General features: G+C 73.4%; 206 protein-coding genes and 2 tRNA genes (1 of these 208 running past the window's edge). 73 read left to right on the forward strand and 135 right to left on the reverse strand.

Features of this window, described 5'->3' with window-relative positions:
* Window positions 1-521: 521 nt before the first annotated feature.
* From QQX09_RS02650 to QQX09_RS02670, 5 genes are read right to left on the reverse strand one after another with little or no spacing between them, the layout of a single operon-like run.
* Window positions 522-1,097: a helix-turn-helix domain-containing protein gene (locus QQX09_RS02650; protein WP_301131161.1), complete on the reverse strand. Its 576-nt coding sequence runs from the start codon at window positions 1,095-1,097 to the stop codon at window positions 522-524.
* A gap of 2 nt (window positions 1,098-1,099) precedes the next feature.
* Complete coding sequence (locus QQX09_RS02655; RefSeq protein ID WP_301131162.1) at window positions 1,100-1,975, reverse strand: ABC transporter permease; 876 nt, start codon at window positions 1,973-1,975, stop codon at window positions 1,100-1,102.
* Window positions 1,975-2,772 (reverse strand): ABC transporter permease, encoded by a 798-nt coding sequence (locus tag QQX09_RS02660; RefSeq protein WP_301131163.1) that lies wholly within the window; start codon window positions 2,770-2,772, stop codon window positions 1,975-1,977. The genes QQX09_RS02655 and QQX09_RS02660 overlap by 1 nt, the downstream gene beginning before the upstream one ends.
* Window positions 2,772-3,596, reverse strand: a complete 825-nt coding sequence (locus QQX09_RS02665) for an ABC transporter ATP-binding protein (RefSeq protein ID WP_301131164.1) — start codon at window positions 3,594-3,596, stop codon at window positions 2,772-2,774. Before QQX09_RS02665 ends, QQX09_RS02660 begins: the two co-directional genes overlap by 1 nt.
* A 15-nt stretch (window positions 3,597-3,611) precedes the next feature.
* Window positions 3,612-4,703: an ABC transporter substrate-binding protein gene (locus tag QQX09_RS02670; RefSeq protein ID WP_301131165.1), complete on the reverse strand. Its 1,092-nt coding sequence runs from the start codon at window positions 4,701-4,703 to the stop codon at window positions 3,612-3,614.
* A gap of 230 nt (window positions 4,704-4,933) precedes the next feature.
* Between QQX09_RS02670 and QQX09_RS02675 the strand changes: the two genes are divergently transcribed.
* Together QQX09_RS02675 and QQX09_RS02680 are read left to right on the forward strand one after the other, a co-directional pair.
* Window positions 4,934-5,734, forward strand: a complete 801-nt coding sequence (locus tag QQX09_RS02675) for an FAD binding domain-containing protein (protein ID WP_301131166.1) — start codon at window positions 4,934-4,936, stop codon at window positions 5,732-5,734.
* A complete protein-coding gene (locus tag QQX09_RS02680; protein WP_301131167.1) occupies window positions 5,731-8,403 on the forward strand; it encodes a molybdopterin-dependent oxidoreductase in 2,673 nt (890 codons plus the stop codon). The genes QQX09_RS02675 and QQX09_RS02680 overlap by 4 nt, the downstream gene beginning before the upstream one ends.
* On the opposite strand, the gene QQX09_RS02685 is transcribed toward QQX09_RS02680, so the two are convergent.
* Window positions 8,378-9,298, reverse strand: coding sequence for an XdhC family protein (locus tag QQX09_RS02685; RefSeq protein WP_301131168.1), 921 nt, complete (start codon window positions 9,296-9,298; stop codon window positions 8,378-8,380). The two genes, QQX09_RS02680 and QQX09_RS02685, sit on opposite strands and share 26 nt — an antisense overlap.
* 35 nt (window positions 9,299-9,333) lie before the next feature.
* Between QQX09_RS02685 and allB the strand changes: the two genes are divergently transcribed.
* Together allB and pucL are read left to right on the forward strand one after the other, a co-directional pair.
* Window positions 9,334-10,650, forward strand: a complete 1,317-nt coding sequence (gene allB / locus QQX09_RS02690) for an allantoinase AllB (protein WP_301131169.1) — start codon at window positions 9,334-9,336, stop codon at window positions 10,648-10,650.
* A 110-nt stretch (window positions 10,651-10,760) separates the two neighbouring features.
* Complete coding sequence (gene pucL / locus QQX09_RS02695) at window positions 10,761-11,663, forward strand: factor-independent urate hydroxylase (RefSeq protein ID WP_301131170.1); 903 nt, start codon at window positions 10,761-10,763, stop codon at window positions 11,661-11,663.
* A gap of 172 nt (window positions 11,664-11,835) precedes the next feature.
* Here pucL and nrdF read toward each other — a convergent pair whose 3' ends face one another.
* Genes nrdF through nrdH form a run of 4 tightly spaced genes read right to left on the reverse strand, consistent with a single transcriptional unit; the run spans window position 11,836 to window position 15,618 of the window.
* Entirely contained in the window at window positions 11,836-12,810 is a 975-nt protein-coding gene (gene nrdF / locus QQX09_RS02700; RefSeq protein ID WP_301131171.1) for a class 1b ribonucleoside-diphosphate reductase subunit beta, read from the reverse strand.
* A gap of 31 nt (window positions 12,811-12,841) precedes the next feature.
* Window positions 12,842-14,947 (reverse strand): class 1b ribonucleoside-diphosphate reductase subunit alpha, encoded by a 2,106-nt coding sequence (nrdE, locus tag QQX09_RS02705; RefSeq protein ID WP_301131553.1) that lies wholly within the window; start codon window positions 14,945-14,947, stop codon window positions 12,842-12,844.
* Between the two features lie 20 nt (window positions 14,948-14,967).
* Window positions 14,968-15,369, reverse strand: coding sequence for a class Ib ribonucleoside-diphosphate reductase assembly flavoprotein NrdI (gene nrdI / locus QQX09_RS02710; protein WP_301131172.1), 402 nt, complete (start codon window positions 15,367-15,369; stop codon window positions 14,968-14,970).
* Between the two features lie 12 nt (window positions 15,370-15,381).
* On the reverse strand, window positions 15,382-15,618 hold the full coding sequence (gene nrdH, locus QQX09_RS02715; protein ID WP_301131173.1) for a glutaredoxin-like protein NrdH: 237 nt from the start codon (window positions 15,616-15,618) through the stop codon (window positions 15,382-15,384).
* A gap of 288 nt (window positions 15,619-15,906) precedes the next feature.
* On the opposite strand from nrdH, the gene QQX09_RS02720 reads away from it, so the two are divergent.
* From QQX09_RS02720 to QQX09_RS02735, 4 genes are all read left to right on the forward strand, one after another.
* On the forward strand, window positions 15,907-17,337 hold the full coding sequence (locus QQX09_RS02720; protein ID WP_301131174.1) for an amidohydrolase family protein: 1,431 nt from the start codon (window positions 15,907-15,909) through the stop codon (window positions 17,335-17,337).
* Window positions 17,338-17,719: 382 nt separating this feature from the next.
* Window positions 17,720-18,016, forward strand: coding sequence for a hypothetical protein (locus tag QQX09_RS02725; RefSeq protein ID WP_301131175.1), 297 nt, complete (start codon window positions 17,720-17,722; stop codon window positions 18,014-18,016).
* 13 nt (window positions 18,017-18,029) lie between these two features.
* Window positions 18,030-18,308: a hypothetical protein gene (locus QQX09_RS02730; protein WP_301131176.1), complete on the forward strand. Its 279-nt coding sequence runs from the start codon at window positions 18,030-18,032 to the stop codon at window positions 18,306-18,308.
* A 167-nt stretch (window positions 18,309-18,475) separates the two neighbouring features.
* Complete coding sequence (locus QQX09_RS02735) at window positions 18,476-18,820, forward strand: carboxymuconolactone decarboxylase family protein (RefSeq protein WP_301131177.1); 345 nt, start codon at window positions 18,476-18,478, stop codon at window positions 18,818-18,820.
* Window positions 18,821-18,881: 61 nt separating this feature from the next.
* On the opposite strand, the gene QQX09_RS02740 is transcribed toward QQX09_RS02735, so the two are convergent.
* Window positions 18,882-19,808 carry a hypothetical protein gene (locus QQX09_RS02740; protein ID WP_301131178.1) on the reverse strand — a complete coding sequence of 309 codons (927 nt, stop codon included), beginning with the start codon at window positions 19,806-19,808 and terminating at the stop codon, window positions 18,882-18,884.
* A 115-nt stretch (window positions 19,809-19,923) separates the two neighbouring features.
* Between QQX09_RS02740 and pgi the strand changes: the two genes are divergently transcribed.
* The gene (gene pgi, locus QQX09_RS02745) at window positions 19,924-21,603 is read left to right on the forward strand and encodes a glucose-6-phosphate isomerase (protein ID WP_301131179.1); all 1,680 of its coding nucleotides are present in this window, start codon (window positions 19,924-19,926) and stop codon (window positions 21,601-21,603) included.
* A 119-nt stretch (window positions 21,604-21,722) separates the two neighbouring features.
* Here the strand turns inward: pgi and QQX09_RS02750 are convergent, their stop codons facing one another.
* Genes QQX09_RS02750 through uraD form a run of 3 tightly spaced genes read right to left on the reverse strand, consistent with a single transcriptional unit; the run spans window position 21,723 to window position 23,208 of the window.
* On the reverse strand, window positions 21,723-22,373 hold the full coding sequence (locus tag QQX09_RS02750) for a DsbA family oxidoreductase (protein ID WP_301131180.1): 651 nt from the start codon (window positions 22,371-22,373) through the stop codon (window positions 21,723-21,725).
* A gap of 41 nt (window positions 22,374-22,414) precedes the next feature.
* Window positions 22,415-22,735 carry a hydroxyisourate hydrolase gene (gene uraH / locus QQX09_RS02755; RefSeq protein ID WP_301131181.1) on the reverse strand — a complete coding sequence of 107 codons (321 nt, stop codon included), beginning with the start codon at window positions 22,733-22,735 and terminating at the stop codon, window positions 22,415-22,417.
* Window positions 22,732-23,208 (reverse strand): 2-oxo-4-hydroxy-4-carboxy-5-ureidoimidazoline decarboxylase, encoded by a 477-nt coding sequence (gene uraD / locus QQX09_RS02760; RefSeq protein ID WP_301131182.1) that lies wholly within the window; start codon window positions 23,206-23,208, stop codon window positions 22,732-22,734. The genes uraH and uraD overlap by 4 nt, the downstream gene beginning before the upstream one ends.
* Window positions 23,209-23,231: 23 nt before the next feature.
* Here uraD and QQX09_RS02765 point away from each other — a divergent pair, with 23 nt between their 5' ends.
* On the forward strand, window positions 23,232-23,792 hold the full coding sequence (locus tag QQX09_RS02765) for a nucleotidyltransferase family protein (RefSeq protein WP_301131183.1): 561 nt from the start codon (window positions 23,232-23,234) through the stop codon (window positions 23,790-23,792).
* A gap of 1 nt (window position 23,793) precedes the next feature.
* Here QQX09_RS02765 and QQX09_RS02770 read toward each other — a convergent pair whose 3' ends face one another.
* From QQX09_RS02770 to QQX09_RS02835, 14 genes are all read right to left on the reverse strand, one after another.
* A complete protein-coding gene (locus tag QQX09_RS02770) occupies window positions 23,794-24,834 on the reverse strand; it encodes an alcohol dehydrogenase catalytic domain-containing protein (RefSeq protein ID WP_301131184.1) in 1,041 nt (346 codons plus the stop codon).
* On the reverse strand, window positions 24,831-25,895 hold the full coding sequence (locus QQX09_RS02775) for an NAD(P)-dependent alcohol dehydrogenase (RefSeq protein ID WP_301131185.1): 1,065 nt from the start codon (window positions 25,893-25,895) through the stop codon (window positions 24,831-24,833). The genes QQX09_RS02770 and QQX09_RS02775 overlap by 4 nt, the downstream gene beginning before the upstream one ends.
* Window positions 25,892-27,931 (reverse strand): glycoside hydrolase family 31 protein, encoded by a 2,040-nt coding sequence (locus tag QQX09_RS02780; RefSeq protein ID WP_301131186.1) that lies wholly within the window; start codon window positions 27,929-27,931, stop codon window positions 25,892-25,894. Before QQX09_RS02780 ends, QQX09_RS02775 begins: the two co-directional genes overlap by 4 nt.
* A 50-nt stretch (window positions 27,932-27,981) precedes the next feature.
* Window positions 27,982-28,836 (reverse strand): carbohydrate ABC transporter permease, encoded by an 855-nt coding sequence (locus QQX09_RS02785; protein WP_301131187.1) that lies wholly within the window; start codon window positions 28,834-28,836, stop codon window positions 27,982-27,984.
* Window positions 28,833-29,780, reverse strand: a complete 948-nt coding sequence (locus tag QQX09_RS02790; protein WP_301131188.1) for a carbohydrate ABC transporter permease — start codon at window positions 29,778-29,780, stop codon at window positions 28,833-28,835. Before QQX09_RS02790 ends, QQX09_RS02785 begins: the two co-directional genes overlap by 4 nt.
* Window positions 29,781-29,789: 9 nt before the next feature.
* Window positions 29,790-31,031 (reverse strand): sugar ABC transporter substrate-binding protein, encoded by a 1,242-nt coding sequence (locus QQX09_RS02795; RefSeq protein ID WP_301131189.1) that lies wholly within the window; start codon window positions 31,029-31,031, stop codon window positions 29,790-29,792.
* A gap of 79 nt (window positions 31,032-31,110) precedes the next feature.
* On the reverse strand, window positions 31,111-32,145 hold the full coding sequence (locus tag QQX09_RS02800) for a LacI family DNA-binding transcriptional regulator (RefSeq protein WP_301131190.1): 1,035 nt from the start codon (window positions 32,143-32,145) through the stop codon (window positions 31,111-31,113).
* Window positions 32,146-32,250: 105 nt separating this feature from the next.
* The gene (locus tag QQX09_RS02805) at window positions 32,251-33,096 is read right to left on the reverse strand and encodes a PhzF family phenazine biosynthesis protein (RefSeq protein WP_301131191.1); all 846 of its coding nucleotides are present in this window, start codon (window positions 33,094-33,096) and stop codon (window positions 32,251-32,253) included.
* A 112-nt stretch (window positions 33,097-33,208) separates the two neighbouring features.
* Window positions 33,209-33,412, reverse strand: coding sequence for a hypothetical protein (locus QQX09_RS02810; RefSeq protein WP_301131192.1), 204 nt, complete (start codon window positions 33,410-33,412; stop codon window positions 33,209-33,211).
* A gap of 452 nt (window positions 33,413-33,864) precedes the next feature.
* Complete coding sequence (locus QQX09_RS02815; RefSeq protein ID WP_301131193.1) at window positions 33,865-34,542, reverse strand: TetR/AcrR family transcriptional regulator; 678 nt, start codon at window positions 34,540-34,542, stop codon at window positions 33,865-33,867.
* Window positions 34,542-35,834, reverse strand: a complete 1,293-nt coding sequence (locus QQX09_RS02820) for an allantoate amidohydrolase (RefSeq protein ID WP_301131194.1) — start codon at window positions 35,832-35,834, stop codon at window positions 34,542-34,544. Before QQX09_RS02820 ends, QQX09_RS02815 begins: the two co-directional genes overlap by 1 nt.
* Window positions 35,831-37,057, reverse strand: coding sequence for a pyridoxal-phosphate-dependent aminotransferase family protein (locus tag QQX09_RS02825; protein WP_301131195.1), 1,227 nt, complete (start codon window positions 37,055-37,057; stop codon window positions 35,831-35,833). Before QQX09_RS02825 ends, QQX09_RS02820 begins: the two co-directional genes overlap by 4 nt.
* Window positions 37,058-37,085: 28 nt before the next feature.
* Window positions 37,086-38,666 carry an AtzH-like domain-containing protein gene (locus tag QQX09_RS02830; RefSeq protein WP_301131196.1) on the reverse strand — a complete coding sequence of 527 codons (1,581 nt, stop codon included), beginning with the start codon at window positions 38,664-38,666 and terminating at the stop codon, window positions 37,086-37,088.
* Window positions 38,663-39,751, reverse strand: a complete 1,089-nt coding sequence (locus QQX09_RS02835; protein ID WP_301131197.1) for an acetamidase/formamidase family protein — start codon at window positions 39,749-39,751, stop codon at window positions 38,663-38,665. The genes QQX09_RS02830 and QQX09_RS02835 overlap by 4 nt, the downstream gene beginning before the upstream one ends.
* 116 nt (window positions 39,752-39,867) lie before the next feature.
* Between QQX09_RS02835 and QQX09_RS02840 the strand changes: the two genes are divergently transcribed.
* Together QQX09_RS02840 and QQX09_RS02845 are read left to right on the forward strand one after the other, a co-directional pair.
* Window positions 39,868-40,572, forward strand: coding sequence for a YoaK family protein (locus tag QQX09_RS02840; RefSeq protein ID WP_301131198.1), 705 nt, complete (start codon window positions 39,868-39,870; stop codon window positions 40,570-40,572).
* Window positions 40,573-40,785: 213 nt separating this feature from the next.
* A complete protein-coding gene (locus QQX09_RS02845) occupies window positions 40,786-41,232 on the forward strand; it encodes an Hsp20/alpha crystallin family protein (protein WP_301131199.1) in 447 nt (148 codons plus the stop codon).
* Window positions 41,233-41,295: 63 nt separating this feature from the next.
* Here QQX09_RS02845 and QQX09_RS02850 read toward each other — a convergent pair whose 3' ends face one another.
* Both QQX09_RS02850 and QQX09_RS02855 read right to left on the reverse strand, forming a co-directional pair.
* Window positions 41,296-41,889, reverse strand: coding sequence for a gamma carbonic anhydrase family protein (locus QQX09_RS02850; protein WP_301131200.1), 594 nt, complete (start codon window positions 41,887-41,889; stop codon window positions 41,296-41,298).
* 83 nt (window positions 41,890-41,972) lie between these two features.
* Entirely contained in the window at window positions 41,973-43,043 is a 1,071-nt protein-coding gene (locus QQX09_RS02855) for an SDR family NAD(P)-dependent oxidoreductase (protein ID WP_301131201.1), read from the reverse strand.
* Between the two features lie 204 nt (window positions 43,044-43,247).
* Here QQX09_RS02855 and QQX09_RS02860 point away from each other — a divergent pair, with 204 nt between their 5' ends.
* Entirely contained in the window at window positions 43,248-43,814 is a 567-nt protein-coding gene (locus QQX09_RS02860; RefSeq protein ID WP_301131202.1) for a TetR/AcrR family transcriptional regulator, read from the forward strand.
* Here QQX09_RS02860 and QQX09_RS02865 read toward each other — a convergent pair.
* The 4 genes from QQX09_RS02865 to QQX09_RS02880 form a co-directional block, all read right to left on the reverse strand.
* Window positions 43,811-44,851, reverse strand: a complete 1,041-nt coding sequence (locus QQX09_RS02865; protein WP_301131203.1) for a LacI family DNA-binding transcriptional regulator — start codon at window positions 44,849-44,851, stop codon at window positions 43,811-43,813. The two genes, QQX09_RS02860 and QQX09_RS02865, sit on opposite strands and share 4 nt — an antisense overlap.
* Window positions 44,852-44,907: 56 nt before the next feature.
* Entirely contained in the window at window positions 44,908-45,726 is an 819-nt protein-coding gene (locus QQX09_RS02870) for a carbohydrate ABC transporter permease (RefSeq protein WP_301131554.1), read from the reverse strand.
* Between the two features lie 56 nt (window positions 45,727-45,782).
* Window positions 45,783-46,790 (reverse strand): carbohydrate ABC transporter permease, encoded by a 1,008-nt coding sequence (locus QQX09_RS02875; RefSeq protein WP_301131204.1) that lies wholly within the window; start codon window positions 46,788-46,790, stop codon window positions 45,783-45,785.
* 82 nt (window positions 46,791-46,872) lie between these two features.
* A complete protein-coding gene (locus tag QQX09_RS02880) occupies window positions 46,873-48,204 on the reverse strand; it encodes an ABC transporter substrate-binding protein (RefSeq protein ID WP_301131205.1) in 1,332 nt (443 codons plus the stop codon).
* A gap of 251 nt (window positions 48,205-48,455) precedes the next feature.
* On the opposite strand from QQX09_RS02880, the gene QQX09_RS02885 reads away from it, so the two are divergent.
* Entirely contained in the window at window positions 48,456-48,884 is a 429-nt protein-coding gene (locus tag QQX09_RS02885; RefSeq protein WP_301131206.1) for a hypothetical protein, read from the forward strand.
* 5 nt (window positions 48,885-48,889) lie between these two features.
* Here QQX09_RS02885 and mnmA read toward each other — a convergent pair whose 3' ends face one another.
* Complete coding sequence (gene mnmA / locus QQX09_RS02890) at window positions 48,890-49,966, reverse strand: tRNA 2-thiouridine(34) synthase MnmA (RefSeq protein ID WP_301131207.1); 1,077 nt, start codon at window positions 49,964-49,966, stop codon at window positions 48,890-48,892.
* 42 nt (window positions 49,967-50,008) lie between these two features.
* Complete coding sequence (locus tag QQX09_RS02895) at window positions 50,009-50,791, reverse strand: IclR family transcriptional regulator (protein WP_301131208.1); 783 nt, start codon at window positions 50,789-50,791, stop codon at window positions 50,009-50,011.
* A 78-nt stretch (window positions 50,792-50,869) separates the two neighbouring features.
* Between QQX09_RS02895 and hutH the strand changes: the two genes are divergently transcribed.
* The 5 genes from hutH to hutI are packed head-to-tail and all read left to right on the forward strand — an operon-like array spanning window position 50,870 to window position 57,919.
* Window positions 50,870-52,432 carry a histidine ammonia-lyase gene (gene hutH / locus QQX09_RS02900; RefSeq protein ID WP_301131209.1) on the forward strand — a complete coding sequence of 521 codons (1,563 nt, stop codon included), beginning with the start codon at window positions 50,870-50,872 and terminating at the stop codon, window positions 52,430-52,432.
* Between the two features lie 25 nt (window positions 52,433-52,457).
* Window positions 52,458-54,146 (forward strand): urocanate hydratase, encoded by a 1,689-nt coding sequence (hutU, locus tag QQX09_RS02905; RefSeq protein WP_301131210.1) that lies wholly within the window; start codon window positions 52,458-52,460, stop codon window positions 54,144-54,146.
* Entirely contained in the window at window positions 54,146-55,429 is a 1,284-nt protein-coding gene (locus QQX09_RS02910) for an allantoate amidohydrolase (RefSeq protein WP_301131211.1), read from the forward strand. Before hutU ends, QQX09_RS02910 begins: the two co-directional genes overlap by 1 nt.
* Window positions 55,426-56,745, forward strand: coding sequence for a formimidoylglutamate deiminase (locus QQX09_RS02915; protein ID WP_301131212.1), 1,320 nt, complete (start codon window positions 55,426-55,428; stop codon window positions 56,743-56,745). The genes QQX09_RS02910 and QQX09_RS02915 overlap by 4 nt, the downstream gene beginning before the upstream one ends.
* The gene (gene hutI / locus QQX09_RS02920) at window positions 56,735-57,919 is read left to right on the forward strand and encodes an imidazolonepropionase (RefSeq protein ID WP_301131213.1); all 1,185 of its coding nucleotides are present in this window, start codon (window positions 56,735-56,737) and stop codon (window positions 57,917-57,919) included. Before QQX09_RS02915 ends, hutI begins: the two co-directional genes overlap by 11 nt.
* Window positions 57,920-57,928: 9 nt before the next feature.
* On the opposite strand, the gene QQX09_RS02925 is transcribed toward hutI, so the two are convergent.
* The 3 genes from QQX09_RS02925 to QQX09_RS02935 are packed head-to-tail and all read right to left on the reverse strand — an operon-like array spanning window position 57,929 to window position 62,806.
* On the reverse strand, window positions 57,929-58,639 hold the full coding sequence (locus QQX09_RS02925; RefSeq protein ID WP_301131214.1) for a tyrosine-protein phosphatase: 711 nt from the start codon (window positions 58,637-58,639) through the stop codon (window positions 57,929-57,931).
* Window positions 58,640-58,695: 56 nt separating this feature from the next.
* On the reverse strand, window positions 58,696-59,856 hold the full coding sequence (locus QQX09_RS02930) for a cysteine desulfurase family protein (RefSeq protein WP_301131215.1): 1,161 nt from the start codon (window positions 59,854-59,856) through the stop codon (window positions 58,696-58,698).
* A gap of 16 nt (window positions 59,857-59,872) precedes the next feature.
* The gene (locus QQX09_RS02935) at window positions 59,873-62,806 is read right to left on the reverse strand and encodes an ExeM/NucH family extracellular endonuclease (RefSeq protein WP_301131217.1); all 2,934 of its coding nucleotides are present in this window, start codon (window positions 62,804-62,806) and stop codon (window positions 59,873-59,875) included.
* A 171-nt stretch (window positions 62,807-62,977) separates the two neighbouring features.
* Between QQX09_RS02935 and QQX09_RS02940 the strand changes: the two genes are divergently transcribed.
* From QQX09_RS02940 to QQX09_RS02950, 3 genes are read left to right on the forward strand one after another with little or no spacing between them, the layout of a single operon-like run.
* Complete coding sequence (locus tag QQX09_RS02940; protein WP_301131218.1) at window positions 62,978-63,328, forward strand: hypothetical protein; 351 nt, start codon at window positions 62,978-62,980, stop codon at window positions 63,326-63,328.
* Window positions 63,329-63,384: 56 nt separating this feature from the next.
* Complete coding sequence (locus tag QQX09_RS02945) at window positions 63,385-64,212, forward strand: oxidoreductase (protein WP_301131219.1); 828 nt, start codon at window positions 63,385-63,387, stop codon at window positions 64,210-64,212.
* A gap of 3 nt (window positions 64,213-64,215) precedes the next feature.
* Window positions 64,216-64,620, forward strand: coding sequence for a hypothetical protein (locus tag QQX09_RS02950; RefSeq protein ID WP_301131221.1), 405 nt, complete (start codon window positions 64,216-64,218; stop codon window positions 64,618-64,620).
* 26 nt (window positions 64,621-64,646) lie between these two features.
* On the opposite strand, the gene QQX09_RS02955 is transcribed toward QQX09_RS02950, so the two are convergent.
* Both QQX09_RS02955 and QQX09_RS02960 read right to left on the reverse strand, forming a co-directional pair.
* Entirely contained in the window at window positions 64,647-65,600 is a 954-nt protein-coding gene (locus tag QQX09_RS02955) for an electron transfer flavoprotein subunit alpha/FixB family protein (protein WP_301131222.1), read from the reverse strand.
* A complete protein-coding gene (locus QQX09_RS02960; RefSeq protein WP_301131223.1) occupies window positions 65,597-66,385 on the reverse strand; it encodes an electron transfer flavoprotein subunit beta/FixA family protein in 789 nt (262 codons plus the stop codon). Before QQX09_RS02960 ends, QQX09_RS02955 begins: the two co-directional genes overlap by 4 nt.
* A 141-nt stretch (window positions 66,386-66,526) precedes the next feature.
* Between QQX09_RS02960 and glgX the strand changes: the two genes are divergently transcribed.
* Window positions 66,527-68,680: a glycogen debranching protein GlgX gene (gene glgX / locus QQX09_RS02965; protein ID WP_301131224.1), complete on the forward strand. Its 2,154-nt coding sequence runs from the start codon at window positions 66,527-66,529 to the stop codon at window positions 68,678-68,680.
* A 36-nt stretch (window positions 68,681-68,716) separates the two neighbouring features.
* Here the strand turns inward: glgX and QQX09_RS02970 are convergent, their stop codons facing one another.
* The 5 genes from QQX09_RS02970 to QQX09_RS02990 form a co-directional block, all read right to left on the reverse strand.
* Complete coding sequence (locus tag QQX09_RS02970) at window positions 68,717-72,088, reverse strand: glycosyl hydrolase 53 family protein (RefSeq protein WP_301131225.1); 3,372 nt, start codon at window positions 72,086-72,088, stop codon at window positions 68,717-68,719.
* A gap of 371 nt (window positions 72,089-72,459) precedes the next feature.
* Window positions 72,460-73,353: a sugar ABC transporter permease gene (locus tag QQX09_RS02975; RefSeq protein WP_301131226.1), complete on the reverse strand. Its 894-nt coding sequence runs from the start codon at window positions 73,351-73,353 to the stop codon at window positions 72,460-72,462.
* Window positions 73,353-74,945 (reverse strand): ABC transporter permease subunit, encoded by a 1,593-nt coding sequence (locus QQX09_RS02980; protein ID WP_301131227.1) that lies wholly within the window; start codon window positions 74,943-74,945, stop codon window positions 73,353-73,355. The genes QQX09_RS02975 and QQX09_RS02980 overlap by 1 nt, the downstream gene beginning before the upstream one ends.
* A gap of 84 nt (window positions 74,946-75,029) precedes the next feature.
* A complete protein-coding gene (locus tag QQX09_RS02985; RefSeq protein ID WP_301131228.1) occupies window positions 75,030-76,280 on the reverse strand; it encodes a sugar ABC transporter substrate-binding protein in 1,251 nt (416 codons plus the stop codon).
* A gap of 164 nt (window positions 76,281-76,444) precedes the next feature.
* Window positions 76,445-78,478: a beta-galactosidase gene (locus QQX09_RS02990; protein WP_301131229.1), complete on the reverse strand. Its 2,034-nt coding sequence runs from the start codon at window positions 78,476-78,478 to the stop codon at window positions 76,445-76,447.
* A gap of 324 nt (window positions 78,479-78,802) precedes the next feature.
* On the opposite strand from QQX09_RS02990, the gene QQX09_RS02995 reads away from it, so the two are divergent.
* Complete coding sequence (locus tag QQX09_RS02995) at window positions 78,803-80,803, forward strand: alpha-1,4-glucan--maltose-1-phosphate maltosyltransferase (protein WP_301131230.1); 2,001 nt, start codon at window positions 78,803-78,805, stop codon at window positions 80,801-80,803.
* A 34-nt stretch (window positions 80,804-80,837) separates the two neighbouring features.
* Complete coding sequence (gene glgB / locus QQX09_RS03000) at window positions 80,838-83,003, forward strand: 1,4-alpha-glucan branching protein GlgB (RefSeq protein WP_301131232.1); 2,166 nt, start codon at window positions 80,838-80,840, stop codon at window positions 83,001-83,003.
* 139 nt (window positions 83,004-83,142) lie between these two features.
* Here glgB and QQX09_RS03005 read toward each other — a convergent pair whose 3' ends face one another.
* From QQX09_RS03005 to QQX09_RS03015, 3 genes are read right to left on the reverse strand one after another with little or no spacing between them, the layout of a single operon-like run.
* Window positions 83,143-84,021, reverse strand: a complete 879-nt coding sequence (locus QQX09_RS03005) for a co-chaperone YbbN (protein ID WP_301131233.1) — start codon at window positions 84,019-84,021, stop codon at window positions 83,143-83,145.
* A gap of 25 nt (window positions 84,022-84,046) precedes the next feature.
* Entirely contained in the window at window positions 84,047-85,024 is a 978-nt protein-coding gene (locus tag QQX09_RS03010) for a DUF8094 domain-containing protein (protein ID WP_301131234.1), read from the reverse strand.
* On the reverse strand, window positions 85,021-85,977 hold the full coding sequence (locus QQX09_RS03015) for a hypothetical protein (protein ID WP_301131235.1): 957 nt from the start codon (window positions 85,975-85,977) through the stop codon (window positions 85,021-85,023). The genes QQX09_RS03010 and QQX09_RS03015 overlap by 4 nt, the downstream gene beginning before the upstream one ends.
* 147 nt (window positions 85,978-86,124) lie before the next feature.
* On the opposite strand from QQX09_RS03015, the gene QQX09_RS03020 reads away from it, so the two are divergent.
* Together QQX09_RS03020 and QQX09_RS03025 are read left to right on the forward strand one after the other, a co-directional pair.
* Window positions 86,125-89,328: a hypothetical protein gene (locus QQX09_RS03020; protein ID WP_301131236.1), complete on the forward strand. Its 3,204-nt coding sequence runs from the start codon at window positions 86,125-86,127 to the stop codon at window positions 89,326-89,328.
* Between the two features lie 2 nt (window positions 89,329-89,330).
* On the forward strand, window positions 89,331-89,735 hold the full coding sequence (locus QQX09_RS03025) for a hypothetical protein (RefSeq protein WP_301131237.1): 405 nt from the start codon (window positions 89,331-89,333) through the stop codon (window positions 89,733-89,735).
* Window positions 89,736-89,993: 258 nt separating this feature from the next.
* On the opposite strand, the gene QQX09_RS03030 is transcribed toward QQX09_RS03025, so the two are convergent.
* The 20 genes from QQX09_RS03030 to rho form a co-directional block, all read right to left on the reverse strand.
* The gene (locus QQX09_RS03030; protein ID WP_301131238.1) at window positions 89,994-90,761 is read right to left on the reverse strand and encodes an alpha/beta fold hydrolase; all 768 of its coding nucleotides are present in this window, start codon (window positions 90,759-90,761) and stop codon (window positions 89,994-89,996) included.
* A gap of 39 nt (window positions 90,762-90,800) precedes the next feature.
* The gene (locus QQX09_RS03035; protein WP_301131555.1) at window positions 90,801-91,526 is read right to left on the reverse strand and encodes an alpha/beta hydrolase; all 726 of its coding nucleotides are present in this window, start codon (window positions 91,524-91,526) and stop codon (window positions 90,801-90,803) included.
* 22 nt (window positions 91,527-91,548) lie between these two features.
* Window positions 91,549-91,860: an Rv1322 family protein gene (locus QQX09_RS03040; RefSeq protein WP_301131239.1), complete on the reverse strand. Its 312-nt coding sequence runs from the start codon at window positions 91,858-91,860 to the stop codon at window positions 91,549-91,551.
* Window positions 91,861-91,976: 116 nt separating this feature from the next.
* Window positions 91,977-93,428: a glycoside hydrolase family 1 protein gene (locus tag QQX09_RS03045; protein ID WP_301131240.1), complete on the reverse strand. Its 1,452-nt coding sequence runs from the start codon at window positions 93,426-93,428 to the stop codon at window positions 91,977-91,979.
* 154 nt (window positions 93,429-93,582) lie between these two features.
* Entirely contained in the window at window positions 93,583-94,278 is a 696-nt protein-coding gene (gene nucS / locus QQX09_RS03050; RefSeq protein ID WP_301131241.1) for an endonuclease NucS, read from the reverse strand.
* Window positions 94,278-94,565: a F0F1 ATP synthase subunit epsilon gene (locus tag QQX09_RS03055; protein ID WP_301131242.1), complete on the reverse strand. Its 288-nt coding sequence runs from the start codon at window positions 94,563-94,565 to the stop codon at window positions 94,278-94,280. Before QQX09_RS03055 ends, nucS begins: the two co-directional genes overlap by 1 nt.
* A 2-nt stretch (window positions 94,566-94,567) precedes the next feature.
* Window positions 94,568-96,046 (reverse strand): F0F1 ATP synthase subunit beta, encoded by a 1,479-nt coding sequence (gene atpD / locus QQX09_RS03060; RefSeq protein ID WP_301131243.1) that lies wholly within the window; start codon window positions 96,044-96,046, stop codon window positions 94,568-94,570.
* Between the two features lie 17 nt (window positions 96,047-96,063).
* Window positions 96,064-96,960, reverse strand: a complete 897-nt coding sequence (locus QQX09_RS03065) for a F0F1 ATP synthase subunit gamma (protein WP_301131244.1) — start codon at window positions 96,958-96,960, stop codon at window positions 96,064-96,066.
* A gap of 3 nt (window positions 96,961-96,963) precedes the next feature.
* Window positions 96,964-98,595 carry a F0F1 ATP synthase subunit alpha gene (gene atpA / locus QQX09_RS03070; protein WP_301131245.1) on the reverse strand — a complete coding sequence of 544 codons (1,632 nt, stop codon included), beginning with the start codon at window positions 98,593-98,595 and terminating at the stop codon, window positions 96,964-96,966.
* Between the two features lie 48 nt (window positions 98,596-98,643).
* Complete coding sequence (locus QQX09_RS03075; RefSeq protein WP_301131246.1) at window positions 98,644-99,456, reverse strand: F0F1 ATP synthase subunit delta; 813 nt, start codon at window positions 99,454-99,456, stop codon at window positions 98,644-98,646.
* Between the two features lie 4 nt (window positions 99,457-99,460).
* Window positions 99,461-100,024 carry a F0F1 ATP synthase subunit B gene (locus QQX09_RS03080; RefSeq protein ID WP_301131247.1) on the reverse strand — a complete coding sequence of 188 codons (564 nt, stop codon included), beginning with the start codon at window positions 100,022-100,024 and terminating at the stop codon, window positions 99,461-99,463.
* On the reverse strand, window positions 100,024-100,254 hold the full coding sequence (locus QQX09_RS03085) for an ATP synthase F0 subunit C (RefSeq protein WP_062312262.1): 231 nt from the start codon (window positions 100,252-100,254) through the stop codon (window positions 100,024-100,026). Before QQX09_RS03085 ends, QQX09_RS03080 begins: the two co-directional genes overlap by 1 nt.
* Before the next feature lie 50 nt (window positions 100,255-100,304).
* Complete coding sequence (gene atpB / locus QQX09_RS03090) at window positions 100,305-101,081, reverse strand: F0F1 ATP synthase subunit A (RefSeq protein WP_301131556.1); 777 nt, start codon at window positions 101,079-101,081, stop codon at window positions 100,305-100,307.
* A gap of 162 nt (window positions 101,082-101,243) precedes the next feature.
* Window positions 101,244-101,651, reverse strand: a complete 408-nt coding sequence (locus tag QQX09_RS03095) for a Cg1360 family ATP-synthase-associated protein (RefSeq protein WP_301131249.1) — start codon at window positions 101,649-101,651, stop codon at window positions 101,244-101,246.
* The gene (locus QQX09_RS03100) at window positions 101,648-102,919 is read right to left on the reverse strand and encodes an MraY family glycosyltransferase (RefSeq protein ID WP_301131251.1); all 1,272 of its coding nucleotides are present in this window, start codon (window positions 102,917-102,919) and stop codon (window positions 101,648-101,650) included. The genes QQX09_RS03095 and QQX09_RS03100 overlap by 4 nt, the downstream gene beginning before the upstream one ends.
* Window positions 102,916-103,563: an L-threonylcarbamoyladenylate synthase gene (locus tag QQX09_RS03105; RefSeq protein WP_301131557.1), complete on the reverse strand. Its 648-nt coding sequence runs from the start codon at window positions 103,561-103,563 to the stop codon at window positions 102,916-102,918. Before QQX09_RS03105 ends, QQX09_RS03100 begins: the two co-directional genes overlap by 4 nt.
* Window positions 103,564-103,579: 16 nt before the next feature.
* Window positions 103,580-104,470, reverse strand: coding sequence for a peptide chain release factor N(5)-glutamine methyltransferase (gene prmC / locus QQX09_RS03110; protein WP_301131253.1), 891 nt, complete (start codon window positions 104,468-104,470; stop codon window positions 103,580-103,582).
* A gap of 17 nt (window positions 104,471-104,487) precedes the next feature.
* Entirely contained in the window at window positions 104,488-105,570 is a 1,083-nt protein-coding gene (gene prfA / locus QQX09_RS03115; RefSeq protein ID WP_301131254.1) for a peptide chain release factor 1, read from the reverse strand.
* A 13-nt stretch (window positions 105,571-105,583) separates the two neighbouring features.
* Window positions 105,584-105,793, reverse strand: coding sequence for a 50S ribosomal protein L31 (rpmE, locus tag QQX09_RS03120; protein ID WP_301131256.1), 210 nt, complete (start codon window positions 105,791-105,793; stop codon window positions 105,584-105,586).
* Between the two features lie 327 nt (window positions 105,794-106,120).
* Entirely contained in the window at window positions 106,121-107,926 is a 1,806-nt protein-coding gene (rho, locus tag QQX09_RS03125) for a transcription termination factor Rho (RefSeq protein WP_436969042.1), read from the reverse strand.
* Between the two features lie 379 nt (window positions 107,927-108,305).
* Between rho and QQX09_RS03130 the strand changes: the two genes are divergently transcribed.
* Genes QQX09_RS03130 through QQX09_RS03140 form a run of 3 tightly spaced genes read left to right on the forward strand, consistent with a single transcriptional unit; the run spans window position 108,306 to window position 110,169 of the window.
* On the forward strand, window positions 108,306-108,734 hold the full coding sequence (locus QQX09_RS03130; RefSeq protein ID WP_301131259.1) for a DUF6325 family protein: 429 nt from the start codon (window positions 108,306-108,308) through the stop codon (window positions 108,732-108,734).
* 23 nt (window positions 108,735-108,757) lie between these two features.
* Window positions 108,758-109,129 carry an SHOCT domain-containing protein gene (locus QQX09_RS03135; protein ID WP_301131260.1) on the forward strand — a complete coding sequence of 124 codons (372 nt, stop codon included), beginning with the start codon at window positions 108,758-108,760 and terminating at the stop codon, window positions 109,127-109,129.
* The gene (locus QQX09_RS03140) at window positions 109,126-110,169 is read left to right on the forward strand and encodes a TIGR00341 family protein (protein WP_301131261.1); all 1,044 of its coding nucleotides are present in this window, start codon (window positions 109,126-109,128) and stop codon (window positions 110,167-110,169) included. The genes QQX09_RS03135 and QQX09_RS03140 overlap by 4 nt, the downstream gene beginning before the upstream one ends.
* 16 nt (window positions 110,170-110,185) lie before the next feature.
* On the opposite strand, the gene QQX09_RS03145 is transcribed toward QQX09_RS03140, so the two are convergent.
* The 6 genes from QQX09_RS03145 to QQX09_RS03170 form a co-directional block, all read right to left on the reverse strand.
* Complete coding sequence (locus QQX09_RS03145; protein WP_301131262.1) at window positions 110,186-110,647, reverse strand: GyrI-like domain-containing protein; 462 nt, start codon at window positions 110,645-110,647, stop codon at window positions 110,186-110,188.
* 78 nt (window positions 110,648-110,725) lie between these two features.
* Complete coding sequence (locus QQX09_RS03150) at window positions 110,726-112,720, reverse strand: ABC transporter ATP-binding protein (protein ID WP_301131263.1); 1,995 nt, start codon at window positions 112,718-112,720, stop codon at window positions 110,726-110,728.
* Window positions 112,717-114,450, reverse strand: coding sequence for an ABC transporter ATP-binding protein (locus tag QQX09_RS03155; protein WP_301131264.1), 1,734 nt, complete (start codon window positions 114,448-114,450; stop codon window positions 112,717-112,719). The genes QQX09_RS03150 and QQX09_RS03155 overlap by 4 nt, the downstream gene beginning before the upstream one ends.
* 5 nt (window positions 114,451-114,455) lie before the next feature.
* Entirely contained in the window at window positions 114,456-115,055 is a 600-nt protein-coding gene (locus tag QQX09_RS03160) for a TetR/AcrR family transcriptional regulator (RefSeq protein ID WP_301131265.1), read from the reverse strand.
* A 25-nt stretch (window positions 115,056-115,080) separates the two neighbouring features.
* Entirely contained in the window at window positions 115,081-115,683 is a 603-nt protein-coding gene (locus QQX09_RS03165) for a GNAT family N-acetyltransferase (protein ID WP_301131266.1), read from the reverse strand.
* Window positions 115,680-116,633, reverse strand: coding sequence for an FUSC family protein (locus QQX09_RS03170; protein WP_301131267.1), 954 nt, complete (start codon window positions 116,631-116,633; stop codon window positions 115,680-115,682). The genes QQX09_RS03165 and QQX09_RS03170 overlap by 4 nt, the downstream gene beginning before the upstream one ends.
* A 36-nt stretch (window positions 116,634-116,669) precedes the next feature.
* Here QQX09_RS03170 and QQX09_RS03175 point away from each other — a divergent pair, with 36 nt between their 5' ends.
* The gene (locus tag QQX09_RS03175; RefSeq protein ID WP_301131268.1) at window positions 116,670-117,608 is read left to right on the forward strand and encodes a trimeric intracellular cation channel family protein; all 939 of its coding nucleotides are present in this window, start codon (window positions 116,670-116,672) and stop codon (window positions 117,606-117,608) included.
* Here the strand turns inward: QQX09_RS03175 and thrB are convergent, their stop codons facing one another.
* From thrB to QQX09_RS03195, 4 genes are all read right to left on the reverse strand, one after another.
* The gene (thrB, locus tag QQX09_RS03180; RefSeq protein WP_367307541.1) at window positions 117,609-118,541 is read right to left on the reverse strand and encodes a homoserine kinase; all 933 of its coding nucleotides are present in this window, start codon (window positions 118,539-118,541) and stop codon (window positions 117,609-117,611) included.
* Window positions 118,542-118,546: 5 nt separating this feature from the next.
* Window positions 118,547-119,605, reverse strand: coding sequence for a threonine synthase (thrC, locus tag QQX09_RS03185; protein WP_301131269.1), 1,059 nt, complete (start codon window positions 119,603-119,605; stop codon window positions 118,547-118,549).
* Window positions 119,605-120,900, reverse strand: coding sequence for a homoserine dehydrogenase (locus QQX09_RS03190; protein ID WP_301131270.1), 1,296 nt, complete (start codon window positions 120,898-120,900; stop codon window positions 119,605-119,607). The genes thrC and QQX09_RS03190 overlap by 1 nt, the downstream gene beginning before the upstream one ends.
* Before the next feature lie 75 nt (window positions 120,901-120,975).
* Window positions 120,976-121,365 (reverse strand): winged helix-turn-helix transcriptional regulator, encoded by a 390-nt coding sequence (locus QQX09_RS03195; protein WP_301131274.1) that lies wholly within the window; start codon window positions 121,363-121,365, stop codon window positions 120,976-120,978.
* 113 nt (window positions 121,366-121,478) lie between these two features.
* Here QQX09_RS03195 and QQX09_RS03200 point away from each other — a divergent pair, with 113 nt between their 5' ends.
* Entirely contained in the window at window positions 121,479-122,333 is an 855-nt protein-coding gene (locus QQX09_RS03200; protein ID WP_301131276.1) for an NAD(P)H-binding protein, read from the forward strand.
* A 46-nt stretch (window positions 122,334-122,379) separates the two neighbouring features.
* On the opposite strand, the gene QQX09_RS03205 is transcribed toward QQX09_RS03200, so the two are convergent.
* The 6 genes from QQX09_RS03205 to QQX09_RS03230 all read right to left on the reverse strand — a co-directional run bounded on the left by QQX09_RS03205 (window position 122,380) and on the right by QQX09_RS03230 (window position 127,152).
* A complete protein-coding gene (locus tag QQX09_RS03205; RefSeq protein WP_301131277.1) occupies window positions 122,380-122,586 on the reverse strand; it encodes a hypothetical protein in 207 nt (68 codons plus the stop codon).
* A 107-nt stretch (window positions 122,587-122,693) separates the two neighbouring features.
* Window positions 122,694-122,849: a hypothetical protein gene (locus QQX09_RS03210; protein WP_301131278.1), complete on the reverse strand. Its 156-nt coding sequence runs from the start codon at window positions 122,847-122,849 to the stop codon at window positions 122,694-122,696.
* 86 nt (window positions 122,850-122,935) lie between these two features.
* A complete protein-coding gene (lysA, locus tag QQX09_RS03215) occupies window positions 122,936-124,276 on the reverse strand; it encodes a diaminopimelate decarboxylase (protein WP_301131279.1) in 1,341 nt (446 codons plus the stop codon).
* 2 nt (window positions 124,277-124,278) lie between these two features.
* Complete coding sequence (argS, locus tag QQX09_RS03220; protein WP_301131280.1) at window positions 124,279-125,952, reverse strand: arginine--tRNA ligase; 1,674 nt, start codon at window positions 125,950-125,952, stop codon at window positions 124,279-124,281.
* Between the two features lie 9 nt (window positions 125,953-125,961).
* Complete coding sequence (locus QQX09_RS03225) at window positions 125,962-126,744, reverse strand: MBL fold metallo-hydrolase (protein WP_301131281.1); 783 nt, start codon at window positions 126,742-126,744, stop codon at window positions 125,962-125,964.
* A 51-nt stretch (window positions 126,745-126,795) separates the two neighbouring features.
* Window positions 126,796-127,152 carry a hypothetical protein gene (locus QQX09_RS03230; RefSeq protein WP_301131283.1) on the reverse strand — a complete coding sequence of 119 codons (357 nt, stop codon included), beginning with the start codon at window positions 127,150-127,152 and terminating at the stop codon, window positions 126,796-126,798.
* A gap of 113 nt (window positions 127,153-127,265) precedes the next feature.
* On the opposite strand from QQX09_RS03230, the gene QQX09_RS03235 reads away from it, so the two are divergent.
* Both QQX09_RS03235 and pyrD read left to right on the forward strand, forming a co-directional pair.
* A tRNA-Arg gene (locus tag QQX09_RS03235) sits at window positions 127,266-127,338 on the forward strand.
* A 237-nt stretch (window positions 127,339-127,575) separates the two neighbouring features.
* Complete coding sequence (gene pyrD / locus QQX09_RS03240) at window positions 127,576-128,718, forward strand: dihydroorotate dehydrogenase (quinone) (RefSeq protein WP_301131284.1); 1,143 nt, start codon at window positions 127,576-127,578, stop codon at window positions 128,716-128,718.
* A 19-nt stretch (window positions 128,719-128,737) separates the two neighbouring features.
* Here pyrD and QQX09_RS03245 read toward each other — a convergent pair whose 3' ends face one another.
* The 7 genes from QQX09_RS03245 to QQX09_RS03275 all read right to left on the reverse strand — a co-directional run bounded on the left by QQX09_RS03245 (window position 128,738) and on the right by QQX09_RS03275 (window position 134,439).
* Entirely contained in the window at window positions 128,738-129,064 is a 327-nt protein-coding gene (locus QQX09_RS03245; RefSeq protein WP_301131285.1) for a DUF202 domain-containing protein, read from the reverse strand.
* Window positions 129,061-129,423 (reverse strand): YidH family protein, encoded by a 363-nt coding sequence (locus QQX09_RS03250; protein ID WP_301131286.1) that lies wholly within the window; start codon window positions 129,421-129,423, stop codon window positions 129,061-129,063. The genes QQX09_RS03245 and QQX09_RS03250 overlap by 4 nt, the downstream gene beginning before the upstream one ends.
* Before the next feature lie 28 nt (window positions 129,424-129,451).
* Window positions 129,452-129,919 carry a hypothetical protein gene (locus QQX09_RS03255; RefSeq protein ID WP_301131287.1) on the reverse strand — a complete coding sequence of 156 codons (468 nt, stop codon included), beginning with the start codon at window positions 129,917-129,919 and terminating at the stop codon, window positions 129,452-129,454.
* A gap of 10 nt (window positions 129,920-129,929) precedes the next feature.
* The gene (gene ald / locus QQX09_RS03260) at window positions 129,930-131,018 is read right to left on the reverse strand and encodes an alanine dehydrogenase (RefSeq protein ID WP_301131288.1); all 1,089 of its coding nucleotides are present in this window, start codon (window positions 131,016-131,018) and stop codon (window positions 129,930-129,932) included.
* 137 nt (window positions 131,019-131,155) lie between these two features.
* Window positions 131,156-131,947 (reverse strand): M15 family metallopeptidase, encoded by a 792-nt coding sequence (locus QQX09_RS03265; RefSeq protein ID WP_301131289.1) that lies wholly within the window; start codon window positions 131,945-131,947, stop codon window positions 131,156-131,158.
* 156 nt (window positions 131,948-132,103) lie between these two features.
* Window positions 132,104-133,144, reverse strand: a complete 1,041-nt coding sequence (locus QQX09_RS03270; protein ID WP_301131290.1) for a hemolysin family protein — start codon at window positions 133,142-133,144, stop codon at window positions 132,104-132,106.
* Window positions 133,141-134,439 (reverse strand): hemolysin family protein, encoded by a 1,299-nt coding sequence (locus QQX09_RS03275; protein WP_301131291.1) that lies wholly within the window; start codon window positions 134,437-134,439, stop codon window positions 133,141-133,143. Before QQX09_RS03275 ends, QQX09_RS03270 begins: the two co-directional genes overlap by 4 nt.
* A gap of 111 nt (window positions 134,440-134,550) precedes the next feature.
* On the opposite strand from QQX09_RS03275, the gene QQX09_RS03280 reads away from it, so the two are divergent.
* The 4 genes from QQX09_RS03280 to QQX09_RS03295 all read left to right on the forward strand — a co-directional run bounded on the left by QQX09_RS03280 (window position 134,551) and on the right by QQX09_RS03295 (window position 140,778).
* Window positions 134,551-135,441, forward strand: a complete 891-nt coding sequence (locus QQX09_RS03280) for an ATP-binding cassette domain-containing protein (protein ID WP_301131292.1) — start codon at window positions 134,551-134,553, stop codon at window positions 135,439-135,441.
* The gene (locus QQX09_RS03285) at window positions 135,438-136,235 is read left to right on the forward strand and encodes an ABC transporter permease (RefSeq protein ID WP_301131293.1); all 798 of its coding nucleotides are present in this window, start codon (window positions 135,438-135,440) and stop codon (window positions 136,233-136,235) included. Before QQX09_RS03280 ends, QQX09_RS03285 begins: the two co-directional genes overlap by 4 nt.
* 194 nt (window positions 136,236-136,429) lie before the next feature.
* Window positions 136,430-140,185: a multifunctional oxoglutarate decarboxylase/oxoglutarate dehydrogenase thiamine pyrophosphate-binding subunit/dihydrolipoyllysine-residue succinyltransferase subunit gene (locus tag QQX09_RS03290; RefSeq protein ID WP_436969043.1), complete on the forward strand. Its 3,756-nt coding sequence runs from the start codon at window positions 136,430-136,432 to the stop codon at window positions 140,183-140,185.
* A complete protein-coding gene (locus QQX09_RS03295) occupies window positions 140,182-140,778 on the forward strand; it encodes a GDSL-type esterase/lipase family protein (RefSeq protein WP_301131296.1) in 597 nt (198 codons plus the stop codon). Before QQX09_RS03290 ends, QQX09_RS03295 begins: the two co-directional genes overlap by 4 nt.
* 476 nt (window positions 140,779-141,254) lie before the next feature.
* Here the strand turns inward: QQX09_RS03295 and QQX09_RS03300 are convergent, their stop codons facing one another.
* The gene (locus QQX09_RS03300; RefSeq protein WP_301131297.1) at window positions 141,255-142,343 is read right to left on the reverse strand and encodes a type IV pilus twitching motility protein PilT; all 1,089 of its coding nucleotides are present in this window, start codon (window positions 142,341-142,343) and stop codon (window positions 141,255-141,257) included.
* 141 nt (window positions 142,344-142,484) lie between these two features.
* On the opposite strand from QQX09_RS03300, the gene QQX09_RS14285 reads away from it, so the two are divergent.
* Window positions 142,485-142,559 carry a 50S ribosomal protein bL37 gene (locus tag QQX09_RS14285; protein WP_416812274.1) on the forward strand — a complete coding sequence of 25 codons (75 nt, stop codon included), beginning with the start codon at window positions 142,485-142,487 and terminating at the stop codon, window positions 142,557-142,559.
* 103 nt (window positions 142,560-142,662) lie between these two features.
* Here the strand turns inward: QQX09_RS14285 and rsrA are convergent, their stop codons facing one another.
* Both rsrA and QQX09_RS03310 read right to left on the reverse strand, forming a co-directional pair.
* A complete protein-coding gene (rsrA, locus tag QQX09_RS03305; protein ID WP_301131298.1) occupies window positions 142,663-142,911 on the reverse strand; it encodes a mycothiol system anti-sigma-R factor in 249 nt (82 codons plus the stop codon).
* Window positions 142,904-143,509, reverse strand: a complete 606-nt coding sequence (locus QQX09_RS03310) for a sigma-70 family RNA polymerase sigma factor (RefSeq protein ID WP_301131299.1) — start codon at window positions 143,507-143,509, stop codon at window positions 142,904-142,906. Before QQX09_RS03310 ends, rsrA begins: the two co-directional genes overlap by 8 nt.
* A gap of 152 nt (window positions 143,510-143,661) precedes the next feature.
* Here QQX09_RS03310 and QQX09_RS03315 point away from each other — a divergent pair, with 152 nt between their 5' ends.
* Together QQX09_RS03315 and aroA are read left to right on the forward strand one after the other, a co-directional pair.
* Entirely contained in the window at window positions 143,662-144,180 is a 519-nt protein-coding gene (locus QQX09_RS03315; RefSeq protein ID WP_301131301.1) for a hypothetical protein, read from the forward strand.
* Entirely contained in the window at window positions 144,177-145,487 is a 1,311-nt protein-coding gene (gene aroA, locus QQX09_RS03320; RefSeq protein ID WP_301131302.1) for a 3-phosphoshikimate 1-carboxyvinyltransferase, read from the forward strand. The genes QQX09_RS03315 and aroA overlap by 4 nt, the downstream gene beginning before the upstream one ends.
* Before the next feature lie 7 nt (window positions 145,488-145,494).
* On the opposite strand, the gene QQX09_RS03325 is transcribed toward aroA, so the two are convergent.
* The gene (locus QQX09_RS03325; RefSeq protein ID WP_301131303.1) at window positions 145,495-146,478 is read right to left on the reverse strand and encodes a Gfo/Idh/MocA family protein; all 984 of its coding nucleotides are present in this window, start codon (window positions 146,476-146,478) and stop codon (window positions 145,495-145,497) included.
* Window positions 146,479-146,582: 104 nt separating this feature from the next.
* Here QQX09_RS03325 and rsgA point away from each other — a divergent pair, with 104 nt between their 5' ends.
* Window positions 146,583-147,602 carry a ribosome small subunit-dependent GTPase A gene (gene rsgA, locus QQX09_RS03330; RefSeq protein WP_301131304.1) on the forward strand — a complete coding sequence of 340 codons (1,020 nt, stop codon included), beginning with the start codon at window positions 146,583-146,585 and terminating at the stop codon, window positions 147,600-147,602.
* Between the two features lie 68 nt (window positions 147,603-147,670).
* Window positions 147,671-148,456: a histidinol-phosphatase gene (hisN, locus tag QQX09_RS03335; RefSeq protein WP_301131305.1), complete on the forward strand. Its 786-nt coding sequence runs from the start codon at window positions 147,671-147,673 to the stop codon at window positions 148,454-148,456.
* 102 nt (window positions 148,457-148,558) lie between these two features.
* Here hisN and QQX09_RS03340 read toward each other — a convergent pair whose 3' ends face one another.
* The 3 genes from QQX09_RS03340 to QQX09_RS03350 are packed head-to-tail and all read right to left on the reverse strand — an operon-like array spanning window position 148,559 to window position 150,778.
* Complete coding sequence (locus tag QQX09_RS03340) at window positions 148,559-148,999, reverse strand: DUF6912 family protein (RefSeq protein WP_301131307.1); 441 nt, start codon at window positions 148,997-148,999, stop codon at window positions 148,559-148,561.
* Between the two features lie 4 nt (window positions 149,000-149,003).
* Complete coding sequence (locus QQX09_RS03345; protein WP_301131308.1) at window positions 149,004-150,179, reverse strand: CpaE/TadZ family protein; 1,176 nt, start codon at window positions 150,177-150,179, stop codon at window positions 149,004-149,006.
* Complete coding sequence (locus tag QQX09_RS03350; RefSeq protein ID WP_301131310.1) at window positions 150,176-150,778, reverse strand: SAF domain-containing protein; 603 nt, start codon at window positions 150,776-150,778, stop codon at window positions 150,176-150,178. The genes QQX09_RS03345 and QQX09_RS03350 overlap by 4 nt, the downstream gene beginning before the upstream one ends.
* Window positions 150,779-150,887: 109 nt before the next feature.
* Between QQX09_RS03350 and QQX09_RS03355 the strand changes: the two genes are divergently transcribed.
* Window positions 150,888-151,100 carry a helix-turn-helix domain-containing protein gene (locus QQX09_RS03355; RefSeq protein WP_301131311.1) on the forward strand — a complete coding sequence of 71 codons (213 nt, stop codon included), beginning with the start codon at window positions 150,888-150,890 and terminating at the stop codon, window positions 151,098-151,100.
* 3 nt (window positions 151,101-151,103) lie between these two features.
* Here QQX09_RS03355 and QQX09_RS03360 read toward each other — a convergent pair whose 3' ends face one another.
* The gene (locus tag QQX09_RS03360) at window positions 151,104-151,610 is read right to left on the reverse strand and encodes a hypothetical protein (protein ID WP_301131312.1); all 507 of its coding nucleotides are present in this window, start codon (window positions 151,608-151,610) and stop codon (window positions 151,104-151,106) included.
* Window positions 151,611-151,861: 251 nt separating this feature from the next.
* On the opposite strand from QQX09_RS03360, the gene QQX09_RS03365 reads away from it, so the two are divergent.
* Together QQX09_RS03365 and QQX09_RS03370 are read left to right on the forward strand one after the other, a co-directional pair.
* On the forward strand, window positions 151,862-152,572 hold the full coding sequence (locus tag QQX09_RS03365) for a LysM peptidoglycan-binding domain-containing protein (protein ID WP_301131313.1): 711 nt from the start codon (window positions 151,862-151,864) through the stop codon (window positions 152,570-152,572).
* Window positions 152,569-152,961 (forward strand): Rv3235 family protein, encoded by a 393-nt coding sequence (locus QQX09_RS03370; protein ID WP_301131314.1) that lies wholly within the window; start codon window positions 152,569-152,571, stop codon window positions 152,959-152,961. Before QQX09_RS03365 ends, QQX09_RS03370 begins: the two co-directional genes overlap by 4 nt.
* A 71-nt stretch (window positions 152,962-153,032) precedes the next feature.
* On the opposite strand, the gene secA is transcribed toward QQX09_RS03370, so the two are convergent.
* The 7 genes from secA to mtrA all read right to left on the reverse strand — a co-directional run bounded on the left by secA (window position 153,033) and on the right by mtrA (window position 162,548).
* A complete protein-coding gene (gene secA / locus QQX09_RS03375) occupies window positions 153,033-155,909 on the reverse strand; it encodes a preprotein translocase subunit SecA (protein ID WP_301131315.1) in 2,877 nt (958 codons plus the stop codon).
* Window positions 155,910-155,955: 46 nt separating this feature from the next.
* Complete coding sequence (locus QQX09_RS03380) at window positions 155,956-156,846, reverse strand: DMT family transporter (protein WP_301131316.1); 891 nt, start codon at window positions 156,844-156,846, stop codon at window positions 155,956-155,958.
* A 40-nt stretch (window positions 156,847-156,886) separates the two neighbouring features.
* On the reverse strand, window positions 156,887-157,534 hold the full coding sequence (hpf, locus tag QQX09_RS03385) for a ribosome hibernation-promoting factor, HPF/YfiA family (protein ID WP_301131318.1): 648 nt from the start codon (window positions 157,532-157,534) through the stop codon (window positions 156,887-156,889).
* 127 nt (window positions 157,535-157,661) lie between these two features.
* Window positions 157,662-158,408, reverse strand: a complete 747-nt coding sequence (locus QQX09_RS03390; protein WP_301131319.1) for a ComF family protein — start codon at window positions 158,406-158,408, stop codon at window positions 157,662-157,664.
* A gap of 101 nt (window positions 158,409-158,509) precedes the next feature.
* On the reverse strand, window positions 158,510-160,234 hold the full coding sequence (locus tag QQX09_RS03395) for an LpqB family beta-propeller domain-containing protein (RefSeq protein ID WP_301131320.1): 1,725 nt from the start codon (window positions 160,232-160,234) through the stop codon (window positions 158,510-158,512).
* Entirely contained in the window at window positions 160,231-161,868 is a 1,638-nt protein-coding gene (gene mtrB / locus QQX09_RS03400; RefSeq protein WP_301131321.1) for an MtrAB system histidine kinase MtrB, read from the reverse strand. The genes QQX09_RS03395 and mtrB overlap by 4 nt, the downstream gene beginning before the upstream one ends.
* Window positions 161,865-162,548 carry an MtrAB system response regulator MtrA gene (gene mtrA / locus QQX09_RS03405; protein WP_062298662.1) on the reverse strand — a complete coding sequence of 228 codons (684 nt, stop codon included), beginning with the start codon at window positions 162,546-162,548 and terminating at the stop codon, window positions 161,865-161,867. Before mtrA ends, mtrB begins: the two co-directional genes overlap by 4 nt.
* A gap of 78 nt (window positions 162,549-162,626) precedes the next feature.
* Here mtrA and QQX09_RS03410 point away from each other — a divergent pair, with 78 nt between their 5' ends.
* Genes QQX09_RS03410 through QQX09_RS03430 form a run of 5 tightly spaced genes read left to right on the forward strand, consistent with a single transcriptional unit; the run spans window position 162,627 to window position 167,925 of the window.
* Window positions 162,627-163,760 (forward strand): hypothetical protein, encoded by a 1,134-nt coding sequence (locus QQX09_RS03410; RefSeq protein WP_301131323.1) that lies wholly within the window; start codon window positions 162,627-162,629, stop codon window positions 163,758-163,760.
* A complete protein-coding gene (locus QQX09_RS03415) occupies window positions 163,757-164,395 on the forward strand; it encodes a DUF4129 domain-containing protein (protein ID WP_301131325.1) in 639 nt (212 codons plus the stop codon). The genes QQX09_RS03410 and QQX09_RS03415 overlap by 4 nt, the downstream gene beginning before the upstream one ends.
* On the forward strand, window positions 164,392-165,615 hold the full coding sequence (locus QQX09_RS03420) for a DUF4350 domain-containing protein (RefSeq protein ID WP_301131327.1): 1,224 nt from the start codon (window positions 164,392-164,394) through the stop codon (window positions 165,613-165,615). The genes QQX09_RS03415 and QQX09_RS03420 overlap by 4 nt, the downstream gene beginning before the upstream one ends.
* Window positions 165,612-166,634, forward strand: a complete 1,023-nt coding sequence (locus QQX09_RS03425; RefSeq protein WP_301131328.1) for an AAA family ATPase — start codon at window positions 165,612-165,614, stop codon at window positions 166,632-166,634. Before QQX09_RS03420 ends, QQX09_RS03425 begins: the two co-directional genes overlap by 4 nt.
* A gap of 1 nt (window position 166,635) precedes the next feature.
* Window positions 166,636-167,925 carry a DUF58 domain-containing protein gene (locus QQX09_RS03430; RefSeq protein WP_301131329.1) on the forward strand — a complete coding sequence of 430 codons (1,290 nt, stop codon included), beginning with the start codon at window positions 166,636-166,638 and terminating at the stop codon, window positions 167,923-167,925.
* Between the two features lie 338 nt (window positions 167,926-168,263).
* On the opposite strand, the gene QQX09_RS03435 is transcribed toward QQX09_RS03430, so the two are convergent.
* Complete coding sequence (locus QQX09_RS03435; RefSeq protein WP_301131330.1) at window positions 168,264-169,259, reverse strand: stage II sporulation protein M; 996 nt, start codon at window positions 169,257-169,259, stop codon at window positions 168,264-168,266.
* 41 nt (window positions 169,260-169,300) lie between these two features.
* Between QQX09_RS03435 and QQX09_RS03440 the strand changes: the two genes are divergently transcribed.
* Entirely contained in the window at window positions 169,301-170,122 is an 822-nt protein-coding gene (locus QQX09_RS03440) for an RDD family protein (protein WP_301131331.1), read from the forward strand.
* A 49-nt stretch (window positions 170,123-170,171) separates the two neighbouring features.
* On the opposite strand, the gene ahcY is transcribed toward QQX09_RS03440, so the two are convergent.
* The 4 genes from ahcY to QQX09_RS03460 form a co-directional block, all read right to left on the reverse strand.
* Window positions 170,172-171,611, reverse strand: a complete 1,440-nt coding sequence (ahcY, locus tag QQX09_RS03445; protein ID WP_301131333.1) for an adenosylhomocysteinase — start codon at window positions 171,609-171,611, stop codon at window positions 170,172-170,174.
* A gap of 140 nt (window positions 171,612-171,751) precedes the next feature.
* Complete coding sequence (locus QQX09_RS03450; RefSeq protein WP_301131334.1) at window positions 171,752-172,696, reverse strand: cation diffusion facilitator family transporter; 945 nt, start codon at window positions 172,694-172,696, stop codon at window positions 171,752-171,754.
* Complete coding sequence (locus QQX09_RS03455) at window positions 172,697-174,130, reverse strand: phosphomannomutase/phosphoglucomutase (protein WP_301131336.1); 1,434 nt, start codon at window positions 174,128-174,130, stop codon at window positions 172,697-172,699. It abuts the gene before it with no gap.
* A 57-nt stretch (window positions 174,131-174,187) separates the two neighbouring features.
* The gene (locus tag QQX09_RS03460) at window positions 174,188-174,547 is read right to left on the reverse strand and encodes a DUF3499 domain-containing protein (protein WP_301131337.1); all 360 of its coding nucleotides are present in this window, start codon (window positions 174,545-174,547) and stop codon (window positions 174,188-174,190) included.
* 161 nt (window positions 174,548-174,708) lie between these two features.
* Here QQX09_RS03460 and QQX09_RS03465 point away from each other — a divergent pair, with 161 nt between their 5' ends.
* On the forward strand, window positions 174,709-175,110 hold the full coding sequence (locus QQX09_RS03465; RefSeq protein WP_301131338.1) for a metallopeptidase family protein: 402 nt from the start codon (window positions 174,709-174,711) through the stop codon (window positions 175,108-175,110).
* Between the two features lie 13 nt (window positions 175,111-175,123).
* On the opposite strand, the gene QQX09_RS03470 is transcribed toward QQX09_RS03465, so the two are convergent.
* From QQX09_RS03470 to QQX09_RS03480, 3 genes are read right to left on the reverse strand one after another with little or no spacing between them, the layout of a single operon-like run.
* Window positions 175,124-176,443 (reverse strand): DUF5719 family protein, encoded by a 1,320-nt coding sequence (locus QQX09_RS03470; protein ID WP_301131340.1) that lies wholly within the window; start codon window positions 176,441-176,443, stop codon window positions 175,124-175,126.
* Window positions 176,440-179,565: a glycosyltransferase family 2 protein gene (locus QQX09_RS03475; RefSeq protein WP_301131342.1), complete on the reverse strand. Its 3,126-nt coding sequence runs from the start codon at window positions 179,563-179,565 to the stop codon at window positions 176,440-176,442. Before QQX09_RS03475 ends, QQX09_RS03470 begins: the two co-directional genes overlap by 4 nt.
* A gap of 24 nt (window positions 179,566-179,589) precedes the next feature.
* Window positions 179,590-179,853, reverse strand: a complete 264-nt coding sequence (locus tag QQX09_RS03480) for a WhiB family transcriptional regulator (RefSeq protein WP_436969044.1) — start codon at window positions 179,851-179,853, stop codon at window positions 179,590-179,592.
* Window positions 179,854-180,183: 330 nt separating this feature from the next.
* Between QQX09_RS03480 and QQX09_RS03485 the strand changes: the two genes are divergently transcribed.
* A complete protein-coding gene (locus QQX09_RS03485; RefSeq protein ID WP_301131345.1) occupies window positions 180,184-181,398 on the forward strand; it encodes an LCP family protein in 1,215 nt (404 codons plus the stop codon).
* Window positions 181,399-181,489: 91 nt separating this feature from the next.
* A complete protein-coding gene (locus QQX09_RS03490) occupies window positions 181,490-182,767 on the forward strand; it encodes an LCP family protein (protein WP_301131346.1) in 1,278 nt (425 codons plus the stop codon).
* Between the two features lie 95 nt (window positions 182,768-182,862).
* Here QQX09_RS03490 and purE read toward each other — a convergent pair whose 3' ends face one another.
* Both purE and QQX09_RS03500 read right to left on the reverse strand, forming a co-directional pair.
* Window positions 182,863-183,363 (reverse strand): 5-(carboxyamino)imidazole ribonucleotide mutase, encoded by a 501-nt coding sequence (purE, locus tag QQX09_RS03495; RefSeq protein ID WP_301131347.1) that lies wholly within the window; start codon window positions 183,361-183,363, stop codon window positions 182,863-182,865.
* Window positions 183,360-184,502, reverse strand: coding sequence for a 5-(carboxyamino)imidazole ribonucleotide synthase (locus QQX09_RS03500; protein WP_301131348.1), 1,143 nt, complete (start codon window positions 184,500-184,502; stop codon window positions 183,360-183,362). The genes purE and QQX09_RS03500 overlap by 4 nt, the downstream gene beginning before the upstream one ends.
* 34 nt (window positions 184,503-184,536) lie before the next feature.
* On the opposite strand from QQX09_RS03500, the gene QQX09_RS03505 reads away from it, so the two are divergent.
* Window positions 184,537-185,049: a GtrA family protein gene (locus QQX09_RS03505; protein WP_301131349.1), complete on the forward strand. Its 513-nt coding sequence runs from the start codon at window positions 184,537-184,539 to the stop codon at window positions 185,047-185,049.
* Between the two features lies 1 nt (window position 185,050).
* Here the strand turns inward: QQX09_RS03505 and QQX09_RS03510 are convergent, their stop codons facing one another.
* Window positions 185,051-186,364 (reverse strand): HAMP domain-containing sensor histidine kinase, encoded by a 1,314-nt coding sequence (locus QQX09_RS03510; protein WP_301131351.1) that lies wholly within the window; start codon window positions 186,362-186,364, stop codon window positions 185,051-185,053.
* An 8-nt stretch (window positions 186,365-186,372) separates the two neighbouring features.
* The gene (locus QQX09_RS03515; protein WP_301131352.1) at window positions 186,373-187,050 is read right to left on the reverse strand and encodes a response regulator transcription factor; all 678 of its coding nucleotides are present in this window, start codon (window positions 187,048-187,050) and stop codon (window positions 186,373-186,375) included.
* Window positions 187,051-187,143: 93 nt separating this feature from the next.
* Here QQX09_RS03515 and QQX09_RS03520 point away from each other — a divergent pair, with 93 nt between their 5' ends.
* The gene (locus QQX09_RS03520; protein ID WP_301131353.1) at window positions 187,144-189,261 is read left to right on the forward strand and encodes a hypothetical protein; all 2,118 of its coding nucleotides are present in this window, start codon (window positions 187,144-187,146) and stop codon (window positions 189,259-189,261) included.
* 72 nt (window positions 189,262-189,333) lie between these two features.
* Window positions 189,334-192,210, forward strand: coding sequence for an FtsK/SpoIIIE domain-containing protein (locus QQX09_RS03525; protein ID WP_301131354.1), 2,877 nt, complete (start codon window positions 189,334-189,336; stop codon window positions 192,208-192,210).
* Here the strand turns inward: QQX09_RS03525 and QQX09_RS03530 are convergent.
* On the reverse strand, window positions 192,199-192,543 hold the full coding sequence (locus tag QQX09_RS03530) for a hypothetical protein (protein ID WP_301131356.1): 345 nt from the start codon (window positions 192,541-192,543) through the stop codon (window positions 192,199-192,201). The two genes, QQX09_RS03525 and QQX09_RS03530, sit on opposite strands and share 12 nt — an antisense overlap.
* Before the next feature lie 225 nt (window positions 192,544-192,768).
* Here QQX09_RS03530 and QQX09_RS03535 point away from each other — a divergent pair, with 225 nt between their 5' ends.
* A complete protein-coding gene (locus tag QQX09_RS03535) occupies window positions 192,769-193,023 on the forward strand; it encodes a WhiB family transcriptional regulator (RefSeq protein ID WP_301131357.1) in 255 nt (84 codons plus the stop codon).
* A 67-nt stretch (window positions 193,024-193,090) separates the two neighbouring features.
* On the opposite strand, the gene QQX09_RS03540 is transcribed toward QQX09_RS03535, so the two are convergent.
* A complete protein-coding gene (locus QQX09_RS03540; RefSeq protein ID WP_301131359.1) occupies window positions 193,091-194,554 on the reverse strand; it encodes a sensor histidine kinase in 1,464 nt (487 codons plus the stop codon).
* Window positions 194,555-194,613: 59 nt separating this feature from the next.
* On the opposite strand from QQX09_RS03540, the gene QQX09_RS03545 reads away from it, so the two are divergent.
* From QQX09_RS03545 to QQX09_RS03555, 3 genes are read left to right on the forward strand one after another with little or no spacing between them, the layout of a single operon-like run.
* Window positions 194,614-195,108 (forward strand): DUF2505 domain-containing protein, encoded by a 495-nt coding sequence (locus tag QQX09_RS03545; protein ID WP_301131360.1) that lies wholly within the window; start codon window positions 194,614-194,616, stop codon window positions 195,106-195,108.
* Window positions 195,105-195,518 carry a fluoride efflux transporter FluC gene (locus QQX09_RS03550; protein WP_301131361.1) on the forward strand — a complete coding sequence of 138 codons (414 nt, stop codon included), beginning with the start codon at window positions 195,105-195,107 and terminating at the stop codon, window positions 195,516-195,518. The genes QQX09_RS03545 and QQX09_RS03550 overlap by 4 nt, the downstream gene beginning before the upstream one ends.
* On the forward strand, window positions 195,515-195,886 hold the full coding sequence (locus QQX09_RS03555) for a FluC/FEX family fluoride channel (RefSeq protein ID WP_301131363.1): 372 nt from the start codon (window positions 195,515-195,517) through the stop codon (window positions 195,884-195,886). Before QQX09_RS03550 ends, QQX09_RS03555 begins: the two co-directional genes overlap by 4 nt.
* A gap of 4 nt (window positions 195,887-195,890) precedes the next feature.
* Here the strand turns inward: QQX09_RS03555 and QQX09_RS03560 are convergent, their stop codons facing one another.
* Together QQX09_RS03560 and QQX09_RS03565 are read right to left on the reverse strand one after the other, a co-directional pair.
* A complete protein-coding gene (locus tag QQX09_RS03560; protein ID WP_301131364.1) occupies window positions 195,891-197,129 on the reverse strand; it encodes an APC family permease in 1,239 nt (412 codons plus the stop codon).
* A 48-nt stretch (window positions 197,130-197,177) separates the two neighbouring features.
* Window positions 197,178-198,164 carry a patatin-like phospholipase family protein gene (locus tag QQX09_RS03565; RefSeq protein ID WP_301131365.1) on the reverse strand — a complete coding sequence of 329 codons (987 nt, stop codon included), beginning with the start codon at window positions 198,162-198,164 and terminating at the stop codon, window positions 197,178-197,180.
* A 233-nt stretch (window positions 198,165-198,397) separates the two neighbouring features.
* Here QQX09_RS03565 and QQX09_RS03570 point away from each other — a divergent pair, with 233 nt between their 5' ends.
* Window positions 198,398-200,002 (forward strand): xylulokinase, encoded by a 1,605-nt coding sequence (locus QQX09_RS03570; protein WP_301131366.1) that lies wholly within the window; start codon window positions 198,398-198,400, stop codon window positions 200,000-200,002.
* 282 nt (window positions 200,003-200,284) lie between these two features.
* Here the strand turns inward: QQX09_RS03570 and QQX09_RS03575 are convergent.
* Window positions 200,285-200,358: transfer RNA gene (locus QQX09_RS03575), tRNA-Met, on the reverse strand.
* 68 nt (window positions 200,359-200,426) lie between these two features.
* Between QQX09_RS03575 and QQX09_RS03580 the strand changes: the two genes are divergently transcribed.
* Window positions 200,427-201,194, forward strand: a complete 768-nt coding sequence (locus tag QQX09_RS03580) for a hypothetical protein (RefSeq protein ID WP_301131367.1) — start codon at window positions 200,427-200,429, stop codon at window positions 201,192-201,194.
* An 85-nt stretch (window positions 201,195-201,279) separates the two neighbouring features.
* Here the strand turns inward: QQX09_RS03580 and QQX09_RS03585 are convergent, their stop codons facing one another.
* Window positions 201,280-204,318 carry a UPF0182 family membrane protein gene (locus QQX09_RS03585; protein WP_301131369.1) on the reverse strand — a complete coding sequence of 1,013 codons (3,039 nt, stop codon included), beginning with the start codon at window positions 204,316-204,318 and terminating at the stop codon, window positions 201,280-201,282.
* Window positions 204,319-204,359: 41 nt separating this feature from the next.
* The gene (locus tag QQX09_RS03590) at window positions 204,360-205,448 is read right to left on the reverse strand and encodes a YlbL family protein (RefSeq protein ID WP_301131370.1); all 1,089 of its coding nucleotides are present in this window, start codon (window positions 205,446-205,448) and stop codon (window positions 204,360-204,362) included.
* A 129-nt stretch (window positions 205,449-205,577) separates the two neighbouring features.
* On the opposite strand from QQX09_RS03590, the gene QQX09_RS03595 reads away from it, so the two are divergent.
* From QQX09_RS03595 to QQX09_RS03605, 3 genes are all read left to right on the forward strand, one after another.
* The gene (locus QQX09_RS03595) at window positions 205,578-206,912 is read left to right on the forward strand and encodes a zinc-dependent metalloprotease (RefSeq protein ID WP_301131371.1); all 1,335 of its coding nucleotides are present in this window, start codon (window positions 205,578-205,580) and stop codon (window positions 206,910-206,912) included.
* Between the two features lie 143 nt (window positions 206,913-207,055).
* The gene (locus QQX09_RS03600; protein ID WP_169746536.1) at window positions 207,056-207,214 is read left to right on the forward strand and encodes a DUF5679 domain-containing protein; all 159 of its coding nucleotides are present in this window, start codon (window positions 207,056-207,058) and stop codon (window positions 207,212-207,214) included.
* A gap of 112 nt (window positions 207,215-207,326) precedes the next feature.
* A complete protein-coding gene (locus QQX09_RS03605; RefSeq protein WP_301131373.1) occupies window positions 207,327-207,989 on the forward strand; it encodes a hypothetical protein in 663 nt (220 codons plus the stop codon).
* Window position 207,990: 1 nt separating this feature from the next.
* Here the strand turns inward: QQX09_RS03605 and QQX09_RS03610 are convergent, their stop codons facing one another.
* From QQX09_RS03610 to nudC, 3 genes are all read right to left on the reverse strand, one after another.
* On the reverse strand, window positions 207,991-209,973 hold the full coding sequence (locus tag QQX09_RS03610; RefSeq protein WP_301131374.1) for an ATP-dependent DNA helicase UvrD2: 1,983 nt from the start codon (window positions 209,971-209,973) through the stop codon (window positions 207,991-207,993).
* Window positions 209,974-210,086: 113 nt separating this feature from the next.
* Window positions 210,087-210,485: a hypothetical protein gene (locus QQX09_RS03615; protein ID WP_301131375.1), complete on the reverse strand. Its 399-nt coding sequence runs from the start codon at window positions 210,483-210,485 to the stop codon at window positions 210,087-210,089.
* A 101-nt stretch (window positions 210,486-210,586) separates the two neighbouring features.
* Window positions 210,587-211,513 (reverse strand): NAD(+) diphosphatase, encoded by a 927-nt coding sequence (gene nudC, locus QQX09_RS03620; RefSeq protein ID WP_301131376.1) that lies wholly within the window; start codon window positions 211,511-211,513, stop codon window positions 210,587-210,589.
* Between the two features lie 384 nt (window positions 211,514-211,897).
* Between nudC and QQX09_RS03625 the strand changes: the two genes are divergently transcribed.
* Window positions 211,898-212,830: a phosphotransferase gene (locus QQX09_RS03625; RefSeq protein WP_301131378.1), complete on the forward strand. Its 933-nt coding sequence runs from the start codon at window positions 211,898-211,900 to the stop codon at window positions 212,828-212,830.
* Between the two features lie 17 nt (window positions 212,831-212,847).
* On the opposite strand, the gene QQX09_RS03630 is transcribed toward QQX09_RS03625, so the two are convergent.
* From QQX09_RS03630 to QQX09_RS03640, 3 genes are read right to left on the reverse strand one after another with little or no spacing between them, the layout of a single operon-like run.
* Complete coding sequence (locus tag QQX09_RS03630; RefSeq protein WP_301131380.1) at window positions 212,848-216,117, reverse strand: ATP-dependent helicase; 3,270 nt, start codon at window positions 216,115-216,117, stop codon at window positions 212,848-212,850.
* On the reverse strand, window positions 216,114-219,281 hold the full coding sequence (locus QQX09_RS03635; protein WP_301131381.1) for a UrvD/REP family ATP-dependent DNA helicase: 3,168 nt from the start codon (window positions 219,279-219,281) through the stop codon (window positions 216,114-216,116). Before QQX09_RS03635 ends, QQX09_RS03630 begins: the two co-directional genes overlap by 4 nt.
* Before the next feature lie 49 nt (window positions 219,282-219,330).
* Window positions 219,331-220,173, reverse strand: a complete 843-nt coding sequence (locus tag QQX09_RS03640) for a DUF3152 domain-containing protein (RefSeq protein WP_301131382.1) — start codon at window positions 220,171-220,173, stop codon at window positions 219,331-219,333.
* A 50-nt stretch (window positions 220,174-220,223) separates the two neighbouring features.
* On the opposite strand from QQX09_RS03640, the gene QQX09_RS03645 reads away from it, so the two are divergent.
* Window positions 220,224-220,442 carry a DUF3107 domain-containing protein gene (locus tag QQX09_RS03645; protein ID WP_301131383.1) on the forward strand — a complete coding sequence of 73 codons (219 nt, stop codon included), beginning with the start codon at window positions 220,224-220,226 and terminating at the stop codon, window positions 220,440-220,442.
* Between the two features lie 250 nt (window positions 220,443-220,692).
* Window positions 220,693-222,330 carry a DEAD/DEAH box helicase gene (locus QQX09_RS03650; RefSeq protein ID WP_301131384.1) on the forward strand — a complete coding sequence of 546 codons (1,638 nt, stop codon included), beginning with the start codon at window positions 220,693-220,695 and terminating at the stop codon, window positions 222,328-222,330.
* A gap of 182 nt (window positions 222,331-222,512) precedes the next feature.
* Here the strand turns inward: QQX09_RS03650 and QQX09_RS03655 are convergent, their stop codons facing one another.
* Complete coding sequence (locus QQX09_RS03655) at window positions 222,513-222,740, reverse strand: RNA-binding S4 domain-containing protein (protein ID WP_301131386.1); 228 nt, start codon at window positions 222,738-222,740, stop codon at window positions 222,513-222,515.
* 73 nt (window positions 222,741-222,813) lie between these two features.
* Window positions 222,814-223,638 carry a PHP domain-containing protein gene (locus QQX09_RS03660; protein ID WP_301131387.1) on the reverse strand — a complete coding sequence of 275 codons (825 nt, stop codon included), beginning with the start codon at window positions 223,636-223,638 and terminating at the stop codon, window positions 222,814-222,816.
* A gap of 114 nt (window positions 223,639-223,752) precedes the next feature.
* Between QQX09_RS03660 and QQX09_RS03665 the strand changes: the two genes are divergently transcribed.
* The 3 genes from QQX09_RS03665 to QQX09_RS03675 all read left to right on the forward strand — a co-directional run bounded on the left by QQX09_RS03665 (window position 223,753) and on the right by QQX09_RS03675 (window position 226,752).
* Window positions 223,753-224,142, forward strand: a complete 390-nt coding sequence (locus QQX09_RS03665; RefSeq protein WP_301131388.1) for a hypothetical protein — start codon at window positions 223,753-223,755, stop codon at window positions 224,140-224,142.
* Between the two features lie 98 nt (window positions 224,143-224,240).
* Complete coding sequence (locus QQX09_RS03670; RefSeq protein WP_301131389.1) at window positions 224,241-225,611, forward strand: aminopeptidase P family protein; 1,371 nt, start codon at window positions 224,241-224,243, stop codon at window positions 225,609-225,611.
* A 163-nt stretch (window positions 225,612-225,774) separates the two neighbouring features.
* Window positions 225,775-226,752: an LLM class flavin-dependent oxidoreductase gene (locus tag QQX09_RS03675; RefSeq protein WP_301131390.1), complete on the forward strand. Its 978-nt coding sequence runs from the start codon at window positions 225,775-225,777 to the stop codon at window positions 226,750-226,752.
* A gap of 116 nt (window positions 226,753-226,868) precedes the next feature.
* Here QQX09_RS03675 and QQX09_RS03680 read toward each other — a convergent pair whose 3' ends face one another.
* A protein-coding gene (locus QQX09_RS03680; protein WP_301131391.1) for an aminotransferase-like domain-containing protein crosses the window boundary here: on the reverse strand, window positions 226,869-226,889 show its 3' end. It continues 1,380 nt past the right edge of the window; the window shows 21 of its 1,401 coding nt (coding positions 1,381-1,401); the start codon falls outside the window, past its right edge; the stop codon is at window positions 226,869-226,871.

Here is a 226,889-nt window from a genome sequence, read left to right on the forward strand (position 1 = left end):
AAGTGATGCCTCGACCGTATGAATCTGCCGCCGAGAACGGACACTGAGCACCTCGCAGGGCGAAGGTGTCGGGGCGCGGGCGGGTCGGGGCGTCGGGGCGAAGGTGTCGGGGCGAAGGTGTCGGGGCGCGGGCGGGTCGGGGCGTCGGGGCGTCGGCGTGTCGGTGTGTCGGTGTGTCGGTGTGTCGGTGTGTCGGCGACCAGGCACGCCCTTCGTGTCCGCGTATTTCAACGCAGGCTTGAAAAGGCCGCGCAATGAGCAGCGGCACCTCCCCGCCGACAGGGCTGTTCTAGCGCTTCCTGAAATACGCGAGCACGACTTGCACCCGAGCGCGCCTGACGGCGGGGACGCGGCGAGGAGCACGAGCGCGCCGCACCGCGCAGTGACGCAGGCGCAGGGCGTGGAAGCCCCGGGGTGACGGGCGCTGCCGGTACGCGCGCAGCCGGTGCGGGCACAGCCGGTGTAGGCCCCGGGGTGACGGGCGCAGCGGGTGCGGGCACAGCGGAGGAGGGCGGCGAGCGCTACCGGACCTGCTGCTTGACCACCAGCAGCCGGTACGGGCCGCCCCACCACCGGTGCCGGACCCCTCCCGCGTAGTAGACCGAGTCGCCGACGCCGAGGCTGTGCGCCCGCCCGTCGGTCTCCACCTCGGCGACGCCGTCGACCACGAAGACGAACTCGTCCTCCGCGTGGACGAAGACCTCGCCCGGGTCGACCGCCTCGGACTCGACCAGGATCGGAGTGAACGGACGGGCGCCGCGCACCAGCGACACCGCAGGCCCGCGCGCGAAGCCCTGCGGGGTGGGGCGACGGGCACCGGCCCGCGAGACCTCGACCTTCCGAGGCGGGGAACCGTCGCCCGCCTCCGCGGCCGCCACGAGCTCGACCGGGCTCGTCTCGAGCGCGACCGCGATGCGACGCAGCGACTGCAGCGAGAGGTTCGCGAGCCCGCGCTCCACCTGCGACAGGAACGGGTGCGACAGGCCGGTGGACTCCGCCAGCGCGACGAGCGTCAGCCCGCGCGCCTTGCGCAGCTCCCGCAGCCGTGCGCCGAGCCGCGCGGCGGCCTCGTCCGGCCCGCGCTCCGCCTCCCCCATCCTCAGAGCCGCTTCGACGGATGCATGCCCATGCGGACGAGCACGGTGTTCTCGAGGATCTGCACGAGGTTGTAGAGCACGAGCGACACGAAGGTCACCACGACCACGGACGCCCACAGCTCGTCGAACTTCGCCGAGGTGGCGTAGCCGTTGATGACGCCGCCGATGCCGGATCCGGTCGCGAGCCACTCGGCGAGCAGCGCACCGGTGATCGCACCCGGCACGGACACGCGCACCGCCGCGAAGAACGCCGGCAGCGACGCCGGCAGCGCGACCTTGACGAGCTGCTTGAGCGAGCTGCCGCCGTAGACCTGCACCACCTCGAGCGACTGCGTCGACGCCTGCTGGAGGCCGTACGCGATGTTCACGAGCGCGGGGAACAGGACCACGATGCCACCCATGACCGCGACGGTCATGAACTCGCGCCCGAAGATCATGATGATGACCGGGGCGAACGCGATGAGCGGCACCGAGCGCAGCAGCAGCGCGATGGGCATCATCGCGTGCTCGAAGCCCTTCGACAGCCGGAAACCGATCGCGCCGGCGAGCGCGAGCAGGAGGCCCGCGACGAAGCCGATGACGGCGTCGCCCAGGGTGACCCAGAGGTTCGCCATGATCTCGGCCCGGTTCTCGGCCGCATCGTCCTCGACGAAGAAGAAGTTCCAGACGTCGGCGGGCCCCTTGGCCACGTACGGCGACAGGTCGGAGACCCACAGCGCCACCTGCCACAGCACGACGACGGTGACGAGCGTGAGCCCGAACGTGAGCAGCGACATGCCGAGCGTCTTGAGCGTGGAGCGGCGCGTCTGGCGACGCACCTGGGCCGCGAGCTGCGCGGCCTCGGGGCCCACCTGCTGGGGCTGCTGGGTGACGGCCATCAGGCTGCCGCTCCCTTCGACCACGGGGTCGACAGCCGCGTGAGCAGCCCGACCAGGAGGTACAGGATCAGCGCGATCGCGCCCGAGGCGAGCGCGATGCCCCACACGCGGGGCGAGTTGAGCGACTGCTGGGCGATGATCATCGCCGGGCCGATGCCCGTCTCGACCTTGCCGAAGTACTCGCCGAGCACCGCACCCAGGAAGGCCGCGGGGACCGCGATCTGGAGCGCCGTGAGCACCGCCGGCAGGGCCGCGATCACGCGCACCTTGCGCAGCTGCACCCACGCGTTGCCGCCGTAGACGTGCACGACGTCGAGGCTCGCCTTGTCCGCGGCGTGCAGGCCGAGCAGCGAGCCCACCACGGTGGTGAAGAACACCGACAGCGCCGCGATGAAGATGGCGGTGCCGGACGGCTCGCCCTTCTTGGGCACCTCGAAGATCAGCACGAGCAGCGGGCCGATCGCGACGATCGGGATGCAGTACGAGATGACCGCGAGCTGCATGACCGCGCCCTCGAGGCGCGGCAGCACCATGACGACCGCCGCCAGCACGAGCGCGACGCCGTTGCCCCACAGGTATCCCTGCACCGCCTCGTTGAGCGTGACGGAGAAGTTGGTGAGGTAGAAGTCGATGCCGACGTTGCCGTACTCCTGCACCACCTGCACCGGGCTCGGGATCGCCTTGGTGTTGCCCGAGCCGACGTTCGCGAAGATCGTCACCGACGCGATCCACCAGAACGCCACCAGCCCGAGCGCGCTGAGGGACGCGGTGGCCCACGCCGGGAGCCTGCGCTCCATCAGTCGTCCTCGGTGGCCGCGCCGCCCGCGCCGAAGAGCAGCTCGGAGGCCTGGTCGACGTAGGCGTGGAACTCGGGGCTGCGCTGGATGTCGGGCGTCCGCGGACGCGGCAGGTCGATCTGCATGACCTCCTTGACGCGGCCCGGGCGCGGGCTCATCACGGCGACCTGGTCGGCGAGGAAGATCGCCTCCGAGATCCCGTGCGTCACCAGCAGCGTGGTCGCGGGCTTCGCCGCGAGGATGCGCATGAGCTCGAGGTTGAGGCGCTGGCGCGTCATGTCGTCGAGCGCGCCGAACGGCTCGTCGAGCAGCAGCACCGACGGCTTGAGCACGAGCGCCCGCGCGATCGACACGCGCTGGCGCATGCCGCCCGAGAGCTGGGCCGGCTTGGCCTTCTCGAAGCCCTTGAGGCCCACGAGCTCGATGAGCTCCTCGATGTAGTCGTGGTCGACGGGCTTGCCCGAGACCTCGAACGGCAGCTTGATGTTGTTGTAGACCGAGCGCCACGGCAGCAGCGCCGAGTCCTGGAACGCGATGCCCAGCTCGTTGTAGGCGCGCAGGTCCTTGGGCGAGCGGCCGTCGACGCGGGTCGAGCCGCTGGTGGGCTGCTCGAGGCCCGCGAGGATGCGCAGGATGGTCGACTTGCCGCAGCCGGACGGACCGAGCAGCGCGAGGAAGGACCCGCGGTCGGTGTGGAGGTTCGCGTCCTGGAGCGCGGTGACGGTCTTCTTCCCGGAGGAGAAGACCTTCGTGAGCCCGGAGATCTGCAGGCCGGTGCCCGGGGCGGTCTCGCCCCGGGCACCGGACTCGGTGACGTCGGTCACTGGTGCTCCCGCAGATCAGCCCGCGTAGGCGACGAGCTCGGGGTGCTCCTCGTAGACCTCGGCCAGCAGGCTGAGGTCGAAGAGGTCGGCGGCCTCGAGCTCGATGCCCGCACCGGCGAGCGACTCGAGGGTGGACGCCTGGAGCTCGTCCGAGATCGTGAAGAGGCCGTTGGCGACCGTCTCGTCCGAGACCACGAGGTCCTCCGCCTGAGCGATCGCGCCGGCGATCGAGTTCTCCGGGTTCAGCTCGAGGTCGGCGCCGTACTCCTCGTACGCGAGGCGGGCGCCCTCCTCCGGGTCGTTCACCGCGTCGGTCCAGCCGAGGATCTCGGCGTAGAGGAACGCCTTGAGCGCGTCGCGGTTCTCCGCGATCGACTGGTCGGTGACGGTGAAGGTCTCCGCGACGAACGGCAGGCCGTTGTCCGCGAAGGGCAGGTTCACGGTGTCGTAGCCGGCGGCCTCGACGGTGATCGACTCGTTGGTGAGGTACGCGATGAAGCCGTCGACCTCGCCGTTGGTGAGCGGCGCGGGGTCGTACTGGACCGGCACGATCTCGACGTCGTCCTCGGTGAGGCCGTTCGCCGCGAGCAGCGCCATGAACAGCGCGGTGTTGGAGTCCTGGACGCCGATCTTCTTGCCGACCATGTCCTCGGCGGTCATGATGTTGCCGCCGTCCGCCAGCGACAGGACCGTGAAGGGGTTCTTCTGGTACGTGGTGCCGATGATCTTCAGCGGCGCCTCCTCGGCGGCCACGGCCGAGCCGATCGACACGGCGTCGGACAGCGCCACGTCCGCGGTGCCGGAGAGGAGCTCGGCGGCGCCGGTCGACGGACCGGGGACCAGCTCGACGGCGTCGAAGCCCGCCTCGGTGTAGTAGCCCATCGAGTCCGCGAAGAACTCGCCCGAGAACTCCTCGTTCTTGATCCAGGACAGCTGGACGGTGAAGTCGCCGTACGCGGGCGCCTCCATCGCGTCCTCGGCGTCGGCCGAGGCGGACGAGCCGGAGTCGGCCTCGCCGGACGAGCAGGCCGCGAGCGCGAGCGCGGCGACAGCCACACCGGCAGCGGCGGCCGTCAGCCGCCCCGCCTTGCCGTTGATGAAACGCATGAGTTCTCCCTCGTGATTGGACGCAAGGTCAGCCGAGGGAGCATCGTGGTGGGGTCTCTCCCGCGGCGCCCGGACATGACTCCGGCACGTCGGCACGACGTTATGGAATGTTCATTTCATGAACATGCGCCGTTGTGTTTCGCCCTCGTAAATTCCGGGTTCCGTGACATAACCGTGACATTGGCGCGTGGCAGACTCGCCGGCAGACCCCGCTTCGAGAGGAGGTCGCGATGGACCTCTCCGCCGTCACCGGCTACCGCGTCGCCACGTCGCGCGCGGACCTCGCGCTCGCCCCCGGCGAGCGCTTCCTCGCCGGCGGCACGTGGCTGTTCTCCGAGCCCAACCGCGACGTCACGGGCCTCGTCGACCTCGCCGGTCTGCCGGGGCCGCGGCTCGAGGTGACCCGCGACGGGCTCATCATCGGGGCCACCTGCACCATCGCCGAGCTGCTCGCCCTGCCGCCGCACCTCGGCTGGGCCGCGCAGCCGCTGTTCGCCGACGCTGCGAACGCGCTGCTCGCGAGCTTCAAGATCTGGAACGAGGCGACCGTGGTCGGCAACATCTGTCGCGGCTACTCCGCGGCCGCGATGCTCGCCGCGTGCGTCACGCTCGACGCCGAGGCCCTCGTGTGGACCGCCGACGGCGACGAGCGCATCGTCCCCGTCGCCTCCCTCCCCACGGGCAACGGCACCACGACCCTCGCGCACGGCGACCTGGTCCGCGAGGTCCGCATACCGGCCGACGCGCTGCGCGCCCGCACCGCGCTGCGCAAGATCGCGCTGGCGGAGCTCGGACGCTCCGGCGCGGTCGTCACCGGACGCGCGCACCCCGACGGCCGCACCGTCATCGTCGTCACCGCCGCCACGCTCACCCCCACGGTGCTGCGGTACGCCGCGCCCCCGGACCCCGCGACCGCGCGGGACGATGCGCGGGCCGCGGCGGGCTACTACACGGACGCCCTCGGCGCCGCGGACTGGCGCCGCCACGTGTCCGGCGTGCTCGCCGCCGAGGTCGCGGAGGAGCTCGCATGAAGGTCAACGTCGACGGCTCCCCGGTCGAGGGCGAGGCGAGCCCCGGCCAGTGCCTGCGCACCTACCTGCGCGAGCACGGCCGCTTCGAGGTGAAGAAGGGCTGCGATGCCGGCGACTGCGGCGCGTGCACCGTGCTCGTCGACGGCCGGCCGGTCCACTCGTGCCTCTACCCTGCCGCGCGCGCCGAGGGCCGCGACGTCACCACCGCGGGCGGCCTCGCCCCGGGCGACGAGCCGCACCCGGTCCAGGACTCCTTCGCGCGCCACTTCGCCTTCCAGTGCGGCTTCTGCACGCCGGGCATGACCGTGACCGCGTCGACCCTCACCGAGGACGACCTGCCGGACCTCGACCGCCGCCTCAAGGGCAACCTGTGCCGCTGCACCGGCTACCGGCCCATCCGCGAGGCGGTCGAGCACGCGGTGAAGGGCTGCGGCGGCGAGTGCGTGGGCTGTCCCGGCACCGGCGCCGCGCAGGGGGACGATGCGCCGGTCGCCGCGGGCGCCGACGTCCGGCCTCCCGCGGCGGACCGGGTGGTGCAGGGCCGCGAGCCGTACACGTTCGACGTCGACGTGCCCGGCCTCACCCATCTCAAGGTGCTGGGATCACCCCACGCCCACGCGCGCATCGTCTCCATCGACGCCTCGGCGGCGCTCGCCATACCCGGCGTGCACACGGTCCTCACCCACGAGGACGCGCCCGTCACCCGCTACTCGACCGCACGCCACGCGAACCGGCTCGACGACCCGCGCGACACCCGCATCCTCGACTCCACCGTGCGGTTCCGCGGGCAGCGCGTCGCGGCGGTGATCGCGGACACACCCGGCCTCGCGGAGGCCGGCTGCGCCGCGCTGCGGGTCGAGTACGAGGTGCTTCCCGCCGTGATCGATCCCGAGGAGGCGCGCTCCCCCGGTGCACCCGTGCTCCACCCCGACCGCACGCCCGAGGACGGCGTCGAGGACGCGTCACGCAACGTCGTGGCGTCCTGGCGCGGCGCCTACGGCAACGTCGGGAGGGGTCTCGCGCGGGCCACCGCGGTCGCGACCGGCACCTGGTCGAACGCGCGCGTCAGCCACGCGCAGCTCGAGACCCACGGCTCGATCGGCTGGATCGCCGAGGACGGCCGCCTTACGGTCCGCTCGAGCACGCAGGTGCCGTTCCTCACGCGCGACGAGCTCGCGCTGATCCTCGACCGGCCCGCCGAGTCCGTGCGCGTCTTCACGGCGCGCGTGGGCGGCGGCTTCGGCGGCAAGCAGGAGATCTTCACCGAGGACATCGTGGCGCTCGCGGTGCTGCGGACCGGGCGTCCGGTCGCGTACGAGATGACGCGCGAGGAGGAGTTCGTGCGCACCGCGACGCGCCACCCGTTCCGCGTCACCGCGACGCTCGGGGCCGACTCCGACGGCCGGCTGACCGCCATGGACGTCGAGGTGCTGTCCAACACCGGCGCGTACGGCAACCACGCGATCGGCGTGATGTTCCACGGCTGCGCCGAGTCGCTCGAGGCGTACCGCTCGCCCGCCAAGCGCCTGCATGCCGAGGTGGTCTACACGAACACGACCCCCGCCGGGGCGTTCCGGGGGTACGGCCTGGGGCAGGTGATCTTCGCGGTCGAGTCCGCGCTCGACGAGCTCGCGTTGAAGCTCGGGATCGACCCGTTCGAGCTGCGCCGGCGCAACGCGGTCAAGGACGGCGACAAGCTGGGCGTCACCGAGCGTCGCCACCACGACGACCTCATCTTCGGGTCCTACGGGCTCGACCAGTGCCTCGACCTCGCCGAGGCGGCGCTCGTGCGCGGCAACGGCGTCGAGGCGCCGGCCGGCTGGGCCGTGGGCGAGGGCATGGCGCTGTCCATGATCGCGACCATCCCGCCACGCGGCCACCCCGCGACCGCGGCGGTCACCGCGTTCCCCGACGGCACCGTGGAGGTCGCGGCCGGCACCGTCGAGTTCGGCAACGGCACGCACACGGTGCTCACCCAGATCGCGGCCGAGGCGCTGGGGCTCCCCGTCGAGACGGTGCGGCTGCGCACCTCCGACACCGACGCGACCGAGCACGACACGGGCGCCTGGGGCTCCACCGGCATCACCGTCGCGGGCAAGGCGGTGCATGCGGCCGCGGTCGCGCTGCGGTCGATGCTCGACGGCGGCGCCACCGTCCCTCCGGAGGGGCTCACCGCGCACGGCGAGACCGACGGCAAGGTCCGCTCGCTCGCCTTCAACGTGCACGCCTTCCGGGTCGCGGTCGACGTCGAGACGGGCACCGTGCGGATCCTCCAGTCCATCCAGGCGGCCGACGCCGGCGTGGTCCTCAACCCCGCCCAGTGCCGCGGCCAGATCGAGGGCGGCGTCGCCCAGGGCATCGGCTCCGCGCTGTACGAGGAGATCATCATGGGCGACCACGGCGCGCCCACCAACCCCGCCTTCCGCGTCTACCGGGTCCCGCAGATCGCCGACGTGCCCGCCACCGAGGTGTACTTCGCCGAGACCTCCGACTCGCTCGGGCCCTACGGCGCGAAGTCCATGTCGGAGTCGCCCTACAACCCCGTCGCGCCCGCGCTGGCGAACGCGATCCGGCGGGCGATCGGCGCGCGGCCCATGGAGCTGCCGATGACGCGGGACCGCGTGTGGCGGCTCGCGGCGGGGATCAGCGCCCGGGCCTCGGATGGATAGCGCCGCCGGTCTCCCGCAGCGGCCGCCCGCTCGCGCCGGTGCGCGCCGCGAGCACCTCGGCGAGGATCGCGACCGCTGTCTCGGCGGGGCTCGACCCGCCCAGGTCCAGGCCGATGGGCGAGCGCAGCCGGGCCAGCGCATCGTCCCCCAGGCCGGCCTCGCGGAGCCGCGCGAGCCGGCGCTCGTGCGTGACGCGCGAGCCCATCGCGCCGATGTAGCCGGCGGGCGAGGCGAGCGCGACCTCGAGCGCGGGCACGTCGACGCGGTCGTCGTGCGTGAGCACGCAGATCACGGTGCCGTCCTCGATCTCGAGGCCGCGCAGGTACGCGTCGGGCCATGCGACGTGGACCTCGTGCGCCGCGGGGATGCGCTCGGGGGTCGCGAAGACCGGCCGCGGGTCCACCACCAGCACGCGGTAGCCGAGCGCGCGGCCGGCCGCCGCGAGCGCGGGCGTGAAGTCGACGGCCCCCACGATCACCAGGCGCGGGGCGCGGGGGCGGACGATGCGGTGCCCGCCGGGGAGCGTCAGCGTCGCCTCGCCGTCCTCGAGGGACGCCTCGAGCGCCGCGACGATCTCGCGGTCGCCCGGGCCCACGTGGAAGGCGAGCACGTCGACCGCCCCGCCGCAGGCCAGGCCGGGACGGTAGAGGTCGGGCTCGCCGCCGAGCGTCGCGGCGACCGGCTCCGGCTCGGCGTGGCGCGCGAGCGCGAGCTCGTACGCCTCGGACTCGAGGCAGCCGCCGGAGATCGCGCCGATCGCGCGGCCGTCCGCGCACACCGCGATCGTCGAGCCGGGTGCCCGCGGGGTCGAGCCGTGGACGCCGGTCACCACCACGACGCCGAGCGCGCCGCCCTCGTGCAGCACCCCCAGCGCCTCGCGCGCGATCTCGAACACGTCCGCCAGTCTGTCAGCAGCCGGGGAGGGATTCCATGACCCACGACCTCGTCATCCGCGCCGCCCGCGCGATCCTGCCCACCGGGGAGGAGCCCGCGTCCGTCGCGATCGACGGCGGCCGCATCGTCGCCGTCGGGGCGCTCGACGCCGCGATGCCCGCCGACGTCGAGATCGCGCTCGGCCCCGACGAGGTGCTCATGCCCGGAGGCGTCGACACGCACGTCCACGTCAACGAGCCGGGCCGCACCGAGTGGGAGGGCTTCGACTCCGCCACCCGCGCCGCCCGCGCCGGCGGCGTCACCACGCTCATCGACATGCCGCTCAACTCGATCCCGCCGACCGTGTCCCCCGAGGCGCTCGCGGTCAAGCGCGCCGTCGCGGCCGAGAAGTCCCACGTCACCGTGGGCTTCTGGGGCGGTGCCGTGCCGGAGAACCTGGGCTCGCTGCGGGAGCTGTGGGACGCGGGCGTGTTCGGCTTCAAGTGCTTCCTCGCGCCCAGCGGGGTCGACGAGTTCGGGCACCTCGACCGCGCGCAGCTGCGAGCCGCGATGGAGGAGATCGCGGGCTTCGGCGGGCTGCTCATCGTGCACGCCGAGGATCCCGAGGTGCTGGCGGCGCACGAGGACGGCGTGGGCCGCGGCTACGGCTCGTTCGTGGCGTCGCGGCCCGAGGAGGCCGAGACCAGCGCGATCGCGGCCGTGATCGACGGCGTGCGCGCCACCGGGGTGCGGGCGCACATACTGCACCTCTCGGCCGCGTCGGCGCTGCCGCTGGTCGCGGCCGCGAAGGCCGAGGGCCTGCCCCTCACCGCCGAGACCTGCCCGCACTACCTCACGTTCGACGCGGAGCACATCGACGACGGCGCGACCCAGTTCAAGTGCTGCCCTCCCATCCGCTCGGAGGCCAACCGCGACGCCCTGTGGGACGCGCTCGCCGACGGGATCATCGACTTCGTGGCCTCCGACCACTCCCCCGCGACCGCCGACCTCAAGCTCGCCGGCGCGGGCGACTTCTCGGTCGCATGGGGCGGCATCGCGGGCCTGCAGGTCGCGCTGCCGGCCGTGTGGACCGGCGCACGGCTGCGCGGCTACCCGCTCGCGGCCGTCTCCGCGTGGACCTCGGCGATCCCCGCGGCGTGGGCCGGGCTCGCGACCAAGGGCGCGATCGAGGCCGGCCGCGACGCCGACCTCGTCTCCTTCGCCCCCGAGGAGCCGTGGGAGGTGCATGCGGCGGCGCTCGAGCACCGCAACAAGGTGACGGCCTTCGACGGCCGTGCGCTCGCCGGCCGCGTGCGCCGCGTGTGGATCGCGGGCTCCGAGACCGCCGAGGGCGTGCTGCTCGACCGGCCCTGACCCCTCACGGAGGCGGGGCCCGGAACAACGATGTGACCCCTCGAAATGTTGATGTAATCACCATCCTCTACCGTGCCAGCAGGCACCCCACCTACTCGCGAGAGGCAGCCATGGGCATCATCTTGGGCGACCACCAGTACGGCAAGGCGGAGAACCGCATCGTGCGCATCGTGCGCGACACCCCGCGCCACGAGATCCGGGACGTCAACGTCTCCACGTGCCTGCGCGGGAGCTTCGACGAGGCCCACCTCACCGGCGACCAGGGCGCCGTGCTCCCCACCGACACCCAGAAGCAGACGTCCTACGCGTTCGCCAAGACCGTGGGGCTGGCCTCGCTCGAGCGGTACGCCCTCGCGCTGGCCACGCACTTCGTCGCGGACGTCGAGCCGGTGGACCAGGCCCGCGTGGAGCTCGAGGAGTTCGCGTGGGAGCGCGTGTCCGTGGGCGGCGCGGAGCACGACTTCAGCTGGGTGCGCTCGGGCCAGGAGGTGCGCACCGTCGCCGTGACCGTCGAGGACGGCGCGACGTGGATCACCGGCGGTCTCAAGGACCTCGTGGTGCTCAAGTCCTCCGGCTCGGAGTTCCACGGCTTCCTCAAGGACGAGTACACGGTCCTCGAGCCCACGTCGGACCGCATCATGGCCACCTCGCTTGTCGCCAGGTGGCGCTTCGGCGACGTCGACGCGGCGACCTTCGACTTCGACGAGTCGTATGCCGAGATCAAGGCCGCGCTGGTCGAGACGTTCGCGGGCTTCCACTCGCTCGCGCTCCAGCAGACGCTGTACGAGATGGGCAAGGCGGCCCTCGAGGCCGTGCCCGAGCTGGTCGAGGTGCGCCTGTCCGCGCCGAACAAGCACCACTTCGCGTACGACCTCGCGCGCTTCGGCATCGCCAACGACAACGAGGTCTTCCACGCGGACGACCGGCCCTACGGCCTCATCCAGGCGTCGGTGACGCGGGACGATGCGCCGGCCGCCGGGCCCGCGTGGCAGCAGTACTCGGGCCTGGTCTGAGCGCGGCGCGACGGCACGCATGACGGATCGTCCGGCCGACGATCCTTCGTGCGCGCCGGAACCGACCTCGATGTCGGAGCGACGCGGCGAGGATCCGACATCCGGGCTGCGAATAGAAGCGGCGAGGCCCCGCACCTGACGGTGCGGGGCCTCGATGCTGGACGGGCGGGACTCAGAAGTCCCAGTCGTCGTCCGTGGTCTCCTCGTGCTTGCCGATGACGTACGACGAGCCCGAGCCCGAGAAGAAGTCGTGGTTCTCGTCCGCGTTGGGCGACAGCGCCGACAGGATCGCCGGGGACACGTCGGTCACGGTGGACGGGAACAGCGCCTCGTAGCCCAGGTTCATGAGCGCCTTGTTGGCGTTGTAGTGCAGGAACTTCTTGACGTCCTCGGCCATGCCGAGCGCGTCGTAGAGGTCGTGCGTGTACTGCACCTCGTTCTCGTAGAGGTCGTACAGGAGCGAGAACGTGTAGTCCTTGAGCTCCTCCTTGCGGGCCTCCGACTCGAGCTCGAGCCCCTTCTGGAACTTGTAGCCGATGTAGTAGCCGTGCACGGCCTCGTCGCGGATGATGAGGCGGATGAGGTCGGCCGTGTTCGTGAGCTTGGCGCGGCTCGACCAGTACATGGGCAGGTAGAAGCCCGAGTAGAAGAGGAAGCTCTCGAGCAGGGTCGAGGCGACCTTCCTCTTCAGCGGGTCGTCGCCGTGGTAGTAGTCGAGGACGATCTGCGCCTTGCGCTGCAGGTTCTGGTTCTCGGTGGACCAGCGGAACGCGGCGTCGATCTCGGGCGTCGAGCACAGCGTCGAGAAGATCGACGAGTAGCTCTTGGCGTGCACCGACTCCATGAACGCGATGTTCGTGTAGACGGCCTCCTCGTGCGGGGTGAGCGCGTCCGGGATGAGCGACACCGCGCCGACGGTGCCCTGGATGGTGTCCAGCAGCGTCAGGCCGGTGAACACGCGCATCGTGAGCGTCTGCTCCTCCGGCGTGAGGGTGTTCCAGGACTGCACGTCGCCCGACAGCGGCACCTTCTCGGGCAGCCAGAAGTTGGCCGTGAGGCGGTTCCACACCTCGACGTCCTTCTCGTCCTGGATGCGGTTCCAGTTGATGGCGTCCACGTGGCTGACCAGCGTGAGCTTCTCTGTCATGTCTTTCCTTCTTCAGCGAGTGCGGGGGACGCTACAGCATGCAGCTGACGCAGCCCTCGACCTCGGTGCCCTCGAGCGCCATCTGGCGGATGCGGATGTAGTAGATGGTCTTGATGCCCTTGCGCCACGCGTAGATCTGCGCCTTGTTGATGTCGCGCGTGGTGGCGGTGTCCGGGAAGAACAGGGTCAGCGACAGGCCCTGGTCGACGTGCTGCGTCGCCGCGGCGTAGGTGTCGATGATCTTCTCGGGGCCGATCTCGTACGCGTCCTGGAAGTACTCCAGGTTGTCGTTGTCCATGAAGGGCGCCGGGTAGTAGACGCGGCCCAGCTTGCCCTCCTTGCGGATCTCGATGCGCGACGCGATCGGGTGGATCGAGGACGTCGAGTTGTTGATGTAGGAGATCGAGCCGGTCGGCGGGACGGCCTGGAGGTTCTGGTTGAAGATGCCGTGCTCCTGGACCTTGGCCTTGAGCGCGCGCCAGTCGTCCTGGGTCGGGATCTCGATGCCGGCCTCGGCGAACAGCTCCGCGACGCGGGCGGTCGCCGGCACCCACTCCTGCTCGGTGTACTTGTCGAAGAACTCACCCGACGCGTACTTCGAGTTCTCGAAGCCCTCGAAGGCCGTGCCCTGCTCCTGCGCGATCCTGTTCGAGGCGGCGATCGCGTGGAACAGCACCGTGTAGAAGTAGATGTTGGTGAAGTCGACGCCCTCCTCGGACCCGTAGTGGATCCGCTCGCGGCCGAGGTAGCCGTGGAGGTTCATCTGGCCCAGGCCGATCGCGTGGGCGCGGTCGTTGCCGTAGCGGATCGACGGCACCGCATCGATGGCCGACTGGGTCGACACGGCGGTGAGGCCGCGCACCGCGATCTCGACGGTCTGCGAGAGGTTGCCGCCGTCCATCGCGGTCGCGATGTTCATCGAGCCGAGGTTGCAGGAGATGTCCTTGCCGGTCTCCGCGTAGGTGAGGTCCTCGTTGAAGGTCGACGGGGTGTTGACCTGGAGGATCTCAGAGCAGAGGTTGGACATGTTGATGCGGCCCGCGACCGGGTTGGCGTTGTTCACCGTGTCCTCGAACACGATGTACGGGTAGCCGGACTCGAACTGGAGCTCCGCGACGGTCTGGAAGAACTGGCGGGCCGCGATCTTGGTCTTGCGGATCCGCGGGTCGTCCACCATCTCGTGGTACTTCTCCGAGATCGAGATATCGCCGAACGGGACGCCGTAGACGCGCTCGACGTCGTACGGGCTGAAGAGGTACATCTCCTCGTTCTTGCGGGCGAGCTCGAACGTGATGTCCGGCACGACGACGCCGAGCGACAGCGTCTTGATGCGGATCTTCTCGTCGGCGTTCTCACGCTTGGTGTCGAGGAACTTCATGATGTCGGGGTGGTGCGCGGAGAGGTAGACCGCGCCGGCGCCCTGACGCGCGCCCAGCTGGTTCGCGTAGGTGAAGGAGTCCTCGAGGAGCTTCATCACGGGGATGATGCCCGAGGACTGGTTCTCGATGTGCTTGATGGGCGCGCCGGCCTCGCGGATGTTCGACAGCGACAGGGCGACGCCGCCGCCGCGCTTCGACAGCTGCAGCGCCGAGTTGATCGAGCGGCCGATCGACTCCATGTTGTCCTCGATGCGCAGCAGGAAGCACGAGACGAACTCGCCGCGCTGGGCCTTGCCCGCGTTGAGGAAGGTGGGGGTCGCGGGCTGGAAGCGGCCCGAGACGATCTCGTCGACCAGCTTGGTCGCGAGCTCGGTGTCGCCTGCGGCGAGCGTCAGCGCGACCATGACGACGCGGTCCTCGTAGCGCTCGAGATAGCGCTTGCCGTCGAAGGTCTTGAGCGTGTAGCTCGTGTAGTACTTGAAGGCGCCCAGGAAGGTCGGGAAGCGGAACTTCTTCGAGTACGCGCGCTCGGTGAGATCGCTGATGAAGCCGAAGTCGTACTGCGCGAGCACCTCGGGCTCGTAGTACTTCTTCTCGACCAGGTAGTCGAGGCGCTCCTTGAGCGAGTGGAAGAAGACCGTGTTCTGGTTGACGTGCTGGAGGAAGTACTCGCGCGCCGCCTCGCGGTCCTTGTCGAACTGGATGTTCCCCTCGGTGTCGTAGAGGTTCAGCATCGCGTTGAGCGAGTGGTAGTCCATGCCCGTGCGGGGCGTGTCGATCACGGTTGCTTCCACAGGTCTTCCAATCCCTTGCGGACGGCGGTGACGTCGTCCTGCGTTCCGAAAAGCTCGAGCTTGTACAGGTGCGGCACCTTGCACTTCGCGGCGACGATGTCGCCTGCGATGCAGTAGGCCGAACCGAAGTTGGTGTTGCCCGCGCTGATCACGCCCCGGATGTACGAGCGGTTGTGCTCGTCGTTCAGGAACTTGATGACCTGCTTGGGCACGGCGCCGCGGTCGTTGCCGCCGCCGTAGGTGGGCAGGACGAGCACGAAGGGCTCGTCCACCTTGAGGGGCTCGTCCGTGGGGTACAGCGGGATCCGGTCCGCCGGCACGCCCAGCTTCTCGACGAAGCGGTGGGTGTTGCCGGAGGTGGAGCTGAAGTAGACGAGCGAGGCCATAGGGCGGCTGTCTTAGGAGGCGGCCCGCTCGGCGAGCGCGGCGATGCGGTCCGGCTGGAAGCCCGACCAGTGCTCGTCGCCGGCGATGACCACGGGCGCCTGGAGGTAGCCCAGCTTCATCACGGTGTCGTAGGCGTCCTGGTCCTCGGTCACGTCGAAGATCTGGAACTCGAGCTCGGCGCGCTCGAGGGCCTTCTTGGTGGCGGTGCACTGCACGCAGCTGGGCTTCGAGTAGACCGAGATCGTCATGGGGACGTCCTTTCGAGAGACGAAACGTGGGACAGCAAGCGCCACTATATCTGGGGCCTGCACCCCAGTGCCACCACTAGATGGTGTGTTTCATCCACAGATTTCCCCACATTTTTCCCACAGCGGGGCACGATGCCTGTGGGTAGCCGGGCGCGCCGCGCGCGACACGCCGGGGGAACCTGTGGACAGGGTCGGCGTGCCCGAAACGCCGCCGAAACAGGGGCCCGTCTACGGTGACGGGATACGTCGCCCCCCGCACCGGGGCGGCGCTGGGGGAGGAACACCGTCATGGCAGACCGCGGAGAGGTCGCATCGGGCGTCCGCGTCTATCGCGCGCACGTCTTCCACATCGCCGGCGCGCCCGCGCAGACCGACGTGGCGTCGCACCTCGTGTCGCTGCCCGACGGCGCGCTCGTGGTCGACGGCGAGGGGATGATCGCCTGGGTGGGCCCGTGGGCCTCGCTGCCCGCCGCGTACGCCGATGCACCGGTCACCCGCGCCGACTACCTCCTCCCCGGCTTCGTCGACTCGCACGTCCACTACCCGCAGTCCTACGCCACCGCCGCGCACGGCGGCGGCCAGCTGCTCGAGTGGCTCGACCACTGCATCTTCCCCACCGAGGCCCGCTTCGCGGACCCCGACTTCGCCAACCGCGCCGCGCGCTACTTCACGCGCCGCCGCATCGCCGCGGGCACCACCGCCGCGATGGTGTTCGGCAGCGCCTTCCCCGTCGCCCAGGACGCGCTCTACCGCGCGACCCTCGAGGCGGGCCTGCGGGTCGTGTCCGGCCGCGGCGTGCAGACGGTGGGGCCGCCCGCCGCATCGTCCCTCCTCACGTCCGAGGAGAGGGCCATCGAGCTGGTCGCCGACGAGATCGACCGCTGGCACGCCGTCGACACCGGGGACCCCTGCTCGGCGCTGGTCCAGGTCGCGATCGTGCCGCGGTTCTCCCTGTCCGTGACGCAACGGACGCTGGCCGCGATGGGCGAGCTGTACGAGGAGGCGCAGCTCCACGGCGTCTACTTCCACTCGCACCTCAACGAGAACAACCGCAAGGGCGACGGCGAGATCGCGGCGGTGCTCGGGTCGTACGGAGTCGAGGCCTACCTCGACACCTACGACGGCCGCTTCCTGCCGGGCTCGCGGATGGGCGGGCGGTCGCTGCTGGGCCGGCGGTCCTCGCTCGCGCACGCGGTGCACTGCCAGCCGCGCGAGCTCGCCCGCATGGCGGAGACCGGCACCTCGATCGCGCACTGCCCCACGTCGCAGCTGTTCCTAGGATCGGGGACGATGCCGTGGCGGGCCACCGTCGAGACCGGCGTCAACGTGGCGCTGGGCTCCGACATCGGGGCGGGCGACGAGTGGCTGATCTCGCGGGTCGCGGGCGACGCGTACAAGGTGCACATCTCCGAGTCCGGGGATGCCGGCACCGCCCTGCACCCGGCGGAGCTGCTGTTCGCGGCGACCCTTGCCGGCGCGCGGGCGCTCGACATGGAGCACGCCTTCGGCAACCTCGACGCGGGCAAGGACGCGGACTTCCTGCTCATCGAGACGTCCCGGTGGGAGCCGCTCGAGGGCATGCTCTCCATGGGGATCCGTTCCGACGACGAGGAGCAGGCGACGCTCGAGGAGCTGTTCACGCTGCTGGTCGGGCTGCGCCAGCCGGCGATCGCCGGGGTCTACGTCCAGGGCAAGCGGGCGGTCGCGCCGGAGCTGTAGATGCGTCCGGTGCCGCGCGATCGCCCGGCCCCCGCTGCCGGCGGCACCGCCGCTGCTGCGCGCTCGCGCTCCTCGCCGCGGGCCAGGCAGGCGCGCTCGCGTGCACGTCGTGCTCGCGAATTTCAGGAATCGCTTGAACAGCCCCGCCGAAGGGGCGGTTCCGCTGCCCGCTGCCAGTCCTGTTCAAGCCTGCGTTGAAATACGCGGACACGAAGTGCGCGCCTGCCCGCCGACACGCGTGCGCCCCGACGCCCCGGAACGCCCGCGCCCCGACGCCCCGATCCTCGACGCCGCGTGATGCATCGACCGCTCGACCTTGAGGCCGCGACCGGGCACTCCGCACCTCCCAGCGCGCGGGGCCGGCCGGCGCTAGGCTCGCGCCATGCATCCCACCGCGAAACGCTGCGTCCAGTGGGCGGTCGGGCTCGTGTTCATCGGCACCGCGGCCATGGTCTTCGGGACCGAGCTCCTCATCCGCGCCGAGGCGTACCTCGGGCTGAACGGCGCCGTCGCGCTCTGGCTGATCGACTACGTCGTCGGCGGGATCCGCGTCTTCGCCGTCCCGATCGCCGCCGCCCTGGTGGCCGCGGCCGTGGTGGTCCAGACCCTCGCCCCGGCGCGCGGGATGGCCGATGCCGAGGCCACGCAGCCCGACGCGGGCGAGGCCCACGCCCCGTGAGAGGATTCCCGCCATGGCAGTGGTGGGAGATCGCATCGCGGAGCGCGCGGCCGAGGACTTCGGCCGCTCCGCACCGCGCGTGGTCAGCGCGCTCGAGCGGCTCGCGGTGAGCCCGAGCGCCGACCCCGAACGCATCCAGGCCGCCGTGCTCCTCGCCTCGCGGGGCGACCTCACGATGCTCGACGATGCGCTCGAGCACGCCGCGGACGACTGGCCCGACCTCCTCGACCGCGCGGGCCTGGCGGGCGCCGACTGGCGCGACCGTCTCGACGACGCGCTCGGCCGGGGCTGAGCGCCGGCGCACCGCCGCATCGTCCTGCCGGACCGCCCGCCGGACCGCCCGCGGGACCGCACCGGACCAAGGTCCCGGGCCAGATTGACACGTGCTTCATAGCGTGGACGCGGGTCCCCGATCAGCCCGGCAACGATGCCGGACGCCAAGTCGAAGGGACATGCGACATGAACCACCACGAGCACTACGACGACGTGATGTGCGGGATCGGGGATCTCGGCAAGGTCATCCCCGGCACCATCGGCGGGTTCTTCACGATGCACAAGGAGGCGCTGGCCGACGGCGCGCTCTCGAAGTGCGAGAAGGAGCTGATGGCCCTCGCGATCGGCATCGCGGTGCGCTGCGGCGGCTGCATCACCTGCCACGTCAAGGACGCGCTCGCCGCAGGTGCGACCCCCGAGCAGGTCTACGAGACCATCGGCGTCGCGATCCTCATGGGCGGCGGTCCGGCGGCGGTCTACGGGAACGAGGCCCGCAAGGCGCTCGAGTCGTTCGTCGCAGCCCCGGTCTGAGCCCGAGCCGAGGAGGGCGGGGCCTCGCGCCCCGCCCTCCTCGTGCGTCCGGGCGACAGGGCTACTCGGCGGCGGCGCGGCGCGCCGCCGCGAGCACCTCGTCCGCCGTGAGCGTCGGCGCGTACACGTGGATGAGCTCGCGGTCCTCCCCGAGGACCTTCTCGATCCCGGGCTGCTCGGCGAGCCGCGCCTCGTGGGCACCCCACCGCTCGCTCCCCCATGCGCCCTCCGCCGCCTCGTGCACCCAGATCTGATGCGTGTAGTCCGGGGCGAGCTCGGAGGGCATGACGTCCGAGACGAGCTCCTCGAGCGTGAGCGGCCGCTCGACGACCGGGGCGGCATCGACCGTGAGGTCGCCGAACGGGCGCCGGAACCGCGGACCGCTGAAGTCGATGTCCCACCGGCGCGGTCGACGCCGCAGCAGACCGCGGCCGCCCCGCCGCGCCCGGGCCAGGTGGAGGTCGCCGTCGCGCAGCTCGGGCCCGGGAGCGACGGCCCTGAGCGTCGGATCGACGAAAAACGGGAACTCCATGCGGGAGATCGAGACGTCCCCGCGCGCGACCCACAGCGCGACCCGGCAGGCCGTGAGCGGGCTCCTCCACGGCATGCCCCGGATCACGGGCTCGTACCGGTGGGCGTACCGCGGGTCGGAGGTCATCACGTCCCACCCCTGCGCGTCGGCGCCGTACATGGAGGCGACGTGGAAGGCGAGGCCGTCGATCAGGCGGGCACCGAACGACGTGATGCCGCCGGTCGGCCACCCGTTGGCCCCGCACCACAGCGGGGGCGGGACCCGGGCCTCATCCCAGGCATGGGCGAGCGCCAGCCGCACCGCGTCGCGGTAGGTCTCCGTGGTGGGCTCGTAGCCGGCGCCGCGCTCGGCCTCCCACACGGTCGCCAGGCACACCTCGCTGCTGCGCCGCTCGTTGACCCACCGGCGCGCGAGGGCTCCGTGGTCCGCCGCCTCGTCCGTGGCGAAGATCATCACGCCTGCACCCTAGACGGACCATCTACCAGGGCCGGGGACCCTGCGCCGCGTCCACGGCGGGCGGCGCGCCGACGGTCCCGGGCGCATCGTCCCGGAGACGACTAGCCTGGCAACCGTGACTGCACCCATCGATCCCACCACCACGTCCGCCTGGGCGGAGCTCACCGCCCACCGCGCATCGTTCACCCCGGACCTCCGCGGGTGGTTCGCCGCCGACGCGACCCGCGTCGAGCGCTTCTCGCTCCCCCTGGCCGACCTCCACGTCGACCTCTCGAAGAACCTCGTCACCGACGAGATCCTCGCCTCCCTGGTCAAGCTGGCCAAGGAGACCGGCGTCGCCGCCCGCTACCAGGCGATGCTCGCGGGCGAGCACATCAACACCACCGAGGACCGCGCCGTCCTCCACACCGCGCTGCGCCGCCCCGCCGGCATCGAGCCGGGCCTCGTGGTCGACGGCCAGGACGTCGACAAGGACGTGCAGGACGTCCTCGCGAGCATCGACGCCTTCGCGGCCCGCGTCCGTTCCGGCGACTGGAAGGGCGTGACCGGCAAGAAGGTCACCCACATCGTCAACATCGGCATCGGCGGCTCGGACCTGGGCCCGGTCATGGTCTACGAGGCGCTCGAGCCGTACGCGACCGCGGGCATCGAGGCGCGCTTCGTGTCGAACATCGACCCCACCGACATGGGCCAGAAGGTCAAGGGCCTCGACCCCGAGACCACGCTGTTCATCGTCGCGTCGAAGACCTTCACCACGCTCGAGACGCTCACCAACGCGCGCCTCGCGCGCGACTGGCTGTGGACCGCGCTCGCGGAGGCCGGCGTCGACGTCACCTCGGACGAGGCCAAGGCCGACGCCGTCGCCCACCACTTCGTCGCCGTCTCGACCGCGCTCGACAAGGTCGCAGCCTTCGGCATCGACCCGACGAACGCCTTCGGCTTCTGGGACTGGGTGGGGGGCCGCTACTCCGTCGACTCCGCCATCGGCCTGTCGCTCGCGATCGCGCTCGGCCCGGACGTGTTCCGCGAGCTGCTCGCGGGCTTCCACGCCGTGGACCGGCATGTCGCCGAGACGCCGCTGGAGAAGAACGTGCCCGTCCTCATGGGCCTGCTCAACGTCTGGTACGTCAACTTCCTGGGCGCCCAGTCGCACGCGGTCCTGCCCTACGCGCAGCAGCTGCACCGCTTCGCCGCGTACCTGCAGCAGCTCACCATGGAGTCCAACGGCAAGTCGGTGATGTGGGACGGCTCCCCCGTCACCACCGAGACCGGCGAGATCTTCTGGGGCGAGCCCGGCACCAACGGCCAGCACGCGTTCTACCAGCTCATCCACCAGGGCACGAAGCTGATCCCGGCGGACTTCATCGCCGTGGTCAACCCGGCGTACCCGCTCGAGGACGGCGGCCAGGACGTCCACGCGCTGTTCCTCGCGAACTACCTCGCGCAGACCAAGGCGCTCGCCTTCGGCAAGACCGCCGAGGAGGTCGAGGCCGAGGGCACCACCGGCGCGCTCGTCGCCGCGCGCACGTTCGCGGGCAACAAGCCCACGACGTCGATCTTCGCGCCGTCGCTCACCCCGGCGGTGCTCGGCCAGCTCATCGCGCTGTACGAGCACATCACCTTCACGCAGTCGGTGGTGTGGGGCATCAACGCCTTCGACCAGTGGGGCGTCGAGCTGGGTAAGAAGCTCGCGCTCGAGATCGCCCCGGCCATCGAGGGGGACGATGCGGCGCTCGCCGCGCAGGACGCGTCCACCCAGGCACTCATCGCGTACTACCGGGCCAACCGGGGCTGACGCCTCGACGGGAGGAGGCCGGGACCCACATGGGTCCCGGCCTCTTCTCGTCTCCTCTGTATCCGGGGCGACACGATCCCCGGCCCTAGCGGGAAGGGCCGGGACGGGCGGGGCGCCTGTCAGACCGCCGCAGTCGACTTGGCCTCCCGGGCCTTCGACAGAGCGAGCGCGAAGGTCTCGACCGGCTGCGCACCGGAGATCGCGAACGCGCGGTCGAAGACGAAGAACGGCACCCCGCTGGCACCGAAGGCCGCCGCCTGCGCGATGTCGGCCTCGACGGCGTCCGCGTAGGCGTCGGACCCGAGCACCGAGCGGACCTCGTCCTCCGCGAGGCCCAGCCCGATCGCGAGCGCGACGAGCGTGTCGTGGTCCGCGACCACCGCACCCTCGACGAACTGCGCGCGCATGAGGCGCTCCTTCATCTGCGGGCCGATCCCCCGCTCGTGGGCGAGGTGCAGCAGGCGGTGCGCGTCGCGGGTGTTCGAGGACATGTAGCGGTCGAAGTCGTAGGCGATGCCCTCCTCGGCGCCGAGGTCGATGAGCCGCTGGTTCATCTCGCGCACCTTCTCGGGCGTCGTGTGGAACTTCGCCGCGAGCGCCTCGGCGTGCGGGGTCGCCTCGCCGTCGGGGATCGTGGGGTCCAGCTGGAAGCTGCGGTAGCGGATCGACACGTCCTCACCCGAGGCGGCGACCGCCTCCTCGAGACGCCGCTTGCCGAGGTAGCACCACGGGCACGCGATGTCGGACCAGATCTCGATGTCGATAGTCATGCCGCCACAACGTACACGCTGTCGGGCACATTCCTGACGCGTCAACTACCCCGGTACGTCGAGTAGCCGAACGGGCTCAGCAGCAGCGGCACGTGGTAGTGCGCGTCGTCGGCCACGCCGAACGCGAGGCGCACCTCGGGGTAGAACGTCGCGACGCCGTGATCCGCGAACCACTCCCCCGTGGCGAAGACCAGCTGGTAGGTCCCGGTGTGGAGCCGGTCGGGCCCCAGGTCGGAGACCCGGCCGTCGGCGTCGGTCGTCCCGGTGGCGAGCTCGACATCGCCGTGCAGCAGCCGCACGTGCATGCCCGCCGCGGGGCGCCCGCGCACCGAGTCGAGCACATGGGTGGTGACGTGGCTCATGCCGCCTCCTCGCCGTACGTCGCACGCAGCCTCAGCAGCGCGATGCCGCGGAGCTGGTCCGCCACCTCGGCGAGCTCGGCGACGTCGTCGTTCTCGAGCCTACGCTCGATCTCCCCGACGATCTCCTCGCGCGAGCGCCCCGCGGCGCGGATGAGGAACACGCGGCCGAACCGCTCCTCGTAGGCGGCGTTGAGCTCCGCGAGCCGGGCCGCGAGCGCCTCGTCCGGCGAGGCCGACGACCGCTGCTCCGTGCGCGAGAAGCGCGCCTCCGCATCGTCCCCCTCGCGGCGCTCGCCGATGCGGGGGTGCGCCGCCAGCGCCTCGTCGATCTCGGCGGGCGTGAGCGGGGTGCCGGCGGACACCGCCGCGCGCTCGAGCTCGAGCAGCGTGGCGTACGCGCGCCCGGACAGGGCGTCGGCCCAGCGCGTCACGCTGAGGCATGCGAGAAGCTCGTCTCGCTGGGGCTCGATCATGGTTCCTCCCTAGGATGAACAGCATGGCAGAGAGGCTGGTCGGCGTGGTGCTCGCGGCGGGGGCCGGCACGCGCTTCGGTGGACCGAAGGCCCTGGCACGGGACGATGCGGGGGCGTGGCTCCCGCGCGCCTGCACGCTGCTCGCGGACGCCGGGTGCGAACCCGTGGTCGCGGTGCTCGGCGCGGGCGCGGACGAGGCCCGGCATCTGCTGCCGAAGGGCGCGCACGGTGTCGTGGCGGAGGCATGGCACGAGGGCATCGGGTCGAGCCTGCGCGCCGGCATCGAGATCGCCCGGGCCGCGCACGCGGACGCGGTGCTGGTGACGCTCGTGGACCTGCCGGCGCTGGCCCCCGAGGCGGTGGCGCGGGTCGCGGAGCGGTTCACCGGCGACCCGCACGTGCTCGCGCGGGCGGTGGACGGCGGCGTGCCGGGCCACCCGGTGCTGGTCGGCGCCGCCCACCTGGGCCCGCTGCTGGCGACGGTCGGCGGCGAGCGCGGGGCGGCGCACTACCTCGCCGGCCACCACGCCGAGGAGGTCGACTGCACCGGCCTCGGCGCCGCGTCCGACGTCGACGCCCGCTGACTCAGGCCGGCAGCACGAGCACCTTGCGGGTGGCACCCCTCGCGAAGAGGTCGAGCGCGTCCGCGTAGCCCTCGAGGGGGACCCGGTGGGACACGTAGGGCTCGGGGTCGACGCGGCCCGCGAGGAGGAGGTCCACCGCGCGCGAGAACGAGTCGAGCACGGCCATCGACCCGACGATGGAGATCTCGTCGCGGTAGATGCGGTGCGGGCTCACCTCGACGGTCGCCGCGGTGGGCGCCACCCCGAACTGGAGGAACGTGCCGCCCCGGCCGACCCGGTCGAGCCCGTCGGCGATCGCCGCGGGCACCCCGGTGCAGTCGACGACGATGTCCCACCCGCCGTCCGGCACGTCGGCCGGGTCGAGGTCGGGCACGCCTCCCGCGACCGCCGTCGCGCCGAGCGCTCGCGCGCCCTCGGCCTTGTCGAGGTTGGGGTCGACCACCGTGACCGTGGCCGCGCCCGAGCCCGCGAGCAGCGCCGTCACCATGAGGCCCATGGTGCCGGCGCCGTAGACGAGCACGTGGTCCGCGAGCTGCGGCTGCAGGACGTCGACGCCGCGCACCGCGCACGAGAGGGGCTCCGCGAGCGCCATGAGCGCGAGCGCGTCGCGGTCCTGCGCGAGGCTCGCGGGCAGCACGACGCAGCAGGCGGCGGGGACCGCGACGTACCGCGCGGCGGCGCCCGGGCGCGTCACGCCGACCGCCGAGTAGCGCTCGCACAGGTTGCGGCGCCCGCGGTGGCACTGGCGGCAGCCGCCGCACGGGATGTTGGGATCGACGGCGACCGCGTCGCCCACCGCGACGCCCGCGACCCCCGCGGCGACCGCGACGACCACCCCGGCGAGCTCGTGACCGGGGACCAGATCCCCGTCGCGGGAGACGTGGTCGCCCCCGCGCAGGTGCAGGTCCGTCCCGCAGATCCCCACCGCCGCGACCTCGACGAGCACCTCTCCCGGTGCCGGGCTCGGGACGGGCACGCGGTCGACGCGCACCCCGCCGCCGATGTCGAACACCACCGCGGACATCTCGTCGGGCACGGTCATCGCACTTCTCCTTCCGAGGGCAGCACCATCGCCTTGACGGCGCCCGGCTCCGTGGTTGCGACCATGAGCGCCTTGTCGACATCTTGCAGGTCGAAGCGGTGCGTCACCAACCCGTCCGTGCGGACCCGTCCGCTCGCGAGCAGGTCGATGGCCGTCGGCCAGGTGTTCGCGTACCTGAAGATCGTCTGGACCTGCAGCTCGCGATGGTGGAGCTGCGCGAGCGGCAGCACCGGTTCCTCGGCGGGCAGGCCGATCATCACGGCGCGGCCGCGCGAGCGGAGCCGGCCGAGTCCCATGCCGAGCGCCCCGGGCGCGCCCGAGCACTCGAGCAGGACGGTGAACTCAGCGCCGTTCTCCCCCGCGCGGGATGCCACGGCGGGCTCCGTCCCGACGAGCTCGGTCTCGAGCCCGTGCGAGCGTGCGAGCGCGAGACGATGCTCGGCGAGGTCCCGCACGACGACGCGCGTGGCGCCGCGGGCACGGGCCACCTGGGCCGCGAGGAGCCCCACGGCTCCCGCCCCGGACACCAGCACCTCGTCACCGAGCCCGACGCCCGCCCGCTCGCACGCCCACACGCCGACGGAGAGCGGCTCGCAGAGCGCACCCTGCTCGTCGCTGACGGCGTCGGGCAGCGGGTGCGCGAGCCGCGCGTCCCACACGATCTCCGTCGAGAATGCGCCGTCGTGCGGCGGCGTGGCCATGAACGCCATCGCCGGGCAGACGTTGTACTGCCCGGCGAGGCACCGGTCGCACGTGCCGCAGGCGCGCCCGGGCTCGAGCGCGACCCTGTCGCCGAGCACCAGCCCGGCGACGTCGCCGGCGACCTCCGTCACCACGCCCGCGGGCTCGTGACCGAGGACGAGCGGGCCGTCGAGCACGAACTCGCCGATCCGGCCGTGCCGGTAGTAGTGCGTGTCCGAGCCGCACACCCCCACGGCGGTGAGCCGGATGCGCGCGGTGCCGGGGAGCAGGGCCGCCGGCGGCAGACCCTCCACCCGTAGATCGCCGCGCCCGTGGAGCACCGCGCTCGGGGCGACGGCGGCGGCTGCCTGTACGCTCACCGCGCGTCCCCGGCGCTCAGCAGCACGACCGCGGTGTCAGGGGCGCCCGCCGACACGAACACCGGGATCGCGTGAGAGGGCGCGGCCGCCTCGACCCAGGTCCCGCCCTCATGCGCGGCGCCGGTCTCGGCCTCGGTCCACGACGTGCCCGCGGGGAGGTAGACCTGCCGCGACGTCGCGCCCGGCGCGGTGACCGGGGCGACCAGCACGTGGGAGCCGAGCATGTACGCATCGTCGATCCCCCACGCTGCCTCGTCGTCGGGGAACTCCACGAACAGCGTGCGCATCGGCGGCAGGCCGGACGCGGCCGCCTCGTCCATCAGCGCGTCGAGATACGGGCGGATCGACTCGCGCAGGTCGAGCGAGCGCGAGATGAGCCCGTACGCCTCCTCGCCATAGGACCACACCTCGTTGGGCCCGCCGGTCTGGGACGCGCCGAGCGCGGTGCGCGGCTCCCGGAATCCGTGCAGGCGGAACAGCGGGAGGAACACGGCCCACTGGAACCAGCGGACGACGAGCTCGCGATAGCCCGGGTCCTCCGGCACACCGCCGTGGAAGCCGCCGATGTCGGTGGTCCACCACGGAATCCCCGACAGGCTCATGTTGAGGCCGGCACGCACCTGGGCGGCGAGGCTCTCCCACGTGACTCCGATGTCCCCCGACCACACGGCAGCGCCATACCGCTGCGAGCCCGCCCATGCCGAGCGGCACAGCAGGACCACGTCGTCGTCCCCGGCGCCGCGCATGCCCTCGGCGAAAGCCCTGGCGTGCTCCCGCGGGTACACGTTCGCGATCTCCGCGCCGGGCCCGGCCCAGAAGTGCAGCTGGCGGTGGTCGGCGGGCCGGATCTCGGGCTCGCACGCGTCGAGCCACCAGATCCGCACGCCCGCGTCGAAGTAGTTCCGCTTCACCGTGTCCCAGATGAAGCGCCTCGCCGCCGGGTTGGTCGGGTCGTAGAAGGCGACGGGCTCGGCATGGTCGGCACCCTTGTCGGTCCAGGTCGCGGTGAAGGGCAAGCCTGAGGCGCGCGACATCAGCATGTTGCCGTCTCGGAGGTCGTCCATGTTCTCGGAGGACGGGTTGACGGACGGCCAGATCGACACCATGAGGCGCACGCCCATCTCGTGCAGCTCCGCGAGGGCGCCCTCGAGGTCGGGCCATTCCTCGGTGTCGAGGCGCCAGTCGCCGAGGCGCGTCCACGAGAAGTAGTCGAGCACGATGACGGACAGCGGCAGACCGCGGCGCCGGTGCTCGCGCGCGACCTCGAGCAGCTCCTCCTGGGACTGGTAGCGCAGCTTCGACTGCCAGAAGCCCGTGGCCCAGCGCGGCAGGGCGGGAGGACGGCCGGTCGCGTCCGCGTAGCGCGTGAGGATCGTGGCCGGGTCCTCGGCCGCCGTCACCCAGTAGTCGATCGCGCGCGCGGAGTCCGCGACCCAGCGCGTGCCGTTCTCCGCGAGCTCGACACGGCCGATCGCCGGGTTGTTCCACAGGAACCCGTAGCCGGCGCTCGACAGCATGAACGGGACGGATACCTCGGCGTTGCGCTGCACGAGGTCGATCACGAGGCCCTTCTGATCGAGCCGGCCATGCGTGTGCTGACCGAGGCCGTAGAGGCGCTCATCCTCGCGCGCGGCGAAGCGCTGCTCGATGCGACCGGCACCCGCGCCGTCGTCCTCGAGCAGGCGGGCGCCCGGATGCCAGAAGTGCGCCGGCTGCTCCCGGAGGACCTCGACGCCGTCGGTGGTCCGGACGAACCGCAGCTTCACGGTGCCGGTCTCGGCGTGGCCCTCGACGCGCACCTCGGCGGCGATGTCGCCGTTCACGACGCGGGCGACGCCGTCGCCGACCTCGACGACGGGCGCAGCGGCCTCGGCTGGAAGCAGCGCCTGCACCTCCTCCGCCGCAGACGAGAGGTGGTCGATGGGCCGTCGGGACGCGCGTACGCGGATGGCATGGCGGCCCCACGCCTCGACGCGCAGGTGCTCGTTCTCGGAGATGATGTCGAGCCCGGTGGCCGACTGGTGGATGGTGGGCATGAAGGGGTCCTCTCGGAAGATCGTTCAGGTGGCGGGTCGGGTCGGTGGCGTCACTCCTTCATCGCGCCGCCCGTCACGCCCGCGGCGATGTAGCGCTGCGCGACCACCAGGAGGATCGCGGCCGGGATGGAGGCGAGCACCGCCGTCGCGAGGATCGCGTTCCACTCCGACACCTGCGTGCCGATGAACTGGTAGATGCCGACGGTGACGGGCACGAGGCCCTGCCCCGAGGTGAGCGTGACGCCGAACAGGAAGTCGCCCCACGCGAAGAGGAAGGTGAACAGGCCCGCTGTGATGATCGCGTTGCGGCTCATGGGCGCGACCACCCGCGTGAGCGTGCGCAGGTAGCCGGCTCCGTCGAGCTGAGCACTCTCGATCACCTCGCCGGGGATGCCCAGCATGAACGCTCGGAGCACGATGATCGCGAAGGGGATCGCAAGCGTCGAGTCGGCGAGCACGAGTGCGACGTACGTGTCGAAGAGCCCGATGCTCGAGAGGATGTCGAACAGCGAGTTGGCGAGGACGATGTTCGGCACCATCTGGACGACCATGATCGCGAACAGCACGATGCCCGCCCCGGGCACGCGGAACCGCGCGAGCGCGTAGCCGGCGGGGATCGCGATGGCGAGCGTGAGGACGACCGTGCCGGTGGCGACAGCGATGCTCGTGAGGAGGTTGGGCCCCTGGCTCTCGAGCGCCTGGCGGTACCCGTCGAGCGTCCCGCTCCAGGGCATGAGCGGCGGGTCCACCGACAGCACCTGGGCGGACGTGAAGAACGAGGCGTTCACCATCCAGTAGACGGGGAACAGCAGCACCGCGAGGATGACGAGCGCGATCAGCGTGCTGCCGAGGCGACGTGGGACGCGACGGGCTCTCGTCGCGGCGGCGGGGCGGGGCTCGGTCACGATGCGCTCCTCAGGCTCTGCTGCGCGGACCGGACGTATGCGAGGCCCGCGATCAGCGCGATGACGATCAGGAGGTTGCCCACCGCGGCGCCCTGGCCGAACAGGAACTCGTTGAACGACAGCTGGTAGGACCACACCGTGAGGGTCTGGCTCGAGCTCGCGGGACCCCCGCCGGTCATGACCGCGATGACGTCGAAGACCTTGAGCGTGTAGACGAGGCCGAGCACGAGGGTCACCTGGGTCACAGGCTTGAGCAGCGGCCACGAGATGTGGGTGAACTGGCGCCAGGGTCCGGCGCCGTCGAGCGCGGCAGCCTCGTAGAGCGAGCCGGGGATCGCCTGCAGGCCGCCGTGGAGCAGCACGAGGTTGAACGGGATCCCGATCCAGATGTTGGTGATGATCACCGATACGAGCGACCAGGCGACGGTGTTGAGCCAGCCGATGGGCTCGTCGATCACTCCCGCGCCTCGCAGCGCGATGTTGAGGATGCCGTTGTCCTGGTCGAAGATCCATCGCCACACGGACGCAGATACCACGAGCGGCAGGAGCCACGGCAGGAGCAGCAGCGCACGGATGACTCCGCTGAGCGGGAAGCGGCGCACGAAGAACACGGCGAGCGCGAGGCCGATGACGAACTGGAAGACGATCGACGCGACCGTGAACATCGCCGTGCGGCCGAGGGTCGGCCAGAACGCGGGATCGGAGAAGATCGCCGCGTAGTTGTCGAAACCGACGAACGGGGCGTCACCCGTGTAGAACGACGACACGCTGTAGTCCTGCGACCCCATCACGAGGTTGTGCACCATCGGGTAGCCGAAGAACACGATCATGTAGAGCGCGGCGGGGGCGAGGAACGCGGCCCCGGCCAGCCGCCGCCGGCGCTCCAGGAGAGGGAGCGCCGGGGCGGCCACCGGCCGCGGGACGGACAGGGCGGAGACTGCCATGACGCGCCGCTACTGCCCCGAGGAGACGGACGATGCGGCCGCGTTGAGGGCGTCCGCCGGGCTCAGCTGCCCGGTCAGCGCGTTCTGCACCGCCTCGATGAGCGCGGTCGAGGTGGTCGGGTACGCCTCGCCGAGGTCGTCGGTGCGCGGACGCGCGGAGGCCACCGCGTCGACGAATGCCTGCATCGTGGGCGTGGCGGCGCCGTACTCCTCGGCGACCGCGGTCTGCCCGGGGATGTACGCGTGCTGCTCGGCCCAGTAGGTCTGGTGCTCGGGCGACGTCATGCACTCGAGGACCGCCGCGGCAGCCGCCATCTCGGCATCGTCGGCCTGCGAGATGACCCCGACCTCGCCGCCGAGGGCGACGGGAGCTGCCGAGCCGTCGGCGGCCGGGATCGGGACGATGCCATAGTCGACGCTGGCCGCCTTATCGAAGTTCGCGACGCTCCACGAGCCCGTGATCGTCATGGCCGCCTGGCCCGCGGTGAACTGGTCCCCCGCCTCCGCCTGGTTCCAGTTGAGAGCCGACGCGGACACCGACCCGTCGTCGAAGAGGCCCTGCACGAAGGTCAGCGCCTCGACCGCCTCGTCGGAGCCGACATCGGTGAGCTCGGCTCCGGCGCCCCAGAAGAACGGCAGGAACTGCCACGTGCCCTCCTCGGTCGGGAGCAGCGCCATCGACAGGCCGTAGGTGTTGCCTGTCGTCAGCTCGGCGGCAGCGGCACGGAGCTCGTCCCACGTCGTCGGGGGCTCCACGCCCGCGTCCGCGAGGATGTCCTTGTTGTAGAACAGCGCGAGCGCGTTCACGCCCGGCGCGAGGCCGTAGAGGCTGCCGTCGTAGCTGCCGGCGGCGGCAATCCCGTCGGGGTAGCCGTCCGCGGAGAGCCCCAGCGAGTCGAGCGGCGCGAGCGCGCCCGTCGCGGCGATCTGCTGGACGTTGGGGTTGTCGACGAAGATGAGGTTCGCCATGGACCGGGAGGACGCCTGGCGGAGGATCGTCGGCATCATCTGGCTGGTCGGCAGCGATTGGCGCTCGATCGCCACCCCCGTCTCGTCGGAGCACTCGTCGAGCATGGACTGCCATGCCTCGGCCGAGGTCCCATCGGTGTAACCGTCGAGCTGCGTGATCGAGGCAGCGAGGTCGGTGGTGCCGCCGCTGCTCTCGCCGGCGCCCGGATCGGCGGCGGTGGAGCATGCGGCAAGCGCGAGGACGGACGCCGAGACGACGACCGGGACGATGGTGCGGTTCATGGATATCTCCTCATTGAGCAATCGATGCGCATCGACATCGGGTGTAGGAAAGCCGGCGCCTGAGCGCCGGCATCGGGGACTACGAGAGAGCGGCACCTCCTCGGGTCACGACGGGAGCGGCCACCAGCTCGAGCCGCGTCCCGACGGCACGCGTGCCGTCGATCTGGCAGAACAGCGCATCCATCGCCTCCGCGGACACCCGCTCGGGCTGCAGGACGAGCGCATCGAGCGCGGTCCGGTTGCGTGCGGCGACATCCTCGTCGCACACACCCACGACGTCGACGTCGACGCCAGGCTCGAGACCCCGAGCGCGCAGGATGGCGAGCACGGGCTCGACGGCGGACGACATGTGGACCGCGAATGCGCGGCAGTCCGGACGCGCCGAGAGGATCGAGTCGACCGCGCGCGCGAGCGAGCCGAAGTCCGGGTCGGCGCTCGCCGCGACCAGTTCCGCGCGATCGCGTGCCGACGCCTCGGCGCCCGCGACGAACCGCCTGGTGAAAGACATCTCGCCGCGCTCGCCGTGCGGTCCCGGCGAGACGAGGCCGATCACGTCGCGACCGCGTCCGACAAGGAGGGACACCGCATCCCCGCCCGCCGCCTCGAAGTCCAGGTCGACGCACGAGAGCCCGCTGCGGTCGTCCGGGACGCCGATCACGACGCACGGCACCCCGAGGCCGCGCGCGGCCTCGACACGCGGGTCGCGCGCCTCGACGTCCATGAGGATGAGCCCGTCGCACATGCCGCTGTCGCGGAGCCGTGACAGCCCCGCGGGGCCCTCGTCCGACGTGACGAGCAGGACGTCATGATCGGCCTTGCGCGCGATCGCGGCGATCTCACCCACGAAGGCGAGGTTGGCCGAGATCTCCACGCCGGCGCGGAACGGGATCATCAGGCCGATCACATGCGAGCGGCGTCCTGCCAGGGTGCGTGCGCCGGAGTTCGGCACGAAGCCGAGCTCCGCGATCGCCCCCTCGACCCGCCGCCGCGTCTCCTCCGAGATCGGCCGCTTGCCCGTGAGCACGTACGAGACGGTGGACTGCGAAACGCCCGCGGCACGCGCGACGTCGGCACTCGTGGGCTTGCGCCGACCTGCGAGACCCGACTCCACCATTGGCTTCCCTTCTCTCGGATGCGCGTCGATGCGCATCGATGCGCATCGATGGTGATGCTAGCCCGTCATCGCGGACGACGCAAGCGCCTCGTCGATCGCGTGCGCTCAGGCCTCGATCGTGCCGGTGATGGCGACGTCGGTCGCGCCGCCGATCCACAGCGACCCGTCAGCCTCCTCGACCGTCGCACGCCCGGCGCGCCCGATCGCGGTGCCCTGCGCCGCGACGTACGGGGCGACCAGCACGCCGGACGCGGCGAACCACTGCGCGAGCGAGGCGTTGAGGCTGCCCGTGACGGGATCCTCGGCCATCGGCGTGCCGGCGTCGTACATGAAGGCGCGCACCTCGAGGTCCGCGTCGGAGCCGTCGCCGTGCAGGCCGGCCACGCCGTAGAAGCCCCGCTCGGCCCGCGCCGCGCCGTCCGGCACGACCGCGAGCACGCGGTCGGCGTCGCGGAGCAGCAGCCCCATCCAGCCCGGACCGTTGTCGACCCACGCGGCCGCCACGATCTCGTCGCGGCTCAGCCGCAGGCGCGCGCACGCCTCGTCGAGGTCGACGTCGGAGACCGGGCCCGACCGGCGCAAGGGCGGCGCGGCGAAGGCCAGACGATCTCCGTCGACGCGCACCGGCACGAGCCCCACGCCGCACTCCTGCAAGAGGGCGCCGGGGCCCCGCGGGACCCCGCCCGCGTCGAGCCACGCGCGGGCCGTGCCCAGCGTCGGGTGCCCCGCGAAGGGCAGCTCCTCCGCGACGGTGAAGATCCGCACGCGGTAGTCGGCCTCGGGCGTGGTCGGCGGCAGCACGAAGGTCGTCTCCGACAGGTTGGTCCAGCGTGCGATGCGGGCCATGTCGGCGTCGGCGAGGCCGTCGGCGTCGAGGACCACCGCGACGGGGTTGCCGGTGAACGGCCCGGAGCCGAAGACGTCGACCTGGCGGAACGGGTGCGTGCTCATATCGGCGAGCCTAGAACGCGGCCACGGTGCCACGGGGTCCATCGGCGGCGCCGCCCGAAGGGTGCCAGACGAGGCGAGGGCGGCCCCATCCGGGGCCGCCCTCGCAATCGGATCACTTCCCCGACAGCGGCGACAGGTTGTCGTCGAACGTCAGCGATGGGATGTTCTCGACGTCGCCGGTGAGCGTGGACGGCGTGTCCGAGCCGCTCGTGGCGACGATCGCGATCCAGACGATCGCGGCGATGATGGCGGCCGCAGCCAGGCCCACCATGATGCGGATGCGGGTGTGAGGCTGCCCCGCATGCGTGTCTGCCATGTCCTTCTCCGGGGGACGTGCGCCGTGAGGCGCGGGCAGTGGCCGAGGGCGGGGAGGCGTGCGCCGCGGGCGCCTGCGGGGCCGGGCGTCCACGTCCGACCCAGCGCTCGTGCCCGCACTCCCCCTCGAAGGACCGGACCCAGGGGCCCGACCTGGTCCGAGAGCGATGCTCTCGTAGCGCGTCTTCGACGCTACGCGCGGCCCACGAAGGTCGAAAGCCCCCAGAAATGGTGGCAGCGGCTCCCCCGCGGTCCGCCGGGCTCCGCGCGTCACTCCCGCTGCGCGCTGTGAGGTTCTCAAGGCCCGTTCCGGCACGATCCGGGCACTCAGCACCTCGCAGCGTGCTCCGGCGGGGGGCGAGCCAGGCGGGCGGCGAGCCAGGCGGGCGGCGAGCCAGGCGGGCGGCGAGCCAGGCGGGCCGCCCGAGCTGCGAGGGCCGTAGCGCCGAGCGGTCAGGTCCAGCCGTGCACGCGGGCCATCGTGGGCTGCCTCTGCCGGCCCGGCACGGCCGGCAGGTCGATGGCGGCGGGTTCGCCGGGTCCGCCTGCGGGTGCGAGGCCCCGCCGTCCGATCGCGAGGTGGCGTTGCCAGCCGATGTCGCTCTCCGGGGTCGAGTCCGCGGCGAGGGTGCCCGCCGTCAGCGCGAGCGTGGTGAGGTCGGTCCCGATGACGTCGGGCGCGAGCAGACCGGCGTCCTGCGCCTCGGCGACGAGCGCGCGCATGAGCGTGACCCCGCGCGGGTCGACCTCCCGATCGGGCCGCAGCCGCGAGCCTCGCGGCGCGAGCTGCGCGTAGCAGCGGTGCGTCGAGATCGCGCCGACCATGGCCTCGAAGAACGCGTCGAGACGTGCCGCCACATCCGGATGCGGCGCCGCAAGCGCCTCGATCGCGGCCTGCTCGATGGCGGCGGCACCGACCTCGTACATCTCGGCCACGAGGTCCTCGCGGCTCGCGAAGTGGCGGTACAGCGTGGCCTCGCCCACGCCCGCGCGCTGGGCGACGGCGGCGAGCGGCGTGTCGACGCCGGTCTCGTCGAAGGCGGCGAACGCCGCCCGGATCAGCCTCGCGTGGTTGGCCCGGTAGTCGCCGCGCTCGGCGCGTGGGCGTCGCACGGTCGAGGGCTCGATCATCACGCCACCGTAGCGGCTCCCTGCCGGTGCGCGATAGAGAGGACCGCCGCCTCGAACGCGTCGATGGCCAGCGCGACGTCCTCGACCGTGACGATCTCGTCGGGATGGTGGCTGACGCCGCCGTTGCCGTTGCGCACGAAGAGCATCGCGTACGGCGTGAGCGACGCGATCGCCATCGCATCGTGCCCCGCCTTCGACTGCAGCTCCATGGCCTCCCGCTCCCCGGTGACCGCGAGGATGCCGTGCTCGACCGCCTCGCTGAGCCTGCGCTCCGACGACGTCGCACGCGCGACGTGGCGCAGCGTCTCGGTGAACTGGAGACGGCGTCGGCCCGCGGCCTCGACCGCGTGGGCGCGGATCCGCTCCCACGCGCCGTCGCGCTGCGCGTCGGAGGCGGCACGGACATCGAGCGAGAACTCGGCGCGGCCCGGGATTACGTTCGCGGCGCCCGGCTCGACACGCATCTCCCCCACCGTCCCGACCACACCCTCGGTGAGCGCGACCTGCTCGACCGCGAGCGCGGTCTCGGCCGCGCCCAGCAGGGCGTCGCGGCGGTGGAGCATCGGGACCCCGCCCGCGTGACCCGCCTGCCCCTCCATCACCAGGTCGAAGCGCTTGGCCCCCATGATCCCCGACACCACGCCGAGCGGGCGGTTCGCGTCGAGCAGCAGCGGGCCCTGCTCGATGTGCGCCTCGAGGTACCCGATCACGCCGGACGGATCGAGCGCGGCCTCCGTCACCCGGTCCGGATCGAGGCCGAACGCGGTGAACGCCTCACGCATCGTCACGCCGTCCGCGTCGGCGAGCTCGAGCCACTCCTCCTCGAACGCTCCGGCGACCGCGCACGAGCCGAGCAGCGTGCGTCCGAAGCGCACCCCCTCCTCGTCCGCGAAGCCCAGCACCTCGATACCGAACGGCAGGCGCACGCCGTGCGCGTGGAGGCGACCGACGACCGCGAGCGCGATCATCACGCCGAGGATGCCGTCGTAGCGGCCGGCGTCGGGGACGGTGTCGAGGTGCGAGCCGAGCAGCAGCACCGGCGCGTCGGCGTCCGTGCCGGGATACGAGCCCCGGGCGTTGCCCGCCTGGTCCTGCCACGCGCGCATGCCCGCCGCGGCGACCCACTCGGCCACCTGGGCATTGGCGCCGGCGTGCTCCGGCGACAGGTAGACGCGCTCGATGCCGCCCTCCATCGAGGACAGCCCCGCGAGCACGTCGCAGCGGCGCAGCGCCTCGCGCGCGTCGGCAAGCGCGGCCTCGGAGGGCCCCTTCGCGCGGGCGCGGCGACTCACGCGGCCGTCCCGTACACGTCGTAGGCGGCGTCGACGCCCCCGCCCGGCGCCACGCTCGCGCCGTGGCGGCGCAGCACCGCCTCGAGCGCGGCGAGCGTCGCGAGCACCGCATCGGTCCGCGCGTTCCAGCCCATCGTGCCGATGCGCCACACGCGACCGGCGAGCGGGCCGAACGAGGTGCCGATCTCGATGCCGAAGTCCCTCAGCAGCGCGCCGCGCACCGCCTCGCCGTCGATGCCGTCGGGGATCTCGACGGCGACGATGTTCGCCATCCGGTGCTCCCGGTCGCCGTACACCGCGAGCCCGAGCCCCTCGACGCCCGTGAGCATCGCCCGCCCGTGGAGGTCGTGACGCGCCTGGTAGGCACCTAGGCCCTCCTCGAGGATCACGCGGGCGCACTCGCGCGCGCCGTAGAGCATCGTGGTGGCCTCGGTGTGGTGGTTGAGGCGGCGCGGCGACCAGTAGTCGAAGATCATCGCGAGGTCGAAGTAGTTGGAGCGGATCGGGTGCGCGGTGGCGGGGTCGCCCGGCTCCCGGATCCCCGCCTCGATGCTGCGGCGCGACTCGATCGCCTTGACCGCGCGCGGCGAGAAGGTCGCGGGCGCGGACCCCGACGGCCCGCCGAGGCACTTCTGCAGGCCGGCGGTCGCGGCGTCGACGCCCCACGCATCCGTGGGGAACGGGTTGCCTCCCAGGGTCGCGGTGACGTCCGCGTACAGCAGGCAGTCGAAGCGGTCGCACAGCTCGCGCAGCCCGTCGAAGGGCTGCCGCATCGTGGTCGAGGTGTCGCCGTGGACCATCGCGAGCACCTTCGGCCGGGCCGCCTCCATCGCTGCGGCGATCGCCTCGAGCGGGACCACCTCGCCCCACGGCGCCGTGACGGTGTGGACCTCCGCGCCGCAGCGCTCCGCGATCTCGACGAGCAGGTGGCCGAAGCGCCCCATCACCGGCACGAGCACCCGGTCGCCGGGCTCGAGCAGCGACACGAGCGCCGCCTCGATCGCGCCACGCGCGGTCGAGTCGATGAGCAGCGTGTGCTCGTTCGCGGTGTCGAACACCCGCCGGTAGAGCCCCATGACCTCGCCCATCGCATCCGTCATGAAGGGGTCGTACTGCCCGACCAGCTGCGCCGACATCGCCTGCAGCACCCGCGGGTGCGCCGTGATGGGGCCGGGCCCCATGAGCAGGCGCGCGGGCGGGTCGATCGGGCCTGGCAGGGACATCGGGGCCTCCCCGGAATGTTGATGTGGCTTACACAGTGTGCCCGAGCGATGTTTCGCCCGGATTGCGCAGCGCGGCCGCGATCGCGAGGCCCGCGTCGACCAGCGCGAGGTCCGCGCCGCGGGGCCCGACGAGGCACAGGCCCACGGGCCCGTCGGGGGTGTCGAGCAGCGGCACGGACAGCGCCGGGCGCCCGGTGAGGCCCGCGATCGCGGTGATCGACAGGGTGGCGCGGCGCCGGGCCTCCAGCTCGGCCTCGCTCGCGTCGAGGCGCGGGGCGGCCGATGCGGCGGCGGGGACGAGCAGGACGCCGTCGCCGAGCTCGAGGTCGAGCCGGGCCGCCAGCAGCCCCGCATCCGCGAGCGCGTGCTCCTCCTGCTCCGCCGTGACGTCGCGCGCGAGGTCGAAGCGCTCCTGCACGTCGGGAGCGAGGACGCCCGGATGCGCCTCGACCCACGCGCCGTCGCTGCGCCACGCCTCTGCCTGCTGCGTCACGCGGAAGGCGGCGAGGAGGTCGTCGAGCGCGGGCACCTCGACCGGCACGACGCGCGTCCCCGCGGCAGCGAGCGCGCCCAGCGCGGCGTCGAACGCGTAGCGCACCCCCGCGCCGCACGACATCATCACGGCCGGGGCGGCGAGGAGCGTGCCCGACACCGGCACGGGGTCGACGCCGGCGAGCCCGACGGCCGCCACGCGGCGCATCGTCTCCCCGTCGCGGGTGAGCCAGCCGGCGGTGTCGTAGCGCGGCGCGAGCGGCCACACGCCCTCGAGGCTCACCGCGCCGTGCGTGGGACGCAGGCCCCACAGGCCCATGTACGAGGCGGGCACGCGGATCGAGCCGGCGGTGTCGCTGCCGAGGCCGATGCTGGCCTGGCCGAGCGCGACCGCCGCGGCCGGTCCGGAGCTCGAGCCGCCCGGGATGGCTCCGGGGACGGCCGGGTTGGGCGGGGTGCCGTAGTCGGGGTTGAGGCCCGCGATCGAGTACGCGAACTGGTCGGTCTGCGCGAGCCCCACGACGTCCGCGCCCGCGTCGAGGAGCGCCTGCACGGCCGGAGCGCTCGCCTCCTCGACGGCGGCCTCGGCCAGGAACGCGCGCACGCCGACGCCGATGCGCTGGCCCGCGATCGCGAAGAGGTCCTTGACGGCGACGGTCTCGCCCGCGAGCGGGCCGTCGCTCGCGCCGGCGACGAGCGGGGTCCCGGCGACGCGCCAGACGCGGGCGTCGAGCGCGGGGGCGGGCGCGGTGACGTGGGCGGCGGCGATGCGCCAGGCGCCGTCGTCGCCGCGGCGCCACAGCTGCGTGACGAGGCCGCGGCCGCCGCCGGACGGGACGTTGACGGTCGTGACGTGCGCCGCATCGTCCCCCGCGAGGTGGACTCGCAGCTCCGCGACCTCCCGTGTGCCGGCGCCGCCACGGCGGGACCGGAAGCCGGTGATGCGGTCGTGGCCGGCCAGGAGGCCGTTGCGGTCGCCGCGCACCGCGTCGGGACCGCGTTCGAAGGCGTCCGCGAGCGCGGTGAGGTCGTCGGCGGCGAGCGCCGCCTCGTACGCGAGCACGGCCTCGACCAGGCCCTCGGGCGCCGGCGCGCCCCCCTCGATGCGAACCCTCACCTGACCCCCTCGAAGTCGGCGCGACGGATGCGGGCGTGGACGCCCGTGACCAGGTCGACGACCTGGGAGATCTCGAAGTCCGTGGCGGCGGACAGGTACGCGTAGGCCAGGTGCGGCGCCATCCCGTAGCGCGCGCCGAGCAGCGCGATCGCCTGGCGGACGCACGCCCGCATCGCCTCGTCGAGGTCGGCGTCGAGGCCGGTGGGCATGAGGTGGGTCGCGTCGGCGGCGAGCGGCGTGACGAGATCGCCGAACTCGCGAGCGGCCTCGCTCGCGTCGAGCAGGTCGAGGCGGATCCGCGCGCGCAGCGAGGCCTCGAGGGCGGTGAGGGCGACCTCGCCGTTGCCCTGTGCGAAGTGCGGGTCTCCCACGTACGCGAGAGCGCCGGGCACCTGGACCGGGATGTAGAGGGTGGCGCCGGCGGTGAGGTGACGGATGTCGATGTTGCCGCCGTGCGGGCCGGGCGGTACCGAGTGGGCGGCCTCGTCGGTGTCGGTGGCGACGCCCATGATCCCCAGGAAGGGGGCGAGCGGGAAGGAGACGATGCGGTCGCCGCCCTCGGCGATCGGCAGGCGCCCGCGCCACTCGCCGTTCTCGTCGGGCGAGATGGGGGTGAAGACCGAGACGTCGGCGGGTCCGGCCGGCATCTCGCCGGGGAGCGCGCCGCGGCCGTGACGGTTCGAGATGACGCCGTAGGGCACGCGCGGGGTGGCGTCGAGCAGCGTGATCGCGAGGAGGTCGCCGGGGCGTGCCTCTCGCACCTCGATGGGGCCGGTGACGACGTGGGGGCCGTCCTCCGCGGTGCGCGCGCCGCGGGCCGCGATCCCGATCGCGTCCTCGAGCACGTCCTCGCGCGCCACGCCGTGGCCCCCGAAGAATGCGCGCGGGTCCGAGCCCTGGTCGGGCAGGAGGCCCTCGTGGCTGACCGTGTCGACCGTGAGCGCGGTGCCGGGGTCGACCGTGAGCACGGGCGCGTCGCCACGCCGCGGCAGCCGGCCCCAGCGCACGGCGTCCGGGTCCGCGGGCAGGTACACCGCATCGTCCACGCGCGCGCCGGGCTGGAGTGTGCCCTGGTAGTCGCCCACGCGACCTCCCCTCGGTGCGCGCTGAACGGCGTGCCCTAGTCTTGGGCCGAGACTACAGCCGCCCCGGGACGTGGCCTCGGAGCCCGGACCGGGGCCTCACGCCTTCCGGAGGTCCCGTGCTCGACCGCATGCGCCGCAACCCTTCCAGCGCCCACCTGGGCCTCATGCTCGCGCTCACGTTCTCCACGGGGATCATCGACGCGGTCGGCTACCTGGGCCTCGACAGGGTCTTCACGGGCAACATGACCGGCAACGTGGTCATCCTCGGCATGGGCCTCGCGGGCGACACCGGCCTGCCGATCGTCGGCCCGCTGTTCGCGCTCGCCGGCTTCATGGGCGGCGCCGCGGCGGGCGGTCGCGCGCTGCGCGGCGCGGCCGACGCGTGGACCGCGCGGCACACCGTGCTGTTCGCGATCGTGGGCGTCGTCATCGCGCTCGCCGCGGTGCCGGCCTCCGTGGTCGAGCAGCCCGGCGAGGCGCTCCAGTACGCGATCACGTTCGCGCTGGGCGCCGCGATGGGCTGCCAGGCCGCGGCCGCGCGCCACGTCGCGGTCAAGGACGTCACCACGGTGGTGGTGACCTCGACCATCACGGGGCTCGCGTCGGACTCGGTGCTGGGCAAGGGCGGCGGGCAGCCGTGGAAGCGCCGCGCGGGCGCGATCGTGCTCATCGGCGCCGGCGCGCTCACCGGGGCGCTGCTGCTCGAGCTCCACATCGGGGCGGGGATGGCGCTGTCCGCGGTCATCACGATCGTGGTCGCGTGGCTGGGACACGTCTCCCACCCCAGCCGGCTTGCACGCCTGCCCTACGACCAGGTCTGACGCCCGGCGCGCGGCGCCACCGGCCCGCTGGTCGGATCAACGGCCCGATGCTCCGTCACGGAGGTAGGGACGGAACACCGCTCTGCCAGGCACGACATCGAGACTTGAGCGCATGCCGCTCAAGTCTTATCCTGAAGGCGGAGCGCCACGCGGCGCTCGCCCGCGAGGGCGCCATCCCACGCGGGCCGACAGCCCCCTGAAGGAGGTCAGATCATGGCACGAGAGGTTCTCCGTCGCTCCGTTCCGGCCAGCGCCGCCAGCCCGTGGCCGGACGAGTTCCAGCGCCTCGTCCAGCAGTTCTTCGGCGACACCGACACGTCGCTCGCCGGCGCCTTCTCCCCCGCCCTCGACGTCGAGGAGACCGAGGACGGCTACACGATGCACGTCGAGCTCCCGGGCGTGAAGCCCGAGGACGTGGACGTGTCCCTCGAGGAGAACGTGCTCACCGTCTCCGGTGAGCGGCGCTTCTACGAGGAGAAGAACGCGGAGGGCTTCCGCCGCGTGGAGCGCCGCTTCGGCCGCTTCCACCGCGCGGTGCGCCTGCCCGACCGCGTCGACCCGGACCACGTCAAGGCGACCTACAAGGACGGCCTGCTGACCGTCACGGTCCCGAAGTCCGAGGCCGCCAAGCCGCGCCGGATCGAGGTCGGCACCGACTGACCCGGCACGCGCACGCGAGGGCCCGGGGCGCACCCCGGGCCCTCGTCGCGTCCGGGCGCGGCGTCAGCCGACGATCTCGTCGTCGGCGTGCGCCCCGTAGAACTCGCTCTGCTTGCGCAGCAGCTCGCGCATGCTCGTCTCGCGCTCGACGCCGTAGACGGTGCCGGTGAAGTCGAGCTGCTGCTGGATCGCCCACACCTCCTCGTGGCGGTCGGGCGGCAGCATCGTCGCGGGGTTGCCCGCCGCGATCCAGCCGATGGGCACCATCGCACCCGCGGGCAGGTGCGTGTTGACCTGGACGACGCCGCGGATGCGCACCTCGCAGCCGTGCTCGAGCACCGCGCCCGGGAAGAGCGCCGCGCCGGTCGCGACGAAGCACTCGTCGCCCACGACCGCGCCGTTGACGTGCACGTGCGGGCCCAGCACCACGGCGTCGCCGATGCGCACGTCGTGGCCCTTGCGCGCCTTCACCAGGGCGTTCTCCATGACGACGGTGTCCTCGCCGACGACGATGCGGCCGTCCTCGGCGGTCAGCACCGCTCCGTGGAGGATGCGCGCGCCGGGGCCCAGCACCACGTCGCCGCACACCACGGCGGTGGGGGCGACGGTCGCGGTCGGATCGATGGACGGGGACTTCCCACGATGCGTGACGATCATGCGGCCCATCGTAGGGACGTGCCGGGACGATGCACGAGCGCCCCGGGGGAGGTGCTCCCCCGGGGCCCGTGCGGCGCGGGGCCTCAGACGGCGGACCAGCCGCCGTCCGACGGCAGGACCACGCCGTTGATGTTGACGCCGTCGTCGCTCAGCAGGAAGCAGATCGACGCCGCGAGCTGGTCCGGCGTCACCGGGGTCGGCAGGATCGCCATGGCGGTCTCGAGCCGCTCCTGCGCAAGCTCCGAGTCGTAGCGCAGGGTCTCGCCGATGTTCGTGGCGACGCCGCCGGGAGCGACGGCGTTCACCCGGATCCCGTGCGGGCCGTACATGAACCCGCTGCTCTTCGTGAGCCCGGCGACCGCGTGCTTCGACGCGGTGTACGCCACACCCGCGGCGGAGCCGCGCAGGCTCGCCTCGGAGGCGACGTTGACGATCGACCCCTGTCCCGCGGCCAGCATGAGCGGGATCACGGCGCGGCTGAGCTTCATCACGCCGGTGACGTTCACCGCGAAGACCCGCTCCCACACCTCGTCGGTCACCTCGCCGAGCGGCGTCATGTTGTCCATGATCCCGGCGACGTTGGCGAGCGCGTCGATGCGTCCTCCGGCGGCCTCGAGCACGGCGGCGATGTCCTCGTCCTTGGTGACGTCGGCGGTCACCACGGTGATGTCGAGGCCGTCGTGCTCCGCGGCGAACTCCTTGAGCCGCGGCTCGGAGATGTCGAGCGCGACGACGCGGCCGCCCTCGCGCGCGACCCGCGACGCGGTCGCCCGGCCGATGCCCGAGCCCGCGCCGGTCACCACCACGGTCTTGCCGGTGAAGCGGCCGTCCGTGACCTTCTCGACCCACTCGGGCGCCTCGACGGGCGCGTGCCGCACGGACTCAGCAGGCGCATCGTCCACCGGCACCGGCACGGCGTCGCCGTCCACCATCCGGCGCGCGGTCTCGGCCATCATCTGGTCGAGCATGTCCTGCGTGAAGCGGCCGCCGCTGAGCTTGATGAGCTTGTTGAAGGTGAAGCGCTTCGCGGGCGCGAGGGAGCGCTCGCTGGCGCCTTGGGAGGTGAGCCACTCCCGGACCACCGGTCCGGCGACGGGGTGGGAGAGCCAGTCGGCGACCTTGTTGTCTCCGGTGGGTGCTGCGATGGGGGACATGCGATTCCTTTCCTCGATGCTGAACGCACGGGTGGGATCCGTCGCCGGGGCGTCGGACGGGTCGGGGACGAGGAGCGCGTGGGAGGACGTCGACGGCGCGGCCCGCATCGAGCGGTGTCGCAGCGCTGCAACCTCCGGCCATGCCCTCCTTCGCGTGGGATCCGGACATCTTTGTCCGGTGACTTCACCCTATACATTCGTCGCATGGCGACAAAGTCGAACCGCGGGCCGGGAGCGGCCGCCGAGAACCGGGCCGCACTGGTGGCCGCGGCGCGCGACGTCTTCGCCGAGCAGGGCGTCGACGGCCCCATCTCCGCCGTGGCCCGGCGCGCCGGCGTCGGCCAGGCCAGCCTCTACCGCCACTTCCCGTCGCGCGAGGATCTCGCGTTCGCGGTCTTCGAGGAGAACCTGGTGGCGGTCGAGAGCCTCGCCGCGGACCCCGGCACCACGCTCCGCGACCTCACCGACCTCATCACGTTCCAGATCGAGGGCAGCGCCGCCGTGATCTCGTACTTCGCGCGCGAGGACGACCCGCTGGTGCGCGGCCTCGAGGGCCGCATCGCCGCGGCCCTCGCCCCCAAGGTGGACGCCGCGCACGAGGCCGGCACCCTCGCGGGCACCACGACCGTCGCCGACGTCCTGCTCGCCGTCGGCATGCTCGCCGCGCTCGTCGCGCGCGTGCCCGCCGACCAGCGCCATGCCCGCGTCGAGGAGGCGTGGGCCCTGCTCATGCGGGGGCTCGGCCCCGCGCCCGCCGCGGCCGCCCGCTAGGCGGACTCGCGCACCACCAGCTCGGTGGGCAGGATCAGCTCCCGCGGGACGTCGGCCTGGCCGGCGAGCACCTTGATGAGGATGTCGGCCATGCGCCAGCCCATCTCGCGCGACGGCTGGCGCACCGTGGTGAGCGGCACGCCCGCGGTGAGCGCCGCGGCGCTGTCGTCGAAGCCGACGACGGCGACGTCGTCCGGGATCCGGATGCCGCGGTCGAGGAGCACCGGGATCGCGCCGGCGGCCATGAGGTCGGAGGCCACGAACACGCCGTCGACGCGGTCGCGCCCCTCGAGCATCTCGCGCATCGCGGCGGTGCCGCCGAACATCGTGAAGTCGCCGTCGACCACGGGCCCGGCCTCGACCCCGGCCTCGTCCAGCGCCTGGCGCCACCCGGTGACACGGTCGATCGAGCCCTGCATGGTGAGGGGGCCCGCGATGAGGCCGATGCGGCGGCAGCCCCGCTCGATGAGCCGGCGGGTGGCCGTCGCGGCGCCCGCGACGTTGTCGACGTCCACCACGTAGGTGTCGAGGCCCGAGACCGACGGCCGGCCGCCGAACACCACGGGCAGCGCCTCGGTGATCCTGCGGAGGAAGCGGTCGCTCGTGTGGTGCGACACGACGATGGCGCCGTCCACGGCGCCGCCGCCGAGGTAGCGCATCGTCTTCCCGCTCGGCTCGTGGTTGGCGATCATGAGGTTGAGGACGTAGTCCGAGTCCTCGAGCCGCGAGTCGATGCCGGAGACGATGTCCGCGAAGAAGAGGTCGCCGAAGAAGCGGTTGACGTCCTCCGGCGCGACCAGCGCGATCGCCTGCGACTGCTGGCTCACCAGCGAGCGGGCGGCGCGGTTGGGCACGTAGCCGAGCTCCTGCACGGCGCGCCGCACCGCCGCGGCGATCGGCGGCGAGACCGACGGCGAGCCGTTCACCACGCGCGACACGGTCGCGCGCGAGACGCCCGCCCGGGCCGCGACGAGCTCGAGCGTGGGCGCCGGGTGCCGCCCGGGGGCGGTCACCGGGGGATCCTCATCGGCGGGCATGAGGCCATCCTTGCCGAGATGGCCCCATACCCGCCGACGACGCGCGGCATGGCCGCCTAGCCCTTCACCGCCCCCGCCATGATGCCGGAGACGAGCTGACGCCCGGCGAACATGAACAGGAGGAGCAGCGGCACCGTTGCCAGCAGCACGCCCGCGAGGACCAGGGAGTAGTCGACGAAGTAGTTCGCCTGGAGGATCGACAGGGACACCGGCAGCGTCGGGTTCGTCGAGTCGAGCACGATGTACGGCCACATGAAGTTGTTCCACGACGTCACGAAGGTGAAGAGGAACAGCATCGCGGCTGCCGGCCTGGCCGCGGGCAGGCCCACGTGCCAGAACGTGCGGATCATGGAGCAGCCGTCGACGCGGGCCGCCTCGATGAGCTCGGTGGGCAGCGACTGCGAGATGTACTGCGTCATCCAGAACACGCCGAAGGCCGTGACGAGGCCCGGGATGATGACCGCGCCGATCGAGCCGGTCCAGCCGAACTTCTGCATGAGGATGTACAGCGGCACCACGCCGAGCTGCACCGGCACCGCCATCGTCGCGACCACGCCGACGAGCAGGGCGTTCGAGCCCTTGAAGCGGAGCTTCGCGAACGCGTAGCCGGCGAGGGTCGACAGCACCACGGTCGACACCGCCATCGTCGTGGAGACGATGATCGAGTTGCTCAGCGCCTTCCAGAAGTTGACGGCGGGGTTGTCGATCACGGTCGCCGCGTTCGCGAGGAAGTTGCCGCCGGGCCACCACGACATGTTGGGGTCGTTGATGGTGAAGCGGTCGCCCGACGCGATGAGGAACGACCAGTAGAACGGGAAGACCGACGCGACGAGGAAGACCGCGAGCGAGGCGTAGACGAACCAGCCGGGCCGCATCGTCGACACGGCGCTCGCGCCGGCCTTCTTGCGCTTGAGGGGGTTGGCGATGGCGGTCACTTGGTCACCTTCTTCGGCTTCTTCGGCTGGACGGCGGTGTCGCCCGCGATGAACCGCCTGGTGATGGCGAAGTTCAGGAGGCCGAACGCGACGATGATGAGGAACAGGATCCAGGCGACGGCGGCCGCGCGGCCGAAGTTGAACTCGCCCCAACCCATGTTGTAGAGGTACAGCGTGATGGTCTCCCACTGATGGTTGGAGCCGCCCCGCCCGTTGGTGTCGTACATGCGCGGCTCGTCGAAGATCTGCAAACCGCCGATGGTCGACGTGATGATGACGAAGATCATCGTGGGGCGGATCTGCGGGAGCGTGACGGAGAAGAAGCGGCGCAGCGTGTTGGCGCCGTCGATGGCCGCGGCCTCGTACAGGTCGCGCGGGATCGCCTGCATCGCAGCGAGCAGGATGAGCGCGTTGTAGCCGGTCCAGCGGAAGTTCACCATGGTCGCGATGGCGACGTGGCTCGGGATGACGTCGACGTGCCAGCGGATGCTGTCGAGGCCGATGTCGTTGAGCAGCGAGTTGATGAGGCCGTACTTGTCGCCGAACATGTTGGAGAAGATCAGCGCGACCGCGACGGGTGCGACCACGTAGGGCAGCAGCACGCCCATGCGCCAGAACGTCTTCGCGCGGATGTTCTTGTCGAGCATCGCGGCGATGAACGTGGCGACGATGATCTGCGGCACCGAGGACAGCACGAAGATCGAGAAGGTGTTGCGCAGCGACAGCCAGAACTCGCGGTCCTGCAGGACGAAGGCGAAGTTGTCGAAGCCGGTGAACGTGCCGGTGTTGCGCACGAGGTCCCAGTCCTGGAACGAGATGACCGCGGTGTAGACGATCGGGAAGAGCCCGACGAGCGCGAAGACGATCCAGAACGGCGAGATGTAGAGGTAGGGCGAGAGCTTGACGTCCAGGCGGCCCAGGCGCTGCCGCCACGTGAGGGGCGCGCGCCCGCGAGGGGGCTCGGAGGGCGTCGGGACCTCGGTCTGAGGCTTGGTGGTGGTCATGAGGCGGTTCCCCTGGTCGTGACGGTCCGTGCGACGGGTGCGGGCCGCCTCCCGAGGGAGACGGCCCGCTCCGTGCGTCCTGCTAGCCGATCGACTCGACGTCGGCCTGGAACTGCGACCAGGACTCCTCGGCGGACATCGTGCCCTCGTCCACGCGGCGCAGCGCGTTGACCATGGCGTCGTTCACCTCGAAGTAGTGGGCGCCCTTGTACGGGGAGACCGCCACGGCGGCGGCGCGCTCCGAGAAGATCTCACCGGCCGGCGCGTCGTTGTAGTACTCGCGGGTGTAGGACACCACCGCGTCGGACGCGGCCGCCTCGGGCGAGCTCGGGAAGGCCCCGACGTTCTCGAAGGCCTTGGCCTGCTGCTCGGGAGCGGTCAGCCAGGCTGCGAACTCGGTCGCGGCCTCGACGTTGGCGCCGCCGGCCGGGACGGTGAGGTACGCGCCGCCCCAGTTGCCGCCGCCGTTGGGGAACGCGTTGGCGATGTCCCAGTTGCCGTCGGGGGCGTTGCCCTCGATGATGCCGAGGAACCAGGCCGGGCAGAGCGTGACGGCGTAGTCGCCGTTGGCCATGCCGGCCGCCCAGTCGTCGCCCCACTGCTGGAGGCCCGAGGACAGGCCCGCCTCGGACGCGGCGGTGAGGGTGTCGTAGACGTCCTTCACCTCGGCGTTGTCGAGCGCGATGACCTCGTCGGTCTCGGGGTCCTCGTAGGGCGCCTCGAGCTGGCCGATCATGCCCTGGAGGATCGCGGCGTTCTCCTCGTAGAAGGCCTTGCCGGTGGCGTCGGTGTACTGCTGGCCCACCTCGAAGAAGGTGTCCCAGTCGCCGTCGAACAGCGCGGCGACCTCCTCGGGGTCGGTCGCGAGCCCTGCCTCCGCGAAGGCGTCGACGTTGTAGCAGATCGCCTCGGGGCCGATGTCGGTGCCGTAGCCGATGAGGCGGCCGTCGGCGTCGGTGGCCGCGTCGGCCTTCCAGTCGAGCCAGTTGCCGTCGAGCTCGGCGTTGGTGAGGTCCGCGAGGAGGTCCGAGTAGGTCATGGCCTCGGGCAGCCAGTCGACCTCGATGGCCTCCACGTCCGCGAGGCCGCCGGGGCCGAGCTTGGTGAAGAAGTTCTCGCGGGCGGTGTTCGAGGTGTCCGCGACGTTGTAGACGATCGTGACGTTGGGGTGCAGCTCCTCGTACTCGGCGATGAGGTCGTACGCGTAGTCCGCGCCGCCCTCGGAGTCGGCCGCGTAGCCGAACTGGTTGAAGGTCGCGAGGGTCAGGGTGACCGGCTCGTCCATGGAGCCGCCCGCGGCGGCCGAGTCCGACGACTCCGGCTCGCTGGACGACCCGCACCCGGCGAGCGCGATCGCGAGGGTTGCCGCTCCGGCGGCGAACCCGAAGGTGGTCTTGCGGCGTGAGAGGCTCACGTTCACTCCTTTGTGTCCGTACTGCTGGCGGTGATCGTGAGAGCGCTCTCCGTGTGAGAGCGCTCTCTCGCATCGCCTTCAAAGTAGGACCATCGGCCGCACGTGTCAAACCGTTTCGATAGCGGGTTGGCATTCGTGGCCGAAACGTTACGAACGGCCGCGGGCGCCCGTGCGGCGGGACGATGCGGCGGTGGCCGGATCGTGACCGGGCGCCCCTGGCGCGGCGGCCGCGCACGGGCGATGATGACCTCATGAAACATGCCCTAGCAGGGGTGATCCTGCTCGCGCTCGCCGGCTGCGCCACGCACGGCACGGGCGACCTCGACGCCTCCGACAGCCCCGTCGCACGCTACGACTGGGACCCCGCGGACGGCGGCGACGCGGCGCTGATGGAGGGCGTGCTGGAGCTGCGCGACGGCTGTCTGTACATCGCCGGCGACGGGGACGCCGCGGGCCTCACGACCGTGCCGGTCCTGCCGCGAGCTCTCGCCTCGTGGGACGCGGAGGCCCAGGTGCTCACGTACGCGGGCCGCGACTACGCGATGGGCGACGCGGTGTCGGCGGGCGGCGGCTGGGGCCCGCCCACCGAGGACATGACGATCCCGGAGGGCTGCCGGCCGGACGCCTGGGGCGAGGTCATGCACGTCCAGGACGTGGACCTCGAGCCCCACGCCGGCTGACGCGCTCAGCGCGTGAGCGTCGCCTGCCCCAGCACCCGCGACCCGCGGTAGACCACGAGCGACTGGCCCGCGGCGACCCCGCGCATCGGCTCGTCGAGCGCGACCGTGAGCCGCGCATCGTCCCGCACCGCGGTGCCGGGGACCGGGGTGCCGTGCGCGCGCACCTGCACCTCGACCGCCGTGGGCTCGCGGGCGGGCACGTCCTCGGCGAGCCACACGACGTCCTCCCCGACGAGGGTGCGCACGCTCAGCAGCGTCTCGGGGCCCACGGTCACGACGTTGCGCGCGGTGTCGATGCCGGTGACGTAGCGGGGCGCGCCGTCGGTCGCGGGGCGCGGCAGGCGCAGGCCCTTGCGCTGTCCCACGGTGAAGGCGTAGGCGCCCGCGTGCGCCCCCACCACGTCGCCGTTCTCGTCGACGATGTCGCCGGGACGCTCCCCCAGCGCGCGTGCGAGGAAGCCCTGGGTGTCGCCGTCGGCGACGAAGCAGATGTCGTACGAGTCGGGCTTGTTCGAGACCCCTAGCCCGCGGGCCACGGCCTCGGCGCGCACCTCGGCCTTCGACGCGACGGCGCCCAGCGGGAACATCGCGCGGGCGAGCCGCTCGGATCCCATCACGGCGAGCACGTAGCTCTGGTCCTTGGCGGCGTCGGCGGCGCGGTGGAGCTCGCGGCGGCCGTCGGGAAGCACGTCGATGCGCGCGTAGTGGCCGGTGCAGACCGCGTCGAAGCCGAGCGCGATGCCGCGCTCGAGGAGCGTGTCGAACTTGATGTGCTCGTTGCACCGCACGCACGGGTTGGGGGTGCGTCCAGCCTCGTACTCCGCGAGGAAGTCCGTCACGACGGTGTCGTGGAACTCGTCGCTCAGGTCCCACACGTAGTACGGGATGCCCAGCCGGTCGGCGGCCCGGCGGGCGTCGTTCGCGTCCTCGATGGAGCAGCAGCCGCGCGAGCCGGTGCGGTGCTCGGCACGGCTGCGCGACAGCGCCATGTGCACGCCGACGACGTCGTGACCCGCGTCCTTCGCGCGCGCGGCCGCGACGGCGGAGTCGACCCCGCCGGACAGGGCGGCGAGCACGCGCATGGGACCTCCCGGATTCGGACCCGTCAAGTGTACGGGGGGCGCTCAGCGGCGGCCGATGCGGCGCTCGAGCTCGGCGGCCTCGCGCGCCACCGCGGCGACCAGCACCGCGCGCCCGCCCTCGTCGACCCGGTCGGCGGCGAAGGTGACCGCGATCGCCGCAACGGGCCAGCCGGTGTGGTCGCGCACCGCGACCGCGACCGACGCGAGGCCCGCGGTGACGTCGCCGTCCTCCCACGCGTGGCCGCGGTCGCGCGTCCGGCGCACCATCGCCTTGAGCTCGCGGTAGGACCGCGACGACCCCTCGGGTGCGGCGGCGAACGCGTCGCGCCCGGGGAAGGTGGCACGGATCTGGGCGTCGGGCAGCGCCGCGAGGATCGCGCGGCCGGTCGCGGTCGCGAGCGCGGGCAGCCGCACCCCGACGTCGGTGACGAGCGGCGGGCGCCGCGGCGCGCGCTCCTCGACGATGTAGACGACGTCGCGCCCCTCGAGCACCGCGAGGTGCGCGGACTCCCCCACCCGGTCGACCAGGCCGGCGAGCACCGGGGCCCCCAGCCGGGACAGCGGCTGCTGGCGCGCATAGCCGGAACCGAGCTCGTGCGCGGCGACCCCGAGCCCGTAGCGCGACTCCTCCGGCATGTGCACCACGTAGCCGTGGTCGATCATCGCGGCGAGCTGCCGGTACAGGGACGCACGCGGGATCCCCAGCGCGGCCGCGAGCGCGCCCGCCGAGACCGGCCCGCGCTGGCGCCCGAGATGGGTGAGGATCGCGAGCGCCTGGTCCACGGCGGGGGCCGCGGCCCGGCGCGGGGCGGATGTTTCCGACACGTCACCAGTCTCACATATGAGACACGAGTGGCCCGGATCGGCATGCGGGGGCGCCGCGCGGGTTGTGGGATGGGTGCCATGACCCTCCTCGACACGCATGCCCCCGCCGTCACGCTCGGCAGCGGCGCCCCGACCCCCGCCGAGGTCGCGGCCATCGCCCGCGACGATGCCCGCATCGTGCTCGACCCCGCCGCGCTCGACGCGATGGCTGCCACGCGCGCCGTCATCGAGTCCCTCGCGCAGGACCCCCAGCCCCACTACGGCGTGTCCACCGGCTTCGGCGCGCTCGCCACCACCTTCATCGACCGCGAGCGCCGCGCGCAGCTTCAACTCAGCCTGGTCCGCTCGCACGCCGCCGGGTCCGGCCCCGAGGTCGAGCGCGAGGTGATCCGCGCCCTCGCGACGCTGCGCCTGTCGACGCTGCTCACGGGCCGCACCGGCGCCCGCCCGCTGGTCGCCGAGACCTACGCCGCGATGCTCAACGCCGGCATCACCCCCGTGGTGCACGAGTACGGCTCGCTCGGCTGCAGCGGTGATCTTGCGCCGCTGAGCCACGTCGCGCTCGCCGTGATCGGCGAAGGCCCCGTCCGCGACCGGGAGGGCACGCTCATGGATGCCGCCGAGGCCCTCGCCGCCGCCTGCATCGCGCCCGTCGCGCTCGAGGAGAAGGAGGGCCTGGCCCTCATCAACGGCACCGACGGCATGCTCGGCCAGCTCGTCCTCGCGCTCGCCGACCTCGACCGTCTCGTCACCACGGCGGACGTCACGGCGGCGATGAGCGTCGAGTCGCTGCTCGGCTCGGACTCCCCGTTCGCGGAGGACCTCCAGCAGCTCCGCCCGCACCCGGGCCTCGACGCCTCGGCGCGCAACATGCGCCGCGTGCTCGCGGGCTCCCCCATCGTCGCGAGCCACCGCGGCCCCGAGTGCACCCGCGTCCAGGACGCCTACTCGCTGCGCTGCGCGCCCCAGGTGGGCGGCGCCGTCCGCGACACCATGGCGCACGCGCGCCTCGTGGCCTCGCGCGAGCTCGCCGCCGCGGTCGACAACCCCGTCGTCACCCCCGACGGCCGCGTCGAGTCCAACGGCTCGTTCCACGGCGCGCCGGTCGCGTACGTGCTCGACTTCCTCGCGATCGCCGTCGCGGACCTCGCGTCCATGTCGGAGCGCCGCATCGACCGCCTGCTCGACCCCGCCCGCAACCACGGGCTGCCGCCGTTCCTCGCGCACGAGGTGGGCGTCGACTCGGGCCTCATGATCGCCCAGTACACCGCCGCGGGCATCGTGTCCGAGCTCAAGCGCCTCGCGGCGCCCGCCTCGGCGGACTCGATCCCCTCGTCCGCGATGCAGGAGGACCACGTGTCCATGGGCTGGCACGCCGCCCGCAAGCTCCGCACCGCGATCGACGGGCTCGCCCGCGTCCTCGGCATCGAGCTGCTCGCCGCCTCGCGGGGGCAGGCGCTGCGCGCCCCGCTCGAGCCGTCCGCGGCCACCGGCGCCGCCGCGGCCCTCATCGCCGACGCCGCCCGCCCCGGCGCCGACCGCTTCCTCGCCCCCGAGATCGACGCGGCCGCCCGGGCCGTCCGCTCGGGCGACGTCCTCCGCGCGGTCGAGGACCGCATCGGCCCCCTCGACCACGCCTGATCCGGCACCGCACCAGGGAGACAGCATGACCACCACCGACACCACCCGCACCGTCCGCGCCGCGCGCGGCAGCGAGATCACCGCGAAGTCCTGGCAGACCGAGGCGCCGATGCGCATGCTCATGAACAACCTCGACCCCGAGGTGGCCGAGCGCCCCGAGGACCTCGTGGTCTACGGCGGCACCGGCCGCGCCGCCCGCAGCTGGGAGGCGTACGACGCGATCGTCGCGACGCTCACGGAGCTCGAGGCCGACGAGACCCTGCTGGTCCAGTCGGGCAAGCCCGTCGGCGTGTTCCGCACCCACGAGTGGGCGCCGCGCGTCCTGATCGCGAACTCCAACCTCGTCGGCGACTGGGCGACCTGGCCCGAGTTCCGCCGCCTCGAGGCGCAGGGCCTCACCATGTACGGCCAGATGACCGCCGGCTCGTGGATCTACATCGGCACCCAGGGCATCCTGCAGGGCACCTACGAGACCTTCGCCGCCGCCGCGCGCCAGCGCGCCGAGCGCGAGGGCCGCGACCCGCGCACCGCCTCGCTGCGGGGCACCCTCACCCTGACCGGCGGCGCCGGCGGCATGGGCGGCGCGCAGCCGCTGGCCGTCACGCTCAACGAGGGTGCGTGCCTCATCGTCGACGTCGACGCGAGCCGCCTGGAGCGCCGCGTCGCGCACGGCTACCTCGACGTGGTCGCCTCCGACCTGGACGATGCGGTGGCCAGGGCGGTGGCGGCGAAGGAGGAGGGCCGCGCGCTGTCCGTCGGCGTCGTCGGCAACGCCGCCGACGTCTTCCCCGAGCTGCTGCGCCGTGGGGTGGCGATCGACCTCGTGACCGACCAGACCTCGGCCCACGACCCGCTGTCCTACCTGCCGATCGGCTACACGGTCGAGGAGTGGCACGCGCGCGCCGAGGCCGACCCGGAGGGCTTCACGCGCGACGCCCGCGCCGCGATGGCGGCGCACGTCGAGGCCATGGTGGGCTTCATGGACGCCGGCGCCGACGTCTTCGACTACGGCAACTCGATCCGCGCGGAGGCGGAGCTGGGCGGCTACGGCCGCGCCTTCGCCTTCCCCGGCTTCGTGCCCGCGTACATCCGCCCGCAGTTCGAGGAGGGCCGCGGCCCGTTCCGCTGGGCGGCGCTCTCGGGCGACCCCGAGGACATCGCGAAGACCGACCGCGCGCTCATGGAGCTGTTCCCCGAGCACGAGTCGCTCCACCGCTGGCTCACCGCGGCGGGCGAGAAGGTCCACTTCGAGGGCCTGCCCGCGCGCATCTGCTGGCTCGGGTACAAGGAGCGCCACCTCGCCGGCCTCAAGTTCAACGAGATGGTCGCGAGCGGCGAGCTGTCCGCGCCGATCGTGATCGGCCGCGACCACCTCGACTCCGGCTCGGTGGCCTCGCCCTACCGCGAGACCGAGGCGATGAAGGACGGCTCCGACGCGATCGCCGACTGGCCGCTGCTCAACGCGCTGCTCAACACCGCCTCGGGCGCGACCTGGGTGTCGCTGCACCACGGCGGCGGCGTCGGCATCGGCCGCTCGATCCACGCGGGCCAGGTGATCGTCGCCGACGGCACCGACCTCGCCGCGGAGAAGATCGCGCGCGTCCTCGTCAACGACCCGGGCACGGGCGTGATGCGCCACGTCGACGCGGGCTACGAGCACGCGAAGGACGTCGCGCGCGAGCGCGGCCTCCACGTCCCGATGATGGACGCCTGATGGCCGAGGTCGCCGCCCCGGGCCTCGCCGCCCCCGCCGCCCCCGCCGCCCCCGCCGTGCTCGACGCGGTCGCCGCGCTCGCCGAGCTCGCCGGGATCGGGGCGGACCCGGTCCGCGGCGGCTGGTCGCGTCACCTGCTCGACGACGCCGACCGCGACATGCGCGCGTGGTTCGTCCGCACCGCGACCTCGCTGGGCCTCGAGGTAGAGGCCGACCGCAACGCGAACCTCTGGGCCACGTGGCGCGCCGAGGGCGCCACGGGCCCCGCGGTCGCGACCGGCTCCCACCTCGACTCGGTCCCCGGCGGCGGCCCGCTCGACGGCCCGCTCGGCGTGGTCTCGGGCCTCGCGGCCGTGTCGCGGCTCATGGCCGAGGGCCACTCCCCGGCGCACCCGATCAGGGTCGCGAGCTTCGCCGAGGAGGAGGGCGCCCGCTTCGGCGTCCCGTGCCTGGGCTCGCAGCTGCTCGCGGGCGAGATCGACACGGACCGCGTGCGCGGCCTCACCGACGCGACCGGCACCACGTGCGCCCAGGTCCTCGAGGACGGCGGCTACGACCCGGCCCTCATCGGCCACGACCCCGACCGCCTCGCGGACACGGCGCTCTATCTCGAGCTCCATGTCGAGCAGGGCTGCCAGCTCGCGCCGCTGGGCCACCCCGTCGGGCTGGCGACCAGCATCCTCGCGCACGGCCGCTGGCGCGTCACCATCACCGGCCGCGGCGACCACGCGGGCGCCACCGAGCTGGTGTCGCGCCACGACCCGATGCTGGTGGCGGCCGCGGCGGTCCGGTCGGCGCGTGCACGCGCCGTCGAGACCGATCCCGCCGCGCGCGCCCGCGCCACGGTGGGCAAGCTGCAGGTGGTCCCCGGCGGGTCCAACGCGATCGCGTCCGAGGTGCGCCTGTGGCTCGACGCGCGTGCGGAGCACGACGAGGAGGTGAGGGACCTGGTGGCCCGCGTCGTCGCGGACGTCGAGGGGGCGAGCGCGGCCGAGGGCTGCCAGGTCTCCGTCTCCGAGGAGTCGTTCAGCACGCGCGTCGAGTTCGACGGCGGCCTCACCGACCGCATCGGGGCGGCGCTCGCGCCCGCGTTCGGCGACGTGCCGCGCATCCCGACGGGCGCGGGGCACGACGCCGGCATCCTCGCCGCGCACCTGCCCACCGCGATGCTGTTCGTGCGCAACCCCGACGGCGTCTCGCACTCGCCGCTCGAGGGCGCCTCCGACGACGACATCCGTGCCGGCGTCGACGCGCTCACGGACGCGCTGCGGGCCCTCACGTGAGGATCGCCTGCTCCCGGCTCGTCCTGCCGGACGAGGTCCGCCCCGACGTCCTGGTCGAGCTGGACGATGCGGGCGTCGTGACCGCGGTCGGGCCCGCCGGGGACGGAGCGACGGTGGACCTCGCCGTGGACGTCGCGGCGCCCGCCTTCGCCAACACGCACAGCCACGCCTTCCACCGGCTGCTGCGCGGCCGCACCAACGGCGGCGGCGGCGACTTCTGGCGCTGGCGCGACGTGATGTACGGCGTCGCGGGCACGCTCGACCCCGACGGGCTGCGCGCAGCCGCCACCGCCGTGTACGCCGAGATGGTCGCGGCCGGCTACTCCGCGGTGGGCGAGTTCCACTACCTCCACCACCGCCCCGACGGCACGCCGTACGCCGGCCACGACATGGAGCTCGCGCTCGCCGACGCGGCCACCGCGGCGGGGATCCGGCTCACGCTGCTCGACACGGTGTACCTGCGTGGCGGCTTCGGCCGCGAGCTCGAGGGCGCGCAGCGCCGCTTCTCCGACGGCAGCCTCGAGCGGTGGCACGAGCGCTGGCACGCGCTGGACGATGCGCTGCGCGCCTCGCACCCCGAGGTCACCCTGGGCGCCGCGATCCACTCGGTGCGCGCCGTGGTGCCCGACCACCTCGCGTACATGGTCGCGGGCCTGCCGCACGAGGTGCCGCTGCACCTGCACCTGTCCGAGCAGACGCGCGAGAACGAGGAGTGCCTCGCCGAGACCGGCCTCACCCCGACCGCGCTGCTCGACCGCGCGGGCGTGCTCGACGCCCGCACCACCGTGGTCCACGCGACCCACCTCACGGACGCCGACGTCGCGACGCTCGGCGCCGCCCGCGTGTCGGTGTCCATGTGCCCGACCACGGAGGCGGACCTGGGCGACGGCCTCGGTCACGCCGAGGCGCTGCGCGACGCGGGCGCACGCCTCACGGTCGGCTCCGACCAGAACGTGGTGATCGACCCCTTCGACGAGCTGCGCCGGCTCGAGGGCGGGGCACGCCTCGCGTCGCACCGCCGCGGCGTGCTCTCCCCCGCGGACCTGTGGAGCGCGGGCACCGTCGACGGCCACGCCGCGATCGCGCCCGTCGGCACGCGGCCGCAGGCGCCCGCGGTCGGCAGCCCGCTCGACCTCGTCGTCCTCGACCCGGGCTCCGCCCGCACCGTCGGCTCCGACGCGCACGAGCTGGTCCTCACGGCCGCCGCCGAGGACGTCCTCGGCACCGTGGTGCGCGGCGTCCACCGCGCATCGTCCGACCTGCGCCGCCTCGCCGCGGACGCGTACCCGCGAAGGGAGCACCTCCATGGCCAGTGAGGTGATCGTCAACATCGGCGTCCTCGCCACCATGGACGACGGCGAGGGCCTCATGGGCCTGCGCCGCGACGCCGCCGTGGTGGTCGAGGACGGCCGCGTCGCCTGGGTCGGGTCGAGCCCTCAGGCGCCGGCCGCCGATGCGTCGTTCGACGCCGGCGGCGCCGCGATGATCCCCGGCTTCGTCGACTCCCACACGCACGCGGTGTTCGGCGGCGACCGCTCCGCCGAGTTCGACGCGCGCATGTCCGGCGCCCCGTACACGGCGGGAGGCATCCGCTCGACGGTGGCGGCGACGCGCGAGGCCTCGACCGAGGGGCTCGCGACGCGCACCCGGCACCTGCTCGAGGAGGCGCTGCGCCAGGGCACCACCACCGCCGAGATCAAGAGCGGCTACGGCCTCGACGTGGACACGGAGCGACGCCTCCTCGAGGTCGCGTCCCGCTTCACCGACGAGACGACCTTCCTGGGCGCCCACGTGGTCGCCCCGGAGATGCGCGACCGCCGCGGCGACTACGTCGACCTCGTCGCGGGCGACATGCTCGCCGCGGCCGCGCCGCTCGCGCGCTGGATCGACGTGTTCTGCGAGGAGGGCGCCTTCGACGTCGAGGAGACGCGGCGCATCCTGACCGCGGGCCGCGAGGCAGGGCTCGGGCTGCGCCTGCACGCCAACCAGCTGACGATGTCCGGCGCCGCCGCGCTCGGGGTCGAGATGGGCGCCGCCAGCATCGACCACTGCACGTTCCTGTCCGACGAGGACGTCGACGCGCTCGCCGCCTCCGACACGGTCGCGACGTTCGTGCCGGGCGCCGAGTTCTCGACGCGCCAGCCGTACCCGCGCATCGACCGCCTGCGCGACGCGGGCGCGACGTGGGCGCTCGCGTCGGACTGCAACCCGGGCTCGTCCTTCACCACGTCGATGCCGTTCTGCATCGCGCTCGCGGTGCGCGACATGGGCATGACCCCGTCCGAGGCGATCCGGGCGGCGACGCACGGCGGCGCACGGGCGCTGCGGCGCTCCGACGTGGGCCGCATCGCGGTCGGCGCGCGGGCGGACCTGGCGCTCCTCGACGCGCCCGATCCCGTCCACCTCGCCTACCGCCCCGGCGTGCCGCTCGTGTCGCACGTGTGGCGCAGCGGCGTGCGGACGCGGACCTGGGAGCCGCGCGCGGCCTGAGCCGCGGGCTCAGGCCAGGAGCCGCTGCCGCAGCGCGTCGACGTCCGACGCGAGGCCGCCCTGCGCGAGGAACCACTCCTCCGCGCCACCCGCGGCGGCCCACGCGTCGAGGACCCCCTCGATCGCGGCGGCGGGCGCGGTGAGCATCTCCGCGGGGATGCGCGAGAGGTCGACGCCATGCGGTTCGCCGCCCCCGCCGGACCACCCCGCCGCGATCCGCGCGACCACTCCCCGCATGTTGCCGGCCGTCGCGACGTAGTCCTCGACGATGCGCTCGCGCTCGACCCCGACGAGGCTCAGCACCAGCGCCACCGACACCCCGGTGCGGTCCTTGCCCGCCGAGCAGTGGACGAGCACGGGCCCCGGGGCCGTCGCCACCGCCGTCGCCACCCCGACGACCGCACGGGCGGCGCCGCCGGAGATCATCGCCCGGTACAGCCCCAGCAGCGTCGAGCCCGGATGCGCGGCACCGAGCCCCGCCTCCGTCAGCAGCGGGATCGAGCGGATAGCGGCGGCGTCCGCGAGGGGGTGGCGAGCGTGCGCCTCGTCGGCGTCGCGCAGGTCGACCACGGTCGCCGGGGGCCAGGGCGCGAGCCCGACCGGCGCATCGTCCCCCGCGAACGGCGCATCGGAGCGGAACGCGACCCCGAAGCGCAGCCCGGGGGCCGCCGCCGCGACATCACGGGCGTTGGCGAGGGCGGACAGGGTCTCGGCGGTCATGGCGGCTCCGGGTACGAGGGCGGGTCGGGTCTCCCCCACGTCTACCATGCCGCGCCTCAGCGTCCGGCCGCCGCCCGGGCCCGCGCGACCGCGTCGGGCAGCGCCGCGAGGACCGCCGCGACGTCCTCGTCGGTCGAGGTCCGGCCCAGGCTGAGGCGGAGCGTACAGGCGGCATCGTCCGCGGACCAGCCCATCGCCATCGCGACGTGGCTCGACTGCACCACGCCCGCGGTGCACGCGGAGCCCGAGCTCGCGGCGATGCCAGCGGCGTCGAGCAGGAAGAGCACGGACTCGGCCCGCGCGCCGGGCACCACGAGGTGGACGATGCCGGGGAGACGATGCGCAGGATCCGCCGGCCCCGAGACGGTCGCCTCGGGCACGTGCGCCCGCACGCCGTCGAGCAGCCGGGCGCGGAGACGCTCGAGGCGTGCCCGCTCGGCGGACCGCTCCGCGACCGCATCGTCCAGCGCGGCGGCGAAGGCGGCGGCGCCGGGCGCATCGAGGGTGCCTGAGCGGACCGACCGCTGCTGCCCGCCGCCGTGCAGGACCGGCACGAGGGGCAGCCCGCGGCGCGCGAGCAGCGCGCCCACCCCCACCGGCCCGCCCACCTTGTGGGCCGAGACCGTCAGCGCATCGAGGCCCGACCGGTGGAGGTGGACGTCGAGGTACGGGACCGCCTGCACCGCGTCCGCGTGGACGGGCACGCCCTGCGCCCGGGCCGCCTCGACCACGTCCGCGAGCGGCTGGACCGTGCCCGCCTCGTTGTTCGCCCACATGACCGATACCAGGGACGTCGCGGGTCCGACCGCGACCGCGAGCGCCGCCAGGTCGAGCGTGCCGGCGGCGTCGACCGGCACCTCGACGAGCTCCGCCTCGCCGCGGTCCGCGAGCCAGCGGGCGGGGTCGAGGACGGCGTGGTGCTCGACCGCGGAGACGGCGAGCGTGCGCCGCGACGGGTCCTCCGCGCATCGTCCCCGGTGGATCCCCATGACCGCGAGGTTGTCGGCCTCGGTGCCGCCCGAGGTGAGGATCACCTCCGCGGCGTCGGCGCCCAGCGCCGCGGCGATGCGCTCGCGCGCGTCCTCGACGATCGCCCGGGCGCGCCGGCCCGCGGCGTGCAGCGAGGACGGGTTGCCCACCTCCTCCGACGCGGCGAGCCACGCCTCCCGCGCGCTGGCGCGCAGGGGCGTGGTCGCCGCGTGGTCGAGGTAGGTCACGCCGCCAGTGTAGGAATCAGCCGACCACCACCGACGCGCGCTCGCCGTCGACCTGGAGGGCCGACGGCACGGACCCGCCGATGATCCGCAGCGTGATCTCCTCGCCCGGCTCGAGCGTGGCGGCCGCGCCGCGACCCGTGACGGTCACCGTGGTGCCGTCCTGGGTCCAGTCGCCGCGCGCGACGTTGACCACGGACTCGCCCGCGGGGACCTCCCACGTGAGGGTCCAGCCGGCCAGCGGCGCGTCGCCCTGGTTGCGCAGCGTGATCGGGACCTCGGCGCCGTGGGGCTCGCCCACGGTCACCACGGCGTCCGGCAGCTCGAGGTCGAGGCCCAGGAGCACCGGGTCGTGGTCCGACGTGCGGAACCAGTCCGGCGCGTAGAGCGACCCGACGAGGTTCGCCGGCTTGTAGCGGGTGGTGTAGTCGAGGATCGCCGGCTCGTCCGCGTTGATGTGGACGTGGGCCGAGTCGGTCACCTGCGTCGCGAGCGACGGCGAGGCGAACGTGTAGTCGAGCGAGCCCCACTGGCCCGAGAACACGTACGAGTAGTCGCCGCCGCCGAGCTCGACGTAGCCGGCCTCGCGGAGCACGTCGATGGGGTCCTCCATCGCGTACGAGTTGAGGTCGCCGATGACGAGCGCGTCCGCGTCGTGGACGCCCGTCGGGTCGGAGCCCAGCCAGTCCACGAGGGCCTCGACCGCGCTCGTGCGGCTCGCGTTCCAGCAGCCGGCGCCGTCGCCCTGGTCGGCGTCGGCCCCGTCGGCCGGGCAGCTGCCCTTCGACTTGAGGTGGTTGGTCACCACAGTGAACGCCGCATCGTCCTCCGTCACGAAGGACTGCGCGAGCGAGGGCCGGTTGCGGCTGTCGTCGAAGCGCGGGTCGACGCTCGAGTCGAGGACGGCGAAGCCGCCGAGCTCGGTCACGACGGCCGCGTCGTAGAGGATGCCCACGCGGATCGTGTCCGTGCCGATGGTGCCCGTGTCGACGTACGTCCACGAGTCGGTGCCGAGGTACGCGTTGAGCTCCGCGGACAGCGTCGCGAGGGGCTCGACCCCGGTGGTGTTCTCCATCTCCATGATGCCGATGACGTCCGCGTCGAGGCCTGCGAGCGCGGCCACGAGCTTGTCGGTCTGACGCTCGAGCTCGGTCGCGTTCCACGCGCCGCGGCAGTCCTGCTCGAAGCCGACGGGACCGCACTGGTGCGGGTAGGCGTCGAGCGTGAGGAAGTAGTTGAGGACGTTGAAGCTCGCGACCTGGACGTCTCCGCCCACGGCGGGGGCCTCGGTGGGGCGGGCGTTGTCGGCGTCGAAGACCGGGAGGTCCGCGCGGTCCGAGACGGGACGCACGCGCCACGCGTTCGAGGTCGAGTAGTAGCCGTCGTAGCCGAACGTCATCACGCCCGTGAGGCCGGTGACGGTGTCGCCGCCGCGCAGGGTGTTGTCCGCGGTGAGCGGGTCGCCGCCGCGGCCCATGAGGGTGGCGGGGTTCTGCGCGTTGGTGGCGTCGTCGACGATGACCGTGCGCAGGTCGTTGGCCGCCTGCAGCGCGATCGCGTCGGCGCCGGGCTCGACCACCGCGGTCGGCTGGTCGAGGCGGCCGCCCGAGGACACGGTGACCTCGCCGAACCGGCCGAGCTCGTACAGCTCGGTCACGGTGAGGGTCTGGTCGAAGGACACGAGCATGCCCTCGTAGCGCTCGGCCTCGTCCGCGTCGGCGAAGGGCAGGGACACCGCGGCGGGCGTGACGGTCAGGCCCGTGTCGAGGACGCTGAGCGCCGAGGGGTAGCCCAGCTGGGTCTGCCCGAAGTACTCGGCGACGCGGCCGGTGACGGAGACGAGGTCGCCCACCTCCACCGTGTCGGCGCTGCCGTGGTAGACGAAGATCGCCTCGGACGTGGCCGGGTCGGCGTCGGCGTCGGCATCCTCCTCCTGGACGTAGAAGCCGCGCAGCGTCGGGCTGGGACCCTCGTAGTCGCCGACGACGACGCCCTCGATGGTGACCGTCTGCCCCACCATCGCGGCGGTGTCGCCCGTGCCCTGGACGTCGTGGATGAGCGTCGGGCCGTCCGCGACCGTGAAGGCGACCGTCGCATCGTCCGCCATGGCGTCCGGCGGGTCGACATCGTCGAGGTCGGTGACGGCCGCGCCGCTCACGGTGAGGACGCAGGCCGCGCCGTCGGGCAGGTCGCCCTCGGGCGTGACGGTCCACGTGGTGGGGCCGCCTGCGACGGTCGCGGCCACCGGCGCATCGTCGCACGCGAGGGCGAAGGCGCCCCCGGCGGCGACCGGCTCGGTGAAGGCGACCTCGATCGAGGCGGCCGCGCTCACGCCGGCGTCGCCGTCGGCCGGCGTGGACGAGGCGAGGGCCGGCGGCGCGTCGACGACGGGCCCGCCGTCGCAGCTCGCGGCGTGCGCGCCGAGCCCGTCGACCGTGTTGGAGGCGAAGGGCTCCCACTGCGACGCGTCGTACGCGGCCGCGCCGGCGCACACGGTGGCCGCGCGCCGCAGCGTGACGTTGGCACCCCAGCTCGGCCGCTCGCCCACGACGCCGAGGACGTCGACGACGGTGCCCGCGTGGACCAGCTGGAGCGCGTCGTCGCCGTTCCACAGGACCGAGCCGGAGGTCTGGTCCGCGAGCGCCACGACGTCGTTGGTCGTGCTCGTGTTGCCGCTCGCGAGCACGTAGACGTCGCCGGCCGCGAGCGTGCCGGTCAGCGGGATCTCCGCCGACCGCTCGGTGACGCCGTTCTGGAACGTCAGCACCGCGTAGTCGGCGAGGTCGACGGCCGCGCCGGTGCCGTTGTAGATCTCGACCGCCTTGTTGTACCCGGAGCCCTCCACGTACTCGGAGAAGAACAGGTCGGGTGCGGCGGCCCCGGCTGGGGACGCCACGATGGCCGTCGCGGCGAGCGCGGCGGCCATCGTCGGGGCGATCAGGCGGCGATGCATGGAGGACTCCTTCGTGTGGGGACGGACCTCTCCAAACTAGGCAAACGCCCTGGTCAGAGGATTGCCGGCGCGTGAACTTCCCGTGAAACCTGGATGACCCGGACACGCTCGCGGCTCTTCCCAGCGGGGCGCCGCGCCGCTAGCGTGTGCGCATCGGCGAAGGGGCTCGTGATGGACGACAGCTACAACGACCGCATGGCGGAGCAGGCGCGCCTCCACCACGAGCAGGTCGCCCGGATGCACCACGAGCAGGCGCGGGACGATGCGGCGCTCGCCGCGGGCGTCGCCCGCCCCTTCGCGCTGCGGCGCGGGGACGCCGGCGCGCTCGACGGCCTGCCGATCGGGGCCGCGCCGCGCGCCCTGGGCATCGTCATGGTCGTCGTATGGGCGGTCTTCGGGCTCGCCTTCATCGGGGTGTTCCTCTTCATCGCGTCCGGGATCCTGGGCACGTGGGACGCCGCGCCCGCCGGCGGCGAGACGGTGTGGATCGAGACCGACGACGGGACCCTCGTCGCGCCGTAGCCGGGACCCGCGCGCGCTAGCGTGGCCGGAGACCCACGGCTAGCGAAGGAGCCCCCATGGCGACCTGGTTCATCACCGGCTGCTCGACCGGCATCGGCCGCGCGACGGCCGAGAAGGCGGCGGAGGCCGGGCACCGCGTTGTGGCGACCGCGCGCCGCCCCGAGACGCTCGACGACCTCGCCGCGCGCTTCCCCGACACCGTCCTCGCGCTCCCGCTCGAGGTGCGGGACGATGCGGCGATCGAGGCGGCCTGCGAGGCCGCCGTGGCCCGCTTCGGCCACGTCGACGTGCTGGTCAACAACGCCGGCATCGGCTACTTCTCGACGATCGAGGAGTCCGACCCCGCCGACGCGCAGGAGGTGATGGACGCGAACTTCTGGGGCGCGGCCAAGGTCACCACCGCGCTGCTGCCCCACATGCGCGAGCGCCGGTCCGGTCACGTCTTCACGGTGTCGTCCATCGCCGGCGTGCGCGGCTCGGCCGGGCTGGGCTACTACTGCGCGTCGAAGTTCGCGGTGTCGGGTTTCATGGAGGCGCTCGCCGCGGAGGTCCGTCACCTCGGGATCCGGGTGACGCTGCTCGAGCCGGGCCCCATCCGCACGCTGTGGATCCCCAGCGGCGCCAAGAACGAGGAGATCCTGCCGGACTACGCGCCGGTGATGGAGCCGTTCTGGGACCGCATCCACGCGCTCCCGGGCAACCAGCCGGGCTCCCCGGCCGCCGCCGCGGAGGCGATGCTGCGGCTCGCCGACGAGCCCGAGCCGCCACTGCACCTCATCTGCGGCCGCCACGCCGTCACGCAGACCCGCGCCAAGCTCGAGCGGCTCGGCGCCGAGGTCGACCGGTGGGAGGATCTCTCCCTCAGCATCGACAGGGAGGACTGAACCATGGCGGGCATCCCCGGGGGCGAGTCGCTCCACAAGCTCGTGTTCGCCGTGCTCGAGCACGGCATGCGGTCCGTCGGCACGTCCGAGGGCCTCGCGCCCGCGCTGGTCGAGGAGACCGGCACGGGCGACCGCACCATCAGGAGGTTCTCGGGCGGGGAGCTCGACGCGCTCGTCACCGCCGCACGCAAGGCCGCCGGCACCAGCACCGCCGAGCGCGTCGCGATCTGCTGGGACGGGCTGCTGACGGGCCGCGACGGCGACGAGCGCGCGATCATGGTGATCGCGCAGGAGCGGGGCCAGCAGCGCTCCCTCGTCTTCGCGCAGCGGTACACGCTCGACGGGGCCAAGGTGGCTCCCGAGGGACGGCCCGGCCTCGTCGCGGAGCGCGCCTCGGTGCTCGGCTGACGCGGCGCGGGCGTGCCGCGGGGCCGTCAGGCCCCGCGGACCTCCTTGATCCGCGCGATCGCCTGCGGGATCACGTCGCCGAGGTCGCCCACGACGCCGAAGTCGGCGATCTCGAAGATCGGCGCGTCAGGATCGATGTTGACCGCGACGATGGTGCCGGAGGCCTGCATGCCGCCGCGGTGGTGCACCGCGCCCGAGATGCCGCACGCGACGTACAGCGCGGGCGTCACGGTGGTGCCGGTCTGGCCCACCATGTGCTCGTGCGAGATCCAGCCCTCGTCGGTGGCGTCGCGCGACGCCCCGACGGCGCCGCCGAGCAGCTCCGCGAGCTCGCGCACGAGCGTGTAGTCGCCGTTGGTGCCGCGGCCGCCGGACACCACGACGGGCGCCTCGGCGAGCGGCACGCCCTCGGGCGCAGGCACGGGCTCGAGCGACACGACGGTCTCGCGCGTCTCGGGCAGGCTGTCGGCCACCTCGACCACGGTGGCGGCGCCCGGAGCCTCCGCAGGCGTCGCCTGCGTGGTGTTCGGCCGGACGGCGACGATCGCCTTGTCCGTCGCGATCCGCGTGCGCACGTTCCACGTGGCGGCGAACACGGTCTGGAGCGTCTCGACGTGGCCGTCGACCAGCTCCGCGCCGGCCGCATCGACCACGACGCCCGCGCCGGTCGCGAGCGCGAGGCGCGTCGCGATCTCCTTGTTGACGAACGTCGAGATCATGAGCACCACGTCGACGTCACCGGTGGCGTCCGCGAGCGCGGCGGCGGCCTTGGCGGGCAGGCGGGCGTCGTCGCCGACGGCGACCACCCGCACCTCCTCGGCGCCGTAGACGCCGAGGCGCGCGGCCTCGGCCGGCTCGGGGGCGTCACCGACCCACACCGCGACGGGCGTGCCGAGCGTGCGCGCGAGCGTGAGCGCCTCGAACGTGGGCTGCGTGATCGCACCCCCGCGGGCCTCGACCAGGACGGCGACCGTGCTCATGCGAGCCCCTTCCCCAGGAGGTAGTCGGCGAGGGCGACGCCGCCCTCCCCCGTGTCCGTGACCACCGTGCGGTCCTCCTTCGGAGGGCGCGGCGAGGCGTCGACGACGACGGTGCGTGCGGCGCCCGCGCCCACGGTCGCCGGATCGATCGCGAGATCCGCCAGCGTCCACGTGGTGACGGGCTTGGAGCGGGCCGCCATGATGAGCTTGAAGTTGGGGTAGCGCGGCTTGTTGGCCTCGTCCGTGACGGACACGACGGCCGGCAGCGACGCGGACACGGTCTCGTGGGCGTCGGGCAGGTGACGCACGACCGTCGCGGTCGAACCCTCGACCGTGAGGCCCGACGCGAGCGTGAGCTGCGACCAGTCCAGCTCCGCCGCGAGCGCGGTCGGCAGCATCGACGTGAGGCCGTCGAGCGCGGCCATGCCGGTGATGACGAGGTCGAGCGGGCTCTCCTCGTGGATCTTCTCGACGGCCGCGGCGATCACCTTCGCGGTGCCGAAGACGTCCGAGCCGGCGACGGCCGCGTCGGAGACGTGGACGGCGTGGTCGACGCCCAGCTGGAGGGCCTTGCGGACCGCCGCCACCGCATCGTCCCCGCCCACGGTGAGGGCGTAGACCTCGCCCTCGCCGGCGGCCTCCTTGAGCTGGAGGGCCGCCTCGACCGCGTTCTCGTCGAGCTCGTTCATCGTGCCATCGTCCCCGGTACGCGTCACGGCCCCCTCGGTGAAGGAGCGCTGCGACTGCAGGTCGGGGACGAACTTCACCGTCACCAGGATGCGCATGGGCCTCAGCCTAGCGAAGCGCGTTCGGGCAAGCCCCGGGAGGTATCCGGCGCCCGCGCGCGGCCCTCATACCCGCCCGCGCATCGTCCGTGCCGGGAAGCAATCCTGGGCGCGAGAGCGTTCTCGGCTAAGAATATGGACATGACCTCCCCCACCGTCGCCCCTTCTCCCGACCCGCATCGCCTCGGCGTGCACCTCGTCGAGGGAGGGGCGATCGTCGCGGTCTACGCCGCGCATGCGACCGCGATGCACCTGTGCCTGTTCTCCGACGACGACCGCACGGAGACCCGGATCCAGCTGCACGGCCCCCAGAACGGCATCTGGCACGCCTTCGTGCCGGGCATCGAGGTGGGCCAGCGCTACGGCTTCCGCGCCACCGGCCCGTGGCAGCCCAAGCAGGGCCACCGCTACAACCCCGCCAAGCTGCTGCTCGACCCCTACGGGCGCGGCATCGAGGGCCGCCTCACCCCCATGACCGAGCCGGGCGCGAAGGCGCTGCTGAGCTCGCGCGACGCGACGGACTCGGCGCCGCTCATGCCGCGCTCGGTGGTGACGGAGAAGCCGTCGGGCCCGTGGCAGACGCCGCACCCGCGCGTCCCGTGGACGGACACCGTCATCTACGAGACGCACGTCAAGGGCCTCACCAAGACGATGCCGGGCATCCCCGAGGAGCTGCGCGGCACCTACGCGGGCCTCGCGCATCCCGCCGCGATCGACTACCTCACGGGGCTCGGCATCACGGCGGTCGAGCTGCTGCCGGTCCACGCGTTCGCGCCCGAGCCGCACCTCGAGCACGGCGGGCTCGACTCGTACTGGGGGTACTCGACGCTCGGCTTCTTCGCGCCGCACGCCGGCTACGCGACCGAGGCCGCGCGCGCCGCCGGTGCGCAGGCCGTCCAGGACGAGTTCTGCGGCATGGTCGACCTGCTCCACCAGGGCGGGCTCGAGGTCATCCTCGACGTCGTCTACAACCACACGTGCGAGGGCTCGAGCGCGGACCGCGTGCTGTCGTGGAAGGGCCTCGACAACCGCGTCTACTACCGCAACCAGGTGCACGCGCCGCAGCACTACGACGACACCACCGGCACCGGCAACACGCTCGACTTCGCGCACCCGCTCGTGAGCAAGATGGCGCTCGACTCGCTGCGCTACTGGGCGACCGAGATGCACGTCGACGGCTTCCGCTTCGACCTCGCGGCGACGCTCGGCCGCACGATGCAGGGCTTCTCGAGCGACCACCCGTTCCTCGTGGGCCTCATCACGGACCCCGTGCTCGGCGGCCTCAAGCTCATCGCGGAGCCGTGGGACATCGGCCTCGGCGGGTGGCAGGTGGGCAACTTCCCCCAGCCCATGGGCGAGTGGAACGACCGCTTCCGCGACTACACGCGGGCCTTCTGGCTCCAGTGGGGTGCCGCCAACTCGGGACAGCGTCACCACCCCACCGCGCCGGAGCTCGCGACCCGCATCGCCGGCTCGTCCGACCTCTTCGGCCACTCCGAGCCGTACGGGATGCGCGGCCCGATCGCGTCCGTCAACTTCATCACCGCGCACGACGGCTTCACCGCGCACGACCTCACCGCGTACAACCACAAGCACAACGAGGCCAACGGCGAGGACAACCGCGACGGCACGGACAACAACCGGTCCTTCAACCACGGCGTCGAGGGCGCGACCGACGACCCGGACATCCTCCACGCCCGCCGCCGCTCGATGCGGAACATGATGGGCACGCTGCTCATCTCCGCCGGCACGCCGATGCTGCTCGGCGGCGACGAGCTGGGCCGCAGCCAGGGCGGCAACAACAACGCGTACTGCCAGGACAACGAGATCTCGTGGTTCGACTGGGACCTCGAGGAGTGGCAGGTGGACCTGCGCGCCTCGATCGCCGAGCTGCTGCGCCTGCGCCGCGAGAACCGCGTGCTGCGCCCGGGCAGCTTCTACGACGGCGTCGACCACGACCCCACCGACCAGCTCTACCGTGCCGACTCCGCGTGGTTCCGCCACGACGGCGAGCACGAGGACGAGGACTGGTGGGAGGACCCCGAGACGCGCGTGGTGCAGTTCATGCGGTCCCTGTCGCGGCCGGCCGAGGCCGACGCGCTCGTCGTCGTCAACGGCCACAACGGCGCCGTCGACGTGCGCATCCCCGAGGACCAGGGCGCCCCGTGGCATCTCGTGTGGGACAGCGCGTGGGACTCGCTCGCCGAGCGCACCGCCGCCGTGGTGCAGCCGGGCGACACCCAGACGATGGAGGCGCTGTCGCTGCGCCTCTACCTCACCGAGCCGGAGGCCTGATCGCGGGGCGGTCGCCGCGACCGCCCCGCGCCCGGCTCATGCGACGGCGCACTCCCGCCCGTCGAGCGTGAACGCCTCGACCGGGAGCGGGTCGCCGGTGCCGTCGACGTGGATCACCACGTGCTTGCCCGGCGGGATCTCGGCGGTGTGGCCGCCGTCCACCACGACCACGTCCGCGCCCGCCTGCAGGAACGCACCGGGCCTCACGGCCGTGACCTCCTCGTCGCCCGCGAACGACCATGCGAGCCACCAGCCGTCGAGCGTCGCGTCGGTGCCGTTGCGCACCTTGGCGGTCGCGGTGAAGCCGGTGGTCGTCGGCTCGGTCGCGTAGGTCACCGTGCAGGGTGCGGGGACGTCGCCGAGGCCGTCGAGCGCGGACTCGAGGAGGGCCGCCGCCTCGTCGGCCTGGTCCTGCGTGGGGGACGATGCCGCGAGGACGATGCGCGCCTTCTCGAGCGCGTCGTCGAGGACCGCGAGCGCGGTGGCCGGGTACGCGTCGCGGTCGATCCCGTCCGCCTCGGCGACGAGGTCCTCGAGGGTCGCGGTGTCCACGGCCGTCGCGGCCCGGGTGACCGAGAGGTCGTCGGCCCAGAACCAGTCCTCCGCGGCACCGGTCGCCCGCAGGGCCACCGTGAGGCTCTCACCCTCGGCGACCTCGACCGTGGTCGAGGGCCTGCTGTAGGCCTCCCACCCGGCCATCGTGAACGGCTCGACCGTCTCGGTGCCGGCGACGCCCGCGACCAAGTCCACCGCGAGGGTGTCGCTCGCCGCGCCGTGCGCGACGCCGGCCACGGAGTAGAGGCCCGCGGGCAGGCCCGCGACCTCCTGCGTGACCGCGACGTCGAAGCCGGCCGCGTCGTAGGCGTTGACCGCGAAGTCCCCTCCCTCGCCGGCGGGGTTGGCGAGGACCCCGAAGGTCGACGGCCACGGGTCGGCCGCGAAGGTCCAGCCCGCGTCGTCCCCGGTCTCGAAGCCGGGGTTCACCAGCCACTCGCGCGCGGCGACCGTGACGTGCGCCGTCGCGGTCCAGCCGCCGTCGGTGACGCCGGTGACCGCGTACTCGCCCGGCGAGGTGATCCACGCGAGGGAGTCGGACCAGGCCACGGCCTCGGTGGTCGCGGAGCCGTCGTACGCGATCACGGTGACCGTGCCGGGCAGCGCGAGGGCGTCCCCCTCGACCGCCTCGACGGAGACGTCGCCCACGGTCGGGTCGGGCAGCTCGGCACCGTCCTCGAGCTCGAGGGCGTCGAGCGCGGCCTGCAGGAGCGCCTCGGTCGCGGCCACGTCCGCCTCGGCGGGACGCGAGGAGGCGAGCACGTTGCCGGCGGACTCCACCGCGGCGTCGAGCATCGCGAGCGAGTCGTCGGTGTACACGGAGCGCTCGATCGCGTCCGCCTGGTCGACGAGGTCCGCGAGCGCGGAGGTGTCGACGTCGGAGGTCGGGGCGCGCTCGAGGCGGACGTCGTCGATCCACGCCCACTCCGTCGCGTCGCCCTCGCCCCAGATGCCGATCTGGACGGTGCCGGCGTCGCCGACCACGACCGTGAGGCGTGGGTCGCGCCCCTCCTGCCAGCCATCGAAGCTCGCGTCCCAGCCGTCGAGCGCCCACGCGGCGTCGCCACCGGTGCCGCCGTCCGCCCAGGCCCACAGCCGCAGCGAGAGGTCCGGGACGCCGTGCGCGGCGGCGGTGAGCCGGTAGGTGCCGGGCGCGAGGCCCGTGACGGTCTGCTCCACCTGGAACCATGACGACGGCGCGGCCCCGCCGAAGTACACGTTGACGCCGTAGTCGCCGACCACGTTGTCGCCGCCCGCCTCGACCCAGAACGTCGTCGGCCACGTCCCTGCCGTGAACGCCCACGGATCCACGGTCGTGCCGTTCTCGAAGCCGCCGTTGGGCACGAGGTTCTCCGCCTCGACGGTCACGGTGGCGACCGTCGCGTGCCCGGAGGCGGTGGTGCCGCTCACGGTGTACTCACCCGGACCGGAGATGAAGGCGGCCGAGCCGGACCACGTCACGTCCTCGTCGACCACGCTGCGGTCGTTGTAGGTCACGGCCACCGTGGCAGGCAGCACGATGTCGTCGCCGTCGAGGAAGGTCGGCGCGGGCTGCTCGACGGTCTCGACCGCGAGGTCGGTGACCGCGCCGGTGTCGACGTAGTCGAAGACCTTGAGCGACTCGAGCGCCGTGCCGTCGAAGCCGAACAGCGCCTGGTTGTCCCAGGCCGAGCCGCCGTACCAGACCCCCGCATCGTCCGGGTCGTACTCACCCGCGTAGCTGGAGGCCCAGCCGGAGCCGTACGTCTCCCACAGGACCTCGTTGCGCGCGAGCTGGGCGGGCGTGCCGACCGGCAGCCACGCGGGCTCCCAGTAGAAGACTCCGATGCCCGCCGCGTCGGGGACGTCGGCCACGGCCTGGATGACGTCGGCGAGCGCGTGCGCCTGGCCCTGCACGCTCACCGGGTACGCGGTGGCCTCGGTCGGCAGGTCGATGACGTTGCCGTGGCCGTCGCCGTCCTCGAGCGTGTACGCCCATGAGGTCTCCGCGACCATCACCTGCTTGCCGTAGCCGTCGGCCACCGTGGACAGCGTGTCCGTGAGGTTGTCGAGCGTGCCGTGCCAGAACGGGTAGTACGAGCTCGCGAACACGTCGTAGTCGACCCCGCGCTCCTCGAGCGCGGCGGCGTAGCCGGGGTACCGGCCCGTCTCGGGGTTGGTGAAGTGCACCGCGACCAGCGCGTCGGGGTAGACGTCGCGCACCGCGGCGGATCCCGCGGAGAACACCTGCGCCATGGCGTCCCAGCCGGACAGGCCGGCGACGCCGTTGTTGGTCTCGTTGCCGACCTGCACCATGCGCACGTCGATGCTCTTCTCGCGCATCGCCTCGAGCGTGGTCCGCGTGTACTCCTCGACCGCGACGGCGGTCTGGGCGCCGTCGAAACCGTCCCACGCCTTGGGCGCCTGCTGCTTGCCGGGGTCCGCCCAGAAGTCCGAGTAGTGGAAGTCCACCAGCACGCCGAGGCCCGCCCGGGTCGCGCGCTTGCCGATCTCCACGGCCCGCTCCGCGTCGACGGTGCCGCCGCCGTAGCCGTGGCCGGCGGAGTCGAACGGGTCGTTCCACACGCGGATGCGCACGTCGGTCACGCCGGCGTCCGCGAGGATGCGGAACAGGTCGCGCCTCTTGCCGGACTCGTCGCGGAACACGACGCCGGACTCCTCGAGGGCGATCACCGACGACACGTCGACGCCCTTCATGAAGCCGTCGCCGAGGTTCTCGACCTTGTCGACGAAGATCCCCGCGTCGGCGGGTCCGTCGGCGGCCGGGGGCTTCGCGGAGGCCGGGGCGGCGAGCATCGCCCCCAGTGCGACGACGGCGGCGGCCGTCGCCCCCGCTCGGATGGTGCGGAGCATGGATCGTTCCCTTCGATCGACGTTGATCGGGCGGGGCGCCCGGGTGGCTGGGACCGCTCTCAGCATGGCACGGCCGGGCGGGCGGCGCGACCGGGGGCCGGCGCATCGTGACCATTCTGTGACCGGTCCCACATGGGCCGGTGAGATCGGCGATCCCCCTCGACTGCCAATGAACCCCGTCGATTGCCAATGACACGCGTGACGCGTGTGAACCGACGCAACGGGGCACCGGGGACACCGGGGGCACCGCCCTCACCTGCGCGGCGAATTCACACCAGTCACAGGTGTCATTGGCAATCGACGCGGGGGGAGACACGAACGGGGTCCGGGGCGACCCGCGCCCTGGACCCCGTCCCTGGAAGGAAGCCCGGTCAGCCCTTGACGGAGCCGGCCGTGAGGCCTCCCACGATGTAGCGCTGCAGCGCGAGGAACAGGGCGAGCACCGGCACCGCGGCGATCACCGTGCCCGCCGCGAACAGGCCCCAGTTGGCCGTGAGCTGCTCGGACACCCACTGGTACATGCCGACCGCCAGCGTCCAGTTCTCCTCGGACACGAGCACGATGCGCGAGAGGATGAAGTCGCCGAACGAGCCGATGAACTGGATCAGCCCGGTCACCGCGAGGATCGGGGTGACGATCGGGATGATGAGCCGCCAGTAGATCTGCGCGTGGGTCGCGCCGTCGATCTTCGCGGCCTCGTCCATCTCCGCGGGGATCGTGTTGAAGAAGCCGTACATGAGGAACGTGTTGGCACCCAGCGCGCCACCCAGGTAGATGCTGATGAGCGCGATCTTCGAGTCCAGCCCGAGCGCGGGGACCACCTCGCCGAGCGCCAGCAGCAGCAGGAAGATCGCCATGAAGGCGAGCGTCTGCGGGAACATCTGCAGGATGAGCAGCGACGTCAGCGACGTGCGCCGGCCGTTGAAGCGGAAGCGCGAGAACGCGTACGCGGCGGCCGCGCCCATGAGCACGGCGCCGAACGCGGCCGCGAAGCAGACGATGAGGGTGTTGCCGACCCACGTCCAGTAGCTCGTCTCGCCGAGCGCCTGGTAGTTGACGAGGCTCACCGAGCTGAACAGGCCCTGGGCGCCGGACAGCGAGCCGCGCTCGTTGAGCGACGCGGACAGCACGAAGACGAGCGGGAAGGCCGCGTAGAAGAGCACGATCACCGCGACGGGGTACTTCCAGCCGACCTCGCGCCACCACCGCGAACGGCGCGTGGGCTGGCGGCGGGCGGCCGCGGGTGCGGGGTTCTCGGTGGCCATCAGAACTCCTCCAGCTTCCTGGTCTGTCGGAACGCGAGCGCGGAGATCACGCCCACCACCACGAACACGAAGACCGCGAGCGCGGACGCGAGCCCGAAGTCGGCACGGCCGCCCGCGACCCCGGAGATCTCGTAGATCGCGGAGATGAGGATGTCCGTGGCGCCCAGCGGGAGCGTGGTGTCGTCGAAGTTGGGCCCACCGCCGGTGAGCATGTAGATGATCGTGAAGTTGTTGAAGTTGAACGCGAAGGACGCGATCGCGAGCGGCGCGGTCGACACGAGCAGCAGCGGGAACGTGATGGAGCGAAACAGCCGCCAGCCGCTCGCGCCGTCGATCCTCGCGGCCTCCGTGGTCTCGGACGACAGCGACTGGAGCGCTCCCGTGCACACGAGGAACCAGTACGGATAGCTCAGCCACAGGTTGACGAACAGCACCGCGAAGCGCGCGAGCCAGGGATCCTGGAGCCAGCTGATGTCCGCCCCGAAGAAGAAGAACTTGTTGATGATGCCGAACTCGGGGTTGAGCATGCCGCGCCAGAGCAGCGCGGACATGAACGCCGGGAACGCGTACGGCAGGATGAAGAGGGTGCGCAGGGTCTTCTTGCCCTTGATCCGGTCGTCGTTGAAGATCAGCGCGAAGAGCAGGCCGAGCAGGAAGCTCGTCACCACGGTGAGCAGCGCGAACGCGAAGGTCCACGCCGTCACCTTGAACAGCGGCGCGCGGATCTCCGCGTCGGTCACGGCGCGGCTGAAGTTGTCGAGGCCCACGCCCACGTACCAGCCGGTCGGGAGCGTCGAGCCGTCGTCACCGACGAACGTGCCGCGGTCGTTGGGCGAGTAGACGACGTCGGTGTCGGTGTTGGTGAGGGTATCGGCCTCGGGGTCCCAGTCGAGCGACGAGCGGTAGATCTTCGCGGTGGCGCCCTCGCGCGTCCGCAGGGACCCGTCGTCGGCCTCGTCCGAGATCGGGACGCGCAGATCGATCACGTCCTGCGCGAGCGCCTGGTCCGAGAGCAGGTCGCCGCGGGGGACGACCTCCCAGCCCGGCACCTCGCTGGGGGCGCCGTTGTCGCCGACGGTCGCGTCCGGCGCGTCCTCGAGCGGCTGGTCCTCGGTGCCGACCCTGACGGTGCCGTCGTCGTTCACCGCGAAGCCGAGCGTGTCCCCGTCGCGCACGACGGTCAGCGGGTACGTGGGCGAGCCCTCGACCTCGGTCTCGGCCTGGATCAGCGCGGCCTCGACCGCCTGCTCCTTCGAGCCGTTGTGGCCCGCGCCGTAATTGGTGGTCGCGATGTACGCCGTGTAGGCCATCGCGAATACCTGGAACACCAGGAGGAACACGAGCCCCGGGTACAGGTACTTGAGCGGCAGCATGCGCCGCGAGAAGTAGATCACGTCGGCGAGCAGCAGGAACGCGACGAGCCCGCCGAGGACCGCCCACGCCCCGGCGTTCCAGGCCGAGAGGATCGCGGCGATCCCGAAGGCGTTGACCGCCATCATCAGCAGCAGCTTGACGACGAATCCCGCGCCGAACTGCCTGGCGTGCGACTCACGCGGCGGCGCGGCCGTGACCTCGTCCTGTCGGGTGGACATCCGTGCTCCTCTGTTCTCGCGTCACTGCAAGGGGGGTGGGGAGCCGGTGGGGCGGGGCATGGCCCGCCCCACCGGCGGGGATCGTTAGGAGATCGCCTTCTCGAGGTCGGTGACGAACGCGTTCCAGGTCTTCACCGGGTCCGCACCGTTGATGATCTTGGACTCGGCCGCGTTCCAGCGGCTCCAGACCTCGCCCATCTCGGGGATCGACGGCAGGAGCACGCCCTGCGCCGCGGCGTCGACGAAGCCCTGGAGCCACGGCTTGTCGTCGGAGCCCACGCCCTCGAACACGGGGATGCGCGGGTCGAGGTCGTACAGCGTCTGCTGGGCCTCCTGCGTCGCCATGTAGTTCGTGAGGAACTCGTTGGCGAGCAGCGTGTTCTCGGACTGCGAGGACACGTAGAAGCCCTGCACGCCCACGAACGGCGCGGCCTGCTCGTCGCCCGCACCCGGCACCGGGTAGACCTGCATGTCGAGGCCGTCGAAGCCGCCGATCGTCATGGCCCACGGGCCGGTGATGATGTACGGCGACTTGCCGGAGGCGAACAGCTCGTACGCGGTCTCGTTGTCGAGGTTCGCCGACACGTTGCCCGCCTCGGCCTGCTCGGACAGCCAGGTCGCGAAGGCCTCGCCGTTCTCGCCGCCCATCGCGACCTCGGGGATGAACGCGCCGGTGTCGTCCTGAGCGAAGACCGGGGCACCGAAGGAGGTCTGCACCGGGTAGAGGTGGTAGGCGTCGCCGTCACCCATGGAGGTGGTGAAGACCACGGGCCGGTTGGCGCCGGACTCCTCGCCCATGGCGATCATGTCGTCCCACGTCGCGGGCGCCTCGTCGGCGACGAGGTCCATGTTCGCGATGAGGGCGATCGCCTCGGAGAAGAACGGCACGCCGTAGAGCTGGCCGTCGAGCGTGAGCGCGTCGAGCGCGACCTGCTCGAACGAGCCGGCCTTGTCGCCGAGGTCGACCGTGTTGACCACGCCGGCCTCGACCAGCTCGCCCAGCCAGTCGTTGGCGCCGATGGTGATGTCGGGACCCTTGCCCGTGGGGACCTGGGCGAGGAAGTCGGTCCGGATGTCCTCGAAGTTCTTCTGCACGAGCTCGACGGTCGCGCCCGTGTCGGTCTCGAACTGCTCGGCGGCGGCCTCGACCGCCGGCTTGCGGTTCTCGTCGACCCAGACGGTCAGGGTGAGGCCGGTCGCGTCGATGGCCGCCTCGCTCTCCGACGCGGCCGGCGCGGCCGAGCTCGGGGTCTCCTCGGTCGTGCCCGACGAGCACGCGGCGAGGAGTGCGACAGACGTCGCCACAACGGCGACCTTGCCGATGGTGTTACGCATGGATATTCCTTCCAGAGTGGAGCCACATTGCGCGCCTCTGGTGAGATCGCGTCTCTGCGACAGGTTACGTCCGAGCCAGGGCCCCCGCCCGGGGATCCTGGGTCGTCAGCGGGTTTCTCGCGGTCTGGGATCGGGACCGGCGCAGCCCGGTCCGTCCCCACGGGTCAGACCTCCTCACCTCCGGTCGCACGCGAGGTGCGGACGACGGCGACGCCGCCTCCCGGCACCTCGAGCCCGCCATCGGTCTCGGCGCCGGTGAGCAGGTCGATGCCTGCCACCGGGAGCCGAGCTGCGTCGTCGCCGTGGTTGACGGCGACGACGAAGTCGTCAGCGGCGCCGTGCCGCGTCACGACCTCGAGGGTCTCGGGCAGCCCCGAGGCCTCGATGCCGGCGTCGGCGTAGACCGCGTCGAACACGGTCTTCAGCGCGTGCACGTCGAGGCGCGTGCCGACGTACCAGCCCACGCCCTTCCCGTGCTCGTTGCGGGTGATCGCGGCCCCGCCGGCGCCCGGGCCGGTCGCGTTCTCCGCGACCACCTCGGCGCCCGCGAGCGCGATGTCCTCCTGCCACACGTCGGACGGCGCGGTCGCGCCGGAGCCGTCGACCCACCGCACGGTGGCGGTGTCGCCCTCGCGCAGCGGCAGGAACTCCTCGACCGTGAGGCCGAGCGCGTCGCGCAGCGGGGCGACGAAGCCGCCCTCGTGCACCGCATCGTTCTCATCCACGATCGCGGAGAAGAAGTTGACGAGCAGCGTGCCGCCGGCCTCGACGTAGCGCGTGAGGTTCTCGGCGGACGATGCGGTGAGCAGGTACGACGCGGGGGCGACGACGAGCCTGTACGCGGACAGGTCCTGGCCCGGGTGCGCGAAGTCGACGGTGACGCCGTCGCGCCACAGGCGCTCGTAGAAGGCGCGCATGCGCTCGCGGAACTGCACGTCGTCGGACGGGCGCCACTCGAGGTCCTGCGCCCACAGCGACTCCCAGTCGTAGAGCACCGCGACGTCGGCCCTGACGGCCGAGCCGCGGACCGCGGCGGCGTCCTGCAGGTGGCCGCCGAGCTCCACGACCTCGCGGAACACGCGGGACGATGCGCCGGCGTGCGGGAGCATCGCCGAGTGGAACTTCTCCGCGCCCGAGCGGGAGGCGCGCCACTGGAAGAACATGATCGCGTCGGCGCCGCGGCCCAGGTGCGTCAGCGCGTTGCGGCGCATCTCGCCCGGACGCTTGGCGATGTTGCGGCCCTGCCAGTTGACCGCGGACGTCGAGTGCTCCATGAGGATCCACGGCTTGCCGCCCGCGACCGAGCGGGTGAGGTCCGCGGACAGCGCGAGCCCGACGTGCGCGTCGGGGTCGGGCGACCACAGGTAGTGGTCGTCGGAGACCACGTCGACGAGCTCGGCCCACTTCCACAGGTCCGTGTTCCAGGACTGGTGGGCCATGAAGTTGGTGGTGATGGGCTGGTCGGCATGCGCGCGGATCGCGTCGCGCTCGATCACGTAGCACTCGCGCAGCCGGTCGTCGGTGAACCGCGCCCAGTCGAGCTTCATCGCGGGGTTCGTGATGGTCGCGGTCGCGGCGGGGGCGACCACGTGCTCCCAGGCGCCGTAGCGCTGGCCCCAGAACGCGGTGCCCCACGCGGCGTTGAGGCCGTCGAGCGTGCCGTAGCGCTCCTGCAGCCAGCGCTGCCACGACGCGACGGCGCGCGGGCCGAAGTCCTCGGCGATCGGCACGCCGTACTCGTTGTGGACGTGCCACATCACGACGGCGGGGTGGTCGCCGTAGCGCTCCGCGAGCGCGCCGGCCATGCGGGCGATCGCCTCGCGGTACTCGGGCGAGGCGTGCGAGGCCATGCCGCGGCCGCCGAAGCCCATGACGGTGCCGTCCTTGTCGGTGACGCGCGCCTCGGGATAGCGGTGGAAGAACCACGCCGGGGGCGAGACCGAGGGCGTGCCGAGGTCCGCCGCGATCCCGTTGGCGTGGAGCAGGTCGAGGAGGTCGTCCATCCACGCGAAGTCGTACACGCCCTCCTCGGGCTCGAGCATCGCCCACGAGAAGATGCCGACGGAGACGAGGTTCACGCCCGCCTCGCGCATGAGACGCATGTCCTCGTCCCACGTCTCGCGCGGCCACTGCTCGGGGTTGTAGTCGCCTCCGTAGGCGAGACCCTCGAGTCGGGGCCAGCTCGCTGCTGCCGTCATGACACTCCTCCGGCCCCCGGAGGAGCCTGCACAACTCTGGCGGACCTCATCGGCCGCCCGTACTGGGACCGTTCACAGTCTATGCCCCGCAAAAGGGCCCTGCACAAATCGAGCGCGGCGGCGTGACCCATTCGTGACACGCCGTTATCGATCTGTAACCGCGTACAGCCCCCTTTGGATGCAAGCGGTTACATCAACCGCGTGCCACACATTACATGCTTCCGGAGGGCGTGCAACACACCGTCGGTCCCGGGTCACCGGCGGGCGTGGCACGCGATGCCCTCCTGGTAGGCATCGGAGCGCATTGCGAGTAGGTTCGGGGGCATGGCCCGCTCCCCTGAGACGTCCATCGGTCGCATCCCCATCGTGGGGGTCCAACCCTCGCTCGAGGAGGGACGGTGGCCGGCTCGCGCCGTCATCGGCGAGGCGGTGCCGATCACGGCGACGATCTTCCGCGAGGGGCACGACTCCGAGGGCGCCACGGTGGTGGTCACGCGGCCCGACGGGCGCCACGAGCGGCTGCCGATGCCGCTGCACGACTGGGGCACCAGCCTCTACCGCGCGATCCTCACGCCGCGCCACGAGGGCCTCCACCGCTTCCGGGTCGAGGCCTGGTCGGACCCCGTCTCGACCTGGCGGCACGCGGCCGAGGTGAAGATCCACGCCGGCGTCGATGTCCAGCTCATGCTCGACGAGGGCGTCGCGGTCCTCACCCGGGCGCTCACCGAGGTGCGGCACACGCCCGCCCGCAAGGCGCTCCTCGAGGAGGCCATCGCCTCGCTCCAGGACGGCTCGCTCGCGCCCGAGGCCCGCCTCGCCCCCGCATCGTCCCCCGAGCTCAAGGCCGCCCTCACGGTGGCGCCCCTGCGCGACTGGGTGACCACCTCGCCCGAGTACCCGCTGCTCGTCCAGCGCGAGAAGGCGCTGGTGTCCGCGTGGTACGAGATCTTCCCGCGGTCCGAGGGCGCGCGGATCGTCAAGCGCACCGGCGAGTGGACCTCGGGCACCTTCACCACCGCCGCCAAGCGCCTGCCCGCGATCGCGGACATGGGCTTCGACGTCGTCTACCTCACGCCCATCCACCCCATCGGCGCCACGCACCGCAAGGGTCGCAACAACTCGCTCAAGGCGGAGCCAGGCGACCCCGGCAGCCCGTACGCGATCGGCGCCGCCGAGGGCGGCCACGACGCGATCCACCCCGGCCTGGGGACGATGCGCGGGTTCCGGTCCTTCGTCAAGGCGGCCCGGTCGGTGGGCCTCGAGGTCGCGCTCGACGTCGCCCTCCAGTGCTCGCCCGACCACCCGTGGGTGACGGAGCACCCCGAGTGGTTCACGCAGCGCCTCGACGGCACGATCGCCTACGCGGAGAACCCGCCCAAGAAGTACCAGGACATCTACCCCCTCAACTTCGACAACGACCCCGAGGGCATCTACCACGCGATCCGCGACATGCTGCAGGTGTGGATCGACGCCGGCGTCACGCTGTTCCGCGTCGACAACCCGCACACCAAGCCGCTGACCTTCTGGGAGCGGCTGCTGCGCGAGATCGCCGAGGACCACCCCGAGGTGATCTTCCTGTCCGAGGCCTTCACACGGCCGGCGATGATGCACACGCTCGCGAAGATCGGCTTCCACCAGAGCTACACCTACTTCACCTGGCGCCAGAACGCCGAGGAGATGGGCGAGTACCTCGAGGAGGTCTCGGGCGACGCGTCGTTCTACATGCGCCCGAACTTCTGGCCCACCACGCACGACATCCTCACCCCCGACATGCAGCACGGCGGGCCCGCGATCTACCGGATGCGCGCCGTGCTCGCCGCCACCGGCGCCCCCTCGTACGGCATCTACACCGGCTACGAGTTCGTCGAGAACGTGCCGCGGCCGGGCGTCGAGGAGCAGATCGACAACGAGAAGTACGAGTTCAAGCAGCGCGACTGGGCGGACGCCGACCGGTACGGCATCAGGACGCTCCTCACCACCCTCAACCAGACGCGCGCCAAGCACCCCGCGCTGCGCCGCCTGCGGGGGCTGCGCGTGCACCCGACCACCAACCCCGAGATCCTCTGCTTCTCGCGGCACCTGCCGCCCGAGGAGTCGCCGACGGGCAAGGCCGACACCGTCATCGTGATCGCGAGCTTCGACCCGCACCACGTGCAGTCCGGCGTCGTCACGCTCGACCTGCCCGCGCTCGACCTGGCCGACGACGCGCGGCTCGTGGTCGACGACGTCGTCGGCGGCGCCACCTACACATGGGGGCGCGACTTCTACGTCCGCCTCGACCCCGCTGTCACCCTCGCCCACGTCGCCGTGGTGAGGCCCGCATGATCCGCTCGTCCGCCCACCAGCAGAGAGGGTGCTGATGCCCCGCCGACTCGACCAGGCCGTGCTCGCGGACATCGCGCGCGGCACGCACCACGACCCGCATGCCGTCCTGGGTCCGCACCCCGAGGGCGGCGCGGTGGTGATCCGCGTGCTGCGGCCGCTGGCCGACGCGGTCGAGATCGAGACCCTCGACGGCACGTTCCCGGCCGAGCACGAGCACCACGGCATCTGGTCCGCCGAGCTGCCGGGCGAGGAGATCCCCGACTACCGGGTGCACACGACGTACGGCGACTCGACATCGGTCGCCGACGACCCGTACCGCTTCATGCCGATGCTCGGCGAGCTCGACCTCCACCTCATCCGGGAGGGCCGCCACGAGCGCCTGTGGAGCGTGCTGGGCGCCAACGTGCACCGCCTCGAGTCCGTGCTCGGCGAGGTGGTCGGCACCGACTTCGCGGTGTGGGCGCCCAACGCGCGTGCCGTGCGGGTCGTGGGCGACTTCAACCACTGGCAGGGCGCGACGCACGCGATGCGCACCCTCGGCGCGTCCGGCATCTGGGAGCTGTTCATCCCGGGCGTGGCCGCCGGCACCACGTACAAGCTCGAGATCCTCGACAAGAACGGGCACTGGCGACAGAAGGCCGACCCGATGGCCCGGCGCACCGAGCTGCCTCCCGCGACCGCGTCGGTGGTCGAGGAGTCCGCGTACGAGTGGGGCGACCAGGACTGGCTGGACCGCCGCGCATCGTCCCAGCCGCACCGCAGCGCCATGTCCGTCTACGAGGTGCACCTCGGGTCGTGGCGCCAGGGCCTCGGCTACGTCGAGCTCGCGGACCAGCTCACGGCGTACGTGACCGAGATGGGCTTCACCCATGTCGAGTTCCTCCCCGTGATGGAGCACCCGTTCGGGGGCTCGTGGGGCTACCAGGTGTCGGGCTACTACGCCCCGACCTCGCGCTTCGGCTCCCCCGACGAGCTGCGCTACCTCATCGACACGCTGCACCGCGCCGGCATCGGCGTGCTGCTCGACTGGGTGCCGGGCCACTTCCCCAAGGACGAGTGGGCGCTGGGACGCTTCGACGGCACGCCGCTGTACGAGCACCCGGACCCGCTGCGCGGCGAGCAGCCCGACTGGGGCACGTTCATCTTCGACTTCGGCCGCGCGGAGGTGCGCAACTTCCTCGTCGCGAACGCCGTCTACTGGCTGCAGGAGTTCCACGCGGACGGCCTGCGCGTCGACGCCGTCGCGTCGATGCTCTACCTCGACTACTCGCGCGAGGCCGGGCAGTGGCGCCCCAATGTCCACGGCGGGCGCGAGAACCTCGACGCGATCGCGTTCCTCCAGGAGGCCAACGCCACCGCCTACCGCAGCGCGCCCGGCGTCGTGATGATCGCCGAGGAGTCGACCGCGTGGCCGGGCGTCACCGCGCCCACGAGCGCGGGCGGCCTGGGCTTCGGGCTCAAGTGGAACATGGGCTGGATGAACGACACCCTGCGGTACATGGGCGAGGAGCCCGTGCACCGCTCGTACCACCACCACACCGTGACGTTCTCGCTCATGTACGCGTTCTCCGAGCACTACATGCTGCCCCTGTCGCACGACGAGGTGGTGCACGGCAAGGGCTCGCTCGTGGACCGCTTCCCCGGCGACCACTGGCAGAAGATGGCGACGCTGCGCGCGCTGCTCGCGTACCAGTGGACGCACCCGGGCAAGACCCTCGTGTTCATGGGCTGCGAGTTCGGCCAGTACGCCGAGTGGTCCGAGGGCCGCTCGCTCGACTGGTGGCACCTCGAGGACCGGCTCCACGACGGCGTGCGCCGCATGCTGGGCGACCTCAACCGCCTCTACCGCGACACGCCCCCGCTGTTCGAGCGCGACTCGGACCCCGCCGGCTTCCGGTGGATCGACGCCGACGACTCGCGCCGCAACACGCTCGCCTTCCTGCGCATGGACGATGCGGGCGAGCCCGTCGCGGTCGTCGTGAACTTCGCGGGGGTGCCGCACGACGACTACGCGCTGCCGCTGCCCCGGGCCGGCGGCTGGGACGAGGTCTTCAACACCGACTCCGAGTCGTACGGCGGCTCCGGCGTGGGCAACCTCGGGCACGTGGTCGCCGCCGAGCGGTCCATGCATGGCTTCCCGGCCGTCGCCACGATCCGCGTGCCCCCGCTGGGCGCGGTGATCCTGCGCCCGTCCGCCTGACCCACGGGTGCGGGTGCCCCTCCACGCGCGTGGGGCACCCCTCCACATCCGCGCCGGCGTGTCGTCGGCGTGTCGCCGCTGCGGGTCCGGATCGTGAGCCGCAGAGCGAGGCTCGCGTGGAGGAGTGCCCGGGGGTCCGCTAGTAGAGCGCGGAGGCGAGCGCCTGGCGCGCCCGCAGGACGCGCTGGTCCGCGGGGTCGACCACCTCGAACAGCTCGAGCAGCCGCGCGCGCACGCGCTCGCGGTCGTCGCCCGCGGTCGTCCTCACGAGGTCGACCAGCCGTCCGTACGCATCGTCCAGCTGCCCGCCGAGCACGTCCATGTCGGCGACGGCCATCTGCGCGTCGATGTCGTCGGGGGCGTCGGCCGCGGCCTTGCGCACCGCGCCGAGGTCCGCCGTCCGCGAGCGCGACATCAGCCGCACCTGCGCACGCCCGGCCCGCGCGTCGGCGTCCTTGGGGTTCTCCCGCAGCGCCTTGTCGAAGGCCGCCTCGGCGGCATCGAGGTCGCCGCGGTCGATCGCGTCGTGCGCCTCCTGGTGCAGCGGCGGCAGCGGCTCGGGCGCGTCCTCCTGGACGGCCTCGCCGGCGGGCATGCCGGCGGCGGCGCCCATCTGGCGGGCGGCCTCGACCACCTGGCCGAGCACCTCGACGAGCTGCTCGCGCGTCGCGGCACCCTGGAAGAGCGGCGCCGGACGGCCGCCGATGAGGGCGACCGCGGCGGGCACGCCGCGGATCTGGAAGGCCTGCGCGATCGCGGGCTGGGCGTCGACGTCGCACGCCGCGGCGTTGACGCCGACGGAGGCCGCGACCTCCTCGACCTCCCGCGCCAGCTCCTCGCTCTGCGGCGAGGAGGCGGACACGAAGGCGATGACGACCGGCCGCTGCAGGGACTGCTGCGCGAGCTCCTGGAACGCGGCCTCGTCGATGGTCGCGAGCCCCGAGTCGGCGCGACGCGAGCGCGCGGCGAGCGCGCCGAGGTCGACGGCACCGCGCAGCGCGGCGGGGGTGTCGGTCATGGGGGTGATCCTCCTCCTGGCGCGGCTACTTGGCCGCGACCTTCACAAGGTGGTGGTCGGCCGCGACGACGGTCGGCTTGCCCTCGCCGTCCGCCGGGACGTGGATGACGACCAGGTCGTTGTACGTGTGGGTGACGCGGTCCTTGAGCTTGCCCGAGACGAGCGCCTTGTCCGTGTCGGAGATCGACACGGTAGCGCCGCCCTTGACCCGCAGCGAGGACGTCACCACGATCGGCGCGAAGATGAGCGCGCCGCCGTCGGCCGTGGCCATCGCGTAGGTGTCCTCGAGCTGGGGCTGCACGGTGTCGACGTAGTCGCCGTCGCCCTTCTTCGCGGCCGCCGTCAGCACCTTGCGCGCCGCGAACAGCCGCGCGCGGTACGTGTCCTTGCCGAACTCGGAGGCGAGGTCGCTCTTCGCCCCCTGGCGCAGGAGCTTGACGTAGTCCCTGACGACCTGCTCGGGGGTGGGGTCGACCGCGTCCGAGTCGAGGGGCAGCTGGTTCGAGCCCACCGCGGGGCCCGGCATCGCCGGCAGCGTCGCGCCGGGCACCATGTGCGCCCAGTTCTGGAGCACGTACTCCGAGTCGATGTCCTCCTGGAGCCACACGAGCACGACAGGGGTCGCGTCCTCGGGCGCCTCGGAGACCCCGACCATGACGCGCGGGAACACGCCCTCCGCGCTCACGTAGACCGCCTGCATGGTCGACGGGATCTCCTCGATGGCCTGCTTGTCGCCGGCCTTCCGGAGCTTGTACTCGACGCCGCGCACGGTGACGGCCGTGCCGCCGACCCGCTCGCCGAGCAGGTTGGCCTTGCGGGCCTCGTCGGCCGCCTCGAGCTCCGCGAACGTCGCGGGCACGATGCGGTCGATCTGGGTCTGCGTGATCGCCGAGGTCTCCTGCGCGGCGGGCGGCGCGACGGGCTCGGGCACCGCCGGCGTGCAGCCGGCGAGCACGACGAGCCCGGCGACCGCAGCGGCCGCGAGGGTGGTCTGCCTTCTCATGGGCGCTCCTCTCCGTCGGCGGTGCCGGCGGGCGGCGCATCGTCCCCCGCGGTCGGCTCCGACGGCTCGTCGGTGCGGGGCACCTCGCCGGTGGTCGGGTCCGCCTCGGCGTCGACGACGGGGATGCCGCCGGTGGCCGTCGCGGTCTCGCGGCGCTCGCGGCGTCCGCCCGGCGTCGCCGGGGGCGTGGCCTTGCGGCCGGCGACGGCCGTCTCGACCTTGGAGCCGGCGTTGCGGTGGTCGACCAGCAGCGACACGAGGGCGATGAGCCCCGCGACGGCGAGCGCCCCGCCCCACCACTTGAGGGGGGTGACCCAGCCGTCGTTGACGACGCGGTCGATGGTCATGGTCACCTCGGTGAGCGACCCTCCGTCGGCGGCCTCGACCACGAGGGTGAGGCCCAGGTAGCTCTCCGAGAGGTCGTCGACGTCGAGCGTGAGGCTGCCGTCGCCGTCCCACGATGCGCGCCAGATGTCGGCGATCGGGGCCTCCTCGGCCGACGCGCTCGGCTCGGGCGACGCGCTCGCGGAGGCCTCCGGCTCGGTTGAGGCGCTCGCGGACGCCTCGGCGGACGGCTCGTCCGTGGCCGATGCGGAGGCGTCGGGCGAGGCGCTGGGCTCCGCGGTCGCAGCCTCGTCGGCGACGAATGGCTCGGTCGACAGCTCCTCCCAGGTGGGGACGCCGGTGAGGACGGTGGCATCGCGGGTGGCGGCCCAGTCCTCGGCGTCCTCGGTGCGTCCGGCGTAGACGACGAGCTCGCCGTCGGCCTCGACCGTGATGGACCCGCCGGGGGCCATGGCGACCATGGCGGGACCGATCAGCAGGACGGGGGTGTCGACCGCGGCGCTCGGCGTGCCGAAGGACGCCGGGCGCATCGCATCGGCGATCAGACCGCCGATGAGAAGGAGCAGCCCGAGCGCCCCCGCGATGAGCGCGGTGGTGCGCAAAGTCACGTGATTCTCCGTTCGTCTCGCTGTTCACTCTACGAGACAAGGCTCGAACGCGGCTCCCTGCCGCTTTGTTCCACGCGGGGGCCGGGCACTACCCTGAGGGTCGAATGCGCGACCTGCGCCTCCCCCGGCGCGCGATCTAGGAGAGCCATGGCCGAAGAGAACCTGCCGTTCCCGCTTGCGATGCGCGGGTACGACCGTGAAGCGGTCGCGGCCCACATCGCTCGGCTCGAGGACGCGGTGCGCGAGCAGTCGGGCGCCGTCGAGGAGGCCCGCCGCGAGGCGCAGCAGGCACGGTCGTCGCTCGACGAGGCGCAGAAGGCGCTGCGCGAGTCCGAGCAGCCCACCTACAAGGGCCTCGGCGCGCGCGTCGAGCAGCTCCTCCGCTCCGCCGAGGAGCAGTCCTCCGACGTGATCGCCCGCGCGAACACGCACGCCCAGGACACGGTCGCGCGCGCCAACGTCGCGGCCCAGCAGCTGCGTGCGCGCGCCGACAACGAGGTCGCCGAGATCCTCGCGCAGAGCCGCCGCGAGGCCGACGAGATCAAGACCCAGGCCGAGCACACCGCCGCCGGGCTCCGCGAGGCCGCGGAGCGCCAGGCCGGCGAGTCCGTCGAGCGTGCCCAGCGCGACGCCGAGCGGATCCGTTCCGCCGCGGAGGCCGAGGCCGCCGAGGCGCGCGCCACGGGCGAGCGCGAGGCCCACACCCTGCGTGCCTCCGTCGAGCGCGAGGCCACCGAGCTGCGCGTCACGAGCCAGCGCGAGGCCGCCGACCTGGTCGACGCGGCGCGCGCCGACTCCGAGCAGAAGCTCGCGCACGCGCACCAGGAGTCGAGCCGCCTGCGCGACGAGGCCGCCGCGTTCCTCGCCGCCTCCCACGCCGAGGCCGACGAGCTGACCGAGGCCACCCGCGTCGAGACCGAGCGCCTCAGGACCGACGCCGCGCGCATCGTCGCCGAGGCGCGCGAGGAGGCCACCGCCACCCGCAAGGCCGCCGAGCAGGCCGCCGGGCACTCCATCGGCGAGGCCGAGCGCGAGGCCGCGAACCTCCGCGCCGTCGCCGAGGCAGAGGCCTCCGACATGCGCATCTCCGCGGAGAGCGACGCGGCGACGATGCGCAACGACGCCGCCGCGGCGCTCGCCCAGGCGAACGACGAGGCACAGGAGGCGCGCGAGACCGCCGAGCACGACGCCGCCGAGGCGCGCCGCGTCGCCGCCGAGGAGATCGCCCACCTGCGCGCGCTCGCCGAGCGCGAGACCGGCCAGCAGCGCCGCGAGGCGGACACGTACGTCGCGGACCTGCGCCACACCGCCGACCAGGACGTCGCACAGCTGCGCCACACCGCCGACCAGGAGGTCGCCGAGCTGCGGGCCGTCGCCGCGCGCGACAGCGCCGCGCTGCGCACCGCCGCCCAGGCGGAGGCCACGGAGCTCCGCGACAGCGCGGACGCGTACGCCGCCGAGCTCCGTCAGGAGACCGAGGCCTGGGTCGCCCACCTGCGTCAGGAGACCGAGGCCTGGTCCGCGCACGAGCGCCGCGACGCCGAGGGCTTCGCAGCCGCGCTGCGCAAGGAGACGGAGGCCTGGGCCGCCAACGAGCGCCGCGAGACGGATGCCACCGTGACCGCGCTGCGCGAGGCCACCGAGGCGTGGGTCGCCGCCGAGCGTCGCGACGCCGAGGGCTACGCCGCCGGCCTCCGCGAGGAGACCGAGGCGTGGGCGGGCGACACCCGCCGCGAGGCCGAGCACTACGCCGCGACGCAGCGCGAGGAGGCGGACACGTACGCCGCCGCGCTGCGCAAGCGCGTCGAGGGCGAGGTCGCGGAGCTGCGCGAGGACGCCGAGACGTACGCCGCCGGGCTGCGCAAGCGCGTCGAGGGCGAGGTCGCGGAGCTGCGCGAGGACGCCGACACCTACGCCGCCGGGCTGCGCAAGGAGGTCGAGGCCGAGGTTGCCGCGCTGCGCGGAGAGACCGAGGCCTGGGCGGCCGACGAGCGCCGCACCGCCGACGCCGAGGTGGCCGCGCTCCGCGCCGCGACCGCGGCCTGGGTCGCCGAGCAGCGCCAGGCCACCGACGAGGACCTGGCCGCGCAGCGCCGCGAGCACGAGGAGCTCGTCGCGACGCAGCGCCAGGACGCCGACGTCTACGACGCCGACACGCGTCGCGAGGCCGACGCGTACGCCGGCGAGACCCGCCGCGTGGCCGACGCGTACGCGACGCACGAGCGCCAGACCGCCGAGGCCTACGCCGCCGAACAGCACCGCGGCGCGGACGTGTACGCGGCCCAGCAGCGCCGCGACGCGGACGCCTACGCGGCCCAGCAGCGCCGCGACGCCGACAGCTACGCGACGCACGTGCGCGAGGCCGCCGACGAGGAGGTCACGGAGCTGCGCGACACCGTCGCCGCCGAGATCGCCGAGCAGCGCCAGGCCGCGCAGACCGAGGTCGACGCGCTGCGCGCCGACGCCGAGGCCTTCGTCAAGGACGCCCGCCGCCAGGCGGCGGAGCTGCGCCGCACCGCCGACGAGGAGGCGACCGCCGTGCGCGGCGCCGCCACGACGGACGCGCTCCAGATGCGCCAGGCCGCCGAGTCCGAGACCGCGGACCTGCGCGCGACGGTCAACGCGGAGCTCGCGGAGCTGCGCTCGACCGCCGATGCCGAGGCCGCGCGCCTCACCCGCGAGGCCGAGACCGCGCTCGCCCGCGCCCAGCAGCAGGCCTCCGACCTGCGTGCGACGAGCGACCGCGAGGCCAAGGACACGATCGCGAACGGCCAGGCCGAGGCCAAGCGCCTCGTCGACACCGCGACCGTCGACTCCACCCGTATGCGCGAGGAGTCGCAGGCCGCCGCCGAGGCCGCCCACGAGGAGGCCCGGCGCACGCGCGAGGACCTCGAGCTCGAGGTCGTCACCACGCGCGAGCAGGCCGAGCGCGAGCTCACCCGCCGCCACGAGGAGGCCACCGCCGAGACCGCCGCGATGGTGGCCGACGCGAAGCGCCGCACCGCCGAGGCGGAGGACCGCCTCAGCGCGACGCTCGAGCGCGCCGAGTCCGTCCGCCGCGAGGCGGAGGTCCACTCGCAGACCCTGCTGACGAACGCGCGCAACAACGCCGACGAGATCGTCTCCGACGCGCGCGAGCACGCCGAGGCGATCATCTCCGAGGCCGTGAGCGACGCCGAGCGCGAGCGCACCATGGCCGCGCGCGAGGTCGACGAGCTCAACCGCCAGCGCGAGTCGATCACCACCTACCTCGACGACCTCCGCGGCCTGCTGTCCTCCGACCCCGTCGGCAACCTCGCCCGCGCGAGCCGCCTTCAGGCGGAGCACGAGGCGGAGCGCTCCGAGGCGTGACCGTGGGCGCGCGCGACGACCACCAGCGACGGGCGGACGCCCTCGACCGGCAGCGCCAGGCGGAGACCCGCCAGGCGGCGGCGCTGATCGAGGCGTTCGCCCGCGACGCGGAGGCCGCGGGCATCCGGCCCGAGGCGCTCACCGCGCGCACCTACAGCGGCTCGGGTCGCGTGCGCACCCAGGTGAGCGGCTGGTACCTCAAGAAGGACCGCTCGGTCGGCGTGGGCACCGACGGCGCGTTCTACGTGCTGTCGACGCCCGGCGGCCTGCGCGAGCGTCTGCGCGGCGCCTCCCTGGCCCCGTCGGACCCTCCGCTGGAGCTCGGCCGCGGCGCCCGTGACGGCGAGTCCCTGCCCCTCACCGAGGCCCTCAGGAAGCGGCTCGAGGCCGGCAACGGCTGGGGCTGAGCCCGGGCACGGCGGCGGGGGGCACCTCACGCCCCCCTCGTGGTGAGGTGCCCCCCGCACTCGCCATGGTGACACGGCGCCGGACTGCACGCCACACCGCCGGCGAAGAATTCACAAACCGGAAACGCGGGACATCCCGGGCGTCCGCGGCGGGCCCGCGCGTCCGCGCACCAGGGCGGATACGGGGCGGGGCATCCGCGCCGAGGATCGGGGGCGGGGTGAGCCCGCGAGGCGAGCCCGCGGGATCGGCCCGCGGGCTCAGGCCGCGGCGTCGGCCCGGTCGACCAGGTCCGCGACGAGCGCAGCCACCCGCTCCGGAGCCTCCCACGCGCTGAGGTGGCCCACACCCTCGAGGACCAGCGCCTCGACGCCCAGGGCCGCCGCCATGGCGCGCGCGGCCTCCTCCCCCGCGATCGCATCGTGCTCCCCCACCGCGACCAGCGCCGGCGCCTCGAGCGCGCCGAGCACCTCGGTGCGGTCCGGGCGCGCCGCCATGGCGCGCTGGCCCCACGCGATCCCGTCGCCGCCGTGGCGGGCGATGTTCGCGGCGACCGCGGCGACCAGCGCCTCACGCGCCTCGCCCTGCGTGCCGACGAGCCCCTCCGCGGCGCCGCGCGGATCGGGGTGGCCGTCCGCGCCGTCCACCTTCTCCGCGAGCGCGAGACGCGCCTCGCGCGCCTCGTCGGTGTCCGCGGCGGCCTTGGTGCCCAGCAGCCCGATGCCGGCGACCGCCTCGGGGTGGCGCTCCGCGACCGCCATGGCGATGTAGCCGCCCATCGAGCAGCCGACCCACACCGCCTTGTCGCGTCCCGTGACCTCGCGCATCGCGAGCACGGCCGCATCCGCGATGAGCTCGAGCGACGGCTCCTCGTCGGGCAGCGGCATGTCGCCGATGCCGGGCACGTCGAACGTGATGATGTCGCCCGGCAGCGCCGGCAAGGCGTCGATGAGCGGGTCCCATTGGGACCGGTCGACCGGGAAGGCGTTGAGCAGGACCAGGGGCGTGCCGTCGGGTACGAGGCTCACGGGCGACTCCTTCGCATCGTGCCAGGTCTTATCCCACGCTCATTCCACCATGGACGCGGGCACCGCGTCGGGAAGCGGCGCCCGCTCGGGCGCGACGCGGGCGACGATCGCGTCGAGGACGATGCGCACGAACCGCTCCCCCACCCACAGGTGCTTGGCCTCGGGCACATCGATCAGCTCGAGCTGGGTGAGCGGCGCGAAGCGCTCGCGCGCCTCGGCGGGCTGGAGGAAGTCGTCGTGCTCGGGCACGAGCGCGGTCACGGGCTTGCCGGTCGCGGCCCACGCGCGCATGTCGTCCTCGGTGGCACGATGCAGCGGCGGGGACAGCAGGATCGCGCCCTCGACGTCGAGGCCGCTGCCGTGCATGAGCGTGAGCTCGGTGCCGAAGCTCCAGCCCACGAGCCAGCGGTGCGGCAGCCCGCGCGACACGGCGAAGTCCACGGCGGCCCGCACGTCGGCCGCCTCGGTGACGCCCTCGCCGAACTCGCCGTCGCTGGTCCCGCGCGGCGACGACGTGCCGCGCGTGTTGAAGCGCAGCACCGCGACCCCCGCGAGCGCGGGCAGGCGCCACGCGGCCTTGCGGTACACGTGCGAGTCCATGAAGCCGCCGTGCGTGGGCAGCGGGTGCAGCGTGATGAGGGTCGCGGTGATGGGCCCCTCGGCGGGCAGCGCGAGCTCGCCGACGAGCGTGAGCCCGTCCTCGGTGCGCAGCTCGATGTCCTCGCGGTCCGCCGCGAGGACGGTCATGGAGCGCAGCTCCTCCATCGTCCCCGCCTGCCCTGCCTGCTCAGCCACGCGACCTCCCGAACGTCTCCCAGCACGCCGTGTGCCAGTGGCGCCGCGCCGCGGCGGCGGCCTCCTCGCCGAACAGCCCTCCCGTGGCCCACGCGACGATGTGCTGCTGATCGCCGGGGATGTCCCGCGAGCAGCCCGGGCACGTGAACGTGCGGTCGCTCGGGCGGGGCACCGCCACGAAGTACTCCTCGCCGCCGGGGCCCGTCTCCACGCGCGCGTTCCCGCCGGCGCGCAGCCGGTCGACCTCGAGCTCGGGATGGGGCTGGCCGTACGGGCGCTTGGAGGAGCGACGACCGGAAGGCATGCGCCCCAGTCTACGGACCGATTGCCAATGACAAGGGTGACGGGTGTGACAGGGGTGCTGGGCGCCACCCCGCCCCACCCGTCACGCCTGTCACGCGTGTCATTGGCAATCGACGCTCAGTACGTGCGGGCCGGGGTCTCCACCTCGGCCGGCAGGTCCGCGAGAGGGAGCGGCGAGCGGCGCGCCACGGTCGCGCGATACCAGTAGGCGGAGTCCTTCCAGCGCCGCTCCTGCGTGCCGTAGTCGACCCGCACGAGCCCGAAGCGCTTGGCGTAGCCCTGCGCCCATTCGAAGTTGTCCATGAGGCTCCACGCCATGTAGCCGCGGACGTCGGCACCCTCCGCGATCGCGGTCGCGACGGCGTGCAGGTGGTCGTGCAGGTACGACACGCGAGCGACGTCGCGCACGCGGCCGTCGCCGTCGAGCACGTCGTCCCAGGCACCGCCGTTCTCGGTCACGTAGATCGGCCGCCCGGTCTCGCGATGCACCTTCATGAGCTGCGCGTGAAGCGCGCCCGGATCCACGTTCCACCCCATCGCGGTGAGCTCGCCGGGCGGCGTCATGAACTCGATCTGCTCGTCGCCGGGCCAGGGCGAGTTGGCGCCGGCCTTGTGGCCGTCGGCCAGGGTCGCGACATCGGACGATGCGGCCGCCTTGTGGGAGTGGTGGCGCACCACGTGCGAGGCGTAGTAGTTGAGGCCGAACCAGTCGACGGTGTCCCGCATCTCGTCGAGGTCGCCGTCGTGGACGAAGGACCAGTCGGTGAGGCGCGCGGTGTTGGGCTTGAGGATCTCCGGGTACGAGCCCTCGACCAGCGGCTGGTGGAACATGCCGTTGGCGAGCGCGTCGATGTGCGCCGCGGCCTCGAGGTCCTTGGGGTTCGACGGGTCCCACGGGCGCGGGGTGTGGGAGTTGTTGACGATGCCCACCTGGGCCTCGGGCCGCACCGCCTTGATGGCGCGGTAGGCGCGGGCGTGCGAGAGGAGGAGGTGGTGCGCCGCGGTGAGGCCCTCGACGTCGTCGGCGTGGCCGGGGGCGTGCGCGCCCGAGCCGTAGCCCACGAAGGCGCTCACCCACGGCTCGTTGAACGTCGCCCACAGCTCGACGTCCGCGCCGAGCTCCTCGACCATGCGCACCGCGTAGGCCACGAACGCGTCGACCGTCGCGCGGCTGAGCCAGCCGCCCTGGTCCTCGAGCGCCTGCGGCAGGTCCCAGTGGTAGAGCGTGGCGAGCGGGGTGATCCCCTTCTCCTTGAGGCGCGCCACGAGGTTCCTGTAGAACGCGATGCCCTCGTCGTTGAACTCTCCCGTGCCGGTGGGCTGCACGCGCGGCCACGCGATCGAGAAGCGGTACGCCTGAAGGCCCAGGTCCGCCATCATGTCGACGTCGCGCTCCCAGCGGTGGAAGTGGTCGCAGGCGACGTCCCCCGTGTCGCCGCCGACCACGGTGCCGGGCGTGTGGGTGAACGTGTCCCAGATGGACGGCCCGCGACCGCCCTCGGTCGCGGCGCCCTCGATCTGGTACGACGCCGTCGCGGCGCCGAAAATGAAGCTCTCGGGGAAGGTCATGACGCGAGCCTAGCCGAAACGATTCGACCCAGGCCGTGCGGGTTCGCTGCGCACGGTCCGAGAGCCGCCACGCCGGGGAGGGAGGGACGATGCGCGGGGCGTCCCCGCGTGTCTCGCGCCCGACCGTGCGCAGCGAACCTTGGCGGGGTGCGCGTCAGAAGAGGCGGTCGCTCAGGTCGACGTCGCCCTTCATCGCCTCGTAGTCGAGGACCACGCAGCGGATGCCGCGGTCCTCCGCGAGGACGCGGGCCTGCGGCTTGATCTCCTGCGCCGCGAACACGCCCTGCACGGGCGCGAGCAGCGGGTCGCGGTTCATGAGCTCGAGGTAGCGCGTGAGCTGCTCGACGCCGTCGATCTCGCCGCGGCGCTTGATCTCCACCGCGACGGACGCGCCGGCGGAGTCGCGCGCGAGGATGTCGACCGGGCCGATGGCGGTCATGTACTCGCGACGGATCAGCGTGTGCCCGTCGCCGAGCAGCGTGATCTGCGCGGCGAGCAGCTCCTGGAGGTGCGCCTCGACGCCGTCCTTGATGAGGCCCGGGTCGACGCCGAGCTCGTGCTCGGTGTCGGCGAGCACCTCGTGAAGCTCGATCTCGAGCCGGTCGTCGGTCTTGTCGTGCTGGACGACCCAGACCTCCGCGACGCCGCGCTCCGCGGCCTCCTCCGTGACGGAGGAGGACCGCAGAGTGCACGGCGGGCTCATCCAGTTGAGCGGCTTGTACGAGCCGCCATCCGAATGGAGGAGGACCGAGCCGTCGGCCTTGACCATGATGGCCCGGGTCGCGAGCGGAAGATGCGCCGAGAGCCGCCCGGTGTACCGGGCCGCGCAGCGCGCGATCACCACCCGCATCAGGAGGCGGCCGGGGCCTTCTCCTCGGAGGGCGCGACGGGCTCGACGACCACCGTGACCACGTCACGATCGAAGGAGACGAAGCCCGATGCGATGGGGAACTCGGCGTCCACGTCGGCCCCGCCGCGCACGCGCACGGTTCCCGCCCGCAGGACGGACAGCACGGGCTCGTGCCCGGTGAGGAGGCCGATCTCGCCCTCCACGGTGGGCGCGACGAGACGCTCCGCCGTCCCCGACCAGAGGACCCGGTCGGGGGCGACGACGTCGACGGTGAGGGGACCGGCCATGATCAGCCGATCTCCTTCTGGATGCGGGCCCAGTTGCGCTCGAGGTCCTCGAGGCCACCGATGTTGAAGAACGCCTGCTCCGAGATGTGGTCGTACTTTCCGTTGACCAGGCCCGAGAACGCCTCGACGGTCTCGGTCAGCGGGACCGTCGACCCCGGGACGCTCGTGAACTGCGTCGCCATGTACGTGTTCTGCGAGAGGAACTGCTGGATCTTGCGCGCACGCGCGACGATGATCTTGTCCTCCTCGGAGAGCTCGTCCACACCGAGGATCGCGATGATGTCCTGCAGCTCCTTGTTGCGCTGGAGGATCGACTTCACGGCGTTGGCGGTCTCGTAGTGGTCGCGGCCCACGTAGCGCGGGTCGAGGATGCGCGAGGTCGACGTCAGCGGGTCCACCGCGGGGTAGAGGCCACGCGAGGCGATCTCACGCGACAGCTCGGTGGTCGCGTCGAGGTGCGCGAACGTGGTGGCCGGCGCCGGGTCGGTGTAGTCGTCCGCGGGCACGTAGATCGCCTGCAGCGAGGTGATCGAGTGACCTCGGGTCGAGGTGATGCGCTCCTGGAGCTGACCCATCTCGTCCGCGAGGTTGGGCTGGTAGCCCACCGCGGAGGGCATGCGGCCGAGCAGCGTCGACACCTCGGAGCCCGCCTGCGTGAAGCGGAAGATGTTGTCGATGAACAGCAGCACGTCCTGCTTCTGCACGTCGCGGAAGTACTCCGCCATCGTCAGCGCCGACAGCGCGACGCGCAGACGCGTGCCCGGCGGCTCGTCCATCTGGCCGAAGACCAGGGCAGTCTGGTTGATGACGCCGGACTCGGTCATCTCCTCGATGAGGTCGTTGCCCTCACGCGTGCGCTCACCCACACCGGCGAACACCGACACACCGTTGTGGTTGTTGGCGACGCGGTAGATCATCTCCTGGATGAGGACGGTCTTGCCGACGCCCGCACCACCGAAGAGGCCGATCTTCCCACCCTGCACGTAGGGGGTGAGGAGGTCGATGACCTTGATGCCGGTCTCGAACATCTGGGTCTTCGACTCGAGCTGGTCGAAGGCAGGCGCCTTGCGGTGGATGGGCCAGGTCTCGTTGACCTCGACCTTCTCGCCCTCCTTCGCGTTGAGGATCTCGCCGGTCACGTTGAACACGTGGCCCTTGGTCACGTCGCCGACCGGCACCGAGATCGGCGCGCCCGTGTCCGTGACCTCGGCGCCACGGACGAGGCCGTCGGTCGGCTTCAGCGCGATGGCGCGCACGAGGTTGTCGCCCAGGTGCTGCGCGACCTCGAGCGTCATGTGCAGCACGCCCTCGTCCTCGCCCTGCGCGGACAGGTCGATGTCGACGGTGAGCGCGTTGTAGATGTCCGGGATCGCGTCGGCCGGGAACTCGATGTCGACGACCGGGCCGACGACGCGCGACACGCGACCGACGACGGGCGCGTCCGCGGCCTGGGCCGGGGTGGTCTCTGCGGTGGTGGTCATGGGAATCTCGCTTCCGGTCACGAGGCCGCGAGCGCATCGGCGCCCGAGACGATCTCGCTGATTTCCTGGGTGATCTCGGCCTGACGTGCCTGGTTGGCAAGTCGGGTGTAGTTGCGGATGATGTCCTCGGCGTTCGAGGTGGCGGTATTCATCGCACGCTGGCGGCTCGCGAGCTCGGAGGCCGCGCAGTGCAGCAGGCTGCTGAAGATGCGCGACTCGATGTAGCGCGGCAGCAGCGCGTCGAGCACCAGCTCGGGCGACGGCTCGAAGTCGTACAGCGGCTCGAGCTCGCCCTCCTCGGTCTCCTCCACGCCCTCGACGATCTCCAGGGGCAGGAGCCGGAGCACCATCGCCTGCTGGGTCACCATCGAGACGAACCGCGTGCCGACGATGTAGATCTCGTCGACCCCGCCGTCCTCCGCGGACGCCTGGAAGCGCGCGAACAGCGCACGCGCCATGTCACGGGCGGTCTCGCGGTCGGGCGCATCCGAGGCGCCCGTCCACTGGCCCGCGAGCTCGCGTCGACGGAACGAGTAGTACGACACGGCACGTCGACCGGCGGCGAACTGCACGATCTCCTTGCCATCCGCCTGGAGGCGGCCGCGCAGGCGCTCGGCCTCACGGATGACGTTCGCCGAGTAGGCGCCCGCCATGCCGCGGTCCGCGCTGATCACCAGCACGGCCGCACGGCCGGTGTCCGTACGCGGGGTCGTCAACGGGTGGTCGACGCTCGAGTGCGCCGCCACCGCGCTGATCGAGCGCGTGATGGCCCGCGCGTAGGGCGTGGCCTGCTCCACACGGAGCCGTGCCTTGCCGATACGCGAGGCCGCGATGAGCTCCATCGCGCGGAAGATCTTCTTGAGCGAGCTGGTCGCCTTGATCTTCTGCCGATAGACGCGCTGCTGTCCGGCCATCGGCTACTTCTTCTCCGCGACGATGCGCTCCTGCTCGACCGCCACGGCCTCGCCGTCGTCGACGGTCGAGTCGGTGGTGAGCGCGACACTCTCGCCCTCGAGGAAGGTCGAGACGTAGTCGTCGACGTTCTTCTCGAGCGCCGCCTCCGTCTCGTCCGACAGCTGACCCGTCGACGCGATGTCGTCGAGGATCGACGTGTTGCGGCGCAGGTGGTCGAGCAGCTCCCGCTCGAAGCGCAGCACGTCACCGACGGCGATCTTGTCGAGCTTGCCCTTGGTGCCCGCCCAGACCGACACGACCTGCTCCTCCACCGGGAACGGGGAGTACTGGGGCTGCTTGAGCAGCTCCATGAGGCGCGCACCGCGGGTGAGCTGCTGGCGCGAGGCCGCGTCGAGGTCGGACGCGAACATCGCGAAGGCCTCGAGCGAGCGGTACTGCGCGAGCTCGAGCTTGAGCGTGCCGGAGACCTTCTTCATGGCCTTCACCTGCGCCGAACCGCCGACGCGGGACACCGAGATGCCCACGTCCACCGCGGGACGCTGGTTGGCATTGAAGAGGTCGGACTGGAGGAAGATCTGGCCGTCCGTGATGGAGATGACGTTGGTCGGGATGTACGCCGACACGTCGTTCGCCTTGGTCTCGATGACCGGGAGGCCCGTCATCGAGCCGGCGCCCATCTCGTCCGAGAGCTTCGCGCAGCGCTCGAGCAGGCGGGAGTGCAGGTAGAACACGTCGCCGGGGTACGCCTCGCGGCCCGGCGGGCGGCGCAGGAGCAGCGACACGGCGCGGTAGGCCTCGGCCTGCTTCGACAGGTCGTCGAAGATGATGAGGACGTGCTTGCCGTCGTACATCCAGTGCTGGCCGATGGCCGAGCCGGTGTAGGGCGCGAGGTACTTGAAGCCGGCCGGGTCGGACGCGGGGGCCGCGACGATGGTCGTGTACTCGAGCGCGCCGGCCTCCTCGAGGGCGCCGCGCACCGAGGCGATGGTCGAGCCCTTCTGGCCGATGGCGACGTAGATGCAGCGGACCTGCTTCGACGGGTCGCCGGTCTCCCAGTTCGCCTTCTGGTTGATGATCGTGTCGATCGCGATGGCGGTCTTGCCGGTCTGGCGGTCGCCGATGATCAGCTGGCGCTGGCCGCGGCCGATCGGGATCATCGCGTCGATCGCCTTGAGGCCGGTCTGCAGCGGCTCGTGCACCGACTTGCGCTGCATGACGCCGGGCGCCTGCAGCTCGAGGGCGCGGCGGCCCTCGGTCGCGATCTCGCCGAGGCCGTCGATCGGGTTGCCGAGCGGGTCCACGACGCGGCCGAGGTAGCCGTCGCCGACGGCGACCGAGAGCACCTCGCCGGTGCGCTGGACCGTCTGGCCCTCCTCGATGCCGGTGAACTCGCCGAGCACCACGACGCCGATCTCGCGGACGTCGAGGTTGAGCGCGAGGCCGAGCGTGCCGTCCTCGAAACGCAGCAGCTCGTTGGCCATGCAGCCCGGCAGTCCCTCGACCTGCGCGATGCCGTCGGCCGCAAGGGTCACGCGGCCGACCTCGTCGACCACGGCGCCCTTGGGCTCGTAGGACTTCACGTAGCTGTCGAGTGCAGCCCGGATCTCGTCGGGGCTGATCGTCAACTCTGCCATGCCATCTCTCCTGTCAATGCCGCGGTGGCGGCGAATGGTGCGTCGGGATCAACCGACAAGTCGTCGTCGTGCTTCGTCGAGCCGGGACAGCACGGTGCCGTCCACCACCTCGGACCCGACCTGGACTCGGATGCCGCCCAGGACCTCGGGGTCCACGGCGACGTTGATGAGGACATCGCGCCCGTACGCGTCCGTGAGGATGCGCGCGAGGCGGGTGCGCTGGTCCGCGCTGAGCTCGACCGCGGCCGTGACGTGCGCCACGACCTTCTCGCGGTGCTCCGCGGCGGAGTCGAGGAGCGCGTCGATCGCCGGGATGAGGCGATGCCCGCGCGGGTTGCCGACGACGCGGCGCAGCAGCGCCTCCGTGGTCGGCAGCAGCTTGCCGCCGAGCACGCCGTCGAGCAGCGCGATGCGCGCCTCCTTCGTGGCGGCACGGTTGCTGAGCGCCGAGAGCAGCTCGCGGTTCGCGACCAGCTCGCGCTGGACGCGGAACAGCTGCTCCTGGACCTCGTCCAGCGTGCCCTCCTCCTGCGAGTACGCGAAGATCGCGCGCTCGCCGGCGTCGTCGATCGCCTCGGCCAGGTCCTCGTCTGCCGACCAGCGGGAGCCGGCGAACGACGCGAGGACGTCCTTGACCCTCGCGTCGTACGCCGAGAACACCGCGGAGACCAGCCCGGCCTTCGCCTCGGGCGAGCGGGCGGGGTCGGTCAGCGCACGGCGGAGCGAGCCCGACGCGTCGATCGCGTCGACCGCGGCGAACAGCTGGTCGGCGAGGACCAGGCCCTCGCGTCCGCTCGCCGTCACCACGGGCTCGAACTGACGGAGCACGGCGTCACGCGACGTCTGGCTCGTTCCACGCATGCGCCTAGCCCTCCGCCTTCACCGTCGACTCGAGGTCGGTGAGGAACGCGTCGATCACGCGCTGCTGGCGCGCGTCGTCCGCGAGCGACTCGCCCACGATGCGCGACGCGAGGTCGGTCGCGAGCGTGCCCACCTCGGTGCGCAGCGACACCACGGCCTGGTGGCGCTCGGCGTCGATCTGGCGCTGGGCCGTCTCGACGATGCGCTCCGCGTCCGTGCCGGCCCGACGACGGGCCTCGGCCAGGATCTGGGCCGCCTCGACGCGCGCGTCCTCACGGATGCGCGCCGCCTCGGCGCGAGCCTCGGTGAGCTGAGCCGTGTACTCCTCGAGGGCGGCGGCGGCCTCGGCCTGAGCCTTCTCCGCCTTCTCGATGCCGCCCTGGATGAGCTCGGCGCGCTCGTCGAGCACCTTCTGCAGCTTGGGGAGGATGACCCGCGCGAAGACCACCGCGATGATCGTGAAGATCACGATCGACCACAGCAGGTCGTACGGCGCGGGGAGGATGATGTTCCCCTCGGTCTCCGCGCCGTGCTCCTCCGCCGCCGCAAGCAGCGTCTGGGCGATCATCACGTGAAGAGGAAGCCGGTGATCAGGCCGAGGAGCGCGAGCACCTCGACGAACGCGACACCGATGAACATCGTGGTGCGCAGCTGGCCCGAGACCTCAGGCTGACGCGCCATGCCCTCGATGGTCTTGCCGATCAGGATGCCGAGGCCGATGCCGGGGCCGACGGCCGCGAGGCCGTAGCCGATGGTCGCGACGTTGCCGGAGACCTCCGCGAGAGTGGTGGTGTCCACTGTGTGTTTCCTTCCGTTGGTACGGGACCGGAGCTGGTCCCGCAGGCTTTCTAGTGCTCCTCCTCCAGCGCCATGTTGAGGTACACGGCGGAGAGCATGGTGAAGACGTACGCCTGGAGCAGGGCGACGAAGATCTCGAACAGGACGAAGGCGAAGCCGGCCGCGAAGGTCACGGCTCCCATCGCCTTCATCGCGCCCGCGGCCTCGAAGAAGAAGTACTGGGTCGCGGCGAAGCACAGCACGAGCAGCAGGTGGCCCGCGATCATGTTCGCGGCGAGTCGCAGCGCCAGCGTGGCCGGGCGGAGGATGAACACCTGCAGCGCCTCGATGGGCGTGAGCAGGAAGTAGATGGGCCACGGCACGCCCGGCGGGAAGAGGCTGTTCTTGAGGTAGCCCCCGAGGCCGTGCTTCTTCACGCCCTGGAACAAGTACATGACGTAGACCCACAGCGCCATCACGAGCGGCAGGCCGATGAGCGACGTGCCCGCGATGTTGAGGAACGGGATGACGCCCGTGATGTTGAAGGCGACGATCGACAGGAACAGGGTCGTGAGGAAGGGCAGGAACTTCTTGCCCTCGTGACCCATGACCGGCTCGACGATCTGGTCCTTGACGAAGTCGAGGAGGAACTCGATGCCGCCCTGGAAACGGTTGGGGACCACCTTGGCGCGCGAGGCCGCGATCCAGAAGACCGCCAGCAACGCGACCGCCGCGATCACGCGGATGAGCATGATGCGGTTGAACTCGTAGATGGTGCCGTCGCCGAAGATGGCGGGCGGGAAGAACTCGGCGATGGACGGGGCGTGGAAGCCGTCCGAGCTGAACATCTGCTGGATGTAGCTCTTGGACTCTCCCGAGTCGGCGGCTTCAGCGCTGACGACCGCGGCCAGTAGGTTCCCCACGAAGTCTCCTGTGCGAATGGCTTCTTGGGCGCGGACTACCGTCCGGCGCCGTTGACTGGCCGTAAGCCTAACGCATGGAACGCGGGACTAAGTACCCGGATCCGCGTACGGAATGCGCGCTTTGCGCAGCGTCGCCACGTCCACCACGAGCGACGCCACGATGCCCGTCACCGCGGTCGCCGCGAACGCCTCGCGATGGAACGATTCGACCCCCTGGAGCACCAGGAGCGCGACCACGATGACGAGCATCTTGCCCAGCCACGAGAACGCGACGATGCCTGCCATCACCTGGGGCGGCCGCCGGTGCCCGACGAGCATCGCGACCTGGGTCGGCACGGCCCCGAGCGCGGCGACGAGCGCCCCCACGAGGGCGCCCACGGCGCCGGCGGGCCCGGCCAGGGCCCACGCGACCGCTCCCCCGACGACGGCGATCGCGGCGAGCACGATCGACGTGAGACGGATGGCGCGGCGGTAGAGCTGCTCCTCGGCGGTCACTTCTCCTCCTCGGGGCGGGTGACGGGGGACGATGCGGGGGCGGGCGGGGCGGCGACGGCACCCTGGGCGGCGGCGACGGCGGGCGCGGGGTCCGCCTCCGCATCGTCCGGCTGCCTGCCCTCGGGCGTGATGCGCTGGAGCGCGAAGACCGCGTGGCCCGCGCGGCGCCACTGGCGCGAGAAGAACCGCGCGAGGCGCGGCGAGAAGGTGATGGCGGCGGCGATCGCGATCCCGATGCCGGTCGCCAGCGCGGCGCCCCACAGCGGCAGAAAGACGACCGAGATGGTGCCGAAGGACAGCACCGCGGTCCAGATGTACAGCACCGTCACCGCCCAGCGGTGCGAGTGGCCGCGGCGCAGCAGCAGGTGGTGGAGGTGGTGCTTGTCGGGCGAGAACGGCGAGTCCCCGCGCGCCGCGCGTCTGACCACCGCCGCCGTCATGTCGACGAGGGGCACGGCCAGCACCATGATCGGCAGCAGGATCGGGATGAAGGCGGGGATGCGCTCGCGCTCGGAGACCACGGCCGGGTCGATCTGGCCGGTGACGATGATCGCCGCCGCCGCGAGCATGAGCCCCAGCACCATCGAGCCCGAGTCGCCCATGAAGATGCGCGCCGGATGGACGTTGTGCGGCAGGAAGCCCAGGCATGCGCCCACGAGCAGCGCCACCACGATCGCCGCGAGCGACGAGTAGTCCCCCGGCGACGCGGAGCGCGCCAGCATGTACGTGTAGGTGAAGAACGCGAGGCCGCCGATCGCGATCATGCCGGCGGCGAGGCCGTCGAGGCCGTCGACGAAGTTGACCGCGTTCATCGCGATCACCACGACGAACACGGTCGCGATGAGCGAGACGTACGAGCTGCCGATGGTGACGCCGGCGATCGGCACCGTGACGAGCTGGACGCCGCCCGAGGCGAGCACGAGGCCCGCGAGGAACTGGCCCGCGAGCTTCGCCATCCAGTCGAGGTCGAAGATGTCGTCGATCATCCCGAGCGCGCACACGATCGCGGCGGCGCCGAGCACGGCCCAGGCCTCCCGCCCGGCCTCGAAGACCGGGAACAGGAACGGGATCGCCGAGGCGACCACGCCGGCGACGGCGAGCCCCAGGAAGATCGCGATGCCGCCGAGCCGCGGGATCGGGGTGGTGTGCACGTCGCGCGCGCGGACCGCGGTGATGGCGCCCACGCGGAACGCGAGGTGGCGCATCGCCGGCGTCGCGACGTACGTGACGAGCGCCGCGATCGCCATGAGGGTGAGGTAGACCTTCACCCGTCGTCACCTGCGACGGCGTCCTCCCCGACGATCTCGACGATGCGGTCGCGGGAGATCCCGCCCTCGCGCACGATGCGCAGGCGGTCGCCCGTCGCGTCGACGATCGTGGAGGCGACGCCGAGCGGGCTGTCGCCCGCGTCGAGGTAGACGGCCACCTTGTCGCCGAGCTGCTCCTCTGCGCCGGCCGCGCTGGTCGCCGCCGGCTCCCCGGTGCGGTTGGCGCTCGTCACGGCGAGCGGCCCGGTGCGGGTGAGCAGCGCGAGCGCGGCCTCGTGGTCGGGCACGCGCAGCGCGACGGTGCCGTGCGTGTCGCCGAGGTCCCACGCGAGCGACGGCTGCGACAGGACGATGACGGTGAGGGCACCGGGCCAGCACGCCTCCATGAGGGCGCGGGCCGGCTCGGACACCTCGCGGGCGAGCCCGTCCACGGTCCGCACGTCGGGGATGAGCACCGGCGGCGGCATCTGGCGGCCGCGGCCCTTGACGTCGAGCAGCCGCGCGACCGAGGGCGGGCTGAACGCGTCGGCACCCACGCCGTAGACGGTGTCGGTGGGCAGGACGATGACGGCGCCGCGGTTGACCGCGTCGACGGCGGCGTCGAGCGACGGCCCCCAGGTCGCGGGGTCGTGGGTGTCGAGGATCACGACGTCAAGTCTCTCAGACGCCCACCCGGGTCGCGACGAGCATGCGGTCGCGTCCGTTGAGGTCGGTGAGCGTGCGCACGTCGTCCCACCACTCCGACGACTCGGCGTACGCGCGCAGGGCGGGCCCCTGCTCGTCGCCGTGCTCCATGATGACGACGCCGCCGACCCGCAGCAGGCGCTGCGCCTCGTCGAGGATCGCGCGCGGCACCTCGAGGCCGTCGTTCCCGAGCCCGTACAGCGCCTGCGGCGGGTCGTGGAGCGCGACCTCGGGGTCGCGCGGGACGGCGTCGATCGGGACGTACGGCGGGTTGGTCACCACCACGTCCGCGCACGAGTCGAACTGGCGCAGGCAGTTGCGGGCGTCGCCGTACACCGAGCGCAGGCGCGTGCGCACGTCGGCGGGCTGGGCGCGCGCGTTGAGGCGCAGGTACACCAGCGCCTCCTCGCTCGCCTCGACCATCGAGACCTGCGCCTCGGGCACCTCGGTCGCGACGGAGATGCCGATCGCGCCGGAGCCCGCGCACAGGTCGGTGACCCGCACCGAGCCGCGCATCTCGAGGGCCTCGCGGGCGGCCGCGATGGCCACGCCCGCGACCACCTCGGTCTCGGGCCGCGGGATGAAGACGCCCGGCCCCACCTGCAGCTCGAGCGAACGGAAGTACGCCTTGCCGGTGATGTGCTGGAGCGGCTCGCGGTCGACGCGGCGGGTGACGCGCGCCTCGAGCAGGTCGAGGTCGGCACCCGGGGGCCACTCGTCGTCGCGCGCGGCGGCCGTGCGGATGTACGACGGCTCGAGGCCGAGCGTGTGCGCGATCAGCACGATCGCATCGTGATACGGCGACGGCACGCCGGCCTCGGCGAGGCGCTGGGTGGTCGCGCGCAGACGCGTTCCTACGGTGGGCACGCTCGGAGTCTAGAGCTTTACTCGGCCGCGGACAGGCGCGCGGCCTCGTCCGCGTCGATCGCGGACTGGATGACCGGCTGCAGGTCGCCCGCGAGCACCTGGTCGAGGTTGTACGACTTGTACCCCGTGCGGTGGTCCGCGATGCGGTTCTCGGGGAAGTTGTAGGTGCGGATGCGCTCCGAGCGGTCGACCGTGCGGATCTGCGACTTGCGCATGTCCTGGGCCTCGGCCTCGGCGGCCTCCTTCTGCGCGGCCAGGAGGCGGGCGCGCAGGATGCGCAGCGCCGACTCCTTGTTCTGCAGCTGGCTCTTCTCGTTCTGGCAGCTCACCACGATGCCCGTGGGCAGGTGCGTGAGGCGCACCGCGGAGTCCGTGGTGTTGACCGACTGGCCGCCGGGGCCCGACGAGCGGTACACGTCGACGCGCACCTCGTTCATGTCGATCTCGACCTCGGAGACCTCCTCGACCTCCGGGTAGACGAGCACGCCGGCGGCGGAGGTGTGGATGCGGCCCTGCGACTCGGTCGCGGGCACGCGCTGCACGCGGTGCACGCCGCCCTCGTACTTGAGCTGGGCCCACACGCCGTCCTCGGGCTCGACGGAGCCGCGCGCCTTGACGGCGACGGAGACGTCCTTGTACCCGCCCATGTCGGTGTGCACGGCCTCGAGGACCTCGGCCTTCCAGCCCTTGGCCTCGGCGAACTTGAGGTACATCTTCAGCAGGTCGCCCGCGAACAGCGCGGACTCCTCGCCGCCCTCACCCGACTTGATCTCGAGGATCACGTCGCGCGCGTCGTCAGGGTCGCGCGGGATGAGGATGCGCCGGAGGTGCTCGGTGGCCTCCTCGACGGCGCCTTCGAGGGCCGGGATCTCCGCGGCCATCTCGGGGTCGAGCTCCGCCAGCTCCGTGGCGGCCTCGAGATCGTCCTGGGCGGACTTCCAGGCACGATGCGCGGCGACGACGCGGCCGAGCTCCGCGAAGCGACGCCCGAGAGTGCGCGCCCGGCCCCCATCCGCGTGAACGGCGGGGTCGGCGAGCTGGTTCTCGATGTCGGCGTACTCGTCCAGCATGGGCTGGACGGCTGCGAAGGCTTCGGCCACGTCGTCGGACGCGTTACTTCTTGTTGCCGTAGCGGCGCTCGAAGCGCGCCACGCGACCACCGGTGTCCATGATCTTCTGCTTGCCCGTGTAGAACGGGTGGCAGGCCGAGCAGACCTCGACGCTGATCGCGCCGGCCTTCACGGTGGACTTGGTCTCGAACGTGCTACCGCAGGTGCACGTGACAGTGGTGGCCACGTACTCGGGGTGGATGTCCTTCTTCATGATCTCCCTTAGTTCGCCACCGGGTCCGACACGTCCCTCGCGTCGGTGAACCGGCAACCGTGGACCCCGTCCGCAGGCGGGGCCAACGCACTATTCTGCCATGCCTGTCAAGCCCGCGCCCCATCGCAGGTTCCCGGTGCCCGCGCATCGTCCCGTCGCCGCGTCCGGGTGCCCGCGCATCGTCCCGTCGCGGCCCCAGTGGTACCAATCGTTACGTTCACGCGCCGGAACGTCCTGATTGGTACCACTCGCGCGGCCGGGCCGGGCCACGACGCCGAAAGGCCGGGCCGACCGCATGGTCGACCCGGCCCCGGCTGCGCTCGAGCGCTACTTCTCCTCGTCCGAGCCCGGCGTGGTCTTGGCGACCTGCATGAGGAACTCGGCGTTGGTCTTGTTCTCCTTGAGCTTGCCCAGGAGCAGCTCGATGGCCTGCTGCTGCTCGAGCGCGGTGAGCACGCGGCGCAGCTTCCACATCACCTTGAGCTCCTCCTGGCTCATGAGGATCTCCTCGCGGCGCGTGCCCGACGCGTTGACGTCGACGGCCGGGAAGATGCGGCGGTCGGCGAGCGTGCGCGACAGCTTGAGCTCCATGTTGCCGGTGCCCTTGAACTCCTCGAAGATGACCTCGTCGGCCTTCGAGCCCGTCTCGACCAGCGCGGTCGCGAGGATGGTGAGCGAGCCGCCGTTCTCGATGTTGCGCGCGGCGCCGAAGAAGCGCTTGGGCGGGTAGAGCGCCGACGAGTCGACGCCGCCCGAGAGGATGCGGCCCGAAGCCGGCGCGGAGATGTTGTATGCGCGGCCGAGGCGGGTGATCGAGTCGAGCAGCACGACGACGTCGTGGCCCATCTCGACGAGGCGCTTGGCGCGCTCGATCGCAAGCTCGGCGACCGTGGTGTGGTCGTCGGCCGGACGGTCGAAGGTCGAGGCGATGACCTCGCCCTTGACCGTGCGCTGCATGTCCGTGACCTCCTCGGGGCGCTCGTCGACGAGCACGACCATGAGGTGGACCTCGGGGTTGTTCGTGGTGATCGCGTTGGCGATCGACTGCAGCACGAGCGTCTTGCCGGCCTTGGGCGGCGAGACGATGAGGCCGCGCTGGCCCTTGCCGATGGGTGCCACCAGGTCGATGACGCGGTTGGTCATGTTCCGCGGCTCGGTCTCGAGGTGGAGGCGGTGCTGCGGGTACAGCGGCGTGAGGTCGCCGAACGCGGGGCGGTTGCGCGCCTCGTCGGGGACCTGGCCGTTGACCTTGTCGACGCCCGCGAGCGCGTTGAACTTCTGGCGCTGGCCGCGCTCGCCCGGGCGGGGCGGGCGCACGGTGCCGGTGATGGCGTCGCCCTTGCGCAGGCCGTACTTCTTGATCTGGTTCATCGACACGTACACGTCCGACTTGCCAGGGAGGTACCCGGTGGTGCGGATGAAGGCGTAGTTGTCGAGGATGTCGACGATGCCGCCGACCGGGGTCAGCTCCTCGTCGTCGCGGATGTCGTCGTCGTCGAGCTGCTGCGTCGGGGCGCCCTCGACCACGTCGCGCTCGCGGCCGCGCCCGCGGCCACGGCCACGGCCACGGCGGCGGCGGCTGCCGCGCTCGTCGTCGTCCTGCGCCTGCTGGTCGCGGTCCTGCTGAGCGCCCTGCTGTGCACCCTGCTGCGCGCCCTGCTGGCGACGCTCGCCGCCCTGCTGCGAGCCCTCGGCGCGGTCGCGCTGCTGGCGCTCGCCGCGGGGCAGGTCGAGGCTGACGGCCTCCTTGGCGCGGCGCGCGCGGGACTCGGCGTCCTCGCCCTCCGACCTGTCGGCGGCGCCGTCCTTCGAGTCGCGGGCCAGGTCGAGGCTGACGGCCTCCTTGGCGCGGCGCGCGCGGGACTCGGCGTCCTCGGACTCGGCGGCCTCCGCGGGGGCCGCCTGGGGCGCCTCGGCGCGGCGGCGCGGCTGACGCGCGGCCTTGGGCTTGTCTGCCGCGGGCTTGTCTGCCGCGGGCTTGTCGTCGGTGCTGCCGGCCTTCTCGGCGCTCGGCTCCTTGGCGGGCACGACGCCGCCGTTCTTGATGGCCTCGACCAGGTCCTTCTTGCGCATGCGCGCGGTGCCGGAGACGCCGAGCTCGGCGGCGAGCGCCTGGAGCTGCGGAAGCTTCATCGCGGTGAGGGTGGCGGTCTGGTCGGGCGCCACGGTCGTGTCTGTCACGTACTGTCCTTTCCTCGCACGAGCCCCTGTGGCTCCAGAAGTGCGAGATCGTCCACGTGGGTACGGCTGACGGGCATCGTCGGCAGACGCCTGCAACGTGGATAGCGTTCGTCCGGGGCGCTGAGCGCCGTTCCGGGGGAAGCGCGACCAGGTTATCACCGCAGGCTTCACGGAACAATCACCCCTGGTGGTGACGCGCGTCACGTCCGCGACACCGGGTGCCGCCGCATCGTCCCTCGTTCCTGTTGCCGGTCCCCTGCGGCGGGCCTAGCCTGCGAGGAGGGGGCGCGCGGGCGTCCCAGGCCCCGCCTTCGAGCCAAGGAGCAGCGCCATGATCGGTCCCGTCGAGATCGTCACCATCGCCTTCGCGGAGAGCCGCTTCGACGGCTCGATCCTCGCGGAGATCAAGAAGCTCGTCGAGACGGGGGTGATCTCGATCGTCGACGCCATCGTCGTGCACAAGGACGATGCGGGGGACGTCGAGATCCTCGAGCTCGCCGAGATCACGGACGACCCGGAGGTGACCGCCCTGAGCGAGCTGCTCGCGCGTCTCGACGGGCTGCTCAACGACGAGGACGCCGAGATCCTCGCCGATTCGCTGCCGCCGGGCGCGTCCGCCGCGATCCTGTGCTTCGAGCACTCGTGGGTGGTGCCGCTGCGGGACGCGATCGCCGCGGCCGGCGGCGAGCTGCTCGACACCGTCCGGGTGCCGGGCCCGGTGGTCCAGGAGGTCCTCGACGCCGTGCGCGCCGAGGCATAGGGAGGAGCGGGACGATGCGCAGGATGGGACGACCGGGACTGGTGGGCACGATGGCGCGGACGGCGGTCATCGCCGGCACCGCGCAGGCGGTGGGCGGGCGCGTCTCGCGCCGGCAGAACCAGCGCTGGAGCGCGCAGGAGCAGCAGGCCCAGCAGGAGCAGTACGCCGCGGACCAGCAGGCCTACCAGGCGCAGCAGTCGCAGGCGCAGATGGCGGCGATGCAGGCGGAGCTCGCGCAGCTCCAGCAGCAGCAGGCGCCGGCCCAGGTGGAGGCGGCGCCGGCGGGCGGCGGGGGCGACCTCATGGGCGAGCTGCAGAAGCTCGCGCAGATGAAGGAGGCCGGCATCCTCTCCGACGCCGAGTTCGCGGCCGCCAAGGCGAAGCTCCTCGGGTGACCTCCGCGGCGTCGGCACCTCGCGAGTCGCGCCGCGGCGCGAGGCTCAACTCCGTCGACTACATGCGGGAGGCCGTCTTCTTCGACGGCGAGCGCGTCCGAGCCCAGCACACGCGCTTCTGGCTGCTGCTCATCCTCGCGTCGATCATCGCGACCGCCGGCGTCGTCGCGGACTCCACGGCGACCGTGATCGGCGCGATGATCGTCGCCCCGCTCATGCGCCCCATCCAGGGCACGATGCTCGCGACGGTGCTGGGCGACCGTCGCAACCTCAGCCGGTCGGTCGTCATCATGGTCGCGGGCGTGGCCGCCGTCATCGCGATCGGCTTCCTGTTCGGCCTGGTGCTGATCCAGGACATCTCCGCGGCCACCAACGCCCAGGTCGCCGGCCGGGTCTCGCCGAAGGTGGTCGACCTGCTCGCGGCGCTCGCGACGGGCATCGTGGGCTCGATCGCGCTGCTGCGCTCCGACATCTCCGACACCCTGCCCGGGGTCGCCATCGCGATCTCGCTCGTGCCGCCCCTCGCCGTGGTCGGGCTCACCCTGGAGTCGGGGCACGTCTCCCAGGCGGCGGGCGCGATGCTGCTGTTCACCACCAACGTCGCCGCGATCCTCGCGACCGGGTCGGTCGTCATGGCCATCTACGGCTACGCGAAGCTGCGGATCGAGCTGGCGGACGACAAGGAGGCGGAGCGACGCCGGCGCGCACGCAGCTACCTCACGACCATCCTGCTGCTGCTGGCGGTGTCGGTGCCGCTGACGTACTCGTCGCTCAAGACCATCGAGGACCGCACGCGCATGGCGCGGGTGACCGCGTTCGTCGAGGAGGCGACCGAGGGCACGCGCTGGTCGATCGTGTCGATCGATCCGCGCGAGGCCAGCCGCATCCTGGTGATCGTCAAGGGTGCGCCGCCGCTGCCGGACGTCGCCGCGGTCTACGACGCGATGGCGGGCGAGGGGCTCGACGTCTCCCTGATCGACCTCGAGTTCATCCCCGCGTACGACTTCGACTCCGAGCACCTCGAGTCGCCCGAGACCTGACGCCGAGCGGCTCGCCTCAGGAACCGACCGGGAACTCGATGCGCGTCCGCAGCTCGGCCTCCGGCGTCACGTCGGGGTCGTCGAGGTAGATCTCGCGCGGGCCGCCGGCGATCTGCAGGCCCTGCTCGCCGATCGCGGCCCAGATCGCCTGGTAGGTCGCGCCGAGCCCCGCGTACGGCCCCACGTGCGTCGCGGTCGCGACCGTCCTGCCCGGCAGGGTCTGCACGTCCGCGCCCTCGAGCTCGGCGACGTCGGGATCGATCGGCACCGCGACCACCATGAGCAGCGGCTCCCCCTCGACCATCGACTCGGGGTACCACGTGAGCGGCGGTCCCGCGGGGGTGAGACCCCGGCGGTCGATCGCCGTCATCACGGCGCCGAAGCCGTCCGCCATGGCCGGCCCGATCTCCTCCATGGGCGCCCGTCGGGCGACGGACGCCACCGGGAGCGGGTCGACCTCGACGATCTCGAGCTCCATGGTCGCCTCCCACGCGGGCGTCCCACGGCGGTCCGGACCCGCCCCACCACCCTACGGCCGAGGGCGACGGGGCGCGCGTCAGATCCGGTCCACGCCCGCGTCGTCCAGCTCCTCGCCGCGATGCGGCGGGGCGCCCGGGTGCGGCACCGACGGATCGTCGAAGACGGTCACGAGCTCGCCGGTGGTCGGGTCCACCGGGTCGATCGGCGGCTCGACCTCCTCGAGCGGCGCCGCGAACTGCGCCTCGTACAGCCGCGCGTACGCGCCCTTGGCCTTGAGGAGCTCCCCGTGGTTCCCCTGCTCGACGATGCTGCCGTTCTCCATCACCAGGATGAGGTCCGCGTCGCGGATGGTCGACAGGCGGTGGGCGATGACGAAGGCGGTGCGGTCCTGGCGCAGCTTGGCCATCGCGCGCTGGACCAGCAGCTCGGTGCGGGTGTCCACCGACGAGGTCGCCTCGTCGAGGATGAGCACCTGCGGCTGCGCCACGAACGCGCGGGCGATCGTGACGAGCTGGCGCTCTCCGGCCGAGAGGTTGGTCGCGTCGTCGTCCAGCACGGTGTCGTAGCCGTCGGGCAGCGAGTGCACGAAGCGGTCCACGTAGGCCGCCTTCGCCGCGGCGAGGATCTCCTCCTCGGTGGCGTCCGTGCGGCCGTACGCGATGTTGTCGCGGATGGTGCCGCCGAACAGCCACGTGTCCTGCAGCACCATGCCGGTGCGCGAGCGCAGGTCCTGGCGGGTCATCGCGGCGGTGTCCGTGCCGTCGAGCGTGATGCGGCCGCTGGTGAGCTCGTAGAAGCGCATGACGAGGTTGACCAGCGTGGTCTTGCCCGCGCCGGTCGGCCCCACGATCGCGACCGTGCGGCCGGGCTCGACCACCAGGTCGAGGTTGTCGATGAGCGGCTTGTCCTCGACGTAGCGGAACGACACGTCCTCGAACACGAGGCGGCCGTGGTCGTCCACGGGGCTCTCGGCCGGCTCCGGGTCCGCGCCCTGCTCCTCGGCGTCGAGCAGCTCGAACACGCGCTCGGCGCTCGCCACGCCCGACTGCAGCAGGTTCGCCATGGAGCCGAGCTGGCTCACCGGCTGCTGGAACTGCCGCGAGTACTGGATGAAGGCCTGGACGTCGCCGAGCGTCATGGTGCCGTTCGCCACGCGCAGGCCGCCGACGACCGCGATGGCCACGTAGACGAGGTTCCCGATGAACATCGCCGAGGGCATGATGATGCCGGAGATGAACTGCGCGCCGAAGCTGGCCTCGTAGAGCTGCTCGTTCTTGCGCGCGAACTCCTCGCGCGACTCGCGGCCGCGGCCGAAGACCTTGACGAGCGTGTGCCCGGTGTAGGCCTCCTCGATCTGCGAGTTGAGGTCGCCGGTGTGCCTCCACTGCGCGACGAACTTGGGCTGCGAGCGCTTCGCGACGAGCGCGACGATCACGGTGGTGAGGGGGATGGAGACGAGCGCGACGAGCGCGAGCCCCCACGAGATCGAGAACATCATGATGAGGATGCCGATCACGGTGAGCACCGAGGTGAAGATCTGGCTCAGCGTCTGCTGGAACGTCTGCGCGATGTTGTCGATGTCGTTGGTGACGCGGCTGAGGAGGTCGCCGCGCTGGTGGCGGTCGAAGTAGCTGAGCGGCAGCCGGTGGATCTTGTCCTCGACGTCCTGGCGCAGGCGGTACATGGTGCGCTGCGTCACGCCGTTGAGGATGAACCCCTGGAGGAGGCCCAGCACCGTCGAGCCGATGTAGATGAGCACGACCCACAGGAGGATGCCGTGGAGCTTGGGGAAGTCCACGCCGCCCGCGAGGAACCCCTCGAAGATCACGGTGGTCGCGTTGCCGAGGATCTTGGGGCCGACGACGGACAGCGCGACGGAGCCGACACCGAGGAAGGCGACGACGACGACCAGGGCGATCTCGGGCCTCAGCAGCCCGGCGAGCCGCTTGCCGGACTCGACGAAGTTGCCCGCCTTCTCGCTCGGGGCGCCCATCCCGGGCCCCCCGGGGCCGTGCTGACGCGGCGGAGGCTTCGGCGCGTCCCGCTTCTCCGCGGTGGCGTTGTCGCTCATCCGGCCACCTCCTCGGCCCGCATCTGGGTACTGACGATCTCCTGGTAGGTGGGCGACGTCTCGAGCAGCTGCGCATGCGTGCCGCGATCGACGATGCGTCCGTCCTCCATCACCAGGATCAGGTCCGCATCGACGATGCTCGAGACCCGCTGGGCCACCACGATCACGGTCGCATCGGTGACGTCGCGCGCGAGCGCGGCGCGGAGCCGCGCGTCGGTGGCGGTGTCGAGCGCCGAGAACGAGTCGTCGAAGATCAGCACGTCGGGCTCGCGCACGAGCGCGCGGGCGATCGACAGGCGCTGGCGCTGGCCGCCCGACACCGTGGTGCCGCCCTGCGCGACCGGCGTGTCGAGCTGGTCCGGCATCGCACGGACGAAGTCCTCGCCCTGCGCGATCGCGAGCGCCGACCACAGCTCCTCGTCCGTGGCCTCCTCGCGGCCGTAACGCAGGTTGGAGCCGACCGTGCCCGCGAACAGGTAGGGCCGCTGGGGCACCAGGCCGATGCGCGACCACAGGGACTCGAGGTCCGCTCGCCGCACGTCGAGCCCGCCGACGGTGACCGAGCCCTCGCTCACGTCGTGGAGCCGCGGGATGAGGCTGATGAGCGTGGTCTTGCCCGCGCCGGTGGAGCCGATGATCGCGGTGGTCGTGCCGCGCCGCGCCGTGAACGAGATGTCCGACAGCACCGGCTGCTCGGCGCCCGGGTAGGTGAACGTCACCCGGTCGAAGACCACCTCGCCGGTCGAGGGGACCGGGGCCGCCGCATCGTCCCCCTGCACCGTGCTCTCGGTGCCGAGCACCTCGCCGATGCGGTCCGCGGCGACCGCGGCACGCGGGACGAGGACGAACAGGAACGTGGCCATCACCACCGAGAAGAGGATCTGGGCGAGGTAGCTGAGGAACGCGGTGAGGGCGCCGACCTGCATCTCCCCCGCGTCGATCCGGTAGCCGCCGAACCAGATCACCGCCGCCGAGCCGGCGTTCACGACGAACAGCACCAGGGGGAACATCGCCGCCATGAGCCGGCCGGCCTTGAGCGCGGACTCCGTCACGAGCGCGTTGGCGTCGGCGAAGCGCTCCTCCTCGACGGGCTCGCGCACGAACGCGCGCACCACCCGGATGCCGGTGAGCTGCTCGCGCAGGACGCGGTTGATGCCGTCGATGCGCGTCTGCATGCGGCGGAAGTGCGGCACCATGCGCCACACGATGAGGAGCACGATGACGACGAGCAGCGGGATGGCGACCGCCATGATCCAGCTGAGCTCGGGGTCCTGCTCGATCGCGAGCGCGATGCCGCCGATGAGGGTGAAGGGCGTGGTCATGAACATGGTGCATGTCATCACCACGAGCATCTGGACCTGCTGGACGTCGTTGGTGGTGCGGGTGATGAGCGACGGCGCACCGAAGCGCTGCACCTCGGCCTCGGAGTACGTCGCGACCCGTCCGAACACGTCCCGACGCAGGTCCCGTCCGACCCGCATCGCGAGCTTCGCGCCGAAGTAGACGGCGGTGATCGTGCACACGAGCCCGACGAACGACAGCGCGAGCATCCACCCGCCCATGCGCCAGATGTAGTCCGTGTCACCGGTGGCGACGCCCTTGTCGATGATGTCGGCGTTGAGCGTCGGCAGGTAGAGGTTGACGATGGCCTGGGCGCACTGGAACACGACCACGCCGGCGAGCAGGGGCCAGTACGGCCGGACCGAGGCGACGAGCAGCCTCCAGAGCATAGGGATCAGTCCCCTTCCTTGGCGATGCCGTGCAGGATGAAGTCGGCGAGCTCGGACGGATCCGAGGCACCTCCGGTGGTGAGGAACGGCATCGTGGTGCCGAACACCAGGATGCGCAGATAATCGACGGCTGTCGCGACGGGGACGCGCAGCCGGGCCGCGTCCGGGGCGAGCAGCCGCTCGACGACGCCGGTCGCCTCGGCGAGCGGCGGCTTGCGGTGGCCGTGGCCGTCGGACCCCGTGTGCCGCGCGTGCTCGCGCGGACCGAGCGCCGTCATGAAGCGCACCACCCCCGACACGCGGCCGTGGAGCGCGCTGACGATGACCTCGATCTTGGCCTCGAGGCTCAGGGCGGGGTCCACGCCGTCGAGGAAGGCGAGGATCTCGGTGGGGTCCATCACGCGGGCGATCGCCGCGTCGATGAGCGCGTCCTTGTCGGGGAAGGCCCGGAACACGGTGCCCTCGGCGATCCCGGCGGCGTCCGCGAGCTCGCGCGTGGTGACCTCGGCGCCGCGCTCGAGCAGCAGCGGGACCGCCGCGTCGAGGATCTGCTCGCGCCGCGCCTCGGGGGACATCGGGCGGGCCCGGCCGGTCTTCGCGCTCACCCCGCCACCGTAAGTGAGTGAGCACTCACTCCGCAAGCGGTGGCGGTGCCAGCCGGCGCGCGAAGGTGACCGTCGCATCGTCCCCTCCGACGGCCTCGAAGCCCACCCGCGGGTAGAAGGCCTGCGCCCCCGCGTTGGCGCGCTCGGCGACGAGGTGCACTCCGGCGACGCCCCTGCCGGCGAGCAGGGCGCATGCGGCCTCGATCAGCGCCCGGCCGGCGCCCCGGCCCTGCTGGTCCGGCAGCAGGTCGATGTGGAGGTGGGCGGGGAAGAGATCGAGCCGCGGGGTCAGCATGCGCGACGGGTCCCCGGCGGACGGGAGCAGCCACGCGTCGTCGGGGGTGCGCTCCGCGTGCGTCGGGCCGACCCGCGGCCACCAGTCGTCGACGAACCACCGCTGGAACACCGCGGTGTCGGACGTGCCGAGCACGTAGCCGCGCGCCTCGCCCCCGTCGTCCCAGACGAGGCAGAAGCCGCCCGGCCCGCGGAGGTACGGCGTGGCGTAGACGTCCGCGAGCACGGTGTCGTCGCCGAAGCGGCCCGTCGCATCGTCCCCCTGGGCGCCGGTGAGCAGGCAGATCCGGGCGATCGCGGCGTGGTCCGCGGCGGTCGCCGGACGGATGCTCACGCCGCCTCGCGGTCCCGCTCGAGACGCGCGATGAGCAGCGCCAGGCCGACCGCCAGCACGACGCCCACGACCGTGAGGCCGATGCGCTGGAGGGCGGCGTCCCATGCGCCCGCCGGCGAGGCGGCTCCGGCCAGGAGGACGATGACGGCGGCGGTGAACGCCGCGCCGCGGATCTCGTCCTTGGCGATGCTCCACGCGAGCCCGCCGACGGCCGCGGCGACGGCGAGCGCGATCGCCAGCCAGGCCGGCAGCACCGACGACAGCACGGCGCCCGCGAGCGTGCCGACCACCGTGCCGACCACCCGCCGCCGCGCACGCGCCGTGGTCTCGCCGCGGACGGGCACCAGCACCGCGCTGAGGGCGACCACGAGCCACAGCGCGTGCTCGAGCTCGAGCGCGCGCCCGATCCCGATCGCGACCCCCGAACCGGCGGCCAGGGCGGCCACGTAGACGAGGCCGGTGCGCCGCGGCAGCGCCGCGGCCGGCAGGCGCGCGAGCCCGAGCGCCGCGAGCGCCAGCGGCACCCCGACGGCGGCGGCCGCGACGCCGACCATCGCCGCCCACGGCCCGATGTCGGCTGCCGCGGTGCCGGCGACCGCGAGCACCACCGGCGCCGTGCCGGCCACCGGGCCGTAGCGCAGCACCACCGGGAGGGTCACCGCGGCCGAGGCCGCCGTGAGGAGGCCCAGCAACAGCGCATCGTCCCTCGCGAGCGTCGCGAGCGCCGCCAGCACGGCGATCGCGAGCCCGAGAGCCATCGCATGCCAGCGCGGCCCGCTCATCAGCGACACCATCACGACGGTGAGGCCGCCCAGGGCCGCGCCGACACCGGCGCCGACGCCGGCCGCCCATCCGACCGCGACCGCCACGGCGACGAGGACCGCCACCACGACGGCTGCCAGCCGCAACGCCTTCCCGGGCGGAACGATCGCCGGTCTGCCTGATCCCATGCGACGAGCCTAGGGCCGCGCCCGTAGGCTCGTGCCGTGATCGTCGCAGCAGATCTCATCGACATGCCCCAGTGGATCTACGTCGCCGCCGTGTTCATCGGCGCGCTCGGCGGGGCGATCCGCGCCGGCGAGGACGAGCACACCGACCTCGTCGGGGTCCTCACGCTCTCCGCCGCCATGGGCTTCGGCGGCGCGATCATCCGCGACATCCTGCTCGGACGCCTCCCCCCGCAGTCGCTGCGCGACCCGTCGTACTTCGTCGCCGCCGGCGTCGCGGCCGGCATCGGCATGCTGTTCCTCTACTACCTGCGCAAGCTGGGCCAGCTGCTGTGGTGGCTCGACTCGATCATCATCGGCGTGTTCGCCGTCGTCGGCGTCAACACCGCGCTGCTCACCGGGGTGCGCTGGCTGCCAGCGATCGTGATCGGCATGATCGCGTCCGTCGGCGGGCTGATGCTGTGCGACGTGCTCCAGGGCAGGCCGTCGTCGATCATGTACATGGGCCCGCCGAACGCGGTCGCGGGCCTCGGCGCGGGCGTCGCGTACGTGCTGCTCGCCCGCCCGACCGAGCCGATCGTCACGCTCGTGCTGTCGACCGCCGTCGCCGTGCTGATCCGGCTGTCCGGGCAGGTGTTCCACGTGAGCGTGCCGCAGCCCCGCAAGCATGCGTACGAGCTCAAGATGCGGCGCGCGTTCCGGGTCGCACGCAAGGAGGGCACGCTTCCCGAGGGCATCGGCGAGCTCAGCCCCGCCACCGGCTCCCTCGCCGCGGTCACGCTCGCGCATCCGCAGCCGACGGCAGAGCCCGAGGTGTGGGACGAGGCCGATGACGACGTCGACGCGAGCGCCCCGACCGAGACCCTGGTGATCGACGAGTACGGCCCCGGGCTCGGGCAAGCCTCGCCGTCGCAGGAGTGGGCCGCGGCCGTGGAGGCGGAGGACTCCGGGGAGCCCGAGGAGGACCAGACGGCGTAGCTAGAGCCGCACGCCGGTCGCGCCGGGCACGCGCTCGCGCGTGTGGATGCAGTGCCAGCGGTCGCCGCCGATGCCCTCGGCCCACGACAGCAGCCCGGTGCCCAGGCCCGCCTCCTCCAGGCCCGTGCCGAGCACGAGCACCGACGGGCCCGCACCCGAGACCACCGCCGCCAGCCCGCGCGAGCGCAGCTCCCGCACCATCGCGGTCGCGGGGCCGAGCACGTCGGCGCGGTAGCCCTGGTGGAGCTTGTCCTCGGTCGCCGCGAGGAGGTCCTCGGGACGGCCGGCCAGCGAGTTCACCAGCAGCGCGGCGCGGCCCACGTTGAACGCCGCGTCCACGTGCGGCACCTTCGCGGGCAGGACGGCGCGGGCCTCCTTGGTCGGGAGGGTCGATCCCGGCACGAGCACGGCCGTCTCGATCTCGTCGGACACGATCAGCGGGCGGGCATGCACGCCCGCCGCGTCCTTCCACGCGACGGTGGCGCCGCCGTAGATCGCGGGCGCCGCGTTGTCGGGGTGGCCCTCGAACGCGTTGGCGAGCGTCAGCACCTCGGAGGCCGGCAGCGCCTCGGGCTCCGCGATGAGCGACCGGGCCGCGACGATGCCCGCGACGACGGCCGCCGCCGACGAGCCGAGGCCGCGGCCGTGCGGGATGCGGTTGACCGCGCGGATCGACAGGCCGGTCTGCGACGCGCCCACGTGGTCGAGCGCCGCACGCAGCGCCTGCACCACGAGGTGGGACTCGTCGCGCGGCAGGGAGCCGGCACCCTCGCCCTCGATCTCGACCTCCACGGAGGACGATGCGACGGCGCGCACCTCGAGGTCGTCGACCAGGCCCAGCGCCATGCCCAGCGCGTCGAAGCCGGGTCCCAGGTTCCCGGCCGTCGCGGGCACGGAGACGCGGACATGGTCCGCGGCGAGCCGCATGGCCATGGCCGCTACAGGCCGAGCGCCGCCGCGGCGGCCTCGACGTCGACCGGGATGACGGTGGGCTCGACCTCGCGGCCGCCGAGCGCGGTCGCGGTGTCCTTGAGGCCGTTGCCCGTCACGGTGCACGTGATGGTCGCGCCGCGCGGCACCTCGCCGAGCGCGGCCGCCGCGAGCAGGCCCGCGATGGGCGCCGCCGAGGCGGGCTCGACGAACACGCCGACGTCCGCCGCGAGGCGCGCCTGCGCGTGCAGGATCTGCTCGTCGGACACCGCGCGGATCCAGCCGCCGGACTCGTCCCGCGCGTTGATCGCGAGGTCCCACGACGCCGGCTTGCCGATGCGGATCGCGGTCGCGACCGTCTCGGGGTCCTTGATGGGGTGGCCGGCGACGAACGGCGCCGCACCGGCGGCCTGGACTCCCCAGATGCGCGGCGTGCGCGACGCGATGCCCGCCTCCGCGTACTCGGTGAAGCCCATCCAGTAGGCGGAGATGTTGCCGGCGTTGCCGACCGGGAGCATGTGGATGTCGGGGGCGTCGCCCAGCTGGTCGACGATCTCGAACGCGCCCGTCTTCTGCCCCTGCAGGCGGTACGGGTTGACCGAGTTCACCAGGGCGATCGGGTAGTTCTCGGACAGCTCGCGCACGATGTCGAGGCATTCGTCGAAGTTGCCGTCGACCTGCACGAGGTCCGCGCCGTGCACGATGGCCTGCGCCATCTTGCCGGCCGCGATCTTGCCCTGCGGGATCATGACGACGCAGCGGAGGCCCGCGTGCGCGGCGTAGGCCGCGGCGGAGGCGGACGTGTTGCCGGTGGACGCGCACACCACGGTGTGGTCGCCGTCCTTGACCACCTGGGTGATCGCGGAGGTCATGCCGCGGTCCTTGAACGATCCGGTCGGGTTCATGCCCTCGACCTTGACGAACACCTCGGCGCCCACCTCCGAGGAGATCGACGGCGCGTGGACGAGCGGCGTGCCGCCCTCGCCCAGGGAGACGATGCGGTCGCCCTCGTCGAAGGGCATCCGGTCCAGGTACTCGCGGATGATCCCGCCCCACACGTGCGCCACTACTCCCCCTCGATCCTCAGCACGGACTTCACCTCGGCCACGGCGTCGCTCGCGCGCAGCTCCTCGACGGTCGCACGCAGATCCCGCTCGGGCGCCGCATACGTCGACAGGATGAGCCCCGCGTGCGTCTGCCCCGGCACCTGCCGGACGATCTCGATGCCGACGTCGTGCTTCTGGAACACCGCGGCGACGGCCGCGAGCACGCCGGGGCGGTCCTCGACCGCCATGCGCACCGAGTACCGCGTGAGCGCGGCGTCCATCGGCAGCACCTCGTGCGCCGCGTAGTTCGACTCGCGCGGCCCCTTGCCGCCGATCGCCTTGTGACGCGCGACCGACACGATGTCGCCGAGCACCGCCGAGGCGGTGGGCGTGCCGCCCGCGCCCTGGCCGTAGAACATGAGGCCGCCGGCGGACTCGGCCTCGATGAAGACCGCGTTGAACGCGCCGTGGACGCCGGCGAGCGGGTGGTCCTCGGACACGAGCGCGGGGTGCACGCGCACCGTCACGCCGCCCTCGGTGCGCTCCGCGATCGCGAGCAGCTTGATGACCTGGCGGGTCTCGCGCGCCGCGATCACGTCGTCCGCGGTGATCGCGGAGATGCCCTCGCAGTAGACGTCGGCCAGCGCGACCCGCTGGTGGAACGCGAGCGACGCGAGGATCGCGGCCTTGGCCGCCGCATCGTGCCCCTCGACGTCGGCGGTCGGGTCCGCCTCGGCGTAGCCGAGCTCCTGCGCCTGCCTGAGGGCGACGTCGTAGTCGAGCCCGCGGCGCGTCATCTCGTCGAGGATGTAGTTGGTGGTGCCGTTGACGATGCCGAGGATGCGCGTGATGTGGTCGCCCGCGAGCGACTCGCGCACCGGGCGCACCAGCGGGATCGCACCGGCGACGGCCGCCTCGAAGTAGAGGTCGACGTTCGCGGCGTCGGCCGCCTCGTACAGCTCGGGGCCGTGGGCCGCGACGAGCGCCTTGTTCGCCGTCACGACGGAGGCGCCGCCCGCGATCGCCTCGAGGATCAGGGTGCGGGCCGGCTCGATGCCGCCCATGAGCTCGACCACCACGTCGGCCTGCGCGACCAGCGCGGACGCGTCCGACGTGAGCAGCTCGCGCGGGATGTGGGGGCCGCGGTCCTTGGACGTGTCGCGGGCGTGGATGCCGACGATCTCGAGCGGCGCGCCCACGCGCGCGGCGAGGTCCTCGGCCTCCTGCGTCAGCAGACGCACGACCTCCGAGCCGACGGTTCCGGGGCCGAGGAGGGCGATCTTGACGGGGGGAAGGGGGCTGGGCACGGCTCCCACTCTAGCGTTATGGGAGGGTCCGCCCGGGCGGCCCGGACGGGGGGACGATGCGTCGGCCGGGAGGGCCGGAGCGGGTCACCTGGCGTCGTAGTCGAGCCGCGCGCGGTCGATCTCCGGCACGGCGCCCTCGAGCACGTCCGCGAGCCCGCGCAGGCCCTCCGCGACGCGCGTGCCGAGCGGGGTGAGCGCGTAGTCGACGCGGGGCGGGATGGTGCCGGCGACGTCGCGGGTGAGCAGCCCGTCGCGCTCGAGGCCGCGCAGCGCCTGGGCGAGCATCCGCTCGCTCACGCCCTCGACGCGGCGCCGCAGCTCCCCGAAGCGGTGGGGACCCTCGGCGAGCGCGAGGAGCACGAGCGAGGACCAGCGCGAGGTGACGTCCTCGAAGGCCGCGCGCGAGGTGCAGGCGCGCGCGAACACGTCCGTCACCAGCGCCGGCGACGGGTCCGCGGCCTCGTTCCCCTCCACGCGGCCCACTGTACGTCCTCGATCGCGTGCACGACTGGAATGGATGGTACTTACTTATCGTTAGTGCGATCGAGCGGCGGGCGTCGGGCCCGCTCCCCACGGAAGGACATCCCATGACCACGTACGCCGTCACCGGCGCCAGCGGCCACCTCGGCCGTCTCATCGTCGAGAGCCTCCTCGCGCGCGGCACCGCGCCCGCCGACGTCGTCGCGATCGCCCGCACGACCGCGAAGGTCGAGGACCTCGCCGCGCGCGGCGTCGAGGTGCGCTTCGGCGACTACACGGATGCGGCGTCGCTCGACGCGGCCCTCGCGGGCGTCGACCGCCTCGCGCTCGTGTCCGGCTCGGAGGTCGGCCAGCGCGTCGCGCAGCACCGCGCCGTCATCGGCGCCGCGGAGCGCGCGGGCGTCTCCCGCCTCGTCTACACGTCGATCCTCGCCGCGGACACCACGAGCAACCCGCTCGCCCCGGAGCACCTCGCGACCGAGCAGGCGCTGGCCGCCTCGCCCATCCCCGCGACGATCCTGCGCAACAGCTGGTACCTGGAGAACTACACCGGTCAGATCGGCACGTACGCCGCGACCGGCACGGTCCTGGGCGCGACGGGCGGGGCGACCATCGCCGCCGCGACCCGCGCGGACTACGCCGAGGCGGCCGCCGTCGCGCTGCTCCAGGACGCGGACGGCGAGGTGTACGAGCTCGCGGGCACGCGCTTCACCCTCGCCGACCTGGCCTCCGCGGTCGCGACCGCGACCGGCGCCGAGATCGCGCACTCCGACGTGACCGTCGAGCGCCTCGCCGCCACGTTCGAGGAGGTCGGCATGGACGCCGGCGCGGCCGCGTTCTGGGCGGCGATCGACGGCTCGATCGCCAAGGGCGAGCTCGACACCTCGCGCACCGACCTCGAGGACCTCATCGGCCGGCCGGCGACGCCGCTCGCCGACGCGGTCGCTGCGGCCCGGCCCTGACGCCCGCGGAGGGTCCCCGCACCGGGGACCCTCCGGCGGCCGCGGTCTACAGGTACCGCGCCTCGTCGCCGCCCTCGGCCTCGGGGGCGTCGTCGAGCGGCTCCACGGGGCCGTCGGCCGGCGCCTCCTCGTCGATCTCGTCCTCGGGGTCGACGGAGCTGTCGTAGTCCGCCGCCTCGGCCTCGCGCTCGCGCTCGACCTCGGCCGTCAGCTCGACCAGCGCCTCGGTGTCCGCGTCGTACTGCTCGGTCATCACGCACCTCCTGGGCTCCCGGATCGCGAGGGCGACGGCGCCCTCCCTCGGGTGAACGCACGCGGGCGGCCGGGACGTTCCTGCGCACGCGAGCCTCGGACGGAGGCTCAGTCGTCGTGCCGCTCGATCGGATGCAGGATCTCCATGTCGACGGCGACGGGCGGGATCACGTCGCCCGCATCGTCGTCGGGCGCCTCGTCCCACTCGCTCGTGGGTGCGGGGTCGAATACGCCGAGGTGCGGCTTGTCGGTTCCGGCGGGCATGGCGGCTCCCTTCGTCGCTGGCGGGGACTCCCTCCCAGTGAACCGCGCCGCGGCCCGTCGCGCGCGGCGAGGGACGATGCGCGCGGTCAGTCCGGCGCGACGTCCCAGCTGAAGAGGTCCTCGAGGGTGTCGCGACGGACCAGCAGCTCGGCCTCGCCGTCCCTGACCGCGACGACCGCGGGCCGCAGCACGGAGTTGTAGTTGCTGGCCATCACGCGGCCGTACGCGCCGGTCGCGGGCACCGCGAGCAGGTCGCCGCGGGCGACGTCGTGCGGGAGGTCGACGTCGCGGACCACGATGTCGCCGCTCTCGCAGTGCTTGCCGACCACGCGGCTCAGCACCGGCTCGACGGTGGACAGGCGCGACGCGACGGTCGCGGTGTACTCGGCGCCGTAGGTGATGGTGCGCATGTTGTCGCTCATGCCGCCGTCGACCGCGACGTACTGGCGCTCGCCGCCCTCGTCGAGGCCCACGCGCTTCACCACGCCGACCCGGTACAGCGTCAGGCCCGCCGGCCCGGCGATCGCGCGGCCCGGCTCGATCGACAGGTGGGGCCACGTGCCGCCGACCTTCTCGACCGCGGCCGCGACCGCCTCGGCCATGCCCGTGGCGGCGTCCGCGGGGGTGAGCTCCTCGCCGTGCGGCGTGTAGCGGATCGCGTAGCCGCCGCCGAGGTCCACCTCGGGCAGGTCGACGCCGACCTCGGCGCGGAAGGCCGCGCGCAGGCCGAGCATCCGCTCCGCGCTCTCCTGGAAGGCCGCGAGCGACAGGATCTGGCTGCCGATGTGGGTGTGGATGCCGCGCAGGTCGAGCCCCGCGGCGTCGTGGCACTCGACCAGCGCCTCGAAGGCGGCGCCGGCCGCGAGCGACAGGCCGAACTTCTGGTCCTCGTGCGACGTGGCGATGTACTCGTGCCCGCCCGCGTGCACGCCTGTGGTGACGCGCACGAGCACCGGCGCGACCTTCCCCATCTCGCGCGCGATCGCGTCGAGCGTCTCGATCTCCGTGAACGAGTCCACGATGATGCGGCCCACGCCCACCTCGAGCGCGCGCCGCAGCTCCGCGTCGGACTTGTTGTTGCCGTGCAGGCCGATGCGCGAGGCCGGCATGCCGCCGCGCAGCGCGAGCTCGAGCTCGCCGCCCGACGCGACGTCCATGCACAGGTCCTCGGCGCGCATCCAGCGCGCGACCTTCGACGAGAGGAACGCCTTCGACGCGTAGTAGACGTCGACCCTGGCGCCGTGGCGGCCGAAGGCGGCGGTGAAGGAGTCGCGGAACGCGGCGGCGCGCGCCCGCATGTCCTCCTCGTCGACCACGTACAGCGGCGTGCCGAAGCGGCCCGCGAGCTCGCGCACGTCGACGCCGCCCACGGACAGGGCGCCGTCCTCGCCGCGCGCGACGGTCCTCGAGAACACGGCGGCGGTCATCGTCACATCCTCTCGGGGGCGGCCACGCCAAGCAGGTGGAGGCCGTTGCGCAGCACCTGGCCCGTCGCATCGTTCACCCACAGGCGCGTGCGGTGGAGGTCGGTGACCTCCTCGTCGCCCTGCGGCGTGACGCGGGTGCGGTCGTACCACTGGTTGAAGGCCGCGGCCACGTCCTCGAGGTAGCGCGCGATGCGGTGCTGCTCGCGGAACTCGACGGCCTGCGCGACCACGCGCGGGAACTCGCCGAGGATGCCGAGCAGCTTGGCCTCCGACTCGTGCGTGAGCAGCGACGGGTCGAAGCCGTCCTCGCGGCGGATGCCGTACTCGGCGGCGTTGCGCGCGACGCCGGCGGTGCGGGCGTGCGCGTACTGGACGTAGAACACGGGGTTCGAGTTCGACTGCGAGGCGAGCAGGTCGAGATCGATGTCGATCGGCGTGTCCGCGCTCGAGCGGGCCAGCGCGTACCGGGCGGCGTCGACGCCGACGGCCTCGACGAGGTCCTCGATCGTCACCACGGTGCCGGCGCGCTTGGACATGCGGACCGGCTTGCCGTCCTTGACGAGGTTGACCAGCTGGCCGATCTTCACCTCGACGGTGTCGGCGTCGTCGCCGAACGCGGCCGCGGCGGCCTTGAGGCGCGCGATGTAGCCGTGGTGGTCCGCGCCGAGCAGGTAGATGCACAGGTCGGCGCCGCGGTGGCGCTTGTCCTTGAAGTACGCGAGGTCTCCCGCGATGTACGCGGGACGGCCGTCGGACTTGATGACGACGCGGTCCTTGTCGTCGCCGTAGTCGGTCGAGCGGAGCCACCAGGCGCCGTCCTTCTCGTACAGCGCGCCGGTGGACTTCAGCTGCTCGATGGCCTTGTCGACGGCGCCCGAGTGGTGCAGCGAGTCCTCGTGGAAGTACACGTCGAAGTCGACGCCGAACGCGTGGAGCTGGTCCTTGATCTGCTGGAACATCAGCGCGACGCCGTGCTTGCGGAAGAACTCCAGCTGCTCCTCGCGGGGCAGCTCGAGCGGGTCGCTGTAGCCGCCCGCGGCGGCCTCGGCCATCACCTCGTTGGCGATGTCCTGGATGTACTCGCCGCCGTAGCCGTCCTCGGGCGCATCCTCGCCGGTGACGACCGCGAGCAGCGACGCCGCGAAGCGGTCGATCTGCGCGCCGTGGTCGTTGAAGTAGTACTCGCGCACCACCTCGGCGCCGTGGAACTCCAGAAGGCGCGCGAGCGAGTCGCCCACGGCCGCCCAGCGGGTGCCGCCGATGTGGACGGGGCCGGTGGGGTTCGCGGAGACGAACTCGACGTTGACGACCTTGCCGGTGAGGGACTCGCCGCGGCCGTAGTCGTCGCCGAACTCGACGATGCCCTTGGCGAGCAGGCCGGCGGCGTCCGCGTCGAGGCGGATGTTGATGAAGCCGGGGCCCGCGACGTCGGCCGACGCGATGCCGTCGATCTCGGCGAGGCGCTCGACCAGGGTCTCGGCGAACTCGCGGGGGTTGGTGCCCGCCTTCTTCGCGAGCTGCATGGCGACGTTGGTCGCCCAGTCGCCGTGCTCGCGCTGACGCGGTCGCTCGACGCGCACCTCCGGGACGTCGAACGGGGACAGCTGGAAGTCGCTGTCGTCGATGCCGGCCAGGATGGCGGCGCGGATGGTCGCGGAGAGCTCTTCGGGGGTCACCAGGCCATTCTAGGCGTGGGCGGGCGTGGTCCTCGCGCGCGGCAGCCGGACCGCCGCCCCCTTCTCCAGGAGGACGATGCGGTCGCGGGCCGGGTCGCCCTCGACGGCCCTGCGGAAGGCGGCCCGCGGCTCGGAGAAGTGGGCCCAGTCGTCGACGTGGACGGGGACGACGGCCGCCGCGGGCCACAGGTCCGCGATCGCCGCGGTGCGCGCGGCGTCGACGGTGAGCAGCGCATCGTCCAGCCGGGCCACCCGCGCGGCGCCGGCGCACACCAGCGCGATGCCCACGTCCGGGAAGCGGTGCGCGACCTGCGCGGCGACCTCGACCTCCGAGTTGTCGCCGGAGAAGTACAGGGTGGGCTGCTCCGGCGCCTCGAGGACGAAGCCGGTGACCTCGGCCAGCCGGTCGAGCATCGAGGAGGGGCCGTGCTGCGCGGGGACCGCGGTGATGCGGACGGGCGCGTGCGCCCCGTAGACGGTCACGCTGTGCCACGGCTTGAGCCCGACGACGCCGGGGTTGCGGGAGGCCGCGCCCGGCGTCGACAGCACGTGCCCGGCGCCCGCGAGCGCGGCGCGGCCCGCGTGGTCGAGGTTGTCCTCGTGCTCGTCGTGCGACAGCAGCACGAGGTGGACGTGCCCGATGTGCTCGGGGCCGAAGGCGGGCCCCGCCAGCTTGGCGAGGTTGCCGTAGGCGCCGGGCGGGTCGAACGTCGGGTCGGTGAGGAGGGTGAGGCCGGCGTAGCCGACCACCACGGTGGGGCCGCCCACCAGGGAGAGCTCGACATCGGGCATGCGATCAGTGTGGCCCGCGGCGCGCGCGGCTGCCTCGCGGGCGGTGGCTCCCTACGGCAGGAGGCGGCCGACCGGGTCGGAGCACTGGACCGGGAAGGACTCCGCGCACTCCTCGACCCAGACCTCGAGGCGGTCGCCCACCGACACGTCGGACCCGCCGAGCGCCTCGCCGCCGGGCCCCTCAAGCCCGCCCTGCTCGGCGAACTCGAACACGGTGCCCTCGAAGTACTCGTCGCCGGGGTCGGGCGCGAAACCCACCGCGATGACCCCGGTCGCGTCCTCGACGCTCGTGACGGTGCCCACGGCGTCCGGGGCGCGGCTGTCGCGCACGTCGTCGCCTCCGCGGGCCTCGCAGGCCGCGAGCGCGAGCGCCAGCGAGGCGGCTGCGACGACGGGGCGGATGCGCACGCCTCAGCATCCCACGAGGTGCCGGGCGGGGCCGGGCGGATCCCGGCCGCCGCGGGGGTCCCGCGGCGCCGCGCCCTGCTGATATCCTCGTTCGGCCCGGCCAGTCCGGGCGGGCCCCCGTAGCTCAGCGGATAGAGCGCCGGTTTCCGGTACCGTAGGTCGCAGGTTCGATTCCTGTCGGGGGCGCTCTTCCTGAACGAGGCCCGGTGCATGCGCCGGGCCTCTTGTCATGTCCGCACCACCGCCGTCCTACCTGGGAATTCTCCTGACAGGAGCACGCGGGCCAGGACCCGAGGTCCCGGGCCGAGCCGCGCGGGCCCCGCTACCGTGGCGCCGACCTCACCGACGAGCGACGCGACACCGCGCGAGCCCGTCCCCGCCTCGCCACCGCCGTGCCGCAGCACAGACCAGGAAGCGGGCGACATGGGCACGATGGCACGCGGCGCGATGACCACGATCTACACGAAGGCGGTCAAGCCGACCATCTTCAGGATCCATCCCGACAAGGTGCACGACGGGATGATCGTGCAGGGGTCGCGGATCCAGCGGCTGACCCCCGTCCTCGCGGCCGCGGAGACGCTGCTCGCGCACGAGGACCCCGCCCTCGAGACCGAGGCGTACGGCCTGACGCTGCGCAACCCGCTCGGGCTCGGCGCGGGGCTCGACAAGAACGTCGCGATCCCCGGGATCCTGCAGATGACCGGCTTCGGCTTCCTCACCTTCGGCTCCGTCACCTCGCGCGTGTGCGCCGGCAACCCCCGGCCGTGGTTCCACCGGCTCCCGGAGCAGGAGTCGCTCGTGGTGCACGTCGGCCTCGCGAACGGCGGCGCCGAGGCGGTCGCGGCACGCCTGCGCGCGCTCGCCGCGGCGGCGGACCCGCGCCTCACGTCGCTCCCGTTCAAGATCTCGATCGCCCGCACCAACGACGGCCGCACGGGCGACGTCGACGAGGGCATCGACGACTACGTCAGGTCCGTGCGCGCCCTCGACGGGCTCAGCCCGCTCCTCGAGCTCAACGTCTCGTGCCCCAACACCATGGTCGGCGAGGCCTTCACCGCGCCCGAGGCCCTCGACCGGCTGCTCGCCGCGGTCGACGCCGCCGCGCCGTCGCAGCGCATCGTGCTGAAGATGCCGTCCGACAAGACGTGGGAGCACTTCCGCGACCTGGTGGACGTCGCGCTCGACCACCGCGTCGACGGCCTCACCCTGACCAACCTGCGCAAGGATCGCGACGGCATCGGCATGGACCCCGCGATCCGGGGCAACCTGTCGGGCCGGCCCGTGCGCGACCTCAGCACCGAGATCCTGCGCCGCACGTACCTGCACGCGGGCGACCGGCTCACCCTCGCGGGCCTGGGCGGGGTGTTCGACGGCCGCCACGCGTACGACAAGATCACGGCGGGCGCCACGCTCGTCGAGCTCGTGTCCGGCCTGGTGTTCCGCGGCCCCGCCGTGGTCGGCACGATCGCCGCGGAGCTGGTCGAGCTCGCGCGCGCCGACGGCTTCGATCGGGTGCAGGACGCCGTGGGCTCGCGCGCCGACTCCCCCGTCCCCGCCGCGGGCTGAGGGCGCGGACCCCTCGCGGTCAGCGACCGAGCGCGTAGGCGAGGCATGCCACGCCCAGCAGCACCACGCTGGCGGTCAGCCCGGCGACGGCGACGCCCGGTCCGGGATGCCGGCCGGTCCGGTGGAGGTGGCGGTGCACCGCGCGGTAGCGCATCGTCGCGACCATGAGCGTCGCGATCGCGCACGCGGCGCCCGCGAAGGCCAGCACCACCGCCGGCAGCCCCGCGGGGAGGAACAGCTGGGCGGCCGCGACCGCCGCCACGGCGAAGGCGAGGGCGGTGCGCTGCCACGCCAGCGCCGTGCGCTCGAGCGCGAGCCCGTCGTCGTAGACCCGGTCCTCGCTCACACGAGCATCCCCACGACGACGAGGACCATCCCGACGACCACGCCGACGGTGACGAGGATCCCGACCCGCGGGCCCGGCAGCGGCGTGCCGAGCCGCAGCGCACGCTCGGCCCTCAGCCACCCGACCAGCCCCGAGACCCCCGCGACGATGCCGAGCCCGCTGAAGAGCACCGCGACGATGAGCCTCAGGGTCGGGTGGACCGGCGCGTCGAGCGCCTCGAGGCCCACGCCGGCCGCGAACAGCGCGAGAGCGGTCCGGGTCCACGCGAGGTAGGTGCGCTCGTTCGCGAGCGAGAAGCGGGCGTCGGGCGCGTCGCCCACGCCGTAGACGCGGCGCGGGAACCCCGGCGAGTCGGCCATAAGGCCAGCGTAGGTCGGGAGCGGCCGCTCAGGAGAGCGGCACGAGCACCGCCGTGCCGTCCAGCGCGCGGTCGCCCTCGACGTCGACCTCGCAGATCAGGTGCTCCTCGCTGTCGAGCCACCACACCACGGTGACGTGGTCGCGGCCCTGCTCCGCGAGCGCGGCGGCCGAGGCGTCCGCCTCGGACCCGTCGACCTCGACCCCCGCGGACTCGAGCAGCCCCTGCTGCTCGAGGAACGCGCGCAGGTCGCGCCACTCGGACGCGCCGTAGACGTCCCCGGCGACGATGCGGGCGAGGGTCTCCCCGTCCTCCGCGGAGGCGGCGTAGGCCGCCTCGCACGCGCGCACCGCGTCCGACCTGCCCGCGCTCATCCCCGAGCGCAGGCTCGCCGCGACGAACGCGCCGACCACCACGAGCAACGCGATCGACGCCGCGATCACGAGCGGCAGCCAGGTGCGCGGGGTTGCGGGCTCTGGCTGGTCGGGTCCGGGCATGGCCCTCAGCCTAGGCGGGCGCCGGCGCCTCCCCGAGCGCCGCGGCCACGGCGGGGTGGACGATGCGCCCGTCCCGCACGTTGACCCCGGCGGCGAGCGCCGGGTCGGCGTCCACCGCATCGTCCACCCCGTCGGCGAGGCGCAGCACGTACGGCAGCGTGACGTTGGTGAGGGCCCGTGTCGCCGTGACGCCGACCGCGGCGGGCATGTTCGCGACCGCGTACAGGAGCGAGCCTGCGACCCGTCGCACCGGGTCCTCGTGCGTCGTGGGCCGCGAGTCCTCGAAGCAGCCGCCCTGGTCGATGGCGATGTCGACGAGGACGCTGCCGGGAGCCATCGCCTCGACCATCGCGTGCGTGACGACCTTCGGCGCGGGCCGTCCGGGCACCAGGACGGCGCCGATGACGAGGTCGGACGCGCGCACCTCCGCCTCGATCGCGTGCGCGGTGGAGACGACGGTGCGCACCCGGCCGGCGTGGCGCTCGTCGAGGCGGCGCAGCGCGGCCAGGGACAGGTCGACCGCGGTGACGTCCGCGCCGAGGGCCGCGGCCTGCGCGACCGCCTGGGACCCGGCGACCCCCGCGCCGAGCACGGTGACACGCGCACCGGGGACGCCGGGGACACCCGCGAGCAGCACGCCGCGCCCGCCGTGCGGGCTCAGCAGGTGGTGCGCGCCGGCGAGCACCGCGAGGCGCCCCGCGACCTCGCTCATCGGGGTGAGCAGGGGCAGCGAGCCGTCCGGGAGCTGCACGGTGTCGTACGACAGCGCCGTGGTCCCGGCCGCCCGCAGCGCCGCCGCGAGCGCGGGGTTGGCGGCGAGGTGGAGGAACGTGAGCAGCGCGTTGCCGCGCAGCAGCGGCAGCTCCTCGGGCTGCGGCTCCTTGACCTTGACCACCAGGTCGGCGGCCCACGCGTCCGGCGCGGCGACGAGGCGCGCGCCGGCGGCCTCGAGGTCCGCGTCGGCGATGCCCGCGCCGCGCCCGGCCCCGGCCTGGACGAGCACCTCGTGGCCGCGGGAGGTCAGCGCGTCGATGCCCGCGGGCGCGAGCGCGACCCGCGTCTCGCCGCTCTTGGTCTCGGCCGGGACCCCGACTCGCACATGGCCTCCTTGCGATGCGCTCCTGCCTCCAGTCCTACACCCCGGGAGGTCTCCGCCGAGCCGCGACCCGCGCCGGCCCGGACGCGGAAGAGCCCGCAACCTGGGGGTCGCGGGCTCGAGGGCGGGCCGGGCCGGGCTCAGTAGTTGTCGTAGGTGTTGTACTCCCAGTGCCAGGGCTCGTACTTCGAGGTCTTCGCCCAGTCGGGGTTCCAGAATCCGTACGTGCCGGCGTTGATCGACAGCCATGAGAAGTAGACGCCGGAGGCGTGGGTGCGGCAGAGGTCGACCGCGAGGCCGAGGCCGTGCATCGAGGTGCCCGGCGTCGCCGCGAGGTAGCCGCGGGTCGCCTTGGTCGAGTACTGGCTCGCGAGGTCGCGGTAGGTGCCGGAGAGGCAGATGTCGGTGCCGAACTCCGACCGGAAGCGCTCGTTGAGCGCGGTGAAGGCGAGCGCCGCGTCGGGGCGCAGGTACTGGCCGGCGACCCACAGCTCGCACAGCTGGTCGCTGCGGAGCTGGCCGTTCGACATGTTGGGGTCGAAGTCGGGGTTGCAGTCGGGCAGCAGGTTCGAGGCGATCGGCACGTCGTTGGCGGTGAGGATCGCGCCCGAGCCGTCGTCGACGCTCGGCAGCGGCAGGTCCGAGGACTCGAACTGCGGCCCGGCGCCGAGGATCGCGGTCGCGGTCGTGGGCGCCTCGCCCTTGACCACGCCGGGCAGCTTCTCGGCGGCGTTCGCGTACGGCGCGATGGTGCCCATGACGGGGTAGACCACCATGGCGGCGAGGAAGCCGACGACGACGCCCGCGCGCGTGCCGTACTTGCGGCGCCGGCGCGAGGTGCGGACCTGGAGCTCCTGGGTGTGCTCGATGCGCCGCTCCTTGCGGGAGCGGTGGCCGGGGCGCGCTGCGTGGAATGCGCCTCGCTTGCTCACCATGGCCTCCCGGGGCATCGGACATCGGATACGACGGGCGCCCTGCGGTGTCATCTCCGCCGGGCGTCCGCGTCAATTATTACCAAACGGTAACGATGCATCCAACCCCCGGGCGTGTCTTGTCCGTCACAGCGGCCGGGAACGGTCACCGTCCTGCTAGGCGCCGGCGTCGCGGCGGGCGAGCGAGTCCCGCACCTCGCCGACCAGCTCCTCGAGGATGTCCTCGAGGAACACCATGCCCACCGTGCGGCCGTCGTCGACCACCGCCGCGACGTGCGCGCCGGAGCGCCGCATGAGCGCGAGCGCGAGCTCGACCTCGGCGCCGTGGACCACCGAGGGCAGGTCCCGCACGCGCCACGCCTGGATCGGCTCCTCGCGCTCACCCGGGCGGGCGTAGAGCGCATCCTTGATGTGGAGGTAGCCGACGAAGGACCCGTCGTCGGCGACGGGGAAGCGCGAGAACCCCGTCTCCGTCGCGATCCGCTCGAGGTCCTCGACGGTCGCGCCGAGCGCGAGCGCCCGGAGCTGCGCGACGGGCACCATGACCTCCTCGACCGACCGCTCCGAGAACTCGATCGCGGTGGTGAGCAGGCCCGTCGGGTCGGAGATCGTCCCCTCGGCGGAGGACCTCTCGACGATCGAGTGCACCTCGTCGGCGGTGAACGCGCTCGCGACCTCGTCCTTGGGCTCGAAGCCGAGCAGCCTCACGGTGCCGTTCGCGATCCAGTTGAGGGCGACGATGATGGGGCGCACCACGCGCGCGATCGCGACGAGCGGCGGGCCGAACACCAGCGCGGCACGGTCGGGGCTGGACACCGCGGCGTTCTTGGGCACCATCTCCCCCACCACCACGTGGAGGCCCACGATGACGAGCAGCGCGATCGCGACCGCGACGGCATGCGCGGCGTCCTCGCCGAGCCCGAGCGCATGGACCACCGGCTCGAGCGCGTGCGCGAGCGCGGGCTCCGCGACGACGCCGAGCGCGACCGAGCAGACCGTGATGCCGAGCTGCGCCGTCGCGAGCATGAGCGACACGTTCTCCATCGCCCACAGGACCGTGCGGGCCGCGCGCGAGCCCTCGGCGGCGCGCGGCTCGATCGAGCTGCGCCGCGCGGAGATGATCGCGAACTCCGCGCCCACGAAGAACGCGTTCGCGAGGAGCAGTCCCACGACCGCGAGCACCATCCCGACGCTCACGCCTCGTCCTCCTCGGTCGCGACCGGGGTGAGCCGGACGCGGTCGATGCGGCGGCCCTCCATGCGCTCGACGCGCACGCGCACGCCGGGCGCCTCGACGATGTCGCCCGGCTCGGCGACGCGGCCGAGGCGCGCCATGGCGAACCCTCCGAGCGTCTCGTACGCCGGCGACTCGGGGATGACGAGCCGGGTGCGCTCGAGCACCTCGTCGGGGCGCAGCTCGCCCGGCACGATCCACGCGCCGCCGGGGGCGCGGTGGACGGCGGCGCGGCGCCGGTCGTGCTCGTCGGCGACGTCGCCCACCAGCTCCTCCACCACGTCCTCGAGCGTGACGAGGCCGGCCGTGCCGCCGTACTCGTCGACCACGATCGCGCACTGGTAGCCGAGCCCGCGGAGCTCCACGAGGAGCGGGCCCATCTGCATGGTCTCGGGGATGCGCGGCGCGTCCGCCATGAGGGCGCGCACCGGCACCTCGGCGCGACGATGCGCGGGCACCGCGATCGCGGCGCGCAGGTGGACGAGCCCGAGCACGTCGTCGGTGCCGTCGCCGACGACCGGGAAGCGGGAGTGGCCGGTGGCGCGGGACGCCGCGATGACGTCCGCGGCCGTGGCATCGCGACCCAGCGTGTGGACGCGCGTGCGGTCGGTCATCACGTCGATCGCGGCGAGGTCGTCGAGCTCGATCGAGTTCTTCAGCAGCAGCGCCGTCGCCGGGGCGAGCGTGCCGGCCTCGGCGCTGCGGCTCACCAGGGCCGCGAGCTCCTGGCGCGAGCGCCCGCCCGCGAGCTCCTCCTTGGGCTCGATCCCCATGAGGCGGAGGATGCCGTTCGCGGCGCCGTTGAGCGACGCGATGACGGGCCTCAGCGCCGCCGTGAAGGCCATGTTGAGCGGGGCCGCGACGCGCGCGGTGCGGGCCGGCTCCGCGAGCGCGAGGTTCTTGGGGATGAGCTCGCCCACGATCATCGAGAACGCGTTGACGAGCACGAGCGAGAGCGTGCCGGCGAGGCCCGCGACCGCCGCGCGCGACAGCGTGCCCGTGCCGAGCGGGACGGACAGCAGCTCGACGAGCGCGGGCTGCGCGGTGTAGCCGAGCAGGATCGTCGTGAGCGTGATGCCCACCTGCGCCCCGGACAGCTGCGTCGACAGGCGGCGCAGGGCGCCCTTGACCCGGCGACCGCGCGCATCGTCCTCGACGTGGGAGGGGTCGAGCGCGACGAGGGAGAACTCGGCGGCGACGAAGACCGCGGTGCCGAGCGTGAGGAGCACCCCGACGCCCACGAGGAGCCATGCGGTCATGGGCGGGTGGAACTGTCAGGGTCCATGGTGTCGACAGGATACAGGCGGAACGTGCACCGGCACAGGCGCGAACCGTTATAGTTCATCTATAACAACTCATGAGGAGCGCGCATGGATGGGCCACGGATCGAGATCGTCGGGCTGACGAAGCGCTTCGGCGCCGTCACCGCCGTCGAGGACGCGTCGTTCGCCGCGGAGCCGGGCCGGGTGACCGGCTTCCTCGGGCCCAACGGCGCCGGCAAGTCGACGACGCTGCGGGCGCTGCTCGGGCTGGTCTCCCCGACCGCCGGCGACGCGCTCATCGGCGGGCGGCGCTACCGGGACGTCGCACGCCCCGCGACCGTGGTCGGCGCGCAGCTCGAGCCCGCGTTCCACCCGGGACGCACCGCACGCGACCACCTCCGGACGGTGGCGCCCCTCGCCGGCAAGGACGATGCGCGCTGCGACGAGGCGCTCGCGGCCGTCGGCATGACGGAGGCCGCGGACCGCCGCGTCGGCGGCTTCTCGATGGGCATGCGCCAGCGCCTCGGCCTCGCGACCGCGCTGCTGGGCGAGCCCGCCGCACTCGTGCTCGACGAGCCCGCCAACGGCCTCGACCCCGCGGGGATCACGTGGATGCGCGGCTTCGTGCGGGACTTCGCCGCGCGCGGCGGCACCGTGCTGCTGTCCTCGCACCTGCTCGGCGAGGTCGAGCAGACCGTCGACGACGTCGTCGTGATCGCACGCGGCCGCATCCGCCACGCGTCCTCGCTGTCCGACCTGCGCGCCCTCGCCCACCCGGCCGCGACGCTGCGCTCCCCCGACGCCGCGCGGCTCGCGGCGCTCGCACGGGACTGGGCGGACGCGCGCCTCGCCTCGCCCACCGAGCTCGTCGTGCCGCGTGCCGGCGCCGCCGAGGTGGGCGCCCGCGCGTTCGCCGCGGGCGTCGAGGTGCACGGGCTCGCCGAGACTGGCGAGACCCTCGAACAGGTGTTCCTGCGGCTCACGGAGGAGGCCGCATGACCGCCGCCATCCGCGCCGAGGTGCGCAAGATCCTCACGACCCGCCTGTGGTGGGCGCTCATGCTCGCGATGGTGGCGTCCGTCGCCCTGCTGGCGGGCGCGCTCGCGCTCGCCGTCGCGCTGGGCGGGCAGTCCGCGGGCGACGAGCTCTCGATCCCGCCCGACCAGCTCGCGCTCACCGTCTACTCGGCGGGCGTCACGCTCGGCTACGTGTTCCCGGTCGCGTTCGGCGCGATCGTCGTGACGCAGGAGTTCCGCCACCGGACCATCCAGACCGCGGTGCTCGCGGAGCCGCGGCGCACCCGCGTCGCGATCGCCAAGCTGATCGCGACGGTGCCGTTCGCCCTCGCCTACGGCGTCGCGAGCTCGGCCGCCGCGCTCGCGGCCGGCGCCCCCGCGCTGGCCCTCGCGGGCGACGGCGCGATGCTCGACGACCCGGCGACCTGGCGCACGCTCGGCCTCGGAACGGTTGCGATGGCGGCGTGGATGCTCGTCGGCGTCGGCTTCGGCACGCTCGTGACCAACCAGGTCGCCGTGGTCGTCGGCCTCATCGTGTGGACGCAGATCGTCGAACCCCTCGTGCGCATCGGGCTGGGGTACTGGGAAACCGCGGCTCCGGTCGCCCGCTTCCTGCCCGGCGCGGCCGGCGAGGCGGTCGCGGGCGCGAGCTTCTACTCCGCCTCGGGGCTGTCGGACCTGCTGCCGGTCTGGGCGGGCCTCGCGGTCCTGCTCGCGTACGGCCTGGTCGCGGCCGCGATCGGATGGCGCACGTCCTTCCGTCGCGACCTCACGTAACGATTTCTCCAAAAGGCAGGCACGTTGTTCCAGGGCGGCTCGTTGTAGGACGATGATAGGAAGCACAGATCACCATCGACGCTGATGCGCCAAGAAAGCGAGCGGCCACAACCGTGTCCCCAGACACCTCCGCGCCCGACACCGACCGCGTCTCCGTCGCCCGTGCAGCAGGTGCCCCGTCCGTTGCGTCGCTCATCCTGGGCGGCGAGCACGGGGCCGATGCGACGCCGGGCGACTCCTCGACGCGCCAGGAGACCCCTGGTACCGGGCAGTCCTCGATCCCCCAGCCCCCGACCCAGCCGATGCCGACGGTGAGCGCCGCGGCCGTGCCGCCTCCGCCCCCGCCGCCGCCGCCCGCGCAGCGCGCCGATGCCCCGGCTCCGACGACCCGGCCCGCGGCCGATACCCCGTCGCCCGCAGCAGCGGAGCCCGCCGCATCGGTCCCGGCCGTCCCGGCCGCCCCGGCCGCCGCATCGTCCGACGAGGCGGACCCCACCGCTACCCAGCCGATCGCGACCGCCCAGGCCCCCACCGCCGCCTACCTGCAGCGCCCGGAGTTCACACCGGTCGCCACCAAGGACGTGCAGCAGGGCGTCGAGCGCCTCCGCGGCCCCGCCGCGCGCGTCGTGCAGAATATGGAGGCGAGCCTCGCGGTGCCGACCGCGACCTCGGTCCGCACCGTGCCGGCGAAGCTGCTCATGGACAACCGCGTCGTGGTCAACAACCACCTCGCGCGCACCCGCGGCGGCAAGGTGTCGTTCACGCACCTCATCGGCTTCGCGATCGTCGAGTCGCTCGCGGAGTTCCCCGCGATGAACGCCGCCTACACCGAGGAGGACGGCAAGCCGGCCGTCCGGACGCCCGCCTCGGTCAACCTGGGACTCGCGATCGACCTCGCGCGCCCGGACGGCTCGCGCCAGCTGCTCGTCCCGTCCATCAAGGGCGCGGACCGCATGGACTTCGCCGAGTTCTGGTCCGCCTACGAGGACGTGGTCCGCCGCGCCCGCAACGGCGCGCTCCAGGCCGCCGACTTCCAGGGCACGACCCTCACGCTCACCAACCCGGGCACCCTCGGCACGGTCCACTCGGTGCCGCGCCTCATGGACGGCCAGGGCGCGATCATCGGCGTGGGCTCGATGGACTACCCCGCCGAGTTCCTCGGCGCCGCGGAGGAGACGGTCGCCCGTCTCGGCGTGTCCAAGGTCATGACGGTCACCTCGACCTACGACCACCGCGTCATCCAGGGCGCGCAGTCGGGCGAGTTCCTCGGCATCGTGCACCGCAAGCTGCTGGGCCTCGACGGCTTCTACGACCGCGTCTTCTCCTCGATGCGGGTCCCGTACGAGCCCGTCCGCTGGATCCAGGACACCACGACGGACCCCGCGATCGAGGCCGCGAAGCCGGCGCGCATCGCGGAGCTCATCCACGCGTACCGCTCGCGCGGCCACCTCATGGCCGACGTCGACCCGCTGAGCTCGCGCCCGCGCAAGCACCCCGACCTCGACGTCCAGACCCACGGCCTCACGCTGTGGGACCTCGACCGCACGTACGAGACCGGCGGCTTCGCCGGCCAGGGCTCGTGGAAGATGCGGACGGTGCTGAGCCGCCTGCGCGACGCCTACTGCCGCACCATCGGCCTCGAGTACATGCACATCGCGGACCGCGAGCAACGCTCGTTCTTCCAGGACCGCCTCGAGCACGGCTACACCAAGCCCACCCGCGAGGAGCACCTGCGCATCCTCCATCGCCTCAACGCGGCGGAGGCCTTCGAGGCGTTCCTCCAGACCAAGTTCGTCGGCCAGAAGCGCTTCTCGCTCGAGGGAGGCGAGTCGCTCATCCCGCTGCTCGACTCCGTCATGAGCGCGGCGGCGGAGTCCGGCGTGCACGAGGTCTGCATCGGCATGGCCCACCGCGGCCGCCTCAACGTGCTCGCGAACCTCGCGGGCAAGAGCTACGGCCAGATCTTCTCCGAGTTCGAGGGCACCGCGGTGCCCGGCTCGGTGCAGGGCTCGGGCGACGTCAAGTACCACCTCGGCACGGAGGGCACCTTCACCGCCGAGTCGGGCGCCACCACGCGCGTCTACCTCGCGGCGAACCCGTCGCACCTCGAGGCGGTCGACCCCGTCCTCGAGGGCATCGTGCGCGCCAAGCTGGACGCGCTCGGCGCGGACCCGGCGACCGACGGCTACCCCGTGCTCCCGGTGCTCGTCCACGGCGACGCAGCCTTCGCGGGCCAGGGCGTGGTGCTCGAGACGCTCAACATGGCGCTGCTCAAGGGCTACCGCACCGGCGGCACCGTGCACGTCATCATCAACAACCAGGTCGGATTCACCACCGGTCCGGAGAGCTCGCGGTCGACCCGGTACTGCACCGACATCGCCAAGGGCTTCCAGATCCCGATCTTCCACGTCAACGGCGACGACCCGGAGGCGTGCGTGCGAGCCGCGCGGCTCGCGTTCGAGTACCGCGAGCGGTTCGGGCGCGACGTCATCGTCGACATGGTCTGCTACCGCCGTCGCGGCCACAACGAGGGCGACGACCCGTCGATGACGCAGCCGCGCATGTACGACCTCATCGAGGGCAAGCGCTCGGTGCGCCACCTCTACACCGAGGCGCTCATCCGCCGCGGGGACATCACCACCGAGGAGGCCGAGTCGGTCTCGAAGGACTACCTCGCCCAGCTCGAGCGCGTCTTCATCGAGACCCGCGAGGGCTACAAGCCCGCCTCGGACGCCGAGTCGATCTCGGGCCTCGAGCTGCCGTCCTCGCAGTCCTCGGACGCGGGCGTCATGGTCGGCTGGAAGACGTCCGTGTCGGCGAGCCAGATCGAGCGGATCGGACGCGCCCACGTGCGCCCGCCCGAGGGCTTCTCGGTGCATCCCAAGCTCGAGAAGCTGCTCGAGCGCCGCGAGACGATGAGCCGCGAGGGCGGCATCGACTGGGGCTACGGCGAGATCCTCGCCTTCGGCACGCTGCTGCAGGAGGGCGTCCCCGTCCGCGTCTCGGGCCAGGACTCGCGCCGCGGCACGTTCGTCCAGCGCCACGCGGTCTACCACGACCGCAACACCGGCTCGGAGTGGACGCCGCTGCTGTACCTGTCCTCGGACCAGGGCCGCCTGCACATCTTCGACTCCCCGCTGTCGGAGTACGGCGTGCTGGGCTTCGAGTACGGCTACTCGGTCGAGCGCCCCGACGCGCTCGTGCTGTGGGAGGCGCAGTTCGGCGACTTCGTCAACGGCGCGCAGACCATCATCGACGAGTTCATCTCGTCCGCCGAGCAGAAGTGGGGCCAGTCCTCGTCCGTCGTGCTGCTGCTGCCGCACGGCTTCGAGGGCCAGGGCCCCGACCACTCCTCGGCGCGCGTCGAGCGCTTCCTGCAGATGTGCGGCGAGGAGAACATGATCGCCGCCATGCCGTCGACCCCGGCCAGCTACTTCCACCTGCTGCGCCGCCAGGCGTACAACCGCCCGCGCAAGCCGCTCGTGGTCTTCACGCCGAAGTCGATGCTCCGCCTGCGCGCGGCGCAGTCGTCGGTCGAGGACTTCACCACCGGCACGTTCCGGGAGGTCATCGGGGACGATGCGGTGGATCCGGCGTCCGTCGACCGCGTCCTGTTGTGCGCGGGCAAGGTCTACTACGACCTCGTCGCGGAGCGGGACCGCACCGGGGACACCACGACCGCTATCGTGCGACTTGAGCAGCTGTACCCGCTCGCGCACGACGCCATCCGCGAGGCCCTCGCCCCGTTCGACGGCGCCGAGCTCATGTGGGTCCAGGAGGAGCCTCTCAACCAGGGAGCGTGGTCGCGCATGTCGCTGAGCCTGCCGCAGGTCGTCGGTACCACCGTCGGGGTCGTGTCCCGTCCGGCGTCCGCGTCGCCCGCCTCGGGTCTCGCGTCGCGCCACGCGGCCGAGCAGTCGGAGCTGGTGACCCGGGCCTTCACCCGATGAGGAACGTCTTCCTCGTCGGCGACGAGCTCGTGGCCGGCCACGGCGACCCCAAGGCGCTGGGGTGGGCGGGGCGCGTCGCGGCGCGCACCCTCCCCCTCGCGCCCGACCTCGCCTTCCACACGCTCGCCGTGCCGCACGAGACCACCGGCGAACTCACCAGCCGATGGGACGAGGAGGCGCTGCGGCGCACCCTGCGCACCGAGCCCGAGGCGAACCACGTGCTGTTCGCGATCGGCCGCCACGACGTCCACCGCGGGGTCTCCCCCACGATGACACGGCTGAACATCGCCAACTTCCTCGACCGCGCGCACGCGCTCGGCTTCGAGACGCTCATCGCGGGTCCTCCTCCGGGCGCGGAAGCGGACAACCCGCGGATCGCGGAGCTCGCGGCGGTGTGCGAGGACGCGGCCTCACGCCGCGGCGTCGGCTACATCGACATGTACGGCCCGCTCGCGCGCCACGAGCAGTGGGCCGCGGACATGGCCACGGGCCACGACTCGCTTCCTCTGCAGGCCGGTTACGGCCTCATGGCGTGGCTGGTGCTGCACTCGCGCTGGCACTCGTGGCTCGGGATCGAGCCGCCAGGCAACTGAGGACGCCCCACCCCGATTCCCAATGACACATGTGACGCATGTGACAGGGGGTCGGCACCTCGCAGTTCGCGCCTCGCGCCTCGCTCCGCGCACCTGGCGGGGCGAAGGTGTCGGGACGTCGGCGTGTCAGGGCGCAGGCGCGCACTTCGTGTCCGCGTATTTCACCTCAGGCGTGAACACGCCCGCAGCGGGCCGTCACCGCGGGCAGCAGGACCGTCCCACCGGCGGAGCTGTTCAAGCGATTCCTGAAATACGCGAACACGACATGCACGCGAGCGCGCCTCGCCGGGATACGGCGAAGAGCCCGAGCGCGCCTCACGGGGATGCGGCGACGGGCCGAGCGCTCCGCACCGGGCGGCGCGCGCCCGGCGGGCGGGAAGCGCGCGCCACGCGGGCGGGAAGCGCGCGCCACGCGGGCGGGGACGCACGAGGGGCCGACACCCACCCGGGTGCCGGCCCCTCGTACGTGACGGCTGCTAGTCGACCACGCCCGCGCCGCGCAGCTCGACCAGGAGGTCGTGGGGCCGGGACGCGATCGCGACGGCGTCGTCGAGCGCGACCACGTTGTCCCGGACCAGCTGGAAGAGGTGCTGGTCGAAGGTCTGCATCTTGTAGTACTCGCCCTCGGAGATGAGGTCGAGGATGGGCGGCTGGCTCGACGGGTCGATGATCGCCTCGGCGGTGCGCCCCGTGTTGACCATGACCTCCGCGACGAGCGTGCGGCCGGTGCCGTCGCCGCGGCGCACGAGACGCTGGGAGACGATGCCGCGCAGCGTCTGCGCGAGCGTCGCGCGGACCTGGTTCTGCTCGTGCGGGGTGAAGAAGTCGACGATGCGGTTGATGGTGTCCTGCGCGTCGACCGTGTGGAGGGTCGCGAGGACCAGGTGGCCGGTCTCCGCCGCGGACAGGGCTGCGCGCACGGTCTCGATGTCACGCATCTCGCCGACCATGATGACGTCGGGGTCCTGACGCATCGCGGCGCGCAGCGCGGACGTGAAGTCGAGGGTGTCGGAGCGCACCTCGCGCTGCGAGATGATCGCCTTCTTGTCCTGGTGGAGCACCTCGATGGGGTCCTCGATCGTGACGATGTTGACCTCGCGGTACGAGTTGATGAGGTCGATCATCGACGCCAGGGTCGTGGTCTTGCCGGATCCCGTCGGGCCGGTGACGAGCACGAGCCCGCGCGGCTCGAGCGCGAGGTCCGCGATGACCCCCGGCAGGCCCAGCTCGTCGAAGCTCTGTGCGCCCACCGCGACGCGGCGGAACACCAGGCCCTCGGTGCCGCGCGCGACGTACGCGTTGACGCGGAAGCGGCCCACGCCCGACAGCGAGAACGCGAAGTCCGCCTCGTGGGTGTCGCGGAACGCGGGCACCAGGTCCTCGGGCAGCACCTGCGCCACCATGTGCTGCGTGTCCGCGGCGGTCAGCGGCGGCACCTGGAGCTTCCGGAGGCGGCCGTCGACGCGCACGCGGGGCGCGGAGCCCACCTTGCAGTGCAGGTCGGAGCCGCCCGTCGAGGCAAGCGCGTGCAGGAACGGGATGACTGACTGGGGCTGATCGCTCACGGTTCCTCCATCGGCATCCGAATTGGGCGGCTTGAGGGGGAGCGTAGCGCCAACCGCTGCAGACGGGACCCCCGGTGTGACGAGGTCCTCAGATGTGGGAGGATAGGGGGTCTTTGTTTCGCGTCCAGAAAGGGGAACGTTGTGAGCAAGCGAGGCCGTAAGCGCAAGTCGCGCGCGAAGGGTGGCGCCAACCACGGCAAGCGGCCCAACGCCTGAGCCGTTCCACCCGGATACGAGAAGAAGCCGCATCGGCCTGGCCGATGCGGCTTCTGTCGTCTCCGGCCCGTCGGGCGCGGGGACGATGCGCGGGCGGGCGACGCTAGGTGGCGCCGTCCGGCCGGGTCGCGCGGATGGTCGTGAGGATGCGCGCGCGGAGGTCCTCGGGCGCGACATCGTGGCCGGTCCTGTTGACCAGCCGCTTGATCTTCTCGTTGATCTTGTGCTCCGCCTCGCACGGCGCGCACTGCTTGAGGTGCTCCCCGATCTGATGGATCTCATCCTCGGGCAGCTCGTGATCGATGTACTCGAAGAGGCGGTCGAGCGCCTCCTCGCACTCCGGCTTAGGCACGGCACGCACCCCCGTCCTTGTCCTTCTTCACCGGGGTCCTCTCGTAGAGACCACGCTCGGCGGCGTAGTCCCGAAGCTTCTCTCGCAGGAGCTTGCGGCCACGGTGCAGCCGCGACATCACGGTCCCCACCGGGGTGTCCATGATCTCCGCGATCTCCTTGTAGGCGAACCCCTCCACGTCGGAGAGGTAGACGGCCATGCGGAAGTCGTCCGACAGCTCCGACAGCGCGCGCCGGACCTCGTCGTCGCCGAGCGAGTCGAGGGCGGTCTGCTCGGCCGAGGCCAGCCCGCTCGACGTGTGCTCGGCGGCCGCCGCCAGCTGCCAGTCCTCGACCGTGTCGGCGTCCGAGCGCTTGGGCTCGCGCTGCTTCTTGCGGTAGCTGTTGATGAACGCGTTCGTCTGGATGCGGTACAGCCACGCCTTGAGGTTGGTGCCGGGCGTGAACTTGTCCTGGGCCGCGAACGCCTTCGCGAAGGTCTCCTGGACGAGGTCCTCCGCGTCCGCGCCGTTGCGCGTCATGCGCAGCGCTGCGGCGTAGAGCTGGTCCATGTAGGACAGCGCCTCGGTCTCGAAGTCGAACTCTGCTGCGTCGGTCATCGGTTGCGAGCGTACAGCGGTGCGCCGTCGTGCCGGTGCACGCGACGCCGCGGGCCTCTCCACAGTGGTCGTCACATCGGTCGGTAACGGCATCGCCGCCGACATCATTCCCGCCCCTGACGCGAAGCGCCTCGCTTGGTAGCGTAGGAGGCATGTTGCGTGCACTTGCCAGGCCGCTGCTCGCCTCGTGGTTCGTCTACGGAGGCGTCCAGAGCTACCTTGAGCCCGAGACGCGCGCCGCGCGCGTCGCCCCCACCGTCGAGCCCGCCCTCAAGGAGCTGGGTCTCGAGGAGGTGAAGACCGTCGACCTGGTGAAGGTCCACGGCGCCGCCTCCGTCGCCCTCGCCGCCGCGCTGGCGCTGTCCCGCAGCCCGCGCGCCGCGGCGCTGGGCCTCGCCGGCCTCGCCGGCGCCACCGCGGCGCTCGCCCATCCCTTCTGGAAGGAGGAGGACGAGACGCGCAAGGAGGAGGAGCTGGAGCAGTTCCTCAAGAACCTCTCGCTCGTCGGCGGCGTGCTGCTGGCGGCGACGGCCGGCCACAGCCAGCGCCACATCGACCGTAAGAAGGCGAGGAAGGCGAAGGCCAAGGAGAAGGCCGCGGAGGCCAAGGAGAAGGAGAAGGAGGCCAAGGCGGCCCTCAAGGCCGCCGGCTCCAAGAAGCGCGCCGCGTGAGCGGCGCCCTCCCCTCCGGTACCGGCCCCGGCGAGGCGTGGGACGCGCCCGTCGCGCATCGTCCCCTCGACGCGACGGTGTCCGTGCCCGGCTCCAAGTCGCTCACCAACCGCTACCTGGTCCTCGCGGCGCTCGCCGCGGAACCGGTGACCGTCACCGGCGGGCTGCGGTCGCGGGACTCCGACCTCATGATCGGCGCGCTGCGCGGGCTGGGCGTCGAGGTGGACGATGCGGGCGACGAGTGGTGCGTGACGCCCGGCCCGATCCGCGGCGGCGCGCACGTCGACTGCGGCCTCGCGGGCACCGTGATGCGGTTCGTGCCGCCGATGGTGCTGCTCGCCGACGGCCCCGTGAGCTTCGACGGCGACGAGGGCGCGCGCGTGCGCCCCATGGGCCCGCTGCTCGACGCGCTGCGCCTGCTGGGCGCCACCGTCGACGACGACGGCCGCGGCACGCTGCCCTTCACCGTCACCCCGCCCGAGGAGGTGCCGGACGTGGTCGAGGTCGACGCGTCGTCGTCCTCCCAGTTCGTCACCGGGCTGCTGCTCACCGCGCCGCGCCTCGACGACGGCCTCACCGTGCGCCACACCGGCGAGACGCTGCCGAGCCTGCCGCACATCGACATGACGTGCGAGGCGCTGCGCGCGGCGGGCATCCGCGTGGACCAGCCCGACGAGCGCACGTGGATCGTGCATCCCGGCGAGATCCGGCCCGGCGACGTGCGCGTGGAGCCGGACCTGTCCAACGCGGGCCCGTTCATGGCGGCCGCACTGGTCGCCGGCGGCACGGTGCGCATCCCGGGGTGGCCCGCCGTCACCACGCAGCCGGGCGCGTACTACCCCGAGCTGCTCACCCGGATGGGCGCCGCCTGCACCCTCGAGGGCGACGTGATGACCGTCGTCGGCGACGGCACCGTCCACGGCATCGACGCGGACCTGTCCCCCGCGGGCGAGATCACCCCGACCATCGCCGCGCTGTGCGCGCTCGCGGACGGACCCTCGCGGCTCACCGGGATCGGGCACCTCCGCGGCCACGAGACCGACAGGCTCGCGGCGATCGCGGCCGAGGTCGGGCGCGTCGGCGGCCGCTGCGTCGCCGACGACGACGCGCTGGAGTTCGGCGGGATACCGCCCGCGGGCCTCACGGGCGCGGCCATGGAGACCTACCACGACCACCGGATGGCGACCTTCGCGGCCATCATCGGCCTCGCGGTGCCGGACCTCCGGGTCGTGAACGTGGGCACCACGGCGAAGACCATGCCCGGCTTCCCCGCCCTGTGGCGCGGGATGCTCGGCCTGGACGGCTGAGCGGCGCTCACACGGCGACCCGCGCGCCCTCCTCGAACGAGCGGATGATCGCGTGTGCGAGCGCGAGCGCCCGCCTGCCCTCGCGCGCATGGACGGGCGGCTCCTCGCCGGCACGGAAGGCCCCGAGGAGCCGCTCGACGTGCCGGTCGAACGTGTACTCGAAGGTGCGGGCCTCGTCGTCGAAGTAGCCGGCCTCCCACACGCGCCGCGTCGGGTCGCCGGCGGCCGAGACGGTGAGCCGCTTGACGGTGTCCTCGATGAGGAGGCGCCCCCTCGTGCCGTTGACCTCGACGAGGTGCGTGCCGGGGTACGCGTACGACGAGTCGTACGTGCCCACGAGGCTGCCCACCGCGCCGCTCGAGAACCGCAGGGCGACCGCGAGCGTCGTGTACGTCCCGGGGCGCGTCATGTCCGTCATCTGGGCGGCGACGCTGTCGATCGGGCCGCACAGGTGCTCGAGCATGTCGATGCCGTGGACCTGCGTCTCGATGAGGTTGGCGTGCGGGCTGGTGCCGAAGTTCGGCTCGCCGCCGAAGCGCCACGTCGCGAACACCACGTCGCCGAGCTCGCCCGCGTCGATGGCGGCCTTGGCGCGCGCCACCGGCTCCGCGAAGCGGTGGTTGAGGTTGATCGCGAAGAACAGCCCGCGCGATGCGGCCTCGGCGAGCAGCTTGTCCGCCTCGTCCAGCGAGAACACGAGCGGCTTCTCGACGAGCAGCGGCACGTCGCGGCGCAGCAGGTGGAGCGTGGGCTCGAAGTGCGCCTCGTTGGGCAGGCACACCGTCACGAGGTCGGGGCGCGCCTCGTCGAGCATCGTGTCGAGGTCGGTGTACGGCGTGGTGTCGAACGCGGCCGCCCGCGCCGCGGTGCGGCCCGGGTCGCGCCCCGCGATGCCGACCAGCTCCGTGTCCCGGCGCCTCGAGAAGATGCGCGCATGCTGCGCGCCCCAGCCGCCGGCCCCCACCACCGCCACCCTCAGCACGTCGCCCATGACGCTTCCCTTCGCCTCCCTCCGAGCGTAGGACGCGGCCGCGCGCCGTGCCCGGCGCGAAGCCCTCGGTAGGCTGGGCGCATGCCTGCGATGCCGGACCCCACGTGAGCGACTGGAGCCGCTACGACGAGTCCGACGCGCGCGTCCGCCCCAGCCGGCGGGGCTCGCGCCCGCGGACCAAGGTGCGCCCCGCGCACGAGGAGGCCGAGCCGGGCGTCGTGATCGGCGTCGACCGCGGCCGCTACACCGTGCGGATGGACGATGCGGTGATCACCGCGGTCAAGGCCCGCGAGCTGGGCCGGCGCGGCCTCGTCATCGGCGACCGCGTCGGTGTGGTGGGCGACACGTCGGGCCGTCCGGACACGCTCGCGCGCATCGTCCGCCGCGAGCCGCGGGCGACCGCGCTGCGCCGCACCGCCGACGACACCGACACGACCGAGCGGGTGATCGTCGCCAACGCCGAGCAGCTCGCGATCGTCACCGCGCTCGCGGATCCCGAGCCCAACCCGCGCATGATCGACCGCTGCCTCGTGGCGGCGTTCGACGCGGGCATGGAGGCGGTGCTCGTGCTCACCAAGGCGGACCTCGCGGACGCCTCCGAGCTTCGCGGCGCGTACGAGCCGCTGGGCGTGCGGGTGCTCGAGACGTCGGTCCGGCGCGCGGGCGGACCCGAGGAGGACCCGGGCTTCGTCGAGCTGCGCGAGTCGCTCGGGGGCGCGACCACGGTGCTCGTCGGCTACTCGGGCGTGGGCAAGTCGACCCTCGTCAACGCGCTGGTGCCCGACGCGGGCCGCGCGGTGGGCGTGGTCAACGACGTCACGGGCCGCGGCCGCCACACCTCGACCTCGGCGGTGCTGTACGAGGTCCCGACCGGCGGCCGCATCGTCGACACTCCCGGCGTGCGCTCCTTCGGGCTCGCGCACGTCGACCCCGAGCACTTCATCCTCGCCTTCCCGGACGTCGCGGCCGCGGCCGACGAGCGATGCCCTCGCGGCTGCACGCACGAGTCCGCCGAGGCCGGCTGCGAGCTCGACGCGTGGGCGGGCGAGGTGCCGGAGCGCCACGCGCGCGTCGACTCGATCCGCCGCCTGCTGGCCTCGCGCGCGGCCGGCGACCAGTACTGACCTCGCCCCGCGCACTGTCGGGGCGGGGCGCCGGGCCACCCGCGCATCGTCCCCGGTAGGTTGAAGCCATGACGGACGCCCCCTACGCCGACGACCTGCTGCTCGCCCTCGCGATCGCCGACGAGGCGGACCGCCTCACGCTCGCGAACTTCGCGACCGGGGACCTCACGGTCGAGACCAAGCCCGACGACACGCCCGTGACGGCGGTCGACCGCGCGGCGGAGCGGCTCGCGCGCGATCTCATCGCGCAGCACCGGCCCGCCGACGCGTTCGTGGGCGAGGAGTACGGCACCACGGGCGAGTCGGCGCGGCGCTGGGTGGTCGACCCGATCGACGGCACCAAGAACTTCATCCGCGACGTGCCCGTGTGGGCGACGCTCATCTCGCTGCTCGACGGCGACGACGTGGTCGTGGGCGTGGTGAGCGCGCCGGCGCTGCACCGGCGCTGGTTCGCCGCGCGCGGCCAGGGGGCGTGGCTCGGGGCGTCGGAGGCGACCGCGCGGCGCCTCCACGTCTCCGACGTGAGCGACCTCGCCGAGGCCTCCCTGTCCTACTCCGACCTCGCCGAGTGGGAGGCCTGCGGGCGGCTCGCGCCGTTCATGGACCTCATGCGCGACGTGTGGCGCACGCGCGGCTACGGCGACTTCTGGAGCTACATGATGGTCGCCGAGGGGGCCGTGGACATCGCGTCCGAGCCGGAGCTCGCGCTGTACGACATGGCGGCGCTCGTGCCGATCGTCGAGGAGGCCGGCGGCCGCTTCACCGGCGTCGACGGCACCCCGGGCCCGCATGGCGGCAACGCGCTCGTCACGAACGGGCTGCTGCACGACGAGGTGCTCCGCCGCCTCGCCTGACGACTGCCAATGACACTTGTGACAGGTGGGACTCGAGCGCGGAGCGTGCGAAGCCGACCCGGCCGTTCACGTCACACTGGTCACTCTTGTCAGGGGGAGTCGTCAGGCCGGCTTGAGGTGGGCGAGCTCCGAGGCGTCGTACCAGAGCAGGTCGCGCTCCTCGAGCGCGTCGAGCGCGTCCTCGTCGCCGCCGCGGGCCTCCCGGACGTCGTCGGCCGCGCCGGGCTCGTCGACGAAGGCGCACGCGATCGCGGAGGCGGGGATGCGCCCCTGCACGCGCACGGCGGCGGGGTGCAGATCCGGGTCGGCCTCGCATTCGGCCCGCGTGAGCTCGGCGACGACGACCACCCTGAGCGGCGAGCCGACGTCGACGACCGACGCACGTGCGGCGACGTCGCGCGCGATCTCCGCGAGCTCGTCCGCGTCGTCGGAGTCGACGATCGCGAGCAGGCGCTCGGTCACGGCGTAGGCGAGCGGCGGCTCCCACAGCCCGTCCGCGCAGCGAGGGAGGTCGTCGACGGTGGCGGGGATGTACACGCGCATGGCTTCAGTCTGTCACCGTCGCGGGCGCGTCACGCGCGGCGCGCGCGGCGGCGATCACCACGTCCGCCATCGACGCGATCGCCCTCCTCAGCGGCGACCGCGGCGCCGCCTCGGCGAGCGTGCGTCCGTCCCGTGCGGCCGCGTCGCAGGCCCTGAGGTCCCACGGCAGCGGCCACACCTCGGTGACCCCCGCGTGACGTCCGAGCGCGGCCGCGATCGCGTCCTCGGGCCGGGTGCCGGCGACCGAGGCGCGGATCCGGTTGACCGCCACCACCGGCGGCGGCCCCTCGAGGTCCAGCAGCGCGTGCACGAGCCGCACCAGCTGGTGCGGCTCCGCTCCTCCGACCGCGACGACGACGTCGGCCTCCGCGAGCCCGGCGAGCGTGGCGCCGTCGCGGCGCGGTCCGGCGCCGTGGCCCACCGCCGCCTCCGCGGGGGCGGCGAGGTCGAGCACCACGACCTCCGCGGCCGCCCGCAGCGCGGGCCACAGCCGCTCGAGGCCGGGAGCGGTCACCTCGGGCCAGCGCGCCGCGCGCGTGAGGCCCGTCACGACCCTCAGCCGCGACGCCACGTCGAGCAGGTGCCGCTCCAGCAGGGAGGCCGCGTCCTCGCCGCGGGCCGCCGCGCGCGCGACCGCCGCGATGCCCGGCGCCTCGTCCGCGAGCCCCAGCGCGGTCGCCACCGACGCTCCCGCGGTGTCGAGGTCGACGAGGACGGTGCGATGCCCCGCGAGGGCCGCCTCGGCCGCGAGGTTGACGGCGACCGTGGTCCGCCCCGGCGCCCCGCCGGTGCCCCACACCGCGATCACGGCACCGCCGCCGCGTTCGGGCGGCGGTGCGAAGTCGGGTGCGGGCCGCGCCACGGCGGCGAGCACCGCGTCCGCGAGGCTCCCGCGGGCCGGCGGGATGCCGAGCGCCTCGAGCCGCGGCGCGGCGCCGTCCGCCACCCCCACGAGGCCCGCGCCGGCCGCCCGGATCGCCGCGACCGCGTCGGCGTCGAGGTGGGGCTGCTCCGACAGCACGACGACGGAGCCGAGCCCGGCACGCGCGACGGCCACGGCCTCCGCGAGGTCCGCGCATCGGCGCACGACCGCGAGCCCGGGATGGGCGTCGATCTCCGCGACCACGGCCGCCTCGCCGTCGCCGCGCACCGCGACGACGACCCCGAGCGGCGCGGTCACCCGATCCCCACGACCGCGACCTCCGCCGCCGTCGCGAGCGCGTCGAGGAGGGCGCCCACCCGGTCCTCGGGCACCACCACGTAGACGGTCTCGCCGCCGAGCCCGAAGGATCCCTCCTCGCGCTCCACCGCGGACACCGGCAGCGACTCCCCCACCCGGGTCGACGACCCGTCCTCGGGCGTCACCCACACGTCGACGAGCGCCCCGGCCTCCACGCCGTCGGCGACGGGCGACGATGCGGTCACCGCGACGGGCCGTCCGTCGAAGTCCTCGCGCGCCGCGACGGCGCTGGCGGGCACCAGCTCGCCCTCCCCGACCGCGCGCGTGAGCACGCGACCGAACGGCGCGTCCGCGGGCGCCGCGAGGTAGCCCTGCCCCACCCGTACGTGCGCGACGACGAGGTCGCTCTCCTCGAGCACCGTGCCCGGTGCGAGCGCCCCGGCGGCCGCGTACACGGGGGACGTGCGGTCGGCGGCCCGCAGCGACGCGGCCACCCCCACCACCGCGACCACGATGAGCAGGACGCCCACCACGAGGCGCGGATCGCGCCACCCGGGCGGCCGCATCCGCGCCGCCACCGCCTGAACCTCGTCGCCCATCGGCACCCCCCACAGCCGCCGGTTGAGGACATCATGCCTGGTGCGCGCCCCTCACGGGAAGGGCTGTGGACAGCGGGCGCACGCGGCGGCGGCGTGTCACAATGGCCGGGTGCCACCGCGGTTCCTCAAGCTGAGCGACGTCCAGGAGATCCTCAACGTCTCCCCTCAGCAGGCGTATGCGCTCGTCCGGTCGGGGGACCTGCCGGCGATCCAGGTGGGCGGGCGCGGCCAATGGCGCGTCGAGGAGAGCGAGCTCGAGGCGTACATCGCGCGCCAGTACGCGCTGGCGCGAGAGCACCTCAAGGAGCGCGACGGGCGCTGACCGTCAGCCGGTGCGCACCGCGACCACGGCGCCGAGCGGGACCGCCCGCATCGTGCTGTCCACGGCCAGGTCGAGGTGGTCGGCCCCCACGGAGACGATGACCCCCCGCCACGCGCCGCCGTCCGTCTCGACGCGGACCGGCAGCCCCGCCTCGGCGAGCTCGCGCAGCGCGGACGCCACGCTCAGCCGCCGGCGCACCTCGGTGAGCGGCGCGGACGCGTGCCCCAGGCCGTCGATCGCCGCGACCGCGTCCAGCGGCACCACGGCCTGACCGTCGGGGGCGTCGAGCAGCACCCACGTGCCGGCGACGTCCGCGACCGTGCCGACCGCGCGGCCGCCACCGCGGAGGACGACGCTGGCCGGCAGCCCGGCATGGGCCGCCAGCCGCCCGGCGAGGACGACGGCCGCCCGCTCGTCGCGCGTCCGCTCCGCGATCTCGGCGTCGACATCGGCACGCTCCTCGGCGTCCAGCCTCGACTCGAGGTCGGCGAACAGCAGCTCCCAGCGCATGCCGCCACGCTAGCCGCCGCGTCCACAGGCAGGAATCCCGGGTGGACAAACCGGACGCCACCGACTACATCAGGAGATATCAAACAGCATCAAACGACATCCAATGGGGGTTGATGATGGGTGGCACGGCGAGGACGATGCGGGGGTCCGCGCGGACGGCGGGGGCGAGGACGGTGGGGTGGCCGGGCTCGGCGGGCACGCGTCCACCGGGCGCGCGTCCACCGGGCGCGCGTCCACCGGGCACGGGGACGATGCGGCGACCGGGTGCGCCGGCAAGGCCGCCACGGGCGACGGCCGCCGGCGCGTCGGCGCCCGCGGGCGCGCTCACCGCCGCGGCTGCGCTCGCCGCCACCGCCCTTGCCGGGGGTGCCGCGTGGATCGCCTGGCGCACCTCCGCCACCGTCGACTGGCGCGTATGGACCGCCGCGGATGCGGTGCTCGCGGTCGCCGGCATCGCCGCCGCCGGGGTGGCGCTGCGCTTCCTCGTCGAGGTGACCGCCGCCCTCGCGGCGCAGGCCCGCGGCGCGGCGGCCCCCGCGTGGACGGGCAGGGCGGCGCGCGCCACGGCGGCGGGCCTGGCCGCGGCGCTGCTCGGGGCGGGCGCGGCGCACGCCGACGAGCCGCCGCCCGCGGCCGGATGGCTGCCCGCGGCACCGCCCTCGGAGGCCGTCCCCTGGGCCCCGGCGACCCGCACGCCCAGCCCGGCGCGCATCGTCCCGGCGGCCGACGAGCCAGCGCCGCGCACGGAGGCCGCCGCGCCCACCCACGTGGTCGTGCCCGGCGAGTCGCTGTGGTCCATCACCGCGCACGTGCTCGGCCCGGAGGCGACCGTCGCGGAGATCGCCGCCGCGTGGCCGCGCCTGTACGCGCACAACCGCGCCGCCGTCGGCGCCGACCCGGGCTTCATCCATCCGGGGCTGCGCCTGGCCGTCCCCGACGGGCTCGCCGGGGACGCGCGATGAGCGCCGAGCCCGCGTGGTCGCCGCGGCCCGAGCGGCGCGACGTGTACGGCCGGGCGCGCGCGACGCTGGGCGACCCGACGCCGCTCGCGTGCACGGTCGCGCTCACCGCGATCGAGGTGGTGCACGGCGGCGACGGCCTCGACACGCTGCTGCGCTGGGTCACCCCGGAGGTGCGCGAGCGCCTCGCGCGCCAGCACTCCCTCGCCCGGCGGGCGGGGCGGGGCGGCGGCACGAACGCGCGCATCCTGCGCGCGCGGGCCTGTCGTGTCTCGCGGGATGCGGCCGAGATCGCCGCGGTCGCGAAGATCGCCGGCATGTCCCATGCGGTCGCGATCCGGCTCGAGGACCGCGCGGGACGGTGGGTCATCACCGTCCTCGACATCGGCTGACGCGTCCGGGCCGGGACGCGCGCGAGGGCGGCACCCGTGGGTGCCGCCCTCGTCGCCGGGTCGCGCGGGCCCTACAGCTCCGCGCCCTCCTCGTTCTTGCCGTGGCACATCTTGTACTTGCGACCCGAGCCGCACGGGCACGGCGAGTTCTTGCCCGCACCCTCGAAGACGCGGCCGTCGTCCCACGGCTTGGGGCCGCCGGCCTGCGCGGGCGCGGCCACCTTGGCGGTGCCGGAGCCGTCCTGCGCCGGACCCGAGAAGGTCAGGGCGCCCATGCGCGCCTGCACGGGCCCGCCCGCCGAGCCCGTGGCCGGGGTCGCGACCATGCGCTGGCCCGCGGGTCCGGCCGCCGTCGCGGCGCCGCCGCCGGCGAGCCGCTGGGCGGGCGCCGCCCCGGCCTGCTGGGCGGTCGCGGCCGCGGAGTCCGCGGTCACCGGCGCCTGCGGCGCGGGCGCCTCCTTCTTCTCCACGCGGTAGAGGATGGAGACGGCCTGCTCCTTGATCGCGTCGGACATCGCCTCGAAGAGCTGGAAGCCCTCGCGCTGGTACTCGATCAGCGGGTCGCGCTGTCCCATCGCGCGCAGGCCGATGCCCTCCTTGAGGTAGTCCATCTCGTAGAGGTGCTCGCGCCACTTGAAGTCGAGCACCTGGAGCAGCACCTGGCGCTCGACCTGGCGCATCACGTCGCCTCCGAGCTTGTTCTCGACGAACTCGTACTGGAACTTCGCATCGGCGACCAGCTCCCGCTCGAGGAACGCGGTCGACAGGCCGGACAGGTCGCCGGCCTCCTCGATGACCTCGTCGATGTCGATCGACACCGGGTACACCGAACGGAGGTCCTTCCACAGCGCCTCGAGGTCCCAGTCGTCGGGCGAGCCCACGAGGGTGGCCGAGCGGACGTAGGCGCGCACCACGTCGGCGACGAAGCCCTCCATCTGCTCGTGCATGTCCTCGCCGTCGAGCACGCGGCGGCGCTCGGTGAAGATGATCTTGCGCTGCGAGTTGAGGACGTCGTCGTACTTGAGGATGTTCTTGCGGATCTCGTGGTTGCGACCCTCGATCTGCGCCTGCGCGCTCTGCACGCCGCGCGTGAGCACCTTGGACTCGATGGGCATGTCGTCGGGCAGGGCCGACGAGTTCATCACCGACGCCGCGAGGCCCGACTGGAACATCCGCATGAGGTCGTCCTCGAGCGAGAGGTAGAAGCGGCTCTCACCCGGGTCGCCCTGACGGCCCGAGCGGCCGCGGAGCTGGTTATCGATGCGGCGCGACTCGTGGCGCTCGGTGCCGAGCACGTACAGGCCGCCCGCCGCGAGCACCTCCTCGCGCTCGGTCTCGACGTCCGCCTTCGCCGCGGCGAAGACGTCCTTCCAGACCTTCTCGTACTCCTCGGGGCTCTCGTTGGGGTCGAGGCCGCGCTCCTGCATCTCCGCGACGGCGCGGAACTCGGGGTTGCCGCCGAGCATGATGTCGGTGCCTCGGCCGGCCATGTTGGTGGCGACGGTGACGGCGCCCTTGCGGCCCGCCTCGGCGACGATCGCCGCCTCCTTCTCGTGGTGCTTCGCGTTGAGGACCGTGTGCGCGATGCCGTGCTTGCGCAGCTCCTGCGACAGGGTCTCGGACTTCTCGACCGAGACGGTGCCGACGAGCACCGGCTGACCGGACTCGTTGCGCTCGAGGATGTCCTCGATCACGGCCGTGAGCTTGGCCTTCTGCGACTTGTAGAGCAGGTCGGACTGGTCGGCGCGGATCATCGGCCGGTTCGTCGGGATCGGGATGACGCCCATGCCGTACGTCGAGTTCAGCTCGGCCGCCTCGGTCTGGGCGGTACCCGTCATGCCGGCGATCTTCTCGTACTGACGGAAGTAGTTCTGGAGCGTGATCGACGCGTAGGTCTGGTTCTCCGCCTTGATCGGCACGCGCTCCTTGGCCTCGATGGCCTGGTGGAGGCCCTCGGAGTAGCGGCGGCCTTTGAGGAGGCGGCCCGTGTGCTCGTCGACGATGTCGACCTCGCCGCCCTGGACCACGTAGTCGCGGTCGCGGCGGAACAGCTCCTTGGCCTTGATCGCGTTGTTGAGGAAGCCGATGAGGGGCGTGTTGGCGGGGTCGTAGAGGTTCTCGATGCCGAGCGCCGCCTCGATCTTGTCGATGCCGGGCTCGAGGATGCCGACCGCGCGCTTCTTCTCCTCGACCTCGTAGTCGACGTCGACCTCCATCTCCTTGGCGAGACGGGCGAACTCGACGTACCAGCGGTTGTTGTCGCCGGAGGCGGGGCCCGACACGATGAGCGGGGTGCGGGCCTCGTCGATGAGGATCGAGTCGACCTCGTCGACGATCGCGTAGTGGTAGCCGCGCTGGACCAGCTGCGACGGGTCGAGGGCCATGTTGTCGCGCAGGTGGTCGAAGCCGAACTCGTTGTTCGTGCCGTACGTGATGTCCGCCAGGTACTGCTGGCGGCGCACCTCGGGCGACTGGTTGGCGACGATGCAGCCCGTCGTCAGGCCCAGGAAGCGGAACACGCGGCCCATGAGGTCCGACTGGTAGCTCGCCAGGTAGTCGTTGACGGTGACGATGTGGACGCCCTTGCCGTCGAGCGCGTTGAGGTACGCGGGCAGGGTCGCGACGAGGGTCTTGCCCTCGCCGGTCTTCATCTCGGCGATGTTGCCGTGGTGGAGCGCGCCGCCGCCCATGAGCTGGACGTCGAAGTGGCGCATGCCGAGCGTGCGGCGCGAGGCCTCGCGGACCGCCGCGAACGCCTCGGGCATGAGCGCGTCGAGGCTCTCGCCGCCCTCGCGGCGCTCCCGGAACTCGTCCGTGAGCGCGCGGAGCTCGTCGTCCGACATCGCCTCGTACGCCTCCTCGAGGGCGTTGGTGAGGGTCACCACCTTCTGGAGACGGCGGAGCTCGCGCCCCTCGCCCATACGGATGATGCGGTCGATCACAGCCACGTTGCGCTCCTCGAAAGCCTGTTGAGTCCCCGACCATCGTAGGCGGTCAATGGATGCTCTCCGGCTCGTCTCGCTGAGGGCGCAACAGCACGACGGCGCTCGCGAGGACCGCGCCGCCGGCGACCCCGCTCCAGCCGAGCCGCTCGGCCAGCACGAGCGCCCCGAGGACGGCCGCGACGAGCGGCTCCAGCAGGCTCACGATCGTGGCGACGAACGGCGGCACGGTCGCGAGGCCCGACAGGTAGGCGAGGTACGCGAGCGCGGTCGAGCCGATCCCGAGCGCGGCGGCGATCCCCCACGAGGCGGCCCCGGACGGCGCGCCCCAGCCGAGCACCAGCGCGACCGGCACGAGCAGCAGCCCGCCCGCGGTGAACGACAGCGCCGTGAGCCGGGCCGCGCCGAGCCCGGGCACCGGGGTCCGGTTGACCACGGTCACGCCCGCGAACGAGGCGCCGGCCACGAGCGCCACGCCCACACCGAGGAGCGCGCGGTCCCCGGCGGACAGCGACGAGCCGAGCAGCAGCGCGAGGCCGCCGAGCGCCAGCACGAGCGCGAGGACGCGACGGCCGTCGGGCCGGTCCCGGTGGCGCCACCAGTCCCATAGCGCGACCCACACGGGCGCGGAGCCGATGGTGACGAGGGTCGACAGGCCGACGCCCGCGAGCGCGATGCCGGTGAAGTAGAGGACCTCGAAGACCGCGGTGAGGGCGCCGGTCGCGACGATGCGCACCACCGCCGCGCGGTCGAGGCGCCTCAGCCCGACCGACCGGCGCGCCGCCAGCCAGGCGGTGAGCACCACGCCCGCGATGAGCATGCGCCACATCGCGACGGAGGCCGGAGGGACGTCGCTGCGCTCCGCGAGCAGCGTCCCGAGGAGCCCGCCGGTGCCCCACAGGGTCGCGGCGACGACGACGGACATGAAGTGGCGGGGCTGCACCCGGGAAATCTAGCCGGTAGCAGCCCCGCCGCGACAGGGATCAGGCGGTCTCGCGGGACTCCTCGGCCGCCGCCTGCTCGAGATGGATCACGCCGTAGGTCCAGCCACGTCGGCGGTACACCGCGGACGCGAGCCCGGAGTCGACGTCGTGGAAGAGGAAGAAGTCGTGGCCGACCAGCTCCATCTGGTCGAGCGCGTCCGCGACCGTCATCGGCGTCGCCGCGTGGGTCTTGGAACGGATGATGATCGGCGTGCCGTCGATCGGGATCTCGCGGTGCGAGCCCTCCGGCGCACCCTCCCACGCCTCGACGCTGGTCGCGCGGTCGTCCACGTCGTCCTCGACCGGCACGGGCGCGGGCACCGTGTGGAGCCCGCTCTTGCCCTGGTGACGGTGAGCCTTGCGCTCGTGGAGCTTGCGCAGCTGCTCGACCAGCTTCTGCATCGCGCCGTCGAGCGCGACGAACCGGTCCTCGGCCGCCGCCTCGGCGCGCACGACTCCGCGTCCGCGCACCGTGATCTCGACGCGCTCGCGGTCGTTGGCGTGCTTGGGATTCCTCTCATGGACCACATGGATGTCCGCGCGGGTCGCGCGAGGGGCCAGGGCCTCGACCTTCTCCATCTTCTCGAAGATCCTCTGCCGCATGTCCTCGGAGACCTTGGTGTGACGTCCCACGATGGCGATGTCCATGACGAAAACTCCTTCACTGTCGCTGGGGCCCCGCAGGGGCCAGGGGCAAGGGGTCGGCGCTTCTCGCGCCTGGTGCATCACCTCCTCGCCTGGAAGGTGTCCGACGTTCTTCGTCGTCCTGGACCTCCTACCCTAGCGCGCTCGGGGCGCCCGCGGGACGGACTCTCAGCACTTCCCCAGGTGCCGGGGCGGATGCGAGCACGAGCGCCCCGACGGGCACCAGCGGGGAGCCCGCGAGGGCGCCCGCGGCGCGCGCGAGCGTGGCCCCCGTCGTGACCACGTCGTCGACGAGGAGCGCCGGAACCGGCCCGCCGAGACGTCCGACCGCGACCCGCACGCGGGCCGGTCCCGCCCGCCAGCGCCCGCGGTCGCCTGCGCCGCGCGACGCGCCGCGGGAGGGCAGCAGCGCGGCCACCTCCCGCGCGGGCGTCCCGGCGTCCGCGAGCCCGGCGGCCGCGGCACGGGCGAGCGTCAGCGGCAGGTCGACGCCCCGCCGCCGGGTGTGCGCGGCCCGGGCCGGGCACGGCACCACCGCCACGGGGGACGATGCGCGGGCGGCAGCCAGCGCGGGCGCGACGGCGGCCGCGGCGCGCCTCAGCGCCGGGGCGACCAGCGCGCCGAGATCGCGCCGGCCCGCGTCCTTCCACGCCGCGATCGTCCCGTGCACCGGTCCGTCGAGCTCGGCGACCGACCACACCGGCAGGGGCGGGTCGAGCGCGTCGAGGCGGGGCGCGCCGGTCTCGCATCGCAGCGGCGGCTCCCACCACGGCGCCTCGCACCCCTCGCACCAGCGCACGTCGACGAGCCCGCAGCCGGGGCATGCGACGGGCACCACGAGGCGCGCAAGACGCGCGACCGGCCCCGGATACTCCACCGCGTCAGCATGACGGGGGGCGAGCGGCGCCGCCCACGCATCGTCCGCCCGCCGGGGACGGCGGCCGGACCCGGCCGGTCCGGGGACACCGCCCCCGCGCGTCAGCCGGCGTACGCGAGCTCGTCGACCCCGGAGGCGACCGCGGACCAGCCCGTGCCGGCGCGCTCGCGGACGGTGCCGTCCTCCGACACCAGCGTGATCGACCGGTCGCCGTGGCGCGCGGAGATCGCGACCGCGTCGGACACGGCGGCGTCCTCGGTGGTGCGGCCCCCGACCGCGACGATCCACAGCGGCGCGGTCTCGGCGCCGCTCGAGGAGCCCAGCAGCGCGACCGACAGGTCGTCCACCCAGATGGCGTCGACCGTGGTGCCGATGTTCGCGCCGATCTGCAGCGGCTCGCCGATGCTGAGCGGCTCTCCCGTCTCGGAGCGCACCACCTCGGCGACCTCCGCGACCGTCTGCGCGCCCGACCGTGACACCACCAGCACGCGTGCGCCGTCGCGCGACGGCACGATCTGCTGCACGGTGCGGCCGGCCAGCCAGCGCGCGTCGAGCGGCATCGCGTCGCCGTCCTCGGACACCGCGATGACGGCCTCCGGGTCCACGGACTCCGCGGTCCACAGCCAGCCGTAGCGGTCGAAGGCCGGCGCGACGAGGTCCGGCCCCTCGACCACGGTGGCGACCTCCATGGTGCCGCGCGCCCGGCCCGCGTCGTCGTACGCCAGGAGCGTGTCGACGCCCCCGGCGAGCGCGTCGGAGATGACGATGCGGTCGCCGCCCACGCGGAACGCGACCCGGGTGCCGGTGTAGGAGGTGGCGAGCGCGTCCGCGCCGGCGGGCAGTGCCCCGACGCCGTCGCGCACGACCCACAGGTCCTCGCCGTCCCACAGGCCCAGCCGGTCGTCGATGAAGACCGCGGCGACCCCCTCGGGCACGGGCCCGCGCGACAGCGTCTCGACCGGGTCCGACACGAGCGGCACGCCGGCGACCGTGACCTCGACCTCCCTCACGCCCGGCAGCGCCGTCAGCGTGAGCCGCAGCTGCTGCTCGGCGAGGGCGCGCTCGGCGGGGCTGCCCGCCGACTCGGACGCGAGCTGGACCCTCGCGATCCCATCGGTCACGACCACGGAGTCGACCGCGAGCGCCGAACCCGCCGGGAAGCCCGTGGTGACGGCGTTCGCCAGCCACGGCGAGGGCCCCTCGACGAGCTCGCGCGCGGCCCAGGTCGCGACGTTGGTCGACGGCAGCCAGCGCAGCTCGGGCACCACGGTCGAGCCGTCGGCGGACGCGAAGACGAGCGTCACGGGCAGGAACACGCGGTTGAAGGTCGCCTCGGCGAGCAGCGACCCGTCCTCGAGGCCGGAGATGCGCCATTCGCCGCCGACGTCCCGCGACACCTGGAACTCGAGCTGCGTCTGGGTCCCGGCCTGCGCCTCGACCATGCGACCCGCGTCGTCGATCCAGGCCGCGACGGGCACCGAGTAGACGACGCGCCCGGCGTCCTCGTCGTAGTCGGGCGTGAGCGCGCCGGAGTCGTAGACGGTGACCTCCGCGAGCGGGTCCCAGTCCGCGCGGGCCGGCACGGTGAGGTACTCGCGGGCGACCGTGAAGTCCGAGGCGAAGCCCGCCGCGGTGGCCTGGATGAAGCCCGACACGATGGCGTTGACGCTGTCGCCGATCTGGGGGCCCTCGGCGAACGGCACGAAGGGCTCGGCCCCCTCGACCTCGCCGGTGCCCTCGTTGACGGGGCCGGAGGTAGGGATGGACGCGCACGCGCCCAGCGCGAGCGCGGCCCCGGCGCACACCGCCGCGATCCTCAGCCTCATGGGGCGACCTCCCTGCGGTCGGGCTCGAGCGGGATGCGCGTCGCGATCGTGCCGTAATCGAGCTCCGCGATGACGAGCGGCAGCGGCGGATGCTGACCCAGCCCGCGGGACGTGCGGGGCAGCTGCAGCCGGAAGCTCGCGCCCTTGCCGGGCAGGCCCCAGGCCTCGAGCTTGCCGCCGTGCAGCTGGGCGTCCTCGCGCGCGATCGCGAGGCCCAGCCCGGTGCCGCCCATGGTGCGCGCGCGGGCCGAGTCGGCGCGCCAGAACCTGTCGAACACCCGCTGCGCCTGCTGCGGGGTGAGGCCGATGCCGTAGTCGCGGACGACGACGGCGACGGCCCGGTTGGTCGACGCGACCACGATGTCGACGGGACGGCGCTGCGCGTGCTCGATCGCGTTCGACAGCAGGTTGCGGACGATGCGGGCCACGCGGGGACGGTCCATCGACGCGACGTGGTCGCCCTTGGCGACCCACAGCCGCAGCTCGACGCCCTGGCTGCGGGCCGCGGGCACCATCGCCTCGACCTGGTCGCGCACCACGTCCGCGAGCGACATGTCGTCGAACTCGAGCTGCGCGGCGCCGGCGTCGATGCGGGAGATCTCGAGCAGGTCGGACAGCAGCGACTCGAAGCGGTCGATCTGCGTGTCGAGCAGCTCGGCGGAGCGGGCGACCTCGGGCGGGAAGCCGGGGCGCGCATCGTGCAGCACGTCGGAGGCCATCCGGATGGTCGTGAGCGGGGTGCGGAGCTCGTGCGAGACGTCGGAGACGAAGCGGCGCTGGAGGCGCGACAGCTCCTCCATGCGGGTGATCTGGCGCTGGAGGGACTCGGCCATCTCGTTGAACGTGCGGGCGAGGGTCGCCATCTCGTCCTGGCCGCGCACCGTCATGCGCTCGGACAGGATCCCCTCCGCGAGGCGCGAGGCCACCCGCGCGGCCTGGCGCACCGGGCGGACGGTCTGCCGCGTCACCTGGAACGTCAGCACGCCGAGCAGCGCCATGAGCGCGACGCCGCCGACCGCGAGCACGCGCTGGATGAGGCTCAGCGTCGCCTGCTCGTCGGCGAGCGAGTAGACGAAGTACAGCTCGTACTCGCCCGCGACGCGGATGGTGAACGGCACGCCGACCACGACGCCCGGCTCTCCCGTGTCGGGCATCGCGACGAACTGCCACGACTGGGCGGCGCCCGACTGGACGGCGTCGCGCATCTGGGGGGTGATGACCTCGACGAGGTCGGTGTCGGACACCGGCGTCGACAGCAGCACGCCCGAGCTGTTCGCGGGGTCGCGCAGCGGCACCAGGCCGCGCGAGTTGCCGCCGAGCGTGCCGAGCCCGTCGAGCAGGTCGTAGACGAGCTGCTGGAGGTCGCCCGAGCTCTCGGCGGTCGAGGCGTCGACGTTCTCCTGGGCGGAGGTCGCGTCGCGCGCGGTCTCCGCGAGGATGCGGTCGACGCGGGTCTGGACCAGCCCGTCGCGGATCTGCGTGCTGACGAGCGCGCCGATGACGAGCACCGCGCCGAGGCCCAGCACCATCGTGCTGACCACGACGCGCAGCAGCAGGGAGCCGCGGAAGCGGCGCCACACCCGTCGCGGGCCCTTCGCCAGGTTGGCCCAGAGGGAGCGAGGGGTGAGCCTCACGACACGACGCCACCCGCCTTGTAGCCGACGCCGCGCACCGTGAGGATGATCTCGGGGTTCTCGGGGTCCCGCTCGACCTTGGCGCGCAGGCGCTGGATGTGCACGTTGACGAGGCGCGTGTCGGCCGCGTGGCGGTAGCCCCACACGTCCTCGAGCAGCACCTCGCGGGTGAACACCTGGCCCGGGCTGCGCGCGAGCGTGACGAGCACGTCGAACTCGAGCGGCGTGAGCGGGATGACCTCGCCGCCGCGGGTCACGCGGTGGCCGGTGACGTCGATCTCGAGGTCGGCGACCCGCACGACCGCGGGCGTCGCGTTGTCGTTGCGGCGCAGGCGCGCCCGCACGCGGGCGATGAGCTCGCGCGGCTTGAAGGGCTTCGGCACGTAGTCGTCCGCGCCCGACTCCAGGCCCAGCACCACGTCGACGGTCTCCGACTTCGCGGTCAGCATGATGATCGGCACGCCCGACTCCGCGCGGATGTCGCGGCAGATGTCGATGCCGGACCGCCCCGGCAGCATGAGATCGAGCAGGATCACGTCGGGGTTGGTCGCGCGGAACGCCGCGACCGCCTCGTCTCCGTGGTCGCAGAACACCGTCTCGAACCCGTCACCGCGCAGCACGATGCCGAGCATCTCGGCCACTGCGGGATCATCGTCGACCACCAGGATCTTCGCCGTCATGCCCCCATTATGCCGACGGCTCCCCCGGAGCCCTCGCAGCGCGTGGCAGGATGGGCGGGACCGCAGCGAGAGGATGCCATGGACCACCGCGACGAGGGCGCCGGCTGGGCCGCTCCCACGCCCGTCACCCCTGATACGGACGCGACCCCCGCATCGTCCATGCCCGCGCCCGCTCCCGCCGCGTCGTGGCCCGCGCCGCCCGTCCCGCCGCAGGCCGTGCCGGGCCCGCCGGCCCCGCCGCAGGCGGCCACCGCGACGCTGGCCGCGGCACCCACCGCGGCCTCGTGGCAGCCGGGCTTCATGCCGCTGCGTCCGCTCGGCTTCGGGGACCTGCTCGGGCTGCCCTTCCGCGCGATGCGGTACAACCGCGGCGTCGTCGTGGGCGGGCCCCTCCTGCTCACCCTCGGCGCGACCGTGCTCATGGTCGCCTCGATGTGGCTGCTGTTCACCGACCCGTCGCTCGCGCTCATGGACCCGGCCTCGCAGGCCGACGCGATCTCGGGCACCACCGTCGCGGTCTTCGTCGTCGCGATCGTCGCGGCGCTGCTCGCCGACGTGTTCTCGAGCGCCGTGGTCGCGCCGGGGGTCGCCCGCGGCGCGCTCGGCGAGCGCATCCGGCTCGCCGAGGCGTGGCGCGCCGTGCGCCCTCGCATCGGCTCGCTGCTGCTGCTCTACCTGCTCGCCACCGTCACCCTCGTCGTCGGCATGGGGCTCGCGTTCGTCCCGCTCGTGATCGGCGCGGCCAACGAGAGCGTCCCCGGCATCGTGCTGGGTGCGCTGGTCGCCGCGCTCGTCGCGATCCCGGTGGGCGGCCTCGTCACCCTCGTCGGCGGGATCGCGCGCCCGGTCGTCGTGCTCGAGCGCCGCGGCGCGATCGACGCGATCCGCCGGACGGCCCGCCTGCTCAAGGGCCGCTTCTGGTGGTCGGTGCTGGTGGTGCTCGTGGCGACCGTGCTCATCGGGCTCGTGTCGAGCGTGGTCAACCAGGTGGGCGGCTTCGGCGCCATGGCCGTCACGCTCGTCGCGCCCGACAGCCTCGTGGTGCTGGGCATCGCGTTCGCTCTCGTGCTCGCCCTGTCGCTCGTGATCTCGTACGTGCTCACCTACTCGTACCTGGGCTCGCTGTTCGCGCTGCTGCTCATCGACCTGCGCATCCGCCACGAGGGCTTCGACCTCACGCTCGCCGAGGCGGCCGAGGCGCGCCGCGCGTGAGCCTCGACGCCCCGCCGCTCACGCCGGACGCGGAGACCGCGCGCCGGTGGGCGGTCGAGGAGCTCGCGAAGGACGAGTACCGCGACGGCGGCACGTCGTGGCTCGAGCGGGTGCTGCGGTGGTTCTCCGACCTCCTCGAGGGGCTCGGGGACGGCGTGAGCGGCGCGGCGGGCCCGACCGGCACGGTGATCGCGGTGGCGGTCGGCCTCGCGCTGGTCGCGCTCGTGCTGTGGCTCGTGGTGGGGCCGATGCGGCGCAACCGGCGGGCCGCGGCCGAGGAGGGCCTCTTCGCGGACGAGCGCGGCGCGGCCGCGCTGGCGGAGGCCGCCCGGGCCGCCGCCTCGTCCGGCGACTGGGAGTCCGCCACGCTCGACCTGTACCGCGCGCTCGTGCGCGACCTCGCCGAGCGCGACGTCATCGTGCTCACCCCGGGCCTCACCGCCGCGGAGGCGGCCGAACGCGCCGCGGCGGTGCTGCCGGCCCTCGCCTCGCGGCTGCGCACGGACGCCGACGCGTTCGACGGGATCCGCTACGGGCACGTGCCCGCGACCGAGGCGACCTACGCGCACGTGCTCGAGACGATGCGCGCGTGCGCGGGCGCGCGACCCCGGCTCGCCGCGGCGGAGGCGCCGTGACCGCGCCCGCCGCCGCGCCCCCGTCCCCGCCGGAGGGCCTCGTCACCACCGCGCGGGGTCCGGGCCTGCGCGCCCGCGCGCGCCGCGGGCGGCTCGGCATCGTCGCGGCGGTGCTGCTGCTCGGGCTCGTCGCGATGCTCGTGATCGGGGCGCGGCCCGGCGACTACGTGCCGCTGTCGACGGAGAACTCGACCCCCACGGGCACCCGCGCGCTCGCGCAGATCCTGCGCGCCCACGGCGTCGAGGTGCGCCAGGTGGACCGTCTCGCGCGCTCCGCGGTGCGCGACCCGGCCGCGACCACCGTGGTGATCGCCCACGCGTCGCTGCTCACCGGCGGCCAGCTGCGCTCGCTCGTCGACTACCCCGGCGACCTGGTGCTGCTCGGCGAGTCCGGGGATGCGCTCGCCGCGCTCGGCATCGAGGCGACCGAGGAGCCCGTGCTCCTGCCCGAGACCGTGGAGGCGGGCTGCGCGGACCCCGATGCCCTGGCCGCCGGGACGGCGCGCGTCGACGTGCTCGGGCTCGAGCCGACCGGCGGCACGGCCGAGCTGTGCTTCACGCAGCGCTCCGGGCTGGCGGCCTTCGCGCGGGCCGACGACGGCGCGCGCACCGTCACCGCGATCGCCTCCGCGGAGCTCCTCACGAACGCGGGGCTCGACTCCGCGGGCCACGCCGCGCTCGCGATCCGCAGCATCGGCGCGCATCCCGAGGCCGTCTGGTACGTCGCGGACGGGTTCGATCCGAGCCTGCTCACGTGGGTCGGCTCGGGCGGCGGCGAGGTCCCCACCGAGGTCGAGGCGACCCCCGACTTCCTGCCGCCCGGCACCGGCACCGCGCTCTACGCGCTCGCGCTCGCCGTGCTGGTCGCGGCGTTCTGGCGCGCGCGCCGCTTCGGGGCGCTCGTGCGCGAGCCCCTCCCGGTCGAGGTGCGCGCCTCCGAGGCCACCCGGGGCCGCGCCCGCCTGTACCGCCGCGCACGCGCCACCGGCCGCTCGGCGGCGTCGCTGCGTGCCGCCGCGGCGCTGCGCATGGGCCGGCGCCTCGGCGTGGGGCGCGCGGACGGCCGCGACGCCCTCCTCGGCGCCGTCGCCCGCGCCACGGGGCGCGCCGAGACCGACGTCGACCGCCTCCTCTACGGCCCGCCGCCCGCCGACGACGCGGCGCTCCTCTCCCTGATCTCCGAGCTCGACGCACTGGAAAGCGAGGTCCACCGACCGTGAACGACACCACCCCGCCCGAGGGAACGCCCGCCGAGGCGCCCGCCGGGACCCCCGCATCGTCCACCGCGACCGCGGACGCGCGCGACGCGCTCGGCCGGCTCCGCACCGAGGTGGGCAAGGCCGTCGTGGGCCAGGACCAGATCGTCACGGGCCTGGTGATCGCGCTGCTGTGCCGCGGGCACGTGCTGCTCGAGGGCGTGCCGGGCGTCGCCAAGACGCTGCTGGTGCGCGCGCTCGCCGCGTCGCTCGACGTCGACACCAAGCGCGTCCAGTTCACGCCGGACCTCATGCCGGGCGACGTCACGGGCTCGCTCGTGTACGACGCCCGCACGGCCGCGTTCTCGTTCCGTGAGGGCCCGTTGTTCACCAACCTGCTGCTCGCCGACGAGATCAACCGCACGCCGCCCAAGACGCAGTCCGCGCTGCTCGAGGCGATGGAGGAGCGCCAGGTCACGGTCGACGGCGAGGGCCGCGCGCTGCCGGACCCGTTCCTCGTCATCGCCACCCAGAACCCGGTCGAGTACGAGGGCACGTACCCGCTGCCCGAGGCGCAGCTCGACCGCTTCATGGTCAAGCTCACCGTGCCGCTGCCCACGCGCGAGGCGGAGGCGGACGTGCTGCGCCGTCACGCCTCGGGCTTCGACCCGCGCGACCTCGCCGCGGCGGGCGTGGGCCCCGTCGCCTCCATCGGGGACCTCGAGCGCGCCCGCGAGGAGGTCGCGACGGTCGAGATCTCGGACGACGTGGTCGGCTACATCGTCGACCTGTGCCGCGCGACCCGCGAGGCGCCGTCGGTGTCGCTCGGGGTGTCTCCCCGCGGCGCGACCGCGCTCATGCAGACGTCCCGCGCGTGGGCGTGGATGCGCGGCCGCACGTACGTCTCCCCCGACGACGTCAAGGCGCTGGCGACCTGGACCCTCGCGCACCGCATGCGGATCCGCGCGGAGGCGGAGCTCGAGGGCGTGACCGCGGCGACCGTGCTCACCTCGGTGCTCGCGACGGTGGCGGTGCCGCGCTGACATGCACATCACGGGCTGGACGGTCGCGCTGGCGGCGCTCGGGGCGGTCCCCGCGGCGCTGACGCAGTCGCGCACCGTCGCGTGGGCGTGGGTGATCGGCGTGGTCGTGCTGGCGCTCGTCGACGTGTGGCTGGCGCCCCCCACGCACGCGGTCGGGGTGCGCCGCGAGGCGTCCGGCTCGGTGCGGCTCACGCAGTCCACCGCGACCCGGCTGACGGTGGCGAACGTGGGACGACGCCGCGCGCGCGGCGCCGTGAGGGACGCATGGCAGCCGTCCGCCGGCGCCTCCGGGGACCGGCACGCGTTCGCGCTCGCGCCCGGCGAGACGGCGACGTTCCGGACGATGCTGCGGCCCACCCGTCGCGGCGACCGTCACGCGGGGCCCGTGACGGTCCGCACCTTCGGGCCCCTGCGTCTCGCCGGGCGGCAGCGCTCGCTGGAGGCGCCCGCCCGGCTGCGCGTGCTGCCCGAGTTCGCGTCGCGCCGCCACCTGCCGTCGCGGCTCGTGCGGCTGCGCGAGATCGACGGCCGCACCGCCGTCCGCCTCAAGGGCGCGGGCGCGGAGTTCGACTCGCTGCGCGACTACGTCATCGGCGACGACGTCCGCAGCATCGACTGGCGGGGCACCGCACGGCGCGGCGAGGTGGTGGTGCGGACGTACCGTCCCGAGCGCGACCGCCGCGTGGTGATCGCGCTGGACAGCGCGCGGCTCTCGGCCGCCCGCGTGGGGGACGCGCCCCGCCTCGACGCGTCCATCGAGGCCGCGCTGCTGCTCGCCGCGCTCGCATCGCACGCCGGCGACCGCGTCCAGGCGACGGCCTTCGACCGCGCGGAGCAGGCCCGCGCCGCGTCGACGGGATCGCGCATCGTCGCGACCCTCGCGGACGCCCTGGCCGCCGTCGAGCCCTCGCTGCTCGAGCCGGACTGGCCGGCGCTCGTGCGCCTGGTCGAGTCGCGCGTCTCGCAGCGGTCGCTCGTGGTGCTGCTCACCACGGTCGACACGTCCGCGATGGACTCCGGGATGCTCGAGGCGGTCGCGGCGCTGCAGCGGCGGCACCAGGTGCTGGTCGGGTCGGTCGAGGACCCCGAGCTCGGCGAGCTCATGGCGGGGCGCGCGGACGCGGACGCCGTCTACGACGCGGGCGCCGCCTCACGCGCGATGCTCGAGCGGGAGGCGGTCGCGACGCGGCTGCGCCAGCTCGGCGCCGAGGTGGTGCTCGCGCTGCCGGACGACCTCGCGCCCGCCGTCTGCGACCGGTACCTCGCGCTCAAGGCCGCCGGGCGTCTCTGAGGCACGGTGGCTCCGGCGCGCCGCCCGACCCTGCCCCGGCGCGCCGCCAGGCTGGCGGGCCCCACCCGTCGCGCCGCCTCCCACGCGCGCGCCGCGCCGTCGTGCGCGTCGCTCTCACGAATGTCAGCCTGCGTTGAAACAGCCCGCATCTCCCCGACGACATCCCTGGTCAACGGCATACTGCCGCGCCGGCCGGCCGGCTGTTTCAGCCGGCGCTTGAACACGCGACGGTGATGAGCGTCAGCCGGAGCGGATCACGCCACCCGGGTCGCCCTCGCGGGCCCCACCGCCCGCGCCGCGACAGCACCGCGCCACCGCTCGACCGCGCCGTGCCGGCCTCAGCCCGCGAGCGCCGCCTGATCCGTCGCGAAGTCGCCCTCGGCATCGCCCGTGGCCCCCGCCCGCACCGCCGCGCGGCCGGCCACGAACACGTACATCCAGAACGCGACGACCGCGATCAGGCCGATGGCGATCTTGAGCCACCACGGCATCGCGGATCCCGTGACGAAGCCCTCGATGAGCCCGGACGCGAACAGCGCGATGACGAGGCCCAGCGCGACCGCGATCGCGCCGCGCCCCTCCTCCGCGAGCGCCCGGGCGCGGGGGCGCGGACCCGGCACGAGCATCGTCCAGAACAGCCGCAGGCCGGCGCCCGCCGCCACGAACACCGCGGACAGCTCGAGCAGCCCGTGCGGGGCGATGAGCTGGAAGAACACGTCGAGCGCCCCCGCCTCGGCCATCACCGCGCCCGCGACCCCCAGTTGGATCACCGTGTTGTACATGAGGAACAGCGGATACACGCCCGTGATGCCGAACGCGATGCACTGCGCCGCGAGCCAGCCGTTGTTGGTCCACACCGTCGCGGAGAAGGACGTCGAGTCGTACTCGGTGTAGTAGCTCGCGAACTCCTCCTCCGCGATGAGCGCGCGCGTCTCGGGCGGGCCGATCAGCGCGAGCGACTCGGGATGCGTGAGCGTCCACCAGCCCGACACCGAGGCCAGCAGCACGACGGCGAGCGCGACCCCGACGCCCCACCAGCGCACCCGGTGGAACGCGGCGGGCAGCACCACCGTGAGGTAGCGGCGCGCGTCCCGGGTCGACACCGTGTGGGCGCCCGTGAGCCACACGCGCGCCGACGCGAGCAGCACCGACAGCCGCGACACCACGGACGGCTCGGGGGCGGCGGAGCGCACCGCCGCGAGGTCGCCCGCGGTCGCCTGGTAGAGCCGGGTCAGCTCGTCGGCCTCCGCGCCGGTGAGGCGCCGCGACCGCGACAGCTCCTTGAGCCGCGCCCAGCGCGCCTCGCGCACGGCGCCGAAGGAGTCGATGTCCACGCCGCTACGATGCCACAGGAGGCCCCACCCAGGGAGGACGCATGACGGACGAGGACGCGATCCTCATCGGCGAGGGCGTGGTGCTCGACTCCGGCGCCGCCTCCGTGCCGCTGCGCATGCTGTCCGGCGCGATCGACATGGCCGCGACCTTCACGGTCCTGTTCGTGGGGATGTCGATGCTCGAGCGGGCCGGCGCGAGCCTCAACGACGCGTGGGCCCGCGCGGTGGTCATCACGTGGACCGTCGCCTGCCTCGTGCTCGCGCCCATGACCGTCGAGACCCTCACCCGCGGCCGCTCGCTCGGGCGCTGGGCGGCCGGCCTGCGCATCGTCCGCGACGACGGCGGACCCGTGAGCGTCCGCCACGCCGCCGCCCGCGCGCTGCTCGGCGTCCTCGAGCTCTACGGCACGCTCGGGATGCTCGCCGTGACCGTGTCGGCCTTCGGCACGCGCGGCAAGCGGATCGGCGACTACGTCGCGGGCACCTACGCGATGCGCACGCGTGGCGCCAAGCGGGCCCTGCCACGCCTGGCGATGCCGGTCGGGCTCGAGGGCTGGGCCCGCACCGCCGACATCACGCGGCTGGGCGACGGGCTCGCGCTCACCGCGCGCATGTTCCTCTCGCGCGCGCCGGACATGCACGCGCCCTCGCGCGTGCGGGTCGGCACGCGGCTGTCCGAGCAGTTCGCCACGCACGTCTCCCCGCCCCCGCCCGCCGGCACCCACCCCGAGGCGTTCCTCGCGGCCGTGCTGGTCGAGCGGCGCGACCGCGAGCAGCGCATCGAGGAGGCGCGCATGGCCCGCGCCGAGCGCGACGGCGACGCGCTGCGCCGCCTGCCGTTCGGCGTCCCCGACGCGGACTGAGGCGCGGCGACCGCCGCATCGTCCCGCCGGGACGGGACGATACGCGGGCTCAGTACCGGTAGTGGTCCGGCTTGAACGGGCCCTCGACGGGCACGCCGATGTAGTCGGCCTGGGACTGCGACAGCTCCGTGAGGCGCACGCCGAGCGCGTCGAGGTGCAGCCGCGCGACCTTCTCGTCGAGCTCCTTCGGCAGGCGGTGCACGCCCAGCGGGTACGCGTCGATGCTGGTCCACAGCTCGATCTGCGCGATCACCTGGTTGGTGAAGGACGCGCTCATGACGAAGCTGGGGTGGCCGGTCGCGTTGCCGAGGTTGAGCAGGCGTCCCTCGCTCAGCACGATGATCGAGTGCCCGTCGGGGAACACCCACTCGTCGACCTGGGGCTTGATGGGCGTGAGCTTCGCGCCCGAGCGCGCGAGGCCGGTCATGTCGATCTCGTTGTCGAAGTGACCGACGTTGCCGACCACGGCCTTGTCCTTCATCGCGGCCATGTGCTCGACGCGGAGGATGTCCTTGTTGCCGGTGGTGGTGATGAAGAAGTCGGCGCGGTCGACGTAGTCCTCGACGCGCGCGACCTCGTAGCCGTCCATCGCGGCCTGGAGGGCACAGATCGGGTCGACCTCGGACACGACCACGCGGGCGCCCTGGCCGCGCAGCGCCTCGGCGGCGCCCTTGCCGACGTCTCCGTAGCCGCACACGAAAGCGACCTTGCCGCCCATGAGGACGTCGGTGGCGCGGTTGATGCCGTCGGGCAGCGAGTGGCGGATGCCGTACTTGTTGTCGAACTTCGACTTGGTGACCGAGTCGTTGACGTTGATGGCCGGGAACAGGAGCTCGCCGCGGCGGTGCATCGCCTCGAGGCGGTGCACGCCGGTGGTGGTCTCCTCGGACACGCCCACGATCACCTGCGCCATGCGCGTGAAGCGCGTGGGATCCGTCGCGATCGAGCGGCGGATGACGGCACGCATCGACTCGACCTCGAGGTTGTAGTCGGGGTCCTCCTCCTCGAGCGGCGCGGGCACCTCGCCGGCCGCCTCGAAGCGCGCGCCCTCGTGCACGAGCAGGGTGGCGTCGCCGCCGTCGTCGAGGATGATCGTGGGGCCGTCGTGGCCCTCCCAGCGCAGGATGCTGTCGGTGTACTCCCAGTACTCGGGGATGGTCTCGCCCTTGATCGCGAAGACGGGGACGCCGGCGGGCGCCGAGTACGTGCCCGCGCCGACGACGATCGCGGCGGCGGCCTCGTCCTGCGTCGAGAAGATGTTGCACGAGGCCCAACGGACGTCCGCGCCGAGCGCGGTGAGGGTCTCGATGAGCACCGCGGTCTGCACGGTCATGTGCAGCGAGCCCGCGATGCGCGCGCCCGCGAGCGGCTGCGCCTCGCCGAACTCGGCGCGCAGGGCCATGAGGCCCGGCATCTCCTGCTCGGCCAGTCGGATCTGGTTGCGGCCGGCCTCGGCCAGCGCCAGGTCCGCGACGACGTGCTCGATCATGGGGTCTCCTAGGCTCGGGACGCCCGCGTGCGCGGCTCCGCGATCGCGTCGGGTGCTCTCCCGAGGACGGTGGCGGCGCCCTGCGCGGGCACGATCGTCATTTCTACCATCCCCCGCGCGCCGCCGCCGGTCGCCTCGGGTCAGGCCGGGGGCACCGCGCCCTCGTCCCGCGCCGCCTCGTGCCGCACATCCGGCTCGATGAAGATGAGCCGCACCGCGGGCACGGCCTCCCGGATGAGCGCCTCGGCGGCGTCGGTGCGCGCGGCGATCACCTCGAGCGTCTCGTCGGCCCCGGCGCCCACCTTGACCGCGACGAGGATGTCCTCCGGGCCCAGGTGCGAGGTGCGCAGGTGGATCACGTCGGGGTACCCGCCCTCGGCGAGCGCCGCACGGATCCTCGCGAGGTCCTCCTCGGTCGCCGACTCGCCCAGCAGCATCTCGCGGGTCTCGCGCGCGAGCACCGTCGCGATCGACACGAGCAGCACGCCGATCATCGCGGTGCCGAACGCGTCCCAGCGCCCGTTGTCGGTGATCAGCGTCATCACCACGCCGAAGAACGCGAACACCAGGCCGATGAGCGCGCCGAAGTCCTCGAGGAGGATCACGGGCAGCTCGGGCGAGCGCGACCGCTGGATGAAGCGCCCCCACCCCACGTTGCCGCGGATCTTGTTCGACTCGATGATCGCGGTGCGGAAGGACATGCCCTCGAGCGCCATCGCGATCACGAGCACCACGACCGGCACCCACTGCCACGACTCGATCGCCTCGGGGTGCTGCCACTTGTGCCACGCCTCGTACAGCGCGAACAGGCCGCCGACGCTGAACAGCACGACGGCGACGATGAAGGCGTAGAAGTACCGGTAGCGCGCGAAGCCGAACGGATGCTCGGGGGTCGCCTCCCGCCGCGCCTTGCGCGCGCCGAGCAGCAGGAGCAGCTGGTTGCCCGAGTCGGCGACCGAGTGGATGGCCTCCGCGAGCATGGACGATGCGCCGGTGAGGCCCCACGCCGCGAACTTGGTGACGCCGATGCCGAGGTTGGCGCTGAGCGCCGCGATGACCGCCCTGGTGCCGCCCTCGGTCGACATTCAGCCCTCCCGGATGACGGCGAGGACCTGGTCCCGCATGCGCTCCATCAGCTCGCCGCCGTCGGCCTCCGAGTTGAGCCGCAGCAGCGGCTCGGTGTTCGAGGGGCGCACGTTGAACCACCAGCGCTCGCCCTCGCCGGGGGCGGGCCAGTGCTCGACGGTGAGGCCGTCGAACTCGTCCGAGTAGACCTCGTCCGTGACGAAGGCGGCCTTGACCCGCGCGAGGGCGTCCGGCACCGAGCCGACGGTCGAGTTGATCTCGCCCGAGGCGGTGTACGGCTCGTGCGCCGCGATCATGCCGGACAGCGGGCCGTCCTGCGAGCCCAGCGCGGCGAGCACGTGCATCGCCGCGAGCATCCCGGAGTCCGCGTAGAAGAAGTCGCGGAAGTAGAAGTGCGCGCTGTGCTCGCCCCCGAACACCGCGTTGAGGCGCGCCATCTCGGCCTTGATGAAGCTGTGCCCCACACGCGAGCGCACGGGGGTGGCGCCGGCGGCGGCGAGCTGCTCGCGCACGGCGCGCGAGGAGATGAGGTTGTGGATGACGGTCGGCTCGGCGGACGGGTCCGCCGCGAGCTCGCGGGCGGTCTCGCGCAGGCCCACGAGGCACGTGATCGCCGACGGCGTCACCACCTCGCCGCGCTCGTCGACGACGAAGCAGCGGTCGGCGTCGCCGTCGAAGGCGAGGCCGATGTCCGCGCCGTGCTCCCTGACCGCGGCCTGGAGGTCGCGCAGGTTCTCGGTCTCGAGCGGGTTCGCCTCGTGGTTGGGGAAGGTGCCGTCGAGCTCGAAGTACAGCGGGATGATCTCGAGCGGCAGCTCCGGCAGGCCGGCCGCGGTGCCGAGCACCGCCGGGACGGTGTAGCCGGCCATCGCGTTCGCGGCGTCGACCACGACCTTGAGCGGACGGATGCCGTCGAGCGGCACGAGCGAGCGCAGGAACGCGCCGTACTCGCCCACCATCTCGCGGGTGGTCTCGGTGCCGGGCGTCTCGGCGACGGCCGGGGCCTCGACCAGGTAGCGCGAGGCCAGCGACCGCACGTCCGCGAGGCCGGAGTTCTCGCCCACGGCGCGGGCGCGGCTGCGGCACAGCTTCATGCCGTTGTACGCGGCGGGGTTGTGGCTCGCGGTGATCATCACGCCGGGGATGTCGAGCGCGCCGGACGCGTGGTACAGCCCGTCCGTCGAGCACAGGCCGATGCGCACCACGTCGACGCCGCGCGAGGTCAGCCCCGCGGCGACGGCGTCCGCGAGCCAGGGACCGCTGTCGCGCATGTCGTGGCCGATCGCGACGGTGGTCTCGCCGTCGGGGAGCACGATCGCGTCGGCGAAGGCCGCCCCGATGGCGGTCGCCACCTCGGCGGTGAGCGTCTCGCCCACGATGCCGCGCACGTCGTAGGACTTGATGAGCTGGGACAGGTCAGGTGCGGTCGTCACGCGGTCAGACTAGCGGCCCCGCGCACCTGCGTCCTTAGCGAAAGGTTGATTTGTCCTTTAGGCGTCGTTGGAGATCACGCGGAGGTGGCCGCGGCGCGGCTCCGAGGCGACGGGCGCGGGAGGCACGAAGGCCGGCGCGGTCCGGGGTCGACCGGCCTCGCGCACGGCGCGGGCGAGCGCCTCGAGGTCGTCGCTCGACGGCTCGGGCTCGGCGTACTCCGTCTGGATGTGCACGACGTCCCAGCCGCGGGGCGCCGTGAAGCGGTCCGCGTGGTGCGCGCACAGGTCGTAGCTGTGCGGCTCGGCCGATGCGGACAGCTGCCCGACCACCACGGTCGAGTCCGCGTACACATAGGTGAGCGTCGCCGCGGCGGGACGCGAGCACGACGAGCGCGAGCACTGACGGGTGGCGATCACGCAAGCGACGGTACCCCCGCGCGCCGGGCGCGCCGGGCTGCCACGCCGGGCCGCGGCCGGGGCGCCGCCGGGTCGCTCCGGCCCGCGCGCCGCCTCCTCCGGCCGCGCGGCCCGCGCGCCGGCGCCGCCGCCGGCGGCGCGGCGGGCGGTAGCCTCGCGGTATGTCCCGGCGCGATCGTCACGGCCGCGGCCTCCGCAGGCCCCTCCTCCCCTTCGGCGCACCCGGCTACCGCACGCGCGCCGAGCATTTCGACGACCTCGTCGCGGACGCGGTCGAGCGTCTCGAGCCGCGCTGGGGCGACGAGTGGGGCCGGATCGAGTTCGGCACCGAGGACGTGCCGCCCTCGGACCCGACTCCGTGGGAGGAGGGCGTGCCGCTGGGCCGCCTGTTCCCCGCGGACCTGGGCCAGCCGACCCGGGTGGTCCTGTACCGCCGCCCGCTCGAGCAGCGGGCGGATCCCGCGGACCTGCCCGCGCTCGTGCGCGACGTCGTGACGGAGCACGTCGCGCACGTGGTGGGGCGGCCGCCGGAGGAGGTCGACCCGGAGTACGGCACGGGCTGAGCCCGGCCTGCGCTCAGGAGCCCGGGCCGAGGTAGGGGCGCAGGCCCACCGTCACGGGGACCGGCTCGATATCGGTGCGGCGCGGCGTGAGCGCGGCGACGAAGCCTGGCTCGTCCTCGAGCGCGAGGCTCCACGTGAACCGGGGGCTGCCCGTGAGCACGGTGCCCGCGGGCACCTCGAGCGCGAGCGTCGCGGTCGACCGGGCGGTCATCTGCTGCGAGACCACCACCTCGCCGTCGGCGTCCGTGAGCGTGAACTCGCCCGCGACCGCGGCGTGGACGGTCACCGCCGTGACGTGATCCGTCACGATCGCGCTGCGCGGCATGCGGTCGGAGACGTCCTGCGCGGGCAGCCACGCGAGGTCCCGCTCGACCGCGTCCGCGGGGCCGTCCACCACGGGACGCGGGACGCTGAGCATCGCCGCCGCGACCACCGGGGCGTCCGCGCGGACCTCGACCGCCCCCGAGGCGATGGCGGGGACCTCGACCTCGGTCACCACGCCCGGCTCGAGCACGAGCCCCGAGACGCCGCCCCACTCGACGAGCCCCTCGTCGCCCGCGAGCATGAGGTCCGCGGTGGCCCCGTCGGGCGACATCAGCCGCACGGTCGTGGTCGCATCGTCCTCCGTGCCGACGCCGGGGATCACGAGCCGCGTCGACGGCGCGGCGCCGCGCCCCACCCAGTCGGTGCCCGCGGGCTGGAACCCGTCGAGCCGCGAATCCTGGAGGTGCGCGACCACGCCGGCGCCGGTCGCGACGACGCGGACCGCGAGCGCGGGCACCTCCGCCGCCACGGACTCGAGCAGCAGGTCCTGCTGGCCGCCGGGCGCGATCGAGACCACCGCGTGCTCCTCGAGCGCGCCGAGCCCGCCGTAGAGCGTGACGGTCGCCTCGGTCGACGCGTCCGAGGGGTTGGTGAGGACCAGCCGCGCGCTCGAGCCGAGCGCGGTCGAGCCGCCCACGAGCCACTGGTCGCGCACGGGAGCCACGCACGTGGCGGCCGACAGCCCCGCGACGTCGCCGCCGCCGATGCGCTCGACCGAGCCGGCGACCTCGCCCGTGGCGAGGAAGCCGGCCCCCGTGGGCGTGGCACCGTCACCGAGCGCCTGGTAGGTGCGGTCGTCGCTGCCCGATCCGAGGTCGGGGTCGCCCGAGTCGATGTCGCCCACCGGGATCTCGACCGGCCCCGGGCACGCGAGCGGCTGCTCCGCCGGGGTCACGTCGCCCTCGTACGGCGCGGCCGCGACCGGCGCCTCGGCCACGATGCGGCCCGCCGCGACCACCGCGAGCACCGCGACGGTCGCCGCGCCGAGCACCACCAGCCGCCGGATCATGAGCGCACCGCCCGGTAGCGGCGGTCGTGGAGGGGCACCATGCCGATCATCGCCCACGCGACGAGCACCACGGACGCCCACCACCACCACCGGTACGTCTCGTCCTCGTAGCGGTACTCGACGGCGTCCGCGCCCGCGGGGACGGCGAAGGCCGCCCGGCCCAGCGCATCGTCCACGGGGGCGAGGGCCGCGCCGTCCGCCAGGGCGGTCCATCCCTCGTCGGCGGCGGCGGCGATGACGAGCGTGCCGCCGCCCGCGCCGCCGACCGCGCCGGACCACGAGTCGGAGTCGAGCACCGTCACCGCGCCCTCGTCGTCCTCGACCCACGCGCGCGACACCGCGGCGTCGGAGCCGGGGCGCGCGACCCGGTAGCTGGTGCCGACGTCGCTCGCGCCGATGAGGCGGAGGTCCGCGAGCTGGCTGAGGGAGCTGGCGATCATGTCCGAGCCGGGCGTCGCGACGATGACGCCGATGCCCCAGGCCGCGAGGGTCTCGTCCGCACCCGACGCGGCCCCCGCGAGCGTCGCGACGGCCTCGGCGAGGGTCGCGGGCATGGCGGGCGTCGCGCCGGGGCGCGCGAGCGGCGAGCCGTCGGCGGAGATCTGCGCACGACCCGTGAGCACCGTGGTGCCGTCGCCGTCGAGCACCGTGTAGTCGACGCCCGCGTCGGTGTCGGCGAGCACGAGCACGCGCTGGTGGGTCGCGAGCCGCTGCTCGAGCGTCGCCACGAGCGGGAGCGCCTCGGTCGACGCGGGGTGGACGTCGCCGCGCTCGGCGCGCCCGGGCCACGCCTCGACCACGACGGACGCGACGAGCACACCCGCCATGAGCGTGACGGCGATCGATGCGAGCAGCCGGATCGCGGCACGCCCCCGGCCCTCGCCCGCGAGCCACAGGCGGGACGATGCGGCGGCCGCGGCGCCGATGAGGCCCGCGGCGACGAGGGTCGAGCCGGGTCCGGCGAAGCCGTTCGCGGCGGCCTCGCCCGCGCCGTCGGCGTGGACCACGAGCGTCGCCTGCGCGGCGGCCGCGGTGCCGACGCCCACGGCCGCGACGAGCAGCCCCGCGGCGACGGCCCAGGGCGCCCGCCCGGAGGCGACCGCAAGGACCGCCGCACCGACGACTCCGAGGCCGATCGCGCCCACGACGAGCGTGCCGGGCAGGTCGGGCAGGCCGGGCGCACCGCGCGAGTGGTCCGTGAGGCCCAGCACGAGCCGCCAGGGCTCCACGACCCCGGAGGCGAGGGCGGGGCCGTTCTCGCGCGCGAGGATCGCCCACCCGTCGCGCGTGAGCGGGCCCGCCGCCCAGGCGGCGACGAGCCCGGGTCCCGAGACGACGAGCGCGGGGATCGCGGCGGTCCACACGCGCCAGCGGGCGCGGCCGGCGAACGCCCCCGCGACGAGCACGACCGCGACGAGCGGCAGCAGCAGGACCGGTGCGGCGGCGACGATGACGGCGAGGGAGAAGGCGGCGCCCATCGCGGCGCTGGGCGACGGGAGCCGGCGAGCCGGGAACTCCTCGCCGCCGCCGACGGCCTCGCCACGGTGCCAGCCCGCGGCGCGCGCCAGGCCCATCGCGAACCACGGCAGCATGATGTGGGCGATGACCGGGCCGACCCGGCCGTCGGAGATCGCCTGGAGGTGCAGCGGCCACAGCCCGTAGGCGAGGGCGCCGAGGCCGCGCGCCCACACCGACCGGGTGGCGGCGCCGAGCGCGAACCACGCGGAGACCGCCGCGAGCGCGACACCCAGGCCTAGCAGCAGTCCCACCCAGACGCGCAGCCCGCCTGGCAGGGCGGCGGCGGGCAGCAGCAGGGCGCTGAACGCGCCGTCGAGCGCGGGCAGCCCGAAGCCGGTCGAGCTCCAGCCGGACCAGGTGCGCTCCCAGATCTCGTCGAGCGGGACGTCGGTGACGCCGAGCGCGGTGCCGGTGAGCATGCGTCCCGATGCGAGCGCGGTGAGCCAGGTCCCGTGCAGCGCGATCGACGCCGCGAGCGCGAGCACGGTCACGAGGGCCGCCGCGCCGCGCCGCCGGATCGCGGCATCGGCCAGCTCGCCGCGGACCACGTCGGTGGGCGCGGCCTGCGCGCGCCAGCGGTCGTACGCCCGCAGCTCGCGCGACCGGATGGTGGACAGCACGGCACGCGTGCCGACGAGGAAGGGCGCGACGGCGGAGGCGGGGCGCGTCGAGCCGCGCCGGATGCGGGCCCTCATGCCCGGGACGCGCGGGACGCGCGCGAGCAGCCGCCACGGCACCGCGAGGTCGGCGCCGACCATGCGCGACTCGTTCTGCGCGATCCTCAGGACCGCGCGGGTCGCGGCGGACAGGAACGACCACGCGATGAGCAGCGGGACGGCGAGCACCGGCGCCCACGCGAGCGCGTGCACCCACTCGCCGGTGCGCCGCAGCCCGTACGTGGAGCTCCTGCCCCGGGACGAGCCGGCGCGCACGCCGGTGAGGCCGTCCTGGGCGTGCCGCACCTTGGCGACCGGGACGATGACGACGTCGTGGCCCGCGCGCCACGCCCGTCGGCAGAAGTGGAGGCTGTCGCCGTAGCCGCGGTACGCGGGCTCGAGGCCGCCCAGCTCCTCCCACACCTCGCGGCGGACGAGCGCGCCGGCGAGCGAGGCTGCCAGGACGTCCTCGCGCTCGTCGTACTGGCCCTGGTTGATGTCGTCCTCGTCGACGAGGTCGATGCGTCGCGCGCCCACGCGGGTGGTGGTGACGCCGAGGCTCACGAGCCGGGACACGTCGTCCCACCGCACGTGGGCGGGCGCGATCACCGCGGCGGCGGTGCGCTTCTTGGCGGTGGCGACCAGCTGCGCGAGCGCGGTCGGCAGCGGCGCCGTGTCGTCGTGGAGGAGCCACAGCAGCTCCGCGGGATGCGCGGGATGCGCGGCGAGGACCGCGTCGACGCCCTGCGTGTACGTGCGGGCGGCGTCATGCCACTCGACCGCGAGCCCGTCGGGCGTGTCGGGGCGCTCCGCGCCCGCGGGAAGCACCACGTGGAGGAGGTCCGGGCGGAGGGTCTGCTCGGCGACGGCCGCGAGCACGTCCGGAAGGCGCGTCGAGCGGCCGTCCGAGACGACGATCGCGCGCACCAGGAGGCGCGCAGGGCTCATCGTGCTCCCACGCAGATCGTCCGGCTAGACCGCGCGACGCTTGAGCTTGCGACGCTCCCGCTCCGAGAGCCCACCCCAGATGCCGAAACGCTCGTCGTTGGCCAGCGCGTAGTCGAGGCACTCGGAGCGTACGTCGCACGACGCGCACACCTTCTTCGCCTCACGCGTGGAGCCGCCCTTCTCGGGGAAGAACGCCTCGGGATCCGTCTGGGCGCACAGTGCGCGCTCCTGCCACGACAGCGGCCCGTCATCCTCGGTCCCGCCGAAGATGTCCACCACCGACGCCAGCGTCGATGCGGGCCTACCCGCGTCCGAGGGAACTGAGCCGTCGTAGATATTCCACACGGGCCCCACCTCCGTTCGCGACGGGGATCCATCGCGCCCCCGTCCCATGAATTACAGCCGTGTAATCACCCCTGAGTCAAGTCGAATGGTCCATTTCGCACGAAGCAATTTCCGAGGAGCCTCGACGGCGATGCCGCTGGTCGGCGCGCACGCGCCCGGGCGTGTCGCCGCCGCGCGCACGACCGCACCGTCGCATCGGCGCCCGCCGCGCCCGTGCATCGTCGCCGCCGGGCCTCCTGCCTACAATGCCGCCAACCAGGAGCAGGGAGCCCGATGGTCGACTCGGAGGCGGTGCAGCCGCGCCACGCGCATGCCCGCCGGTGGCCTCGGGCGGCCCTCGCCGCCGCGAGCGCGGCCGCCGCGGTCCTCGGCTTCGTCCTCGTGTACGCGGGCACCGTCGTCGGCCAGGTCGATGCGACGCTCGGGTCCAACGCGCGCGACGTCGACGACCTCGTGGGGGACCGTCCCGAGCGCCCCACCGACCAGGACGAGGGCGAGGCCCTCAACATCCTCCTCATGGGCTCGGACGTGCGCACGGGCTCCAACGGCACGGTGGGCGGGGGCGCGGACATCGGCGGCATGCGCAACGACACGACGATGCTCGTGCACCTGTCGGCCGACCGCAGCCGCGTCGAGGTGGTGTCGATCCCCCGCGACGCGCAGGTCGAGATCCCCGAGTGCAGCTACGAGGACGGCACCACGGTCGCGGGCGGGTACGGCGACTTCAACATCGCCTTCGCGAACGGCGGCGCGCACGGCGACGCCGGCGAGGCCGCCGCGTGCACCATCAAGACCGTCGAGCAGATGTCGGGCGTGCGCATCGACCACTACGCCGTGGTCGACTTCCAGGGCTTCATCGACATGGTCGACGCGCTCGGCGGCGTGCCGATGTGCATCCCGCAGCGCATCGTGTCCGACAAGGCCCACCTCGAGCTCGACGCCGGGCCGCAGGTGCTGGACGGCGAGACCGCGCTCGCGTACGCCCGGCTGCGCACCGCGGAGGAGGGCGACGTGTCCGGCTCGGACCTCCAGCGGATCACCCGCCAGCAGCAGCTCCTCGAGCAGGTCGCGGCGACCGTGTTCTCGAAGAACCTCCTCACCGACACCGACGAGCTCACGCGCTTCCTGCGGGCCGCGGCGGAGTCGCTCACCATGGATCCCGAGCTCGCAGACACGACGTATCTCGTGGGCCTCGCCTTCAGTGTGCGCAATCTCACGACGGACGACATCCAGTTCGTGACGGTGCCGTGGGCGTACACGGAGGACCTCCTCAACGTCGAGATCCAGCCCGAGGCCGAGGACATGTGGGACGATATCCGGAACGACCGAGCGATCTCCGTGACCACGACGGGTGACGCGAGCTCCGCCTGGGATGACGGCAAGAAGAAGGACACGGACTCGTCCTCCCCTGTTCCCTCGTCCTCGGCGAAGTCCAGCGACTCCACCTCCGACACCACGACCGAGGACCTCCTGCAGGAATGCAGGTGACCAGCGGTGCCGGAACCCGTGGCTCGGGGCGCGCGTTGAGTCGCCACCGGACCCGTCCACGCGTGCGCGCACGCCGAGCCCAGGAGCATGAATGACCGTCGAGGTCTCCGACCATCGCCGCCGGCGGCGCCGCCGCCACGCGACGCGCGTCCCGCGCCACCGCGTGCTCGCGGCCGTGCTGGGCGTGTTCGCCGCGGTCGCGGGCTTCGGTCTGGTGTTCGTCGAGACGAGCCTCAACCTCGCCGACGACGGGTTCACCACCCAGGACATCTCCGCGCTGCTGCCGTCCGTGACGCCGTCCGCGGAGCCCTCCGCGACCGCCGACGCCGACCCCGAGGACCTGTCCGCGGGCAAGGCGCTCAACATCCTGCTCATGGGCTCCGACACGCGTGAGGGCGAGGACAACCAGGAGCTCGGCAAGGGCGACGTCGGCGGCATGCGCAACGACACGACGATGATCATGCACATCTCCGCGGACCGCGAGCGCGTCGAGCTCCTGTCGATCCCGCGCGACTCCCGCGTGGCGGTCTCCGACTGCAAGATGCTCGACGGCAGCACCGTCTACGGCTGGACCGGCAAGTTCAACATCGCCTTCTCCAACGGCGGCCAGAACGGCAACATCGCGGAGGCCGCGGCCTGCGTCGCCACCACGATCTACGACCTCACGGGGCTGCTCGTCGACCACTACGCGGTGGTCGACTTCTCCGGCTTCGTCGACATGGTCGACGCCCTCGACGGCGTGCCGATGTGCATCACGCAGGACGTGTACTCCCCCAAGGCCCACCTCGAGCTCGAGGCCGGCGCGCAGGTGCTCGACGGGACCACCGCGCTCGCGTGGGCCCGCGCCCGCACCGGCACCGGCCTGGGCGACGGCACGGACCTCATGCGCATCGAGCGCCAGCAGGAGCTGCTGACGAACATGGCGCGCAAGGCGCTCGGGCTCAACGTCCTCACGGACGCGAAGAAGGGCACCAAGTTCATCAACGCGCTGGCCGGGTCGATGACGATGGACCCCGAGCTGGGCGACTCGCGATTCCTGCTCGGGCTCGCGTGGAGCCTGCGCAGCTTCGACACGTCGAACCTCTACATGGCGACCGTGCCGTGGCAGTACGCGGGCGACTCGAGCGGCGACGTGCTGTGGACGCAGCCCGACGCCCAGGAGGCGTTCGACGCGCTCATCGCGGACGAGTCGCTGCAGAGCGTCCTCGAGCCCGAGACCGAGGCGTCGACGGACGACTCCACCTCGTCGGGCTCGACCTCGAAGAGCAACGACAAGAAGAGCTCCTCGGCGAGCGCAGCGCCGAGCGCGTCCCCCTCGCCGCTGCGCGAGACCGAGGACGAGATCCTCGCGGACTGCGTGATCGACTAGCCCTCCACGATTCCCAATGACACTTGGGAAAGATGTGGCGGGTGTGACCAGCTCAGCGAGTCACACCCGTCACTCTTGTCATTGGGAATCGGTGGTCAGGCGTTGCGGAGCGCCTCGCCCTTCGCGTAGGCCAGGTCGCGCAGCTCCTCCTGGAACCCGCGCATGCGCGCCCGCAGGCGCGCCGCCTCGTCGCCCTCGCCGGAGCCGAGGATCCGCGCGGCGAGCAGGCCCGCGTTGCGCGCGCCCCCGATCGACACGGTGGCCACGGGCACGCCCGCGGGCATCTGCACGATCGACAGGAGCGAGTCCATGCCGTCGAGGTGCTTGAGCGGCACCGGCACGCCGATGACCGGCAGCGTCGTCACCGACGCGAGCATGCCCGGCAGGTGCGCCGCGCCGCCCGCCCCCGCGATGATGACGGCCAGGCCGCGCGCCTCGGCCTCGCGGCCGTACGCGATCATCTGCTCGGGCATGCGGTGCGCGGACACCACGTCCTTCTCGTAGGAGATCCCGAACTCGTCGAGCGCCTCCCCCGCGGCCTTCATGGTCGGCCAGTCGGAGTCCGACCCCATCACGATGCCCACCCGGATGCTCATGCCTGTCCCCCGTCCCTGACGATGGCCGCCGCGGTGACGGCCCTCGAGTACGCCTCGTCGCGCGTCGCCGCGGACACGTTGACGTGGCCGACCTTGCGGCCCGCGCGCACGCCCTTGCCGTAGAGCTGGATCCTGGCCCCCGCATCGTCCACCTCCGCGAGCGCGTCGGTGAGGCGCGTGCGCGCGCCTCCGAGCACGTTCGCCATGACGGTCCACGGCGCGGTCGGCGAGGTGTCGCCCAGCGGCAGGTCGAGGACGGCGCGCAGGTGCTGCTCGAACTGGCTCGTGACGGCGCCGTCGATCGTCCAGTGGCCGGAGTTGTGCGGGCGCATCGCGAGCTCGTTGACCAGGATCCGGTCGCCCGCCAGGAACAGCTCGACGGCGAGCACGCCGGTGACCTCGAGCCCCGCGGCGACCGCCTCGGCTATCTCCGCGGTCTCCGCCTCGAGCGCCTCCGGCAGCCCCGGCGCGGGTGCGATGACCTCGGAGCACACGCCCGCGCGCTGGATCGACTCGACGGTGGGCCAGGCCCGCATCTCGCCCGACGGGCGGCGCGCGACCAGCACCGCGAGCTCGCGGTCGAAGGGCACCTTCTCCTCGAGCAGCACGCGGGGGCCGCCGTCGGCGGCGGCGCGCAGCCAGTCGGCCGCCTCGAAGGGCGAGGAGATCACGCGCACGCCCTTGCCGTCGTAGCCGCCGCGCGCGGTCTTGAGCACGCCCGCGCCGCCGTGGACGGCGAGGAAGTCCTCGACGTCGGCCTCGGTCTCGACGTGGCGCCACGCGGGGTTGGGCAGCCCGAGCGCATCCATGCGGGTGCGCATCTCGATCTTGTCCTGCGCGTACAGGAGCGCGTGCAGGCCGGGGCGGGCGGGCACGCCGGCGGCCGCGGCCGCGTCGAACACCTCGGCGGGGATGTGCTCGTGCTCCCAGGTGAGGGCGTCGGGACGCGGGTGCGCGAGCAGCCGCGCGACGGCGTCCGGATCGGTGGGCAGGCCCACCACGGTCTGGTGGGCGGGCAGGGCGGCGGCGGCCTCGTGCGACTCGACGAGGACGCGCAGGGTGAGGCCGAGGGCGGTGGCGGGCCCGGCCATCATGCGCGCGAGCTGGCCACCGCCGACGACGGCGACGATCGGGGTCATGGGACAAAACTACCGGGGGCTAGGCTCGTGCCTCGTGACCGTCCTCCTGCGCTGGGTGCGCGCCCGCGCCGGCGAGCTCGCGAGGTTCGGCGTCGTCGGCGTCGCGGGCATCGTGGTCAACCTCGGCGTCTTCAACCTCCTGCGCCTCGGGCCGCTCCGCCCGGACGCCGAGATCGCGGGCGACGACGACCGCGTCGTCACCGCGAAGATCATCGCCACGCTCGTGTCGATCCTGTTCGCGTGGGTCGCGCATCGCGAGTGGACGTACCGCGGCCGCCGGCGCCACCGGCCCGCGCGCGAGCTCGTGCTCTTCGGCCTCGTCAACGGCGCCGCGCTCGCCGTCGAGGCCGGCACCCTGTTCGTCTCGCACCACTGGTGGGGGCTCACCAGCCTGCTCGCCGACAACGTGTTCTCGCTCGTCGGCATCGGCCTCGGCACCATCACGCGCTACGTCGGGTACTCGCTGTTCGTCTTCGACGCGCCCGCGGGGGACGATGCGGCGGCGGCCGCCGCTCCCGAGGCGCCCGACGCGCGCGACGACGCCTGAGTCAGCGCCGGCGCCGGCGGCGCCGGTCGATCTGCCGCGAGTGCGGCACGATCTCCTCGATGTCGACCATGTGCGGCACCCCCTGGAGGAAGACCGCGAACGTGGCCGGCACGCGCTGCGCGAGCTCGAGGCGTCCGCCGTCGGCCGTGACCAGGTCGCGCGCGAGCGCGAGCCCGAGCCCGGTGCCGCGACCCGAGGTCACCTCGCGCTCGAAGATGCGCGGGGCGAGCTCCTCCGGCACGCCGGAGCCCTCGTCGGCGACCTCGATCACCACGGCGTGGTTCTGGCCGGACTGACGCGCGGCGACGCGGGTGGTGCCGCCGCCGTGCTTGAGGGAGTTCTCGATGAGCGTCGCGAGCACCTGCGCGAGCCCGCCCGGGGTCGCGAAGACCGTCGAGCGCGTCGGCGTCACCACGAGGCGCCGCCCGGCCTGCTCGAAGGCCGCCGCCCACTCCTCGCGCTGCTGGTCGAAGACCTCGTCTAGCTGGACGAGCTCGGTGCCGGAGCCGAGCGCACGACGCGAACGCCCCAGCAGCTCGTCGACCACGCCCACGAGGCGCTCGACCTGCTCGAGGGAGCGCTCGGCCTCCTCGCGCACCTCCTCCTGCTCGGTCAGCGCCGCGATCTCCTCGAGACGCATGGTGAGCGCCGTCAGCGGGGTGCGGAGCTGGTGCGAGGCGTCGGCCGCGAACTGCCGCTCGGTCGCGAGGCGCGCGGCCATCCGGTCGGACGAGCGGGCGAGCTCGTCCGCCACGAGGTCGATCTCCTCGATGCCGGTCTTCTCGAGGCGCGGCCGCACCTGGCCCGAGCCGAGCTGCTCCGCCGAGGCGGCCAGGTAGACGAGGGGCGCCGACAGCCTGTTGGCCTGCCAGATCGCCATCGCCGCTCCCGCGACGATCGCGACGGTGCCGCTCGCGAGGACCAGTCCGACGATGCGCGCGGCCTGCCAGAAGACGTCCCACTTCGACAGGTAGGCGAGCACCACGAGGCCCGAGTCGGTCGTGTGGCCCTCGGAGTACGCGGGCTTGGGCTCCTCGCCGGCCGACAGCGTCGTGCCGTCGGGCAGCCGCACGTACATGTACTCGGGCGCACCCGGGCTGGTCGACACGAACGACGCGACGTTGTTCTCGGTGATGGACTCCCCGGAGAGGTAGCGCACCTCGAGCGCACGCGCCGCGACGGTCGCGCGCTGGTCGAGGGTGCGCAGCGCGTCGTCGCGCATGATCTGCGCGGCCGCCACGGCGAGCGGGATGCCCAGCATGATGACCGCGACCGCGAGCGCGGAGAAGGTCGCGGCGAGGACGCGCCGACGCACGGGTCCCCTCAGGCGCCGTTCTCGAAGCGGAAGCCCATGCCCCGCACCGTCGTGATGAAGTGCGGCTGCGAGGCGTCGTCACCGAGCTTGCGGCGGAGCCAGGACACGTGCATGTCGAGGGTCTTCGACGGCGCGCCCGGGTCCGCGGACCACACCTCGCGCATGAGGGTGTCGCGCGACACGACCGAGCCGGCGTTGGAGACGAGCACCTGCAGCAGGTCGAACTCCTTGCCGCTCAGCTGCAGCTCGGCGCCGTCGAGGTAGGCGCGGTGGCCCGCGACGTCGATGCGCACGCCGCCGGCCTCGATGTCGACGCCCGAGTCGGTGCCCGTGCGGCGGCGCAGCAGCGCGCGCACGCGGGCGAGCAGCTCCGCGAGACGGAACGGCTTCGTGACGTAGTCGTCGGCGCCGGCGTCGAGGCCGACGACGAGGTCGACCTCGTCGGCGCGCGCGGTGAGCATGAGGATCGGCACCTGGAGGCCCTTGTCGCGGATGCGCCGCGCCACGTCCACACCGTCGATGTCGGGCAGGCCCAGGTCAAGGATCACCAGGTCCGCGTCATCGGATGCCCCGACCCCTCCCGCGCCGGTGCCATGCCACTCGACGTCGTACCCCTCCCTGCCCAAAGCACGGGTCAAGGGTTCTGAAATGGTCGGGTCATCTTCGACCAAAACAATTCGCGTCATGCAGTTACAGTACCCGTGCGGACGGAGTTTGCAACGACCGCCTACGGCCGCGCCCGCGGGCCGGGCCCGCCCGCACGGATACGCTGGGTGGCCGTGACGCGACCCGCCCTCCGCCATGCCTCGGCCCAGGCCTCGCCGCGCGCGGCGGCGGCGCTCGTGGCGGCTCCCGAGCGCATCGTCCTCGCCCTGGTCGTCCTCGCGCTCGCCGCGGGCCTGTGGGCGGCGGTCGGGCTGCACGAGCCGTGGACGGTGCTGCCGACCGCCGCGGCCGGGATCGCGCTCGCATGGCGGCTCGTGCCCGCCCCGGTCGTGGCGGCCGCGGCCGACCGCCGCGCCGCGCTGCTCGCGCTCGTCGGCACCGGCGCGTGGGCGGTCGTCAACGCGGTCATGCACGCCGAGTACCTCATCGTGGTCCGCGACCCGGGCTTCCTGTCGCTCGCGGGGCTGTGGCTCGTCGACCACCCGGGCTCGGACATCCCGACCCTCGGCGCGATCGACGCCGCGGCGGTCGACGGCACGGTGCTGGCGGACGCGTCGCAGGCATGGAACCTGCGCGGCGACGCCGTGCAGCCGCAGGGCGCGCGCATGCTCTCGGCGCTCATCGCGGTCGGCGGCTGGGTCGGCGGCGACCGCGGCGTGCTCCTCGCCAACACCGTGGTGGGCGCGGTCGGCATCCTCGCGGTGTACGTCCTCGCCCGGCGCATGCTCGGCCCGCTCGCATCGCTCGCGCCCGCCGCGGCGGTGGCGTTGTCGGTGTCGCACATCGGGCTGTCGCGCGCCGCGTACACGGAGCCGCTGACGCTCGTGCTCGTGATCGCGTCCGCGCTGTGGCTGTGGCGGGGCGTCGAGGAGTCCCGGCGCGGGCCGCTGCTGCTCGGCGCGGCCGCCGCGGGCGCGACCACCTTCATCCGCATCGACGGCGCCGCCTTCGCCGCGGGCCTGGGCGCGGCGACCGTCCTCGCGCTCGCCCTGTCCGACGCGCCCCGCTCCCGCCGCGCCGGTGCCGCGCTGGCGGCGCTCGCGGTCCAGGCGCTCGCCGTCTACGCCGGGTATGCCGCGCTGTGGCGATGGAGCGAGGGCTACGCCGAACGGCTCGCCGACCAGGCCGTCACCCTCATGGTGGGCTACGGCGCCCTCGTGGTCGTGCTCGCGGTGTGGGCGCTCGCGTGGCTCGGCGGCGCCGACCGCGTCGCGACCGGAGCGCGCGACATGCTCGGCGTCCGCGGCGCACGGGCGGCCGGGGCGTCGGTCGCGGGCCTGCTGCTGGTGCTCGCGTCGCGGCCGCTGTGGATGACCGCGCACCGGGGCACCGAGTCCAGCGTGGACCGCTTCACCAACTCGGTGGTCGAGTCCTTCCAGACCTCCCAGGGGCTCGAGGTGGACCCGACCCGCACGTACGCCGAGCACACGGTCGCGTGGGTGAGCTACTACCTCACGTGGCCGCTCGTGCTGCTCGGCATCCTCGGCTTCGGGCTCGCGACCACGTGGATGATCCGCCGTCGCCCCGGGTGGGCGCTGCTGCTCGGCGCGACCCTGCCGACCTCCCTGCTGTACTTCTGGAACCCCGAGGTGGTGCCGGACCAGCTGTGGGCCTTCCGGCGCTTCGAGCCCGCGACGCTGCCCGGCTTCGCGATCGCCGCGGCCGTCGCCGCGTGGTGGATCGTGGACCGGCTGCGGCCCGCGTGGCGCGCGGGCGCGCGGCGTGTCGCCGCCGGCGCGTTCGTGGTGCTGCCGCTCACCACGTGGGTGTCGCTGGCCCCCGGATCCGACCTGCCCGTGTCCGCCGCCACCCCGGTGTTCGTGCGCGAGATGGGCGGCGCGTACTCCCAGCTCGAGGCGCTGTGCGCGGTCGCTCCCGACCGCCCCGTCATCCTCGCGGGCACGTCGTCGCACTTCGGCTCGCTCCGCGTGATGTGCGACGAGCCGACCGTGCTCGTGCTCGCTGCGCTCGGGCCCGACGAGATCGCGGCCGTGGCGCGGGCCTGGGACACGGCCCCGGTGGTCCTCACCCGCAACCCCGAGTGGTTCGACTGGGCCGACGAGCCTGCCGTCGTCGTGCAGTCCAGCGTCCGTCAGGCGAGCTACGAGCTGCAGGGCATCCCCCGCACCTATTTCGACCGGCGCTACTCCTGGTACGCCGGGATCGTCGGCGAGGACGGCACCCTCGAACCGGTCCCGGCAGCCGCCGCAGCCGAGGTCACCAGCCCCTAGCCCCCGGCCCCTTGTCCACCGGTCGCGGCGCGGGCCTCGACCACGCCGGGCGCGGCACGATGCGATGGCGGCATGGTCGTGACGGTCGAGGGTGTGGGCGATGTCGAGGTCGCCCCGGGCACCCCGCTCGACGCGATCCTCGCCGCGGTGCGCGCCCCCGCGGCCGTGTGGTGCGGCGGGGTGCGGCTCGACGGCGCGCATCGTGCCGGGCGTCCGCCGCTGGTCGCGGGCGCGCTGCTCGCCCCGGGGCCGGGGCCCGCGCCGTCGCCGCCCGCGGGGCCCCACCTGCGGGTGGTCGCCGGACCCGACGCGGGCGCGACCCTCGTGGCGCACGACGGCGCGCTCGTCGTGGGACGCGACGGTGCCGCCCCGCTGGCCGATCCGGCGCTGAGCCGGCGTCATCTCGTGCTCGGCGCCGACGGCCGCGTGCGCGACCTGGGCTCGCGCAACGGCACGGTCCGCGAGCGCGACGGACGCTCCCGGCGCCTCGGAAGGGTTCCCCGCAGGCTCCGCCCGGGCGACCTTGTGCGGGCCGGCGGGAGCGTGCTCCGGTGGGTCGATCCCACGGCCACGGACGATGCGACGGCGGGGACCGCGGCTCCGGCGCGCCCCGCGACGATGCTCGCGGGCCTCGCCGGCGCCGCCGCCGGAGCAGTCGCCCTCGGCGCGGCGACCGGGCGGTGGGTGATCGCGGTCGCGATGGTCGGCGCGCCCGTCGCGGTCGCGGTCGCGGCGCTCGCCCGCCGACGACGCGGCCCCGCCGGGGTGGCGCCCGTCGGGATCGAGGCGCTCGCCGCGCTCCCCCTGCCGATCGCCGTCGAAGGGACGCCGGAACGCGCGCGTGCGGTGGTGCGCGCGATCGTGCTCGCACGCGGTGCCGCCGCGCCGCCTCCGCTGCACGAGGGATGGATGCGCTGGCTCGAGGACCGCCTGCACGACGGTGACGTGCGCATCGTGCCGCCGGGCGTCGACGCCCCGTCGGAGGCCGCGACGGTGCTGGACGCGGGCCGCGGCCTCATGCGCCGCGACGGCCGCACCGTGCCATGGGAGCTCGCCGCGGTCGCGGAACGCACCGCCGACGTCCTCGCGCGGGCGCGGGCGTCGCAGCAGCCCGCCGACCTCCCCACGGTGCTGCGCTGGGCGGACCTGCCCCCACCGCCGCACCGCGCCGACCCGGACGGTGGGCGGGCGGCCGGGCGCCGGCTCGTCGCACGCCTCGGAGTCGACGCGGACGGCCCCGTCGACCTCGACCTCGACGGCGACGGCCCGCACGTGCTGGTCGCGGGCACCACGGGTGCGGGCAAGTCCGCGCTGCTCGAGACGCTGGTGTCCGCGCTCGCCCACGCGCACGGCCCCGACCGCCTTGGCATCGCGCTCGTGGATCTCAAGGCCGGCGCGGGCCTCGGCGGCTGTGCGGCCCTGCCGCACGTGCGCGGGCTGCTCACGGATCTCGAGCGCGCGTCCGCGCGCCGGGCGCTGCTGGGGCTCGCGTGCGAGCTGCGCGAGCGCAAGCGGGCGCTGTCGTCCGCGGGGGTGGCGTCCTGGCGCGAGTGGGAGGACCGGCCGGGCGCCGCGGCACCGGCACGGCTGCTCGTCGTGGTCGACGAGTTCCAGGAGCTCGCCGCGCTCGACCCTGGATTCCTTCCCGAGCTCGCGCGGCTCGCCGCCCAGGGGCGGGCGCTCGGCATGCATCTCGTGCTCGCGACGCAACGACCGGCGGGGGCGGTGAGCCCGGCGATCCGCGCGAACGTCGCGACGGTGATCGCGTTGCGCGCCGCATCGGCCTCCGAGTCCCAGGACCTGCTCGGCGATGCGGAGGCCGCGGCGCTGCCCGCCGCGGTGCCGGGTCGCGCGATCGTCGACTCGCCGCACGGCCGCACCACCATGCAGGCGGCGCTGCCGCTCGCCGACCCGCGCCCGCCCGTGCGACCGCTGGGCGAGCCGGTTCCCCCGTCGCGGCCCCTGGCGGCCGCTGCCGCCGCGCGCTGGGCTTCCGCCGAGGCCGCCGCGCCTCTGTGGCTCGCACCCGATCCGCCCGACGGGCCGGCACCCGCGGGCGCGCTGGGCTGGCTGGACCTGCCCGAGCAGCGCTCGCGCCGGCCTCTCGCGTGGGACCCGCGGGCGGGGCCGCTCGTGGTGGTGGGCCCCCGCGGATCGGGGCGCTCCGGCGTCCTCGACGCCGCTGCCGCGGCGATGCCGGGAGCCGCACGGCTGCCCGCGGATCCCCGCGAGGCGGCGCGCACGCTCGCGCTGGCGGCCGCGGCACGCCCGACGGCCCTCCTCATCGACGATGCGGACATCGCATGCACGACGCTCGAGCCGCTGCTGCGCGGCGCGGCGCAGGCGCTCGAAGACCTCGCGCGCCTCGTCCCGTTGGTTCTCGCATGCGGCCCCGGGTGGGGGACGCGATGGGCGTCGCGGTCGGGCCTGACGGTGGCCCTCGGCGGGCTCGACCGCGTCGAGGCGGCGCTGTGGGGGGTGCCGCCCGCGCTGGTCGGGCGGCCGCCGGAGCCCGGGCGCGGTGTCGCCGTGACGGCGGCGGGTGCGGGCGAGTGCTGGATCCCGCGCGCCCGGGCAGGTCCGGGGCGGGTGCTCGTCCGGCCGCTGCGCTGTCCCGCGGACCTGGCCGCGGGCGCGATCGGCGTGGTGGGCGACGAGGCCCGGGCCCTGATGCTCCCTCGCGGCGGCCTCCGCGTCGTCGGTCCGCCCGGCCGCGCCCGCGACCATGCGGTGCGTGTCCTCGCCGAGGCCGGTGCCGAGCCCGAGGCCGCGACCCGCGTCGCTCCCGGGGCCGGCCTGGTCGTCGTCGTGGAGCCCACGCCGATGCACGTGCGCGAGCTGGGCATCGCCGCGACGCCGGGCCTCGCCGACCCGTCACCCCCGCCCGGTCGCGTGCTGGTGGGTCGCGACGGCGTGTACGAGGCGGCGCAGCTGCGGTCAGTCGCCTGACGGGCGCAGCGCGGGCCGGCCGGCGACGAGCACGGCGATGCCGACGAGGACGCCGAGCGCCGCGACGGGGACGCCCAGCGCGGGCCTCACCCCGGTGAGGTTGATGCCGGCGAGCGTCTGCAGCGCCTGCCACGTGAGGGCCGCCGAGACCGCCCAGCGCGCTCCGCGGTGGAGCGACCGCGCGACCAGGAGGAGGCCCGCCGCGGTGAGCCCGAAGAAGGCCGCGAGGCCGACCGCGAAGGCCGGCTCGGGCAGCGAGGCGGCATGGATCGCGTAGGCGACGGCAGCGACCGCCATGCCCGCCGCCTCGGCCGCGACGCCGAGAGCGGCCAAAAGACCGATTCTGCCGCGCGAGGCGCCCTCCGACCGGGACCTCCGGCGCTTGCGGTCCTCGTTCACGGGGCCCCCTCCCGCCCTTGTGAGGGAACCCACAGGAAACACCTCTTGAAACATGTTCGTTACTTGTGCGAATCTTAAGGAAGTCGAAACGCGATGACGCGACGAACCCCCTGTGATCCACGGGCTTCGTCGCGCCATGCTACCCCCCAAGGAGATCCCATGGATTGGCGCACCAGCGCAGCTTGCCTCGAAGTCGATGACCCCGAGCTCTTCTTCCCCGTCGGCAACACCGGCCCGGCCCTCGTGCAGATCGAGAAGGCCAAGTCCGTGTGCCAGCGCTGCGACGTGCGCGACACGTGCCTGCAGTGGGCGATGGAGCACAACCAGGACTCCGGCGTCTGGGGCGGCCTGTCCGAGGACGAGCGCCGCTCGCTCAAGCGCCGCGCGGCCCGCGCGCGCCGCGCCGCCAAGTAGCACCTGCGTCGAAGCCCCGTCCGGCACCGCCGGGCGGGGCTTCGTGCTTCCCTGGCGGTGCCGCTGGCTAGAGCCGCGGGTCCGAGACGCGCTCCTCGACGCTCGCGCGCAGGTCGACCACCGAGCCGTTCTCGACGTTCGTCCACTCGATCGACCCCGACAGCTCGTTCTGCACGAGGGTGCGGACGATCTGCGAGCCGAGGCCCGACGGCTCGACGGTGATGCCGACCCCGTCGTCGGACACCGTGACGTGCAGGCGACGGCCCTCGCGATCGGCGGCCACCGTGATCGTGCCCTGCGCACGGCCCGCGAAGCCGTGCTCGACCGCGTTGGTCACGAGCTCGGTGATGACGAGCGCCAGCGACGACGCGTACTGCGCGGGGATGAGCCCGAACTCGCCGGTGTTGACGATGCGCACCTGGGTGTCCGGTGACGCGACCTCGGCCGCCATCCGGATCGAGCGCGACACCAGCTCGTCGAAGTTGACGAGCTCGTCGAGCGTGCCCGACAGCGTCTCGTGCACGAGCGCGATGGTGGCGACGCGTCGCATCGCCTCCGCGAGCGCCTCCTTCGCCTCCGGCGCCTCGACGCGCCGCGACTGCAGGCGCAGCAGCGCCGCGACCGTCTGGAGGTTGTTCTTCACGCGGTGATGGATCTCGCGGATCGTCGCATCCTTGGTCACGAGCTCGCGCTCGCGGCGGCGCAGGTCCGACACGTCGCGGCACAGCAGCACGGCGCCGACGCGCGCGCCGTGCTCGGTGACGGGGATCGCGCGCAGCGACAGCGCCGCGCCGTTGGCCTCGAGGTCGGTGCGCCATGCGGCGCGCCCGGCGACCACCATGGCGAGCGTCTCGTCGACCACTCCCTGGTCCTCGAGCAGCTCGCTCGTGACGCGCGGCAGCGACTTGTTCATGAGCGAGCCGTGCACGCCGAGGCGGTGGAAGCACGACAGCGCGTTGGGCGACGCGTACGTGACGTGCCCGACCGCGTCGAGCCGCAGCACGCCGTCGCCCACGCGCGGCGCCCCGCGGCGCGGCCCGGTGATCGACGTGTGGACGGGGAACTCGCCGCGCGTGACCATGCGCAGCAGGTCGTCGGCCGCGCCCTTGTAGTTGAGCTCGAGGCGGCTCGACGAGCGCGACACCGCCTGCGACACCTCGCGCGTCATCACGGCGATCGCGCGACCGTTCATCACCACCGGCAGCGCGTCCTCGCGCACCGCGTACGTCTCGTCCCAGCGAGGCTCGCGCGAGCCCACGATGCCGCCCTCCTCGAGCGCCCGCGCGAGATGCGCGACACGGCCGTCCGGGGCGCCCTTGCCGACGACGTCGTCCAGATGCACCGTCGGGCCGGTCGACGGGCGGCACTGGGCCACCGCGACGAAGCCGTCGCCCACCTGGCGCCACAGCACCAGGTCCGCGAACGACAGGTCCGCGATGATCTGCCAGTCGGAGACGAGCAGGCCGAGCCACTCGGCCTCCGCATCCGAGATGGGGCCGTGCTCCTCGATGGTGTCGCGCAGGGTTGCCACGAGGACCAGCCTAGAGCCGTCTCGCGGGCGCGATAGCCTGAGCGCAGGGGGTTCCACCGGTGAAGATCACGCACGCGCATCGCTTCGACGCTCCGCTCGCGGAGGTATGGGCGATGCTGACCGACGTCTCGTTCGGCCACGCCCGCGCGGCGTCGATGGGCACGGAGGCGCAGGACGTCGACGTCGACGAGCGCGAGGACGGTTCGTTCGCGATCACGCTGCGCGCCGACGTGCCGACCTCGTCCATCCCCTCCGAGTTCCGCGCGTTCCTCGGACGCGACCTCGCCGTCACCTACACCGAGGTGTGGGAGCCGCCCGCGGGTGCCGACGACCGCGTGGGCACGTTCGCCGTCGAGATCGCCGGCGCCCCCGGGCACGTGGCCGGAGCGATCGGGCTCACCCCCGAGGGCGACACGACCGAGTTCCTCGCCGCGGGCGACGTCACGGCGCACGTGCCGGTCGTCGGCGCGATGATCGAGAAGGCGGTCGGGAACGCCGTCCAGCGCGCCCTGACCGCGCAGCTCGAGGCCGCGGACGCCTGGCTGGCCCGGTGACGCGGGCCGCCCAGCTCGGCCTGGTCCTGGTCGGCGGCTCGATCGGCGGCGCGCTGCGCATCGGCCTCGGCGAGGCGCTGCCCGACACCGCGGGACCCGTGCCGTGGGACCTGCTGCTCATCAACGTGGTGGGCTCGCTCGCGCTGGGGTGGGCGGTGGCACGCACGCAGGCGCACGGACCGTGGCGCCTGTTCCCCGCCGTGGGACCCGGACTCCTGGGCGGCTTCACCACGTTCTCCTCGATCGCCGTGCTGGAGTGGTCCGCGGGCGTCTCGACCGCCGAGAGCGCCGCCGTGCTGCTCGCGACCATGGCGGCCGCCGTCGTGGGCGCCGCGGCGGGATGGTGGCTCGGCGACCGTCCGCCCACGCCGCTCGACGAGCAGGCGGTCTTCGAGGAGGAGAACGAGTGAGCGGGTGGGCCTACGTCGCCGCGATCCTCGGCTGCGGCCTCGGCGCGTGCGCGCGCTTCTCCCTCGGCTGGCTCGACCACCGCCGGACGTTCCCCTGGCCGACGATCCTCGCGAACATCCTCGGCTCGGCCCTCCTGGGCGCCGTGGTCGCGGCGGGGGACGATGCGCTGCTCTCCCCCGGCTGGGCGTTCGCGCTGGGCACGGGCGTCGCGGGCGGCCTGTCGACTTTCTCGTCGCTCGCGGTCGACGTCGTCGTGATGCTCAAGGACCGGCGCCACCACGCGACCGCGCGGTACGTCCTCGCGACCGGCGTCCTGGGCATGGGAGCGGCGGGCGCCGGCTTCGCGCTCGTGACCGCGCTGTCCTGACGCGTCAGGCGCGGCGCACGATCCAACGCGTCGCCCCCGCCGCCACGAGCACCGCCGCCGCGGCAAGCGTCGCGACCGGCGGCAGCGACGCCATGAGCGCGACGCACAGGACCACCCCCGTCGCGCTGAGCACGCGAGGCATCCGCCAGCCCGCGACGCGGCCCGCGCCCGCCGCGCGGAAGGCGGCGGCCCCCGCGACCGCGTAGTAGAGCAGCACCGCGAACGACGACATCCCGATCGCCAGGGTGAGGTCGCCGGCCCACGCGAGCGCGATCGCCGCGAGCGCGGCCGCACCCTCGGCGAGGGCCGGCACCCCGCGGCCGTTGGTCGCGGCGAGCCCGCGCGGCAGGTCCGCCTCGCGCGCCATCGCCATCGCCGTGCGGCCGAGGCCCGCGGTGAGCGCGAGCAGCGAGCCGAAGGCGGCCGCGACGGCGGCTGCCGTCACCACCGCGGCGGGCAGCCACGTGCCCTCGACCGCGTCGGCGACCGGCGCGACGGAGGCCGCGAGCGCATCGTCCCCCAGCGCGCCCGGCAGCACGGCCGCGAGCCCGAGATAGAGCGCGAGGACGGCGCCCAGCGCCACCGCGATCGCGCGGGGGATGACGCGGGCCGGGTCGCGCACCTCCTCGCCGAGGGTGGCGATGCGGGCGTAGCCGGCGAAGGCGAAGAAGACGAGCGCGGCCGCCTGCGCGACCCCCGCGACCGTTCCCCCCGTCGTGGACCAGCCGAACGTCGCGGTGGCGGGCCCGTCGACCCCGGCGATCGCCAAGACGGCCGCGACGACGACCGCGACGACGGCCGAGGCGATCGCCACGGACGCGGCGCTCGTGCGCGTGATGCCGCGCGAGTTGAGGGTCCACGACGCCGCGATCGCCGCCGTCGCGACCACGGCGGGCTGCTCGGGCCACAGGTACGCGCCGATCGCGAGCCCGATCGCCGCGACGGACGCCGTCTTGCCCAGCACGAAGCCGATGCCCGCGACGAAGCCGGGCCACGGGCCGAGCTCGGCGCGGCCGTAGGCGTACGCGCCCCCCGCGACCGGATGGACCGCGGCGAGCTGCGCCGTCGAACCGGCGTTGAGGGCCGCGACGACGCCCGCGACCAGGACCGCCCAGACGAGCGCCGAGCCTGCCGCCGCGGAGGCGGGGCCCCACACGACGAACACGCCGGCGCCGAGCATCGAGCCCGCGCCGATCGCGGTCGCGCCGATCGTCCCGACGCGCCGCTCCGCGTCAGCCCTCACCGACCGGTCCACGCGGCGCCGGCTCCGCTCGTACGGCTTCCGCCCGCGTCATGCCGGCGCACCCTCCCATTCGTCGAAGGCCTGCCGGGCGAGCTCGCGGCCGAGAGCGATGAGCTCGGTCGCGCGGTGGAAGTCGAGCGCGCCGCACGAGTCCGCCGGCACGTTCACCATGACATCGGGCGGGTAGCCGGCGAGGCGGTAGCGCTGGACCGTGTTCTGCAGGGTCTGGAGGGACCGGTCGATGACGTCGAGCGTGCTGACGTCGAGCACCTCGTCCCCGTCTGCCGGCTCGATCACGACCGCCTCGGCCAGCGCATCGTCCTCCTGCTCCCCCCGTGCGCGCAGCCGGTGGGCGATCATGCTCACCAGGCGCGGCTCGGCGGCATGGATCGACGGCAGGCGCAGGCGCGGCAGGCGCACGAGCGGGCCGGCCGAGTCGACGGGCGGCTCGGCGGGGTTGCCGCCGCGCGACGTTCCCGAGAGGTTGACGGCGATGATGGCGTCGGCCCGCACGGAGGTGAGCGGGATCACCGGGACCGGGTTGAGGATCCCGCCGTCCGCGAGGAGGCGGCCGTCCCGTCGCACGGGCGTGATCACCGTCGGGATCGCGATCGAGGCGCGGATCGCGTCGACGAGCGGGCCCTCGGTGAACCACACCTCGGACTGCGAGATCAGGTCGGTCGCGACCGCGGTGTACGGGATCGGCAGGTCCTCGATGACGCGGCCGTCGAGGATCTCGTCGATGCGGCGCATCACGCGGTCGGCACGGATCGCTCCGGCACCCTTGAAGGCCGGGTCGAGCATGCGCAGCACGTCGCGGCGGGTGAGGGACTCGGCCCAGGCGCGGTAGTCGGCGAGCCCTCCCGCCGCGTGCAGGCCGCCCACGAGCGCACCCATCGAGGTCCCGGCGAGCCCGACCACCTCCCAGCCGCGGTCCTCGATCTCGTCCAGGACGCCGATGTGAGCGTAGCCGCGGGCGCCCCCGCTGCCGAGGCTCAGCGCGATGCGCGGGCGCGCGGACGGGGTGGCGGTCACAGTCGTCAGGCTAACCCCGCTGGTTGGCGCCCGGTGCATGCCCGGGCGTCGCCGCCGCCCAGGCTGCCGCGGCAGCCCGCCGCGCGAGCGCATCGGCGCCCGCGCTCACCCCCGTCGCGCACGCGGGCGGGACCTATGGTTCCATCGAAGACGCGGACAGGCCTTAGGGTTTTGTCGAACGTTCACATCGAATGTCCGCCGCACGCGGGCGCTTGACGAAGGAGTGAGTGCCGATGGCGCAGACCAACCAGATCGACGTGGCCGCCGCGATCGCGGCCGGCGACACCTCGCTGGGCATCGAGCTGGGCTCGACCCGCATCAAGGCGTGCCTCATCGGGCCCGACCACGAGGTGATCGCCACGGGCAGCCACGCGTGGGAGAACCAGTTCGTCGACCGCCTCTGGACCTACTCGGTCGAGGCGATCTGGGAGGGCGTGCAGGCGTCCGTCGCGGATCTGCTCGCCACGGTCGAGCGCCTCCACGGCGTGCGCCCCGCCGGCTTCGGCGCGCTCGGCGTCTCGGCCATGATGCACGGCTACCTGGCCTTCGACGCCGCGGGCGACCTGCTCGTCCCGTTCCGCACGTGGCGCAACACGAACACGGAGCGCGCCGCCGCGGAGCTGACCGAGGTGCTCGGCTTCAACTTCCCGCTGCGCTGGTCGGCCTCCCACCTCTACCAGGCGATCCTCGACGAGGAACCGCACGTGGCGGAGCTCGGCTCGTTCACGACGCTTGCCGGATACGTGCACTGGAAGCTCACGGGCCGCCGGGTCCTGGGCGTCGGCGACGCATCGGGCATGTTCCCCATCGACCCGACCACCCGCGACTACGACGCGGACATGCTCGCGCGCTTCCAGGGCCTCGTCGCCGCGCGCCGCCCGGGCCTCGACGTCACCGCGCTCCTGCCCGAGGTCCTCGTGGCGGGCGCCGACGCCGGCACGCTCACCGCGGAGGGCGCCGCGCTGCTCGACCCGACCGGCACGATCCGGCCGGGCGCCGCGGTCGCGCCGCCCGAGGGCGACGCAGGCACCGGCATGATCGCCACCAACGCGGTCGCTCCTCGCACCGGCAACATCTCCGCCGGCACGTCGATCTTCGCGATGGTCGTGCTCGAGAAGGCGCTCGAGAGCGTCCACGAGGAGCTCGACATCGTCACCACACCCGCAGGCGACCTGGTCGCGATGGTGCACTGCAACAACGGCGCCTCCGAGCTGGGCACGTGGGCCGGCGTCTTCACCGAGTTCGCGGCCGCGCTCGGCAGCGAGTTCGGCTCCGACGCGGTCTTCGAGGCCCTGTTCTCCGCGGCGCTCGAGGGCGAGGCCGACGGCGGCGGCCTGCTCGCCTACAACTACCTCTCGGGCGAGCCCATCACGGGCCTGGCGGAGGGCCGCCCGCTCTTCGTCCGCACGCCCGGCTCGCGGCTCACGCTCGCGAACTTCATGCGCACGCAGCTCTACGGCGCCTTCGGCACCCTGAGCCTCGGCATGAAGGTCCTGCACGACGAGGGCGTCCAGCTCGACTCGATGTTCGCGCACGGCGGCATGTTCCGCACCGCCGGCGTCGCTCAGCGCCTCCTTGCCGCGGCGATCGAGGCGCCCGTCACCGTGGGCGACACCGCCTCCGAGGGCGGCGCGTGGGGCATCGCCGTCCTCGCGGAGTACCTCCGCAAGGGCGCGGCCGTGCCGCTCGACTCGTACCTGTCGGACGAGGTCTTCGCGGGGGCCGCGCTCGACGTGGCCGAGCCCGACACGGGCGACGTCGCCGGCTACCGCGCATGGCTCGAGCAGTACGAGGCGGGCCTCGCGATCGAGCGCGCCGCCACCGAGGCGATCCACTAGGCGCCTCCGGCACCCGTCCTCACAGGGCCCGGCTCCCGCTCCGGCGGGGCCGGGTCCTCGTGCGTCCAGGCCCGGCTCCCCGCAACGCCCCCGCCCGCGCGAACCGGCGTACGGGAGCAGGTGCGCCGCGCATCGTCCCTGGTCCTGCTTCGCGAGGGCGCGCCCGCACGCCGATTGCGGCGGAGGGGGCGGCGCCGGCCGGACGGGACGATGCGCGCCTCGCGACGGCCGCCGGGGAACGACGAAGGCCCGGACCAGATGGTCCGGGCCTTCGTCTTCTCGTAGCGGGGACAGGATTTGAACCTGCGACCTCCGGGTTATGAGCCCGGCGAGCTACCGAACTGCTCCACCCCGCGTCGGCCTGACTACTCTAGCGGACGCGTGGCGCAGAACCAAATCCGCCCTCCGTCGCTAGGGTCGAGGCATGACCAACGAGGATCCCTTCGCCGCTCGCCCCGGCCGCCCCGAGGAGCCGCCCCGGCCCCCCGCATCGTCCGACGTCCCTGGTCCCGGGCTGATCCCGGGCGCCGCCCCGCCGCCCGCGCCCGTGTACGGCACCGGCCCGCAGGTCCGCTTCGACCGCACCGGCGCCCCCCTCGAGAAGCCTGAGGGCCTGGCCAAGGGCCTCATCGGCGTCGCCGCGGGCTTCACGCTCGTGTCCGTCCTCATGGCCGTGTTCGCCCAGGGCGACGTCGACGCGATCCGCGCGATGGCGGAGTCGAACGAGCTCCAGATCAACGCCGGCTCGCTGCTGTCGCTGCTCACCACGCCCCTCCTGGTCGTGTCGTACATCCTCTACGGCATGTGGATGTCGCGGATGCGCCGCAACCGCGAGGCCCTGGGCGTGCGGCCCGGCATGGGCGCCGTCGAGTGGTGGGGATGGTTCATCCCGATCGCGTCGGTGGTGCTCATCCCCATCGGCGCCCGCAAGGTGACCGGTCGCGGCGTGGGTCTGGGCCTGCTCCTCGGCTGGTGGATCACCTGGATCCTCGCTCAGGGCGTGCAGGGCCTCGGCTCGGCCGCGCTGCAGTTCTCGCTCGACCTCACCACGGGCGAGCTCGCCTACCCCGAGCGCCTCGATGCGTATCCCGCGATCATGTGGGCCTCGGCCGCGCTCGTGGTGATCTCGTTCGTGTTCTTCATGCGCTTCATCCGGGCGGCGACCGACCGCCACGTCGAGATCGAGGCCTGAGCACCGCACGCCTCGCGCACGCGACGAAGGGGGCCGCTCCTACTGGAGCGGCCCCCTTCGTCGTGTCGCCCGAGCGGGCGCGGACCTACCCTGCCGAGAGGTCGCCCTCGAGGCCCGCCGTGGGCTCCGCGCTCGGCTCGGCGCTGGCCGAGGCGCTCGGCTCCGAGGTGGTGTCGGGGGTCGCCTCGGCCGCCGCGCCCGTGAGCTCCGCCTCCGCCACGATCGCGTCCTCGATCGCCGCCGCGAGCTCGTCCTGCGCCTCGCCGTACGCGGTGAAGTCGCCCGCGGCGAGCGCCGCCTGGCTGTCCTGCAGCGCCTGGTTCGCGCGGTCGAGCGCGTCCTGGAGGGCCGCCTCGGCGGTCGGGTCGACCGCGTCGCCCGAGCCGCCGTCGGTGGTGCCCGAGTCGCCGGAACCGGCATCCCCGTCCGTGCCGCCGGAGCCCGTGTCCGTGCCGGTGTCGCCGGCCGCGCCCTCGCCCGCGCCCTCGCCGAAGACCTGGTCGAGCGCTTCCGGGAGCGTGTCCGCGAAGCCGACCGAGTCGCCGAAGGCCACGAAGACCTTGCGCAGCAGCGGCACCTGGGTGCCCTGGCTGGACTGGACGTAGACGGGCTGGACGTACAGCAGGCCGCCGCCCACGGGGAGGGTGAGCAGGTTGCCGTTGACGACGTCGGTCTCGCCCTGGCGCAGGAGGTTCAGCGTCTCCTGCGCGTCCGGATCGGAGTTGAAGTTGTTCTGCACCTGGCCCGGTCCGGGGATGGTGGTGTCGCGCGGCAGCTCGAGGAGGCGCAGCGTGCCGTAGTCCTCCGCGACCTCGCCCGGTGTCGAGCCGGTCTCCGAGTTCACCGCGAGGTAGCCCGTGAGGATGTTGCGCGGGTTGTCACCGCCCTGGATGTAGTTGCTCGTGAGCGAGAACGTGGGCTCGTCCTGGTCGGGCATCTGCAGCGTGAGGTAGTACGGGGGCTGCAGGCGGGTGTCGTCGGTCGGGTCGGCCGGGTTGCGCCAGAAGTCCTGGCCCGAGTAGAACGACGCCGCGTCCGTCACGTGGTACTGCGTGAGCTGGTACCGCTGGATCGCGAACAGGTCCTCGGGGTAGCGCAGGTGGCTCATGAGGTCGCCGCTGATCTCGCTGATGGGCTCGATCGAGGTCGGGAACACGTGCTGCCAGGTCTGGAGGATCGGGTCCTCCTCGTCCCACGCGTACAGGGTCACGGAGCCGTCGTACGCGTCGACGGTCGCCTTGACGGAGTTGCGCACGTAGTTGAGCACCGTCGTCCCGGTGGCCGCGCCCGACTGCTGCGCGAACAGCGAGTCGGAGGCCACCGGCGCCGAGTACGGGTACTGGTCCGTGGTGGTGTAGCCGTCGACCACCCACACGACGCGCTCGTCCACCACCGCCGGGTACGCGGTCTGGTCGAGCTCGAGGTACGGCGCGACGCGGGCGACGCGCTCGAGCGGGTCGCGGTAGTACAGGATCTGGGACTCGGTGGTGACGCGGTCCGAGAACAGGATCTGCTCCTCGCCCATCCGGATCGCGAACATCAGCTTCTCGAAGAGGTTGCCGATCGCCGGTCCGCCCTCGCCCGTGTACGTCGTGTTGACCTGGCCGGTCTCCGAGTTGTCGTCCGGGTAGTCGAGCTCCCACGGGTTCGTGTCCTCGGGCGCGCCGACGATGGAGTAGTCCGGCACGGTCGAGCCGAAGTAGATGCGCGGCTCGTAGTCGCCGAGCAGGCCGACGGACGGGATGCCGCGCTCGAAGAAGCTGGGCTGGCCGTCCGACTGCGTCTTGTTGCCGTAGGCCGCGACGACGCCGAAGCCGTGCGTGTAGACCGTGTGGTCGTTGACCCAGTTGCGGCTCTCGGAGCCCAGACCGTCGAGGTTGAGCTCGCGGACCGCGATGACCGTGTCCTGGAGCTCGCCGTCGAGCGCGTACCGGTCGACGTTCAGGATGTCGTCGAAGTTGTAGTACTGCTTGTTCTGCTGCAGCTGCTGGAAGGCCGGCGAGACGATGTTCGGGTCGAGCAGGCGGATCTGCGCCGTGGTGTCGGCGTCCGCGCGCAGCGCGTCGGCCTCCGCCTCGGTGCTCGCCCGGTACTGCGTCTCCTCCACCGTGTCGATGCCGTACGCGTAGCGCGTGGCGTCGATGTTGTTCTGGATGAACGGCGTCTCGAGCTCCTGCTCGTTGGGCGACACCTGGAAGCGCTGGACGATCGACGGGTAGATGCCGCCGATGACGACCGCGGACAGCAGCATGAGGCCGATGCCGACGGCCGGGATCCGCCAGTCGCCGCGCCAGATCACCGCGAGGAACACGAGCGCCACCACGATGGCGATGCCCGCGAGGATCGACCGCGACGGCAGGATCGCGTTGATGTCCGTGTAGGACGCGCCGTAGAACGTCTCGCCCGACTTGGTGAGGAGGCCGTAGCGGTCGAGCCAGTAGTTCGCCGCGATCGCGAGCATCACGATGGCGCCGAGCACGGCGAGCTGGATGCGCGCGCCCTTGGAGGCGACGAACGAGCGGCCGGTGCCGGCGATGCCGCCGTACAGCAGGTGCACGAACGCCGCGATGAGGGTCGAAAGCACGCCGAGCGCGAGCACGAGCGTGACCGCGAGGTTGAGCATCGGCAGCGTGAAGACGTAGAACGACGCGTCCAGCCCGAACTGCGGGTCCTGGGCGCCGAAGGGCTCGTGGTTGAGCCACGCCACCACGGTCTCCCACTGCGAGGACACCGCGAGGCCCACGACGAGCCCGATGACCGCGGGCAGCACGATCATGGCGAGGCGCTCGATCGGCTCGATCTGCTCGCGCACCTGGTCGAGCTGGCTGCGGCCCCCGGTGCGGGCCGGACGGACGCGCTTCGCGATCCACAGGTTGAGCCAGATGACGAAGGCGGCGATGCCTCCCGCGGCCACGAAGAGGATGATGCGCGCGAGCCACTGGGTGCGCCACACCTCGGAGTAGCCCAGCTGGTCGTACCAGACCACCTCGGTCCAGATGTTGGCCGTCGCGATCGCCGCAAGGACCAGCGCGCCCAGCACCACGGCGGTGATCGCGAGGGGCGATCGGCGCTGTGGCACGGGCGCGGGCCGGACCGGGCGGGCGGGGCGGTCGTCGAAACTCACGTCGTTGTCCTTCGGTTCGGTGTGGCTCTAGCCTGCCACGCTCAGCAGCCGGGCAGGTCGGCGGTGTCGCCCCGGCCGATGCGGGTGATGGCGTCGTAGGCATCGTCGAGGGTGTCCACTGCGACAACGTGGAGACCATCAGGGATGTTGCCGCGCACGTCGGCGCAGTTCTCGACCGGGGCGAGGAACCACTCGGAGCCCGCGTCCTGGGCGCCGTACAGCTTCATGCGGATGCCGCCGATCGGCCCGACGTCGCCGGTCGCGTCGATCGTGCCGGTGCCGGCCACGCGCGCGCCGTCGAGTTCGTCGACCTCGGTGAGGCGGTCCATGATGCCGAGCGAGAACATGAGGCCGGCGGACGGCCCGCCGACGGAGTCGATCTGCACCTCGACGTCGATGGGGAGATCGAACTCGGGGTTGATCCACACCCCGATGACCGCCTCGCCGTTGCCGTCGTCGAGCGTGGCGAAGGTCTCGGTCGTCTCCTCGCCGTCGCGCGTGAACGTCACGGCGATGTCGTCGCCGGGCTCGCGGGCGCCGACCGCGTCGGCGAGCTCCGCGAACGTGTCGACGTCCGCACCGTCCACGGCGACGATGACGTCGCCCTGCTCGAGCACGCCCTGCGCGTGCGAGCCGGGCGAGGTGCCCTCGACCGCGAGCGTCGCGGGCACGGGGTGGCCGAGCGCCTCGAGCGCCGAGACGGTGGCGCTCTCCTGCGAGCTGATCCACTCGTCCGCCGCCTGCTGCTCGGCCTCCTCCTCCTCGTCCGCGGTGCCGAAGACGTTCTCCTGCGGCACCACGTACTGGCGGGGCGAGGCCCAGCCGGCGAGCACGCGACCGAGCGTGAAGGGCTGCGAGCCCGCGCGCGACACGGACACGGTGGTGAGGCGCAGCTCGCCGGACGACATGTACGTGGGGGCGCCCGAGATCTCGACCAGCGGGACGTCGTCGACCTCGCCGAGCGTGTCGAACGTGGGTCCCGCGGATCCGACCGCGTAGGGCGACGGCACGACCGTGAGCAGCGCGATGAGCGCGCTCGTCGCGAGGCCCGTCACGGACATCACGGTGCCGCGGCGGGTGGACGTCGTGCGCTCCGCGGGCGCGGGGGTGCTGGCCTCGGTGGTCGTCACGCCCCCATTCTTGCCGATGCGCGCGCCCGCCCGGCACGGCATTGCTGGTAGCGAACGTCGCCGCGCTTCGGCGCGGTCCTTCGTTACCGTGGTGGAGGCACGCATGAGGCGTGCACGGACGGAGTGAGCGTGAGCGACGAGTCGACGCCGTGGATGCGGCTGCTGCGAGAGTTGTTCGGGGACGATGCGGAGGCCGCCCTCGAGGAGCTGCAGCGCATGGGCATGGACCCGGAGGCGCTCGCCGCGCAGTCCGGGCTCGCCGCGAGCCCCGCGATGATGGAGCACGTGCTCGGGCAGATCCGGGCGCTGGTCTCCCAGTCCGACGGCGAGGACGTCAACTGGAAGCTCGCGCACGACGTCGCGCGCGGCGTGGCAGCGCAGGGCGGCGACCCGAGCGTGTCCGCCGCGACGGCGGCGCTGCACCGCCAGGCGATCTCCCAGGCCGAGCTGTGGCTCGACGCCGTCACCGACTTCGACCCGACACGGCTCGAGCCGCGCGTGTGGAGCCGCGCCGAGTGGGTCGAGGCGACCCTGCCGACATGGCGCACGCTCGCGGGCCCCGTCGCGGTGAGCGTCTCGCACGCGCTGGGCGGGCTGCTCGAGGGTGCCGCCGACGTCGAGAACACCGGCGGCCTCGACCCGAGCGCGCTGATGCGCTCCGTCGCGCCCACCGTGTGCGGCATGCACATGGGCCAGGCCGCGGGCGAGATGGCCCGCGAGGCCTTCGGCGCCACCGACCTGGGCATCCCGCTGCTCACCGAGCCCCGCGTCGTGCTCGTGCCCAAGGCGATCACCTCGTTCGCGGAGGGCCTCGACATCGACGAGGACGCCGTACGCACCTTCCTCGCGCTGCGCGAGGCGGCGCACATCCGGCTGTTCGCGGCCGCCCCGTGGCTGCCGGGGCAGCTCCACACCCTCGTCGAGCGCTACGCCCAGGGCATCACCATCGACCTCGACGCGCTCGAGGAGGCGGTCCGGGACGCCGGCATGGGCGACCCCGCCCGCCTGCAGAAGGCGCTCAACCGCGGCATCTTCGCGTCGCACCACACCGACGAGCAGACCGCGACCCTCGAGTCCGTCGAGACGCTCCTCGCGCTCGTCGAGGGCTGGGTCGACGACGTCACGATGCGTGCCGCGGCGCCGCACCTGCCGGACGTGGGCGCGCTGCGCGAGATGATGCGCCGCCGCCGCGCCGCCGGCGGGCCGGCCGAGGACACGTTCGCCAACCTGCTCGACCTCGAGCTGCGGCCCCGCCGCATGCGCGACGCCTCGGCGATGTGGGCCTCGTTGCACGCGCGGCTGGGCTCCGAGGGCCGCGACGGCGTGTGGTCGCACCCCGACCTCCTGCCCGACTCCGACCAGCTCGGAACCTGGCAGGCGTGGGTCGACGCGTACGTCGCGCGCGGCGAGGGCGACGAGGTCGATCGCGAGCTCGAGCGCCTGCTGGGCGGCGAAGACGAGTAGGGTGCTCACGGACCGGGAGGCGACACCCGCCCGCCGATGGGGGGATTTCGCGCTCACGCGTCTACGCTGGGGGACCAAGGGCCCCCGGAGGCCTGCACACGTGCGGCGCGTACCGCCGCGCCACAGAGAAGAAGGAGAGCCGAATGGCTGACAAGTACTCGGGCGAGTTCTACTGCGTGAAGTGCAAGGAGAAGCGCGAGACCGAGGGCGACGTCGTCGTCTCGGAGAACGGCCGTCGCATGGCGAAGGCCACCTGCCCGGTGTGCGGCACCAAGCTGAACCGCATCCTCGGCAAGGCGTAAAGCCAGCAGAGCTCCGCGAAGGGCCGGTCCCCCCAGGGGGACCGGCCCTTCGCCTGTCTGCGGCCTGTGGACAGCCGGGGTCGCGGGCCCGGCGCGTGGGACCGTGGGAGCCATGGACGATGCGGCGGCCCCGCCCCGCCTGTGGCGCGGCGACGGCACGGAGCAGGAGGGGCTCGCGCGGAGCATGCGCGCTCCCACGCTCGAGGGCCGCCGCGTGCGGGTGCGAGGGCTGGGACCGGTCGGGACCGCGGCGGCCGAGGGGGCGGCCCGCGCGGGCGCCGCGTCGCTCAGCCTGGTGGGCATGCCGGGCGCGCCCGCCGCGCCGGTCGCGCGCCGCATCGGCGCCGTCGTGCCCGCGCTGCGCCTGCACCTCGACGCCGAGCGGTCCGTCGACGGCGAGATCGTCGCCGCGTACGGTGCGGTGCCCTCGACCGTGCACCACGCGCTGATGCTCGCCGGTCCGCACGTCGCCGCGCTGACCGACGAGGCGGGCGTCACCGTGCTGCCGGTGCGTCCCGGCGACACCGCGTGCCTGCGCTGCGCGGGGATCGCGGCCACCGACCGCGATCCGGCCTGGCCGTGCCTCGCCCTGCAGTGCGAGGCGCTGCCCGAGCGTACGGAGCCGGCGTCGGCCGCGCTGGCCGGGGCCCTCGCCGTGTCCGTGCTCGCGGCGCTGCTGGATGGCGGCTCCCCCGTCGCGTGGCGGGTCGAGCGTGGGCTGCCGCGGCGCCGCCGCATCGTCCCCCACCCGCGCTGCGGGTGCGGCGCGACCTGACCTAGTGCTCGGCCACGATCTCCAGGATCGCGAGGCCGTACCGGTCGAGCTTCGACGCCCCGACGCCGCTCACGCGCGCGAGCTCGCCCAGGTTCGCGGGGCGGTCGCGCGCGATCTCGACGAGCGACGCGTCGACGAGCACCGTGAACGCGGGCTTCGAGGACTCCTGGGCGATCGCGAGCCGCCACTGCTTGAGCGTGTCGAACAGCCGCAGCTGCTCCGCATCGAGGTCGGCGAGCTTGGCGGAGGTCGACTGCCGGGCGACCCGCGCGGGGCGCGCGTCGGGCCACTGCTGCTCGAGGAAGCGCGTGCGCTTGCGGGTGCCCTTGCCGCCGGCCTTGCGCGAGCGCGCGAAGCTGAGCGCGAGGTGCTCCCTGGCGCGGGTGATCGAGACGTAGAGGAGGCGGCGCTCCTCCTCGAGCTGCTCGTCGGTCTCCGCGTGGGTGATCGGCAGCAGCCCCTCGGAGCAGCCGACGATGAACACCGCGTCCCACTCGAGGCCCTTCGCCGCGTGCATCGAGGTCAGGGTGACTCCCTCGACGGACGGCGCGTGCTGCGCCTGCGCGCGCTCCGCGAGATGCTCGACGAAGTCGCGCATCGTCGCGCCCCCGGCGGTGTCCGTGGCGAGGTCGTCGGCCAGGTTGACGAGCGCCTGCAGCGCGTCCCAGCGTTCGCGGACCGCGCCGCGCGCCGCCGGCGGCTCCTCCGCCCATCCGGCCCCGCCGAGCGCGTCGCGCACGCGTTCTCCCAGCGGGCGCTCGTCGGACGCGACGGCGGCGCCGCGCAGCAGCACGATGGCCTTGCGGACCTCCTCGCGGTCGAAGAAGCGCTGTCCGCCGCGCACCAGGTAGCCGATGCCGCGCTCGGCGAGCGCCTCCTCGATCGCCTCCGACTGGCTGTTGATGCGGTAGAGCACGGCGATCTCGGACGGCTTGACGCCGGTGGCGGTGAGCCGCTCGATCTGCGCGGCGACGCCCTGGGCCTCCGACTCGTCGTCGTCGTACGCGCGGTAGTCCGGCGCGGGCCCGGACGGCCGCTGCGCGACGAGCTCGACGCCCGTGCCGGCGGTGCCGCGCTTGCGCATGAGCTCGTTGGCGAGGCGCACCACCTGCGGCGTGGACCGGTAGTCGCGCACGAGCCGCACCTGGGTCGCGTCCGGGTAGGTGCGGGTGAAGCCGAGCAGGTGCTGCGGGCTCGCGCCGGCGAACGAGTAGATGGTCTGGGCGGGGTCGCCGACCACGCACAGCTCGCGCCTGCCGCCCAGCCACTGCTCGAGCAGGAACTGCTGCAGCGGCGAGACGTCCTGGTACTCGTCGACGACGAAGTGGCGGTACTGGCGGCGGATCTGGTCGCCCACCTCCGGGTGGCGGCCGATCATGTCCGCGAGCAGCAGCAGGATGTCCTCGAAGTCGAGGACCACCGCGTCCGTCTTGGCGTCCTCGTACGCGCGCATGACGTCCGCGACCTGGATCGGGGGCAGGTCAGCGGGCGACGGCCGACCGAGGCGCGCGATGGTCGCGGGGTAGTCGTCCGCGCTCACGAGCGACACCTTGGCCCACTCGATCTCGGACGCGAGGTCGCGCACCGTGAGCCGGTCGGGGCTGAGGCCGGCGTCGCGTGCCGCGCGGCCCACGAGCGGCGCCTTGTGGTCGACCAGGCCCGGGACCTGGCCGCCCACCACCTCGGGCCAGAAGTAGGAGAGCTGGCGCAGGGCGGCCGCGTGGAACGTGCGGGCCTGGACGCCGGTGACGCCGAGGCCGCGCAGGCGCTGGCGCATCTCCCCCGCCGCGCGCGCGGTGAAGGTGACCGCGAGCACGGACTGCGGGTTGTACGCGTTGACGCGCACGCCGTAGGCGATGCGGTGGGTGATGGCGCGGGTCTTGCCCGTGCCGGCGCCCGCGAGCACCACGACGGGGCCGTGGAGCGCGGTGGCCACCTCCCGCTGCTCGGGGTCGAGGGCGTCGAGGATCTGGTCGGCTGACATCGCGGCCATTGTGTCAGGGACCGCCGACATCGCGGCGCGGCCCTGGGGACGATGCGGCGGTCCCGTCGTCGCGCGCGGACGCGCGGCACCTCACCGTGGCGGGAGCACCGGGATCACCAGGGCAGGCGGCCGCGCCGCACGTCCTGCCAGCGCCCCGGGTCGCGCGCGAGGGCCTCGAGCTCCCCCACGCGCCCGAGCAGCAGCGCCACCGCCTCCGCCGAGCCCTCGTCGGCGGGCACGTCCGTGCCGCGCCAGCGTGCGAGGCAGTGCGGGCCGATCGCCCAGCGCCACCACTCGGCGCGCTGCGGCGCCGGGTAGGCCGCGCATCGTGCCTCCGACCAGTCCCACGTGACGCAGAAGCCGAGCACGGCGTTCTCGACGAAGACGTGGAGGATGTGGCTCGACGCGCCGTTCTCGACCGCCGCGACGCGGTAGTCGCGCCCCGCCAGGCCGTCCTGCAGCGGGCCCGTGACGAGGCCCACGGTGCTGGAGAACGAGGCGAGCTCGATCATCGGGCCTCCCGGTCGGACGCGAGGGGCCGTGGCGCGGACGCGCGGGCCTTGGCGCGAGGGTAGTCCCGCGGGGTGCGGCGGCGGTAGAGGCTTCCGCGGGTCTACACGTCGACGGGGCCGTCGCGACGGGGCTCGGGCAGCGCGCCGCCGTACCAGTCCTCGAGCATGCGCCGCGCGACCGAGCCCTTGGGCGCGAGCACCACCTCGCCGGCGAGGATGAGCGCGGCGATCTCGTCGCGCGCCACGAAGCGGGCCTCGGAGATCTCGTCCATGTCGAGCCTGAGGTCCTCGGGGCGGTCCGTCATGGCGCGGAAGGCGACCATGACCGAGGCGGGGAAGGGCCACGGCTGGGAGCCGAGGTACTCGAGGGCTGCGAGCGCGAGGCCCGACTCCTCGTGGACCTCGCGGTGCACCGCCTGCTCGAACGTCTCCCCCGGCTCGACGTAACCGGCGAGGTGGGAGAAGCGCCGCGGCGACCAGTGGGCCGCGTGCGCCAGGAGGAGGCGATCTTCGGGGTCGGTGATCGCGACGATGATCGCGGGATCCGTGCGCGGGTAGTGGTCGCGGCCGTCCCGCTCGCAGCGGCGCACCCAGCCGCCCAGCGTCGGCACGGTCTCCTCGCCGCACAGCGCGCAGCGCGGGTGCGTCGCGTGCCAGTTGGCGATCGCGACGGCGGTGGTGGCGAGCTCGTGCTCGCGCTCGCCGTCGGCGCCGCGGTCCCAGAAGCCGGCGAGCAGGTCGCGCAGCCCGCGCATGCGGTCGCCGCCGATCCCGTCGTCGTCCGCGCCGAAGCCAGGGTCCACGGGCACGAGCGCCGCGAGATCGCGATCGCCGTCGCGTCCCAGGTAGATGCGGAGCGCGGCGGGCGGCTGGGCCTCGGGCGCGAGCTCGACGACGCGGCCGTCGGCGGCGAGCACCCGCCCGTCGCGCACGACGATCGCATCGCAGGTCTCGAGGTCGACGAGCTCGCGGCGCTCGGCGGCGCGGTCGACACGGCTGGCAAGGTCCAGCGGCCAGGGAGTCCTCACGTGGTCACGCTACCCGCCCGCGGGGCTCCCGCCGCCACCGCCTCCACCGCCCCCTGTCGCCGTGCTACCTCCGCCGCGCCTCCGCTGCACCTCCGCCACCACGCGATCGGGGAGGTGAGCGACGCTCTCGCGAGGTCTGCGACTCCTCCGGGGAACTGGTGGACGCCCGCCGGAGGGCAACCGTCGCTGAGTTCCCCTCAGGAGTCATGAACCCCTGAGAACCGTCGCCCAGTTCCCCGCAAGCCGGACCGGGTGAGGCGAGCGGAGGCGGACCGGTTGAGGTGAGGTGAGGCGGACCGGGTGAGGTGAGGCGGGCGGGCATCGTGCCTGGCCCGCGCGGCGTGGAGCGTGGCGCGCCCGCCGGGTTGGCTCTACGGTGAGGCTGTGCCTCGTTCACCGCTCGCGCTCGCCGCCCTGGCGACCGTCGCCGTGCCCGGGCTCGACGTCTACGACGTGCTGCGCAGCCCGCACACGGACGCCGACTTCGAGGTCGTGGTGGTCAAGGACTCGACGGGCAAGAGGTGGATCGTGCGCGCGCCGAAGCGTGCCGCCGCCGGCGCCGCGCTCGAGGCGGAGAAGGGCCTGCTGGGCGCGCTCGCCCGCGCCAAGGAGGCGGGCCTCGTGTCGTTCGAGGTGCCCCACCCCGCGGGCGCGGCCGAGCTGACCGACGACTCGGGTCGCGCGATCGTCTACACGGAGGTCCCCGGCGCCCCGCTCATGCTCGCGGCGCTGCAGCCGGGCCCGGGCCTCGCCGCGACCGTGGGCCGCGCGCTCGCCGAGATCCACGAGCTGCCGATCACCGTGATCGAGGACCAGGGTCTGCCCGCGTACACCGCGGAGGAGTACCGCGAGCGGCGGCTCGCGGAGCTCGACGCCGGCATCCAGACCGGCAAGGTGCCGCCGCGCCTCGCGGACCGGTGGGAGCACCAGCTCGAGAACGTGTCGTGGTGGCGCTTCGACCCGACCGTGGTGCACGGAGACATGGGCGAGCACCAGGTGTACGTCGCGGACGGCTCGGTGTCGGGGATCGTCGACTGGATGGACGCCCGCGTCGCCGATCCCGCCGACGACCTCGCCTGGCTGGTCGCCGCGGCGCCCGACGACGTGCTCGACTCGGTCGTCGAGGCCTATCACGGGCGCCGTCGCGAGATGCGCGACCCGCACCTCCTCGATCGCGCGCGCCTCGCCTCCGAGATGGCGCTGATGCGCTGGCTCATGTACGGGGTCCGCACCGACAACGCGGACGTGGTCGCGGACGGCGAGGGCATGCTCGCGGACCTCGAGGCGATGCTCTTCGAGGACGCGGACGAGGAGTAGGCGCACCCGCGCCCGCGTCACGCCGGCGCGGACCCCTCCTCGACTGCCAGCAGCGCCTCGATCTCCTGGCGCGTGAGCAGCCGCTCGGGCCGCACCGTCGCGTCGTCGCGCACGTAGTGGAAGGCGGCGTCGACCTCGTCGAGCGGCACCCCGGTCCACTCGGACCACGCGAGCCGGTACACCGCGAGCTGGACCTCGCGCGCCGCCCGCTCGTCCGCGTCGCACGGCGCCGACCCCGACTTCCAGTCGACCACCGTCACGCGGTCGAGCCCGGCGCCGGCGGGGAAGACGGCGTCGATGCGCGAGCGGATGGTCACCCCACGGAGCGGCACCTCGACGTCGACCTCGATGTGGCTGGGCGTGCGGCCCGCCCATGCGGAGCGCGCGAACGCGTCCTTGAGCGCCTCGAGGTCGGCCTCGTCCTCCCCCGGGCCCAGGTCGTCGAGCGAGAGCAGCGGGACGTGCCCGTACTGCGCCTCGATCCAGGCGTGGAGCAGGCTGCCGCGACGCGCGGCCGGTGTGGGCTCCGCGGGCAGCGGACGTCGCAGCTGCGCGGTGAACGCCTCGCGATCGCGGCGCAGCGACACGAGGCCCGAGGTCGACAGGTGGGCGGGCAGCGCCACGTCGCCGACCCCACGCTCCCGCTCGCGCCGCTCCTCGAGCATCGCGGCGATCTCGCGCCCGAGCGGCAGCCGATCCCACCGCGCATCCGCGGGGTCCTGCCCCGCCTCGGCGCCCGCCACCATGGCCCCGGACACCGCTCCGGCGAGCGCCCGACGCGCGATCTGGGCGGGCGTGGGCGCGGGCGGCCAGTCGGCGCGGACCTGCTCGACGGGCGCCGGCGCGTCGTCGTCGGGGCGCGGCGCCCAGCGCTCGTCCGACAGCATCCCGAGCTCGACGAGCTCGCGCAGGTAGCACGACGGCGTGCGGACCGTCGCGCCGCCCACGCGCCACGACGCGGACAGGAGCACGTGCGAGCGGGCGCGCGTGACGGCCACGTAGAAGAGGCGGCGCTCCTCGGCGATGCGGTGCTGTCCGCACGCCTTCTCGAAGTCCTCGAGCGAGTCCGCGAGCGTGCCGTGGTCGACGGCAGAGCGCCAGTCCCAGTGCGGCAGGTCCTGCCGGTCGAGCCGCAGCTCGTAGGGCAGCTCGACGCCGCGCCCACGCCAGCCGGCGTCCGTGTAGTACGGGCGCCGCGACGAGGGCTCCCCCACCGAGGGGAAGTGGCCGTCGACGAGGCCCGGCACGGCGACCACGTCCCACTCGAGGCCCTTGGCGGCGTGCACGGTGAGCACCTGCACGGCGCCGGGCTCGGGCTCCTTCACGGGCAGCTCGAGCCCGCCCTCCTCGCTGCGCGCCGCCTCGAGCCACGCGAGGAACGCGCCGAGAGTGGCGCGCTCGGCGCCTGCCGCGAACTGCCGCGCGGCGTCCACGAACGCGTCGACGTTGCGCGCGGCACGGCCGTCGGGGCGCGCGACGGCGGCCTCGATGTCGAGCCCCCACGCTCTCTCGGCGGCGAGGATGAGCTCGGGCAGCGACAGGTACGTGCGGGTGCGGATCGCGTCGACCGCCCGTTGCAGGCGGACGATGCGCGCGTGGGCGACGGCGCTGAGCGACCGGCCGTCGCGCGACGCCCAGCCGGGAGCGGGCGGCGTCGCCAGCGCGTCGACGAGGCTCGACTCGCTGTCGCGCGCCTCGCGCGGGCCGGCCAGCTCGCGGGCCCAGTCCTGGAGCGCGGCGAGGTCGCGGATGCCGAGCGCGACGCGCTCGGACGTGAGCAGGCGCATGGCGGAGTCCCCGCGCGACGGGTCGTGCGCGATCTCGAGGAGCGCGACCAGGTCGGACACCTCGGGGGTGTCGACGAGCCCGCCGAGCCCCACGACCTCGTAGTCGACGCCCGCGCGCACGAGCGCCTCGACCATGGTCGCGAACTGGGCGCGGCGGCGGCAGAGGATCGCCGCCGTCGGCAGCGCGGGACCCGTGCGCAGCTCGGCCCGCCGGTCCTGCAGGTAGGCGACCACCGAATCGGCCTCCTGCACGTGGTCCTCGGTGACGAGGCCGTCGACGCCCGCAGCCCGCCGGGGCGGCTCGTCCTGCCCCAGGTAAGCGGCGCGGGACCGCAGCGGCAGCACCTCGACCCGGGAGGCCTCGCGCAGCGGGCCGGCGGCGGCGTTCGCGACGTCGAGCACGGAGCCCTCGTTGCGCCACGACACCGACAGGCTCGCCTGGCGCACCTCGCGTCCGTGCGCGAACTCGTCGACGAACATCGGCAGCGCGCTTTCGGAGGCGCCGCGGAATCCGTAGATGGCCTGGTTCGGATCGCCGACCGCCATGACGTGGTGATCCGCGCCGAACAGCCGCGCGAAGAGCCTCAGCTGGCCCGGCGAGGTGTCCTGGAACTCGTCGAGCAGGATCGCGCGGTAGCGGCCGCGCTCGACCGCCTGGACCGCGTCGAGCCGCGACAGCTCGCCGGCGAACGCGACCTGGTCGGCGAAGTCGAGCTGCGAGGCGTCACGCTTACGCCGCTGGAACTCCTCGACCAGCCCGGTCACGGCCGCGAGGGTGCGCATCTTCGCGACCCGCTTGGCGTGGTCGTTCGGGGTGCCGGTGCGGGTGGTGAGCGGACCGGGAGCGCGGTCGCCCGCGTTCTTGGGCAGCTCCTCCAGCGCCGCGAGCGCGGTCAGCGCCCACTCGCGCAGCGCTGCGGGCGCGACGTCGTGGTCCCGCAGCTGGCCCGCGAGGCGCGAGATCGCGGCGGTCACCGTGCTGACGGCCGCGTCCGTGTCGAGCGGCGCCGTCCACGAGGTGACGACGTCCGAGGCGAGCTGCCACAGCGCGGCGGCGGTGAGCGTCGTCGCGTCGGGGTCGATGCCCAGGCGCAGCCCGTGCTCGGCGACCAGCTGGGCCGAGTACGCGTTGTACGTCGACACCGACGCGGGCGGTCGGGACGGGTCCTCGCCGAAGGCCGTCGCGATGCGGTGCTCGGCGCGCTCGGCGATCTCCGCGGCGGCCTTGCGCGTGAACGTGAGGCACAGGATCTCGTCGGGGCTGATGGCCGTGCCGAACAGCTCCTCCGCGTGGTCGAGCAGGTAGACGATGCGCAGCGACAGGGTCTCGGTCTTGCCGGAGCCGGCACCCGCGACCACGAGCATGGGGTCGAGCCCTGCGCCGATGACGCCGGCCTGCTCGGGCGTGGGCGGGCGCCCGGTCACGAGGACCGCGAGGTCCGCGGCGGAGCGCCGCGCGCCCCTGACCAGGCCCTCGTCCGCGAGGTCCGCCTCGGTCATCCGTCCGTCACCTGCCTCCCGCTCGGCCACGCGGGGCACGAGCGCCGCACGGGGCACGCCGTGCAGCGGTCGTTCGTGATGGCGGTGAACGTCCCCTGCGCCATCGTGTCGACCGCCGCCGTGAGGCGCGCCTTCTCCTTCTCGACGTCGATCGCGGGCTGCGCGCGCTCGCTCGCCCCCTGGGTCGACCCGCCGACGAACACGAGCGCCGCGCCGTCGGCCTCGGCGACCCCGCCGAAGCCACCGTGGTCCGCGGCGAGCTGGTACATCGCGAGCTGCGCGTGCTCCTCGGCGTCCTTCTTGGACACCGCCTGCCCGGTCTTGAGGTCGACGATGCGGGCCTTGCCGTCGGTGACCTCGACCCGGTCGGCGCTGCCCGCGACGACGGCGCGTCCGATCTGGACGCTGAAGGGCTGCTCGACCCGCACCTCGCCCGCACGCACGCCGGCGACGTAGCCCGCGAGCCGGCGGATCATCGCGTCGGCGCGGTCCTTGAGCACCCGGTCGGGCCACGTGTCGGTGCCCGCGATCTCGGGCCAGCGCTCCTCGAGCGCCGCCGCGAGCTCCGCATGCGTGCCGTGCGGGAGCGCCGCCGCGACCTCGTGCACGAGCGTGCCGAGGCTCTGCTTCTCCGAGGCGGCCGCGCTGCCGCCTGCGGTCTCGAGCGCCCACCGCAGCGGGCACGTCTCGAGCGCCTCGAGGCGCGACGGGGAGACGCGCACGGGCTGGTCGTCGTCCCACATGCCCACCTCGGTCGACGGGGTCGGGACACCGTGCCACTCGGCGGGGTCCGCGCCGGCCACGCCCATCGCGGCGAGCCTCGCGAGCACCTCGACATGGGCGTCGCGGGCGGGTCCGGCCGCCTCGACGGCGCCCGCACGGACCGCCGCGACCGCGGATCGCAGGTCGGTGACGCGCGGGGTCGCGTCCGCACGCACGGGCTCGACGCCCGCGGCCGTGCCGGCCCAAGCGAGGTAGCGCGAGGGCCGCTCGTCCTCGCCGTCCACGCACGTGAGGATGAGGCTGCGGCGCGCGCGCGACACGGCGACGGCGAAGGCGCGCGTCTCGTCGTCGACGACCGCCCGGCGCGCGGCCCGTGCCCACGCGGCGCGCGCCCTCGGCTCGAGCGGGGCCGCCTCCGCACGGCCCGCGACGATCTCAGCGAGCTGGTGCGCGCCGAGCACCGCGTCCCGCAGCCGCGTGTCGGGCCAGGCTCCCTCCTCGAGGCCGGCGACCACCACGGTGTCCCACTCGCGCCCCGCGGCCGACGCCGGCGTGCAGAACGCGACCGCGTCCTCGACGCGCGCCCGCGCGCCGAGCGTGTCCGGGGCGAAGTCCTGGCCCTCGAGGTGGTCGACGAACGACTCGACCGAGGCGGACGGCATGCGCTCGACGTAGATCGCGGCGGCGCGCATGAGCGCGATGACCGCGTCGAGGTCGGCGTCGTCGCGCGCGGAGCCGGCGAGCGCGGCCGCACGCCAGTCGTCGGCGACGCCGAGCGCGTCCCACACCGCCCACGCCACGGTCGCCGGTGTGCCGGCCCCGGCCGCCGCGGCGCCCGCGCGGAGCGCACGCGAGGCCCGTTCCGCGAGCCGCGCCTCGGGCGTGCCGAGGCTCGCCCACCGCTCGGGAGCGGCGATCGCCTCGACGAGCAGCTCCGCGGACGTGCGGGTGCCGCCGCCGCGCCGCTCCTCGCGCACGAGGGCGCGGCGCAGGCGGCGCATCGCGACCGGGTCGATGCCGACGATCCGCGAGCCGAGCAGCTCGACCGCCTCCGCCTCCTCCCACGTCGACTCCCCGCCGCGCGCGAGCTCGGCGGCACGGCGCATCAGGGTGAGGATCGGTGCGACCGCCGGCTCGGCGTGCAGGGCGGTGCCGTCCCCGAGGGTCTCGCACGGGATGTCGGCGGCGGCGAGGTCCGCGCGGATCTCGCGCAGCCGGGCGCTCGAGCGCGCGACCACGACCATCTCCCCCCACGGCGTCTCGGGCCCGTCGAGGCCGTGGCGCGCGCGGCGCAGCGCCTGCGCGATGGCGCGGGAGTGCGCGTGACGATGCGCGGCCACGAGGATCTCGACGCCGTCGCCCGACTCGGGCGGCGGCACGGCGGCGCGCGCCGACCCGACGCCGGCGGTGCCGATGCGGCCCACGGCGGCCGCGGTCACCGCCGCGAGCGCGCCCGCCTGGCGATGGCCCGGGCCGAGGCGCAGGACCGAGGCGCCGAACCCTCCCGGCCCCTCGGTCCCGGCGGCCGCGGCGAGCATGCCGGGGACCGCGCCGCGGTAGCCCTGGACCGCCTCGTCCGCGTTGCCGAGGAGCACGAGCCGCGCGCCGCCTGCAGCGAGCGCGCGCAGCAGCCGCACGCCCGCGCGGGTGAGGTCGTGCGCATCGTCCACGACGACCAGGTCCCACGACGGGCGGTCGCCCGGCGCGTCCCAGCCCTCGAGCACGTCCGCCGCCTGGGCCACCACGACGGCGGGGTCGAAGCGCGCGCCCTGGTCGGGGGTGAGGGAGCGCCAGCCCAGGACAGCGTCGTACTCGTCCATGACGTCCGACGCGGCGCGCCACTCGGGCCGGCCCGTCGCGTCGCCCAGCCGGGCGAGGTCGTCGGGCGACAGCCCGGCCTCGCTGGCGCGCATGAGCAGGTCGCGCAGCTCCGCACGGAAGCCCGCGAGCGCGGTGGCCTCGGCGGGCACCGCGCCGCCCCAGTCGGGGACCCGGCCCAGCCCCGCGCGATGGCCGTCGAGCAGCTCGCGGAGGATCTGGTCCTGCTCGGCGCCCGTGACGAGCACGGGCGGCGGGTCGCCGAGCGCGGTCGCGTGGGCGGTGAGGATCGCGTGGGCGGCCGATGCGGCGGTGCGCACCACGGGCGCGCCCACCGGGCGGTCGAGCGCGAGCGAGACGTGGTCGCGCAGGCGTGCGGCGCCCGCGCGGGTCGCCGACAGCACGAGCAGCCGGCCCGGGTCGGTGCCGCGACGGGCCGCCTCGAGGGCGAGCGCGCCCGCGAGCGTGGTCTTGCCCGCACCGGGGGCGCCCACGACCACGAGGTGACCGGGGTCGCCGGGCGTCGGCGCGGCGAGCGCCGCCTCGACGACCTCGCGCTGCGCATCGTCGAGCGCGGGCGGCGACGGGGCCGGGGCGGCCGGCAGCAGGCGGAGCGCGGTCATGCGCCGATCCCACCAGAAGGGTCCGACAACGCGCGCGCCACCGTGCTGCTCAGCCGGAGGTCGCGGCGTCGGGGAAGGGCCAGCCGTTCGGGTTGCAGGCCTTGGGCATGCGGGTCTGGTCGACCATGACGGAGGCGCGGCCCGAGGTGCACGTCGCCGACTCCTCGCCCAGCACGTGGCCCACGCCGTTGTTGAGCAGGTAGGCGCGGGCGCCCTTGCGGTTGTCGCCGTAGCGGCCCAGGCCCGCCGTCCAGTCGTACACGGACAGGGGGACGATGCCCTGCTCGGCGCACGTCGGATCGTCGCCCTCGGGCTCGTCGGGGCAGCGCGTCGCGACCGTGTACGGCGTCGCGAGCACCACCTGTACGTCGGCGGCGCCGTCCGTCATGACGAACTGCAGGCGCCCCGCGGAGCCCCAGCCGCGCTCGTCCTGAAGGATGCGCATGACGTAGTCGACGAACGCGTCCTCGTCGACCGTGACGCCGTCCTCGACGTCGATGCGCACGTACCGGGTGGGACCCTCGGCGGCATCGGGCGAGGCCGACGCGGCGGCGGTCCGGGTCGCGGTCGAGGCCGTGGTGAACGTGCCCTCGCCGCGCTCGGGCACGGTGGTCGTGACGACGCCGGCGGCGGCGTCGGCGCCGTCCAGCTCGCGCGTGATCGGCTCCAGGGCCGGCAGGCTCACCTCGGGCTCGGGGCTCTCGCTCGGGCTCGCGGAGACGGTGGGCTCGGGCTCGGCGCTCCACGCCCGGTACCAGCCGGGCACCTGGCCGGTCAGCCAGCCGGCGCCGATGCCGACCGCGAAGCATGCGAGGACCGTCACGAGGGTCACGACGAGGCCGGGAAGGGCGATTCCCCTGCCCGCGAACAGGCCTCCGGACCGCCGAGTCATCGCCCTAGGATAAGGGCAGACCTACGGCATCACGAGCATTGGAGGCGGCTGTGGAGATCAGGATCGGCGTGCAGAACGTGTCCCGCGAGATCGCGATCGACACCGACATGTCGGCGGACGCGGTCGCCGCGGCGGTGGCGGCGGCGGCCAAGGGCGGCACGCTCGACCTCACGGACGCGAAGGGCCGCCGTGTCGTGGTCCCCGGTGCCGCGCTCGGGTATGTCGACATCGGCGAGGAGACCAAGCGCCGCGTCGGCTTCGGCGCGTAGCCGCACGCAGGCTCAGACGAAGGCCCGGGGACGACGCGTCCCGGGCCTTCGTGCTGTCCGCGACGCGCGCATCGTCCCTCCCTACCGTCCGGCAAAGGGCGCCCGGTACACTATGTCCTGACCCGGGGCTGACCGGTCGTCATGTGAAACGCGGTACCGCTGAAGACAGCGACGCGCCGCCGAAGAGGATGATTCGCGATCGGCTGCCCGCCATAGGCGCCTCGCGCGCCCCCGAGATCATCGGAGCACCATGACAGAGACGCACGCCAGCGTGCAGACGCCCGACAAGACCTTCGCCGACTTCGACGTGGACCCCCGCATCGTCGAGGCGCTGGCCGACAAGGGCATCACCACCCCGTTCCCCATCCAGGCGATGACCCTCCCGGTCGCGCTGTCCGGCCACGACATCATCGGCCAGGCGAAGACCGGCACCGGCAAGACGCTGGGCTTCGGCATCCCCGCGCTGCAGCGCACCGCCGCCCCCGGCGAGCCGGCCTACGAGGGCCTCGGCGACGCGCAGGGCAAGCCCCAGGCGCTCATCGTCGCGCCGACCCGCGAGCTCGCCGTCCAGGTCGCGAACGATCTGGAGACCGCGTCGCGCAAGCGCGCCGTCCGCATCGTCCAGATCTACGGCGGCCGCGCGTACGAGCCCCAGATCGAGGCGCTGCAGAAGGGCGCCGACGTGGTCGTCGGCACCCCCGGCCGCATGATCGACCTGCTCAACCAGGGCCACCTCGACCTGCGCTTCATCAAGACCGCGGTGCTCGACGAGGCCGACGAGATGCTCGACCTCGGCTTCCTGCCCGACGTCGAGAAGCTGCTCGCCGCGACCCCGGCGTCGCGCCACACCATGCTGTTCTCCGCGACGATGCCGGGCGCCGTGGTCGCGCTCGCCCGCCGCTACATGACGCAGCCCACGCACATCCGCGCGGCCGACCCCGACGACGACGGCGCCACCGTCAAGGCCATCAAGCAGGTCGTCTACCGCGCGCACGCGCTCGACAAGGTCGAGGTGCTGGCGCGCATGCTGCAGGCCAACGGCCGCGGCCTCACCGTCGTGTTCGCGCGCACCAAGCGCACCGCCGCGAAGGTCTCCGACGAGCTGCGCGACCGCGGCTTCGCCGCCGGCGCGATCCACGGCGACCTGGGCCAGGGCGCCCGCGAGCAGGCGCTGCGCGCGTTCCGCTCGGGCAAGATCGACATCCTCGTCGCGACCGACGTGGCCGCGCGCGGCATCGACGTCACCGACGTCACGCACGTGGTCAACTACCAGTGCCCCGAGGACGAGAAGACGTACCTCCACCGCATCGGCCGCACCGGCCGCGCGGGCAAGACCGGCACCGCCGTGACGTTCGTGGACTGGGACGACATCCCGCGCTGGTCGCTCATCGATAAGGCGCTCGACCTCGGCTACCCCGAGCCGCAGGAGACGTACTCGACGTCGCCGCACCTGTTCGAGGACCTCGACATCCCCGAGGGCACCAAGGGCCGCCTCCCGCGCGACAAGCGCACCCGCGAGGGGCTCGAGGCGGAGACGCTCGAGGACCTCGGCGAGACCGGCAAGCACGCCGGCGGCTCGGGCCGCGGCCAGGGCGGTCGCGGTCAGGGCGGCCGTGGCGGCTCGGGCGACGGCTCCCGCGAGGGCTCGCGTGAGGGCGGCAACCGCAACCGCAGCCGTCGTCGCCGCGGCGGCTCCGGCCAGGGCGGCTCGACCGAGGGCGCGCCGCGCGAGCCGCGCGCCGAGGGCGGCTCCGCCCAGGGCGGGTCCGGCACCGGTTCCGAGGGCGGCGAGTCCAAGCCGCGCCGCAGCCGCAACCGTCGTCGCCGCCGCTCGGGCGGCGCGGGCTCGGGCGAGGGCGCGCCGCAGGCGCAGCCGGCCGGCGAGTAGGAAGCCTCGTCAGGAGGGGCGGGATCCGCGAGGGTCCCGCCCCTTCTGCGTCCCTGCCGTCACCGGCCTCTCGCGCTGCGAGGCGCTCGGTGCCCGTCCGCGGCGGGCTGCGGGCACGGAGCACCTCGCAGGACGATGCGCGGGTCGGCCCTAGCCCGGGCGGGGCCCGTCGACGGGCCCCGCTAGTCGGAGACGCGCGCCGCACGTCCCCCGAGCTCGACGACATCGCCCTCGTGCAGCTGCCGGCCCCGGCGCACGTCGACCTCGCCGTTCACCGTGACGAGCCCGTCGGCGATGACCTCCTTGGCCTCGCCGCCGGTGTCGACCAGGCCCGCGAGCTGCAGGAACTGACCGAGACGGATCATGTCGCCGGCGATCGAGACGTCGTGGAGAGGAGCGCGTGAGGCCATGCCCGCATGATAGGTCGGGCGCGACCCCGCCGCGGGCCCCGCCATCCGCCGGCCGCCGCCCGCGCCGTCCGCGCTACCCGCGCTGCGCGAGCAGCGCGTCGAAGGCCTCCACCGTCGTGAGGTTCTCGCCCAGCCGGTTGAGCTTGCCGGTGCCGTGATAGTCCGACGACCCGGTACGGATGAGCCCGTGCTTCTCCACCAGGCCGGCCAGGCGCTCCCGCGTCTCCTCGTCGTGGTCGCGGTGGTCCACCTCGAGCCCGGCGAGCCCCGCCTTCGCGAGCGACGCGATCACCCGGTCGGGCACCACGCGCCCCCGCGCGTGCGCTCCCGGATGCGCGAAGACCGGCACCCCGCCGGCGGACCGGATCGCGCGGACGGCGTCGTGGACCTCGGGCGCGTAGTGGTGGACGTAGTACCGGGACCGGTTGTGCAGCACCTCCGCGAACACCTCGTCGCGATGCCCGAAGTGCCCCCGCGCCACGAGCGCGTCCGCGATGTGCGGCCGGCCCACGGTCGCGGCGTCGCCCGCCTGCGCCACCACGTCGTCCCACTCGATGAGGTAGTCGACGGAGATCCGGTCGACGATGGTCTGCGCCCGCCCCACGCGGGCCTCCCGGGTGAAGGCGAGGATCTCGGCGAGCGCCGCATCGTCCGGCCGCGGCCACAGCGCGAGCATGTGGATCGACACCCGCCCGTCGCGCGCCGACACCTCGATGCCGGGCACGAAGCCGAGCCCGAGCCTCGCGGCCTCGGCCTCGGCCTCCTCCCAGCCGCCCACGGAGTCGTGGTCGGTGAGCGCGACGACGTCGAGACCCGCGTCGGCGGCCTCGCGCATCACCTGCGCCGGCGTGCCCGTGCCGTCGGAGACGTTCGAGTGGGAGTGGAGGTCGATGCGCACGCGCCCAGTATCGCGCGCCACCGCCGCGCGGTCCCGTCGGGTCCCGCGTCCCCTCGGGTCCCGCGTCCCCGCCTGGGGCAGGATAGGAGGGGACATACAGCCGGAGGGGGCACGATGACGACGGTCGAGACGGTGGCATGGGCGACGGCGGCGATCTTCGCGGCGGTGGCGCTGTTCCAGGTGGCGCTCGCCGCGGGCGCGCCGTGGGGACGGGCCGCGTGGGGCGGCGCGCATGAGGGCGCGCTCCCGGGTCGGCTGCGCGCCGGCAGCGCCGTCTCGGCGGTGATGCTGCTGGGGATGGCGGCCGTCGTCCTGGCGGGCGCCGGCGCGATCGGGTCCGGCGACAGCACCCTGGTCACGGTGCTGCTGTGGGTGGTGGTCGCGTTCACCGCGCTGTCGACGCTGGCCAACCTCGCGTCGCGCAGCCCGCTCGAGCGCGCGATCTTCGGGCCCACCAGCATCGCCCTCTTGGCCGGGTCCCTCACGGTCGCGCTCGCCGGCTGACGCCGGCCGGCCCGCGCCGCCCGCCCCTGCGTCGGGACGATGCGCGGGCGGGACCAGCGGCGACGTCCGGCGTCTGCGCACCGTGCGACCATTGCCGGGTGAACGACAAGGACGAGACCAACAAGGCCCGCACCACCCGCCCGACCACCCAGGAGTTCAAGGACTTCATGGGCGAGCACTGGGCGCCGCACGAGGACGTCGAGGTGACGCGCATCGCCGCGGCCCCCTTCGCGGCCGAGCGCCGCGCAGGCCTGAGCGCCGCGTTCCCCGGCACCCGCATCTCCGTCCCCGCGGGCGAGCTCAAGACCCGCGCGAACGACACCGACTACCGGTTCCGCCCGTCGTCCGATTTCACGTACCTCACCGGCCTCGGCATCGACCACGAGCCCGGCGCGGTGCTCGTGTTCGAGCCGCGCGAGGGCGCCGAGGGCCACGACGTCGTCCTCTACCTCGTGCCGCCCGCCCAGCCCGGCGACGAGGGCTTCTACTCCGACCCGGCCGCGGGCGAGTTCTGGATCGGGCGCCGCCCCGGCCTCGCCGAGTTCGAGGCCATGACCGGCATCGCGACCAAGGCGCTGGCGGACCTGCCCGAGAGCGTCGACGCCGCCGCCGAGCCGGGCGAGGACGTCCGCGCCGCGCTCGCCGAGATGCGTTTCGTCAAGGACGAGTACGAGATCCAGCAGCTGCGCGACGCGGTCGACGCGACCATCGCGGGCTTCGAGCGCGTGGTCCCGGAGCTGCCGCGCGCGATCGCGCACAAGCGCGGCGAGCGCGTCATCGAGGCGACCTTCGACGGCCACGCCCGCGAGGAGGGCAACGCGGTGGGCTACGAGACCATCGCCGCCGCGGGCGCCCACGCGACCACGCTGCACTGGATCTCCAACACCGGTCAGGTGCGCGAGGGCGACCTCCTGCTGCTGGACGCGGGAGTCGAGGTCGAGAGCCTCTACACCGCGGACATCACCCGCACGCTCCCGATCGACGGCACCTTCACGCCCACCCAGCGCCGCGTCTACGAGATCGTGCTCGAGGCCGCCGACGCCGCGTTCGCGATCGTCAAGCCCGGCATCCGCTTCCTCGACGTGCACCTCGCCGCGATGGAGGTCATCGAGCAGCGCCTCACCGAGTGGGGCATCGCGCCGGCGCAGCAGGACCCCGAGTCCAAGCTCTACCGCCGCTGGATGGTCCACGGCACGTCGCACCACCTGGGGCTCGACGTCCACGACTGCGCCGAGGCCAAGCGCGAGCTCTACCTCGAGGGCGTCCTCGAGCCCGGCATGGTCTTCACCATCGAGCCCGGCCTGTACTTCCAGGAGGGCGACCTGGTCGCACCCGAGGAGCTGCGCGGCATCGGCGTGCGCATCGAGGACGACATCGTCGTGACCGAGGACGGCGCCGAGAACCTCTCGGCGGCGCTCCCCCGCGACCCCGACGAGGTCGAGGCGTGGATCAAGCGCCTGTCGCGCTGAGCCCGCTGCCCGCGTGACGCAAGCGGCGCATCGTCCCTTCGGGGGCGGTGCGCCGCTTTCCAGTTCAGGGGTCGCCGGGCCCTTCGCGAGGGCATAGGGTGCCGTTTCCCGGCGTTGACCTCACGGAACCCGCACGACCGCATCACCACCAGAAGGACCCCGCATGACCGTCGCCCTCTCCCTGCTCGACCTCGCCTTCATCCGCCCCGGCGGCAGCGCCGCGGAGAGCCTCGCCCACTCGGTCGACCTCGCCCGGGCGGCGGAACGGTCGGGCTACGGTCGCGTCTGGTACGCCGAGCACCACGGCATGGCGACCATCGCATCGTCCGCCCCGGCGGTGGTGATCGCGCACGTCGCCGCGCATACGTCCACCATCCGTCTCGGCGCGGGCGGCGTCATGCTGCCGCATCACTCGCCGCTCGTGGTCGCCGAGCAGTTCGGCACCCTCGCCGAGCTCCACCCCGGCCGCATCGACCTGGGCCTGGGACGTGCGCCCGGGGGCGACCGCGGCGTCTTCGCGGCGCTGCGCCGCACGCCCGAGGCGTCGGACCGCTTCCCCCAGGACGTGGTCGAGCTCCAGGGCCTGCTCGCGGGCGCGGACCGGCCCGACGGGCTCCGCGCGACCCCCGGCGCCGGCACGCACGTGCCGCTCTACGTCCTGGGCTCGTCGCTGTTCGGCGCGCAGCTCGCGGCGCAGCTGGGCCTGCCGTACGCCTTCGCCTCCCACTTCGCGCCGCAGGCGCTCGAGGAAGCCGTCGCGCTCTACCGCGGCAGCTACCGGCCGTCGGACGCGCACCCCGAGCCGTACGTGATCGCCGGCGTCAACGTGGTCGCGGCCGAGGACGGGGACGATGCGCGGGCCCAGCTCGCCGACGCCCGCCGCCACCGCGTGCGCGCCATGATCAGCCGCGGCCCGGCGGCCCGCAGCTACACCGAAGACGAGATCGACGCGTTCCTCACGACCCCGCAGGGCGCGCAGATCGCGGCGATGATGTCCAAGGCGGCCGTCGGCACGCCGGACGAGGTGCGCGAGGGGCTCGAGGCCTTCGCGGCGGAGGCGCGAGCCGACGAGCTCATCACCGTCCACCCGTCGCTGGACCCGGCGGCCAGGATCCGCTCGGTGGAGCTCGCCGGCAGCTGACAGGCCCCACCCCGCCGCGCGCCAACCGGCGTACGGGACGCCGCTCGCGCGCATCGTGCCTGGTGCTGGAGCGCGGAGGCGGATCCGTACACCGGTTGCGGCGCGCCGGCGGCGAGTCAGGCGGCGCGCTCCGCCAG

Origin of the sequence: Demequina litoralis (genome assembly GCF_030418455.1) — a bacterium.
GTDB classification, from domain to species: Bacteria; Actinomycetota; Actinomycetes; order Actinomycetales; family Demequinaceae; genus Demequina; species Demequina litoralis.

Bases quoted from the DNA above. Each gene is read 5' to 3' on its own strand.
- QQX09_RS02650 (WP_301131161.1), bottom strand. From the start codon at position 1,097: ATGGGGGAGGCGGAGCGCGGGCCGGACGAGGCCGCCGCGCGGCTCGGC.
- QQX09_RS02655 (WP_301131162.1), bottom strand. From the start codon at position 1,975: ATGGCCGTCACCCAGCAGCCCCAGCAGGTGGGCCCCGAGGCCGCGCAG.
- QQX09_RS02660 (WP_301131163.1), bottom strand. From the start codon at position 2,772: ATGGAGCGCAGGCTCCCGGCGTGGGCCACCGCGTCCCTCAGCGCGCTC.
- QQX09_RS02670 (WP_301131165.1), bottom strand. From the start codon at position 4,703: ATGCGTTTCATCAACGGCAAGGCGGGGCGGCTGACGGCCGCCGCTGCC.
- QQX09_RS02675 (WP_301131166.1), top strand. From the start codon at position 4,934: ATGGACCTCTCCGCCGTCACCGGCTACCGCGTCGCCACGTCGCGCGCG.
- QQX09_RS02680 (WP_301131167.1), top strand. From the start codon at position 5,731: ATGAAGGTCAACGTCGACGGCTCCCCGGTCGAGGGCGAGGCGAGCCCC.
- allB (WP_301131169.1), top strand. From the start codon at position 9,334: ATGACCCACGACCTCGTCATCCGCGCCGCCCGCGCGATCCTGCCCACC.
- pucL (WP_301131170.1), top strand. From the start codon at position 10,761: ATGGGCATCATCTTGGGCGACCACCAGTACGGCAAGGCGGAGAACCGC.
- nrdF (WP_301131171.1), bottom strand. From the start codon at position 12,810: ATGACAGAGAAGCTCACGCTGGTCAGCCACGTGGACGCCATCAACTGG.
- nrdE (WP_301131553.1), bottom strand. From the start codon at position 14,947: ATGGACTACCACTCGCTCAACGCGATGCTGAACCTCTACGACACCGAG.
- nrdI (WP_301131172.1), bottom strand. From the start codon at position 15,369: ATGGCCTCGCTCGTCTACTTCAGCTCCACCTCCGGCAACACCCACCGC.
- nrdH (WP_301131173.1), bottom strand. From the start codon at position 15,618: ATGACGATCTCGGTCTACTCGAAGCCCAGCTGCGTGCAGTGCACCGCC.
- QQX09_RS02720 (WP_301131174.1), top strand. From the start codon at position 15,907: ATGGCAGACCGCGGAGAGGTCGCATCGGGCGTCCGCGTCTATCGCGCG.
- QQX09_RS02725 (WP_301131175.1), top strand. From the start codon at position 17,720: ATGCATCCCACCGCGAAACGCTGCGTCCAGTGGGCGGTCGGGCTCGTG.
- QQX09_RS02730 (WP_301131176.1), top strand. From the start codon at position 18,030: ATGGCAGTGGTGGGAGATCGCATCGCGGAGCGCGCGGCCGAGGACTTC.
- QQX09_RS02735 (WP_301131177.1), top strand. From the start codon at position 18,476: ATGAACCACCACGAGCACTACGACGACGTGATGTGCGGGATCGGGGAT.
- QQX09_RS02750 (WP_301131180.1), bottom strand. From the start codon at position 22,373: ATGACTATCGACATCGAGATCTGGTCCGACATCGCGTGCCCGTGGTGC.
- uraH (WP_301131181.1), bottom strand. From the start codon at position 22,735: ATGAGCCACGTCACCACCCATGTGCTCGACTCGGTGCGCGGGCGCCCC.
- uraD (WP_301131182.1), bottom strand. From the start codon at position 23,208: ATGATCGAGCCCCAGCGAGACGAGCTTCTCGCATGCCTCAGCGTGACG.
- QQX09_RS02765 (WP_301131183.1), top strand. From the start codon at position 23,232: ATGGCAGAGAGGCTGGTCGGCGTGGTGCTCGCGGCGGGGGCCGGCACG.
- QQX09_RS02770 (WP_301131184.1), bottom strand. From the start codon at position 24,834: ATGACCGTGCCCGACGAGATGTCCGCGGTGGTGTTCGACATCGGCGGC.
- QQX09_RS02780 (WP_301131186.1), bottom strand. From the start codon at position 27,931: ATGCCCACCATCCACCAGTCGGCCACCGGGCTCGACATCATCTCCGAG.
- QQX09_RS02790 (WP_301131188.1), bottom strand. From the start codon at position 29,780: ATGGCAGTCTCCGCCCTGTCCGTCCCGCGGCCGGTGGCCGCCCCGGCG.
- QQX09_RS02795 (WP_301131189.1), bottom strand. From the start codon at position 31,031: ATGAACCGCACCATCGTCCCGGTCGTCGTCTCGGCGTCCGTCCTCGCG.
- QQX09_RS02800 (WP_301131190.1), bottom strand. From the start codon at position 32,145: ATGGTGGAGTCGGGTCTCGCAGGTCGGCGCAAGCCCACGAGTGCCGAC.
- QQX09_RS02805 (WP_301131191.1), bottom strand. From the start codon at position 33,096: ATGAGCACGCACCCGTTCCGCCAGGTCGACGTCTTCGGCTCCGGGCCG.
- QQX09_RS02810 (WP_301131192.1), bottom strand. From the start codon at position 33,412: ATGGCAGACACGCATGCGGGGCAGCCTCACACCCGCATCCGCATCATG.
- QQX09_RS02815 (WP_301131193.1), bottom strand. From the start codon at position 34,542: ATGATCGAGCCCTCGACCGTGCGACGCCCACGCGCCGAGCGCGGCGAC.
- QQX09_RS02825 (WP_301131195.1), bottom strand. From the start codon at position 37,057: ATGTCCCTGCCAGGCCCGATCGACCCGCCCGCGCGCCTGCTCATGGGG.
- QQX09_RS02845 (WP_301131199.1), top strand. From the start codon at position 40,786: ATGGCACGAGAGGTTCTCCGTCGCTCCGTTCCGGCCAGCGCCGCCAGC.
- QQX09_RS02850 (WP_301131200.1), bottom strand. From the start codon at position 41,889: ATGATCGTCACGCATCGTGGGAAGTCCCCGTCCATCGATCCGACCGCG.
- QQX09_RS02855 (WP_301131201.1), bottom strand. From the start codon at position 43,043: ATGTCCCCCATCGCAGCACCCACCGGAGACAACAAGGTCGCCGACTGG.
- QQX09_RS02860 (WP_301131202.1), top strand. From the start codon at position 43,248: ATGGCGACAAAGTCGAACCGCGGGCCGGGAGCGGCCGCCGAGAACCGG.
- QQX09_RS02865 (WP_301131203.1), bottom strand. From the start codon at position 44,851: ATGCCCGCCGATGAGGATCCCCCGGTGACCGCCCCCGGGCGGCACCCG.
- QQX09_RS02870 (WP_301131554.1), bottom strand. From the start codon at position 45,726: ATGCGGCCCGGCTGGTTCGTCTACGCCTCGCTCGCGGTCTTCCTCGTC.
- QQX09_RS02875 (WP_301131204.1), bottom strand. From the start codon at position 46,790: ATGACCACCACCAAGCCTCAGACCGAGGTCCCGACGCCCTCCGAGCCC.
- QQX09_RS02885 (WP_301131206.1), top strand. From the start codon at position 48,456: ATGAAACATGCCCTAGCAGGGGTGATCCTGCTCGCGCTCGCCGGCTGC.
- mnmA (WP_301131207.1), bottom strand. From the start codon at position 49,966: ATGCGCGTGCTCGCCGCCCTGTCCGGCGGGGTCGACTCCGCCGTCGCG.
- hutH (WP_301131209.1), top strand. From the start codon at position 50,870: ATGACCCTCCTCGACACGCATGCCCCCGCCGTCACGCTCGGCAGCGGC.
- hutU (WP_301131210.1), top strand. From the start codon at position 52,458: ATGACCACCACCGACACCACCCGCACCGTCCGCGCCGCGCGCGGCAGC.
- QQX09_RS02910 (WP_301131211.1), top strand. From the start codon at position 54,146: ATGGCCGAGGTCGCCGCCCCGGGCCTCGCCGCCCCCGCCGCCCCCGCC.
- hutI (WP_301131213.1), top strand. From the start codon at position 56,735: ATGGCCAGTGAGGTGATCGTCAACATCGGCGTCCTCGCCACCATGGAC.
- QQX09_RS02925 (WP_301131214.1), bottom strand. From the start codon at position 58,639: ATGACCGCCGAGACCCTGTCCGCCCTCGCCAACGCCCGTGATGTCGCG.
- QQX09_RS02935 (WP_301131217.1), bottom strand. From the start codon at position 62,806: ATGCATCGCCGCCTGATCGCCCCGACGATGGCCGCCGCGCTCGCCGCG.
- QQX09_RS02940 (WP_301131218.1), top strand. From the start codon at position 62,978: ATGGACGACAGCTACAACGACCGCATGGCGGAGCAGGCGCGCCTCCAC.
- QQX09_RS02945 (WP_301131219.1), top strand. From the start codon at position 63,385: ATGGCGACCTGGTTCATCACCGGCTGCTCGACCGGCATCGGCCGCGCG.
- QQX09_RS02950 (WP_301131221.1), top strand. From the start codon at position 64,216: ATGGCGGGCATCCCCGGGGGCGAGTCGCTCCACAAGCTCGTGTTCGCC.
- QQX09_RS02955 (WP_301131222.1), bottom strand. From the start codon at position 65,600: ATGAGCACGGTCGCCGTCCTGGTCGAGGCCCGCGGGGGTGCGATCACG.
- QQX09_RS02960 (WP_301131223.1), bottom strand. From the start codon at position 66,385: ATGCGCATCCTGGTGACGGTGAAGTTCGTCCCCGACCTGCAGTCGCAG.
- glgX (WP_301131224.1), top strand. From the start codon at position 66,527: ATGACCTCCCCCACCGTCGCCCCTTCTCCCGACCCGCATCGCCTCGGC.
- QQX09_RS02970 (WP_301131225.1), bottom strand. From the start codon at position 72,088: ATGCTCCGCACCATCCGAGCGGGGGCGACGGCCGCCGCCGTCGTCGCA.
- QQX09_RS02975 (WP_301131226.1), bottom strand. From the start codon at position 73,353: ATGGCCACCGAGAACCCCGCACCCGCGGCCGCCCGCCGCCAGCCCACG.
- QQX09_RS02980 (WP_301131227.1), bottom strand. From the start codon at position 74,945: ATGTCCACCCGACAGGACGAGGTCACGGCCGCGCCGCCGCGTGAGTCG.
- QQX09_RS02985 (WP_301131228.1), bottom strand. From the start codon at position 76,280: ATGCGTAACACCATCGGCAAGGTCGCCGTTGTGGCGACGTCTGTCGCA.
- QQX09_RS02990 (WP_301131229.1), bottom strand. From the start codon at position 78,478: ATGACGGCAGCAGCGAGCTGGCCCCGACTCGAGGGTCTCGCCTACGGA.
- QQX09_RS02995 (WP_301131230.1), top strand. From the start codon at position 78,803: ATGGCCCGCTCCCCTGAGACGTCCATCGGTCGCATCCCCATCGTGGGG.
- glgB (WP_301131232.1), top strand. From the start codon at position 80,838: ATGCCCCGCCGACTCGACCAGGCCGTGCTCGCGGACATCGCGCGCGGC.
- QQX09_RS03005 (WP_301131233.1), bottom strand. From the start codon at position 84,021: ATGACCGACACCCCCGCCGCGCTGCGCGGTGCCGTCGACCTCGGCGCG.
- QQX09_RS03010 (WP_301131234.1), bottom strand. From the start codon at position 85,024: ATGAGAAGGCAGACCACCCTCGCGGCCGCTGCGGTCGCCGGGCTCGTC.
- QQX09_RS03020 (WP_301131236.1), top strand. From the start codon at position 86,125: ATGGCCGAAGAGAACCTGCCGTTCCCGCTTGCGATGCGCGGGTACGAC.
- QQX09_RS03035 (WP_301131555.1), bottom strand. From the start codon at position 91,526: ATGGAGGAGCTGCGCTCCATGACCGTCCTCGCGGCGGACCGCGAGGAC.
- QQX09_RS03040 (WP_301131239.1), bottom strand. From the start codon at position 91,860: ATGCCTTCCGGTCGTCGCTCCTCCAAGCGCCCGTACGGCCAGCCCCAT.
- QQX09_RS03045 (WP_301131240.1), bottom strand. From the start codon at position 93,428: ATGACCTTCCCCGAGAGCTTCATTTTCGGCGCCGCGACGGCGTCGTAC.
- nucS (WP_301131241.1), bottom strand. From the start codon at position 94,278: ATGCGGGTGGTGATCGCGCGCTGCGCGGCCCGGTACACCGGGCGGCTC.
- QQX09_RS03055 (WP_301131242.1), bottom strand. From the start codon at position 94,565: ATGGCCGGTCCCCTCACCGTCGACGTCGTCGCCCCCGACCGGGTCCTC.
- atpD (WP_301131243.1), bottom strand. From the start codon at position 96,046: ATGACCACCACCGCAGAGACCACCCCGGCCCAGGCCGCGGACGCGCCC.
- QQX09_RS03065 (WP_301131244.1), bottom strand. From the start codon at position 96,960: ATGGCCGGACAGCAGCGCGTCTATCGGCAGAAGATCAAGGCGACCAGC.
- atpA (WP_301131245.1), bottom strand. From the start codon at position 98,595: ATGGCAGAGTTGACGATCAGCCCCGACGAGATCCGGGCTGCACTCGAC.
- QQX09_RS03075 (WP_301131246.1), bottom strand. From the start codon at position 99,456: ATGCGTGGAACGAGCCAGACGTCGCGTGACGCCGTGCTCCGTCAGTTC.
- QQX09_RS03080 (WP_301131247.1), bottom strand. From the start codon at position 100,024: ATGATCGCCCAGACGCTGCTTGCGGCGGCGGAGGAGCACGGCGCGGAG.
- atpB (WP_301131556.1), bottom strand. From the start codon at position 101,081: ATGTTCAGCTCGGACGGCTTCCACGCCCCGTCCATCGCCGAGTTCTTC.
- rpmE (WP_301131256.1), bottom strand. From the start codon at position 105,793: ATGAAGAAGGACATCCACCCCGAGTACGTGGCCACCACTGTCACGTGC.
- rho (WP_436969042.1), bottom strand. From the start codon at position 107,926: ATGAAGCTTCCGCAGCTCCAGGCGCTCGCCGCCGAGCTCGGCGTCTCC.
- QQX09_RS03130 (WP_301131259.1), top strand. From the start codon at position 108,306: ATGATCGGTCCCGTCGAGATCGTCACCATCGCCTTCGCGGAGAGCCGC.
- QQX09_RS03135 (WP_301131260.1), top strand. From the start codon at position 108,758: ATGGGACGACCGGGACTGGTGGGCACGATGGCGCGGACGGCGGTCATC.
- QQX09_RS03145 (WP_301131262.1), bottom strand. From the start codon at position 110,647: ATGGAGCTCGAGATCGTCGAGGTCGACCCGCTCCCGGTGGCGTCCGTC.
- QQX09_RS03150 (WP_301131263.1), bottom strand. From the start codon at position 112,720: ATGAGCGACAACGCCACCGCGGAGAAGCGGGACGCGCCGAAGCCTCCG.
- QQX09_RS03155 (WP_301131264.1), bottom strand. From the start codon at position 114,450: ATGCTCTGGAGGCTGCTCGTCGCCTCGGTCCGGCCGTACTGGCCCCTG.
- QQX09_RS03170 (WP_301131267.1), bottom strand. From the start codon at position 116,633: ATGGGATCAGGCAGACCGGCGATCGTTCCGCCCGGGAAGGCGTTGCGG.
- thrB (WP_367307541.1), bottom strand. From the start codon at position 118,541: ATGGCCATGCGGCTCGCCGCGGACCATGTCCGCGTCTCCGTGCCCGCG.
- QQX09_RS03200 (WP_301131276.1), top strand. From the start codon at position 121,479: ATGACCACGTACGCCGTCACCGGCGCCAGCGGCCACCTCGGCCGTCTC.
- QQX09_RS03205 (WP_301131277.1), bottom strand. From the start codon at position 122,586: ATGACCGAGCAGTACGACGCGGACACCGAGGCGCTGGTCGAGCTGACG.
- QQX09_RS03210 (WP_301131278.1), bottom strand. From the start codon at position 122,849: ATGCCCGCCGGAACCGACAAGCCGCACCTCGGCGTATTCGACCCCGCA.
- lysA (WP_301131279.1), bottom strand. From the start codon at position 124,276: ATGACCGCCGCCGTGTTCTCGAGGACCGTCGCGCGCGGCGAGGACGGC.
- QQX09_RS03225 (WP_301131281.1), bottom strand. From the start codon at position 126,744: ATGCCCGATGTCGAGCTCTCCCTGGTGGGCGGCCCCACCGTGGTGGTC.
- pyrD (WP_301131284.1), top strand. From the start codon at position 127,576: ATGGGCACGATGGCACGCGGCGCGATGACCACGATCTACACGAAGGCG.
- QQX09_RS03250 (WP_301131286.1), bottom strand. From the start codon at position 129,423: ATGGCCGACTCGCCGGGGTTCCCGCGCCGCGTCTACGGCGTGGGCGAC.
- QQX09_RS03255 (WP_301131287.1), bottom strand. From the start codon at position 129,919: ATGCCCGGACCCGACCAGCCAGAGCCCGCAACCCCGCGCACCTGGCTG.
- QQX09_RS03275 (WP_301131291.1), bottom strand. From the start codon at position 134,439: ATGACCGCATGGCTCCTCGTGGGCGTCGGGGTGCTCCTCACGCTCGGC.
- QQX09_RS03280 (WP_301131292.1), top strand. From the start codon at position 134,551: ATGGATGGGCCACGGATCGAGATCGTCGGGCTGACGAAGCGCTTCGGC.
- QQX09_RS03285 (WP_301131293.1), top strand. From the start codon at position 135,438: ATGACCGCCGCCATCCGCGCCGAGGTGCGCAAGATCCTCACGACCCGC.
- QQX09_RS03295 (WP_301131296.1), top strand. From the start codon at position 140,182: ATGAGGAACGTCTTCCTCGTCGGCGACGAGCTCGTGGCCGGCCACGGC.
- QQX09_RS03310 (WP_301131299.1), bottom strand. From the start codon at position 143,509: ATGACCGACGCAGCAGAGTTCGACTTCGAGACCGAGGCGCTGTCCTAC.
- QQX09_RS03315 (WP_301131301.1), top strand. From the start codon at position 143,662: ATGTTGCGTGCACTTGCCAGGCCGCTGCTCGCCTCGTGGTTCGTCTAC.
- QQX09_RS03325 (WP_301131303.1), bottom strand. From the start codon at position 146,478: ATGGGCGACGTGCTGAGGGTGGCGGTGGTGGGGGCCGGCGGCTGGGGC.
- hisN (WP_301131305.1), top strand. From the start codon at position 147,671: ATGACGGACGCCCCCTACGCCGACGACCTGCTGCTCGCCCTCGCGATC.
- QQX09_RS03340 (WP_301131307.1), bottom strand. From the start codon at position 148,999: ATGCGCGTGTACATCCCCGCCACCGTCGACGACCTCCCTCGCTGCGCG.
- QQX09_RS03350 (WP_301131310.1), bottom strand. From the start codon at position 150,778: ATGGGCGACGAGGTTCAGGCGGTGGCGGCGCGGATGCGGCCGCCCGGG.
- QQX09_RS03360 (WP_301131312.1), bottom strand. From the start codon at position 151,610: ATGCGCTGGGAGCTGCTGTTCGCCGACCTCGAGTCGAGGCTGGACGCC.
- QQX09_RS03365 (WP_301131313.1), top strand. From the start codon at position 151,862: ATGCGGCGACCGGGTGCGCCGGCAAGGCCGCCACGGGCGACGGCCGCC.
- QQX09_RS03370 (WP_301131314.1), top strand. From the start codon at position 152,569: ATGAGCGCCGAGCCCGCGTGGTCGCCGCGGCCCGAGCGGCGCGACGTG.
- hpf (WP_301131318.1), bottom strand. From the start codon at position 157,534: ATGGACATCGCCATCGTGGGACGTCACACCAAGGTCTCCGAGGACATG.
- QQX09_RS03395 (WP_301131320.1), bottom strand. From the start codon at position 160,234: ATGAGGCTGAGGATCGCGGCGGTGTGCGCCGGGGCCGCGCTCGCGCTG.
- mtrA (WP_062298662.1), bottom strand. From the start codon at position 162,548: ATGACGGCGAAGATCCTGGTGGTCGACGATGATCCCGCAGTGGCCGAG.
- QQX09_RS03410 (WP_301131323.1), top strand. From the start codon at position 162,627: ATGGACCACCGCGACGAGGGCGCCGGCTGGGCCGCTCCCACGCCCGTC.
- QQX09_RS03430 (WP_301131329.1), top strand. From the start codon at position 166,636: ATGCACATCACGGGCTGGACGGTCGCGCTGGCGGCGCTCGGGGCGGTC.
- QQX09_RS03440 (WP_301131331.1), top strand. From the start codon at position 169,301: ATGACGGACGAGGACGCGATCCTCATCGGCGAGGGCGTGGTGCTCGAC.
- ahcY (WP_301131333.1), bottom strand. From the start codon at position 171,611: ATGATCGAGCACGTCGTCGCGGACCTGGCGCTGGCCGAGGCCGGCCGC.
- QQX09_RS03450 (WP_301131334.1), bottom strand. From the start codon at position 172,696: ATGTCGACCGAGGGCGGCACCAGGGCGGTCATCGCGGCGCTCAGCGCC.
- QQX09_RS03465 (WP_301131338.1), top strand. From the start codon at position 174,709: ATGTCCCGGCGCGATCGTCACGGCCGCGGCCTCCGCAGGCCCCTCCTC.
- QQX09_RS03470 (WP_301131340.1), bottom strand. From the start codon at position 176,443: ATGATCCGGCGGCTGGTGGTGCTCGGCGCGGCGACCGTCGCGGTGCTC.
- QQX09_RS03475 (WP_301131342.1), bottom strand. From the start codon at position 179,565: ATGAGCCCTGCGCGCCTCCTGGTGCGCGCGATCGTCGTCTCGGACGGC.
- QQX09_RS03485 (WP_301131345.1), top strand. From the start codon at position 180,184: ATGGTCGACTCGGAGGCGGTGCAGCCGCGCCACGCGCATGCCCGCCGG.
- QQX09_RS03490 (WP_301131346.1), top strand. From the start codon at position 181,490: ATGACCGTCGAGGTCTCCGACCATCGCCGCCGGCGGCGCCGCCGCCAC.
- purE (WP_301131347.1), bottom strand. From the start codon at position 183,363: ATGAGCATCCGGGTGGGCATCGTGATGGGGTCGGACTCCGACTGGCCG.
- QQX09_RS03500 (WP_301131348.1), bottom strand. From the start codon at position 184,502: ATGACCCCGATCGTCGCCGTCGTCGGCGGTGGCCAGCTCGCGCGCATG.
- QQX09_RS03515 (WP_301131352.1), bottom strand. From the start codon at position 187,050: ATGACGCGAATTGTTTTGGTCGAAGATGACCCGACCATTTCAGAACCC.
- QQX09_RS03525 (WP_301131354.1), top strand. From the start codon at position 189,334: ATGGTCGTGACGGTCGAGGGTGTGGGCGATGTCGAGGTCGCCCCGGGC.
- QQX09_RS03535 (WP_301131357.1), top strand. From the start codon at position 192,769: ATGGATTGGCGCACCAGCGCAGCTTGCCTCGAAGTCGATGACCCCGAG.
- QQX09_RS03570 (WP_301131366.1), top strand. From the start codon at position 198,398: ATGGCGCAGACCAACCAGATCGACGTGGCCGCCGCGATCGCGGCCGGC.
- QQX09_RS03580 (WP_301131367.1), top strand. From the start codon at position 200,427: ATGACCAACGAGGATCCCTTCGCCGCTCGCCCCGGCCGCCCCGAGGAG.
- QQX09_RS03600 (WP_169746536.1), top strand. From the start codon at position 207,056: ATGGCTGACAAGTACTCGGGCGAGTTCTACTGCGTGAAGTGCAAGGAG.
- QQX09_RS03605 (WP_301131373.1), top strand. From the start codon at position 207,327: ATGGACGATGCGGCGGCCCCGCCCCGCCTGTGGCGCGGCGACGGCACG.
- QQX09_RS03610 (WP_301131374.1), bottom strand. From the start codon at position 209,973: ATGTCAGCCGACCAGATCCTCGACGCCCTCGACCCCGAGCAGCGGGAG.
- QQX09_RS03615 (WP_301131375.1), bottom strand. From the start codon at position 210,485: ATGATCGAGCTCGCCTCGTTCTCCAGCACCGTGGGCCTCGTCACGGGC.
- QQX09_RS03630 (WP_301131380.1), bottom strand. From the start codon at position 216,117: ATGACCGAGGCGGACCTCGCGGACGAGGGCCTGGTCAGGGGCGCGCGG.
- QQX09_RS03635 (WP_301131381.1), bottom strand. From the start codon at position 219,281: ATGACCGCGCTCCGCCTGCTGCCGGCCGCCCCGGCCCCGTCGCCGCCC.
- QQX09_RS03640 (WP_301131382.1), bottom strand. From the start codon at position 220,173: ATGACTCGGCGGTCCGGAGGCCTGTTCGCGGGCAGGGGAATCGCCCTT.
- QQX09_RS03650 (WP_301131384.1), top strand. From the start codon at position 220,693: ATGACAGAGACGCACGCCAGCGTGCAGACGCCCGACAAGACCTTCGCC.
- QQX09_RS03655 (WP_301131386.1), bottom strand. From the start codon at position 222,740: ATGGCCTCACGCGCTCCTCTCCACGACGTCTCGATCGCCGGCGACATG.
- QQX09_RS03665 (WP_301131388.1), top strand. From the start codon at position 223,753: ATGACGACGGTCGAGACGGTGGCATGGGCGACGGCGGCGATCTTCGCG.
- QQX09_RS03675 (WP_301131390.1), top strand. From the start codon at position 225,775: ATGACCGTCGCCCTCTCCCTGCTCGACCTCGCCTTCATCCGCCCCGGC.